The 190,893-nt window shown below is 41.2% G+C and carries 176 protein-coding genes, 3 pseudogenes, 4 riboswitches and 1 other annotated feature (1 of these 184 cut by a window edge); of the genes and pseudogenes, 47 read left to right on the plus strand and 132 right to left on the minus strand.

Annotation, left to right across the window (positions count from 1 at the left end; genetic code table 11):
- The 8 genes from J7I96_RS01545 to J7I96_RS01580 form a co-directional block, all read right to left on the minus strand.
- A protein-coding gene (locus tag J7I96_RS01545; protein ID WP_214923105.1) for a head-tail connector protein crosses the window boundary here: on the minus strand, positions 1-177 show its 5' portion. Its footprint begins 75 nt before the window's first position; only the first 177 of its 252 coding nucleotides appear in the window; the start codon lies at positions 175-177; the stop codon falls past the left edge of the window.
- 15 nt (positions 178-192) lie between these two features.
- Positions 193-1,335 carry a phage major capsid protein gene (locus J7I96_RS01550; RefSeq protein WP_214923103.1) on the minus strand — a complete coding sequence of 381 codons (1,143 nt, stop codon included), beginning with the start codon at positions 1,333-1,335 and terminating at the stop codon, positions 193-195.
- Positions 1,322-2,095 carry a head maturation protease, ClpP-related gene (locus J7I96_RS01555; RefSeq protein ID WP_214923102.1) on the minus strand — a complete coding sequence of 258 codons (774 nt, stop codon included), beginning with the start codon at positions 2,093-2,095 and terminating at the stop codon, positions 1,322-1,324. Before J7I96_RS01555 ends, J7I96_RS01550 begins: the two co-directional genes overlap by 14 nt.
- Positions 2,092-3,330 (minus strand): phage portal protein, encoded by a 1,239-nt coding sequence (locus J7I96_RS01560; RefSeq protein ID WP_214923101.1) that lies wholly within the window; start codon positions 3,328-3,330, stop codon positions 2,092-2,094. Before J7I96_RS01560 ends, J7I96_RS01555 begins: the two co-directional genes overlap by 4 nt.
- A gap of 4 nt (positions 3,331-3,334) precedes the next feature.
- Positions 3,335-5,026, minus strand: a complete 1,692-nt coding sequence (locus J7I96_RS01565; RefSeq protein ID WP_214923341.1) for a terminase large subunit — start codon at positions 5,024-5,026, stop codon at positions 3,335-3,337.
- Positions 5,007-5,390, minus strand: a complete 384-nt coding sequence (locus J7I96_RS01570) for a P27 family phage terminase small subunit (protein WP_214923100.1) — start codon at positions 5,388-5,390, stop codon at positions 5,007-5,009. Before J7I96_RS01570 ends, J7I96_RS01565 begins: the two co-directional genes overlap by 20 nt.
- A gap of 113 nt (positions 5,391-5,503) precedes the next feature.
- Complete coding sequence (locus J7I96_RS01575; protein WP_214923098.1) at positions 5,504-6,337, minus strand: HNH endonuclease; 834 nt, start codon at positions 6,335-6,337, stop codon at positions 5,504-5,506.
- 9 nt (positions 6,338-6,346) lie between these two features.
- Entirely contained in the window at positions 6,347-6,688 is a 342-nt protein-coding gene (locus J7I96_RS01580) for an HNH endonuclease (RefSeq protein WP_214923096.1), read from the minus strand.
- 115 nt (positions 6,689-6,803) lie between these two features.
- On the opposite strand from J7I96_RS01580, the gene J7I96_RS01585 reads away from it, so the two are divergent.
- Both J7I96_RS01585 and J7I96_RS01590 read left to right on the plus strand, forming a co-directional pair.
- Positions 6,804-7,274, plus strand: a complete 471-nt coding sequence (locus J7I96_RS01585; protein WP_214923094.1) for a hypothetical protein — start codon at positions 6,804-6,806, stop codon at positions 7,272-7,274.
- Between the two features lie 58 nt (positions 7,275-7,332).
- Positions 7,333-7,509 (plus strand): DUF8096 family protein, encoded by a 177-nt coding sequence (locus J7I96_RS01590; protein WP_214923092.1) that lies wholly within the window; start codon positions 7,333-7,335, stop codon positions 7,507-7,509.
- 117 nt (positions 7,510-7,626) lie between these two features.
- Here J7I96_RS01590 and J7I96_RS28575 read toward each other — a convergent pair whose 3' ends face one another.
- From J7I96_RS28575 to J7I96_RS01610, 4 genes are all read right to left on the minus strand, one after another.
- Positions 7,627-8,619 carry an NPCBM/NEW2 domain-containing protein gene (locus J7I96_RS28575; protein ID WP_214923090.1) on the minus strand — a complete coding sequence of 331 codons (993 nt, stop codon included), beginning with the start codon at positions 8,617-8,619 and terminating at the stop codon, positions 7,627-7,629.
- Between the two features lie 515 nt (positions 8,620-9,134).
- Entirely contained in the window at positions 9,135-9,386 is a 252-nt protein-coding gene (locus J7I96_RS01600) for a hypothetical protein (protein ID WP_214923089.1), read from the minus strand.
- 105 nt (positions 9,387-9,491) lie between these two features.
- Positions 9,492-10,322 (minus strand): ATP-dependent DNA ligase, encoded by an 831-nt coding sequence (locus tag J7I96_RS01605; RefSeq protein ID WP_214923087.1) that lies wholly within the window; start codon positions 10,320-10,322, stop codon positions 9,492-9,494.
- Between the two features lie 588 nt (positions 10,323-10,910).
- Positions 10,911-11,756 carry a hypothetical protein gene (locus J7I96_RS01610; RefSeq protein WP_214923086.1) on the minus strand — a complete coding sequence of 282 codons (846 nt, stop codon included), beginning with the start codon at positions 11,754-11,756 and terminating at the stop codon, positions 10,911-10,913.
- 413 nt (positions 11,757-12,169) lie between these two features.
- On the opposite strand from J7I96_RS01610, the gene J7I96_RS01615 reads away from it, so the two are divergent.
- Together J7I96_RS01615 and J7I96_RS01620 are read left to right on the plus strand one after the other, a co-directional pair.
- Complete coding sequence (locus tag J7I96_RS01615) at positions 12,170-13,285, plus strand: tyrosine-type recombinase/integrase (RefSeq protein WP_214923084.1); 1,116 nt, start codon at positions 12,170-12,172, stop codon at positions 13,283-13,285.
- Between the two features lie 356 nt (positions 13,286-13,641).
- Positions 13,642-14,370: a TspO/MBR family protein gene (locus tag J7I96_RS01620; protein ID WP_214773674.1), complete on the plus strand. Its 729-nt coding sequence runs from the start codon at positions 13,642-13,644 to the stop codon at positions 14,368-14,370.
- Positions 14,371-14,386: 16 nt separating this feature from the next.
- Here J7I96_RS01620 and megL read toward each other — a convergent pair whose 3' ends face one another.
- From megL to putP, 4 genes are all read right to left on the minus strand, one after another.
- Positions 14,387-15,562 (minus strand): methionine gamma-lyase, encoded by a 1,176-nt coding sequence (gene megL / locus J7I96_RS01625; protein WP_214773675.1) that lies wholly within the window; start codon positions 15,560-15,562, stop codon positions 14,387-14,389.
- Positions 15,563-15,761: 199 nt separating this feature from the next.
- A complete protein-coding gene (locus J7I96_RS01630) occupies positions 15,762-16,898 on the minus strand; it encodes a DEAD/DEAH box helicase (RefSeq protein WP_214923083.1) in 1,137 nt (378 codons plus the stop codon).
- A 47-nt stretch (positions 16,899-16,945) separates the two neighbouring features.
- On the minus strand, positions 16,946-18,013 hold the full coding sequence (locus J7I96_RS01635; protein WP_214773677.1) for an ATP-binding protein: 1,068 nt from the start codon (positions 18,011-18,013) through the stop codon (positions 16,946-16,948).
- 375 nt (positions 18,014-18,388) lie between these two features.
- Positions 18,389-19,858 carry a sodium/proline symporter PutP gene (gene putP / locus J7I96_RS01640; RefSeq protein WP_214773678.1) on the minus strand — a complete coding sequence of 490 codons (1,470 nt, stop codon included), beginning with the start codon at positions 19,856-19,858 and terminating at the stop codon, positions 18,389-18,391.
- A gap of 157 nt (positions 19,859-20,015) precedes the next feature.
- On the opposite strand from putP, the gene J7I96_RS01645 reads away from it, so the two are divergent.
- Positions 20,016-22,061, plus strand: coding sequence for a molybdopterin oxidoreductase family protein (locus J7I96_RS01645; protein WP_214773679.1), 2,046 nt, complete (start codon positions 20,016-20,018; stop codon positions 22,059-22,061).
- 150 nt (positions 22,062-22,211) lie between these two features.
- Here J7I96_RS01645 and J7I96_RS01650 read toward each other — a convergent pair whose 3' ends face one another.
- The 3 genes from J7I96_RS01650 to J7I96_RS01660 form a co-directional block, all read right to left on the minus strand.
- Positions 22,212-23,732, minus strand: coding sequence for an aldehyde dehydrogenase family protein (locus J7I96_RS01650; RefSeq protein ID WP_214773680.1), 1,521 nt, complete (start codon positions 23,730-23,732; stop codon positions 22,212-22,214).
- 216 nt (positions 23,733-23,948) lie between these two features.
- On the minus strand, positions 23,949-25,382 hold the full coding sequence (locus J7I96_RS01655) for an aldehyde dehydrogenase family protein (protein WP_396020042.1): 1,434 nt from the start codon (positions 25,380-25,382) through the stop codon (positions 23,949-23,951).
- Positions 25,383-25,400: 18 nt separating this feature from the next.
- Entirely contained in the window at positions 25,401-26,726 is a 1,326-nt protein-coding gene (locus J7I96_RS01660) for an aminotransferase family protein (RefSeq protein ID WP_214773682.1), read from the minus strand.
- Between the two features lie 381 nt (positions 26,727-27,107).
- On the opposite strand from J7I96_RS01660, the gene rpoN reads away from it, so the two are divergent.
- Positions 27,108-28,466 (plus strand): RNA polymerase factor sigma-54, encoded by a 1,359-nt coding sequence (gene rpoN / locus J7I96_RS01665; RefSeq protein WP_214773683.1) that lies wholly within the window; start codon positions 27,108-27,110, stop codon positions 28,464-28,466.
- Positions 28,467-28,585: 119 nt separating this feature from the next.
- Here the strand turns inward: rpoN and bluB are convergent, their stop codons facing one another.
- The 3 genes from bluB to dacB all read right to left on the minus strand — a co-directional run bounded on the left by bluB (position 28,586) and on the right by dacB (position 31,820).
- A complete protein-coding gene (gene bluB / locus J7I96_RS01670; RefSeq protein ID WP_048685051.1) occupies positions 28,586-29,227 on the minus strand; it encodes a 5,6-dimethylbenzimidazole synthase in 642 nt (213 codons plus the stop codon).
- Positions 29,228-29,313: 86 nt separating this feature from the next.
- On the minus strand, positions 29,314-29,919 hold the full coding sequence (locus J7I96_RS01675) for a uridine kinase family protein (protein WP_214773684.1): 606 nt from the start codon (positions 29,917-29,919) through the stop codon (positions 29,314-29,316).
- A gap of 479 nt (positions 29,920-30,398) precedes the next feature.
- Positions 30,399-31,820 carry a D-alanyl-D-alanine carboxypeptidase/D-alanyl-D-alanine endopeptidase gene (gene dacB / locus J7I96_RS01680; protein ID WP_214773806.1) on the minus strand — a complete coding sequence of 474 codons (1,422 nt, stop codon included), beginning with the start codon at positions 31,818-31,820 and terminating at the stop codon, positions 30,399-30,401.
- A 303-nt stretch (positions 31,821-32,123) separates the two neighbouring features.
- On the opposite strand from dacB, the gene J7I96_RS01685 reads away from it, so the two are divergent.
- From J7I96_RS01685 to J7I96_RS28955, 4 genes and pseudogenes are all read left to right on the plus strand, one after another.
- Positions 32,124-32,618, plus strand: coding sequence for a PH domain-containing protein (locus tag J7I96_RS01685; protein ID WP_214773685.1), 495 nt, complete (start codon positions 32,124-32,126; stop codon positions 32,616-32,618).
- Positions 32,618-34,084, plus strand: coding sequence for a PH domain-containing protein (locus J7I96_RS01690; protein WP_214773686.1), 1,467 nt, complete (start codon positions 32,618-32,620; stop codon positions 34,082-34,084). Before J7I96_RS01685 ends, J7I96_RS01690 begins: the two co-directional genes overlap by 1 nt.
- Positions 34,085-34,381: 297 nt before the next feature.
- Positions 34,382-35,305: pseudogene (locus J7I96_RS28950) on the plus strand (cache domain-containing protein); the annotation flags it as partial.
- Between the two features lie 153 nt (positions 35,306-35,458).
- Entirely contained in the window at positions 35,459-36,277 is an 819-nt protein-coding gene (locus J7I96_RS28955) for a methyl-accepting chemotaxis protein (RefSeq protein WP_483861565.1), read from the plus strand.
- Positions 36,278-36,327: 50 nt separating this feature from the next.
- Here the strand turns inward: J7I96_RS28955 and J7I96_RS01700 are convergent, their stop codons facing one another.
- Positions 36,328-36,834 (minus strand): general stress protein, encoded by a 507-nt coding sequence (locus tag J7I96_RS01700; RefSeq protein ID WP_214773688.1) that lies wholly within the window; start codon positions 36,832-36,834, stop codon positions 36,328-36,330.
- A gap of 163 nt (positions 36,835-36,997) precedes the next feature.
- Here J7I96_RS01700 and J7I96_RS01705 point away from each other — a divergent pair, with 163 nt between their 5' ends.
- The 5 genes from J7I96_RS01705 (at position 36,998) to J7I96_RS01725 (ending at position 43,186) form a co-directional block, all read left to right on the plus strand.
- Positions 36,998-38,062 (plus strand): M20 family metallopeptidase, encoded by a 1,065-nt coding sequence (locus J7I96_RS01705; RefSeq protein ID WP_214773689.1) that lies wholly within the window; start codon positions 36,998-37,000, stop codon positions 38,060-38,062.
- Between the two features lie 398 nt (positions 38,063-38,460).
- Positions 38,461-39,024: a 3D domain-containing protein gene (locus tag J7I96_RS01710; protein ID WP_214773690.1), complete on the plus strand. Its 564-nt coding sequence runs from the start codon at positions 38,461-38,463 to the stop codon at positions 39,022-39,024.
- Positions 39,025-39,180: 156 nt separating this feature from the next.
- Positions 39,181-40,092, plus strand: coding sequence for a ketopantoate reductase family protein (locus J7I96_RS01715; protein ID WP_214773691.1), 912 nt, complete (start codon positions 39,181-39,183; stop codon positions 40,090-40,092).
- A 207-nt stretch (positions 40,093-40,299) separates the two neighbouring features.
- Positions 40,300-41,568 (plus strand): dicarboxylate/amino acid:cation symporter, encoded by a 1,269-nt coding sequence (locus tag J7I96_RS01720; RefSeq protein WP_095390446.1) that lies wholly within the window; start codon positions 40,300-40,302, stop codon positions 41,566-41,568.
- Between the two features lie 199 nt (positions 41,569-41,767).
- The gene (locus tag J7I96_RS01725; protein WP_214773692.1) at positions 41,768-43,186 is read left to right on the plus strand and encodes an NAD-dependent succinate-semialdehyde dehydrogenase; all 1,419 of its coding nucleotides are present in this window, start codon (positions 41,768-41,770) and stop codon (positions 43,184-43,186) included.
- Between the two features lie 55 nt (positions 43,187-43,241).
- On the opposite strand, the gene J7I96_RS01730 is transcribed toward J7I96_RS01725, so the two are convergent.
- From J7I96_RS01730 to J7I96_RS01770, 9 genes are all read right to left on the minus strand, one after another.
- Positions 43,242-44,348, minus strand: a complete 1,107-nt coding sequence (locus J7I96_RS01730) for an AI-2E family transporter (RefSeq protein WP_214773693.1) — start codon at positions 44,346-44,348, stop codon at positions 43,242-43,244.
- 378 nt (positions 44,349-44,726) lie between these two features.
- Positions 44,727-46,253 carry a succinyl-CoA:acetate CoA-transferase ScpC gene (scpC, locus tag J7I96_RS01735; protein ID WP_034305854.1) on the minus strand — a complete coding sequence of 509 codons (1,527 nt, stop codon included), beginning with the start codon at positions 46,251-46,253 and terminating at the stop codon, positions 44,727-44,729.
- Between the two features lie 131 nt (positions 46,254-46,384).
- Positions 46,385-47,035 carry a LytTR family DNA-binding domain-containing protein gene (locus J7I96_RS01740; protein WP_214773694.1) on the minus strand — a complete coding sequence of 217 codons (651 nt, stop codon included), beginning with the start codon at positions 47,033-47,035 and terminating at the stop codon, positions 46,385-46,387.
- A gap of 569 nt (positions 47,036-47,604) precedes the next feature.
- Positions 47,605-47,967, minus strand: coding sequence for a P-II family nitrogen regulator (locus tag J7I96_RS01745; RefSeq protein WP_214773695.1), 363 nt, complete (start codon positions 47,965-47,967; stop codon positions 47,605-47,607).
- Positions 47,968-47,981: 14 nt separating this feature from the next.
- Positions 47,982-49,196 carry an ammonium transporter gene (locus tag J7I96_RS01750; protein WP_214773696.1) on the minus strand — a complete coding sequence of 405 codons (1,215 nt, stop codon included), beginning with the start codon at positions 49,194-49,196 and terminating at the stop codon, positions 47,982-47,984.
- A gap of 305 nt (positions 49,197-49,501) precedes the next feature.
- Complete coding sequence (locus tag J7I96_RS01755) at positions 49,502-49,705, minus strand: YbdD/YjiX family protein (RefSeq protein ID WP_214773697.1); 204 nt, start codon at positions 49,703-49,705, stop codon at positions 49,502-49,504.
- 13 nt (positions 49,706-49,718) lie between these two features.
- Complete coding sequence (locus tag J7I96_RS01760; RefSeq protein ID WP_214773698.1) at positions 49,719-51,773, minus strand: carbon starvation CstA family protein; 2,055 nt, start codon at positions 51,771-51,773, stop codon at positions 49,719-49,721.
- A gap of 376 nt (positions 51,774-52,149) precedes the next feature.
- Positions 52,150-53,940, minus strand: a complete 1,791-nt coding sequence (locus J7I96_RS01765) for an ABC transporter ATP-binding protein (protein ID WP_251025405.1) — start codon at positions 53,938-53,940, stop codon at positions 52,150-52,152.
- On the minus strand, positions 53,915-55,663 hold the full coding sequence (locus J7I96_RS01770; RefSeq protein WP_214923082.1) for an ABC transporter ATP-binding protein: 1,749 nt from the start codon (positions 55,661-55,663) through the stop codon (positions 53,915-53,917). The genes J7I96_RS01765 and J7I96_RS01770 overlap by 26 nt, the downstream gene beginning before the upstream one ends.
- A 448-nt stretch (positions 55,664-56,111) precedes the next feature.
- Between J7I96_RS01770 and J7I96_RS01775 the strand changes: the two genes are divergently transcribed.
- Entirely contained in the window at positions 56,112-56,672 is a 561-nt protein-coding gene (locus J7I96_RS01775) for a nitroreductase family protein (protein WP_214773702.1), read from the plus strand.
- Between the two features lie 705 nt (positions 56,673-57,377).
- Here the strand turns inward: J7I96_RS01775 and J7I96_RS01780 are convergent.
- A complete protein-coding gene (locus J7I96_RS01780; RefSeq protein ID WP_214773703.1) occupies positions 57,378-58,724 on the minus strand; it encodes an aspartate kinase in 1,347 nt (448 codons plus the stop codon).
- A gap of 206 nt (positions 58,725-58,930) precedes the next feature.
- Positions 58,931-59,431 (minus strand): preQ(1) synthase, encoded by a 501-nt coding sequence (queF, locus tag J7I96_RS01785; RefSeq protein WP_034305880.1) that lies wholly within the window; start codon positions 59,429-59,431, stop codon positions 58,931-58,933.
- A 104-nt stretch (positions 59,432-59,535) separates the two neighbouring features.
- Positions 59,536-59,581, minus strand: a riboswitch (PreQ1 riboswitch).
- A gap of 130 nt (positions 59,582-59,711) precedes the next feature.
- Between queF and J7I96_RS01790 the strand changes: the two genes are divergently transcribed.
- Both J7I96_RS01790 and J7I96_RS01795 read left to right on the plus strand, forming a co-directional pair.
- A complete protein-coding gene (locus J7I96_RS01790; protein ID WP_251025406.1) occupies positions 59,712-60,569 on the plus strand; it encodes a DMT family transporter in 858 nt (285 codons plus the stop codon).
- 248 nt (positions 60,570-60,817) lie between these two features.
- Positions 60,818-60,952 carry a BA3454 family stress response protein gene (locus J7I96_RS01795; protein ID WP_095390432.1) on the plus strand — a complete coding sequence of 45 codons (135 nt, stop codon included), beginning with the start codon at positions 60,818-60,820 and terminating at the stop codon, positions 60,950-60,952.
- 351 nt (positions 60,953-61,303) lie between these two features.
- On the opposite strand, the gene J7I96_RS01800 is transcribed toward J7I96_RS01795, so the two are convergent.
- The 8 genes from J7I96_RS01800 to J7I96_RS01835 form a co-directional block, all read right to left on the minus strand.
- Positions 61,304-61,753 carry a YfmQ family protein gene (locus J7I96_RS01800; RefSeq protein ID WP_214773704.1) on the minus strand — a complete coding sequence of 150 codons (450 nt, stop codon included), beginning with the start codon at positions 61,751-61,753 and terminating at the stop codon, positions 61,304-61,306.
- A gap of 300 nt (positions 61,754-62,053) precedes the next feature.
- Complete coding sequence (gene qoxD, locus J7I96_RS01805) at positions 62,054-62,338, minus strand: cytochrome aa3 quinol oxidase subunit IV (protein WP_214773705.1); 285 nt, start codon at positions 62,336-62,338, stop codon at positions 62,054-62,056.
- Position 62,339: 1 nt separating this feature from the next.
- Positions 62,340-62,936: a cytochrome aa3 quinol oxidase subunit III gene (gene qoxC / locus J7I96_RS01810; RefSeq protein ID WP_098184924.1), complete on the minus strand. Its 597-nt coding sequence runs from the start codon at positions 62,934-62,936 to the stop codon at positions 62,340-62,342.
- The gene (gene qoxB / locus J7I96_RS01815; protein ID WP_214773706.1) at positions 62,936-64,882 is read right to left on the minus strand and encodes a cytochrome aa3 quinol oxidase subunit I; all 1,947 of its coding nucleotides are present in this window, start codon (positions 64,880-64,882) and stop codon (positions 62,936-62,938) included. The genes qoxC and qoxB overlap by 1 nt, the downstream gene beginning before the upstream one ends.
- 98 nt (positions 64,883-64,980) lie before the next feature.
- Entirely contained in the window at positions 64,981-65,904 is a 924-nt protein-coding gene (gene qoxA / locus J7I96_RS01820) for a cytochrome aa3 quinol oxidase subunit II (RefSeq protein WP_214773707.1), read from the minus strand.
- Between the two features lie 1,115 nt (positions 65,905-67,019).
- Complete coding sequence (locus J7I96_RS01825; RefSeq protein ID WP_048684972.1) at positions 67,020-67,334, minus strand: hypothetical protein; 315 nt, start codon at positions 67,332-67,334, stop codon at positions 67,020-67,022.
- Positions 67,335-67,589: 255 nt separating this feature from the next.
- Positions 67,590-68,825, minus strand: coding sequence for a S1C family serine protease (locus J7I96_RS01830; protein ID WP_214923081.1), 1,236 nt, complete (start codon positions 68,823-68,825; stop codon positions 67,590-67,592).
- 190 nt (positions 68,826-69,015) lie between these two features.
- Positions 69,016-69,696: a hypothetical protein gene (locus tag J7I96_RS01835; RefSeq protein ID WP_214923080.1), complete on the minus strand. Its 681-nt coding sequence runs from the start codon at positions 69,694-69,696 to the stop codon at positions 69,016-69,018.
- A gap of 187 nt (positions 69,697-69,883) precedes the next feature.
- Here J7I96_RS01835 and J7I96_RS01840 point away from each other — a divergent pair, with 187 nt between their 5' ends.
- Positions 69,884-70,240 (plus strand): hydrolase, encoded by a 357-nt coding sequence (locus J7I96_RS01840; protein WP_214773710.1) that lies wholly within the window; start codon positions 69,884-69,886, stop codon positions 70,238-70,240.
- Positions 70,241-70,351: 111 nt separating this feature from the next.
- Here the strand turns inward: J7I96_RS01840 and J7I96_RS01845 are convergent, their stop codons facing one another.
- From J7I96_RS01845 to J7I96_RS01890, 10 genes are all read right to left on the minus strand, one after another.
- Positions 70,352-70,804: a helix-turn-helix domain-containing protein gene (locus J7I96_RS01845; protein WP_214773711.1), complete on the minus strand. Its 453-nt coding sequence runs from the start codon at positions 70,802-70,804 to the stop codon at positions 70,352-70,354.
- Between the two features lie 996 nt (positions 70,805-71,800).
- A complete protein-coding gene (locus J7I96_RS01850; protein WP_101224938.1) occupies positions 71,801-72,055 on the minus strand; it encodes a YciI family protein in 255 nt (84 codons plus the stop codon).
- Positions 72,056-72,068: 13 nt separating this feature from the next.
- Positions 72,069-73,511: an aldehyde dehydrogenase family protein gene (locus tag J7I96_RS01855; protein WP_214773713.1), complete on the minus strand. Its 1,443-nt coding sequence runs from the start codon at positions 73,509-73,511 to the stop codon at positions 72,069-72,071.
- Positions 73,512-73,548: 37 nt separating this feature from the next.
- Positions 73,549-73,854, minus strand: a complete 306-nt coding sequence (locus J7I96_RS01860) for a hypothetical protein (RefSeq protein ID WP_214773714.1) — start codon at positions 73,852-73,854, stop codon at positions 73,549-73,551.
- Between the two features lie 100 nt (positions 73,855-73,954).
- Positions 73,955-74,515, minus strand: a complete 561-nt coding sequence (locus J7I96_RS01865) for an NADPH-dependent FMN reductase (RefSeq protein WP_214773715.1) — start codon at positions 74,513-74,515, stop codon at positions 73,955-73,957.
- 57 nt (positions 74,516-74,572) lie between these two features.
- A complete protein-coding gene (locus J7I96_RS01870; protein WP_311315195.1) occupies positions 74,573-76,057 on the minus strand; it encodes an aldehyde dehydrogenase in 1,485 nt (494 codons plus the stop codon).
- Positions 76,054-76,866, minus strand: a complete 813-nt coding sequence (locus J7I96_RS01875) for an alpha/beta fold hydrolase (RefSeq protein ID WP_214773716.1) — start codon at positions 76,864-76,866, stop codon at positions 76,054-76,056. The genes J7I96_RS01870 and J7I96_RS01875 overlap by 4 nt, the downstream gene beginning before the upstream one ends.
- Complete coding sequence (locus J7I96_RS01880) at positions 76,866-77,444, minus strand: amino acid synthesis family protein (protein ID WP_214773717.1); 579 nt, start codon at positions 77,442-77,444, stop codon at positions 76,866-76,868. Before J7I96_RS01880 ends, J7I96_RS01875 begins: the two co-directional genes overlap by 1 nt.
- A complete protein-coding gene (locus J7I96_RS01885) occupies positions 77,445-78,590 on the minus strand; it encodes an LLM class flavin-dependent oxidoreductase (RefSeq protein WP_214773718.1) in 1,146 nt (381 codons plus the stop codon).
- A 20-nt stretch (positions 78,591-78,610) separates the two neighbouring features.
- The gene (locus J7I96_RS01890; protein ID WP_251029075.1) at positions 78,611-79,318 is read right to left on the minus strand and encodes a GntR family transcriptional regulator; all 708 of its coding nucleotides are present in this window, start codon (positions 79,316-79,318) and stop codon (positions 78,611-78,613) included.
- Between the two features lie 327 nt (positions 79,319-79,645).
- Here J7I96_RS01890 and J7I96_RS01895 point away from each other — a divergent pair, with 327 nt between their 5' ends.
- Positions 79,646-81,058: a purine-cytosine permease family protein gene (locus J7I96_RS01895; RefSeq protein WP_214773720.1), complete on the plus strand. Its 1,413-nt coding sequence runs from the start codon at positions 79,646-79,648 to the stop codon at positions 81,056-81,058.
- A 250-nt stretch (positions 81,059-81,308) separates the two neighbouring features.
- Here J7I96_RS01895 and J7I96_RS01900 read toward each other — a convergent pair whose 3' ends face one another.
- The gene (locus J7I96_RS01900; RefSeq protein WP_214773721.1) at positions 81,309-82,292 is read right to left on the minus strand and encodes a ketoacyl-ACP synthase III; all 984 of its coding nucleotides are present in this window, start codon (positions 82,290-82,292) and stop codon (positions 81,309-81,311) included.
- Positions 82,293-82,567: 275 nt separating this feature from the next.
- Positions 82,568-82,918, minus strand: a complete 351-nt coding sequence (locus J7I96_RS01905) for a winged helix-turn-helix transcriptional regulator (protein WP_214773722.1) — start codon at positions 82,916-82,918, stop codon at positions 82,568-82,570.
- 125 nt (positions 82,919-83,043) lie between these two features.
- Between J7I96_RS01905 and J7I96_RS01910 the strand changes: the two genes are divergently transcribed.
- Positions 83,044-83,667 (plus strand): nitroreductase family protein, encoded by a 624-nt coding sequence (locus tag J7I96_RS01910; protein ID WP_214773723.1) that lies wholly within the window; start codon positions 83,044-83,046, stop codon positions 83,665-83,667.
- Positions 83,668-83,809: 142 nt separating this feature from the next.
- Here the strand turns inward: J7I96_RS01910 and J7I96_RS27840 are convergent.
- Positions 83,810-84,158: pseudogene (locus J7I96_RS27840) on the minus strand (ABC transporter permease); the annotation flags it as partial.
- 244 nt (positions 84,159-84,402) lie between these two features.
- Between J7I96_RS27840 and J7I96_RS01915 the strand changes: the two are divergent.
- Positions 84,403-84,933 carry an NAD(P)H-dependent oxidoreductase gene (locus J7I96_RS01915; protein ID WP_214773724.1) on the plus strand — a complete coding sequence of 177 codons (531 nt, stop codon included), beginning with the start codon at positions 84,403-84,405 and terminating at the stop codon, positions 84,931-84,933.
- Positions 84,934-85,003: 70 nt separating this feature from the next.
- Here the strand turns inward: J7I96_RS01915 and J7I96_RS01920 are convergent, their stop codons facing one another.
- The 6 genes from J7I96_RS01920 to J7I96_RS01945 all read right to left on the minus strand — a co-directional run bounded on the left by J7I96_RS01920 (position 85,004) and on the right by J7I96_RS01945 (position 93,053).
- Positions 85,004-85,363, minus strand: coding sequence for a winged helix-turn-helix transcriptional regulator (locus tag J7I96_RS01920; protein ID WP_034305910.1), 360 nt, complete (start codon positions 85,361-85,363; stop codon positions 85,004-85,006).
- Positions 85,364-85,650: 287 nt separating this feature from the next.
- Complete coding sequence (locus J7I96_RS01925; RefSeq protein ID WP_214773725.1) at positions 85,651-86,655, minus strand: ABC transporter permease; 1,005 nt, start codon at positions 86,653-86,655, stop codon at positions 85,651-85,653.
- Position 86,656: 1 nt separating this feature from the next.
- Positions 86,657-88,159 carry a sugar ABC transporter ATP-binding protein gene (locus tag J7I96_RS01930; protein WP_214773726.1) on the minus strand — a complete coding sequence of 501 codons (1,503 nt, stop codon included), beginning with the start codon at positions 88,157-88,159 and terminating at the stop codon, positions 86,657-86,659.
- A 56-nt stretch (positions 88,160-88,215) separates the two neighbouring features.
- A complete protein-coding gene (locus tag J7I96_RS01935; protein ID WP_214773727.1) occupies positions 88,216-89,328 on the minus strand; it encodes a sugar ABC transporter substrate-binding protein in 1,113 nt (370 codons plus the stop codon).
- Between the two features lie 115 nt (positions 89,329-89,443).
- Positions 89,444-89,549: riboswitch (SAM riboswitch) on the minus strand.
- A gap of 94 nt (positions 89,550-89,643) precedes the next feature.
- Positions 89,644-92,385, minus strand: a complete 2,742-nt coding sequence (locus J7I96_RS01940; protein WP_251025409.1) for a GTPase domain-containing protein — start codon at positions 92,383-92,385, stop codon at positions 89,644-89,646.
- 494 nt (positions 92,386-92,879) lie between these two features.
- The gene (locus tag J7I96_RS01945) at positions 92,880-93,053 is read right to left on the minus strand and encodes a hypothetical protein (protein ID WP_164468807.1); all 174 of its coding nucleotides are present in this window, start codon (positions 93,051-93,053) and stop codon (positions 92,880-92,882) included.
- Positions 93,054-93,260: 207 nt separating this feature from the next.
- Positions 93,261-93,507: a binding site (T-box leader), on the plus strand.
- Positions 93,508-93,605: 98 nt separating this feature from the next.
- Here J7I96_RS01945 and brnQ point away from each other — a divergent pair.
- From brnQ to rluF, 4 genes are all read left to right on the plus strand, one after another.
- Positions 93,606-94,940 carry a branched-chain amino acid transport system II carrier protein gene (gene brnQ, locus J7I96_RS01950; RefSeq protein WP_214773728.1) on the plus strand — a complete coding sequence of 445 codons (1,335 nt, stop codon included), beginning with the start codon at positions 93,606-93,608 and terminating at the stop codon, positions 94,938-94,940.
- A 119-nt stretch (positions 94,941-95,059) separates the two neighbouring features.
- On the plus strand, positions 95,060-95,992 hold the full coding sequence (locus J7I96_RS01955; protein WP_214773729.1) for an aldo/keto reductase: 933 nt from the start codon (positions 95,060-95,062) through the stop codon (positions 95,990-95,992).
- Positions 95,993-96,155: 163 nt separating this feature from the next.
- Positions 96,156-97,055: a DMT family transporter gene (locus J7I96_RS01960; RefSeq protein ID WP_214923079.1), complete on the plus strand. Its 900-nt coding sequence runs from the start codon at positions 96,156-96,158 to the stop codon at positions 97,053-97,055.
- Between the two features lie 115 nt (positions 97,056-97,170).
- Complete coding sequence (rluF, locus tag J7I96_RS01965; protein WP_034305927.1) at positions 97,171-97,878, plus strand: 23S rRNA pseudouridine(2604) synthase RluF; 708 nt, start codon at positions 97,171-97,173, stop codon at positions 97,876-97,878.
- A gap of 469 nt (positions 97,879-98,347) precedes the next feature.
- Here the strand turns inward: rluF and J7I96_RS01970 are convergent, their stop codons facing one another.
- The 14 genes from J7I96_RS01970 to J7I96_RS02035 form a co-directional block, all read right to left on the minus strand.
- Entirely contained in the window at positions 98,348-99,097 is a 750-nt protein-coding gene (locus tag J7I96_RS01970) for an ABC transporter permease (protein ID WP_214773731.1), read from the minus strand.
- Positions 99,098-99,859 carry an ABC transporter ATP-binding protein gene (locus tag J7I96_RS01975; protein WP_214773732.1) on the minus strand — a complete coding sequence of 254 codons (762 nt, stop codon included), beginning with the start codon at positions 99,857-99,859 and terminating at the stop codon, positions 99,098-99,100.
- Positions 99,860-100,056: 197 nt separating this feature from the next.
- Positions 100,057-100,410 carry a DUF1048 domain-containing protein gene (locus J7I96_RS01980; RefSeq protein ID WP_214773733.1) on the minus strand — a complete coding sequence of 118 codons (354 nt, stop codon included), beginning with the start codon at positions 100,408-100,410 and terminating at the stop codon, positions 100,057-100,059.
- A gap of 61 nt (positions 100,411-100,471) precedes the next feature.
- The gene (locus J7I96_RS01985; RefSeq protein WP_016131412.1) at positions 100,472-100,792 is read right to left on the minus strand and encodes a PadR family transcriptional regulator; all 321 of its coding nucleotides are present in this window, start codon (positions 100,790-100,792) and stop codon (positions 100,472-100,474) included.
- Between the two features lie 689 nt (positions 100,793-101,481).
- Positions 101,482-102,450 carry a sugar phosphate isomerase/epimerase family protein gene (locus J7I96_RS01990; protein ID WP_214773734.1) on the minus strand — a complete coding sequence of 323 codons (969 nt, stop codon included), beginning with the start codon at positions 102,448-102,450 and terminating at the stop codon, positions 101,482-101,484.
- A 21-nt stretch (positions 102,451-102,471) separates the two neighbouring features.
- The gene (locus J7I96_RS01995) at positions 102,472-103,512 is read right to left on the minus strand and encodes a Gfo/Idh/MocA family protein (protein ID WP_034305944.1); all 1,041 of its coding nucleotides are present in this window, start codon (positions 103,510-103,512) and stop codon (positions 102,472-102,474) included.
- 17 nt (positions 103,513-103,529) lie between these two features.
- Positions 103,530-104,552, minus strand: coding sequence for a Gfo/Idh/MocA family protein (locus tag J7I96_RS02000; protein WP_214773735.1), 1,023 nt, complete (start codon positions 104,550-104,552; stop codon positions 103,530-103,532).
- A 13-nt stretch (positions 104,553-104,565) separates the two neighbouring features.
- Positions 104,566-105,294, minus strand: a complete 729-nt coding sequence (locus J7I96_RS02005; protein ID WP_214773736.1) for a ThuA domain-containing protein — start codon at positions 105,292-105,294, stop codon at positions 104,566-104,568.
- A 232-nt stretch (positions 105,295-105,526) separates the two neighbouring features.
- Positions 105,527-106,561, minus strand: coding sequence for a LacI family DNA-binding transcriptional regulator (locus J7I96_RS02010; RefSeq protein ID WP_214773737.1), 1,035 nt, complete (start codon positions 106,559-106,561; stop codon positions 105,527-105,529).
- A 57-nt stretch (positions 106,562-106,618) separates the two neighbouring features.
- Entirely contained in the window at positions 106,619-107,437 is an 819-nt protein-coding gene (locus J7I96_RS02015) for a carbohydrate ABC transporter permease (protein WP_214773738.1), read from the minus strand.
- Entirely contained in the window at positions 107,437-108,297 is an 861-nt protein-coding gene (locus tag J7I96_RS02020) for a carbohydrate ABC transporter permease (protein ID WP_034305954.1), read from the minus strand. Before J7I96_RS02020 ends, J7I96_RS02015 begins: the two co-directional genes overlap by 1 nt.
- A gap of 149 nt (positions 108,298-108,446) precedes the next feature.
- Entirely contained in the window at positions 108,447-109,736 is a 1,290-nt protein-coding gene (locus J7I96_RS02025; RefSeq protein ID WP_214773739.1) for an ABC transporter substrate-binding protein, read from the minus strand.
- 359 nt (positions 109,737-110,095) lie between these two features.
- Complete coding sequence (locus J7I96_RS02030; protein WP_214773740.1) at positions 110,096-110,281, minus strand: hypothetical protein; 186 nt, start codon at positions 110,279-110,281, stop codon at positions 110,096-110,098.
- Between the two features lie 154 nt (positions 110,282-110,435).
- Positions 110,436-111,275 (minus strand): YitT family protein, encoded by an 840-nt coding sequence (locus J7I96_RS02035; RefSeq protein WP_214773741.1) that lies wholly within the window; start codon positions 111,273-111,275, stop codon positions 110,436-110,438.
- 420 nt (positions 111,276-111,695) lie between these two features.
- On the opposite strand from J7I96_RS02035, the gene bioF reads away from it, so the two are divergent.
- Genes bioF through bioC form a run of 3 tightly spaced genes read left to right on the plus strand, consistent with a single transcriptional unit; the run spans position 111,696 to position 114,497 of the window.
- Positions 111,696-112,895: an 8-amino-7-oxononanoate synthase gene (bioF, locus tag J7I96_RS02040; protein WP_214773742.1), complete on the plus strand. Its 1,200-nt coding sequence runs from the start codon at positions 111,696-111,698 to the stop codon at positions 112,893-112,895.
- Positions 112,892-113,641, plus strand: a complete 750-nt coding sequence (locus J7I96_RS02045; protein WP_214773743.1) for an alpha/beta fold hydrolase — start codon at positions 112,892-112,894, stop codon at positions 113,639-113,641. The genes bioF and J7I96_RS02045 overlap by 4 nt, the downstream gene beginning before the upstream one ends.
- Positions 113,631-114,497 carry a malonyl-ACP O-methyltransferase BioC gene (gene bioC, locus J7I96_RS02050; RefSeq protein ID WP_214923078.1) on the plus strand — a complete coding sequence of 289 codons (867 nt, stop codon included), beginning with the start codon at positions 113,631-113,633 and terminating at the stop codon, positions 114,495-114,497. Before J7I96_RS02045 ends, bioC begins: the two co-directional genes overlap by 11 nt.
- A gap of 133 nt (positions 114,498-114,630) precedes the next feature.
- Here the strand turns inward: bioC and J7I96_RS02055 are convergent, their stop codons facing one another.
- The 4 genes from J7I96_RS02055 to J7I96_RS02070 form a co-directional block, all read right to left on the minus strand.
- Positions 114,631-115,308, minus strand: a complete 678-nt coding sequence (locus tag J7I96_RS02055) for an ABC transporter ATP-binding protein (protein WP_214773745.1) — start codon at positions 115,306-115,308, stop codon at positions 114,631-114,633.
- The gene (locus J7I96_RS02060; protein ID WP_214773746.1) at positions 115,305-116,411 is read right to left on the minus strand and encodes an ABC transporter permease; all 1,107 of its coding nucleotides are present in this window, start codon (positions 116,409-116,411) and stop codon (positions 115,305-115,307) included. Before J7I96_RS02060 ends, J7I96_RS02055 begins: the two co-directional genes overlap by 4 nt.
- 99 nt (positions 116,412-116,510) lie before the next feature.
- The gene (locus J7I96_RS02065) at positions 116,511-117,890 is read right to left on the minus strand and encodes a sensor histidine kinase (RefSeq protein WP_214773747.1); all 1,380 of its coding nucleotides are present in this window, start codon (positions 117,888-117,890) and stop codon (positions 116,511-116,513) included.
- Positions 117,887-118,564, minus strand: a complete 678-nt coding sequence (locus J7I96_RS02070) for a response regulator transcription factor (RefSeq protein ID WP_214773748.1) — start codon at positions 118,562-118,564, stop codon at positions 117,887-117,889. The genes J7I96_RS02065 and J7I96_RS02070 overlap by 4 nt, the downstream gene beginning before the upstream one ends.
- A 320-nt stretch (positions 118,565-118,884) precedes the next feature.
- On the opposite strand from J7I96_RS02070, the gene J7I96_RS02075 reads away from it, so the two are divergent.
- Positions 118,885-119,862, plus strand: a complete 978-nt coding sequence (locus J7I96_RS02075; protein ID WP_214773749.1) for a bile acid:sodium symporter family protein — start codon at positions 118,885-118,887, stop codon at positions 119,860-119,862.
- Positions 119,863-120,131: 269 nt separating this feature from the next.
- Positions 120,132-121,388 (plus strand): DUF445 domain-containing protein, encoded by a 1,257-nt coding sequence (locus J7I96_RS02080; protein ID WP_214773750.1) that lies wholly within the window; start codon positions 120,132-120,134, stop codon positions 121,386-121,388.
- A gap of 196 nt (positions 121,389-121,584) precedes the next feature.
- On the opposite strand, the gene J7I96_RS02085 is transcribed toward J7I96_RS02080, so the two are convergent.
- The 10 genes from J7I96_RS02085 to J7I96_RS02130 all read right to left on the minus strand — a co-directional run bounded on the left by J7I96_RS02085 (position 121,585) and on the right by J7I96_RS02130 (position 129,682).
- Complete coding sequence (locus tag J7I96_RS02085) at positions 121,585-121,776, minus strand: hypothetical protein (RefSeq protein WP_214773751.1); 192 nt, start codon at positions 121,774-121,776, stop codon at positions 121,585-121,587.
- Between the two features lie 144 nt (positions 121,777-121,920).
- The gene (locus J7I96_RS02090) at positions 121,921-122,307 is read right to left on the minus strand and encodes a hypothetical protein (RefSeq protein ID WP_214923077.1); all 387 of its coding nucleotides are present in this window, start codon (positions 122,305-122,307) and stop codon (positions 121,921-121,923) included.
- Positions 122,308-122,330: 23 nt separating this feature from the next.
- Positions 122,331-122,606, minus strand: a complete 276-nt coding sequence (locus J7I96_RS02095) for a hypothetical protein (RefSeq protein ID WP_214773753.1) — start codon at positions 122,604-122,606, stop codon at positions 122,331-122,333.
- 107 nt (positions 122,607-122,713) lie between these two features.
- Positions 122,714-123,148: a hypothetical protein gene (locus J7I96_RS02100; RefSeq protein ID WP_214773754.1), complete on the minus strand. Its 435-nt coding sequence runs from the start codon at positions 123,146-123,148 to the stop codon at positions 122,714-122,716.
- A gap of 60 nt (positions 123,149-123,208) precedes the next feature.
- A complete protein-coding gene (locus J7I96_RS02105) occupies positions 123,209-124,231 on the minus strand; it encodes an ADP-ribosylglycohydrolase family protein (RefSeq protein ID WP_214923076.1) in 1,023 nt (340 codons plus the stop codon).
- A 554-nt stretch (positions 124,232-124,785) separates the two neighbouring features.
- Positions 124,786-125,208 (minus strand): hypothetical protein, encoded by a 423-nt coding sequence (locus J7I96_RS02110; RefSeq protein WP_214923075.1) that lies wholly within the window; start codon positions 125,206-125,208, stop codon positions 124,786-124,788.
- Complete coding sequence (locus J7I96_RS02115) at positions 125,208-127,334, minus strand: ribonuclease YeeF family protein (protein ID WP_215048041.1); 2,127 nt, start codon at positions 127,332-127,334, stop codon at positions 125,208-125,210. The genes J7I96_RS02110 and J7I96_RS02115 overlap by 1 nt, the downstream gene beginning before the upstream one ends.
- Positions 127,331-127,618, minus strand: coding sequence for a YwqI/YxiC family protein (locus tag J7I96_RS02120; protein ID WP_034306007.1), 288 nt, complete (start codon positions 127,616-127,618; stop codon positions 127,331-127,333). Before J7I96_RS02120 ends, J7I96_RS02115 begins: the two co-directional genes overlap by 4 nt.
- The gene (locus J7I96_RS02125) at positions 127,615-128,043 is read right to left on the minus strand and encodes a YwqH-like family protein (RefSeq protein WP_311315267.1); all 429 of its coding nucleotides are present in this window, start codon (positions 128,041-128,043) and stop codon (positions 127,615-127,617) included. Before J7I96_RS02125 ends, J7I96_RS02120 begins: the two co-directional genes overlap by 4 nt.
- Positions 128,044-128,278: 235 nt before the next feature.
- Positions 128,279-129,682: a M28 family peptidase gene (locus J7I96_RS02130; protein ID WP_214773758.1), complete on the minus strand. Its 1,404-nt coding sequence runs from the start codon at positions 129,680-129,682 to the stop codon at positions 128,279-128,281.
- Positions 129,683-129,953: 271 nt separating this feature from the next.
- On the opposite strand from J7I96_RS02130, the gene J7I96_RS02135 reads away from it, so the two are divergent.
- From J7I96_RS02135 to J7I96_RS02145, 3 genes are read left to right on the plus strand one after another with little or no spacing between them, the layout of a single operon-like run.
- Entirely contained in the window at positions 129,954-131,102 is a 1,149-nt protein-coding gene (locus J7I96_RS02135) for an iron-containing alcohol dehydrogenase (RefSeq protein ID WP_214773759.1), read from the plus strand.
- Between the two features lie 12 nt (positions 131,103-131,114).
- Complete coding sequence (locus J7I96_RS02140; RefSeq protein ID WP_214773760.1) at positions 131,115-132,728, plus strand: sensor histidine kinase; 1,614 nt, start codon at positions 131,115-131,117, stop codon at positions 132,726-132,728.
- 4 nt (positions 132,729-132,732) lie between these two features.
- Positions 132,733-134,160, plus strand: a complete 1,428-nt coding sequence (locus J7I96_RS02145; protein ID WP_214773811.1) for a sigma-54-dependent transcriptional regulator — start codon at positions 132,733-132,735, stop codon at positions 134,158-134,160.
- A 42-nt stretch (positions 134,161-134,202) separates the two neighbouring features.
- On the opposite strand, the pseudogene adhP reads toward J7I96_RS02145, so the two are convergent.
- Positions 134,203-135,216 (minus strand): annotated as a pseudogene (gene adhP / locus J7I96_RS02150) (alcohol dehydrogenase AdhP).
- 302 nt (positions 135,217-135,518) lie between these two features.
- On the opposite strand from adhP, the gene J7I96_RS02155 reads away from it, so the two are divergent.
- Complete coding sequence (locus J7I96_RS02155; protein ID WP_053533610.1) at positions 135,519-135,818, plus strand: DUF3892 domain-containing protein; 300 nt, start codon at positions 135,519-135,521, stop codon at positions 135,816-135,818.
- 85 nt (positions 135,819-135,903) lie between these two features.
- On the opposite strand, the gene J7I96_RS02160 is transcribed toward J7I96_RS02155, so the two are convergent.
- Positions 135,904-136,716, minus strand: coding sequence for a CBS domain-containing protein (locus J7I96_RS02160; RefSeq protein ID WP_214773761.1), 813 nt, complete (start codon positions 136,714-136,716; stop codon positions 135,904-135,906).
- A gap of 100 nt (positions 136,717-136,816) precedes the next feature.
- On the minus strand, positions 136,817-137,338 hold the full coding sequence (locus J7I96_RS02165; protein ID WP_214773762.1) for a YbaK/EbsC family protein: 522 nt from the start codon (positions 137,336-137,338) through the stop codon (positions 136,817-136,819).
- 172 nt (positions 137,339-137,510) lie between these two features.
- Positions 137,511-137,555: riboswitch (PreQ1 riboswitch) on the plus strand.
- Positions 137,556-137,561: 6 nt separating this feature from the next.
- Between J7I96_RS02165 and J7I96_RS02170 the strand changes: the two genes are divergently transcribed.
- The 3 genes from J7I96_RS02170 to J7I96_RS02180 all read left to right on the plus strand — a co-directional run bounded on the left by J7I96_RS02170 (position 137,562) and on the right by J7I96_RS02180 (position 140,568).
- On the plus strand, positions 137,562-138,047 hold the full coding sequence (locus J7I96_RS02170; RefSeq protein ID WP_034306030.1) for a QueT transporter family protein: 486 nt from the start codon (positions 137,562-137,564) through the stop codon (positions 138,045-138,047).
- A gap of 123 nt (positions 138,048-138,170) precedes the next feature.
- Entirely contained in the window at positions 138,171-138,827 is a 657-nt protein-coding gene (locus tag J7I96_RS02175; RefSeq protein ID WP_214773763.1) for a TVP38/TMEM64 family protein, read from the plus strand.
- Between the two features lie 115 nt (positions 138,828-138,942).
- Positions 138,943-140,568, plus strand: coding sequence for a PAS domain-containing sensor histidine kinase (locus J7I96_RS02180; RefSeq protein WP_214773764.1), 1,626 nt, complete (start codon positions 138,943-138,945; stop codon positions 140,566-140,568).
- Positions 140,569-140,627: 59 nt separating this feature from the next.
- On the opposite strand, the gene J7I96_RS02185 is transcribed toward J7I96_RS02180, so the two are convergent.
- The gene (locus J7I96_RS02185) at positions 140,628-142,112 is read right to left on the minus strand and encodes a cadherin-like beta sandwich domain-containing protein (protein WP_214773765.1); all 1,485 of its coding nucleotides are present in this window, start codon (positions 142,110-142,112) and stop codon (positions 140,628-140,630) included.
- A gap of 308 nt (positions 142,113-142,420) precedes the next feature.
- Here J7I96_RS02185 and J7I96_RS02190 point away from each other — a divergent pair, with 308 nt between their 5' ends.
- Both J7I96_RS02190 and J7I96_RS02195 read left to right on the plus strand, forming a co-directional pair.
- Complete coding sequence (locus J7I96_RS02190) at positions 142,421-144,055, plus strand: copper resistance CopC/CopD family protein (RefSeq protein ID WP_214926198.1); 1,635 nt, start codon at positions 142,421-142,423, stop codon at positions 144,053-144,055.
- A gap of 18 nt (positions 144,056-144,073) precedes the next feature.
- Positions 144,074-144,736, plus strand: coding sequence for a YcnI family copper-binding membrane protein (locus J7I96_RS02195; protein ID WP_214773767.1), 663 nt, complete (start codon positions 144,074-144,076; stop codon positions 144,734-144,736).
- Between the two features lie 46 nt (positions 144,737-144,782).
- Here the strand turns inward: J7I96_RS02195 and J7I96_RS02200 are convergent, their stop codons facing one another.
- The 5 genes from J7I96_RS02200 to J7I96_RS02220 form a co-directional block, all read right to left on the minus strand.
- A complete protein-coding gene (locus J7I96_RS02200; protein WP_214773768.1) occupies positions 144,783-145,781 on the minus strand; it encodes a S8 family peptidase in 999 nt (332 codons plus the stop codon).
- A gap of 324 nt (positions 145,782-146,105) precedes the next feature.
- Positions 146,106-146,612, minus strand: coding sequence for an SEC-C metal-binding domain-containing protein (locus J7I96_RS02205; RefSeq protein ID WP_214773769.1), 507 nt, complete (start codon positions 146,610-146,612; stop codon positions 146,106-146,108).
- A gap of 190 nt (positions 146,613-146,802) precedes the next feature.
- A complete protein-coding gene (locus J7I96_RS02210) occupies positions 146,803-147,372 on the minus strand; it encodes a nitroreductase family protein (protein ID WP_048686185.1) in 570 nt (189 codons plus the stop codon).
- 11 nt (positions 147,373-147,383) lie between these two features.
- The gene (locus J7I96_RS02215; RefSeq protein ID WP_048686182.1) at positions 147,384-148,556 is read right to left on the minus strand and encodes a toxic anion resistance protein; all 1,173 of its coding nucleotides are present in this window, start codon (positions 148,554-148,556) and stop codon (positions 147,384-147,386) included.
- A complete protein-coding gene (locus J7I96_RS02220; RefSeq protein ID WP_214773771.1) occupies positions 148,553-149,209 on the minus strand; it encodes a 5-bromo-4-chloroindolyl phosphate hydrolysis family protein in 657 nt (218 codons plus the stop codon). The genes J7I96_RS02215 and J7I96_RS02220 overlap by 4 nt, the downstream gene beginning before the upstream one ends.
- Before the next feature lie 249 nt (positions 149,210-149,458).
- Here J7I96_RS02220 and J7I96_RS02225 point away from each other — a divergent pair, with 249 nt between their 5' ends.
- The gene (locus tag J7I96_RS02225; RefSeq protein ID WP_251029076.1) at positions 149,459-149,896 is read left to right on the plus strand and encodes a coiled-coil domain-containing protein; all 438 of its coding nucleotides are present in this window, start codon (positions 149,459-149,461) and stop codon (positions 149,894-149,896) included.
- A 521-nt stretch (positions 149,897-150,417) separates the two neighbouring features.
- Here the strand turns inward: J7I96_RS02225 and J7I96_RS02230 are convergent.
- The 3 genes from J7I96_RS02230 to J7I96_RS02240 are packed head-to-tail and all read right to left on the minus strand — an operon-like array spanning position 150,418 to position 152,369.
- A complete protein-coding gene (locus tag J7I96_RS02230; protein ID WP_214773772.1) occupies positions 150,418-150,645 on the minus strand; it encodes a group-specific protein in 228 nt (75 codons plus the stop codon).
- A 45-nt stretch (positions 150,646-150,690) separates the two neighbouring features.
- Positions 150,691-151,968 (minus strand): ammonium transporter, encoded by a 1,278-nt coding sequence (locus tag J7I96_RS02235; protein WP_214926195.1) that lies wholly within the window; start codon positions 151,966-151,968, stop codon positions 150,691-150,693.
- The gene (locus J7I96_RS02240) at positions 151,965-152,369 is read right to left on the minus strand and encodes a hypothetical protein (RefSeq protein WP_251025411.1); all 405 of its coding nucleotides are present in this window, start codon (positions 152,367-152,369) and stop codon (positions 151,965-151,967) included. The genes J7I96_RS02235 and J7I96_RS02240 overlap by 4 nt, the downstream gene beginning before the upstream one ends.
- A gap of 272 nt (positions 152,370-152,641) precedes the next feature.
- Here J7I96_RS02240 and J7I96_RS02245 point away from each other — a divergent pair, with 272 nt between their 5' ends.
- From J7I96_RS02245 to J7I96_RS02260, 4 genes are all read left to right on the plus strand, one after another.
- Positions 152,642-152,845, plus strand: a complete 204-nt coding sequence (locus tag J7I96_RS02245; protein ID WP_057278507.1) for a DUF1657 domain-containing protein — start codon at positions 152,642-152,644, stop codon at positions 152,843-152,845.
- Between the two features lie 540 nt (positions 152,846-153,385).
- The gene (gene spoVAD / locus J7I96_RS02250; protein ID WP_214773774.1) at positions 153,386-154,405 is read left to right on the plus strand and encodes a stage V sporulation protein AD; all 1,020 of its coding nucleotides are present in this window, start codon (positions 153,386-153,388) and stop codon (positions 154,403-154,405) included.
- 195 nt (positions 154,406-154,600) lie between these two features.
- Complete coding sequence (locus J7I96_RS02255) at positions 154,601-154,807, plus strand: DUF1657 domain-containing protein (protein ID WP_057278504.1); 207 nt, start codon at positions 154,601-154,603, stop codon at positions 154,805-154,807.
- A 25-nt stretch (positions 154,808-154,832) separates the two neighbouring features.
- On the plus strand, positions 154,833-155,693 hold the full coding sequence (locus J7I96_RS02260) for a DUF421 domain-containing protein (RefSeq protein ID WP_214773775.1): 861 nt from the start codon (positions 154,833-154,835) through the stop codon (positions 155,691-155,693).
- A gap of 8 nt (positions 155,694-155,701) precedes the next feature.
- On the opposite strand, the gene J7I96_RS02265 is transcribed toward J7I96_RS02260, so the two are convergent.
- Positions 155,702-156,250, minus strand: a complete 549-nt coding sequence (locus J7I96_RS02265) for a YitT family protein (RefSeq protein ID WP_308110651.1) — start codon at positions 156,248-156,250, stop codon at positions 155,702-155,704.
- Between the two features lie 454 nt (positions 156,251-156,704).
- Positions 156,705-158,075 (minus strand): 23S rRNA (uracil(1939)-C(5))-methyltransferase RlmD, encoded by a 1,371-nt coding sequence (gene rlmD / locus J7I96_RS02270; RefSeq protein WP_133351587.1) that lies wholly within the window; start codon positions 158,073-158,075, stop codon positions 156,705-156,707.
- A 189-nt stretch (positions 158,076-158,264) separates the two neighbouring features.
- Here rlmD and J7I96_RS02275 point away from each other — a divergent pair, with 189 nt between their 5' ends.
- Positions 158,265-158,483, plus strand: a complete 219-nt coding sequence (locus J7I96_RS02275; protein ID WP_034306063.1) for a hypothetical protein — start codon at positions 158,265-158,267, stop codon at positions 158,481-158,483.
- 44 nt (positions 158,484-158,527) lie between these two features.
- On the opposite strand, the gene J7I96_RS02280 is transcribed toward J7I96_RS02275, so the two are convergent.
- The 16 genes from J7I96_RS02280 to J7I96_RS02355 all read right to left on the minus strand — a co-directional run bounded on the left by J7I96_RS02280 (position 158,528) and on the right by J7I96_RS02355 (position 176,673).
- Positions 158,528-159,103 (minus strand): GNAT family N-acetyltransferase, encoded by a 576-nt coding sequence (locus J7I96_RS02280; protein ID WP_214773776.1) that lies wholly within the window; start codon positions 159,101-159,103, stop codon positions 158,528-158,530.
- 62 nt (positions 159,104-159,165) lie between these two features.
- On the minus strand, positions 159,166-160,080 hold the full coding sequence (locus J7I96_RS02285; RefSeq protein ID WP_214773777.1) for a diacylglycerol kinase: 915 nt from the start codon (positions 160,078-160,080) through the stop codon (positions 159,166-159,168).
- 180 nt (positions 160,081-160,260) lie between these two features.
- Positions 160,261-161,187 (minus strand): LiaF transmembrane domain-containing protein, encoded by a 927-nt coding sequence (locus tag J7I96_RS02290; protein ID WP_214926192.1) that lies wholly within the window; start codon positions 161,185-161,187, stop codon positions 160,261-160,263.
- Entirely contained in the window at positions 161,184-162,254 is a 1,071-nt protein-coding gene (locus tag J7I96_RS02295) for a hypothetical protein (RefSeq protein ID WP_214773779.1), read from the minus strand. The genes J7I96_RS02290 and J7I96_RS02295 overlap by 4 nt, the downstream gene beginning before the upstream one ends.
- A complete protein-coding gene (locus J7I96_RS02300) occupies positions 162,247-162,714 on the minus strand; it encodes a hypothetical protein (protein ID WP_214773780.1) in 468 nt (155 codons plus the stop codon). Before J7I96_RS02300 ends, J7I96_RS02295 begins: the two co-directional genes overlap by 8 nt.
- Positions 162,711-163,253: a sigma-70 family RNA polymerase sigma factor gene (locus tag J7I96_RS02305; RefSeq protein WP_311315266.1), complete on the minus strand. Its 543-nt coding sequence runs from the start codon at positions 163,251-163,253 to the stop codon at positions 162,711-162,713. Before J7I96_RS02305 ends, J7I96_RS02300 begins: the two co-directional genes overlap by 4 nt.
- A 173-nt stretch (positions 163,254-163,426) precedes the next feature.
- A complete protein-coding gene (gene gatB, locus J7I96_RS02310) occupies positions 163,427-164,854 on the minus strand; it encodes an Asp-tRNA(Asn)/Glu-tRNA(Gln) amidotransferase subunit GatB (RefSeq protein WP_053533587.1) in 1,428 nt (475 codons plus the stop codon).
- 12 nt (positions 164,855-164,866) lie between these two features.
- Positions 164,867-166,327, minus strand: a complete 1,461-nt coding sequence (gene gatA, locus J7I96_RS02315) for an Asp-tRNA(Asn)/Glu-tRNA(Gln) amidotransferase subunit GatA (protein ID WP_034306080.1) — start codon at positions 166,325-166,327, stop codon at positions 164,867-164,869.
- Positions 166,328-166,339: 12 nt separating this feature from the next.
- Positions 166,340-166,630: an Asp-tRNA(Asn)/Glu-tRNA(Gln) amidotransferase subunit GatC gene (gene gatC, locus J7I96_RS02320; RefSeq protein ID WP_034306082.1), complete on the minus strand. Its 291-nt coding sequence runs from the start codon at positions 166,628-166,630 to the stop codon at positions 166,340-166,342.
- A gap of 372 nt (positions 166,631-167,002) precedes the next feature.
- Positions 167,003-168,172 (minus strand): CamS family sex pheromone protein, encoded by a 1,170-nt coding sequence (locus J7I96_RS02325; RefSeq protein ID WP_214773782.1) that lies wholly within the window; start codon positions 168,170-168,172, stop codon positions 167,003-167,005.
- Between the two features lie 11 nt (positions 168,173-168,183).
- Positions 168,184-170,190, minus strand: a complete 2,007-nt coding sequence (gene ligA, locus J7I96_RS02330) for an NAD-dependent DNA ligase LigA (protein WP_214773815.1) — start codon at positions 170,188-170,190, stop codon at positions 168,184-168,186.
- A 103-nt stretch (positions 170,191-170,293) separates the two neighbouring features.
- Positions 170,294-172,540 (minus strand): DNA helicase PcrA, encoded by a 2,247-nt coding sequence (gene pcrA / locus J7I96_RS02335; RefSeq protein WP_214773783.1) that lies wholly within the window; start codon positions 172,538-172,540, stop codon positions 170,294-170,296.
- Positions 172,541-172,601: 61 nt separating this feature from the next.
- Positions 172,602-173,285: a heptaprenylglyceryl phosphate synthase gene (gene pcrB, locus J7I96_RS02340; RefSeq protein ID WP_214773784.1), complete on the minus strand. Its 684-nt coding sequence runs from the start codon at positions 173,283-173,285 to the stop codon at positions 172,602-172,604.
- A 220-nt stretch (positions 173,286-173,505) separates the two neighbouring features.
- Entirely contained in the window at positions 173,506-173,820 is a 315-nt protein-coding gene (locus tag J7I96_RS02345) for a YerC/YecD family TrpR-related protein (RefSeq protein WP_214773785.1), read from the minus strand.
- Between the two features lie 26 nt (positions 173,821-173,846).
- The gene (locus J7I96_RS02350) at positions 173,847-174,884 is read right to left on the minus strand and encodes a DUF3048 domain-containing protein (protein ID WP_214773786.1); all 1,038 of its coding nucleotides are present in this window, start codon (positions 174,882-174,884) and stop codon (positions 173,847-173,849) included.
- 43 nt (positions 174,885-174,927) lie between these two features.
- Entirely contained in the window at positions 174,928-176,673 is a 1,746-nt protein-coding gene (locus tag J7I96_RS02355; RefSeq protein WP_214773787.1) for an adenine deaminase C-terminal domain-containing protein, read from the minus strand.
- Between the two features lie 145 nt (positions 176,674-176,818).
- On the opposite strand from J7I96_RS02355, the gene J7I96_RS02360 reads away from it, so the two are divergent.
- Positions 176,819-177,085, plus strand: coding sequence for a YgaP-like transmembrane domain (locus tag J7I96_RS02360; protein WP_214926187.1), 267 nt, complete (start codon positions 176,819-176,821; stop codon positions 177,083-177,085).
- Between the two features lie 45 nt (positions 177,086-177,130).
- On the opposite strand, the gene purD is transcribed toward J7I96_RS02360, so the two are convergent.
- The 13 genes from purD to J7I96_RS02425 form a co-directional block, all read right to left on the minus strand.
- Positions 177,131-178,405, minus strand: a complete 1,275-nt coding sequence (gene purD, locus J7I96_RS02365; RefSeq protein WP_214773789.1) for a phosphoribosylamine--glycine ligase — start codon at positions 178,403-178,405, stop codon at positions 177,131-177,133.
- A 19-nt stretch (positions 178,406-178,424) separates the two neighbouring features.
- A complete protein-coding gene (purH, locus tag J7I96_RS02370; protein WP_063595367.1) occupies positions 178,425-179,960 on the minus strand; it encodes a bifunctional phosphoribosylaminoimidazolecarboxamide formyltransferase/IMP cyclohydrolase in 1,536 nt (511 codons plus the stop codon).
- 18 nt (positions 179,961-179,978) lie between these two features.
- Positions 179,979-180,554: a phosphoribosylglycinamide formyltransferase gene (purN, locus tag J7I96_RS02375; protein WP_214773790.1), complete on the minus strand. Its 576-nt coding sequence runs from the start codon at positions 180,552-180,554 to the stop codon at positions 179,979-179,981.
- Positions 180,554-181,579, minus strand: coding sequence for a phosphoribosylformylglycinamidine cyclo-ligase (gene purM, locus J7I96_RS02380; protein ID WP_214773791.1), 1,026 nt, complete (start codon positions 181,577-181,579; stop codon positions 180,554-180,556). The genes purN and purM overlap by 1 nt, the downstream gene beginning before the upstream one ends.
- A gap of 42 nt (positions 181,580-181,621) precedes the next feature.
- Positions 181,622-183,037, minus strand: a complete 1,416-nt coding sequence (purF, locus tag J7I96_RS02385; protein WP_214773792.1) for an amidophosphoribosyltransferase — start codon at positions 183,035-183,037, stop codon at positions 181,622-181,624.
- Positions 183,022-185,241 (minus strand): phosphoribosylformylglycinamidine synthase subunit PurL, encoded by a 2,220-nt coding sequence (gene purL / locus J7I96_RS02390; RefSeq protein WP_214773793.1) that lies wholly within the window; start codon positions 185,239-185,241, stop codon positions 183,022-183,024. The genes purF and purL overlap by 16 nt, the downstream gene beginning before the upstream one ends.
- The gene (purQ, locus tag J7I96_RS02395; protein WP_048680628.1) at positions 185,225-185,911 is read right to left on the minus strand and encodes a phosphoribosylformylglycinamidine synthase subunit PurQ; all 687 of its coding nucleotides are present in this window, start codon (positions 185,909-185,911) and stop codon (positions 185,225-185,227) included. Before purQ ends, purL begins: the two co-directional genes overlap by 17 nt.
- Entirely contained in the window at positions 185,908-186,162 is a 255-nt protein-coding gene (gene purS, locus J7I96_RS02400; RefSeq protein ID WP_034306118.1) for a phosphoribosylformylglycinamidine synthase subunit PurS, read from the minus strand. Before purS ends, purQ begins: the two co-directional genes overlap by 4 nt.
- Complete coding sequence (gene purC / locus J7I96_RS02405; protein ID WP_048680630.1) at positions 186,155-186,874, minus strand: phosphoribosylaminoimidazolesuccinocarboxamide synthase; 720 nt, start codon at positions 186,872-186,874, stop codon at positions 186,155-186,157. The genes purS and purC overlap by 8 nt, the downstream gene beginning before the upstream one ends.
- 102 nt (positions 186,875-186,976) lie before the next feature.
- Complete coding sequence (gene purB / locus J7I96_RS02410; RefSeq protein ID WP_034306123.1) at positions 186,977-188,269, minus strand: adenylosuccinate lyase; 1,293 nt, start codon at positions 188,267-188,269, stop codon at positions 186,977-186,979.
- Positions 188,266-189,426: a 5-(carboxyamino)imidazole ribonucleotide synthase gene (purK, locus tag J7I96_RS02415; RefSeq protein ID WP_214773794.1), complete on the minus strand. Its 1,161-nt coding sequence runs from the start codon at positions 189,424-189,426 to the stop codon at positions 188,266-188,268. The genes purB and purK overlap by 4 nt, the downstream gene beginning before the upstream one ends.
- Entirely contained in the window at positions 189,410-189,898 is a 489-nt protein-coding gene (gene purE, locus J7I96_RS02420; protein ID WP_096338794.1) for a 5-(carboxyamino)imidazole ribonucleotide mutase, read from the minus strand. Before purE ends, purK begins: the two co-directional genes overlap by 17 nt.
- 177 nt (positions 189,899-190,075) lie before the next feature.
- A riboswitch (purine riboswitch) is annotated at positions 190,076-190,177 on the minus strand.
- 74 nt (positions 190,178-190,251) lie between these two features.
- The gene (locus J7I96_RS02425) at positions 190,252-190,452 is read right to left on the minus strand and encodes an NETI motif-containing protein (protein WP_034306130.1); all 201 of its coding nucleotides are present in this window, start codon (positions 190,450-190,452) and stop codon (positions 190,252-190,254) included.
- Between the last annotated feature and the right edge of the window lie 441 nt (positions 190,453-190,893).

Genomic DNA, 190,893 nt, shown 5'->3' on the forward strand with positions numbered 1-190,893 from the left:
TTCATACTGAAGAGTGACATAGAGCATGACAGCCACCTTATATAAGGCACTATCCTGCTCTGGCACTCCTGCATTTTCTAGAAACTCTATTGCCGCTTTGATTAACAGACCTATAAGAGCATCATCCTCTTCACCGTCAATCCGTAAATATTCTTTAACTTCACTTAATTCGGGCATGTTCAGCCCTCCTTACTAGACAGTTGGTGCTGTTACTTTAGCAATACGGAATGCAGATTTCAATTTAATCCTATGGTCAATCCAAGCAGTAAGAACAAATAGTTCAATTCCTGTTTTAACGTCTTTATCGCGATCTTTAAGCATTTCAATATCATAGTTAAAGTGTGAATAACGGAAATCACCGACAATTGGATCAGTTGCAGAATCAGAAAAGATAACAGGCTTCCCTAACACACGCTCTGGTGGTGCATCATAAAAAGTTGTATTACCTGCAGCAAGTGACTCGATCATTTCAGAGTAATCTGCATATGTCATCATGACTTTCGCATTATCACGGTAGTCCTCATGAAGGTCCGCGATAGCCTTTCTAATAGCTTGTAATTTATTTGCTCCATTTACAACCTTAATAGCGTTCTGCGTGGAGTAGAATGACATGTGCTCTTCTCCTGTTTTAGGTGTAGCTGCGAAAGCAACTTTCTTTTCCTTAGCTGCAAGACCGCTTTCCAATGCTTGATCCACCGTTTCTACTAAGTTAGTATCGGAACCTTTAAGAATAGTCTCAGAGATTGGCACAAATACTTTGAATTTATAACGTCCAAAGACAACATTGTCCCCTTCAGCTTGCATTTCTTTGGCAGTTTCAGTGTCTGCAATAAAATCATCATCGCTAAGTGTAAATGTGATTTTAGGAACTTCAAGATTCGTTTCATTTGTAAATGTAGAAACATCACGCAATGGATTTTTTACAAACGGCTCGAACAGTAGCTCGTCGGAAACTGTTTTTGGAAGAAGCTTTTCTCCGCCTGTGTTATTACGATCACCCAAAATGGCTTTAGCTTCATCCGATAAAGTTCGATTTTGCATTGTTGCCCGAACCATTTCTGCTTTTGCAGCTACCTTTTTAGCTTTAGGATCCTCTAATCCACCAACAAGTGGTTTTTTATTTTCAAATTGAAGCTGTTGCTTTGCCTCTAACTCATCATGCTGTGTTTTCAAAATATTAAAGCGTTCCTGAGTCTCTTCTTTTTTCTTTTTAAGATTTTGCACTTCTTCAATTGGCGTAGAAGGATCTCCAGCATTTGCAACAATGTCACCTTCAACTTTTGCTAATTGATCTCCGACAGTTTTTAAGCTCATTTTCAATTCATAAAGATTCATTTGTTAATCCCCCTAAGATTAGTTTTGTAGTTTCAATATTGGATTTTGCTTCTTCAATTAACCTTTGCCTCATCTCAGCCTGTTCTTTCTCTTTCTCTTGCTGTTTTTGCTTATTTTCAGGCGTTTTCTCAGCAATTTCGAGCAATTCGTCAGGAGTATGCTTGTATTGCGAGAAAAACTCCTTATTTACACTTGCTGCAATATCATTGGAAGCCTCCACAACATCACAAAAACCATAATCCAAGCAATCTTGTGCTGACAGCCAAGTCTCTTTATCTAACAAGTCAATGAGTGTTTCACGATCCATCTTGTCACCTGTTTTGGCCAAGTAAGCAGCGATAAGACTTTCTCGCATTTTATCGAGATCATCTGCAACCTTTCTCAGTTCTGATGCATTTCCATAGGCAAAAGTCCATGGATTATGAATCATCATCATGGCATTTTCAGGCATAAAAATAGTGTCACCGCTCATTGCGATCACACTGGCAATTGATGCTGCTAAGCCATCAACATGAATATTCACTTTTGCTTTATGCCTTTTTAGAATGCTATAAATCGCGTTACCTTGGAAAACAGAACCTCCTGGTGAATTAATATATATATTTAATGTATCAATATCCCCGAGTGCTTCCAAGTCATCTTTAAAGCTTTGTGCAGTTGTATCTGAATCATCCCATTTATAAGAAACTATATCCCCATAAATAGATAATTCCCCTGCATTTTCTTCTACTAAGGCCTTAAATTCCCAAAACTTCTTCAATTTTCACCACCTCCTTTCGATGTTTGAACGGTTTTTGAATTTCTTTCAGAAACAGGTGTATCAATCGGATACAAATCTCCACTAAGATGAGCTTTATCTCCACCTTCAATAGGTGGGAGCTCCTCCCATTCACGTATTTCATTTGGAGTGTAAATAGCAGAACGCACACCCTTAAACCAGGCTTCCATTTGAGTGGCAGTATCTGCACGAAGAAGGGCTTTTAGATTGAATTTATAGTAATACCCTTGTTTCCGCTGCTCTTTTGTTAGCATCTTCCGGTTAAATTCTTGCTCATACTGCCTGACTATCGGGAGCAATGTCTCTTTTACAAATTGAAGAGACATCTGTTCCATACTTGCGTAACTGTTGCCATCTGTTTCCCCAAGCATATGCACAGGTAGGTTATAAACAGATGCGACTCGAGTACGAGTGATTTTTTCTACTTCAAAAACTTTTGTGTTGATAAATTCCTGTTCTAGTTGTGTAATCTTTACACCTGGTTCTTGGAAAAGAATACCGCCGTTTTCTTTATAAAAATCCCTGAAATTTTCGATAACCTCTTTTTTCTTCTCCTCATTTACATTAGCAGCATATTCTAAAATAAAAGAAGCTTTAGCCCCGTCCATTTGTTCCAGACTGAATTTCCTCACTTCACCATCAAATTCAATAGTATTTTGTAATACATCAATCGGGCTGATCCCTTTAAAACCAAAACCATGAATATGCTTAAAATGGAGAATATCAAGGTTATGCACGTAATAGCTACCCTTATCGCCTTTGATTTCATACCAAAGTTCCATGCTTTTTTCTTCAAAAATTGGTGTAACTCTTGTTGGGTCCACAATATGAATAGATACAACTTGAAAATTAAAACCGTATATTTTAATGGCGTAACTATTCCCTGCGGTATCCCTAAGAACTTCAAGAGTTCGAATGAAGTCAAAAGAAGTCATGTTTAAATTAGGTGAGTTTGATAATAAATCTGATTCATCGGTTACTACCGGCAAAAATTCCTTGTAAAGCTTTATCGGCAGAGTCCCCATTGCATTAGAAAGTTTAGATACAGCTGAAAAAATCGTTTCGTTTGTAGCCAATGTTTTCCCTGATCTACTGGACATTCCGCTTGATGTAACTATTTTTCTTGAACCATAGCCTGAACCTACATATGGATTGGCTACGGCTGCATAGTAAGCCATGGTGTTATATACTTTCTTTACTTGCTGCCACAATCCCAAATTATCACCCCCTTAACAGCTCTTTTATGCTCAATACCTTAACGTTTCCGGAACCTTGAGGTTTAGCCAAGATTTCCATAGTTTTAACGTGAGCATTTAACATAGCCGCAAATCCATCGATTTTACGATAACGATTTTGTTTTTGCGGAAGCCAACTACCGTTTTCATTTTTCTTTAACTTCACATTGTTGATATACCATCTCAGCAACCTGTTTTTATTAAAAATAACCTTCCCATCCATGAACATCGTTTCTAAATCACGTAGACCTGGCGTTAAGGTTAATGGCCCCTGCCTCACAACTTCTGTGATGAATCCATAACTTTCAAGATCCTTTACCAACCTGTATGCTTTAGCAGGATCATATGCAATCTTCTCAATCGTATAGATTTGGGACTTCGCAACAAACCAATCATAAATTTGTTCTAATTTAATATAATCTTCGTCCACAATTGTTAAAAGTCCGTCTTTAGCAAACTCTAGATAGGGGATTTTTTCGTTATCCGCCAGCACCTTTTTTCTCGGTATCCAAGAGTGAGACAAAACAAAAACCTCTCCAGTTTCAAGAGGAAATTCAAGACATGCGCTTGTGAAATCCTCGGATTCGGAAAGGTCAAAAGAACCTATGCAATTACGATTTTTCAATTTGTCAATATCCATAACCTTGTCATTACGTTTGATAACAGAATAATCCAGAAATGACTGCTCATCAGATTTCACAAAGAGATTTAACCGTTTCGTTATAAAGTCACTTCGTTCTGCAGGAATGTGTTTTCGACTTTCCCATTCTTCAATAAGCGTTTCAAGTTTAAGAGTTGTCCCGAGATTAGGATTAGCCTTAATCCAGTTTTCCGGATTCTCAAGATCATCCTTTTCATCTAATTCTGCTAGAAAATAAAAACAACGTTCATCATCAATAACACCATCCAAAACGTCAGCAGCTTTATCATAATAATCCACAAGTGGACCGTCTAATTGGTACCCCGCTGTCGTTATATACAAAAGGAGTGGTTGTTTCCGGGCCCCTGTACTGTTCTTGATTACATTGATTAGCTTGTAGTTTTTATATTCATGGATTTCATCAAAAACACCAAAACTACAGTTTTTACCGTCCATCTTTTTACTGTCAGTTGCCAAAGGGATTATCTTGGACATTGTTCGGCCAAATCGTATCTCCTTATTAGTAGGGTCAAAGTGACGATTTAGGATTGGTGAAGATTTAACCATGGCCACGCACTCATCGAAAACCTCTTTTGCTTGTTCCTTTGAGTTGGCCAGCTGATAAACCCGAGCTCCATTTTCTCCATCCTTTGATGAACTATAGAGCGATAAACCAGATACAAGTGTGGATTTACCATTTTTCCTTCCAACAAAAATAAGACCCTCCTTGAAGCGCCTTATACCTGAATCTTTATGAATCCACCCATACAACGACCCTACAATAAAGTGCTGCCAGGGCTGTAATTCCAATCGGTCGTAATCACCCTGGGATGGTTTGCAGAATCTCTGTATGTACTCAACTGGACGATGGCCTTTTTCTTCATCGAAAATATAAGGAAAAGCTTTCGTTCCCTGTCTTTTTAGATCCTTTAAGTGACGCTCACAGGCTTGAAAAACCTTTTTTGAGGTAATGATGATATGGGTAGTAACCCCTTTGGCATACTCTGTTGTTAATAATTTAGAAACGCTCAAAGTCATCACCCTTGCTGCTTTCCGCTTCTCCTCCGTCTGTTGGTATAACATCAGAAACTTTTCTATCTGAGGCTGGGGTGAGCTTTAACTCTGCCTGAAGTTTTCGTTGCTGTTCAATGATCTTTAAGATTTTATCCACTGATTTGTTATCCCGGTACATTTCCTGACTGCCATTTTTGAAAAGTTCAACAGTTCCCCGATTTTTCACATCGGCAATCGAATCCTGTTTCATTTGTTCAAGCAGGACCATATTATCTACCAGGATTATTGTTCTTTTACTCAAGTTGTTATCAATCCGTAATTCATCAATTAATGTTTTAAATAGGTCTTTTGCTAATTGTCGTGTAATTCCTGACTTAGGTTTGTACATCTACACCCCCCCCCCTCATATATAAAATTTCCAATTTCGGTGCAAACGAAGGACCATCGTCGTTCTTCAAAAAAAATCAGTGTCAAAAAAATGACGAGGGGGGATACCTTTGATTAAGAGCTAGTAAACTCCACCTTACCATTTTCATTTTCAATATATATTTTATTGCTTTTGATGGTGTTACATTTCCTGCAAGCTAATTTAACATTATCCCATGTGTGCAATCCACCTAACGACAAAGGATTTACATGTTCAATTGTTGGATAGTTATTGTCATTATAGTGTAGTTTCTTATCTGTTTTAGAGTTACAGATGTAACAGATTCCTTCGTCTCTTTTATATAAACGAGCTAATGTTATGTCATTATCAACCGATCCATTTGTATCAACTCTTAGCCTTCTCACAGTTTCTTTTCTTTTGTTTTGTTCTTTCTTAGCACAAGTCTTACAACAATATACCTTTCTATTGTTGATAGTCTCATAGATTATTAAACAAGAAGGACATACCTTGGTGTACCTGGTTTTGTTTTCTTCTGCTAATCTTTCTTTTTCCTGTTTTCTTAGTTCTTTATTAAATACTCTCAGTTCCTTTTCTTTTCTGAGAATGTTTTCTTTATTTACTCTTATGCAATTACTACACCTAATCTTTTTCTTACTCCTAAGTACGCTTGCATTACGATGAAACTCATCATGACAAACTAAGCATTTAATTCTAAACGGTTTATCAATTTGCACATACTCACCTGCATATTGATAGTCCTTGAATTTATCATTAAACTTTCTTTCGAATTCTTTTTCTCTTTCTGAAATACTTTCACCCTTAATCATTTCTCTAGTTGCTTTCGAGCCGCAAGATACACAACAGTAACGTTGCTTAGTGTCATTAGTTTCAAAAGCTTTTCCACAATGACCACATATTCTTTTATGTTTACCTTCCTTTGTTTTCATTATCCATCACTACCACATCTCCTCATTCGCTTTACTTGTTACGACTCTGATCTTCTTGCTCACCTTGACTTCCTTCTTGCTCCCTCTGTCCGGATGCTCACCGTTATGACATGGGTTGCAAAGACTTTCAAGGTTGTCGATATCTAAAGCTATGCTCAGGTCTGCTTTATATTCAATGATGTGATGCACCATGTCTGCAGGTGTGATCCGTTTCTTTCTCAAACATTCCTGGCAAAGATAGTTGTCTCTTGCTAATACAACAGCGCGGCACTTCTTCCAAGCAGATGAGTTATAGAACTTCTTAGCTTCTTTATCACGCTTGTATTTATTGTAGTGAGCTTGCTTACCCATGAATTATCACGATCATAATAGACCCTAGACCTCCCCTACTATCTAAATAATGATGGCTTTTGAGTGAAGCCTAACCTATAATTAGTCTGATAATCTACTACTTAAGGAGACAACAATGTATATCTGGAATATTAACAAACTCGTCATGGCATTACAGGAAGGAACGATTTCTGACAAACAAAAGAAAAGTTACCATATTGTTTTTTGGGTATTAGTTGCGATTACGGTGCTTCCACTTCCTGTAGTTTATAACCCTGCAATTATGAATAGATATGATGTTATTGATTTAATTTTATATATTTTTATCAATGCGATTGCAATCTATTTGTTAATCGGTATTTATAAAAAGAGAAATAGAAAAGACTTAGGTTTCTTCTTACCCTTTGTTGGCTTAATGATTCCACTGTTTTTACGGAACATCTTATGGTCCATACTTTTAACTATCATTGGTTATACTTACATTTTCTTATTTGCCCCTTATCAGCCATTTGAGGAAACTAATATAATCGATGTAATTATCACGGCTATAGTCGAAATTGCCATGAACATTATGTTTGTTCATTACTTTAAAAAGATATATAACTAAGCACCTGCACCTTATTATACAATCTGGTATCAAAATCTATTTATGAAGGTGATCAGCATTGACTGAAGAAAAATACAACGGCTATGATACATCCATTGTTTACGACTATAAAGGCCAACCTGATATTAAGAGTGGTCGATGTGATAATTGTGATAAAGCCCAGTTTAAAAGTTCCGTTAAAGACTATATCTATATTCGTGAGTGTCGTAATTGTGGCATGAAGAAAAGTATCTGACCCTTTGATGGGTCGTTTTTTATTTACCCCTCACTCTCCCAAACATCATCATGCCCACCCTTCTTTCACCAAAATAAAAAGCACCCGATTATTCGGATGCCATAAATACATATTTGTTTAAGGAATTAATACTGGTTCAGCTATTATCGAACTTGAATGGTCGCCATCGACAGAATTAAACTCGAAGCGTAAAAATTTCACACCTTTTACATCAATCTGAAGTTGTTTAGGATCTTCCATTTTATCTAATACGCCGCTTTCGAAAAGCACCTGATCATCTCCAAGGACAGTGATTGTACCTTTTCCTTCAAATGTATTCCCTAATCCATATTTGAAATTAAGGGCAGAATACTTTCCATCCAATTTATATCGAGCCCAAACTGTAAGATCACTAGTTGTTTCTGCACCTATCCCCCTTGAAAAAAGTTTATCATTTATAGAGAATGAACCACTAGGCCACTTATTGAGATGTACACTCCAAAAATTATTATCAGACTCATCATAAAGTTTTAAATTTGTAAGACCAATAACACCATTACTAGGCATTATGCCTAAAAATAAATTTTTACTATTTCTATCAAACTTTATTTTAGTATCGTCATACGTAGTTAATAAAGGGACTAAATTTTCAACTTCAACATAATCATTATTTCCCATACTGATAAACTGAGATGAACCTGAAGAAACTCCATCTTTATATATCTTTCCAGTACTTACCACCGGGACTTTTGCTTTTAATGTTGTTATTTCCTTGTCCTTGTTGCTTATTGTTTTCTTCTGAGTATCATTTGTTGCTTTCAAAGATTTTATTTCTTTATCTTTGTTACTTATTGTTTTCTTCTGAGTATCATTTGTTGACTTCAGAGATTTTATTTCCTTGTCCTTGTTGCTTATTGTTTTCTTCTGAGTATCATTTGTTGCTTTCAAAGATTTTATTTCTTTATCTTTGTTACTTATTGTTTTCTTTTGAGTATTAATGGTTGCTTCTAAAGTCTTAACCTTTTTCTGTAATGTTTCGTTAGATGTAGCTGCCTCTACATTTGAACTTGGTACTATAAAACCAAATAACAATGCCAATAAGGTAGTATAAATATAAATCTTCTTTTTCACCTTTTTACCCCCTACTAAAGTCTCAATCACCTCATATATTATAGTAACATTTTCCTGTTATTACAATATTTTTTTGTTATTCATAAAAAAAGTACCCTCAAAGGATACTCTTAAATTAATTCATAGTTTATTATTTTAAATTCATTTATAACAATAGTTATCGATTTCCTTTTAATAAAACAACAGTTCAGAGGGTTTTCTTTATATATTTTCTTTAAAGATTTTCTTTAGGATTTCTGCTCTAATGAAGGGAAAAATTTCAGAGTACTGCGATTCGAGTACTCTAGCGTACTGCAATCCGAGTACTCTGGCGTACTGCAATTCGAGTACGCTAACCACCGTACTGCAATCCGAGTACGAAACACTCGTTTGTATAATTATTGGCACATCAAAACAGCTAACGGTGCATAGACAGAAACACTTATCAGGTGTCCCCTTTGTACGACTCCCATCCAGCTAGGCCGTTATATTAAAAATAAAAAGCACCCAATTGAATGAGTGCTTTAGCATTTTATTTATTTTGGCATTTGCCTTTTACAAATTTGAATCATTTCTTTGTCCAAAACAGTTTCATTTAACAATATCCATGGAGTTTTTATATTCCTAGACCTCTCTATGGCCATACCCTTATATTCCTCTTCATGTTTAGCTATTGATATTTCCCATGACCATGTTTCAGTCTTTGTTCCCATATTACCCATAGGCCGTACATCATCAATCTCAACTAAGTATTGACTAATGATATTAAATTTTCGCACTAACTCCATGCTTACCACCTCCTTCTGCCTACACATTCGACAAAAAGAGATAATTACCTGCAAAAAGGCACCTCGAAAAATGGTATTAAAAAAGCCTATCCAATGGTTAGACGCTTAAGATATATATTCAACAAAAGACGGAATGCGTAACAAACCATTCTTAGTATAATTTCTGAACTTCACCCTACATTTTATCTTTGGATCCAAGTAGATGAATTTATTGTTTTCATCTACAATTAAATCCTGATAATGGTTATAGAACTGCTTTCTTGCTGCAGGAGTGACAAACTCCATTATACCAGCTGGCTTTATCCGATTATTTTCCTCAATCCCTAGAAGCAAACCAAATTCATCTTTTCGTAAACCGGTTATGAATGCCTCAGTGTATTGATAATTAATAACCTTTAGCCAATCATGCGATCGTTTATTAATTTGGTACTGTGAATTTGCTTTCTTCTGGACGATTCCTTCAAGCTCTTGCTCTTTTACTAGCTCAAAATAAGCCGGCCCATTTCCATAAGTCCATTTAACCTTACAAATTAAATTGGAATCTTCCACTATTTCTTCAAGCAGCTCTTTTCTCTTGTGCAGAGGTAAATGAGTTACCTTTTGGCCATTATGATAAATTACGTCAAATACGCAATACTGTATTTCGTGTTCAGATTTCTTGGATTGAAACCTTTCCATCACTGCTTCAAAATCAGGCTTACCTTGTTGATCAGTCACGATTATTTCACCATCAAGAATAGTTCCATTTGGAATATCCAACTGGAGCAGTTCGGGGAATTTCGTTGTGACCTCATTTTTGTGGCGAGTATACAATTTAATCTGATCATCAAACTTAGAAAGAATTAACCGAATTCCATCAAGCTTTAGTTCAGTAATGAAATCATTGTCCTCGAAGGGTTGCTCTGTTTTGTGCAATAGCATTGGAGAAATAAACAAAGTTACCACCTCAAGATAATTGTAGCACTAATATCACAATATTCTTTGAGGTAGATAATGTAAAAAAACACCCTCGAAAGGATGCCAATAAATCATGTATGGTCTACCAGTTAAAATCTTTGATATGTTTTCTAAATTGAATTTCTGATTTTTCTAATGATCTTAAATATATTTAAAATCGACTTTGTAAAAAAGATTATTCCACCATACAAAGAGCCTAATTGTAACAGTAATAAAACTTCGTCAGATCTGACAGCTTTAAGTGTAAAACCCACCGCCGAAAATATTGCTGAGAAAACATGAAACCCTAATCCGAAATAAATGGAATTGTAGTAATTGTCCATATAACCAGCTTTTTCTAAATTGGATACTCCTTGTTTATCTACAAATCCAACCATAATACCCAGGTTAGTAAATAAAAACCCAGCAAAAATGGAGTTTATAGTCAATAGATCAAGGTGATAAGATCTAGTTATTTTATTGAAATCAAAGAAATTATACCTATACAACAAATAAAAGCTTATCATGAAGCAAATTAGTACTACAATATTCCATTTGTTCCTTCTAAAGTAGTTCTTTTTCATTTAATCACTCATTTACTACATATTCTTGAATTTCCTCTTTATTATTTTCATATGTTTTCTTAAGCTTTTTTTCTATTTCGGACTCAATATTTGTTGAATCTTTATCAAACTCAAATTTCTCTCGTTTAGTCATTATTGATCCAACAATATTATATGTTTGCATGTATTCAGAAGTGTCTTTTGCACTTACTTTAATTTTTTCAGTTTTTTTCATTATTTTCTTTAAAAATTGTTCAAGTTTGTTGGGATCTTCTATTGCAGATTTGTTTCTTTCTGCAACTAGCTTAACTTCAAATTGTACGCTCTTTTGATTTTGCAACATTTCAAAATCCTTTTCAGATAACCCTAATGCATCAATATTGATTTTTTCAGTAGATGGCACAGCAACTTTATAAGAAATTGAGCCAATGGTATCTTTCTTTTTCAAAATAGGAATAGCATCTTCAATCATTATACTGGAGACTTCTCCAAACAAGCTCTGGGTACTTCCATAAACATTATCTATAAGAGAGCTTAAAACAGAGATTGATGGAGCTGATTGCTCCTTCAAATACGATATTAAGTAATTAGATCTATCGATTAGTAAATAAGTGAATACTTCTAAATCCTGTGTATTCGTTTTTGAGATCTTAGAAGATTCCAAAGTTTCTCTATCTCTAAGCTGAAAAGAAATCATATCTTTATATCGCCCAATTTTACCGAAAATATACGTGTCGTCTGAGTTAATAATTTCAAAAGTATACTGAGCATCATCACTTTTGATTAAGTAACTGTTATTCTTTAGCTTATTTTTTAATATATCATTAAATAACTGATTTATTATTACATTTGGTTGGTACCGTTTTGTCATTTTTCCTGCACTGATTTTTGTACCTTATGATAATTGTCTTTTGAATACATTTAACTTATGAAAATAAACAGTTTTAAAAGTTGACATTAGGTGAACTCCTCCATTTATACTATTTCATTTTAACTATTCGACAATTGTAAAATTTAACCTCTATTTTTATTATTAAATCTAAATTGTCGCTTATGAGAAAGTGAAATAATTAAAAAAATTCATCCCTATATCACCAATATTGGCTTTTCTTAATTTCTTGATAATATAAATTTACCACGTATTTCTCCTAACAACACACATTGTACCCTCAAATTATCATTAGTTTTTTCTAATGTTTTCCCTAATTCCCTCGTACTTTATTTGCTTATATTTTTACTAGATTTTATAATTCAATTACACATATTGTGAGAGGAAGGTTACCCATGCCAATCTATGAGTATGAGAAGAATGGGAAAACTGCCTACTATTATGCCTTTGAAGTAAAGGATACAACAGGCAAACGTAAAACGATTAAGAAGCGTGGATTTACTGGAAAGAAAGAAGCAAGAGATGCAGAAGCTGCTGCCAGAACGGAATGGTTAAAAGGCAGCTATATAGATCCCTCTAAGATTACCTTCGGTGAATACATTCAAGAGTGGTTGGAAAATAAACAGGATATTTCCCCTGAAACAAGGCACACAAACAACGGACACCTATCCAATCATATTATTCCTGAGCTTGGGCACATTCCTTTACAAAAGGTCAGTGTTATTCATATTGAGCGCCTTATCAAGGCTTTACAGGATAAAGAACTTGCTGATGGTACTGTCCGTAAAATATACAATCTGATTCATACATGTTTTAAAACCGCAGTAAAAAAAGAATTAATCATCAAGAATCCATTTGATCTTTTAGATAAAGGATCCAAACCTCGGACCAGTAAGCCTAAAATTGATTACTGGACAACAGAAGAGGTTAAACAGTTTCTTGGTAAGATAGATGGCCGATACCGAATATTGTTTATCCTGGCGATCTATACAGGCATGCGACGCGGTGAGCTCCTGGGCTTACGTTGGAAGGATATCAACTTTGAAACTTCACAAATAAGGATTAGCCAATCGTTAAAGGCTAGACAAGGTCTAATTAAAGGAGTTAAGACGGATTCTGGGTTTAGGTCCATCACGGTCGCTCCTACCGTCATCAATGAACTTAAAAAACATAGGACAATGATTCTTAAAGAGAAGTTGGTTTGTGAGGATTATGAAGACCACGATTTAGTGGTTTGCCAAATAGATGGCCGGCCAAGAAGTTTAGGAACCTTCGACAGGGATTGGAAAAGGGTATTGGAGAGAACGGAAATGAGGAAGATCCGTTTTCATGATTTACGGCATACATGTGCTTCCTTGTTATTCAGTGCCAATGTTCACCCTAAGATTGTCCAGGAGCAATTAGGACATTCCTCTATCAAAATCACGTTAGATACCTATTCTCACATGATGCCAAACATGCAAGCTGATGCAGCTAAAGTACTTGAAAAAATGCTGAACAATTACTCTTAAATCCTTTCTAGTGTTGCATAGTTATGTATGATTCCCTACCAAATTCCCTACCAAATTAATAATACAGACAAACAAAAACCGCCACAAACCCTATTATATAAAGGTTTAGGCGGTTTATTTATTTTATATAATATCTTACGACCCCGAAGGACTAAATTAATATGAATCTTTGAATATTTTATCACCATAAAGTGAAGATGTAAAATTTCTAACCTTAAATGGTTCAATTGTTACAGGAACTTCCTATCTTTATGTAAAAATGGTCCCCATTAACCCCAATGTGCTTCAAATAGGTTAACCAGGCTAAATATGTGGAATAGGGTTAGAGGTTCACAATACAAATAAGGAGGAAGATCATGCTTATTTCCATCATTAACTTGATATTCTACCTGTTCGTCGTCACGATGAATTTTCTAGCCAATTTCCTGCCATTGAACGACCAAACATCAGGAGAGAGTTCCGATAAACTGGATGTCCTTTTCACTCCTGCAGGTTATGTATTTTCCATATGGGGCTTGATCTATTTCCTGCTTGCCATCTGGGTCTTCAGGCAGTTTTTAAGTAAATATCAAAACAGCCCTGCTTATAAGGCATCCTTCCCTTGGTTCGCTTTAAGCTGTATCCTGAATGGAGCTTGGCTTTTAGCTTGGCACTATGAACACTTTTTGTTATCCGTATTCATCATCATTGCTCTTTTTGCTACTTTAATGGTCATTTATACAAGCATAAAAAAAGTGGAACACACTACTTTCGACCTATTTCCATTCTCCGTTTATACAGGCTGGGTAAGTGTTGCAACGATCGCTGACATTTCTTATTACCTCACCTATATCAAATGGGACGGTTTTGGGGTTTCCGGATTTACCTGGACGATTGTCCTGCTGATTGCAGCAACAATCCTGGCTTTTGTCTTTGCAGGTAAAAACCGGGATTGGTTCTATCCTCTCGTATTCGTTTGGGCGTTCATAGGCATCGGGATACGAAATAGCGACGCCTATCCGGTAATCACAGACATTTCTTATATCCTGGCTGCCATCACTTTTATCGTATCCATCACCATCTTCATTAAAAATAGAAAGAATTAAATAAGGATATGGTACCCTATAATGCTTGCTGAAGATCTTGCCATACATCCTGCCAAGCTTCAAGGCCAACTGAGAGACGGACCAGTTGGTTACTGATGCCCATTTGTTCCCGTGAATCTTCAGGAACGGCAGAGTGCGTCATGGTAGCGGGATGCTGGATCAATGTTTCGGTATCCCCTAGACTTACAGCAATTTTGATAAGTTTCAATTTATTGAGGAATACCTGTGCATCCTGTTTTGTGCCATATAATTCGAAAGAGATAAGGCCGCCACCATGTTTCATCTGTTCTTGCATGATATAATGATCCGGTGAAGCAGCATCACCTGGATAATATACCTTTTTCACCTTTGGATGTTTCTTAAGTTCATGAAAGATTGCCATTGCATTGGCCGAATGACGGTCCATCCTGACGGGCAACGTCTTTAACCCCCGCAATAGTAGCCAGGCGTCGAATGGTGAAATGATTCCACCGATATCTTTCTGTGTAGTCCCGGCTACATGATTCATGAATTCCTTTTTACCGACGACAAGTCCCGCAACGACATCCCCATGCCCGCAAAGATATTTCGTTGCGCTATGAAGGACGATATCACAGCCATATTCAAGCGGTCTCTGCAGGTAGGGCGTCGAAAACGTATTATCGACTACGACCGTCACATTATATTCCTTCGCAACCCTTACCACCATCCGTAAGTCAATCATTTTCATAGTCGGATTGATCGGGGTTTCTACATAGATGCAGGTCGTTTCCGGACGGATCATTTTCCTAACCTGTTCTTCTGTATCCATTTCACAAAAATCATGAGTGATCCGGTATTTATTTTTCATTAGCTGCAGAAGGCCAAATGTACAACCATATAACCCCTGTGAGCAGAGGATGTGATCACCTGTTTTAGTTAAAGCAAAAAGGACTGCTGAAACGGCAGCCATGCCTGAACCGAAAGCAAGGCCAGCTTCCCCGCCTTCCAGAGCGGCAATCTTTTCTTCAAGCACTTGTACCGTTGGATTTCCAAGGCGAGAATAAATATATCCTTCTTCCATACCGGCAAAACGCCTCTCCCCTTGCTCGGCATTTTCGAAAGTGAATGTTGACGTCTGGAATAAAGGTGTTGCCAAGCTTCCCAAATGCTTCTTCGAGTCATATCCTTCATGGATGACCGCCGTTTCAAATTCTTTATACTTTCTTGTCATACCGTCTCCTCCTAACCTATATCTATTGCTATCATATGACAAAAACCCGTATAAAGGAAGCGTTTTCATTCATGACCATTACCCATAAATGAACACTGAATTTAGTAAAAATAATATGGTTTCTGTTCAGCAGGAATCTGCAAATTGAGAAACTCTTTTAAAAAAAGGGACAGCCGCCATGGCCGTCCCTTTTTGCGAATCATTCTTCGACTACGATGTTTCCACCATAGAAGGTTACTTTCGTTAGTGGAATCTCCAGTTCACGAGCCATTTTTTTCAACTCTCGCTCTTCTCTTTCCGTTACGATTGAAATGACCGTGCCATCTGCACCTGCACGCCCAGTTCTACCAGATCTATGGATATATTGTTCGATGTTGTCAGCCATATCAATATGGACTACTGCAGTAAGACCTTTAATATCAAGCCCCCTTGCCGCTACATCCGTTGCTATCAGCATCGGGGATTTTCCGGAACGAAGCTTGCGCAGTGCTTTCTCCCTGTCGACTTTATTGGATTCACCGTGAAGCACGCCCATTTCAATCCCTTTATAACTCAGCTTTTCATGTAAGACGCTAAGCTCCGCAATATCATTCAGGAAGGCAAGTGCCTTCACATCTTTAAGTCTTGTGATTTTCTCGAGAATCTTGGACTTTTCCCGTCTCTCAACAACAAAGTAAAGATGGTCCACCTTGGATTCCATTTTTTCATTTTTATCGACCTTAATCATTTCGGGTTCATTCATGAATCCCCTGGCCACTTTTTCCGTTTCCTCTGGCAGGGTTGCTGAAAACACCATGATTTGCCGATCTTTTAATGTTGTTTTGATAATATTATTGATCGTTCCCATATGCTCTGGAATGATCAATTGGTCACCTTCATCAAGTACTATCGTCTTAACTTCATGCATCTTCAGTTTCTTTTGGGCAATCAATTCGTAAATCCGCCCCGGTGTTCCAGCAATCACTTGTGGACGCTTCTTCAGTTTGTCCAACTGCCTTTTCACATTAGCACCGCCGATGAATGCTGCACCCGTAATGCCGCTTCCCTCTGACCAAATGCGAATTTCTTCATTGATCTGCATGACCAGTTCCCGTGATGATGCCAGAATCAAAGCCTGGGGCGATTTTTTTTCAGGATCAACCTTTTCCAGCAATGGCAGTAAATATGCCAATGTTTTTCCTGTACCTGTCGGTGATTCGGCCATGATATCCTTTCCCTCGACAATCACGGGGATCGCTTTCGTTTGTATCGGGGTAAGTTGTCCGAATCCGGACTTTTTCCAGGCTTCTTGTATATATGGTTTTCTATCGTTTATTAATGCAGGTAATTCGCTCATATCGTTCTCCTTTAATATAAAACTTTTCCTATCCTTCATAGTACCATTTATTCTTGTCCAGTAGCTAACGGAATACGAATTGTAACCGTCGTCCCTTTGTTTATCTCACTTTCAAAGTCCATTTCCCCCTGAAGGCGATGAACGATTTTCCGGCAAATTGCAAGCCCGATCCCTGACCCTTTTTCCTTCGTCGAGTAAAAAGGCTCACCAATACGTTCAAGGCGCTCGGGCCCCATTCCCATGCCATTATCACTCAAGCTGACTACAGCATGTCCATCGATGATTTGCAGCGATATATCAATTTCCCCATTATCTTCAATCGCCTCAATGCTATTCTTGACGATATTGATTACCAACTGTTTAAGTTCAATTGAATCAGCCATGATATAAATCGGTTCGGCGGTTTTAATCCTTAGCCCCATTTCGATATTATTCAAATTCGTTTCTGCTTTCATCAACGTGAATACCTGTTGTAAACTGTCGGCAAGATCGATCCTGCAGAATGCGACATCCTGTTTCTTCCCGAGAACCAAAAGTTCACTTGAGATAATATTGATTCGGTCAATTTCCTTCAACATGATATCAGAATGCAGCGGATTCACTTCCTGGGTCATATCCATTAACTGTACGAATCCTTTTAAAGATGTCAGCGGATTCCTTATCTCATGTGCGACGGCCGCAGCCAGATGTCCGATAACAGATAGCTTTTCAGACATGATCATCAATTCCTCTTCGCGCCGCAATTCGGTAATATCCCTAACGATTGCATATACTCCAAGCATTTCCGAGTGGACGATGATCGGCAAAAAAGTTACACGGATTATCCGTTGTTCATCACTGCTATTCTGAATGGTCGTTTCGAATTTCACAGCTTCCCCTTGAAGGGACTGTAGAAAGAATTCAGCTACTTTATCACTTTCATTCCAGTTGATAAGATGATTCGCATTCTTGCCTTTTAAATTGTCACTATGATGACCTAACAGTTTTTCCGCTTCCGGGTTTATCGAAACGACATTTCCTTCGAGATTCAGCTCAAGGACACAATCCGGGTTATGCTTGAACAGCGACCGATACTGTTCATCCTTCAGAATGAATTCCTGTTGGGACCTCAGCATCTTCCCCGTCCAATACCTGATTATGAAGTACAGGAAAAGTCCGGTTATGAATATGAACATCCACCCTTTGGAATGTTGAAACATTGCATATATCTGAACATCTGACCTTGCCTGCGTCATAGAGATGTAATCCGTAATGATAATCCATAAGACCCCAATGAATATATATATAAAAGCCACTTTACATGCAATTTTATGAGATTGGTTCATATTTTTTCCTTTGTATTGTTTTTTGGTTTATTATTCCCAAATCACTCAAAAAAAGCCCTCATGTTTTCAACATAAGGACTCTATCGATATTGTAACATATATATAGTAATCATTGTTTTATATCGTAAAAAAATCCAGCAGCATTACTACTGGATTTTCAATAAATCAAGAGAGGTCTTTAATGGCTTGATTGAATTCTTCTTCGATATCTTTTGTAGGCTTGGCCGTTAATAAACTGAAAACGACAACCGCTATTGAACCAGCGATGAAACCAGGAATGATTTCGTATATTTCAGCAAACTTATCGATCATATCCCAGACGATCACGGTTGCCGTACCGACAATCATCCCCGCCAAGGCTCCCCATTTCGTCATCCGTTTCCAGTACAGGCTTAACAAAATGACAGGACCGAATGCCGCTCCAAAACCAGCCCATGCATAACCAACCAATTTAAGAATCGTACCGCTTGGATTAAAAGCCAATAATAGGGCAATGGCAGATATCGCCAACACACCAAACCGACCTACCAGCACTAATTCCTTATCAGATGCGTTCGGCCGGATGAACTGCTTATAGAAATCATCTGTCAGAGCACTTGCCGATACTAACAGCTGTGATGCAATCGTACTCATGACCGCTGCTAAAATCGCAGCCAACAAGAAGCCTGTAATTAAAGATGGAAACAGTTCTTTAGCTAATATGATGAAGACGGACTCAGCATTCCTATCCCCTAATGGACTATTTGTCAGGTTAAAGTATGCTATCCCCACCAAACCGGTGAACATCGCTCCGACGATAGCAAAAATCATCCATCCCATACCGATTCGCCGTGCACTTTTCAATTCTTTAACAGATGAAACCGCCATGAATCGAACGATTATATGAGGCTGCCCAAAATAACCAAGCCCCCATGCCAGAAGAGATATGATGCCTATGGTTGATGTTCCATCAAAAACATGCAATAATTTCGGGTTAATCGATTTTATTTCATTGAAGGTAGGATCCCATCCCCCAATATTTACAATCGTGACAAATGGTACTAAAATCAAGGCAATGAACATGATTGTACCTTGTACGAAGTCCGTCCAGCTGACAGCCAGGAATCCGCCAAATAAAGTATAAAGGATAACAACGCTTGCCGTCAGCCAGATACCCCACCGGTAATCTAAATTGAAAGCCGTACGGAAAAGCTCACCGCCTGCCACCATGCCTGAAGAGGTATAAAAGGTGAAGAAAATTAAAATGACCGATGCTGATACCACTTTTAAGACCCGGGAGCCATCTTTAAATCGATTTCCCAAAAAGTCGGGAATCGTTATCGAATTGCCGGCAATTTCCGTATATGTCCGAAGTCTTGGTGCCACGAATAACCAGTTTAAATAAGAGCCTGCACACAGGCCGATGACAATCCAGCCAGCACTCAACCCGCTTATGTACATCGCACCAGGAAGCCCCATCAACAGCCAGCCACTCATATCGGAAGCCCCTGCACTCAATGCCGTTACAGCCGGGCCCAAATTCCGTCCGCCAAGCATGTAATCGGTTAAGTTAGCCGTTTTCCGATAGGCCAAATAACCAATTAAAAGCATACCTGCCATGTATATTGCAATTGATATTATAATTCCATATTCCAAAAATGAGTCCTCCTATTTATAGGTTAATTTTCATCTTGTAAGCTTATCAGAAAAAAAAACATATGTTAAGAAGTTCTTGCACCTTTCAACGATTTCACTTTCAATATAAGTAAGAAAATTCATTTTATTAGAATAAATCATTTAGGAGGAATACGCCATGCAATCCTATATCAATCAGCCGGATGGGGTCTTTCCCTCAGTTTGTTCTCTTGACTGCCCAGATCAATGCGGTTTACTGCTGCACAAAAAAGATGGGAAAATCATTAAAGTTCAAGGAGACCCCGATCATCCAGTCACAAAAGGGAATATTTGCAACAAAGTCCGCAACATGACTGCCCGCCTATATGATCCCAATCGCTTAAAACAGCCATTAAAGCGCATCGGTCCGAAAGGAAAAGGGAATTTCGTTCCAATCAGCTGGGAAGAGGCCATCGACACAATCACTTCCAAATGGAAAGACTTGATCGAAACGCATGGACCGGAAAGTATACTTCCTTACAGCTTTTACGGAAACATGGGCAACCTCAGCGCCGAGGGGATGGATCGCCGCTTTTTCCACAAACTCGGCGCAAGCATGCTCGAGCGTTCCATCTGTAATGCGGCAGGCTCAGTCGGATACAGCTATACAATGGGTGGTTCTTTCGGCATCGATCCAGAAGAAACGATTCATACGAAGCTATTCATCATGTGGGGCATTAACGCTGTGAGCACAAATATGCACCAAGTGACGCTTGCCCAGCAAGCCCGAAAAAACGGGGCCAAAGTAGTTGTCATTGACGTTCATAAAAACCAAACCGGCAAGTGGGCAGATTGGTTCATTCCGATTCTGCCTGGCACCGATAGTGCACTTGCCCTGGGATTAATGCATATTCTTTATGCCGAGAATCTAGTCGACCAGCCCTTTCTCGATGAATACACAGTGGGTGCTGCTGAATTGCGCGAACATGTCCGCCAATATGACCCTGCGACCGTCTCCGCGATAACTGGCGTTCCCATTGATGACTTATATGAACTTGCCAGGATGTATGGCACCACAAGCCCATCATTCGTTCGGATAGGCAATGGCCTGCAGCACCATGACAATGGAGGCATGGCGGTACGTACCATTGCCTGCCTGCCTGCCCTAACCGGCCAATGGATGGAAGAAGGCGGCGGAGCCATCAAAGGTAATTCAGGATATCTGGCCTTTAATATAAATGCCTTAAGACGTCCTGATTTATTGCATAATAAAGCTACCCGGACCATTAATATGAACCAAATCGGCCAAGCTCTTATGGAAAAAGAAAACCCGATTCGCTCCATGTTTGTATACGGCTCCAACCCAGCACTTGTCGCTCCAAATGCAAATAAGGTGCAGGAAGGTCTAATGCGGGAAGATCTATTCACAGTGGTCCATGATCTATTCTTAACCGAAACGGCCATATTTGCCGACCTCGTCCTTCCTGCCACGTCATCTTATGAAACGGAGGATTTTTATAATTCATATTGGCATAATTACGTCCAAATACAAAAACCAGTAGTCGAAAAATATGGCGAATCGAAATCGAATGTTGAATTGTTCAAACTGTTGGCTGCTGGGATGGGATTTGGGGAACAAGCATTTAGAGATTCAGAGGAAGATATGATACGGCAGGCTCTGGATTTTCCCGACAACCCGCATTTGGAAGGCATCACCTATGACTCCCTTTCAAGGAATCAATTTGTCAAAGCCAAAATGCAGCCGATGTTCCCAGGCAAACTCCCGACACCAAGCGGTAAAATCGAACTTTATTCCGAACGGATGAAGCGGGATGGATACGAGCCATTGCCCACATATACGCCAATCATAAAAGACAGCGATCTGCCATTTTTATTCATTCCGGCACCTAATCACAATTTCTTGAATTCAACCTTTTCAAATAATGCCAAACATATCTCCATGGAAAAGGAACCGAAACTGCACATGAATGCCGCTGATGCCAAAACAATGGGGATCGCCGCCGGAGATATGGTTAGAATCTGGAACGGTCGCGGTGAATGCTTGCTTACCGCTGCTCCCGGTGAAAATGTGTTACAAGGCGTTCTTGTCAGCCAAGGCTTGTGGCAGAATACGCCCGAAACAAAGCAACACATCAATTCCCTTACCCCAGATCGCCTCTCGGATATGGGTAATGGCGCCGTTTTCTTTTCAGGACGGGTTGATCTGGAAAAAGTCCAACAATAGTAAAGAAATGTTTAGCAATCTTTGAATATATCTGCGGCTTTCGGCTTTTTATCTCCGTTGCCGGATTATATATCTGCGATTCTCGAATTTTATCTGCGATTCCATATAAAAAGGCTGTTCCCAAGGAACAGCCTTTTTTCGTCAAGCTAATTACTCTTCATCAAACCAGCCTGTTGGCTGGATATCCAAGTTGTTATTGATTTGCTTCACTTCGGTGTAAGCTTCGTAACCGAAAGTTCCCAGTTCGCGTCCATTTCCACTTTGTTTGAACCCTCCCCAAGGAGCTTCGTTATAAGTCGGATGATATGAGTTTATCCATGTGATGCCGGCACGCACTTTTTTAATGACACGGTACGCTTTTGAGATATCATTCGTGAACACCGCTCCCGCTAAACCATATTTCGTATCATTGGCAAGTCGAAGAGCTTCCGCTTCATCCTTGAACTTTTGAACGACAAGCACCGGTCCAAAAATTTCTTCCTGCACAATCCGCATATCCGGTGTCGTATCAACAAAAATAGTAGGTTCGACAAAGTAACCTTTATCCATGCCTTCTTCTTTAATTCGATTTCCACCGACGATTAATTTGGCACCTTCTTCTTTTCCGATTTGGATATACGATAATATTTTGTTCATATGGGCTTCTGAAACGATAGGTCCCATCTGGCTATTTTCATCTGAACCTGAACCTACTTTGATTTTTTTCGCCTTCGCAGTAAGACTTGCAATGAACTGATCGTAAATGGACTCTTCCAATAGTAAACGGGAGCCTGCTGAGCACACTTGTCCTTGATTACAAAAAATCCCGTATAGAGCATAATCAACTGCAGTCTCAAAGTCAGAATCCGCAAATACGATATTAGGCGATTTGCCGCCGAGCTCCAATGTGACTTTCTTTAGGTTACCCAGCGAAGCCTCCATGATCTTACGTCCTGTTGCCGTGCCTCCTGTAAAGGCTACTTTATCGATTTCCTCATGCTCTGCAATGGCTTGCCCTACAACTGGCCCAGCTCCTAACACCAGATTCGCGACACCTTTTGGCAATCCTACCTCATCCATGATTTCAAATAGTTTGACCGCCGTCACCGGAGTGATCTCAGATGGTTTGAACACAACGGAGTTTCCTGCTGCAAGCGCCGGAGCAAGTTTCCAGGCTGACATCATTAGCGGGAAATTCCAAGGAACGATCTGCCCGCATACACCGATCGGTTCCCTTACGACCATCGCTTGCTGGCCGTCAGGAACTTCAAAAGTCTGACCTGTCGGTTTTGTGGCCAATCCTGCATAATATCTAAAACATGCTGCCGAATCAGCTATATCAAAACGAGCCTCACGCAATGGTTTTCCATTATCCAATGTTTCCAACGCAGCTAGTTCTTCAGCTTTTTCTTCTATTTTGTCGGCTATTTTGAATAAAATGCGAGCTCTTTCGACGGCAGGAGTTCCCCACCAACCACCTTCATAGAAAGCAAATTTTGCTGCCTCGACCGCTGCATCCACATCTTCCTGTGTTCCTTCCGCTGCTTTGGCAATAACTTCCCCCGTGGCCGGATTCAATACATCCCTCTTCTCACCCGAAGTCGAATTCACCCATTCCCCATTGATGAACATCTTTAAGTCCAATGCTCCCGTTCCTTCTTTTTTCGTATTATTTTGCAAAGTTTCCTGCATGTAATTTCCTCCTCTTTTTTAAGTTATCTACCTATATATAAATATGAGCAAGATTCATGCCAGTTTGAAATTTTAGGTAACTCACGTTTTTTTGCCCTTTCCTGCCTTATTTAAATTCAGTCGTGAATTACCTATTCATTTTTGCATAACTCATAGGCAAAACTCTTCCAAGTTTCATAGAAAAAAGAGATGAGCTGCTGCTCACCTCTTTTCTGATCAATTCCGATTAATGATGACCAATTTCATTTCCGTCATCTCTTCAATGGCATATTTCAACCCTTCGCGCCCAGTCCCGCTTTTTTTGACTCCGCCATATGGCATGTTGTCAACACGGTAAGTTGGGATATCATTAATGATAACACCGCCGACTTCCAATTTTTCTGCGGCAGAAAGAGCTAGATTGATATTTTCTGTGTAAATCCCGGCCTGCAATCCGAATTCGGAATCATTGACAAAGTCAATTGCTTCCTCAACGGAAGAAACTTTATTGATCAAAACAATTGGAGCGAAGACCTCCTGGCAAGATACCTTAAGCATTGCATCCACTTCCAGCAACACAGTGGGATGCAGGATATTTCCTTCAGATTTACCTCCTGCTGCAACTATCGCACCGTGTTGTTTAGCTTCACCGATCCAATCCAGGCTTCGCTGTACATCCCCGGCGCTGATCAATGCTGATATATCAACAGATGGGTCCAAAGAATCTCCCAGTTTCAAGCCATTCGTTGCTTCCGTGAATTTTTTGACGAACTCATCATACACCTCTTCATGAACATAAGCTCGCTGTAAGGAAATGCAGACCTGCCCTTGAAAAGCGAATGCTGCCGATACACAGCGTTGGATGATTTTATCGATATCGATCCCTTTATCCACGATGACAGCCGCATTCGAACCTAGTTCAAGACTCACTTTCTTTAACCCTGCCTTATTACGGATCCCGATTCCTACAGCCGGACTTCCAGTGAATGAGATGCTCTTCACCCGTGAATCGGTGACTAATTTATCACCGATTACCGAACCGCTTCCGGTAACTAAATTAAAAGCACCTGCCGGCAAATCCGTTTCGGCCAATAATTCAGCAAGAAATAGTGAAGATAGCGGTGTCTGGCTCGCAGGTTTCAAGACGAGTGTATTTCCGGCAGCAATGGCCGGGCCCACTTTATGGGCAACCAGGTTCATCGGAAAATTAAATGGCGTAATCGCACCCACAACGCCTAGAGGTTCACGGACCGTATATCCTATCCTTCCTTCTCCGTCAGCTGTGGCATCCATCGTCAATGTTTCTCCATGAATCCTTTTTGCTTCCTCTGCTGCAAATTTATATGTGGCAATCGTCCGGGATACTTCAACCATTGCCGTTTTAATAGGTTTCGCTGCCTCTTTTGCAATAATTTCAGCTGCCTCATCTTTGCGGCTTTCCAAAAGGCCCGCAAGCTTTTCAAGTATGGCAGCGCGTTTATGACTAGGTAAAGCTGCCATCGTTTTTCTAGCTTGATAGGCTGATTCTATGGCCAACTCGACATCTTCAAGGCTTGCCGAGGGAATCTCCGCTAGAACTTCCCCGCTATAAGGGGACTTTAGTGTCGTGAACTTCTCAGCTTCTTGCCATTTACCATTAATGTATAATTTCTTTTTCAGCGTTTCCGTCATGACCATCACTTTCACCTCTTATAAAATTTCTTTTTCGACTGCAGTAAATGTCTCATCAAGGATTTCAATCATTCTTTCAACTTCTGCTTTAGTAATGATTAAAGGCGGTGCGAATACGAGTGTATCTTGATCAAACGTAACTGAACGGCAAATCAAACCATTCTTCGCAGCTTCAGCAACAAGTCTTGGAGCAAGCTGTGTCTCAAAGCCTTTACCTGTTTGTTTGTCCTTTACGATGGAGATGCCTCCAATTAGTCCAAGTGCCCTCACATCACCAACAATCGGATGTTTGCTTTGAAGCTTCTTAAAGCCGGCAAGCAACTCTTCACCACGCTGTTTCGAGTTTTCTATAAGGTTTTCACGTTCAATTATTTCAATATTTTTCAAAGCAACCGCACATGCCATCGGATGGCCACTGTATGTGTAGCCGTGTAAAAGCGTGCCTTTTGAAAGAGCAATGAAGTCCTGATGCATCTTATCATTCAGGACGACCCCGCCTAACTGTGCATATCCGCTCGTTACACCTTTTGCAAAGCACATCATATCAGGCACAACACCAAAGTGTTCAATCCCAAAATAAGTCCCTGTTCTTCCGAAACCTGTAATGACTTCATCCGTCACCATTAAAATACCGTATTCATCACAAATTTCCCTTACTTCCTTAAAATAGCCTTCAGGAGGAAGGTTCACGCCACCGGCCCCTTGAATCGGTTCAGCGATAAATGCCGCAACCGTTTCCGGTCCTTCCTGTTCTATGACCTTACGCAACTCCTCAATGGAGGAACCGTCCACATGGTAAAAATCAGGTGCGATTGAATTCGTGAAATCCCGGAACGGCTTCAGGCCAGTCGCACTTGTAGCTCCCATTGCCACTCCATGATAGGATTTCGAGCGGGAAATGATTTTTTGACGATTAGGCTGCCCTTTCAAAAGCCAGTAATGACGAGCAAGTTTGATTGCCGTATCATTCGACTCCGATCCACCTGAAGTGAAGAAAACTGCATTCAAATCCCCAGGCGCGATGGATGCGATTTTGGCAGCCAAACGAATTGCCGGCTCATTGCTGAAAGTGGCGAAACTTGAGGTGAAAGCTAATTTGGCCATTTGTTCCTTCGCGACTTCAGCCATCTCTTCTTGTCCATGTCCAATATTCACATTCCAAAGTGAAGCCATGCCATCAATGACAGTCCTGCCCGTGACATCCGTAAGATATATTCCCTTCCCTTCCTTAAAGATGAAACTTGGACCATCTGCCTGCTGCTGTTCGATTGCCGTGGTCGGATGAATAAAATGCTTTTTATCCAAATCGATTAATTCCTGAATACTCGTAGTCTCTTTAATCATGTAAAAAACACCCTTCTCATGTAATGGATTTTTTCAAGCTAGTTTATTTTTATATTTATAGATGTAGCAAGATTCATGCCAAATTATATGAGGCTTAAATTAAAGGTATTCAAGTTAAAATGATTCATATATAAATCAATAGGAGCACATGCTGATTCACATATAAATCATTTGATTCACATGCGAATCGATAAACTCCCATTCATTAGATTAACTACTGAATGACAAGCATTTTTTCGAATCCGCTCTTTATTTCTAATTGATGTTACAAAACCTGACACACAATGTTGAATTTTCGGAAGATTTGTAATATTATCATGTTAATATTTTTTCATTCCTTTTGAGCCGCTATGTTAATCTAAACGAAAGAAGTTGATATATATGCAGGTAGGATTTGAACTGTACCAAAAACAATCCTTGAAGTTGTCAATGACCCCTGAATTACAGCAATCGATCAATATCCTTCAATATTCCACCCATGAACTGATAGATTTCCTGGACCGACAGGCTTACGAAAATCCCGTTCTCGAAATTAGCTTTAAAGAACCCCTCACATCACTTGGTATTCGTACAAATACAATAAATTCTCAGTTACGTGGTTCTTCCTCTAAAAGTAAAAGTTTCAACGGAGACAATGATTACAACCCTATCAACAATTATTCAGTCAATACAGCAACTCTGGAAAGCCATTTACTGGAACAAATGAGTTTACTAAGTTCATTGAATGCATTTGAAAAGAAGATTCTCCAATTTTTGATTGGAAACTTAAATGAATATGGGTTTCTGGAATTGGATGTCCATTGGACTGCTTCGCATTTTTCCATACCCGTGGAAGAAATCGAAAATATGATTCAAGTATTGCAATCCCTTGACCCAATTGGAGTCGGGGCTAAAGATCTGACCGAATGTTTACTCATTCAGCTGCGTGAGCATGAGAATCATAATGAATTGGCGTATAAGATCGTTAAAAATCACTTAGCGGATTTAGCAGAAAAACGCTACAGGAAAATTGCCGCCCTTCACCAAGTGACCGTTCAGGAAGTACAAGAGGCATCGGATTTCATCCGTACGTTAAACCCGCGTCCTGTCAGTCACTTTTCCGATGATATGACTCATTACATCGTTCCGGACGTTTACGTGGAAAAAGATAAAGAAGGTTTTCTGATAACGGTCAACGATAGCTGCACACCTAACCTTTCCATCAATCCTTACTACAAGAACCATGTCGCCATCAATTCTGTTAATCCAGCTAAAGATTATATAAAAGGGCATATAAATGATGCCCAATTACTGTTAAAAGGGCTCGAACAAAGGCAAATGACGCTTTACAAAGTGACTGCTTCAATCGTGGAGGAGCAGCATGAGTTTTTCATGAAGGGAATTACGGGATTAAAACCGATGACACTGAAGGACATTTCGGAAAAACTTCAACTTCATGAATCAACGATCAGCCGGGCGACGAGCAATAAATATATCCAGACGCCGCATGGCCTCTTTAAACTAAGGAACTTCTTTACTAGAGGGTTACACCGCGTGAACAGCCCAGCAACCGAATCAACGACCACCATCAAAGAAAAAATAAAGGTCCTGATTGCCGAGGAAGATAAAATAAAGCCTTTTTCAGATCAGAAACTTTGTCAAATATTCGAAAATGAAGGGACGAAGATCTCTCGCCGCACTATTGCAAAATACCGTGAAGACCTCGGTATACCGGGATCTTCCAAACGGCGCAGATTTTAAAATCAAACCGAATTTTTAAAAAGACTCTTACAAAGGAGTATCTATTGTAAGAGTCTTCTATATTTTCCACCCCTGAAACAGGGGCTTAATAAACAGTTTTGGAATCATAATATATCGATTTATTTATTCCCCCATTTATCCTCGAAAATAAGTTCATCCATCAGCCTTCTTTTTTCCCAATTAGCAAGTTCAAGAATGGGTTTATCCGGATATTGATCCGTATAGCCAATCGACAGGAGTGCAACTGGTTCTATATGCGGCGGAATCTCCAAAATATCACGAATATCATTTTTCTTATAAAAGCTTACCCATCCCATTGCCAATCCTTCCGCATAGGCAGCCAGCCACATATTTTGAATGGCGCAGGCAGTGGATAGGATATCAGTTTCCGGAATGGAGTTCCTCCCTAAAACATGGGAGCCTCCCCGTGTCGGGTCACAAGTAACACAAATGGTATATGGCGCTTCTTTTAACCCCTCCACTTTCAAACTAAGAAACTTATTTTCTTTACCTCCTTCATAATGAATAGCGAGGGCCCTTCTTTCTTTATCCGCTGCCCATGCCAAACTGTCTTTGGTTTCCTGAGACGAAATCACGATGAAACTCCAAGGTTGCATGAATCCTACAGACGGCGCATGATGTGCAGCATCCAAAATTCTGCGGAGTATATCCTTTGAAATGGGCTTTGGCAAAAAACTCCTGATATCCCTACGGTTATAAATGGCTTTATATACGGCAGCTTGTTCTTCATTAGTAAACATAGTTTCCCCCCTGTTTCCGGCTCCCCAGAAATTCATCTAAACATACAATATATTTTATAAGTAAACCCTTACAAATATCCTTTGACTCAGCTCGTTCCGTCCACAACAAGATTCGCTCTTTCTTGAGGCCTTTGCATACCCACATAGAGATCTTCATGAACCATCCAATTATCCTCCCACAATTGACGCGCATCTCCACCATCCCGCTCAAGGCCGCGTTTCAAACGCTGATCACGGGGACATTCCACCCAAATCGTGAAATCATGATACCCTGCCAATTCTTTACGGATAGAATACGTTCCTTCTATAATGACAAGGCCCTCAGCAGGAACTTCATGCCATTCAGCCATAGTGTCCGTTTCCCAATCATACCTTTGATATCTTGATTCTTTCCCCTTTGTAAGCGGTTTTAGGATTTGGTTACAAACCCGTTCCCAATCATAATCCGCCCCGATAGGCTTTTGGGATGGAGGCAGTTGAACCCTATCCGATGAAGGCAAATAAAAATCATCCATATGAACGGCTACGCTACCTGGACATTCTGCTTGGATACGGGCAGCGAGTGTACTTTTTCCAGATCCGCCCCGCCCATCTATGGCCAATATATAGAGTGAGCGTTTTTTGGAAATTTCGTGAATTTCAGCTATAAGACTGCTGATCGTATACTGTCCATTAAGTGTTGGAAAGTTCATAAGCATTCCCCCTATACTACTTATTTCTATTAATCCTCCCTTAAACTCCTTCCTTCAGGGGATAATTTTAAAAAATAAGAAGAAGGTGCTCGCATTGAATAAAATCCAATTTGCCCCCAGCTTCATGTCTGATCAAAGACACAGAGAAGGAAAAAGGCCCCTTTCCCTCTACTTCATGGAGAAATTGTCTACGATCAAGCGGCTAGGACTTTCCATGTAATGGACTTGAAAACTTCTTGTTATAGACATATATATCGGAGAAAGGCCTTCGAAGGTTTGAATGCCGACTTGATGCAATGTTAATAATGACCATCGATTTGAATAAGCCATTCGGATCTGCGTTGGAACTTTATCGAGTCAGCAAATAAAATGGCTTAGCGGCATTATGCTGCCAATTCGGACTTGCTGAATAAAATGATTTGGCTGATACCGACCTCTTTCTCGCAGTTCCTGAACTTCAACTTAGCTTTCCATGGATATTAATGGCCGCTTCCCAAAAGGTTTTCCTGTTCTGCGAGCATTACGGCTATCTTATCCTGGATTGCCGTAATTCCTTTTTCTTCCACAAAATTATTCAAGATAATTGAAAATATGATCTTTTCCCCTCTTTTGGTCGTCACATAACCTGATAAGGAGCTCGTACCTGAAATTGTCCCTGTTTTCGCGCGGACATTCCCGGCTGCAAGTGTCCCTTTCATCCTCTTTCTAAGCGTACCGCCCACCATCCGATTTTCGTTGCCTGCAATCGGTAAAGCATTCAAGTAAGCAGGAAACCACGTTTTTTCCTGAATGGCATACAACAGCTTCGTTATTTCATTCGCTGGAATCATATTGACTTGGGAAATTCCAGACCCATCACGCATCATGATCGTTTGCATATCGAGACCCATACTCTTCAGCTGATTTCGAGCAACCTTCAAACCATCCTTCCAGCTGCCCTCCCCATCTGCCTCTTTGCCCATTTCCTTCACCAAAACCTCGGCATGGCTGTTATTGCTCAATTTCATGAAAGGAATAAGCAGTTGTGAAAGCGGCATGGACTGATGAGTGGCAATCATGTCCGCTCCTACTGGCGTTTTCCCTTTTTTCCTTTTTCCCAACACTTTAATTCCATGTTTCTTCATTGATTTTTCAAATAGGCTCAAGGCATATTCTGTGGGATCTACCACCGAGATCCACTCTTTGGTCACCCCGGCATCTTCCGGAATGGTCCCGGTCACCGTAATGACTTGTGTGCCATGTGACCGTTCGATTTCAATTTTATTATTAGCATCTGCCGATACAGTTTTCGTTTTGTTGATGACCTTCACGTGATCGGTTTCAGGCTCCAGCTTTACCGTTGCCCTCTTTCCAGCCTTTTCCCCAGGAGCTAACTCCACGATGATGGTACCGGTATCGTAATCTTCATTCGGGGAAGCTGTTAAAGCCGAAACGGCTGCACCGTAATATTCCTGTTCATCGCCCCAAACTAAGTCTTGGGAATAACGAACATCATCATACCAAGAATCGTCCCCTATAAGATCCCCGTGAACGAACTTAACGTGCCTTTGCTTCAGTGAAGCTGCCAGCTCATCAAAATCCTTCTCCAATAATGTGGGATCTCCTTTTCCCTTCAGGTATACATTGCCCTGCAGAACCTGGCCAACCTGCACTCCTTTTATGTATAGTTCCGTTTGAAAAGCATGATCTTCCCCTAAAGTTTCCAACGCAGCTGCTGCTGTCAAAAGCTTAAGATTCGAAGCAGGCCGCAATCTTGTTTGCGATCCCCGTTCATAAATCATTTCCCCCGTTTCAGCTGAACGGATGGAAATTCCCGTCAACGCCCCAGCCAATCCTGGCGATTGCTCCAATAATCGTTGAATTTCCTGCCCTAGGTTTCCATCATCATTCGCAGCCTGCATCGACTCTCCATTAAAAAAACAAATCAAAAACAGGAAGAATATAAAACTCAACTTCCTTTTATACGTCAAACCTATCACTCCCACTCTAGAAACTCACCACTTCTATCTTGTCCATTTTTCGGTCATATAAAAAGAAAAGATCCACTGGAAAACTCCTTATTTATACATACTCGAGAAACTGCAGGATTATTCGCCTGCCACTCCATGGCATGGGCTACATGATTTCTATACATATACCTATCATAGGGAACTTTTTTGCAAGATAATCCGTATAAGTATAAAGACATAGTAAGGAGTGAATATATGTATTCCAAGATACAGCCACCAACGAAGAAAATATCCAAAGAATCAGTGAAGGTGTGGCGGATGACTGAAGCCATTACCAACCTCATTATCCTCGCCGTCCTTGGCATCCTATTATTTGTTGATGATTATTTCACTTGGAAAGAATGGATTGGATGGATTTTAAACGGACTTATCGCATTATCTTTTTTCCATGCTATCTGGTCCATCTTCATTGAACCGATACTTTTGCAAAAGTATTGGCGTTACGACGTGAACGAAGAATTCATTCAAACAAAACGTGGAGCCTGGAGTGAAACGCATGAACTAATACCGATGACGAAGGTTCAATCCGTCAAATTGAACCAAGGACCGTTTTTGCGAAAATACAACCTTTATTCCCTAAGCATCGGAACAATGGGCGACTCTCATGAGATACCGGCGATCCCTGAGAAAGAGGCGTATGAATTACGAGATAAAATTGCCCATTTCGCAAAAATTAAGGAAGTGGATTAATGATGGAAGAACACGCAAAACGATTACACCCTATCAAGATCCCTTTCGAATTTTGGAAATTGCTGAAAGGAAATGTATTTTTCATAATCATGCTTTATGTCCTGAATTTCGGTTCTGAAAAGATGTATATGAAAGTACTTCAAATTGGCTTTCTAGTTTATTTGGTTTGGAAAGTCATTTCTGTCATCCTTAAATGGTATACATACAAATACCAAATCAAAGAAGGTACCATATACATCACTTCAGGGCTTGTCTCGAAATCGTATCGAACCGTCCCACTTCATAAGGTTCAGAATGTCCAGCAACGCACGACGTTATTTCATAAGATTTTCAGATTGACCTCTTTAACATTCGAAACGGGGATGACTGGTGATCAGGGTAGCGTACCTTTCGAGATGATTTCCCGAAAAGAGGCTGAACGGCTTGAGGGGGAATATGCTTCAAAACAGGAATTGCCGGTAATTGATATTCTCGAAGAACGAATTGCTGAGGATATGGAACCAGCCATTGAAAAAACGATCCATTTCACTCCAAGCAAACATGATGTGCTGAAAGCTTCCTTTACATCACTCAGTTTCCTGGTCCTTATCCCGATACTGGCTACGTTATATAATACACTCGATGATTTTATCGATTTGGAGAACGCCGAAGGGTTTCTTGCCAAGTTATTGGATACATGGTGGCTCATTACCATCATTATTGCAGGCCTCATATGTGTTGCCGTTGCCTTCGGAATCGTTTCCACATTCGTTAAATATGGAAAATATGAAATTTCATCCGATCACGAGCATATATATATCAAGAAAGGTGTACTGGACGAATCCGCTTTTTCCATTCGGAAAGAAAAAGTACAAGCAGTCGAAATCACCCAATCAATCATTAAAAGAGTGCTGGGGTTGGCAGAAGTGAAACTGATCAGTGCAGGAAGCACCGGTGATGAAGAGCTGGAAACGAACACCCTCTATCCTTTTTTATCAATTGAACGGGCATATGGGATGGTAGAAGAGATTTTACCCGCTTACAAAGTGGAACGATCAATGAGGTCACTATCGAAACAGGCCTTCAAAATCCGAATGATGCGGCCTAGCCTTTTCTGGATTCTCACAACATTGGCGATTTATTATTTCAAACCCTCCCTATGGTATATCTCGCTGATTTTACTCGTCCTCATTTATACATTGAGAATAATGGATTACAAAAATAGCCGTTACTTGTTAAATGATGAGTTCATTCAGTTCAAATCCGGAAGTTTGGAAACATCACTATTCATTACCAAAAGAAGCAAGGTCATTCAAATTGAGGTGGAACGTTCGAAGCTGCAAAAGCTTTTCGGACTTGCCACAATTGAAACGATCAACCGCTCCAAGCCTGTACACCATACAAAGCTCCAAGATGTATCCGTTGAATATGCAGACGAGTTTTACACATGGTATATGGACAGGACAAAAAATATCCAATTCGAATAGTAATCAATGAATGAAAGAGTTGACCATGGCAGTCAGCTCTTTTTTTATCCACTATATTCCACTCCCTTCCCACCTTTGCACTTCACGACAAAATTAATATTGGAATTTTCTAACTTGTCACTTCAAAAAAGCGAAAGCAGACCGAAATATCAAATAGAAGTCAAAATTAACTAGAAGTATATAAGGAGAATTTTACAGATGAAAAGACTGACAGACTGGTATTTTAATTCGCTAAAAAAACAAATATTGATTCCTTTTTTGGCTTTGATCATGATAAGCGGGATGGCCATCTCTTACATGAGCTATAAAAATAGTATCGAGTTGACGACCAAGGAACTTACCGGAACCACGGAAGAGCAAACCAAGTCAATGAACGATTCCTTCGAAATCTTCTTTCATAAAACGGAAAATCAATTGGATAGGATCAGTAAGTATCCTATCATGAGTACTTATGATAAGAACCCCGAATCCATAATGGATGAGTTTTCCCATACACAGTCAAGCAGTTCTGAAATAAATGGTTTATACCTTGGCACCGAGAAAGATGGAAAAACATTAATATTCCCTAAAGCGGATTTGCCGGCTGACTTCGATCCTAGACAAAGGGATTGGTATCAATCCGCATTGAAACAAAAAAACAAGACCATTTGGACGGAACCTTATACCGATCAGGCTACGAATGAACTTGTTATTACGGCAGCAAAAGCCATATATGATGGTCGAGATGAATTAATAGGCGTGCTAGGTGTCGACATCTCGATCGATACATTGATCACGATGGTCAATCAAACGAAATTCGGCGAAACGGGCTATACGGTATTGTTGGATCAGAAAGGGTCATTCGTTACACATCCAGACAAGGAAAAAGTTCAACAGGATATATCAAAGGAAAATATATTCAAAAAAATGAAAGGTGAATCCGGATCAATGATCGAGGAATTTGAAGGGCAAAGCCGGATCGTCGGATACGCCACAAATCCTACCACCGGATGGAGAATAGCAGGGGTAATGGAGGAAAATGAAGTGAAAGTCCGGGCAAGCCCGATGATAATCGATAATGTCATTACACTGTTGATTGTCTTTACCATCACTGCACTATCTGCCATCTTCATCACCCGTTCTTTAACGAACCCCATTAAAAAGCTGCAGGAATCCATACGGAAAATGGCTGACGGCGATTTCACCTCCTGGAAACCCATTTCCAGAAAAGATGAGATAGGCCAACTTGCAGAAGACACCAGCTTAATGACCAGGAATATGAGTCATATGTTAGGGGTTGTCAACAACCTTTCCGATAAAGTATCGGATTCCTCCATGACGCTAGTGGCCAGTGCCGATGAAAATTCAGCGGCAGCTAACGAAGTGGCCATGACGATGGAACAAATAGCAGCCGGTGCCATAGACCAAATCGAAGTCGGGCAGAATAACGAAATGGCCGTAAAGTTATTGGCTGACAAAATCAATGATCTGGAGGCTCAAACGGGAAAAATGGCCACGGAATCCGAAAATATGTTCAAGGCTTCCGAAAACGGAATCACCCAAGTGCAAAGCCTGAAACAACAATTCAATGAAACGTCCCAAATATCCAATAAGATGAGTACGGCAGTCAAATCATTGGATGCTCGGTCCAATGATATTAGTGCAATCGTAAAGACCATAAGCGGGATTGCCGGACAAACGAATTTACTCGCCCTGAATGCTGCCATCGAAGCAGCGAGGGCTGGTGAACACGGAAAAGGGTTTGCAGTTGTTGCCGATGAAGTGAAGAAATTGGCCGAACAAACGGAAAAATCACTGAAAGAAATCTCTGAAATCATTCAAGCCATGCAAAACGATACTACCAATACCGTTCATTTGATTGATCAAGTCAATCAAAAAATCCATCTTCAGGATACTTCTGTAACGGATACGGAAAATGCTTTCAGTCACATTGCATCCATCATCGCGAACACATTCAGCAATTTTGACGAAATAAAAAAGATGATGAACGATATGGTAAACGAAGTCACACGGATGGCGGGCAATGCAGAAAAATTAAATTCAATCAGTCAGGAAACTGCGGCAGGAACTGAAGAAGTATCAGCTTCCGTAGAACAAACGAATGCTTCCATGGAACAATTAAATGCCCTGGCTAGTGAATTGGATACCCTCTCCCAGGAAATGCACAAAGAAATAAAGAAATTCACTTACTAATCAAAAAAAAGGACGGCCCCTAAAGGGACCCGTCCTTTTTAAAATTAGTCTTATAGAGTTCTTCTGCCATTCGTCAGCGTTGCATCGGTTTCAGTTATTCCCGAGTAAGAAGAACTGGATTTTCTCGCATCCGAATCGACTAACACAAGCAATTTGCCGCTCTTTACATCCGCTTCATAACGATTCGCTTCGTCTTCAGGTATGCCCATTCCGATTAATGTACCGGCCAACCCTCCTGTACCAGCGCCTACAGCCGCTCCGGCTAATGTTGCAGCAAGCGGTCCAGCAGCCAGTACCGGCCCGATTCCCGGAATCGCCAACGCACCCACACCTGCCAATAATCCGGCAGCACCGCCCAAAATGCCTCCAGTCGCGGCACCAGCTGCGAGCCCCTCTTCAACTTTTGTACCCGTTTCTTCATTCACTGCATTTAATTCTTCTTTATCTTTAGCTACCACTGAAATTTCTTCACGATCATATCCTTGGGCCTGTAATGACTCAACAGCCTTTATGGCTTCTTCTCCAGTTTCATATACACCAATTATACGTTTATCCATATCTATCATCCTCCTTAAAGAATGTAAATTGTCGCTCCCTCTTTACATACCCCAGAGGATGAAAATGCTAAACGTTATTTAACAGGAAAATATTTTCGAGTTAACCCTTACTCAGAAAGGGTATATATAATCATAGTATGCATATTTTTAGGAGGTTTTATATTTGCTCATCGAGTTACTTAAAGATTTAGTATCTATCGACAGTTCATCGAAAGAAGGAGCTAACCAAGCGGTTGATTACTGTGCGGACTGGCTTAAAGATCAAGGACTTACCGTGAATGTGATCGTAAATAACGGTTATAAGATGCTTGTAAGCGAGATTGGCAGCGGCGATAAAACCCTAATTTGGAATGGACATGTCGATGTTGTCAGCGGAACGCCGGATCAATTTTTCCCTGAGGTTCATGAAGGAAACTTATATGGACGCGGGACAGCCGATATGAAAGCTGGAGTTGCAGGGATGATGTGTGCATTTACCGAACTGAAAGATAAGGACCTAGGTTTGAAAATCCAGCTTCAGATCGTATCGGATGAAGAGATAGGCGGGTTGAACTGTTCCGGATATTTAGCGAAACATGGTTATAGAGGGGACTTTGTGATTTGTGCTGAACCGACGCAATTGGGAATCGGGCTCCAGGCAAAGGGCGCCCTTCGTCTCGATATTGAAGTATCCGGTAAATCCGCACACGGAAGCCGTCCATGGGAAGGCGTGAATGCAATTGAAAAGGCCTATGATCTTTATCAAAAAATAAAGGAACTTCCTTTCACCCGGGATCATACTCCCCTTTACTCCTCCCCTTCACTTAACCTAGCAAAAATAAAAGGCGGCGAGGTCTATAATAAGGTACCGGATGCCTGTTTGCTAAGTCTTGATATTCGCTATCTTCCTACGCAAACAATGGAAGATATCATTGCTCAGATCGAAAGTGTGACAGGAAATAATGTTCACCTTAATATGTACAGTAAACCTGTAAAAACCGAAGAATCAGACCCATTCATCACCTTGCTCCGACCGATTATCGAAAGAAACACCAAGCAAGATGCTGTCATTTTCGGACAACATGGCTCCGCAGATACCGTCTTTTTTGCGGCATATGATATCCCAGCGATTGAATTCGGACCAAAAGGCGAGAACTGGCATGGAGATAGGGAATGCGTCAATCTTGAATCGGTAGCAGTCTACCAAAAAATGCTGGTCGATTTCGCTTCTGAATTTGTTTTACATTAATCCAAAACATGAAAAAAGCCGGCATCACATAGATGTCGGCTTTTTCCATGTTCCGAATATCTTCTCCCACTAAAATAAACAGCATTCAATCCCTCTATTATTACGTTGTTTTTTTACAAAATATACAGGACTTTAAAACTAGCGATTAGAACTCCATATTTTACCTCATTAAACAGGATACGCCATAATATCAGCACCATTTAACAAAAGTACGCTTATACTGACATAATAAATAATATATTTACATTTAACCGATGAGTACTTTTGACCTAGTTTATATTACATTTATTTATCAAGGGAAACCTTTTTGTAACACAATTACTATTCCACCGAAACATTATTGTCATAAAGACCTGTTATTCTAAGTCTACGATTTAAAACAAAGGAGACTATTCATTTTGAAAAAAATACTACTTCCACTATTCACTGCTTTCTTTTTGGTATTTAGTTTTTCCGGAGTTTCATCGGCTGCTACTACTACATACAAAGTTAAAAGCGGCGACACACTATGGGGTATCGCCAATAAACATAATATAACAGTCAATCAACTCAAAAGTTGGAACAACCTGAAAAAAGATAACATCCATCCAAAACAAGTTTTAAAGGTAAAGAAAACTTCAACCTCTGCTAAACCTAAAGCTAAAGCAAAAACATCATCATCATCCAAGAAATATAAAACGATCACGGTGAAGGCAACAGCTTACACTGCGAACTGCAAAGGCTGCAGCGGTATTACAGCATCTGGTCTTAACTTAAAGAAAAACCCTAACGCAAAAGCCATCTCGGTCGACCCTAAGGTCATTCCACTAGGAACAAAAGTTCATGTAGAAGGATACGGGGATGCCATTGCGGCAGATAAAGGCGGCGCAATCAAAGGGAATAAAATTGACGTCTTCTACTCTTCTCACTCAAAAGCTATCAATTGGGGCAGAAAAACCGTTAAAGTAAAAATCTATAAATAATGATAAGCACCAGCCTGAAACCTTTCAGGCTGGTCTTTTGTTTTTCCCATTCTTATAAACATCTAAACAACCAGTTGTCCTTAAAACGGAAATATTTACTGAAATTTCAGTCAATGTTATGATTAGTACATCTTAATCAAAAGAGAGGTGTGCGCTTTGAATATTGTCATTATAGGGGCCGGGGCACTGGGCTCCTACTTTGGGGGCAGGTTGCAGCAGGCCGGACAGGATGTTCAATACCTTGTCCGAAAAAACCGCGCCAAACAATTGAAGGAAAACGGGATCAGCATAACTAGCCCACATGGAAACTACCAATTCACCGACCTCCGTATCACAGAGAATGTAAGTGGCATCGAAAAGGTCGACCTCGTGATTCTCGCCGTAAAAGGCCAGCATCTGCAGGGCACCCTTACAGATTTAAAGATCCTTGTTGAAAAGGGTGCGAAGGTCCTCCCGCTTTTGAATGGATTGGAGCATATATCCATTTTACAGGAGGCGCTGGGCGAAGAAGCTGTCTTAGGAGGAAGCGCCTTCATCATCGCCACCCTTGATGAAAAAGGGCATGTCATTCATTCCAATGAAAATCACGATTTAATCTATGGCCCGCTTCATCCGTCACAAAAAAAGATTTGTGATGAATTCGAACAGGCAGCCGGATCAGCTATCATGAAGGCAGGCAGAACGGAAAACATATTGATCAGGATGTGGATCAAATATATGTTCATCACCGCTTTTTCCGGTGTGACAACGGCATCCAACCTCCCTATCGGCACGATACGGAGATACCCGGAAACCAATGGATTGCTAGAAAAGGTCCTTGTTGAAATGAAGGAGCTTGCAAATGCTTATGACGTCGGGATCACTGTGGAGAATATTGCTCAAGCGTTGGAAAACATGGCAGGCTTACCTGACGAATCCACCTCTTCCATGCACCAGGACCGCCGGAAAGGCCTAACCCTCGAAGTGGAACACTTACAGGGCGGTGCACTGCGCCTTGCCGACAAGGCCGGTTTAAAACTTCCTGTGATCGGGACTCTATATGCACTCATAAAACCATTTGAAAATTAATTTTCGCCAATACCGGTGCTCCACCGGTATTTTTTTTGCAGCTTAGTAATCTATCTATATCCTCTTCTTCCTTCAGTTATTCAAAATCCCCAAGACCAAAAAGAACAAAAAGAAAACAATATCACCAAAAGAATATTCTGATTCTTTCTTCTGTTACACTATTATCAAGTTAAGAAAGCGCTATCATATAACAAAGGAGAATGCCCCTTGAAAATATTAAAAAATTTAACAGTTCAGGTCATCATCGGTATCATTCTAGGTATAACAGTCGGTTTCTTCTTCCCTGCTTTCGGTGAACAACTGAAGATATTAGCTGATTTATTTATTAAAATGATTAAAATGGTCATCGCACCAATCATCTTCTTAACCGTCGTGATCGGAATTGGCGGTATGGGTGATATGAAAAAGGTTGGCCGCATCGGCGGAAAGGCCCTGCTTTATTTTGAAATCGTTACCACTTTCGCACTTGCCATCGGAATCATCGTGGTCAATCTGCTGGGACCCGGTAAAGGCTTTAACATCGATTCAGTCGAGGGTGGAGATGTATCACAATATACGACAGCCGCTTCCGAAACGGAACATGGCGCCGTTGCTTTCATTTCTAATATCATTCCTGATAATGCCGTTGCCGCACTGGCTGGCGGAGACTTACTCCCTATTCTATTCTTTGCCGTATTATTCGGATTATCAATGGCGGCAATGGGACCGAGAGTGCAGCCAGTCGTTTCTTTCTTTCAGCATATTGCCGACATTTTCTTCGGCATCGTCGGTATGATCATGAAAGTTTCTCCATTGGCCGCATTTGGAGCAATGGCCTATACAATCGGTAAGTTTGGCCTTGGTTCTTTAACCTCGTTAGGACAATTAATGGGCAGTGTTTATATCACAATGGCACTTTTCATCGTTCTTATCCTTGGCTCGATTGCAAAAATGTATGGCTTTAATATTTTCAAGTTCATTGCCTATATAAAAGAAGAGATCCTCTTAGTTTTAGGAACTTCTTCATCGGAATCCGCCCTGCCAAGCGTGATGAAAAAGCTCGAAAAATACGGTTGCTCAAAATCGGTAGTCGGTTTGGTTGTCCCAACCGGTTATTCTTTCAACCTTGATGGCACATCCATCTACTTATCCATGGCAGCGATTTTCATCGCCCAAGCCTACGGTGTCGATTTAAGCATCTGGCAGGAGTTGACCCTTCTAGGAATCTTGATGTTAACATCCAAAGGTGCTGCCGGTGTAACGGGATCCGGTTTCATCACACTTGCTGCAACATTAGCTGCCTTCCCAATGATCCCAGTTGAGGGAATGGCATTACTGCTTGGTGTCGACCGCTTCATGTCAGAAGCACGTGCCATCACCAATCTAATCGGTAACAGTGTCGCTACAGTGGTCATTTCTAAATCAGAAGGTGAATTCAATCCTAACCAAGCCATCTCAGGTGATATGAGTGAAGTGGCTGTTTCATCGGAAAAATAATTGAACCTTGAATGAAGAGGTGTGCAACTTGCACCTCTTTTTTGTGTATTCCTCCCTTCGAAAGCCATTTTTCTATAATTAGCCAATCAAATAAATTTCAGAATCACATAAAAGTGTTTATACTTTTATGTAACAGGTAAAAGTATAAAGTTAGAAGTTTAGTAGTTTGATGGATTTAACCAAATTAGGAGGTTTTATCATGAAGGATTACGGATTATTTATTAACGGTGAGTGGTCGGATTTTGGATTGGATAAAATTGAAGTGAGAAACCCGGCAACGGATGAAGTAGTTGCCACCGTTCCTAAAGGCGGTGCAACTGAAGCGGCGAAGGCTGCAGATGCCGCATATGAAGCCTTTACGGGCTGGGCTGCACTCTCAGTCTACGAACGCGCTGAACTAATTTGGAAATGGCATCGATTGATTGATGATCATAAAGAAGAACTGGCAAAAATCATGACTGAAGAGCAAGGAAAGCCCCTTAAAGAAGCTCTTGGTGAAATGACATATGCCAATGGCTTTTTATCTTGGTTTGCTGAAGAAGGTAAAAGGGTGTACGGCGAAACGATTCCTGCTTCCGTGTCCAATAAACGGCTTTTCGTGACTAAACAGCCTGTCGGAGTTGTAGCTGTCATTACGCCTTGGAACTTTCCTGCAGCCATGATTACAAGAAAAGTGGCACCAGCGCTTGCCGTCGGCTGCACAGTCGTCATTAAACCGGCAAACCTGACTCCCATAACAGCTTTAAAAATGGCTGAATTAGCTGAAAAGGCTGGCATTCCAAAAGGAGTCATCAACGTGGTGACAGGAAAATCCTCAGAAATCGGCGAAACTTGGCTTCAAGATACGCGGGTTCGTAAATTGACGTTTACCGGTTCTACAGAAGTCGGCAAAACCCTGATGAGGGGCTCAGCGGACACGGTAAAAAAAATCTCGCTTGAACTCGGAGGTCACGCACCTGCAATCGTTCTTGAGGATGCCGACCTTAATAAAGCGGTTGACGGCATCATCAGTTCAAAATTCCGTAACGCAGGACAAACATGCGTCTGTTCAAATCGCATTTATGTTCACGAAGCCATTCAAGAGGCCTTCATCGAAAAGCTCGTTGCCAAGGTCAAGGAACTAAAGGTTGGAAATGGACTGGAAGATGGCGTCGATATCGGTCCGCTAATCGATCAAAATGCAGTGGATAAGGTTCAAAAACAAATTGATGAAGCAATCAGCAGCGGCGCTAAGCTCGAAGCTGGCGGTAAATCAATAAGCGGCCTTTTTCTTGAACCGACCGTATTGTCCAACATTGATGACAGCATGCTCTGCATGAAGGAAGAAACATTTGGTCCACTAGCTCCAATTGCCTCCTTTAAGACTGATGAAGAGGCAATCAAAAGGGCAAATGACTCCATCTTTGGTTTGGCAGCTTACGTCTTCACTGAAAATATCACCAAAGGCATCAAATTCACCGAGGCACTTGAATTCGGTATTGTAGGCTTGAACGACGGACTTCCTTCCGTTCCGCAAGCTCCATTCGGCGGATTCAAGCAAAGCGGGCTCGGACGTGAAGGCGGACACCAAGGCATCGAAGAATTCCTGGAAGTGAAATATATTTCCTTAGGTTTGTGACCTATTCACCACACTAAGAAAACGTGCCCGACTCAATAGAGTCGGGCACGTTTTTTCATTCCAATATATCCTCTTCAAGCTTTTCCTCTTTTCGGATCCTGATGAATTTTACGATATTCAATACAATCGTTTTAACAACAGAGTATGTCGGAACCGCCAAAATCATGCCGATGATACCGGCAATGTTTCCGGCGACGAGCAATAGGATGATGATGGTAAGCGGATGTGTGTTCAATTTTTTCCCGATGACTAACGGTGAAATGAAATTACCATCAAGTTGCTGGATGACCGTTACCACCAGAATGACCAATAGCGCTTCGGTCGGTGAATGAATCAATGCCACAATGACCGCAGGAGCCGCTCCTATAAACGGGCCTACATATGGAATGATATTGGTCACAGCACCGATCAGCGCGAATAAGAACGCATAAGGCAAACCAATGATCAAATACCCGATGAACGTTCCGATCCCGACAAACATGCAAACAAGCATTTGCCCTTGTATGTATGTAGTAAGCGTCCCGCCAGTTTCCTGAAGTACTGTTAAAGCTGGTTTTCTATAGCGAACCGGTACGAATTTCATAATGGCGGCTGGTAGCTTATCTCCATCCTTCAACATATAAAACAGGATGAAAGGAACCGTTACGACCACTAAAGTGATATTCGTCACTACGCTGAAAACGGAAGTTAAACTGTTCGTTATATTACTAGGTAAATTAGTCAAATATTTCTGAAGCGAGTCGCCTACTTCTTTCAGGGGAACATAGTCTTGTTCCATCGTCCACAAAAACCATTTTGACTCCGCTGAATCTTCAATGAACTTCCTTGTTTGATTGAAATAGTCCGGAAGGTTATTGATTAAATCCGTAACCTGTTTGGACAGTGACGGGCCAACGAGACCGACAAGCAAACTAATCAATCCCAGGAAAAATACATATAGCAATAATATCGACAATCCCCTAGGCACTCTTCTTTTAACCAGGAAATCAACAGTGGGATTGAACAAAAAGTAGAGAAAACCCGCAATCAAGATTGGAAAGAACAATGTAGTTGTAAAAATGACTATTGGTTCAAAAAGAAATGAAATCTTTGTACCAACATAAAAAAGTAAAGACAATAGTAATAACTCTAACGTCCAAAAATGTAATTTTGTCTTGAACAAATTATCTCCTCCACTATAAGCAATTCTATATAACTCCCTATTTCTAAGGAATCTAAAAATTCTATGTATGATAATCTTTCATTGTTAGCAGTTTACCATATTTCTATAACTTGGATGAATAATTATATACAAAAATAAAAGAAAAAATCCTAAAGATACAGTTCCCCATCTTTTTGATGGTTAAGCATCTTTTTACACTTTAAATCTTTTATTTGTCGCAGGAAAAAGAACCAATAGGAAACACCATACAAATTACTTAGGAGAAATAACTATTTACCTTTCAATATTTCATTGATGTGACGAAAGATTCATTGGTTTTCACCTATACCGGACACGGACCAAATAAAAAACCCCGCTGTATTGGCGGGGTTTTGATTCTTATTTTTGATCTTGAAGAACCGCTTCAAGCATCGTACCGTTTTTAGCTAGGTTCGTATGCCATGAAAATGCTTTTTCAAGTATGTGCGGAGTTTGATGCCCGCCCGTTTGCGCAACAGCTTCAGTGAAGTATGCACGTAGCTGTGGACGGTAGTCAGGATGAGCACAGTTTTCTATGATTAACTCTACGCGCTCTTTTGGTGCCAAGCCACGTAAATCAGCGATCCCTTGCTCTGTCACTAATACATCCACATCATGTTCAGTATGATCCACATGAGAAACGAAAGGAACGATACTGGAAATTTTGCCGCCTTTTGCATATGATTTCGTTACGAAAATGCCTAGACGTGAATTACGGGCAAAATCTCCTGATCCGCCAATTCCATTCATCATTCTTGTCCCCGAAACATGTGTCGAGTTTACGTTACCATAGATATCACATTCTAACGCTGTATTGATTGAAATCAAGCCCAAACGACGGATGATTTCAGGATGATTAGATATTTCTTGTGGACGAAGAACTAGTTTATCACGGTATTTTTCAAGCTCACCGTAAACTTGTTTCCCTTTTTCTTCAGCTAATGTAATCGAACACCCTGAAGCGAATTTAACCTTTCCAGCATCGATCAGATCAAATACCGCATCTTGCAGCACTTCTGAATAAACTTCCAAATCTTTGAATTCAGAATCAAGGAAGCCGGCGAATACTGCATTTGCGACTGAACCTACACCCGACTGAAGCGGAGCAAGGCTTTCAGTTAAACGGCCAGCCTTGATTTCTCCACGAAGGAAGTTAATGAGATGGTTGGCGATTGTTGCAGTTTCTTCATCCGGCGGCACGATTGTGGAAGGTGCATCAAGATCTGTAGAAACGACGATTCCCATTACTTTTTCAGGATCAACCGCAATGCCGATCGATCCAAGGCGATCACTTGCTTTAGTCATAGGAATCGGTTCACGTTCGCCTTGTTTAGCCGGAGTATATATATCATGCATCCCTTCCAGTCCTTCTGGATGGGATACGTTCAATTCAATGATCACATGTTTAGCTTCTTGAACGAATATGGCTGAGTTGCCTACAGAAGTTGTCGGGATGATCAATCCATCTTCTGTAATCGCCAATGCTTCGATGATTGCAAAATCGATTGGTCCGACAATGCCTTGACGAACTTGTTCAGCTGTATGAGACAAATGCTGATCTACATAAGTTACTTCATCAGCATTTATTTTATTGCGAATGCCTTTATCCGCTTGGAACGGCAAACGTTTATTTATGATACCTGCTTCCGCCATATGTTGGTCGACTTCCGGTCCTAATGAGGCACCAGTATAAACGTCAACTTTGAATTTTTCAGTTTTAGCTCTTTCAACTAGAGCCATCGGAATAACTTTAGCATCACCAGCACGGGTAAATCCACTCATACCGAGTTTCATCCCATTTTTAATCCATGAAGCTGCTTCTTCCGCTGTAACTACTTTCCCCTTAAATTGTTCATTGCGAATTTTTTTGAAAACGCTTTCGTTCATACAAAAGACCCCCATTTTTCGCTTTTCTTACACTTAATTTTACCAATCCTGTGTAATCGTCACATTCATTTTCGAATGAAAAGCCTTAAATTGGGCATAAACCAGCATTTCTTTCACACAAAGGAGAATCACTAAAACCCCAAAGCCCGCCTGAATTGACTTGCATATGTTTGACTGACCTGGATTTTGGAGTTGTCTTTCATTATCAATAAAAATGTAGAATGGAAATCAGGAAGGATTTCTTGTATATAGTTGATATTGACGATGTACGAACGGTGCACACGAATGAATAAATCACCAGGTAAAATGAATTCCAATTCACTTAAATTCATTTTATGAAATCCACTCACACGTTCGGACTGAATTTTAGTTTTCCTATTTTGAGCTTCCAAATACATAATTTCATCATATGGAAGCGGTATCCAGCGATCATCCGTTTTAATGGTCAGGAATGATGTCGGTAAAATCAAGGGCTTTGACGGCAAGATGGCCGTTACCGCCCCTAAAGGGTTGCCCTCGTCCATGATAGGAACACTCAGCCCATAGTAAGGTACGCCAAATACATTACTTTCAACTTGCACCCCTATTTTTTTACGGACGCTCAGCGCTTTATATGTCGCCGTATTTTCACTGATTAAATCACCTGGTTTTATTCTTAAGTCCACTTGTTTGCTCGGTTGATAATAAATGTATTTTTCAGAATCAGCCACAGAAATTGAAGCATCCTTCGGTACAAACTCCCTGATGATATTTAAAACGGATTCGACCGTAAATTGATCCATTTCCTTTCACCTCTTAAAAGAACATATTAATAATTCCCCTATTATTAAGCAGGGCATTCATGAAGTAATTCATAGTTTTTTGATAAACTTACATTTTTTTGAATTTGCTTTTCAGAAAATTAAAGAAAAATTGAAGTAACTAAGCGAAAAGCGGCGAAAAAAGCAAAAAAATCGTATTTAAATTTATATCCTTATTCATTATAGTTGGAATGCTCCCCGATTTCCATGGGGGATTCAAGAAAAAAATTTCCTTAATATACAAACATTTAAATGTCACGATCCAGCTGGACAACAAACAAAAAAAGCCGCTCTCCCCTAGGATAACGGCTGAAAGGTTATTTTTTTGAACGGGAATTTTGAAACGGGGATTTTAATCGGAGTGATAAAATCTCTTCTAAATTTTTCAGTGGCAATTCCAATAAAAAGGGTCGGTCATCAGGTTGATATATATCCTCTGAAATGAGCGTATTAACGATCTTCTGTTTTTTTGCATTAACAATTCGGACCAGTCTCCCCATTTTCAGCTCCCTTTCTTTCATCTTCTGTACCCAACTGAATCGATCATTGCATCAGATGTCATTCTTTAACGCATCATGACCTTCTTTACCGGTACGGATATTCACAACATTCGCCAATTGATATATGAAGATTTTACCGTCACCAGGTTTACCGGTACTCAAGAATTTCCTTGCTACATCCACAACATCCTGAACTGGCACTTCACACACGACGATTTCGATTTTCATTCGATCATGCAATGAAATTTCACGATTTCTCCCTCTATATGTTTCCACATAACTTTTCTGAAGACCCGTTCCTTTTACTTCCGATACTGTCATTCCGCTTACCCCTATTTTCGCAAGTTCCGCTTTGAATTGTTCAAATTGGATAGGACGGGTAATGATTTCTATTTTCGTTAAAATCTCGGACATATGCGCCCCCCCTTTTAGATTGATTCGTGATAAGCTTTTTCTCCATGAAGTGTAAGATCAAGCCCCATTGACTCATCCTCTTCACTGACACGCAACGGTACGAAAAGGTTAATGGCTTTAGCAACGATATAAGTGACCACGGCAACGAAGATATAGGTCGCAATGATCGCTACAAGCTGCTTCCACAACAAGTTGAAATCTCCATAGAATAAACCATTTGCCCCGCTTTCGTTTACGGAAGTTGTCGCGAACAAGCCTGTAGCGATGCCACCCCATGTCCCGCCGATACCATGTAATCCGAAAGCATCAAGCGCATCGTCGTAACCCAGTTTATTCTTCAGGAAGAATACACCCCAAAAACAAACGGCACCGCCGATGACACCGATGATGATTGATGATGCGGGCGTTACGAATCCGCAAGCGGGTGTAATGGCCACCAAGCCAGAAATGGCACCGGATACTGCACCCAGCAATGTTGCCTTTTTATTAGCCATATACTCGACGATCAACCATCCAATGATGCCAGCAGCTGCTGCAACAGCTGTATTAACGAATACATTCATCGCCACCTCATTGATTGTCAGTGCGCTTCCGACGTTGAAGCCGTACCAACCGAACCAAATTAATGATCCTCCAAGAAATGTTAAAGGAAGATTATGCGGTGCACTGTCCCCCGACTCTTTCCTTTTACCTAACATGATTGCTAATACCAAACCTGCAACCCCTGAAGATATATGAACAACGTTGCCACCAGCAAAGTCAAGTGTACCCAGTTCCGCTAACCAGCCTCCACCCCATACCCAGTGTGCAACGGGAGCATATACGAATAAAGACCATAGGATCGTAAAAATCAGGAATGCTGAAAACCTCATCCGCTCGGCAATGCCACCAGCAATGATCGAAACTGTTAAAACGGCAAAAGTCATTTGGAATAACATGAACAAACTATGGGGAATCGTTTCGCTGTAAGGCCCAGGTGCAAAGCCCACATCCTTTAAACCAACCCAGTCCAGCCCCCCCAGAAGTGAATTACCAGGTGAAAATGATAATGAATACCCAATGAGCACCCAAAGAATGGAAATGACAGCCAGAGGCATATAACTATGCATTGCCGTATTCAGGACATTTTTACTTTTTACCATCCCTCCATAAAATAGGGCAATCCCTGGAGTCATTAGCCAAACCATCATCGTCGCCAAAAACATGAATACCGAATCTGCCATTTGCATACTGTTTTTTCCCCCTTGTTTTTGTATATGTTATGTTTATTAACAATATTATGTTATATTTTTTATCATATACTCAATTTTCTAATTATTCAACTTATTTTTTTGTGTTTTTTCATAAAATTGTTAGGTAATATAACATCAATAAGAATAAAGGACCGGAAAATGTGATGTTTTTGGTTTTGAAATTGCTTTTCTACATTTTCACGACTCCATGTCTATTACATTTAACCCTCCGCTTAGGTCCCACTTCGGAAAAAACAATAAAAAAAGGGCCCTCCTATTGAGGACCCTTCAATAAATATTCATTAACAGCAACGGGACACTTTGCCACCCTTTGCGTTATACCGTTCATCCTGGGCTTCGCAGAAAAATTCTTTCCTGGTTTTCACAGGATCTTCAGGATGATGCATTCTCATATGTGCCACATACGTATCATAACTTGGCACGCCGACGAGCAAACTGACGAATTGCTTTCTGTAGCTTAGAATTGTAATTATTCTTTTTAACATTGCTTTCCCTCCCTTATGACGACCTTGATACATAAGGCGTTTCATGTAAATCTATTTTCTGGTTCTTCAAGACTTTTATCCATAGCCTAATGGCAGAAATCAAGACCGTGATCACCACGATCATGAAGATGGCACATAGGGCGGCATCCACATAATCATTGACGATAACCCGCTTCATCTCGGCTAGGTTGGCTGCCGGAGCAAGGACTTCCCCATTATCATAAGCCGCTTTAAATTTATCCTTATGTGCTAAAAAGCCAATTGCCGGGTTTTCGTGGAACAGCTTTTGCCACCCTGCCGTCATGGTCACTATCAACAAGAATGTAGTGGGCACAAGAGTGACCCATGTGTACGCTTTTTTGCCCATTTTGAAAAGAACCGTCGTTCCAAGCAGCAATGCAATGGCGGAAAGCATCTGATTCGCGATTCCAAATAATGGCCAAAGGGTATTGATTCCGCCAAGAGGATCAATGACCCCTTGATAAAGGAAGTACCCCCAACCGATTACACAAATGGCAGTCGCAATTATATTGGGCAGCCATTTATTCGTTTCGGCAAATGGTTTGTAAAAGGTGCCGATGACATCCTGTATCATAAAACGACCCACCCTGGTTCCTGCATCAATGGTGGTCAATATGAACAATGCCTCGAACAGGATCGCGAAATGATACCAGAATGCCATCAGGGACGCCCCTCCAATCACTTGCGAGAAGATATGGGCCATGCCGATTGCAAAGGTTGGAGCTCCTCCGGTACGGGATATAATGGTCTCTTCCCCAACATCGTCTGCAAGGCCGGTAATCATCTCAGGTGTCACAAGGAAACCCCAATCGGATATCGTAGCAGCCACTTGCGCTGGTTCCGTTCCCACAACGGCCCCCGGACTGTTAATGGCAAAATAGATACCTGGCGTCAATACACAGGCGGCAATCATCGCCATGATGGCTACGAAGGATTCAGTCAACATCGCCCCGTATCCGATTGGACGTGCATGCGATTCGCGTTCAATCATTTTAGGAGTTGTACCTGAGGAAACGAGTGCATGGAATCCCGATACCGCTCCACAAGCGATCGTAATGAATAGGAACGGGAATAAATTTCCGGAAAATACAGGTCCTGTTCCATCGATGAATTGAGTGACAGCTGGCATTTCAAGGCTCGGCATGACAATAAAGATACCAAGTGCAAGTCCGATGATCGTACCGATTTTCAAGAATGTACTTAAATAATCACGCGGTGCCAATAACATCCATACAGGCAAAACGGAGGCAACGAAACCATAGACAATCAACATGATGGCAATCGTTTCCCCGGTGAAAGTGAACATTGGCGCCAATGTTGCGCTCTCGGCTACAAAGCGGCCGAAATATAACGCGAGCATCAAAAGTATGATTCCGATAATCGACCCTTCACCAACCCGTCCCGGCCTTATATAACGCATGTAAATGCCCATCAGGACTGCAATCGGTATGGTCGAGGCAATCGTGAACATTCCCCACGGACTGCCCACCAGCGCTTTTACGACAACCAGGGCAAGTACCGCCAATAAAATGATCATGATACCGAGGATACCGATCATCGCTATCAAGCCTGTAATCGGTCCAATCTCCTCTTTGATCATCTCTCCCAAAGATTTGCCGTTACGGCGCATCGAACCGAAAAGAATGATGAAATCCTGTACGGCACCAGCCAAAACAACTCCGACTACAAGCCATAGCGTCCCTGGCAAATATCCCATCTGCGCTGCAAGGATGGGGCCTACGAGAGGTCCAGCTCCGGCAATTGCTGCAAAGTGGTGACCAAACAAAACCCATTTGTTTGTAGGTACATAATCTTTCCCATCATTATTCGCTTCCGATGGAGTCTGGCGATTGTCATCTAGCTCAAACACTTTCCGTGCAATGAATTTACTATAAAAGCGGTATGCAATTGAATAAACACAGAGTGCCGCAGTAACAATCCACATGGCATTGATGCTTTCCCCCCGGTTTAGCGCGACGAAACCAAAACTCACCGCACCCAATGCAGATATGATCCCCCAAAGAATAACAGACTTAAGCGCTTTCAATTTTTCCATCTCCTCTCTATCGATCTAGTGTATAACTATAAAAAACCTTCATTCATAAGGGGCCAGGGCTGTATTTCTCTCCGTGCCCATTAAATTTAAAGAATTTTATATATATTCTGAATTATATGTTACCATAAGGTTTTTTAGCAATAGCAATTTAGTCAATCTGTAAAGTATTTTCCATTATTTTGTCGATAATTCCCTCCTTTCCCATTTTGGTGGAATCAATGATTTCCATGCTTTATAAAAATCGTATTGTGTGAACGCGTTTTTAGAAGGTTCATCATTAAATGAACGGGATGCAATCCCCAAGTTTATGATGCTCATTATGGGACCAACACAAAAAAATGCGCGCCGGATGGCACACATTCTTTCTTTATCCTATCTGATTTCCCCTTAATGAGCTGCGATTTAGATCGTAATAAAAACCCCTCTGCCGCAACAATTCATCATGGGATCCTTTTTCAATGATCCTTCCTTCATCAAGTACGAGGATTTGATCACTTTGCTGAATTGTATTCAATCTGTGGGCAATGACAAAACTTGTCCTTCCCTCCATCAAGCGGTGTAATGCTTCCTGGATTTTAAGCTCGGTTATCGTATCTATGCTACTTGTCGCTTCATCCAAAATCAATAATACGGGATCCGCTAAAATAGCCCTGGCAATCGATAATAGCTGGCGCTGCCCCTGACTTATTCCACTGCCATCTTGATTCAAGATGGTATCGTATCGATCTGGCAGTTTCATGATAAAGGAATGGGCATTGGCAAGCTTGGCTGCATTCACCACTTCTTCATCTTCTGCCTCCAGCCGGCCGTAGCGGATATTTTCACGAATCGTACCTTGAAACAAGAAGGAATCCTGTAAAACGAAGCCCATATGCTTACGGAGACTGGACCTCGTCACCTGTTGGATATCCTGGCCGTCAATCAATATCCGGCCGCTGTTCGGCTCGTAAAAACGGGCAAGAAGATTAATGATCGTGGTCTTACCTGCCCCCGTGGGACCTACAAGCGCGACAGTCTCCCCCTTCTTTGCTTGGAAACTAACATCATATATCGTTTGCCCCTCATCATTATACGAAAAGGAAACACCCTCAAAGTCCACCTCACCGCGGACTTCACGAAGTTCAGAAGCCTGTTTCTCATCCACTTCTTCTTCTTTTTCATCAAGTATGGCGAAAACCCGTTCAGCACCGGCAACAGCTGAGAGGAGTGTATTGAATTGGTTAGCCAGGTCATTGAGCGGACGGGTGAATTGCCTTGAGTACTCGGTGAAGATGACAATGACCCCGATGGAAACAGTACCTATGCCACTCAGCGCCAAAAACCCGCCGACAGCGGCTATTACCGTGAAACTTAAGTTGTTCAGTAAATTCATCAGTTTTGGAATCAGCCCTGAGTATGATTGTGATAGGAATCCGGCTTTCTTTAAATTTTCACTCCGGATGATAAAATCACGGATCACTTTATCTTCCTGTGAAAAAGCCTTTACGATCCGTTGTCCGGAAATCGTTTCTTCTATAAACCCATTCAGTTCTCCAAGGTTCTTCTGCTGTGCTTTAAACAGCTTTCCCGTCCTGTTCGTTATCCACCTAAGACCGAAGAACATGAGAGGAACGATGAATAAGGTTAAAACAGTTAATAAAGGGCTCAAATACAGCATGACTCCGACCGTCCCGATAAGTGTCAGCACACTTGAAAAGATCTGGATGACGGAGCTATTCAAAGTGGAACTGACATTTTCAATATCATTCGTGACCCTACTCATCAACTCCCCGTGCTGACGCCGATCAAAAAAGGGAATGGACAACTGGTGAAGCTTTTTGAATAGTTGATTACGCATCGCATAAACCGTATCCTGTGCAATTCCGATCATCCAATAATTCTGAAGCCACATGGATAGGGAATAAAATATGTAGACTCCGAGAAGCCCTAAAAGAAGGCTGATCAGCCCCCCACTATCTCTTGTGACAATATAATCATCAATGGCCATCCCAACAAGAAAGGGGCCAAGCAATCCCAAAACCGAGCTTATCAGTACCATGAAAAGGACACATAATAGCAGGCTTTTATTCGTTGCCAAGTAGGGAATGATCCTTTTTACCGTATTCCAGGAGTTGACCGGTTTAGACTTTGCCTTATCGGGAGATATTCTTCGACTCAAGCGAAATCCCCTCCTCCCCAAACTGTGAGCGAACGATTTTTCGATAAAGATCGCTTGTTTGCATCAAATCCTGATGTTTCCCCAGCGCAAGGACTTGACCGCTTTCAAGCAACAAGATTTTGTCTGCCTCCATGGCTGTACTGATTTTTTGTGTAATGATGAGCGTTGTGCATGTATAGTCCTTTAAAGCGGCAAGCAATTTACTTTCCGTCTTCAAATCCAGCGCACTTGTACTATCATCCAGAAGGAGAATCTTCGGTTTGCGCACCAATGCTCTTGCAATCGATAAGCGCTGTTTTTGCCCTCCAGACAGATTCACTCCTTTTTGCCCTAACTGGGTTTCATATTGCTTCGGAAGTTTCATTACGGTCTCATGGACCTGGGCATGCATGGCCGCAGCCATGATTTCCTCCATCGAGGCACCCTCTTTTCCCCAAGCGACATTATTTTTTATGGTCCCCGAAAAAAGCAGGGCCTCTTGCGGTACATAGCCGATCCTGTTCCGCAGCGAATTCAAGGGAATATCTTTCAGGTCTTGGCCATCAATTTGAATGGAGCCGCTTTCAACTTCATATAATCTCGGAATCAGCTGAAACAGAGATGTCTTCCCTGATCCTGTCGCTCCTATGATGGCAAGCGATTCTCCCGGATCGATGGAGAAGGTCAGGTTTTTCAATATCGGGGTTTCGGTTCCAGGATAGCGGAAAGATACATCCAGAAACTTAATGCCTCCCCCATTGACGGCCCCACTCTTGCTTTCCGCCTTACCTTCATCAATATCTATCGGGGTTTCAAATATTTCCGTCACACGTTCCGCTGATGCCTTTGCACGGGAAATGACCATGATCAGCCATGAAAAAACGGAAAGGGATGCCGCAATCCTCGTGGCATAGTTGACAATCGCCACAACTTCCCCTACCTGTATATCTCCCGTCGTTATAAATTCACTTCCAAGCCAGAGAATGATCAGAATCGCCACATTCATGACAAGCATCAGCACAGGCATCGTCGTTTCAATTAAACGAAGGGAAGACACAGTCTTTCTTTTCAACTCTTCATTCGCATCGTCAAATCGGCCGATTTCATGCTCCTTACGAAGAAAAGCTTTGATCAAGCGCATGCCTATCAGGTTTTCCCTCATGACACCATTGACATTATCGAGTTTTTTCTGGACGAGCTTAAACAGCTTAGCCGCCCGTTTCATAACCCACCCCAAGAAGAAAACAAGAACCGGAATTGAAATGACCAATACAAGGGATAATTTCAAATCGACCGAAATAGCCATTATCGCTCCGCCGATTACGATCAACGGCGCCCTTGCCATGATACGCAAGCCCATAAAAACCGTATTTTGAAGTTGGGTCACATCATTCGTCATCCTTGTAATCAACGAGGAAGTCGGGATATTATTCAAGTTCGCAAAAGAAAACGCCTGTATTTTACCAAAAAGGCTTGTCCTGACATCATGTCCAAAGCTTTGACTTACATGTGATGCCGTAAATGAATTAACGATCCCGCCAAGAAATGAAAAAACGGAAAGTCCAACCATGACACTTCCCCATTTAATCACCACCGATATATCTTTCTGCAAAATGCCATCATCAATGATTTTTGCTATAAATAGAGGTTGTAACAGCTCTACCCCGAGTTCCACAATCATTAAGGATAAAGCAAGAATGATCAAAAGCCAGTATGGCTTAAGAAATGAGGACAATTTTTTCATCTATGACACCTTCGATTCTCCGTATGTAAATAGCATCTTCTCATCCTCTCATTATACATTTTTATACAGATTTTTTAAAAGGTTTTAACTGTTTTAAAGCATTGGTAAATATCTTGAATTTTTTTTATAAATATCCTTGACAAATAACAGGAAATAAGCGAAAATTCTAATTGATAATGATTTTCAATTTCATTATCGATCTCTGAAATTTGATAAGCAAATACGATATTCTCTTATCGTACCCTTTTGATATTGTACATAGATACAATGTCGCCCCGGCTTCTCTGTGCCTAGTAAAATTATATGCTCATTAGCGAATGCAAGTCACTAGAATATTGCCCCCTCTTTATTCAAGTAATTTATTCACGTTGGAAGCATATTAGGCAGCCGGGGATTATTTTTTTTCAACTATTAAACTTACATATATGATTAAAGGAGCAGGATGATCATGAAACTAGAAAATATCATTAAAGAACGGCGCAGCATCAAACGATTTAAGGACATTCCTGTTCCTATTGATACCATCCAATCATTATTGGAAACTTCGACATGGGCACCGAACCATAAAATGACCCAGCCATGGCGCTTTGTCGTGGTGCATGGTGATAGCCGTTTAAAACTCGCAGAAGCAACACGTGCATTCATGGAAGGCAAAGAGAAGGACCCTGAAAAGAAAAAAGCAGCCGGACAGCGAGGATATAATAAACTCATAGGTGTACCGATGTTTGTCGCAGTGATCATGGAAGAGAATCCGAATCCCATGACACGCGAAGAAGATTATGCGGCTACAAGTGCCTTGATCCAGAATTTCAGCCTGCTTGCCTGGGAACAAGGAATCGGGATGATATGGGAAACATACGGCATGATACACAGCACGGAGTTTCGTGAAGCTTTGGGCGTGAAACCAGGCGAGAAGATCGTCGGCAGCCTTCACGTTGGCTATCCCGATATGATTCCTGCCCCGCGTCCAAGGACCGCGATCGATCGACTCCTGACCATTATGGACTAACATAAAAGGAAAGCCTCAAATCTTCCATTTGGAGGCAGACTGTAGACAAACTCGATGAAACCGGGTTTTCTACAGTTTTTTTATTGCTTTTTATTTCAACGTTGATTTCAGCTCCAGGCACTCGCTTTTCGCGGGCGGTCCGCCCTCGGCTTACGCCTGCGGTGCCTCCCTAGACGAGCTTTTCCCCCAGGAGTCTCCTGCCTCACACTCCACTCAACTTTGTTTTAACATATAGATAGAACTTATTCCCAACTTATTCCTACATTCTTTTTTTGTATTATATAGAAGTATTTAACTTGAAGTGATTAGGGTGCTTTCTAAACATGATTCTATTCAGCAAGACCAACTCGAAGTAATTACTTAAATCAATTGGTGCCAGTGAATCATTTGGCTCGTAAACTTGATGTGCCATTGACATCTCTTTCATTTATAATTTGGCGAGAGTTATGTATAAGGTTGGGCGCCCTTTTTATCCGTTTCAAGAGCGTCAACTCCGTCTCTGCTTTAGCCACTTGACATATTGGTTATTAAATTAAAACAGACGCTCTGAACCCCACAGCGCGTCTGCTTAGCTTGGAATGATTATCCCCACGGTCATTGCCACTACCTTAAAGAACCAGATGAAAAAAACCAGCGTATGTATAGTGATTAAAAGATTAATCACAAAAACCCCCCTTCTATAAGGAGGGCCCTAAACGCTCATACTCAAAAGAACTCGTGATATAATGCCTGAATTGCCGTCTCTTCGTTGTGCCCTTTCACACCGAACATCATGCTTACCTCCGAAGAGCCCTGGTTGATCATCTCAATATTCACCTTTGCTTCGGCCAAGGCTTTTGACGCTCTTGCCGTTGTACCGACATTATGGCGCATTCCTTCCCCTACAACCATGATCAAGGCAAGATCATGCTCCACATTCACTTCATCGGCATGAAGCTCTTTCTTGATTCGGGAAATGATTTTCTTCTCGGCATCCCCTTTCATCTGGTCCTGCCTTAGAATAAGCGTCACATCATCGATGCCTGATGGAATATGCTCATATGAAACTCCATAATCCTCGAGGATGTGCAGCAGTTTCCGGCCAAAACCAACTTCCCGGTTCATCAAATATTTGCTAATGTAAATACTGCAAAATCCTTTATCACTTGCAATCCCAATAACCGGCCCGTTCGTATTATCCCGTGTATTCACAATGCGGGTCCCTTGTGCCGCCGGATTGTTCGTATTCTGGATATGGACAGGTATTCCCGCGCGGAATGCAGGAATCAGCGCCTCATCATGAAATACCGAGAATCCTGCATAAGAAAGCTCACGCATCTCACGATAGGTTAGTTCCCGGATTCCCTTCGGGTTGGAAACCACATTTGGATTCACCGCATAAACGGCATCCACGTCCGTAAAGTTCTCATATAAATCAGCTTTGACCCCATTCGCAAGAATCGAACCTGTAATATCGGAACCGCTTCTTGAGAAGGTTAACACGTCACCATCTAATGTATATCCGAAGAATCCTGGGAATACAACGATTCCTGGCTCATCACGCAGAGCATATAACCGATCATAAGACTCTGGCAGCACCCTGGTAAATCCGCCTTCATCCGTTACGATCAAGCCTGCCTTCTTCGGATTGATATACTGTGCCTCCACTCCAAGGCTTTGGAAATAACCTGCGACCAACTTCGCATTATTATCCTCGCCACCGGCCTTCAAGGCATCCAGATAGCGCTTCGGGTCAGTTTGGTCTGCATGCAGCAGTGCCATTAAATTTTCATGAATCCCTGTGATGACACTCCCGGATATATCCAACTCTTCAGCAATGCTCGCATAGCGGGATACAACATCTTCTATCAAATGCTCTCCGTTATCCCCGCGCAACTGCTGTTCCGCGGCTTCAATCAATAAATCCGTCACCTTTATATCATCGGAATTGCGTTTTCCCGGAGCGGAAACGACCACAATCTTCCTCTCTGGATCAGAAACAACAATTTCGAATACCTTCCTCAACTGTTCACCTGACGCAAGTGAACTTCCACCAAACTTTGCAACTTTCATCTCGACATCCCCTATTTTCGTAAATATTCTGTCAAAATTAACTCTCCCTATTATTACGCTTTTTCTCGAAACAATCAAGTGGGAATTCCATTATAGGAGGACATTTGTACTTTTAAAAAGGACAGAACGACAGAACCATCGATCGAAATTAGCTAAAAACTAAAAAAAAGACAACGGGCATATGCCCATTGTCTTTTTTTTAGTTTTTAGCGATTATCCACGGTTTCTGGGTATAAGTCATGGTTCATCAAGCGGTAATTCGCCATTTCCTCATACTTCGTACCTGGTTTCCCATAATTCGTGTAAGGGTCGATGGAAATTCCGCCCCTAGGTGTAAACTTGCCCCAGACTTCAATATATTTAGGGTCCATCAATTCGATTAAATCATTCATGATGATGTTCATGCAGTCTTCATGGAAATCACCATGATTGCGGAAGCTGAATAAATAAAGTTTCAAAGACTTGCTTTCCACCATTTTCACACTGGGAATATAGCTGATATAAATGGTAGCAAAATCCGGCTGGCCCGTGATCGGACATAGACTAGTGAATTCCGGGCAATTGAATTTGACGAAATAATCCCGGTTCGGATGCTTGTTATCGAATGACTCAAGGATTTCAGGAGCATAGTCGAATGTATATTTTGTTCCTTGATTTCCAAGCAGTGTGATATCTTTTTTTAATTCTTCTTCTTTTCTTCCAGACATGAAAAGTCCTCCTAATCCCACATATCAGGGAGATTCATAAAATGGGCCTCTATATAACAAAAACCATATCTCCTCAAAGATATGGTTGATTCGCGAAAAATATCAAAGCCATAGTTTTTTTAAGAGGGTGATGCTATGAACCTCTCCCGTTTATCGGAAAATATTTTAAAATTGTCATAGTAAATATAGTAAAAAATATCTAATCTGTCAATCATACATTTTAAATTTGGTTTGATTCTTAAGGGCATTCAGCTTAAAATGTAGAAGAAGTTTATCCTACATGAAGGAAGAGATTAAGTCAATGTGGATTTTTGCAGCCCTCATCACGAGTTTATGTTTCGGAATCAATAACAGCATTTTTAAATGGAGCAGCGGAAAAGGGTATTCCAAGATACATATCCAATTTTTCTTTTATTTTTCAGCTTTTATTTTGTCCATCGTTTATGGTGTATTTATGGATGGTTTGCAGCTGAACTGGCTGTCCATCATGCTTGGTGCAGCAATTGGTGTACTGAACGCCAATGGTAACATCCAGATGGCAAGCGCCTTTGAAAAAGGTCCGGCAAGCTTGACATCTCCATTAATCGCAGCGAATGCCATATTCCCCATTCTCTGTGCAGCTTTAATTTTTCACGAACATATTTCTTCCTTGCAGTGGAGTGGAATCGCCTGCATGTTTATCGCTACATTAGTCATCCAATATACCCCTAATGCAAAAGGTAATCATCAATATTTCCCATGGATGATGCACACATTACTCTCCATCTTATCTTTTGGTGTGCTCGGCATTCTTATGACGACATCAACACGTCTTCATTTAAACTCCCTTGATATCCTTGTATCAATGTATGGAGGCGGAATGCTTTATCTTCTTTCGGCTCTAGCCTTTAAAAAAGAAAAAATCAAGCTAAAGGAAGTCAAAATCGGTTCCTTAGTAGGCTTTTTAAGCATGATAGGCTATGGATGTTATTTCTTTGCCTTGAACACCGGCATCGCAAGCATCATTTTCCCTGTCGTCAGCCTGAACTGTTTGGTTGTCGTATTCGCTGGATGTTATATATTCAAGGAAAAACTAAAAACCTATCAAATTGCCGGTGTTCTTGCAGCATTAATCGGTATTATTTTAACTAAAATATGAATATAGTTCGTTTAATAAAAATAACCTGGCTGTCATGTATGCTAGCCAGGTCGTTTTTTATTAAACCGGAAAATGGAGTAGGTCAAAAAAAAGTGTTGACACCTCCTTAAAAATATCAGATAATTTTGAATATTAACTTTCTCAATTTTACTGCTTTTGAAATGTTTGATTATCCTTCTGCCACGGGTATAAAAGAAATAGGTACAACCACCTCATTTAATTCTGAATCAGGAAAGGAAAGATGCATAATGGTAAAAGTTACAGTAACAGTTGATTTCCAAGGAAAATCTTATCAAACTAATGTCCTTACTAAACCGGGTACTGATCATGAAGTAATTTTACAACAAGCCCTTCATCAAGTTGAAAAACAATGGAAAGCATAAAAAAGCAGGCATCGCAATAGATACCTGCTTTTTTATTACCATAAATACTATCCAAAATACTTTCCATATGCACGATTAACGACCCTCTTGCAGCAATTCCCTCCTACTTTAAAACACTTTTTAATTGTTTTTTCAAAAGACACTACAATCAAGATGTCAATTTGTGTACTAGAATTTTTTTAAATATAAAAGTACATTAAAAACCTGTCTCAGTTTGTAGACAAAAGGTTCTATAATAAAGTTAATTGGAACGGAGGGTACGAGAACCCTGCGGGAAAAGCGAGTGCCTGGAGTGAAAATTAACGGTTGTCAAAAGTCTTAGACGGTCCCTTAAGAGACCGTCTTTTTCTATTAAACTAAACTTCTTATTAATGGCATGGAACGTTCTTGGAGGCTATCGGAAAACAGACTATAAGAAATGAGCTTCTTCTTGTACTGTTTAACTACATCCACGCGGTCGCTGTAAATATATACAAATAACCTAACATCCTTTTTGCCTCTTTTAGTATCAATGACCAATGGAGTACAGCTGTTCTCTGGATGTAAAAACAAATGCTCGTTTCCTGGGAATATATGATTTTTCTTCAAAAACCTAGCGTTATTAAAATAATTAATAACTTGAATTTTTTCTTCACCTTCCAAACGTTTTCCGTCAAAGGTTACGATCGCATTCCCGCCACTAATTTCTGCGTGTATTTTAAATTTGCTGATAATCCAATTAACTGCATCGGTTGGAAGACAGGAAACCAATATTTTTAACAAACTTAAGATAATTGTCAAAATCAAAACCGGCAAAGTCAATTCATCATCTCCGCTACATTTATAAATTAATTCTTACATAACTTATTATACCAAAAGGGGCTGACCGTTTTTCTTAGTAGATGTGTCCGTTCTATTAACGTTTCACTTTAGTAAACATTGCACTTAAACGCACGGGCGCGCTTCAAAAAAGAGTAAATATAATGTTGCGAAATGGTTATACTAAACAATATGGTTTCGGCCACATCCTTGTTAACAAACTTCCATGAATGAAATGGATAGACCGGTTTAAAAATCAAAAAAACTGGGCGTCATCAAGACACCCAGTTTTTCCGGAATCGATTATTGATATCCCCAAATCATTGTTAGCATTGTACCGAAAATTGTAACCAATGCAACGAACAATCCGTAATAAACGTTTGTATAAATCGATGCTTTATCTTCAGACTCTCCTGCATGCATGAACATAACAAATTGAAGTGCTGCTTGCATGAAAGCTGTAACAAGTAAGATGATCACACCCATTTTCAGTGAGAGATCAAACATAATAACTGATAGTGCGACCAAAGTCAGGACTAGCGAAAAAGCAAATCCCATAACTTGGCCCCGTGGGAATAATTCTTTCATATTACATCATTCCTTTCAGGTAGACGAAACTGAAGATGAAAATCCAGACAACGTCCAAGAAATGCCAGTAAAGTGAAAAGATGAAAGCCTTGTTTGTTGTCTGTGGAGTCATACCGCGTTTTTTAATCTGCATGATGATGAAGGTTCCCCAGAATAAACCAAGTGTAACGTGAGCTCCATGCGTACCTAGTAGTGTGAACAAACTAGATAAGAAAGCACTTGTTTGAATCGTTGCTCCTTCATGTACATACTCCACGAATTCATAAATTTCGACTCCTAAAAAGCCTAAACCAAGAATAAGGGTGATAATGAAGAAACCAATCGTCGCTTTCTGCCTGCCAAGTCTCATCGCATTGATTCCAAGACCTATGGTAAAACTACTGGTTAAAAGAAAGATTGTTTGAAACATCAGGGTTGGGACTTTAAAAAGATGTTCCCCTGTTGGACCATTTCCAGTACCACCAACCAATACAAAATAAGTGGCGAACAGTGTAGCGAAAAGAGCTATTTCTGCTCCTAGGAAAATCCAGAACCCAAAAATCTTTAAGCGATTTTCTTCCGTGCTATATTCAAGTGGCAGCGAGTTATCTATTTTCATTACTTAGCACCTCGCAATTTATTTTCAGTTTCTTCGATCTCTTCAACTGAGATATAACGTCCGTGATCTTTTTCGAATGAACGGTGAATCATACAAGCAAAGATACCGATCGTTGCAATGATCGCAATGATCCACATGCTGAATACCAATGCAAAGCCCCAAACGAAGAAGATACAGCTCATGATAAACGGCACGCCACTGTTATTTGGCATATGAATCTTTTCTACTTTACCGCCAAATAATTTAAAGCCTTTTTTCTTTGCATCCCAGAATGCTTCTGTAGAAGCAACTGTTGGCACAACTGCAAAGTTATATTCAGGGATTGGTGTATGTGTAGCCCACTCTAGAGAACGTGCATCCCATGGATCGTTTGAGATATTTCTTGATGCATAACGAGTACTCCAATAGATATTGTACACAATAAGTGCAAAACCTATTGCTAAACCAATCGCTCCAACGAAAGAGAGCATATTCAATGGACCATATCCTGTTGATTCAGAGTACGTATACATACGACGTGCCTGCCCATCTAAACCAGTGATGAACATCGGGAAGAAGGTTACATTAAAGCCGACTATAATGAACCAGAACGACCATTTCCCAATTTTTTCGCTCAACATGAAACCGAACATTTTTGGCCACCAGTACGTGAAACCGGCAAGTACGGCAAATACAGTACCAGGGATTAAAACGTAGTGGAAGTGAGCTACTAAGAACATTGTATTATGGTATTGGTAGTCAGCACTTGCCATGGCAAGCATTACCCCTGTTACCCCACCGAGCGTGAAAATCGGAATGAAAGCTAAAGAGTATAGCATTGGAACGGTAAATACGATTTTACCTTTCCAAAGTGTGAACAACCAGTTGAAAATCTTAACACCAGTCGGGACGGCAATTGCCATCGTGGTAATCGAGAAGATACCATTAACCATTGCGCCGTGACCCATTGTATAGAAATGGTGAGCCCATACAATGAAAGATAGAGTAGAAATAGCTACCATGGAGATAACCATCGAATTATACCCGTACAGGTTACGACGTGCAAATGTCGAAATGATTTCACTGTAAATACCGAAAGCTGGAAGAATTACTATATAAACTTCAGGATGTCCCCAAACCCAGAACAAGTTCGCCCAAAGCATATCGCTACCGCCATTGGCCATCGTAAAGAATTGAGTTCCGAATAGACGATCCATTGTCATCAACGCAAGTGCCACTGTCAATACAGGGAACGCGAAAACGATAATGAAGTTTGTAATCAAGATAGACCATGTGAACATTGGCATTTTCATTAAGTTCAGGCCAGGTGCTCTCATTTTCAAGATGGTTACGATAAAGTTGATACCAGTCATTAATGTACCAATACCTGCGATTTGAAGTGAAATCGCGTAATAGTTCGAACCGACTGATTCACTGAAATCGTTACTTGCCAGCGGGAAGTAAGATGTCCAGCCTGCATCAGGAGAACCACCGACTACGAAAGAGATGTTAAATAGCATTGCCCCCATGAAGAATAACCAGAAGCTTACTGCGTTCAGGCGTGGGAATGCTACGTCACGCGCTCCAATTTGTAATGGTGTAACAATGTTCATTAACCCAATGATAAATGGCATAGCCATGAAGAGGATCATGACGACCCCGTGTGTTGTAAATACCTCATTATAATGCTGTCCATCCAAAAGACCGTTATCTGGAATAGCCGTTTGAGCACGCATCATAAGAGCATCGACGCCACCGCGGAAAAGCATAAGCAGTGCTGCCAAGATGTACATGATACCAATACGTTTATGGTCAACCGTTGTTAACCACTCACGCCATAAGTAACCCCATTTTTTAAAATAGGTAATTCCGACAACAACCGCAATCATGGTTAAACCAATGGCAACCATGGATGCATATATCGCAGGACTTGGATGAGGTACGGCAAATCGATCAAAGTAATCCATACTTTTGTGACTCCTTTCAGGAAAATATTCCTTATCTTGTAAACCTAGTTGTTTTCTTATCTTGTAAACCTAGTTGTTTTATTGAACGAAATTAATTCTTAGTGATTCATGTTGCTGTGTTCTGAATGATCCTCGTGTGAATCCTTGGAATCATGTTCTTCAGTATCAGAAGATCCGTGGTCATGACCAGCATTTTCCCCTTCAGGAGCTGGTGAAAACTCTAAGTGAGTTCCAGTGTATGTGGATTGTCCCACATGACCAGGTTTTAATAATTCATTGAATTTTTCCTCAGTAATCGGTTTAGCAGTAGCTTTAATTTCATCTACCCACTTATCGTAATCTTTTGCTGACATTGCATTAACGTTAAACGTTTGCTGAGCAAAACCTGAACCACTGAAGTTTGAATTTCGACCCATATACTCACCTGGTACATCAGCTGCTAAGTGCAACGTATTAACCATGTCCGACATCGCGTATTTTTGTCCTCCAAGTTGCGGAATCCAGAAACTTGAAATTGGACCGAATGAGTAAAGTTTAAATTCGATTGGTCGGTTAGTCGGTATAAACAGATAGTTGACCGTTTCGATATCTTCTTCCGGATAACTAAAATGCCACTTCCAGTTGGAAGATGAAGCGTAAATAACTAAAGGTTCTTGATCTCCGTATCCTTTAGGTGTTGCCTCAACTTCATTTGTTGTTTTAACAGTAACAACGGATAGGAAAGCGACGATTATAATTGGGATCGCAACCCAAATTATTTCAAGAACCTTACTTCCTTCAATATGAGGCGGTTCATAATCATCACGTTGTTTGGAAGCACGATATTTCATTATCATGAAGATATACAGTACCATAACGACAAGGACGACAAAGGCCATTGTCCATATCGAAATCATAATAACATCTGCTTGTGTTGCAGCTACTGGCCCTTTAGGGTCCAAGACCATTAATGGGTTATCGCAACCGGTTAGCACAGTGGCAATAGTAAAAAGTATAGTTAATAGAGCCCATTTTATTTTCATAGTACTACCCCTTTCTTACATAATAAAATTCCAATTGGTAATTATTCGGACAAAGTGTTACCATGTTCACAAACCCCGACATACCAATATTAATCCCAAGTCTAAAAAAAGACAATACAAAGTGACATCTGTCACATAAAGTTCATTAAAGAGCAGTAAGAAGATGGTAAATGAACTGAAATGTTCGAAAAACTTCAGCAAATGAAATATAATAATTGTTTAACAACATACCTATGGAAATTCACTTATCAGTACAGGATTTCATATATTACTGATCAACTATCCGTTTATTACTACTCTAATATAATGAAATGAAAATTCCTCATTATACTCTCCGTGTATATTGCCTTAACCCCACTCAAGAATATGAATGAAATTACCTATCCTGTCAAGTAGGTATTTATCGTTGGAGAACATGATTTAAAACGGATTTTTTATACCCGGCCATGGAAGTTGGTAAATGATAGCCGCATTGGATACGATGTTGAATCCTTGCCTCAAATCTCTTTGGATCCAACACTGGTCAATATTATATATATATAAGGAAACAACGAGTGTGTAATTGGGCTCTTTCCCCTCGCAATACTTATTGCTTTGTCAGTATTCCTAAACAGCCGTTTAGAGTAGTCAATGGGTGAAATAATTCAGGGGTCGGTCACTTGTTGCAGGGTCATGTTATCATTCAGCAGGACAGGACTTAACCATTACAGGAAGAGGACAGTTAGTGGTTCATTCAACTCCGCCTTTAGAACCCACGACTTCCGTATTGCATCTTAAAGTAAAAGTACAAAAAAAAAACACAAAAAAAGGACTTTGGGAAAAATGTCCTTTTCTCGTGGATATAGTTAAAAATGTAATGTTAGAACTTCCTGCGTTCGGGCAGTTCAGTTTGGATATCCAAGCACATCGTATGTATTCCGTTTATGAAAGGGTTCTTTATTTTTGATACTTAACGAGTGCCGTGTATTGTATTAAAATTTAATCGTTACAAATGGTATGAAAGCGCATTCGATAGTTAAAGTCAAATTGGCTCCCTGATAAATGAATCAGCTAGTTTTGTTCAAGCATGTTAGTGAATCTGATGATAGCCAGTTCATTACGTTATATTCCTGGTTTTAGTTACTGAATTCCGTACTTCTTTTTGTATGAGTTTTAGCCTTTGATTTCATTTTGATGATTTTAGTCGTTTCGGGTTCAATTCTTTCACCTTTATGTGTATTCATTACCATTTCTTCTGTCAGGACAAAAAATATACCAACTAGAAAAATGGCAGCTGCGCTTAATGTGATGGCGATTCCAACAACGGTAAATATATAATCCTTATTGTAATCGCTTACAAAAAAGCTTAAAGCAAAAATAATAAATCCGATTACACACCCTGTGCCCGATACCCATTTCACTGCATCTAACATCTTCTGATTAGCTTCCATAATTTCATCCCCTTTCTTTCTATTTTATGACATTTCACAAATTTGTCAAATCTTTTCTATTTTTTAACATATTAACGATGAATACTTTGACAAATAGAAGCCACTACCATTCACTTTTAGGTATTCAAGACTATATAAAAGAATTGTAAAACAGTGCAAATACACTATCTATTTTTCCGATATTAACCTTTTGTATACTATTAAAAACTTCTAAATAAAAGGCCCCTGATGAATGATCAGGGGCCTTACCTCTTTCTATGGTTTTTGCAAGGTTATCGTTACCGTTTTCTCTTCAGTGCCTCGGTATACTTTAATTTTTACTTTATCGCCGATTTTCTTATCTGTATATAAGTATTTCCTTAATGCTGCGGAAGTACTTATTTTCGTTCCATCAATCTCAACAATGATATCCTGTTGCTTAAGCCCTCCATTCGCCGCAGCCGACCCCGCTTCAATACTCGTCACCATTACACCGGACTTTACGGCTTCAGGAACATTTTGAATGTAATATTGCGGCAGTTCTTCCATACTGGCCAAGCTGACTCCTAAATATGGACGTGTGATTTTTCCATTTTCAATCAGTTCCGTAACAATCGGAATCACATCATTACTTGGTATGGCAAACCCTAAGCCTTCCACACCGTTTTCGGAAATCTTCAGACTGTTTATGCCGATCACTTCCCCAGCGGTGTTGATCAATGCACCGCCACTATTGCCAGGGTTGATCGCTGCATCGGTTTGAAGGACATCAAGTGCCCACTCCCCGTCCGAGGTATCGACTGAAATGGTGCGTCCGTTGGCACTGACGATTCCTTGTGTAACCGATCTTGAAAAATCAAGTCCAAGTGGGTTGCCAATTGCCAATACTTCTTCACCTGGACGCATGCTATCAGAATTCCCGAATTTAATTCCCTCTGGTGCTTTCGAGGCATCAATTGTCAAAACTGCTAAATCCGTCAAAGCGTCTGCCCCGACAACAGCTGCCGTTGCCTTTTGTCCGTCATACAATGAAATTTCGACTTCCTTAGCTCCTTCAATAACATGATTGTTCGTGATGATATAGGCTTTCCCATTAGCTTTTTTATAAATGACCCCAGAGCCAGTTCCGCTTTCAACCGTTTCGCTCTCCGTGCTTTGCCGCTGGTACGGGTTCTGGCTTTGCATCTCCTGTAAATTCACGACCCCTACAATCGATTTGGATGCTGATTCGACCATCTCTGCCCTATCATTTGAATCCGTACTTGTCGATAACTTTTCCGCCGTGACATTTTTATCCTTTTCAACACTGTCCGTTTGCTGTACACCTGCCGTTTCGGTTGACTCATTCACTGAACTTTTCCCTTGATCTATAAAGTCTCCGCCAAATAGAAATACAGATGATGTAACCATAGAAGCAACCGTTCCGGAAACAAGGCTAGTTATCCAGAGAGACTTACCCTTTTTCCGCTCTGCCTTGATTCTGACTTGCTCCTCACCATTATAATTCTCCATCTTTATCCCTCCTATGATTGTCCTTTACTTGCCACAATCATAAACAGGAATTATTAAAAAATCCTTAAGAAAATAAAGAATTCGGCTATCCTATACCAAAAATCATAAAATTTTATCGAATTCTGTATGTTGCCGCACAACAAAATAAAAAGGCCACACAGGGGCCTCCCATTCGACCATTCAGTTATCCTTACATGACTTCATAAACTTCTTTGGTCTCCTTATTCACGCCATACCAGCCCCAAGTGGTTTTGTGTCCGCTTTTCTGACTAGGTTCATCTACCTCGAAAACATGAAAAATATAATCTCCCTTTTCGGCATCATGATCATATTCGATTTGCAATTGCGAAAAGTTTTTCATATCGACGTAATCCCTCACAAGCTTCTCCGCCTGAGATTTACTTAATGCACGATCCGAATCCTTGCTTCCCTCTTTGCCTTTTGTATCCGTTGCCGCCTCATCTTCTGCTTTGGATCCTTCCTCGGTTGTTTCCTCCGTGGATTTCACATCATCATTTCCCACTACTGCTTCTATCGTGGCGGAGTCCGATACCGGGTGCATTTCCGCCGCCTTTGAAACCATTTGTTTACCTTCCCGGTATTTTGCTTTATATGCGGTTGCTTCTTCAAAATCTTTTTTGGCCGATTCAAAATCCTGTTCGTCGTATTTCTTCATTCCACTCGCCAGCAAACCTGAAAGATCCATTAACTCCCTTGATTTAAGTGTTTTTGCTTCTTTATAAGCTAATTCAAATGCCTCGTGGGCTTCTAAATAATTTTCCTCATTCAACTGACTTTTCCCTAAATCCATATTGGAATCATAATTCCTTGTTACGCAGCCTGAAGCAATCAACACAAAAAAAACAACCATGATTGACCTCTTCAATATCACCACTCCATTTACCATATTATTCTGTAAATCCATCTTAAACCATTTGATAAGGAGTCCGATACCTTTATTTCCTATCTTTTTCATTAAGGAAATGTTTACTTTCATGATTAACTTTTTACAAATAGTGGTACAGAATAGATAAATGCCGGAAAGGGTGATGAGCAGAATGATACAGGAAAAACAGACCTACCATGTCGATTTGGTCAGCGGTGACGTACTCGGACAAAAACTTGAAGAAAATCCGAGCTTCACGGTGCACGCAACTGATGAGGAACTTGCAGATTTGAAACAATGCTTGGAGGAACACCGAAAAGATGACCTGGAGGCATATGCCCGATCACATGTGCCCTACCTTCTCTATCATCATGACCGGGCAAATGATAAATACGATGCAGCCATGAAAAGGCTTTATGCCCTCATTTATAAATTAGGGGATGAAACGGCACGAAATCATATTGAAGAAATTGGCATATTGAAAGATAACAAATTCGAAGGAAATGAAGAAGTGCAAAAGTTCAAATAATAAAAAGGATCAGAACCTGAAATTCAAAGGTTCTGTTTCTTTTATGATCAATTTTACCAAAAGGTTTTCATTCCCTTGGGAATCACTATGCATTTTTAGAAGAGAGTATTTTTAATCTATATATTTATCCTTCAAATAATCCGAACCGATGCCGCCAATAACCATCAAAGCAAATGGTAAAAAATTCGATACAACTGGCATGCTTTTTAAAATGGTAATATCGGTGCCAGCAAATTTGTTAAGACCAAAAATAATCAATTTAGACACTAATAAAAATGCTCCTATTACTAACACGATATCAAAAAACATTTTCCTTTTTGGAAATGCTAACTGCTTACTTTCCCGTATTATTTTTTCTTTCAATTCCTCGTCACTCCTTAATAATTCATCTACCGTAATCTGAAATAAATCACTCAGATTAATGAGTACCTCAATACTTGGATAATTTTTTCCCGTTTCCCATTTGGATACAGATTGGCGACTCACATGAATCTTCTCTGCAAGATCATTTTGTGACCAATTTCTTTTTTCCCGTTCTTTTTTTAATCGTTCGCTAAAAATCATAATGAGTTCATCGCCTTTCCTACTCCTAGTATTTTGAGATGAATCGTGCAAAGTAAAGATAGTAATGAGCGCATTACTATGCAACCTATGAGTGACACCGAAGAAAACCTTGATATATCAAGGTTTTCCGTTTAATATTCCGGAACTGCTGTAGAAAGAAAAACCACAAAAAGTGCCAGTTGATTTCAGAAATTCGCTCCCTTTCCGCCGACTGTCTGCCAAGCCTCCTCGGCGCAAGCGCCTCCGGGGTCTCGGCTAGCCAGTTATTCGGCAGGAGTGTCGCAAATTTCTTCAATCTAATGAGGGTTTCATAAAACAATAAAACATCAACAAGTATAACCTCATTTAGTTTTAAAATCATGGTTCGGGATGTAGCCACTCTAGACACCTGTGTTGCTTACAGTTTTTTTAAAAAAACATTCCAGTTGAATTGGAACAGGTGTTCGAGACTCCTGCGGGAAAAGCGTGTCCAAGGAAGACTCCGCAGGCGCAAATGTCGCCGAGGGAACCGCCACGGAAAGCGAGTACCTGGAGTGGAAATAAACTTCAGAAACCTGATCCCTTTCCGCCGATTGTCTTCCAAGCGTCTTCGGGGTTTTAGTTAGCCAGTTAAGCAGCTACTCAATTCTATAATCTTTCTACTAAATAAGCCATCTTGCCATCACATAATTGACCTTAATTCAAAAAAAGCCTTGTATAGACAAGACTTTTAAACCTATTTTTTCCTGCCTGTTTAACCACACGAAGCATTTTTTTATTTCGCTCTTTGATCCTTTTTGCACTAATACTTTCACAATATAACAACTGGAAGTTATCAAAGGGTAGTAAGGTCTGATTAATATCATTACTCACTTTTAATATAACTTTACCTTTTCGTTATGTAGTTGTTTTGCACATAAAAAAGGGTTGCCTCGGCAACCTCCCTATAATGAAGGAACTGTCTCCAGCTCCCGGTATATATTCATTGCATTGACACGCAATCATAACGTTTCATTATTAAATGTTCCACTCTTTTAATTCGAGTCTCCGCACTTTATGTACAACGTGTGGATCATTTTCCGCTAAAGAGAGTGCTTCTTCAAATGTGTCTGCAATATAGACAACCAAGCCGCCTGAGCCATCCGCAAAAGGGCCTCTTGCAAAAACCTTCCCTCTACGATCAAGTTCGTTTAAATACTCGATATGATGTGGACGCACTTCTATATTTTTTTCAGCATCAATCATATGTAAAATTGCTGCATAATAAGCCATGCTCTTCCACTCCCTAATTTCGGTTCCATACAACCAGCTTCATTTCTGTCATTTCTTCAACTGCATATTTTAATCCTTCACGTCCAGTTCCACTTTCCTTCACACCACCGTACGGCATATTATCCACACGGAATGTCGGAATATCGTTGATCATGACTCCACCAACTTGTAAATTTTCCGCTGCATCCAGTGCTGTACCTACATCGTTCGTATAAATCCCTGCCTGCAGGCCATAAATTGAATCATTCACCAAATCAATAGCTTGTTCTACTGATTGAATCATGTTAATCAAAACGATTGGGGCGAATACTTCTTGACAAGATACCTTTGTGTGAGTATCTGCATCCAAGATGACGGTCGGATGAAGGATATTGCCTTCCGCTATTCCACCTGTTGCAATCTTGGCTCCACCTTGTTTCGCCTCATCAATCCAATTGAGGCTTCTTTCAACATCATTTGGGGAGATCAAAGCGGAAATATCCGTTTCTGGATCAAGCGGATCACCTAATTTTAATAGTTTGGTTGCTTCTATAAACTTTTCAACAAAGCTATCGTAGATTTCTTCATGAGCATAAACCCTTTGCAAAGAAATACATACTTGTCCCTGATTGGAAAATGCTCCCGTCACACAACGAGAAATGATCTTATCGATATCCACACCCCTGTCAATGATGACAGCTGCATTGGATCCCAGCTCCAGCGTCACTCGTTTCAATCCGGCTTTGTTGCGGATGCCAATCCCGACTCCTGGGCTGCCGGTAAAAGTAATCATACTTACTCTAGAATCAGTGACCAACTTGTCTCCAACCACTCTTCCTCCACCCGTGACCACATTTAATGCTCCTGCAGGCAATCCGGCTTCCTGTAATAATTCTCCGAGGAACAGAGAGGATAGAGGTGTTTGGCTTGCTGGCTTTAATACAATTGTATTCCCTGCGGCGATAGCAGGACCTACTTTATGAGCGACTAGATTCATGGGGAAATTGAAAGGTGTTATGGCTCCAATCACTCCAATCGGTTCACGTACAGTGTAACCGAGTCGGTTTTCGCCGCCTTGGGCGGCATCCAGCGAAAGCGTTTCTCCATGAATTCGTTTCGCTTCTTCAGCGGCAAACTTGTAGGTTTCAATTGTCCGCGCCACCTCGCCCTTAGCGGTTGTAACTGGCTTTGCTGATTCAATAGATATGATTTGGGCGGCTTCATCCGCGCGCTCCTCAAGAAGATGGGCCAATGTTTCCAGGATTTTCGCACGTTGATGGGCTGGCATTTTTGCCATCACCTTAGCTGCTTTTTGCGCCGCTTCAATAGCTTGGTCGGTTTCTTCGTCTGTGGCCAGGGGGATTTCAGCTATGACTTCTCCTGAATAAGGAGAACGAAGCGAACTATACTCCTTCCCCTCCACCCATTCCCCTTTAATTAGTAAATGTTTTTTTTCTACTTTATCTATGATTGTCATGTTTTCAGCCACCCTTCACTCTTTGTAAGTGCTTCATCTAAAGATTAGAGGCAATTTTTGAAACAGCCGATTCCATTCTTGGAAAATAATACTCTTCTAATTTTGTCGTTAAGCCACCGTGACCAAATTTACAGTGATTATTTTCACTCTCGGAACTTCGCTTAATAAATTCAAGAAAATACAATATACTATTGCGCCTTTCTAGAATGTTACTAATTCCTTGCTTATAAAACCAAGCATCGATGGTATTATAAACTCCTCTATTAATCCCATACTTTTCATTACAAACTTTAATAAAGGATAAATCAGTTAAGTTTATTATCTCTTCTACATCTAATAGCAATTTGTCCCCTCCTTGCTACTTAGCTCTGCTAATTGAAATGTACTCAATTCCAAAACGATTTATCAATTGGAGTTTTTTCATTTCCTAAATCTACTATCTTTTAGCTTAATTGGTGCTTTTGTTTAGTACTTTTCAGTGCCTTTTGCATAAAAATGATTTCTTCACCCAGCATTGAAATACGTTCCAAAACTTCCTCATCAACCAGTTCGTTTTGTGAATTGAAATGGTCATTATGAGCATAAACAGAGCCAGGTGCAACAAATGCACGGAAATAGCTGGCTATAGGTTTCAGCTGATTTTCAATGACTAAATAATGCTGGTAGGTTCCACCGGTAGCGACTAGCCCCATTACTTTATTACGGAAATCCTTCGGGGGTATTAAATCAAATAAGTTTTTAAGAGCTCCTGTAATTGACCCTTGGAATATTGGAGTTCCTATAATGTAAAAGTCTGCTGAGGTAACGATATCAATTACCTTTTTCGTATCTCCAGTGTATGTTGACGGATTACGGCCATCACAAAATTGAACATCATACTTTTTCAAATCAAGCAATTCGACTTCTATATCAGGATGGTTATTCTTAACTTCCTCTAAAACCTTTTCAATAACAACTTTCGTCTTAGTTCCTATTATCGTTCCTGAAATCCCCAGTAATTTCATTTCACTTTTCCTCCTTATTAAAACCCTACGATAAAAGCGTCTACCCAAAAATTTCTATTATCTCATTATGAACGGGTCAGGAATCGGCTCAGATGATGTATTGATCCAAACCACTTTATCTTGCAAATATTCATGAATCGCTTCATAACCGCCTTCTCTTCCATAACCGCTTAGGCCAGATCCGCCGATTGCAGCAATTGGTGAAATACTTCGATAGGTATTCACCCAAACGATTCCAGCACGTATAGCTTTCGCGACTCGATGAGCTTTTGCAATATCACTCACCCAAATTCCTGCTGCCAATCCGTAATCAGTACTGTTTGCTAATTGAATAACCTCTTCTTCATTTTTAAAAGGGATAACACTTAACACAGGGCCAAATATTTCTTCCTTTGTAATACGGGAATTATTATCGTGATGCTCGAAGATCGTGGGCTCAAAATACCAACCTTTCTCTAAATATTCAGGCTTTTTACCTCCACAAACAAGTTTTCCACCTTCATCTAACCCGATAGCCACGTATTTTTCGACTCGCTCCAATTGGGCCTGCGTAGCCAGCGGTCCCATTTCTGTTTCATCTTGAAAAGGATCACCAATCTTGATTTTCGATACTCGGTCTACAAGTTTTTGCATCACTTCATCGTAAATATCGACATGTAAAAATGCACGCGAACCTGCCACACAACTTTGTCCTGAAGCACCAAATATACCAGCTATGATACCCATCGCCGCATTATCCGGATTAGCATCCTCAAACACGATATTGGGTGATTTCCCTCCAAGTTCAAGTGATACCTGTGCAAAATTTTGAGCAGAATTACGAACAATATGCCGTGCTGATTCTGAACCTCCCGTAAATGCCACACGCCTTACAAGAGAATGGGAGGTGAGTGTATCGCCTACAGGAGTTCCAAAGCCGGTAACTACATTTACTACACCAGGCGGAAAACCAGCTTCTTCAACCAGTTTCACCAGTTCCAATAGAGAGGCCGAAGTCATTTCCGAAGGTTTAATGACTATGGTATTTCCTGCTATAAGTGCAGGTGCAAGCTTCAAGGTTGTTAAATAAAGAGGGGAATTCCAAGGAGTAATGGCGGCTACTACCCCCAGGGGCTCTTTGGATGTAAAAGCGAACATTTCTTTTTTATCAATTGGTAAGGTTTGACCATGGATTTTATCTGCTAGACCTGCATAGTAATAGAAAAATTCAGGTAAATATTTTACCTGACCACGCATTTCGCGTATTAATTTCCCATTATCCAGTGATTCGACTTTCGCAAGTTCTTCAGAGTGATCAGCAATCAGCTCTCCAAGCTTTCTAACCAGACGCCCCCGCTCCGTGAATGTCATATTGGTCCATCCTGAATGCAAGAATGCATTATGCGCAGATTGAACGGCACGATTTACATCTTCAGCATTCCCTTTAGCGACTTGACACCAAGCTTCTTCGGTTGCAGGGTTATAACTATCGAAATATTCACCACTTGATGATTCTACCCATTCCCCATTTATATACATCTGATATTTCTTCAGCTCTTTCACATCGAGTCACCCCTTTGCTTTTGTCTTTCAATAAACGACCTAATAGCTTCGTTCACTATTTTAGATCCTTCTATCGGCAGCATATGCCTCATATTTGGTACTATCATTAATTCTGAATCCACAATCTTTTCATGCATTTGTCTTGCCATTTCGGGATTTGAACCTACATCATGCTCCCCTGTTATAATTTGGGTCGGTATATTAATCTGGTGGATTTGCGGCCACAATTCTTCATCCGCAGTTGCAAAAAGTGTATAGGCCGCTAAATATGAAGCAGCATCGTTTGTCTGAAGTCTTTCTCGGATTTTACTGACGGTTTCTTCCTTTGAATTCAAGAATTCAATATTAAACCAGCGTTTAATGGCCGGTTCAATTGTTGCCAAAGGGCCCGTTATTTTCACTTCTTCCACTCTTTTTAAAACGGCTTTCCTCTGTTCCTTCGTCCGATTGGCCACTCCGTTCATAATTGTTAGCGTTTTCACTTTATCCGGATATTTTAATGCAAATGCCTGAGCGACCATACCACCCATGGAGAAACCAATAATATGGCTTCCTTTAATCCGTAAGTGATTCATTAGTTCTTCTATCTGCTCAACAAACTGTGAAAGGGAATAAGGACCCGGAGGATGCTCGGATCCTCCGTGCCCAACCATGTCATATGTGATAACACGGAAATGTTTCGACAATTCTTCAACTTGTTTTTCCCACATCGTAAGATCAAGACCAACACCATGAATAAAGATAAGCGATTGACCAATCCCTTTCTCTTCATAATGAAGCGAATCTTTTCCATGCAATGTAGTTGGCATTAAACCAGCCCCATTTCAACCATATCTTGATGCCTGTTTCCTGTTCTCGGATGAGGACGTCCTCCTGTAGAAGCCCCAATGGCAACAACGATCTCATCGGCCCTTGGTGCATCAGGTATAGAAGCTTCAAATGTAATGAAATGAGAGCGTTCAGACTCATCTGTCTTATGTACCATCGGTATGAGCACAGCAGATCCAGCGCCACCACGCTTATTTGTAAAGCTTAAGATGCTCGTTCCTTTCACGGCGTCCCTGAATTTGTTACCGAATTTCAAAGTATGGATAAAAGCTGATGCATGCTCAACCTCCCCATCAACTCCTACGACAGCTGCCTTGCCGAATGCTTCGACGTCATCGGCGGAATTAATGTGCTTAAATAGTTCAGCAACTAATAGTTCGCCAATTTGCGGTGCAAATTCATCAATTTCCGGTTTTAAATTTTCAACATACCCTCTGCCAGCCCATGGATTTTTGATAACCGCCATAGTTGTTATCATCTTGATGGGATTCTCTACTTTTTTACCGCCCTCAATACGTGTTTCTTCAATAGCTGTATACACTTTACGAATATCTAACATTTACATTACCCCCAATTTAGTTTTTGTGAATCTTGGCATTACTTCTTCCGTGAACAATTTTAAACTTTTCATCATTTTTTCATGTGGCAAACCATTATGGTTCACCCAAAGCAGTAAAGTTTCTAAATTCAGTTCTTCCTTCAATTCTTGAATTTTCTCAGTTACATAGTCAGGTGTACCAAACAATAAATTTCTTGGATGTAAGAATTCATAGTTCAATTCCTGTCCTTCTTTTACTGTTTCACCCGGATCCATAAGGTTGCTAAGCCCCCTCCAGTGACAAATCCAGCGATAGTTGTTCAATACTGCTTCTGCCGCATCTTGACGAGCCTGTTCCATCGTTTCCGCTACATATACATCACGTACTAAAGCTATACCCTGACCAAGTGGCACTTCATAGCCTTTGGATTTGGAAGCCCTTTCACGATACAGTTCAAAACGGCCTTTTAATTCTTTGACGGTCGGCATCCAAAACATTCCTTGTATATCGTTCTCCGCGGCCAATTCAATAGAACGCGGGGAATCAATTACTTGCCACAGCGGAAGTGATCGCTGGTAAGGTCTAGGCATAAGGGAAATTTTATCAATTTCGCCTTTTTCCATATCCATAAATTCCGGTGTTGATGGGCTCATAGGGTGACTCCACTTTAAACCTTTAGGAGGAAATTGATAGATGTCACCTTGATGTGAAAAGAAACGGTTTGACCAAGCCTTTTTTAAAATTTCCAATGTTTCCTCAAACAGTGCACGGTTTTGTTCTTGATTTGCCGGATCCGCCAAAGTGTTTAAATTAGCCGCTTCCCGTCCGTATAATCCACGTGCCAGACCAACTTCCACACGTCCTTTGCTTAACTGATCAAGCATTGCTATGTCTTCCGCCAAACGCAGCGGATGCCAGAAAGTGGCGACATTCGCAGCTTGTCCAATTCGAATGTTCTTTGTACGTGCAGCAATATCAGCCCCCATTAAGATCGGGTTAGAAATCAATTCATTTCCTTCATGACCAAAGTGGTGCTCAGTATACCAAATCGAATCATAACCATTTTCATCACAGTAAATAGCTTGCTCACGCGCTTCATCCAGCACTTTATAATACTCATCATGTCTTCCCTGTCCTGCAAGATTTGCAAAGATTCCAAATTTCATAGTACTCATTCCCCCTCATATCACTTTTTTTGACCAAGTTTCTTTGCTATGTCCATTTTAAGTTGCATTCCACTTGCTTTTACATGCTCTCGCATGGCCTTCTCCGCTTCCTCCCGATTGCCTTTCTCTATAGCTATCAAGATAGCCTGATGTTCCTTTAGTGATCTCTCACGGCGATTCGGATCTTCGATGGTTAAAAAGACATACTGTCTATAAGGTATTTGATTGAGCAGCAAGTTTAGCATGTAACTTAATTTAGAGTTATTGGCGCCTTCTTGGATGACTGAATGAAAGACATCATTAGCCTCGACATATAGCTTTTTATCCGAGGTTTGTATAGCAACCTCCATGTCAGACACCGCTTGCTTAAGGTTGTTTATGTCTTCTGCACTTCCGCTTTCTGCAAGCAACCCCGCTGCAAGTCCTTCCATTACTTCCTTTAAAGTAAATAACTCATCCAATTCCTTTTCAGTTGGTTTGGTCACACATGTTCCAACCCTTGGAATGATCTCGACTAACCCTTCTCTTTCTAGCTGTTTAAATGCTTCCCTGATAGGGGTTCTACTAACTTTGTAATATTCTGATAAAACAGTTTCCGATAATTTTTGTCCTGGTTCATAATCTCCAGTTACTATGGATTCGCGTATAGCGTTCGTAACCTGAGCCGTAATCCCCAACGTTAAGATAGCTGTAATGAAAAGCCCCTCCTTTTTAAAAGTTTGTACCATGTACCATGCAAGCTCTTGATAAGTGCAATTATAGGTCATGGAAAATAGACTGTCAATTCAAAAAATATAAAATTTTACTTTTTATTCGGAGATATGTTGTTCCACAACTTTCAAACTAAAGTTTAATATTTTCAATCATTCAGTCTAATAATCAATCTGATATATTGAAATTCACTAGATGAATGAACGAATCTTTTATGATAGTTCCCTTGAAAATTATTTTTTCTGAAAATATTGACATCTGTATACGCTTACAATTATAGTGATTCTATAAAATATGCTTGCATGGTACATGGTAGTATACCGAATTTGATAGGGGGTAAATTGATGAAAGTTGAAACTCGCAGTATAGAATATATTCCGGCAGACGAACGCCATGGCAAGGCCCGTGATTTATTTCCAATTTGGTTTGGGGCAAATATGCATATTACCACCCTTGTGACAGGGGCATTGCCCATTACATTAGGTCTTAATTTATTTTGGAGTCTGGCTGCAATAATTGTCGGTACCTTATTAGGTGCCATTTTCATGGCCTCCCATTCAGCTCAAGGACCTCAACTCGGAATTCCGCAAATGATCCAAAGCCGGGCTCAATTTGGTGTAATCGGAGCCATCTTCCCCTTGTTTCTCGTTATGTTTGTCTATTTAGGCTTCTTTGCCAGCAGCGGTTTGCTTGCAGCACAAACCTTAAGCAGCTTAACAAAGATCGACCAAACATGGAGCATAATACTTTTAAATGTACTTTGTTTCGTGGCCACCATTTATGGCTATAACTTAATTCATAAAATGCAAAAATTATTATCCTGGGCGTCTCTTTGTATTTATATTGTAGCTACATATATAGTCTTCCAATTGCAAGTTCCGGCAGGCAGTTGGGCCATTGAAAATTTGGATATACCAGTGTTTTTGCTGGCGGTGAGTATGGTTGCTACATGGCAATTGGCATATGCCCCTTACGTTGCAGACTATTCTCGGTATCTACCGATAACCACACCCACGGCCCATACATTTTGGTATAGTTACGCCGGCACAGTCATCGGGACTATATGGATGATGACATTAGGCGCAACCTTAACCATAGCGATTCCTAACTTCCTTGATCACTCTGGAGGCAACTTGGCCAGCCTGTTTGGAAATTTTGCTATAATCATGTTCTTTATAATCATCTTTGGACAGCTTGCAATAAATGTCTTTAACCTATATGGAGCATTCATGGCAACCATAACAACAATTGAACCGTTTATTAAATTAAAGGTCACACCGAAAGTACGAATAGGAATGATATTCTGTGTAACAGTAGCAGGTACCGTTTTGTGCTTACTAGGTCAGAGTAATTTCCTATCCTTTTTCTTAAATTTCATCTTTTTCATTAGTTATTTTTTAATTCCCTGGACATCCATCAACCTTGTTGATTATTATTTGCTGCGACATGGCCAGTACAATGTAAAAGATATTTTTGATGTGAACGGTCAATATGGCAAAATAAATTGGATTACTTGTATGGCATTTCTAGTATCAATCTTGGCGGAAATCCCTTTTATAAACACATCATTCTATGTAGGACCGATAGCCAGGGCCTTTGAAGGAGCAGATATCGCTTGGATTATTGGGTTAGTTGTCCCAGCTGTTTTGTATTACTTCCCAATGAGAAAAAAGTTGAATACCGCTGAAAATGCAATAAACAAACAAAAGATTGGTTCGTTAGAGAAAACAAACGCTTCCGAGAAGAATGTTAAGTAAGATAATAGAGAACCGTAAAATGAACTGCACCCAAATTGGAGGTGCAGTTTTTTTGACCAAATATACGATAAAAAGGCATGAGCCCGGTAGATTACCGGGTTCATGCCTTCAAGGCTGTTTAAATAAAGAGCCTAACTATTTAGGTTCACTTCAGTTCAAAGGTTCTGTTTAAGTGGATGTTGTTGTATACCTCTAGTTGTCTAAAAATCAAATAAAGGTCTTGTTGAATTACCCTGACTAGAAAGTAGTGTTATAGGGTCCAATCGATAAGCAATCCGGCTTGAGCTAATCCACCGCCGAAACCATATAATAAAACCTTCTCACCACCACGGAGCTTCCCTTCTTTTATCCCTATTTCCAAAGATAATGGAATTGTTGCTGAAGAAGTATTTCCATACTCCACTAAGCTATATAAAGTTCGTTCGATTGGAAAGCCGCTTCTTTCACATATTGACTCGATCATTCTTAAATTTGCACTATGCGGTACGAACCAATCAACATCATTCAATTGATATTCAGCATTTTTCATCACAGTTTGCATTCCTTTTGGAACGGTCGTGACAGCCCATTTATAAACCTCACGTCCATTTTGTACAAGGTCGCCGCTATCATTTAAGTCTTCACCATTTATGCGTGTCGATAGGTTTGTACTATATAAATGTTTTCCGCCTTCACCCTCCGAATATAAATGTGAAGAAAGAAAACTTGGCTGTTTTTCATCATATTCTACAAGGACTGCTCCTCCGCCATCTCCAAATAAAATACAAGTGGCTCGATCTTCATAGTCCATAAGTTTTGATAAAGTATCCGCTCCAATAACTAGGATTTTCTTATTTAAACCCGATGTTACTAATCCATTAGCTACATGCAGCCCATAAGTAAATCCTGCGCAGGCAGCGTTTAAATCAATAGCCCCAGTATTCTTAATACCTAGCTTTGCTTGGATTAAAGATGCTACACTTGGAGTGTTGAAATCAGGAGTAAAGGTACAGACAATGATCATATCAACATCTTCGACAGATTTATCATACCGTTCCATTAAATCCTTTACAGCTTTATAACCTATATCACTAGTAAACTCCTCTTCATGTGCAATTCTTCGTTCTTTAATACCGGTACGTTTAACAATCCATTCATCATTGGTTTCAACCATTTTTTCTAAGTCTTTATTTGTTAACCTTTTTTCAGGAACATACGAACCTATCGCAGTAATGCGTGCTTTGGATTTGAACATAGAATAGCCACCTCGTGTGTATGAATTGCATCATTTTATAACTTGATATTAACACCTGGTACTAATTATAAAGCAAAAAAAATCTTATGCAACTAACCGTTACATTTAAAAAAGAGAGGGGCGGGGCAAGCAACTTTAAAGTATAGCACCTGTTAGTTTAATACAATCTTTAGAGAGAATGCCAAAAGTCATCTTCAAGACATTTCCTCTAATAAAGTATTAAATTACTGAACTTGTCAAAAAAAATCCATACTCCTAGTTGATGCAAATCTTACTTATTTATGATGACGACAGATTTGATCTTGTCTTTCTAGGTTTTGTTCGAATGCATATGTAGTGCCCCATTCACACATTGTATTTAATACAGGTACAAATGATTGACCTAACTCAGTTAAACTGTATTCTACTTTTGGTGGTACTTCTTTATATACTTCTCTTCGGACAAGCCCATCTCTTTCCAGCTGCTTTAATTGGTCGGTTAAGACTTTCTGGGTAATGGCCGGTATTAGAATATAAAACTCTTTTGTCCTCATAGGTTTTTGACTCAGAAAAAAGAGGATTAAGCATTTCCACTTTCCTCCTACAGTATTCATGAAAATATTTATTCCCGTATTTAAACTCTTCATTCCCCATTCCTCCTGAATAGGCACATAAAGGTGGCTATGCCACTTTATTGTGCGTTATTTTCTTCTACATCATGGGTCCATTATACTCTGATTATAAAGCAAATATAACATTGGGAGTGAACACGATGAGTGTAAGAGAGACTTTAGAAAAAAGACGTTCCGTAAGGCAGTATGATCCCCAGTATAAAATTAGTCCAGAAACGTTGGCGACACTTATTGAAGGAGCCAGTAAATCCCCTAACGGAAACAATATTCAAGCAACACGATACCTGGTTATAGATGAACCATATTTAAAGAATTTGTTACTGCCCATCGCTTTTAATCAACAACAGGTAATTGAAGCCTCTGTTCTGATTGTTATACTAGGTGACTATCAAGCATTTGAAAAAGAAAATATCATGATGATACATGAGGATGAATTTCAAAAAGGTTATTTTGACGCATCAGTAAGAGATTATCTAACAAACGCGGCAATCAATTATTATCTAAATAAATCAAAAGAAGATTTAAAGGTTGAATTAATAAGAGACGCAAGCCTGGCGTCAATGTCGTTAGTTTTATTGGCGAACGAGGCGGGTCTTGAAACCATTACAATGTCCGGGTATGATTCCGAACAATTAAAGTCCGCCTTAAACATTTCCGATAGGTATTTAGATGTTATGCTTATTGCCATGGGGAAAGGAATGAAAGAAGGTCACAAAACAGTAAGACACGATGTTAACAAAGTCATTTATAAAAACAAAATATAGTGAGTATATTGGAAAGAGGGCTAAAAAGAACCCTCTTCCTCTTTCTTCTTAATCTTTCGTAAAACTTACCGCTGGTTACCAGCCTCTTAAATCCTCTACATACAGATGTATCACTTAGTCATATTAACGTAATGGATTCATTTTAGTGTTTTAGCTTGTAATAGGTTACCGCGGGCGTAAGGGCAAGAACTGTTCCTTTGACTATTCCATCGCATAATACGGAACGGACATCCATGATCATCCCATTTTGAAGGAATCCAACTAGGATTGCACCGCTGAAGGTTCTAAAGGCATTAGGTTTTCCCGCTCCTAAAACGGAGGAATCAATGAAGGCTGCCGCGACGGCATCAATAGACGGATCCCGAATTGATTTCCGATGTCATGACCCTTAATGCAAGGACAATTCCCCCGATTGTAGCAAATAGAGCTGGTAGCAGATACGTATTAACTGATATCCCCGAAAGTCTAGCCGCTTCCTTATTTCCCCGAATCTAAAAAGGAATCAATCACACCTCTTACAAATTCCCATTCCAGGCGTTTTTGTTTAAAGCCTTCTTCACACACTGATGTAAGATTTTACATCTTCCTCATATTGGAATTTACAGATCGTTTTTTTTAGTTATACCTGATTTAACACTCTCCTTTAGGTAAGTACCTATACTAAAAGTGCATACTTACGTACTTGCAGAGTGCACTTTATACTTAAAATAAATAATGGTTAAGGAGGAGAAATCTTTGAAAACTCTTGTTATCGTAGCACACCCCAGTCTAGAAACATCCGTCATAAATAAGCGATGGGTTGAATCGCTAAGGAAATATCCGGAAAAGTATACAGTACACGAATTGTATAAGGTTTACCCTGACGGAAACATTAATGCGGAAGAAGAACAGCAATTAATCGAATCGCATAGTAATCTTGTTTTACAGTTCCCTTTTTATTGGTTTAATTGTCCGCCTCTCCTAAAAAGATGGCTTGACGATGTTTTTACTTATGGTTGGGCTTATGGTTCAAATGGAGGGGATAAATTAAAGAATCGCAAAGCTGCTTTAGCTGTATCTGCCGGAATTAGCAAAGAGGATTATAGTGAAGAAGGAAGATATCGCTATACACTTGAACATTTATTATCTCCCTTTGAAACTACCTTCCTATACTGCAATGCAGATTATCGTTCATTCTTTGCGTTTTATGGTGCTGAAAATGAGCCATCCTTGAGCGAATTGAAAAAAAGCGCACAAGATTATTTGAATTTTGTCGATAACCTTTAATAGGCAGTTCATTAAAGAAGTATTTCCTTGTCAGGGAAATACTTCTTTTGATTTAACCAAATAGCTACACCTACTGCTGTTTAGTCTCCTGAACTGGCAAACTGTTTTTCTCTCCCCACTCGCACATCATATTTAACAATGGGATGAGAGATAGACCACGTTCAGATAATGAATATTCTACTTTTGGAGGTATTTGGGGAAATTCCTTGCGTATGATAAGGCCGTCTGCCTCCAACTCTTTTAACATGATGCTTAGCGTTTTAAAGGAAATGGTACCGATACTTCGCTTCAGCTGATTATGACGCATGACCTTATTTTCTGACAGCCAATACATTATGATCATTTTATATTTGCCGCCTATCAAGGACAGCGTATATCCAAAGCCAGTTTCATTTGGTTTCACACCTGCCGGAACACAGGTTTCGCGCATAAGTCTACACTCTCCTTTAGATAAGTATATGATATGAATGTTCATACTTTACAATAGATCATTATCAATCTTATTAAAAGGTAAATAAGGTTCCAATAAAAATTACATTGCGGTCAATCTTTATACTCCAAAATGAGGGTTCAAAAAGTGCTCCTGCCAACCTTTTTGCGTAATTAAAATGATGACGATCTTAACCCATCCCTTTTTAAAAAGGAAAAATCCTGTTGCATTACAACAGGATTTTTTCATATTTTTGGATTTCCGTAGAGTAACGTAACGAATTCTTTTTAATGTTTTTGCTTGTAATAGGTTACCGCGAGCGCAAGGGCCAGCACTGTTCCTTTGACGATATCCATCGCGTAATACGGAACGGACATCATGATCAGCCCATTTTGAAGGATTCCGATCAGGACTGCACCGATGAAGGTTCCAAAGGCATTCGGTTTTCCCGCTCCTAAAACGGAGGAACCAATGAAGGCTGCTGCAACGGCATCCATTAAATAGGGGGACCCTGAATTGATTTCCGATGTCATGACCCTTGAAGCAAGGACAATTCCGCCGATTGCAGCAAATAAAGCTGATATCAGATAGGCAAGGCTTTTGTATTTATTAACCGATATCCCGGAAAGTCTCGCCGCTTCCTTATTTCCCCCAATAATGTACATATAACGACCGTGCTTCGTATAAGTCAAAAAGATATGGGTCGCTATCACAATGACGGCCATGATCAGGATTATCCATGGTACTTGGCCAATTTTGGCGAAAAGCGGGCTGATCAGTCCTGTTGCGAATGTCCCGTCGGGCATGACCATATTTTGCGAAACCGTGGCCCCTTTTGTATAAGTAAGGGCAATTCCCTGAATAATGAACATGGTAGCCAATGTCATCAGCATGTCGGGAATTCTCAATTTAACGATCATGAATGAATTCAAAGCCCCTACGAAAAGTGAGGCACCGACCGCAGCTAATATGGCGATGAATGTATCCTGAGAAAACCAGACAAACATCGAGATGACGATGGCATTGGCCAATGATGCGACGGAGCCGACGGAAAGGTCGAAGCCATCCACGGTCAGTGATATCGTAATGCCGATCGCAATGATGGTCACGATTGAAATGGAACGCAGGATGTTTATCAGGTTAGACGTTTGGATGAAAGATGGATTGGATACGGCGAAAATTCCAATCAGAATGATAATCGTCAATATTGTGCCGTATTTATAGAAAAAGTCGAATAGCTCCACCTTTTTCTTAGCTTTCGCTGTCTGTGTAACAGGAATGGGTATGCTCATCCTATTTACCTCCTGTTGAGTAGAATAGTAGTTCTTCTTCATTCGTTTTGCTTGTTTCTAATTCGATGACAGTGCTCCCGTCATATAACACATAGGTCCGGTTGGTAATGCCAATGATTTCGGAAAGCTCGGAGGATGCATAAATGATCGCTTTTCCATTCCTTGCAAGCTTTGCAATCAATTCGAATATATCCTTCTTGGATCCGACATCGACCCCTTTCGTTGGTTCATCGAATATGTATACATCCGCATCTGCCATAAGCCATTTTCCAATGGCAACTTTTTGCTGGTTACCACCGGATAGGTTTTCGGCCTTTACTTCCCCTGAAGGAGTTTTAATGCCAATACTTGCGATCATTTCCTTCGCCTTTTCCTTTTCCGCCTTACGATCGACGAAACTGAATGTTTTGCAGAATTTGCCAAGACTGGCTGCAGTCAAGTTTGCCGAGACTGACTCCTGTACAAGGACCCCTTCTTTCCTGCGTTCCTCAGGTACAAGTGCCAGCCCGCTTTTTACTGCTTCATGCGGTGATTTCAGAGAAAGCTTTCGACCATTCAGGATGACTTCACCCGCTGTGATGGACGTATGACCGAAAAGGGTTTTACACAGCTCCGTTTTCCCAGCCCCGACCAACCCAGCCAAGCCGATTATCTCGCCTGCTTTAATATTCAGATTGACATTCTTAACCTTCTCGGCATCTGACAATCCGTTCACTTCCAGAATTACGTCTCCAATCGAAGCATTCACTTCAGGAAACTGTTCATCCATGGTTTTCCCAAGCATGTTCTCTACCACTTCGGCACGGGTTATGTCCTCGATTTTTCGACAAGTGACACGCTCCCCATTCCTCATGATCGTAATTTCCTCACAGATTTCAAAAATCTCAGGCAGACGATGTGAAATGAAAATGATTGCCACGCCTTTTTGCTTTAATTCATTTACAATTCGAAAAAGTTCCGTCGTCTCCGTATGACTTAACGGAGCAGTTGGCTCGTCGAGAATCAGGAATTTGCATTCTGTCGAAACGGCTCTTGCTATCAGGACCATCTGTTTTTCAGCCAAGGTCAGGTCTCTAACCAACTTTTTCGAAGGGACATGAATTTTCATATCTTCAAGAATAGAAGTGGCTTTGTTGTGCAGTTCTTTCCAATGTACCCTTTGTTTTTTTCCCATGTTTTGGACCATATCATTCAACATTACATTTTCCCCAACTGTTAAATAAGGGATGAGGGCGGTATCCACTTCCTGATGAACTATTTGAATGCCCTGTTCCTGAGCAGCTTTTGGCGAGCGGATATCCCGCTTCATCCCATCAATAAAAATGTCACCTGAATAATGAACATGGGCTCCCGATAAAACTTTCATTAACGTCGATTTCCCTGCTCCGTTTGCACCGACCAATGCGTGGGCTGTCCCTGATTGTACGGAAAAATCAACATCACTCAGCGCCTTCACCCCCGGAAATTCAATCGAAATCATCTTCATTTCTAGTTGCTTGCCCATGTCCATTCCCCCTTATGGAACAGACACTCCCTTCGCAGGGAAGAGAGTGTCTCTTTTTACTTTTTATAATGATCTTTCAATACCTTCATCCAATCTTCTTCAAATTCCGCCGATACACCCCATCCATCGACAATATCTGACAGGTTTGCCATGTTTACAGCTTCTTTTGAAGCTTGGATTTGCTTTTGCGAAATAAGTGATGCCTCCAAATCATATGTTTGCGGCGTTTCTTCACCCGCTAATTTTTTAGCCAATATCCTCATATTCACTGCACCGATCAACTTTGGATCGACTGCTGCCGTATAGGACCATGAGCTATCAGCCGATTGGATCTCCTGAAGATCTGCATTCGAAACATCAATTCCATATATCTTCACTTCATCGCGGCCCGCTTCTTTAATCGCCCGGGCTGCACCGATAGCAAAGGCATCCCATGTTGCGAAAATGGCATCCAATTTACCTTTAGGGTATTTATTCAGCATTGCGGCTACAGCATTTTGTGTCTGCACCGAAGTATCAGCGGATGCCACTCCGAACCTTTCGACTTCTTTAATCCCAGGATTTTCTTTTAATTTTTCCTGATAGACTGCATTTCTTCTTACCATTGGAGGAAAACCATCCACCCAAAGATAGGCAATTGCCGCTTCACCTTTCTGTTCTTTTATCAGCTTATCGAAAGCCAGTGTTGCCAGCGCTTCATCATCTTGTGAAGTTAATGTCACGCCCTCTATTTTAGATAGGTCGCTTATTGAATCGAATGTGACAACGCTTTTACCTGCATCAACCAACTTCTGAACGTCATTTACAGTTGCAGCATCATCACCATGTGAAATGATATAGCCGTCGTAATCTTCCTCCAAAGCCTGTGCTATCGCATCATGGAATTTGGCCGTATCACCATTGGCTGTGTACGTATCGACTTGAAACCCCAGTGCTTCTCCTTCTTCTTTCGCCCCCGCCAGGTATTGGGCAGTATGATCATCACCGCCAATTTTACGGATTACTTTGATTTTGGCTCCATCGCCATCAGCAAATCTCTCCGGGACATTTTCAAATGATACTTTTTCTTCTTTCTTCGATTCTGTGGAACTCTGCCCTGCAGAGCAACCCGTTAAAAGCAAAGCCGAAGCGATGGCAGAAATGAATATCCCTTTAATAGACCTTCTCATCTTGTTTCCCTCCATGTTTTCTGATTAGTCTTATCAGTTAAGTCGGTGTAAATCCCAAAATAAAAACCTCTCTAATATAGAGAGGTTTAATCGGCTGTTTTGCAGACTTGTCCCTCTCTTATCTGTCAAAACATTTCTGTTTTGCAGGATTTAGCACCAATTCCTAATGGAACGGTTGCTGGGCATCTTAGGGCCAGTCCCTCCGCCACTCTTGATAAGAGATATATTGTGTTACGTTTTCGTAATTATCACTTTATAGGGATATAGTCGTAAAGTCAATAGATTTTTGAATATTTGAAATGTTTCCTGTTATTTTTATTTTCTTTGAAGCTGGGCTAGACGCTTTTTCTCGATTTTTTCAAGCCTCTCCAACTGCCTTAATTTCACCTCGAACAACGTGATCGGATCACGGTAAACTTCCGGATTTTCTTTCATATGCTCCAATGCAGCCTGGTAGTCTTTTATTTCAGTCTGCGTCTGCTCTATCGTTTTTTGAAGTAAAGCAAATGAACTGCGATAGAAAAGTGAGATGTCCCGATCCAATGACTTTTCAAACAATCCAAATTGGGTGAGGAAACGTTCCGTGATCATTTCGGCAACATCCAGGTAATCTTCACTTTCCAGGTATTTCTTGTAACGATTGTACATATTGGCCTTATTTTGCGGTATCGCCCCAAATAGTTTCCCTGCTCCTTTAAGCAGCAATTGTGATGGAGTCCTGCGCAAAAGGATATTAACGTTTTCGATGCGGATACTGCTTGTCATCCGGTCGGCATCACGACGCCAGTCATCCAATACCCTGAAGTCACCTGCCAGTGTAATCCGTTCTTCTTTGTATAATTCATTGAATCCGGCACTCATCTCATCCATGAACTGCTGGCTTTGTGAGAACTCCATTTGGGAACTGGCAATCCAATCTTGAAGAGAACGGTAATATTGAGGCATGATCTTGTCAGAAATGAAGTTTTGAATCCGCTCATTCATTTCCTGGTTTAACTGTACATGGACCTGACTGAAATCACTGCTTTCCGTTAACGTTTTAGAGCAATCCCTCAGTAATTCAGGAATTTTTGAATAAAGCTGACTTTTCACTTCGTCCTTAAGCGAACGATACGACCTTATGATATTTTCACTTTTTTCTTTTTCCAGATCAGCCAGTTGATTGACCGCTCCATTCAGTTTGACTTCCATCTGCTCATTCCAAGAGATGGAATGCTCGCATTTCCGCTCATTGGCAACCCGTTTTTCTAATAGATAAGATAAGGTTTTACGAATGAATGCCAGGATTTTTTCAGATCTTCTTTCCTTCCAATTATCATCTTGATAATTCGATTGAAGGAAGGCTGAAAGGTCCTTCAATTGCTGCCTGCTGTCATAATGTTTGGAGAAAGCGAACACTTTCGCATTCGGGAAATATGCATTCACTTTATCCCATGTTTCATCTTCCATCCGGACTGCGACCTGATCACTGTATATCGTATCCATTTTATTTAATAGGAAATGGATCGGCAGTTTAGGTGCCATCATTTGAATTTCCAATAACAGATCCCTTTCGCTGCCGGTGAAAGGAGCCCGGGCGTCAAGAACGAACATCAGGCCATCACTGCCATGTAAATAGCCTTGGAAATCGGATTCCACGCTTTGTTCCCCATTGAACCCCGGTGTATCCAATAATCGCAAATGATTATTTCTTAGGTAGTCACTGATGATTTTCACATCGACTATAGTCCCGCGCTGACGGCGTGTTTCATCCAAATCAGTTAGCTCCTCGACAACTTTGCTATCTGTATCGGTAATTTCAAGGATTTCCAAATCATCCCCGTCTTTGACACTGACTAAGGAAGAATGGTCCTCAGCAGCAATGCTCTCTCCAACGATTGACTGAATAAAGGATGTCTTGCCATTTCCTGTACTTCCTGCAAGAAGGAGATTGAAATTGCTGGTATCTTTAAGCCCTTCCACCATCCATTTAAGCTTATTTCCAACCCTTAAATCATTATCTTCAGCCCACTGGATAATGGAATTGAACAGTTTCTCTCCCGCTTCCAGTCCTCCTCCCAATTTAGGCGATTTCGAAAGCAGGCTCTCTGCATCCTGAATGACCAGCGCATTGATCGTATCCGGGAAGATTTCATTCCAGGACAACGTGGATGCCGCCGCAAACAGCGAAAGCTCCCCGTCTGCGATTTTGAGCCAGTTTTCCAGCAACCTTGGCACGACAGGACTTAATTCTTTGATTAGATGCTTTCCTTCTAACAAACCTGCATATGCATCCCTGTAATAGACGGAAAGCTCATCCCATACATCTGCATGGTTCAATTCGATGGTATCTATCAAATTATTAATCACTCTTAACCATTCGAAATAAGCATCCGTATATTTATAATTTTTCCAAAGGGCAACCGTCATTTTCTCGAAACGTTCCTGGTCGAGTGTGTATAGCGAACCAAGGACAGTTGAGAAATAATCCGGCTCCATCGATTGGGCAACACCCTGCTGGATATACGTTTTCAGCACATCGAACCAGCCCATTGACTCTGTACGGATACTTTCATTCGCCGCTAATACCACCGCACTGTTCCAATCCTTTTGTTCTTCAAAAAAGGCGCGTGCGATTTCAGTGACATTCGGGTAGTCTGGTTGAAACTCGACTGCTTCTTTCACGACTTTGGAAGCCAAATCATTTCTCGATTCCACTATGTACAGGGAAAACAGCTGCAAAAGAACTTCTGTTTTCAAGACAGCTTCATCCGTATCGACGGATTTATAGATATCCTCTGCGGTTGAATACATTTCCAATTCAAAATACGCATCAGCGATGTTTTTCTTCGCCCATGAACCAAGTTCCCCTTCTATGTTTTCCCATTTAAAAATGGCTGCTTCATAGTCATGGTGCTGAAAATATACCTCTCCTTGAGCAAATCTAATTGCGGTTAAATCGGATCTTTCCTTTTTTTGTTCCACGAGGAACATTTCACCCAAAGCTTGAATGGGGTGCTTCCTTGTATCCTCTAGCATCGTTTCATAATATTTTTTTCCGATCAGACGTTCGTCCATCTTTATTCCCCCGATATATTTCATATTTTCAATTAAAGGATAATCACTGATTCTATAAGACTCATAGCAGACCTAATATTAATTTATAGGTTCCTTTAGTTAAAAAATCATTTACAAAACCTTAAAATGTTATTTTAGCAAAACAATATGGTAACAACATGTCACCACTCTTACAATTTTAAAACAGAAACAACTGGAACTGTAATGTTTTTAATAAACCGATACAGAGATGTCATTTCCATTTTCGAGAAAATATGTTTTTCTAGTTTTACCACATATCAGCTAGAAGTGAGCGAACCATTCTCCATCCCGCTAAATGACCAGTAGCCCAGCCCTTCAACTTACCTATAAACGGTAAAAAACAAAATCACTCTGGCTCGTCCATTACTTAATCCCCATTTGTGCATTCATATAAAAAAGCAGTACCCTCATTCATGAAAGGTAACTGCTCAATGATAAGCTCCGAACAGTACTTGTCCTTTGACGAATTAGGATTATACCCCTGTACGCTTACGTTGGTTATTCGGCTTTTTGGTCAACTGGCTTTTAAGCTGTTTCGTTTTCTTCACAACGCCTGTTTCCAGTTTATCTTTACTTGATCCTGCTTGCTTTTGAGCCAGTTTTTGTTTGACTGCATCCGCCAGGCTTAATTTTTTATTTTCAGACATGTTGTTGTCTCCTTTAGTGTTCTGCCTTCTATTATAATATAGTTGCGATTAGAAAGATAATAGGGAGTAATATCCTATTCTTCTTCAAAAAACACTCTTGATAAAGTTGGTTTCGCCAAATGGGGACTAATTTCCTGCTCCTATGAAAGGATTAATGATAAATTATGTTGACTTCGTAATCAGAATTTGCTAAATTATCTTTATATTATAAAATCTATGAAGAGAAAGAGTAAGATGAGAACCCTGTTCCACAGAGAGTCGACATGTGGTGGAAGTCGATGTCCAAGGCCTATCCGAAAATCATCTCTGAGATGCAAAGCTGAAAATGCAGTAGGCTTTGACGGGTTTCCGCCGTTACAATGGATCACGTATGAATTCGTACGTTGACTGAGTGCCGCAGCTTCTTTGAAGTGCGGAATATGGGTGGTAACGCGAGCACAAACTCGTCCCTGATTTTTCAGGGGCGAGTTTTTTATTTGCACGAAACACTTTAATTAGCCTTTTTCAGGCCAGTCGGCGGGAGTTATCATTTTAAAAAAAGGAGAAATCACCATGAAAAAAACAGACACATTATTTATCGGCCTTATGCTTTTCTCAATGTTTTTCGGAGCCGGGAATCTCATATTCCCTCCATTTTTAGGAGCATCTTCTGGAAATTCTTTCTGGCCAGCCATCGCCGGTTTTGTCGCCACCGGAGTCGGCCTGCCAATTTTGGTGCTTCTTGCAGTCTCACTTGTTAAAGGCGGGGCACAAACCATCGGTGCCCGAGTACATCCCCTATTCAGCACGTTGTTCATGGTCGTAATCTATTTAAGCATCGGGCCGTTTCTGGCCATTCCGCGGAATGCGAATGTTGCCTATGAAATGGGCTTCAAGCCGTATCTTGGCGACTCAATGGATCAACCACTATTTCTATTCATGTTCACAACCGTATTTTTCATCATCGTTTATGCCATTTCATTGAATCCGGAAAAAATGGAAACCTTCATGGGTCGCTGGATCACGCCCGTTCTACTTTTGTCCATGGTCATTCTCTGTGTTGTTGGGTTCGTAAAGCTTGATGCACCTTTCCAAGCTCCAACCGAAGCATATGCTGCTGGAGCCTTTTCAAAAGGGTTCATCGAAGGCTACAACACGATGGATGCTCTAGCTGCATTGGCCTTTGGGATCGTCATCCTTACTTCAATCCAGCAAAGGGGGATTTCCGAACGAAAACAATTGACGAGATATACAGTCAAAGCGGGTCTCATCGCTGGTGTTTTGCTTTCTTTAGTTTATATCTCCTTAGGTATAATGGGAGCACGCATGGCGGCCGGTGGGTCATTCGAAAACGGAACGGATATCCTCACTGTCGCTTCCACCCTTTTACTAGGAACTGGCGGGAAGGTCCTTCTTGGCATCATTTTCACTTTGGCATGCTTCACCACCGTCGTCGGGTTGACGACTGCTTGCGGACAGTATTTCTCGAAACTTTTCCCCAAGCTGAAATATAAAACCGTCATTCTGATTGTAACAATCGTCGGTTTCATCCTTTCAAATATGGGTCTGAATCAAATTCTGAAAGTATCGGTACCATTCCTTGTGATGGCTTATCCGCTAACGATCGTCCTGATTGTCCTGACATTCTTCAGCCGTCATTTCAAAAACCCGAAGAAGGTTTATCGCAGTGCAATGATTTTCACTGGAGTTTTCGCCTTGTTGGATGGGCTGAATGCTTTTGGCTTACAATTAGGACCCGTGCAAACCTTGACTGATGTCCTTCCCCTTTCCGCTTACGGCATGGAGTGGATCATCCCTGCTCTCGTCGGTACGGCCCTTGGCGTTCTGCTCAGTCAAATCGGACAAACAGCTCCAGCTGAGGAGTTGGAAATCGAAACACTATTATAATGAAATAAGCAGGTGATTTTACAGATCATCTGCTTATTTTGTGTACGCATGCACTGCTTTATTTTGGAAATCGGCAACCACTTTTTGTTATGATGGGTTCAAAGGAGATGATAAGTAATATGTCTAAACAAACCCGTATCGGTAAAACAGATCTGTATGTAAATCCGATTGGCCTTGGCACGAATGCAATTGGCGGACATAACCTTTTCCCTAATCTAAGTGAGGATACAGGAAGGGATGTTTTGAGAACGGCATTGGAAGAAGGAATCAACTTTTGGGATACAGCTTACATTTACGGTCCTGAACGTTCAGAAGAACTTATCGGTGAAATCCTTAAAGAGAGTCGCAAACGCGAGGACATAGTCCTTGCCACTAAAGGAGCACATAAATTTGTCGATGGCAGCATCGTCTTCGATAACTCTCCGGCTTTTCTGAAAGATGCCGTGGATTCGAGTCTAAAAAGGCTCCAAACAGACTACATCGACCTATTCTATATCCATTTCCCTGATGGTGATACCCCTAAAGATGAAGCAGTAGGTGCCTTAAAGGAATTGAAGGATGCAGGCAAAATCAAGTCAATCGGCGTCTCGAACTTTTCGTTCGAACAATTGAAGGAAGCGAATAAAGACGGCTATGTCGATGTCTTGCAATCCGAGTACAATCTATTCAAACGGGAGGCAGAACAAGACCTGCTGCCATATACAGCCGAAAATGATATTTCCTTCATTCCTTATTTCCCCCTTGCTTCCGGTTTGCTCGGCGGCAAATATAATCAGGAATCAACATTCGATGACGGCCGGGCAAAAAGTCCGCTTTTCCAAGGACAAGCCTTTGTAAGCAACCTGCAAAAAGTGGAAGAAGTACGGGCGATCGCCACCAGGAAGCATACCGATGTCGCCGATGTCGTATTAGCTTGGTATTTAACGAGGCACTCGATAGATGTACTGATTCCCGGAGCGAAAAAACCAGAACAGGTCACACGCAACCTACAAGCATTGGACGTCGAACTAACCATGGATGAAATCGCCGAAATCAGTGCCATTTTCGCTTAATATAGATGTGTGAAAAGGCTGTTCAGCTAAAGTTGAACGGCCTTTTTATCCTGTTCAGTGGTTCATCCAAATTTGACTGATAGGCCCCCTATTTTGCTTAGGTACCCCTATTTTGCTATATTTAGTGAATATTCCATAAATTCAGGGAGAGGCAGTCTGATGAATGAAAAAATCTATTGTTATTTTATTTCTTATCTTGGCAAATTTGTTCTGGGCCGGTAATTATATATTCGGAAAGTACGTTGTGACCGAACTTTCCCCGATCCAACTAACATTTGCGCGATGGCTAATCGCCGTTTTCTTATTGTTTCCTTTAGCGCAATGGATTGAAAAACCAGACTGGAAGAGTGTATGGAAAGCCTGGAAATTGTTATTAATCATGGGTGTGCTCGGAATCATCAGTTATAATTTTTTCCTTTATTGGGCTCTGACCTATACAACTTCCATGAATGCAGCTCTTGTCAATTCCATAAACCCTGCATTAATTGTTCTTTTTTCCGCTTTGCTGTTAAAGGAGAAAATTTCCTCCATCCATGCACTTGGACTTATCATATCTTTATTCGGCGTTTTATTGGTCTTAACAAAAGGACACCTTCTGGATATATTCCAGCTCAATTATAATAAAGGCGACCTATTGATGATCCTGGCGATTCTCGTTTGGACCTTCTATTCTATAATCGGTAAAAAACTGAAAAACATTCCGATCATCTCAGCCACTGCCGTTTCCGTGCTTCTCGGTTTGTTTCTCATTGCTCCATATGCCATTGGCTCGGGAATGAACCTTGATTTAAGCAGTAAAGCCCTCACCGGTCTCTTATATATCGGGATTTTCCCTTCTGTCGGCTCATTTATTTTCTGGAATATTTCCCTTCGCCATATCAATGCCGGCCAGGCTGGGATTTATCTAAATCTGATTGCAGTATTTACCGCCATTCTTAGCCTTATTTTGGGTCATGCGATTACGACCATCCAAACCCTCGGTGGCCTCCTTGTTTTCCTCGGCGTCTACCTGACAAGCAAAAAGAAAAAAGCAGATCCTTCAGCTGTCACTAAGAACATGTAAAGGGCATTCAGTGATACACATCAACGAACACTTTCTTCTCTTTTCCCCTTGTCTATGCACCTTGATTTACGTTATCCTTTAAAGAAGAAAATCTGAATGTAAAGGTGTGCTTTAGTTGAGGATCAATAAATTTATCAGTGAATCCGGAATTACCTCGCGACGAGGCGCAGACAAGTGGATAGCCGAGGGCCGTGTGACGATTAATGGCACTGTAGCTGAGCTCGGCAGTCAAGCTGAACCCGGCGATGATGTCCGGGTGGACGGCAAGCCGATAAAAGTCGAACAGCAAAATGTCTATATTGCACTGAATAAACCGATAGGGATTACAAGTACGACCGAAAAACACATAAAAGGGAACATCGTTGATTTTGTAAATCACCCGCTTCGCATTTTTCATATCGGACGTCTGGACAAAGACTCAAGCGGTCTGATCCTTCTTACAAATGATGGAGATATCGTTAATGAAATCCTTCGTGCAGAAAACAAACATGAAAAGGAATATATCGTAACCGTGGATAAGCCACTTACCGCTTCCTTCATCAAAGATATGTCATCCGGAGTAGAGATTTTGGATACGAAAACACTTCCTTGTAAAGTTGAGCAGTTGACCAAATACACATTTAACATCACGTTGATGCAAGGACTGAACAGACAAATTCGCCGTATGTGCTCCGCACTAGGTTATGAAGTCCGTGATTTACATCGAATCCGCATCATGAACATCCACCTGGACGGACTGGCGATCGGACAATGGCGCGACCTGACCGAGGATGAATTAACGGAACTATTTAAGGAATTGGATTATTCCCCTAGGAAACGATGATAATGAAGATGCCCCCAGAATTCCGGGGGCATCGCTTTTTTAATTTCAGGATTATTTTCAGCAATCATTTTGCTTTTATTCGTAGTTTTGCAGATTTACTCGCAACGCTATTACTCGTGAATTCCGCACTTTCATTCGTAAATTCCACAGATTTACTCGTGAGCTCCACTCATTTTATGATACTGAAAGGAATTGTTTTTGTTTCTGAAACTACTCTTTTCCTGTCAATTGCATCTATGGGCTTTATTCTTTTCATTCTCTTCTGCGAATGACCACTACCCTTTTCCTGTAAACTCTATAAAGCTAGTATGGCTAATCTCATGATGGGATAAGTCGCCGCCACCAATCACACCAATTTTAAGGTTTCCATGATTTCATAGATGGTTGCCCCGGCATTTAAGCAGTCTTCCATGTGATGCATTCATCGCATCCGCTGACTATGAAATGACCAATCCGATAAATGATGAACTTACCCAAACTGGCGTTTAAATACTCTACTGGCGAAGAAGTAAGCGATGACCATGATGCCGACACACCAGGCAAGCGCAATCCAGATATCGTTCCCAACAGACCCTTCATACAAAAGGGCACGAATCGCATTCACGATTGAAGTCACTGGCTGGTTCTCGGCGAACGCACGGACAATTTTAGGCATGGTCTCGGTGGGGACAAAGGCCGAACTGATAAACGGCAGGAAAATCAGCGGGTACGAGTAGGCTGTCGCCCCTTCCAAAGAGCCCGCTGTCAATCCAGGAATGACCGCCAGCCATGTCAGAGCCAGCGTAAACAATACGATTATCCCAACTACCGCTAGCCAATCCAGGATATCAGCGCTGGAACGGAAGCCCATCAAGAGTGCGACGAGGATAACCACGACGACAGTAAGCAAATTGGATACTAGCGAGGTCAACACGTGAGCCCACAATACTGACGAGCGCTTGATGGGCATGGTAATGAAACGCGCCATCAACCCGCTCTTTACATCCGTAAACAGTCGCACGGAAGTGTAAGCGACGCCGGATGCGATAGCCATCAGTAAGATTCCCGGCAATAAATAATTGACGTAGTTGTCGGTGCCTGCCTCTATGGCGCCGCCAAATACGTAGACAAACAGCAACATCATCATAATCGGCGTAATCGCCACCGTGATAATCGTATCCGGGCTGCGCATGATATTGCGCATTAAACGCCCTAGTAATACCCCTGTTTTGCTATTCATTTACATTTCCTCCTTTTTGCCGATGATTGCGAGGAAAATTTCCTCCAATGTCGGCTGCTTCTCGATGTACTCTACTTTCGCTGGCGGGAACATCTCCTTGAGTTCAGTAAGGGTCCCGGTCGAGATGATTTTTCCGCCATGCAGGATGGCGATACGGTCCGCCAGTTGTTCGGCTTCCTCCAGGTACTGTGTTGTCAGCAGAATTGTCGTGCCGCCGCCAGCTAGCTCCTTGACCGTATCCCAGACTTCAATCCGGGCTTCGGGGTCAAGCCCTGTCGTCGGTTCGTCGAGAAAAATGACTGCTGGCGTCCCGATCAGGCTCATGGCGATGTCAAGCCGGCGCTTCATCCCGCCCGAATATTTATCCGCCCGGCGGTTGGCCGCATCGGTCAGGCTGAATCTCGCAAGCAGATTGTCGGCGACTTGAGCGGGATTGGAAACTCCCCGCAACTTGGCGATCATCAGCAGGTTTTCCCGCCCGGTGAGCATGCCATCTAAAGCTGCAAACTGCCCTGTCAGGCTGATGCTCTGGCGAACATGATCCGGTTCATGCTGAACGTCAAAGCCGCAAATACCTACTTCGCCGCCATCGGACTTCATCAGCGTCGAGAGGATGTTGACCGTCGTCGTCTTGCCCGCTCCATTTGAGCCCAGCAGTGCGAAAATTTCGCCACGCCCCACCTCAAAATCCACCTCCTTTAAGACTTCATTGTCTTTAAATGACTTTTTTAACCCTTTTACAGAAATCACTGCATTGCTCATGCTTTTTCCTCCTTTTAATAGCGCAGTAATGCCGCATGTAAGATTCGTATTTATCCTTCCGAGCGCCTAGCGGAACTAAATTGCCTATAGTTCTCTATTTAGTCTGACTGATAATCTGTATAACTTACTACCGAGTTAAAATATAACTGAATAGCAAAGGTGGCATTTCACATTTGTAACCAGCTATTCAGTCGGAATTATTTATTGAATTTATTTTTTCCCAATCGCTTCATGATACTGTCATTCAAATCTTCACGATACTTGGCGAAATAGGTTCTAGCATTTGCCACTAGTTCGTCGGCAAAGGACGCTACGTCGTCTCCGGTGATTTCCAGCACTTGCCTGCCTTCCGCAGCACCGGCTTCGAACAACTCGATTAATTCATACTGCATGTGCAGCATATCCATCCCGTTGCCCGCTGAGAAATTCCACATATAGTTTTGAATTTTCTTAAATACAAATTGGTAGTCCTCTGGAAGAGCTTCAACCCGTGTCATCATCATTTTATACTCTTTTTTATCACCTATCATTTTTTTGAATAATTCCATCATGTTATTTTTCCTCCTTTTTAACAAGACACTGCAAAATTAGCGTACGGAATATCTTATGAAGCTAGATTGACTTTAAGACATTGATTTTCGATGATACAAAATCCCATTTTTTCCAAAATAATTCAAGTTCCTGGCGGCCAGCCTCATTAAGTGAGTAAAACTTGCGGGGCGGCCCCATATCTGACGGTTTCTTCTCTATGTTCACCAGTTTTTTCTTTTCTAATCGCACGAGGATGGTGTAGACCGTACCTTCCACGACTTCAGTAAATCCAAGCTCGTTCAGGCGGCGGGTAATCTCGTAGCCATAGGTTTCATGGCGGCTGATGATTTCCAGCACGCAGCCTTCCAGCGAACCCTTCAGCATTTCAGTTAAATTTTCCATGTTCAGAGCCTCCTCTATTTTGTGACTTATTTTTATAACGTGTTCCGAGAGGAATTTTTATACTGAATAGCTTTTGGGAATTCACGCTATTTAGTATTACTCATTACAACTAAACTGTAACACCGAGTAGCAGGGGTGTCAACTTTTTTTCTTAATAATATTTTGCAACTTCACTACTCGGTGATATTGGTATCTCGTGTTACTTACTACAAGGTATGCTGTAACACGCAGATGGTGACTGTCAAATTGATTTTTTTTAACCTGCTCTCTCCATTGGAAACATCCGATGTAAATTTTGCTGTGAGTTTCATGGTTTTACTCGTGAGATTTATGCATTTACTCGTGAGTTTCGCACTTTTACTCGTGAGTTTTGCACTTTTACTCGTGAATTATACTATTTTACTTGTGAATTTCACTTTTACTCGTGAATTATGCTGTTTTACTCGTGAGTTTTGCACTTTTACTCGTGAATTATACTATTTTACTCGTGAGTTTCGCACTTTTACTCGTGAATTATGCTGTTTTACTCGTAAGTTTCGCACTTTTACTCGTGAATTATGCTGTTTTACTCGTGAGTTTTGCACTTTTACTCGTGAATTCCACGCTTTTACTCATGAATTCCACTTTTTCACGAGTAAGAGCGAAAATAAAAAGCAACCTGCTTTAGGCTGCTCGTTATCGGCTCTAAATTATACCCACCATAAATCAGTTGGACTTTCGTTGATGAGTACAGTTTTCAGATTGGTTACGGCCCGTTGGAATCCTTCTTCAACTGACATCAGCGGATCTTCGTGTTCGATGCTGACGACGTAATCGTAACCGTATGTGCGAAGGGCGCTCATGATGTCGGACCACTCTTGCAGGCTGTGGCCGCATCCTACAGAGCGGAAGTTCCAGGCACGGCTCTGGATATTCCCATAAGGCTGCATATCGGTCAATCCGTACATATTGATGTTATCCTGATCCAGGTATGTGTCTTTTGCGTGGAAGTGGTAGATTGCTCCCGCTTTCCCTAGGATTTTGATGGCACCGACTGGTTCAATGCCCTGCCACCAAAGATGGCTTGGATCAAGGTTGGCGCCTATTGCATCAGATGTAGCTTCCCGCAGTTTTAACAAGGTGTAGGGGGTGTGGACGAGAAAGCCCCCATGCAGTTCAAGGCCGATTTTTATATTGTGTTCATCAGCAATGGCGGCCACTTTCTTCCAATAAGGGATCAATTTTTCTTCCCATTGCCATTTCAGCACATCTGTATACTCATTCGGCCATGGGGCTACGGGCCAGTTTGGATATTTAGCTCCTTCGTGATCACCCGCTGTACCAGAAAAGGTATTGACTACCGGTACGTTCAGTAAGGATGCAAGCTTGATTGTTTTGATCAGTGTTTCATCACTTTCTTTAGCGAAGGCTTCATCAGGAGAGATTGGATTGCCATGGCAGCTGAATGCACTGATCGTTAACCCTCTTGTTTGAACGGCTTCGAGGTATTTTTGGCGCTTTTCTTCACTCTGGAGCAGTTCATCGAGTGGACAATGGATATTCCCTGGATACCCGCCTGTACCGATTTCAACTGTTTTCAATCCGGAATCCGCGACATAATCAAGCATATCCTCGAATGATTTTTGAGCAAATAGCACTGTAAAGATCCCTAATTTCACATGCCCCACCTCACCTTTTCATTAATTTATGCTCATGACCTTCCCACTTGCCGAGCTTTGATAGATGGCTTCGATTATTTTCGAAACTTTCATGGCTTCCGATGGTTTTACCAATGGTTCTGCTAACCCCAGGCAGCTGTTAATAAAGTTCTCTGCCTGTTGCAGGTCTGGTGTATCCTCTCCTGGCATCCATACTGCCTCACTGTTTAAAAGCATGCCGTGCTTAGCCTGATTCAAGACCAGCGGAAATACATCAAGTCCGCCCTGCGTTCCGGATAAACTCAAAACAGTTGCTTCTTCACGGATATTCGCGGCCCAAGATGTTTCGAATAATAGAGATGCTCCGTTTGCAAATTTGATATATGCCGTGGCATGGTCATCCACTTCAAATACCGAGGCATCGAAATTGCCCCATAAATTGACCTGATCGACACCCTTACTGACATAATTATATGTCGAACCTACGATTTCAATCGGTTCTGGGTCATCCATCAGCCATAATGCCAAATCGAGCAAATGGCAGCCGTAATCGATCACGCTTCCCCCGCCTTGCAATTCCTTGCTTGTAAAAACTCCCCAGCCAGGGACTTTGCGCCGCCTGATTGCCTGTACACGCGCTACATACGGTTCACCGATTTCACCGGCCTGAATCATTTTTTTTGCAGCCTGGGCTTCCTTCATGAAGCGGTAATGATAGGCAGTCGATAACACTTTACCGGATATGTTTGCAGCCTCGGTTATCGCTAAACATTCCTCGGTTGTAATGGCCATCGGCTTTTCGCATAACACATGTACACCCGCTTGCAGGGCAGCAATGGAAATCTCCGCGTGAAACTTGTTTGGCGTTGCGATTGTAACAGCATCCACTTCAGCAAACATTTCTTCATAATTCGTGAAAACCTTTTCGATATGAAATTCCCGCGCCACTTCCCGCGCCTTCATTTCATCTATATCCTGAATGGCGTATAAAACCACTTTATCTTGAAATTTTTGAAAAGCTGGGATATGCCTTTTTTGGGCAATTCCGCCAGCACCGATAATACCCATTTTTAATTTGTACATGATGACTTTTAACCCCTTTATAAGCGGATGATTTTTCGGGATGCATTTGATTCCATCGCGCCAAGAATGACTTTTAATGACTTTAATCCTTCAACTCCTGAGACAAGGGGCTCCTCATTGTCCACCACACATTTTACAAAGTGGCTGATCACTTCGGAATCATGCTGTCCGTCTGAGTCATTAGTCTGGATGCTTCCTAATTGGATGGTTTCTGTCTTTCCATTATCATGATGGATGATCAGTGAGTATTTCGGATCGTCTTCAAGGCGCAATACCGCTTTTTCCGCATAAATGACCGTAGCATTGTCTTCTTTTGCATAAGACCAGCTGGCGGTAAGAGTTCCGATGATACCGTTCTCCGTCCGGAGGATACAGGCCGCACTGTCATCAACGTCCGTGTTTTTCTTGGCAGTCGTTTCCACAAAGGCTCCCACTTCAACAAATTCTTCTCCAAGGATATACCGTAATAAATCAGCTTTATGAACCCCTAAATCGCCCATTGCCCCAATGACCGCCTGATCCTTTTTAAAAAACCAGCTTTCCAGTCCGTCCACGCTCCAGGTTTCCGGCCCGGAATGTCCAAAAGCCGTCCGGAAGCTATAGACCTTCCCTACTTCCCCGCTCTCAATAAGCTGTTTCGCTTTTTGATGAGAGGGAACAAAACGCTGATTATGACCAATCATTAGTATTTTGCCGCTTTTCGCTGCTGCTTCATTCATTTTTTCAGCGTCTGCTAAAGAAGTAGCCATTGGTTTCTCACATAGGACGTGCTTACCCGCTTCCAAGGCCGCAACCGTGATGCGTGCATGCAGGTAATTCGGTGTACATACACTGATCGCTTCAATCTCCTCATTCTTCAAAAGTTCTATATAATCAGTATATGCTTGAGCTCCATACCTTTGTGCTGCTGCATTCGCCCGGTCCGGCACAATATCACAAACGGCAATGATCTCCGTTTCCTGATGTGATTCATACTCCGGAAAATGCCTGTTTTTTGCGATACTCCCGCATCCAATGACTCCTACCTTCACTATGCCCATTTTGTTCTCTCCTTCACTTCATCTCTTTGGATGAGATGGATTCCAACGGTTCGGCTTTACCATAGTTCGTTGCGATTCCGAATTCCGGCTTGACCCAATCAACGGCATTTTTAATCACACGTTGGATCTCCGGATTATGATAGGTAGGATATGTTTCATGTCCTGGACGGAAATAGAAAATCCTCCCTTTACCCCGCTGATACGTGCAACCGCTTCTGAATATCTCCCCGCCTTCAAACCAACTAACGAATATTAATTGATCTGGTGCAGGGATATCAAAATGTTCCCCGTACATCTCTTCCTTTTCAAGTTCGATATATTCTCCGATTCCATCAACGATAGGGTGACTCGGATCGACTACCCAAAGCCGTTCCCTTTCATCCGCCACCCGCCATTTCAAATCACAAGTCGTTCCCATCAATCGTTTGAAGATCTTTGAAAAATGACCAGAATGGAGGACGATGAGACCCATTCCCTCGAGTACTCGCTTATGAACCCTTGCAATGATTTCATCCTGAACTTCATCATGTGCAACATGGCCCCACCAAATCAGTACATCGGTTCGTTCCAGTACTTCCTCGGTTAATCCGTGCCCTTCTTCATCGAGAGTAGCGGTCCTCACCTCGACCTGTTCACTTTGTAAAAAGCCGGCAATTGCACCATGGATGCCATCCGGATATACTTTTGCTACTTCAGGCTTTGTTTTCTCGTGGCGAAACTCATTCCATACAAGGACTCTCATGAACAACCTCCTCCATTCAAGAATCATTTCACGGCAACTTGTTTTGATGTTTAACTATCTATTACCTCTTTATTCAAAACGCAAACGTTTGCGTTAGGGATGATCAAAATATAAGAACATTTACTTATCGACCATAGAAAGTATGAATTTTCGAAAATAATCGTGATAATCTATATTGTAAATTTATGTTAGTAAAAATCAAGCTTTAATTGGTAAAACTTTTCTACAATTTTCATTTAATTTCCTTTTCAGCAACAAAATGCGACTCCCGCTTTATGATTTTGGTAGGAATGCTGATGCTCTTTTCCATCATTTCCGGATTCGCAATAAGATCGAACACGCATTTTGCGGCTTCATACCCTAACTGATACGTATGGATATCAACCGTTGTCAGCGGGGTACTTAAAAATTCTATGAATTCTGAGTGGTTAAAACAGACGACGCTTATTTGCTGCGGCACTTTCAAGTTCTTTTCGGCTAACACTCCAAGTAAGAGCACACCCAATAAAAGATCCATAACCAAAAAAGCGGTTGGTGCCTCCTTCAATTCCAGCAATTCGTCAATCGCCATTATTCCATCCGTTCGATTTAAAGGAATCAATTTGATATATTCCTGTCGCACATCCACCCCGGCCTGTTCCATCGCTTGTTGAAAGCCTGTCAAGCGGTCCTGGATCACTTCAAACTCGGGGCTGCCTCCTAAAAAGGCGATTCGCTCATGTCCAAGATTGATTACAAACTCCGATACTTCCCTGGCCGCTTGAACATTATCGTTATCAATGAATGTGATACCGCTCATGTTCGTACTTGGCTTCCCGATCAAAACGAACGGGAAGCCCTGCTTCAATAAATACGGCACCACTTTATCGTCCTTTTTAGAGTACAAAACAATCATGCCATCCACTCTTCTGCCCTGGACCATTTTCACGACATCCTCAAAGATGGCATCCTCCGTCTCGCCGGTAGTCAGAGAAAGACTGTACCCTTCTTTATTACAGAAATCTCCGATGCCCCGGATCACTTCGGGGAAAAAGGGATTATAAAGTGATTCCCTTGCCGAACTTTTCATGACGATCCCAATGGCCTTAGTAGACTTCGTGACTAAGTTCCGGGCATTTTCATTCATATGATAGCCCATTTCCTTTAATACCTTGCGTACCTTACGCTTGGTCTTTTCACTGATTGTCGGGCTGTTATGGATTACACGCGATACCGTTGATGGAGCGACATTTGCTTTTTTGGCAACGTCTTTTATAGTAACAGACAAATTCATCAACACTCCCCGTTCACCGCACATGGTTTAATATTCCCTATATTTAAATAGTTATTTAACGGCTCCATCTGCAATTCCTTTAATAATTTGCCTCTGAGCAAAAAAGTACGCAATGATGACTGGAATGATGGATAAAGTAAGTCCAGCCAATGCGAGATGCCATTGCTTCGTATATTGTCCGAAGAAGAAGAATAATTTAAGTGGAATGGTCTCCGATCCCGCGCCGCCAATAACAAGGGATGGCAGCAAATAGTCGTTCCATATCCAAATGACATTCAAGATCCCAACTGTAATGGACATCGGCTTTAATAGTGGAAATATGATATACCAAAATACTTGAAATCGGTTTGCACCATCAATCTTTGCTGCCTCATCAAGTGAGAGGGGTATCCCTTTTAAGGTACCATGATATAGAAAGATGGATAGACTGCAGCCAAAACCTAAATACATGAAAATCAATCCTGCCTTGTTCAGCATTCCAAGCTGTCCGAATTGGGCAACGAGCGGTATCATCACGGACTGAAACGGGATGAGCATGGATGCTACAAACACAAAGAAAAGCAGGGAACTTATTTTACTTTTGTTTCGGGAAAGAGCGTATGCTGCCATCGCAGAAAAGATGATGATGATGACTACACTGACGCCCGATATCAATAAAGAATTGAATAAAGTCCGGAGGAAATCCAATTGCTCGAAAGCTTGAGTGAAGTTTTCCAATGTCCAGGTTTCAGGCAGCCCCAATGTATCGGCAAATATATCCCGTTTCATTTTAAAAGCATTGACAAGCATTAAATAAAACGGAGTGAGCCATAATATGGCCAAAATGAATCCGATGAATCCAATCAGCCACAATTTCCATTTTCCCCTCATTACAGCTCAACCTCCCGTTTTTTATTGAAATAGACTTGTGTCAGCGAAACGACCGCCACGATTACGAAAAAGATAACGGCTTTTGCCTGTGCATATGCCATATCATTTTCGGTGAAGGCGGATTTTACAATGTTCATCGCAACCATTTCAGTTGAATTATAGGGAGCTCCATTCGTCAAGGAAAGGTTTTGATCATAGATCTTGAACGAGTGGGAAAGCGTCAAAAACAAACTGACGGTAAAAGCAGGTGCCACTAGCGGAAAAGTTATATGGCGAAAACGCTGGAAGCTGTTAGCTCCGTCAATTTTTGCCGCTTCGATCAAGTCCTCAGGAACTGCCTGCAAATAGGCGATATAAATGATCATGATATATCCGGCCATCTGCCAGGATGTTAAAATGATCAATCCCCAAAAACCTGTATCAGTCGTCGATAACCAACCATTAAATGCTTCGATCCCCGTCAAATCACCAATCGCACCGAAGACCTTAATAAAAATGAACTGCCAAATAAAGCCGAGAATCAAGCCGCCAATTAAATTGGGCATAAAGAAAACCGTACGCAGTATGTTGCTTGATTTAATTTTCGAAGTCACGATGAGAGCCAAACTTAATCCGATAATATTGATTACCACAATTGCCGCTACGGAAAATTTAATCGTGAACCAAAATGTATCAAGAAACCCTTTATCCGTAAACAAGTCTATATAATTCTTAAAACCGATGAAATCCGGTGTCCCTAAACCGTTCCAATTCGTAAAGGAATAATAAAATCCGTAAATGAGTGGCACGATCACAACCAAAATGAGTGCAGCAAGAACAGGTGTTAAAAACAGCCAATATGCGGCATCCCGATTTCTCAACGAAACCGACCTCCTTGAAATGATTTAATAGTTAACGGGTTTAGATCATGACTGGGTTATTTGATGAATCCCTTAGCGGCTTTTCTATAAGAAGGAACAACCAATCGACACGTTTTTCTTGCCGATTGGTCACTAGCATTCCCCAACTCTTATTTACTTTGAATCTTCTCCCAATTTTCAATGTTCTGTTGGACAAGCTCCTCCCAAGTCAATTTACCAGTTACGTATTTTTGGACACTTGCACCAAGATCATCATTCCAACCGACCGGATATCCATTAAACACCCACCCAATCGTATTTCCTTCTTGGGAGTATTTATAAATTTCTTTTGAAATTGGATCGGCAATTTTTTCTACATCATATCCTTCATAAGCAGGAATGAATTTAAAATCTTCCAAAACGGCTTTTTTCCCTGCTTCGGATGTATACATCCAGTCGAGGAACTTCTTCGCTGCTTCCTGTACCTTTTCATCAGATTTCTTGTTCACTGCCCAATAGTTCGGTACGCCGACCGGCATGCCTGCATTGTCTCCATTTGGAATTGGGATGATGCCAATTCCCTTTTCAGCCAACTCGGGATCCATATCATAGACTGTGTTATACACCCAGTTTCCTTGCTGAATGATCGCAACCTTTTCAAGCGAGAAAAGCTCCTCCACTTGTTGGGAGTAATCAAGACTTGCTGTCGGCTGGACGGAATACTCATTTTGGATATCGACCAATTGTTTAAACTTGTCACCATCCGTGAATTTAACCGTTGGTGCCTTACTAGCTTCTAAAACATTCCCATCAAACTCCGGTGATAAGAATACATTGGATAAATGGTTTCCTGTCACCCACTTCTCTTTGACCGGATAAGCGAAAACTGCATCGATTTTCAATTTGTTTTTTTGTGAATCGATTTTCTTAACTGCCGCCTCTAATGTTTCATAACTTGTAATCTCATCAGGATTAACTCCGGCTTCTTTAAAAATCCGTTTGTTATAAATCAAGCCGTATCCTTCCTGGTTAAATGGAAGTCCAAGGACCTGCCCGTCCTCTTCGACGCCATCCAAAGTACCGTCAAGTGCAGCAGCAGCAGCCTTCGTGTCCTTTAAATCTGTTAATCTATCTTTATATTGTGCGACATCTACCGGCCCGCCAATGTTAAACACCGCTGGCTCCTCACCTGAAGCGAACTTTGCCGTAATGGCTGATTTATAATCATTTCCGCCGCCGACCGTCGATACCTTGATCTTCACATTTGGATTTTCTTTTTCATATTGTTTTGCCAATGTCTCGAATTGCGACTTGAATTCTACCTTGAATTGAAATATATCCAGCGTCACGACATCCTTTGAATCGCTGTTTCCGCCAGTTGAAGAAGAGCATCCAGCCAAAATCACACTAAAAATCAATAAAACAGTAAGAATTCCCCCGTACCATTTTTTACGCTTCATGCCTACCCACTCTCCCTTTTTCTCATAATATTCATGCAATTTTAAGAAAACGTTTGCATAAAATTAGTAAAATAAAAGCCATTCATTCTATAAAATTCATAGTCTATCGTACTTCTTTTACATCACCTCCTCACAAAAACATTGCAAACGTTTACATTTATGCGCTTTATATTACCACCAAATTCCATACTTTACAATAAAATTGTAGTATATTGTAAAAAAAGGATGTTAAGAACTCTCTTAATCTAATTATATGATTCAGAAACCTTTGATTATTCCTTTATCCGATTATTTATTGTACGGGCATTTTCATTCCCGGCATTATACGAAAAAAAGGAAACCATTCGGTCCCCTTCTTTTCACTTCAATATCATCTTCACATTGGAAGGACCGTATTCATCCTTCAATTCATAATATTTATCGCTTGCTTGTCCAAATTCCTTAAACACACCGCTAATGATCAATTCATTCTTTTCCTTATCAACGACACTGTACTTGATATTGCTTTTCCCAAACTTTCTGTCATCCACTTTTAAAAGGATCATCTTGGACACCTCCACATTTAATGGCTGCACTCCTCAGGGTGTGTGGTTTCTTACTTACATAATATAACAAATTATTCAGAATTTATAGATTTTTTGCCATTCAAAATAAAAAAGCCTAATTAGGCCTTTTCATTTCGCTTATACATTATTATCATCAGGACTTCGAGATATCCAGGAAACCTTCACCGAATACGTCCCGAACATCATGTATGGCTATAAAAGCATTGCTATCCGTTGACTGAACTATTCTCTTTAACTTTAGTACCTCTTGCTTACTTATAACGATATATAAAATATCCTTGGATGCTTTTGTATAGTATCCATGACCACTAAAAACAGTGACCCCCCGGTCCATCAATTCGGTTACTTGTTTTGCAATCTGGTCCGCTTCATTCGAAATGATGGTGATCGCTTTTTTCGGATTCAATCCCTCAATGATGAATTCCATCGTTTTTGTTCCAATATAAAGCATAAGGATAGTGAGCATCAGACCTTCTGCGCCAATGATGAAATAAGATGAGAACGCAACGATTAAATCGAAAAACAGAAGTCCGTAGCTTAAGCTCCATCCCAAATACTTATTCGTAATTCGGGCAAGGATCGTCGTACCGGCAGTAGTGCCTCCAACACGAATGATCATGCCAATTCCTGCACCGGCAAAAACCCCGCCAAATATGGCATTGATGACCAATTCATCTGAAGATATCGTCCAGCTTTCGGTTAAATGAAGGAAAAGTGAATTAAAGGCAACGGCTACGATTGTATATACCGTTGTCATTTTAGACAAAAATTTATAACCGACAATGAGCAGGACAGCATTAATGATTAAACTTAACAGCCCTGGTGACCATTCAAAAAGATAAAACAGAATGATCGTTATCCCTGTGACTCCTCCCTCACCAAGCTCATTGGGAATGACGAAAAGATTTATTGCCAAAGCGAAAATAAAAGCTCCTATTAATATAAAGAAAACATCCAAAGAAATCTTTTTCATATTTATACCCTTCCTTTATGTAATGGTTAATGTGAATTCTGTTAAATTTCACTGCTCTATAGTAACATGGAATTCCATTTAATCCTTCAAAGATTTCAAGGTTTAACAAAAAGACTACCTTGGAAGTTAGATTATCTTCAATGAATGAGCTTAATACATATTTTTATATACATTAGCTTAACAAAACCACCGCTGCCCGATCCTCCATAAACTTATTTTTAATGGTTAGATTCATGTTCCTGGCTGGGATCTAAATAATATACCGGCTTTTTCCAGTCCTTGAATTCTCCCAGATTAATGGATCATTACTTTATTCCCATGCTCGTTTTCAACGCTTGACAGTTTCATTGAGTCATGATTAGAATGTTTTATATGTTAACCTATATTAATTTTAGTTGACATATAAAAAGGAGAATGGCCATGCACAGTGAAAAACGTTTACCTTGTTGGGAAGAAAAAATAAAAAAAGAACTGGCTCATTTAGAAGAAATTTCGCAAAAGCGTGAACTCGTATCAACAGAATGTGCCGAACAGCCTTGGCTTACGATCAACGGGTGCAGGATGCTTAATCTAGCTTCTAATAACTATCTAGGATATGCAGGAGATGAGCGGCTGAAAAAGGCTATGGTTGATGCCGTACATACATTTGGTGCAGGAGCAACGGCTTCACGTTTAATTGTTGGCAATCATCCTCTTTATGAGCAGGCTGAACAAGCTCTTATCAATTGGAAGAAGGTCGAAGCAGGACTCATCATCAACAGTGGATATAACGCGAACCTTGGAATAATCTCCACCCTGCTGTCCCGTAACGATATGATTTATAGCGATAAATTGAATCATGCAAGCATTGTCGATGGAGCTCTTTTAAGCAGAGCAAAGCATATACGCTATCGTCATAATGATTTAGATCATTTAGAAGCATTTTTGAAAAAATCTCCGATTGAAGCACGTAAATTAATCGTGACGGATACGGTTTTCAGCATGGATGGTGACTTCGCTTATCTTGAAGACCTAGTTCGGTTAAAGGAGCGTTATAACGCAATGTTAATGACTGATGAAGCACATGGAAGCGGCATTTACGGTAAAAACGGTGAAGGCTATGCCGGTCATCTCCATTTACAAAATAAAATAGATATCCAAATGGGAACATTCAGTAAAGCGCTTGGTTCATTCGGGGCCTATGTTGTCGGGAAAGAATGGCTCATCGACTATTTAAAAAATCGCATGCGCGGATTCATCTATTCAACTGCACTTCCCCCAGCCATACTTGGTGCTATAAAAACAGCGATTGAACTCGTACAGCAAGAACCGGAACGCCGCTCACTGCTCCAAACACATTCAGAATACTTTAGAGAAGAACTCACAAATTACGGGTTTAACATTTGCGGAAGCCAATCACAAATTGTTCCTATCGTCATCGGGGAAAACGAAAAAGCGATGGAATTTGCTGCACGTTTGCAAAAAGAAGGAATTGCCGCTATTGCTGTCAGGCCGCCGACCGTTCCTGAAAATGAAGCGAGAATCCGGTTTACCGTAACAGCCCTCCACGATAAAAACGATCTTGATTGGGCAGTTCAAAAAGTTTCGATCATTGGAAAAGAAATGGGTGTTGTTGAATGAAGCAGCCGAATTTAGTCGTGCTTCCTGGCTGGGGAATGGAAAAAGAGGCGTTTCAACCGTTAATCAAACCGCTGTCAGAACTATTTCACCTTTCATTTATAGATTGGAGAGATATGAAGGCACTAAATGACTTTGAAGAACGAGTCATAAACACAATCGCTCCCCTAGATGGTCCTGTTTATTTATTGGGCTGGTCATTAGGATCACTAGTATCACTTGAACTTTCAAGTTCTTTCCGGGAAAGAATAAAAGGTTTTATCCTTTTTGGCGCAACAAGTCGGTTCACTACAGGAGAAAATTATTCATTTGGCTGGGATTCTCGAATGGTCGAGCGCATGAAGAAACAACTGCCGCGCAATAAAGAGAAGACTTTGACTTCCTTCTATGAAGCGATGTTTTCCGATGCTGAAAAAGAAGCAGGTTTTAATCATCAATTCACCAAGATCATTCAAAGCGAGTTTCATGGAGATGATGTGTTTTCGCTTCTGATTGGTTTGGATTATTTACTTCAGAAAGATGCTCGTGCAAGACTCGGCCGGATTGAAGCCCCCTTTTTAATGCTTCATGGGAGGGAAGACAAAATTTGTCCACTTGAAGCATCATCTTTCATTAAAGAGAATTTGGGTGGGAGAGCCAAGGTTCGTATTATCGAAGGTGCTGGTCATATTCCATTTTTCACAAAACCAGAGGAATGTATGGAGCAGATAAAAACATTCATTCAAAAGGAGTACGTTCATGATAGATAAACGATTGTTAAGCAAGCGATTCAGTGAACACGCGAAAACATATGATGCGTATGCCAATGTTCAAAAAAACATGGCAAAGCAATTAGTGGATTTGCTTCCTCAAAAAAACACCAATCATAAAATCAATATTCTTGAAATCGGCTGCGGCACCGGTTACTTAACTAGGTTACTCGTCAAAACATTCCCTAATGCCGCCATTACGGCTGTTGATTTGGCACCCGGTATGGTTGAAGTGGCAAAGGGATTGACAAAGGAAGACCGTGTTACATTTTTATGTATGGACATCGAAGAAATGACGCTAAATGAAAATTACGACTTGATTATTTCCAATGCAACATTTCAATGGTTGAATGATATTCCTGCAACCCTTGAAAAACTTTTTACACGATTAACGGCGGAAGGAAGCCTGATATTTTCAACGTTCGGAATAGATACCTTTCAAGAGCTTCATAGGTCATATGAACAAGCGAAAGAAAAGCTTCAACTTTCCATGGATAGTTCACCAGGCCAACCGTTTTACACTCTGGAAGAATTATCCCAAGTTTGCCAAGCAGCAATCCCCTATCCAGCAGCAGCTCCAATCGAGATTACAAAAATAGAAAAGCTTGAACTGGAGTACTTTCAGACAGTACGTGAGTTTTTCACTTCAATTAAAAAGATTGGGGCTGCTAATAGCAACAAAGAAAACTACTGCCAGCGCCCTTCCTTTTTTCGAGAGTTAATTAACATATACGACACAGAATACCGAAATGAATCAGGTGTGAAAGCAACCTATCACTGTTTGTTCTTTAAAATAAAAAAACAAGATCAATCCGAATATAACCCATCTGGGATACAAGCAAAATATTATACATAATCGCAAATCTTTTATATAAAGTAACGACTAGCATTCCATCCCCGTACTATCGGTTGACCATCCCCTTCAAGCAATTCGGGCCGCCGCCACTCCTAATTCCTTTGGGGAGGCGGCGGCTTCTTTACATATCACTTCATCCAAATACCTTGCCATCCGTAATATTGACCACTCGATCACATAAATCCAACATTCTTTCATCATGCGTTACCATGATGGCCGCTTTATTTCTTGATTTCACTTCATGTGCAAGCATTTCAACAACATCCCTGCCTCTTTTGGAATCAAGACTTGCGGTTGGTTCATCCGCTAAAATGATTTCTGGATCATTCATCAGCGAACGGGCGATTGCTACACGCTGCCGCTCACCGCCCGACAGTGCTTCTGGCAGGTGATCTGCCCGATGTCCAAGTCCAAGGTGGCTAAGCAAATCGTCCGCTTTTTTCACAGTTGTTTTATCTCGCTTGCCGATCAATTCAGAAAGCAGCAGAAGCTGATCTCGTACGGAGAGATATGGCACAAGATTCGACGATTGGAATACAAACCCGATCTTTTCAAGGCGTACCCGAGTCAATTCTTTTGGGGATAGTGTTGTAATATCCTCACCATTCAGCAGTAAGCGGCCTTTGCTCGGGGATAGTAACGCACCTGCTATTGAAAGGAAAGTACTTTTTCCTGAGCCCGAAGGACCCACAATCGCGACGAATTCCCCCGCCCTTACATTCAGGGAAATATCATCAAGTGCCATTACCCTATTATCGCCTTCCCCATAAATCTTACTGACGTTTTCAAATAATAGTTTATCCCCCATCATGATACCCTCCCTATTGCTTCGATCGCATCTATCTTCGCTACTCGGTATAGTGATAGCAGTGAACCCAATACGGATACAGCCAAAAGTAACACGGAATATTTAATGACCAAATCGGCACTTAATTCAAATGGCATTCCTTCCGGCATGATTAAAGTGACGCCGTATGTCAGGGCAACGCTGATGGCTATGCATGTCACGGCAAGCAGCATTACTTGACCAACGATGCTTTTTGCCAAGTAGCCCGTATTTGCCCCGAGGGCTTTAAGGACTCCAAATTGATTCGTCTTCTGCAAAGTAATCACATAAAAGAATACGGCCAAAACGAAAGCTGCAATGACAAACAAAAAGGCAATCATCATCGTCAATGTACCCTGTTCCTCTTTGAACCCTGGTATACTCTGAAGTGATTCTTCTTTCGAAATGAGCGTTACACCTTCAGGCAATGATTCACGTACATTCTCTTCCGACTTCGAGTCCATTTGCACGGCTATTGCGCTGATTGAGTCTTTACCTTGATTTTTCAATCCAGGGTTAATCTCCTGCCACCCCTTAACATTCATGTAAACTGCCGGTGTATGGCTATAAGACTGCTTTTCAGTAAAACCAACAATGGTGAAAACATTACCAGATAGGTCATCTTTGAGTGAATCACCCAATTTATAACCGACATCTTTTAAAGAACGATCTGCAACGACTTCACCTTGTTTCTTATTGTCATAGCTCGTTCCTTCTATGACCTTCGGTGCTAGTATTCCACTGGCATCGGTCGCAAAAATCGTGACATCCGTTTTCTCCGAAGAGCCGACTTTATTCAATGTGATCATCATTTGCCCAAGTCCTTCGGCTGCTTTAACATCCGATATAGCCCGGATTTCATCCAGCTTTTCCATCGATATGATCGATCGGTTCAATTTATTTTTAGAGTCATGCTCCATGACGAAATAATCAGCCTTCATGTTTTGTATGGATGAAGCATTATCTGAAGAAAGTCCATTAGCTAATCCTGAAATGATAAAAACAAGCAAAGCGACCAATATCATGATCAGTCCAATCAGCAGATAACGTAACTTTGAATGCTTTAGTTCACGTATTGCCAAAAACATCATTTCATCTCCCTTTTCTTTTGTTTACCAATCAAGTCCTGCTTCAATCGGTATGACTCGATTGTAAACACTCAATATGAATGGAAGATGAACAACTGATTACATAAAGGGCAGCCGTATATAAAAAGTGGTCCCTTTCCCAAGTTCACTTTGGACTTCAATCGTTCCCCCATGAAGTTCAACCGTCTTCTTCGTGATCGAAAGTCCTAATCCGCTTCCGGTTTCACTCCGGTTCCTCACTTTGTCGACTTTATAAAAGCGATCAAGGATATAAGGAAGGTCTTCTTCTGGAATTCCGATGCCCGTATCCGCGATCATCACTTCAACAGTACTGCCTATGCTTTTAATCCGAATATCGATCGAACTGCCGCTTTCCGAGTATTTAATGCTATTGGTTATCAAATTCGTCCAAACTTGATTTAAAAGTTTCTCATCTGCAGAAATGACGGTGGACGGCAAATCCATTTCGATCACCATATCCTTTTCCCGCCAATTCCATTCCAGCATGAACAACACCTGCCGGATTTGCTGCGCTAAATCAAACTTCGACCGCTGCAGCGGATCATCTACTTTATCCAACGAAGCAAGCATGAGCAGCTGTTTGCTTAACGACGACATGCGCCTGCTTTCTTTTTCAATGATGGATAAGTACTGATTTCTTTGTTCTTTTGTTAATTCCTCCGATTGGAGGGTTTGGGAAAAACCTTGGATGGATGCAAGCGGAGATTGAATTTCATGAGATACATTCGATACGAACTCCTGCCTCATATCATCCAACCGCTGTATGCTTTGAGTCATTTTCGAGAAGTGCTGGGCCAAGTCCCCTATTTCATCGCTTCGGGAGACATTCAATTCACTACTATAATCCCCATCGGCGATTCTTTTTGTAGCCTCCGTTAATTTCGTAATCGGCTTAACGATGAAACGCGTATTAATGATCACAAATAAAAAACTGAGAAGGAGCGTCAGTACGAGCAAAACTGCTAGGAAAAAGCGAAATTCGCCAAACTGCAGCTCTATATTGGGCCTTACAAACAATGCATGCTTTTCGCCATTCACGTTCATCGGGACCCCAATGCTATTAATTAATACATCTTCAAAAAACCCCGTAATAAATAACCCATTATTATAATTGGCGATCCCTTGATAGGTATTCCCATTCAAAACTCCGGAAATCGTGTCGCGGTCCAAATTCGTTTCCCGAAACGGCTCACCATATAATGTTCCTTCACCCTGCTCATTAAATAGATACATTTGATAGTGCAATCCTGCTATATGGGTTAAATACTCATCAATATCCTGATCAGGATTCTCCTCATATAAAGAGACGATCTCACTTGCGACTTTGCTTATCTTCTCACCATTGTTGGGTTTTTGAACCTTATGATAATAGACATTGGAAATTAAAAAAGCGATGACACTGGCGAGCACCATGATCAAAATGGTTTGAATAACTATCCTGAAATAAAGTGTTTTCACTTCTTGTTGACCTCCAGTTTATAACCTAAGCCACGGACAGTCGTTATGACAAAGTCATCGGTACGGCCGGAAAAACGTTCCCTCAACCGTTTAATATGGACATCAACCGTTCGATCATCCCCTGCAAAATCAGCACCCCACACCAGTTCAATAAGCTGCTCACGCGTAAAGACCTGATCAGGAAAACTTCCCAACTGAGCCAGCAGCTCAAATTCCTTAAGCGGCAGGAGCAGCGTATTCCCCTTTATTCGCACTTCGTAACTTTTACGGTCAATCACCGTTTGATTCAATGAGATTGATTCAGAATTCACCATACGGTATCTTCGCAATAGCGCCTTTATCCGAAATAGAAGCTCCCTTGGCTCAAATGGCTTTACCAGGTAATCATCCGTACCAGCAAAGTACCCCTTTTCCTTATCGATAAGTTGATCTTTAGCTGTCAATAAAATGACCGGCAGATCATATTGATCCCGGATTTCCTTACAAAGATCCAGTCCGTTTTTATACGGCATCATGATATCGACAACAGCCAGATGGATCCGTTCCTTCTCCAGTAACAAGGAAGCTTCATTACCATCCTTCGCTTCCGATACCATGTACCCTTCCTTTTCCAAATGAAATTTAAGCAATTCCCGAATATGCCGATCATCATCCGCAATTAATATATGTATCAAAGAAACCACATCTCCACTTCTTTTATAGCCCTGGCTAAACATACAATAGCAATAATTAAACCTGTAAAACAACAAATACTAATTCAATTTCCGGTTCTATATAAATTAGTTTGCCACTAATATACAGCACCCTCTTATTTTTTTAAAAAAATAAAGTCAAAAGCGAACAGAATCTAAAAACCCTGTCCGCTTTTTTCCTATAGTAAACCGTCATATTCACACTAGTTCAGCCCTATTGATATTTTTATTGCCCAAAAGGGTTTTAAATATTCTGAATATAAACTATAATTGTTTTATTTTAAAACATCTAGGAGGTCACTATGGGAGTAGTAGAGAAAATCAGCGGATTTGCTGGTAAAACGTTTACCTTATGGGTCATTTTATTTGCAGTTATTGCGTATATCTTACCTAATCAGTTTATATGGATTGGAGACTATATTGTTCCATTACTAGGAATTGTCATGTTTGGCATGGGACTTACATTATCAGCAGCGGATTTTAAAGAAGTATTCCGACGGCCGAAAGAAGTCGCACTAGGGGTAGCAGGTCATTTTATCATTATGCCCTTATTGGCATTCGGATTGGCAATAGGGTTCGATTTGCCCAAAGAAATCGCTGTTGGCGTTATTTTGGTAGGATGTTGCCCTAGTGGAACGGCTTCAAATGTCATGGTGTTTCTTGCGAGAGGAAATGTTGCGCTTGCAGTTGCCATTGCTTCTGTTTCCACTATTCTTGCGCCTATCGTAACGCCCCTGCTTATTCTGCTCTTGGCAAGTAAATGGGTCAACATCAGTATTGGGTCATTATTCATTTCGATCATTCAAGTGGTGATTATCCCACTGATACTAGGATTTCTTGTTAAAAAGTTTTTCGGCAAACAGGCAGAGGCTGGTGCAAAGGCTTTACCTCTAGTATCTGTCATTTCCATCGTTCTGATCGTATCTGCCGTAGTAGCTGGCAGCCAAGATCAGCTGGCTAAAACAGGCTTGCTGATTTTTGCAGTAGTCGTTCTTCATAATGTTCTTGGGTTTTTACTCGGCTTCTTCTTTGCTCGTTTATGCGGGATGGATTTAGCTAAGCAGAAAGCTGTTGCAATGGAGGTCGGTATGCAGAACTCTGGTTTAGGTGTAGCCATAGCAACAGCCCACTTCTCGCCTTTGGCCGCTGTTCCAAGTGCCATTTTCAGTGTTTGGCATAACATATCAGGTTCCGTTCTGGCCTATATCTTCAGTCTCATGAAAGATAAAAAAAATGTAGGCACCGATAAAAATAATTCGATAAAAACAGACGCATCATAATATGTTGGAATGAACAAAAAAACGCTTTTCAGTAAATGAATTAAAAAAGCCGATTGAGTGAATCGGCTTTTTTTGTGCATTTATCATCAGAATATTGAACATTCAAGGGAAAATGACAATATTCAAAGCCCAAAAATAATGAACTTACTGCCTTGTTGTGGTTATTTTTTAGAACTACCTGCTATACTACTAGATGAAAGTAAGTTATAAAATTTGCTAATGATTCGGGTTATAGTAATTGACTATCATTTTAAGGATGAGGGAATATAATGTCACCAAAAATAAAATCTTCAAGAAAAATAGCTAGATATTCACTAATTATCATGGGGGCGGGTTATATTGGAACCACTCCATTTCAAGGTACATTGCCGCTGGATTTATTACATGGAGGGTTTGAGGCTGGCTTAGTCGGCGGATTGGCAGATTGGTTTGCAGTCACTGCATTATTCCGCCATCCGCTTGGATTACCAATCCCCCATACAGCCCTTTTGCCCAACAATCGTAAAAGAATGACAAATGCACTTGTTTCGATGCTAAAAAACGACTGGCTTTCTAAGGAAAGTATTCAGGACAAAGTAAAACATATTCCTTTTACTGAAAAATTGATCCCTATTTTAGGAAAAGAGATTCAAAGTGATACATTTAGAAAAGTCCTGATTAAACTGATCAAGCAAATGATTGGTTATATAGATATAGAAAAGATTACACCTTTCGTTGCAAAAAAAATTAAAGCATCACTTTCTAGCATAGACATGAGCAAGATTCTGCATTTAGTAAGTTCAGAGTTACTTAACGAAGAGTTTGATAAGAAGGCTTTGGATCATGTTTTAAAAAAAGCTGAAGATTGGTTAGGAAAAAAAGAAACCAGTCACCGACTTGGCACTGTTTCCATGGATGTACTCAGCAAGATTGAACTGGAAGGTATGCTTCAGTTCGCCGTTAAATCCATTCAAAGTCTACTTAATGAAGAGAAACTTGGTAATATCATCCAAAACCTGCTATTAAGTGTCGTAAATAATTTACAAAACGAGAAAGAACCAAATAGAGAGGCTTTAATCTTATATATCAGGAAAGAGATACAAGGCATTAACCATAACCCAGAACTGTTGGAAGGAGTTGAAAAATGGAAAAAACAACTTCTGACAAAATGGGAGCCTGAGGCGACACTAGAGGGAATCCTAAAACAAATTCAACAAGAAGCATTGGATTTCGTCGAAGGTGAACATTTCATGGATGCTTACCTGACTCCAATGATTCATCATATACTGGACAATATTAAGGAAAATAGCACCCGCATCGATCAATGGATACAGAAACAAATTACTGTTCTCATTGAAAAAAATCATACACAAATCGGCAATCTTGTACAAGAAAATTTAGATAAGCTAGACAACGAAACGCTGATCGACATGATGGAAAATGGTGTAGGAAAAGACTTGCAATGGATTCGTGTGAACGGAGCGGTCTGCGGTTTTATCATAGGGCTTATCCTAACAGGTGCACAGGCTCTGCTTAGGCTATTATAATCCAGGCATAACGGCAGTATACAGTCGTTACCAAATCAACTGGGACTGATTCGTTTTTCTGAAAATGAAGAGATAAACTAAAAGCCAGCCAAGGTTTTCATGAAACACCTCGGCTAGCTTTTCCTTTTTATCAATAAACTTAGATTACAGGTACACATATAAATCAAAGCTCCACTTAAAGCAAGGCTTCAATTAACTAAGGGTTGGATTGCTGAACACTAAGCCAGCCATCAATATGATCCAAATTAAAAATCAGCAAATTATCGATGGGTCTGAGATGGGGGATCTTTTTATTTAATATTAGATCATTGATTTCCTCTTCGGTAATTGGATAATTTACCGACTCAAGGTAAATCATCAAACTTTTTATACCATAGGCTTTCCTCATTTAATCACCTCCCACCAAATTCTCCTTATTCAACATAAAGAAAACTTAGTGCTAGATATTAAATGAAAGACCGCTTAATTCTTATTACCCACTTTTTGAAGAAATAATCGCTTTTACTTTATGTAGGCGCTTTAAATCAGGAAATTAATCTAATGTATAGGGGTTCCTTTCTTCGATTATCTCCACTTCATCCCATTCCACTGATTTGGAGTACATATATTTATCTGTTCGTTCAAACCCCAACTTTTTAGCAAGTTCAGTGTTTGTTGTATCCAACAATACTTTTCCGGTTCTTCTTTCTTCAGAAGCTGGAAACACCTCTCCCTTATATTTTGCCTTTGAATTTATCTTAAATAAATTTTCTACCTCTTCTACAGAAACATTTTTAATATAAATATTTTCATCTAAATGTTTGAAACCTTGAGATAGATCAGATTGTTTATTACTAATTAATCTTATTGATTTATCTTCCAGTAGACTAAAACTATACTCGCTACCATTATATATTGCATACTTTCCTTTTCTTATCATAGTTTTCTCCATTTCAAACTTTATCAAGCATGGAATAATTCTCTAATTAATTTTTCGGCTTTATGTAATTCTCCTAATAACGGATTTTGATAGTCATTATAACTATCCATATAAGCCCTTACGCCGCCAATAATATTTAATTCCCTTATAACTTCATTACACTCCATTACATCCAATGCATTCTTATATCTTATATATATAAGTTGTAAAACGCCGCTAGTAATTTCATTACTATAATTTTTTTCAAGATTATTTATCACAACTTTTAATTGATCGATTAACTGCTTTTTCTTATCCATTTCATCTTCCTATCTACTCGCCTATAAAGGAGACCCCTAACAAAACAGTTCCAAAGCTCATTTGAGGGGATAGTACAATAAATATAATCACGTTTGAAATGAAGAAATTAATCTAATGAATAGGGTTTCCTCTCCTCGATTATTTTCACTTCATCCCATTCCACAGATTTGGAGTACATATATTTATCTGTCCGTTCAAACCCCATCCTTTTAGCAAGTTCAGTGTTTGTTGTATCCAACAAGACTTTTCCGGTTTTTCTTTCTTGTGATGCTGGAAACACCTCTCCCTTATATACAGCATAGGGATTAATAGAATATAATTCTTTAACTTCATTTACACCTACTATTTTCGTGTAAATATTTTTTTTATAATAAGTAAAGCCATTCTCCATATCTTTTTTATCATTGCTAATTAATTCAATAGCTTCCACTAAATCAGATTCTATGAATCTATACTCTCTCCCATTATAGATCGTATACTCACCTTTTCTTATCATTTTTCCACTCACTCCATTATTTAATTCTCCATCACCCAAATTCAAACGGCTTCGCTCCCCGTTTAACATAGCAAAACTGGACTCTGTACATATGAAGGAATTACATCAAGCACCATACTTTTCTTTAATGGCTTTATCTGCACAAAAACTATGGAATTGGTTGATTAATTCATCAATATCTTCTTTTCTGATGATTTTCTCAACCCATTCTTTAGGAATGTCGTCCATTTTATAGTACATACCTGCCATTGTTCCTGTAATGGCACCTACTGTATCCGTATCATCCCCTAGATTCACTGCTTTTAAAACGGCATCGCTAAATGAATCTGAATTTCCTAAGCACCAAATGGCTGCTTCCAATGTATGAACGACATAACCATCTGACAGAATTTCTTTTTGTGGTAATGAAAAGAAATCTTCCTCAAAAATCCTTGAATAGGATAGCAGCTCTTTTTGGTATATATGATCTTTATCAAAATTCTCATCAAAAAGTTTTTTTGTTTGTCTTATTGCATCTTCAGGAGAATTATTATAATAAAGTCTAAGTAAAAACTCGACATAAATAATGGAACCTACCACAGAACGCGGATGTGCATGGGTTACTTCCGTACACTTTTTAATGGTTTGGATTTTTTCAATGAAATTAAAGTTATTAACAAGGATAAATGCTACTGGAGCGATCCTCATCAACGCCCCATTCCCATTATCAAACATGGCATTTCCGCCACATTCTGGTGCCGGGGTTCCATTTCTAAACTTGATTATGGCTTCACTGGTCGATCTGCCAATATCGAACATTTCATGATGTGGTGTCCAATAGCCAGATTCCATATACTGAACGAATTTTTGCATGAGCTCCGCTGAATCGCCTTTTTCAATTAAGTTTTCAATTAAATATAAAGTTAACGAAGTATCATCCGACCAAGTGCCTGGCGGCTGATTATAGGTTCCATATCCCGTTATATCATTAATAGTGAAAGTCCCTCTTTTTTTAAATTCAACAGGAACACCAAGCAAGTCTCCGATAATACCGCCATACATACTCGGTAATAATCTTTTCTTAATGGCTAAACTCATAAAAATCTTGTTATCGTCTTCCCATCTGTCTACCATTCTTCTGCTTGTCATTCTTACACCTACTTTTTGTTTAAATACTATTTCGTCAGCATTCAGTAATCCTTGCTTAATTCAATGTACTACAGATTGATTAAGGTAACACTTTAGTTTTATAAAAACTAATACCTATACTACAAAATTACTATAGGTTTTTCCCTTTTATAAAAAAACCTTGAATGGCTTTAGCCACTCAAGGTTTCATTTTATTCTAGCAAAATACGGTTTTCATTTTCGATAATCTTAACTATGTACCTCGGCTTGCAACGGTTTTGGTAAAATGGATAAGTAGTCTGGTTTTAAAATCAATTGGATTATCTCCAATTATTCTACTTCCCTATTTCCCCCAACGTTATCATATATAAAAATTTGAAAATTCGATCCTCGTTACCCTTTTCGATAATTGAAAAATTTTGTCTTTCATCCACATTATACAATATCCAATTTCCATCTTCAAAGTAACAACCTGTTGAAATTGGTACATTAGTTTTTCTACAATAACAATATTGAATTCTTGTAAATCTACATCTAACTCTTTTATCTTATTTTCATATTCATTTCGTTTCATTTTACCTTTGGAAATAAAGTATGCTTATTCCTGCATCACTGGACCTTGGATCATACCATTGGGTTATCTTACCCCATTCAAATACATTTTCAGACAATATTCCCTCAGGATACCCAATTTGTTCTGTAAGCCATTCGCCATGCTGAGATAGTTTTTCTTCATAGTCCCATTGGTTAATGGATGGATCATTAACCTTTAAACGTATTCCCTTTATTATATTATTCTCAAAAGAAATTCTAACAGAAAATCTTTTGCTTCCCAACTGTATGGGCCTTAAGGAACCAACTGTTGCTTGTTCAGACTGCCTCTTCCTAACCTCAAAATTGGGATTTGTTGCTAATGACTTCTCAAAAAAATCTAATTTTGTATCTTGGTTAACTTCAATTCCTTCTATTGTCAATGTTCCATTATTCAAATTATTCATTAACGAATCCCCATTTCAAATAAATCAGCATTTTCTATCGCTTCATTAATTTCATCCATTTCCGCTTTAGTTAATTTAAAATTTTTCAATTTGATAACATTTGGATCCTCTGCTATCTCTACAAAAGTCTTACTGATAGTTTCGTACATGTACTTACCACTTTCATCTTTTTGTTGTAACAATATTGGATTAAATTCTATTCCATTTCCTCTTAATTTTTGTTTAGTTACATCGTCCAGTACAGGATTTACTTTTCCTTCCCTAAGTAAATCTTCAAAATCCGGTGTGAATATTTGCTCTAAACCGCCTGATCCTAATTGAGGATTCGCATCTGTCATACCTCTAGCTGATGGTAAATCATCCATTAATTCGAATTTAATGACCTGAAATTTATAATCTCCCGTTCCATCATCAAATTCTCTAGGATTAACTTGAACACCTTGAAATAATTTTTTTGAATCTCCGTCTACACTGTCTAAAACCTCTTTTGTAAAACAATAACCAGTTGGTCTTGGATATCCAGCAAATAAGATTGTGCCTTTTTTCAAAATAATATCCTCATATGTATCTATACCAAAGTAAGGATGAGAACCTTGCCATAACCTTGCTCTCTGTGAAGGCTGAAGAATGGTCTTATTTTTTAAAGTAGCTTCCTCTATTACACTCCATTTTAAATTTTCCAGTTCTCTTATCGTGATATTCGGCTTAACTTCCTTTAAAACTTTTTCAACAACTTCTCCATCGAGCATTACCTTAGTTCCTATAGAATTTTGTTTCTTAATTACATACTTTAATACGTCTTCAACAGGTTTAGGATTTGGATGTTTCGCTATTTCCTTAGCATATTTTCTTACTACTTTATTTTCCTTTAATAAGTCAGTAGTTTGATAGATTGCATTCTTAGCCTGTAAATGATCCACATACTTCGCCGCACCTGCCACACCGCCGATTCCGAGTGCCATCAACAGCCCGTTCTGGCGCTGTTCCTCGGTTAGCTGGTTGCCGAACATGTCTTTGCCGGTGACCGCTTCGCCGAGGCCGTTGGCTGCGAGGAGCCCGTATATTCCGTATTCGGTTTTCTGGAGGAGGCTAAAGCCTTTTGTCGTTTTATAGGCATCGAGCGCGTGGTTCGCTGCGTTGAGCCCTTTCGCCGTTTTGTAGATGGCGCTGCCGCCCTTGATGGCCCGGCCGGCCCAGCCGACGACGGGGATGAATCCAGCGGCTGCCATGGCGCCTGCGGCGATTCGTTCGGCATCGGACAGCTTGCGGCCCGTTACTGGATCGACTCCGGTCGAGGCCCTGATTGAATCATAATATCCCGTGAATTCCCCTGTAAAGGTTTTTGTCGTATCCCAGGCCTTTTCGTACCATGGGCGGTTTTCGAGTTCTTCCATTTCCTGTTCGATTTTCCGGGCTTCTGCTTGTTCCTTTTTGAAGGTTTGATAGTCTTTCATCTGACCGGCGACTTCATCCTTCACTTGATAGACGTCACTATTCTTGAATGCCGATTGGTTGAATGTCATCGGCGAAATGTTGCCGTCCTGCTTCGTGGCATCAAGCAAGGCACGGAAGAGGCCAACGGCCACGTTTTCCTGCCCGATGGACACATCATATTCCTCGACCAATTGCCGGTCGACATTCTCGACCTTTGTCACGGTGTCATCCAGCCTGTGCCCGGCCAACGTGATTTTTTCATTAAAGTCCTTTTGGTCGAACACATCAAGAGGCAGGATATCGTCAATGCTGTTCAGGATCCTTTGAAGATCGTTCGCTTGTTGATCGACAAGCGACTTCGATTGGTTGATGCCGTTCGACACCTCGCCATCTAAAAAGGGAACCTCGACCACTGTATTTCCGGAGAGGTCAGCCTCTTCCAGACTGGCCGGAATGCCTTCCAAAAAACTGATCTGGGTCGTGAATAGTTCCATCCAGGCGTCCGCCACCTCGATTTGCGCTTCATAGAAGCTTTTGATGGCGGTAGCACCGGCTCCCTGAAACTCGTTATCCAGGCCGACGATGCCCTGAAATTCCTTTTTCAGGGCTGCGACTTCCTTCTTTAGTTCTTCATACTGCTTGGCGCGCGACTTGGTTGCGGCCGTCAATGTCTCGGCTTCATATATTTTCATCGCTGATACCCATGTGAAGACGTATGGGCGATGGCTTCATCCTGTTCTTTTAATAAGTCGATGTTGGCACGGGTATCTTCCACATTTTTCTGGACGATTTTGATATATTGCTCGAAGACCTTCTCCAGGTTCGTTTCGCGGTCGATCCATTTCGAGGTGAATTCCAATTTATTGTTGCCAAGCTCGCCTGCCGGCAAATTTCCAAGCGTGACTGTACCAAGTGCCGTCTTTACCTGATCGACTTGTTTCGTTACGGCAGGATGATTCAGTTTGATTGTCGTCATGAAAACAACCACCCTTTTAAATATGATATTTTGCTTTCCAATTGATCTATGACGGCTTCTCCTTTGCCTAAAAGAACATCCGCTTCATGGGCTATCGTACCTGCTGCACTCAGTGCCTTTTTCTCTATATTAAGCATCATGATTTTACCGTCGATTTTCTCTTGATAGTCATCATAATCATCATGAATGATCGTTGACATTGCCTTGTATGCATCACTGCGGGCATCTTGAAAGTCTTCTGCACGGTTTCCCGTCCAGCTTTTTGCCAAGTCCGGGTTTTTAATTTTAGCTATTTCCCCAAGACAAGCATTCTGTTCTTCTTTGATTTGTCTTTTTGCCTGCTCCAAACGATTGATTTTTTCATTAACATCGGACATTTTGCTGGAGAGGGCAGAGTGAATTTCACTCAATGAATTTGCATACACCTAAAAAATCACCTCAAACATACTATTCTCATTATGTAGACTGTCATATTTTTCATAATTTTTATTATAAGGATTATAGTCTTAGAGTTAAATAGGGATAAATAAGCTATTTATGCTAGGTATTTAGGGAATCCTTCCCATAGGCATCAATTCCGAATTAGACTTATTACCCCTTATTTTCCATTTTTAAACACAAGAAGAGGGTGCAGGCTGCACCCTCTGAATATTTACTGCCTTATCTGAATTCCTTTTCATTGAATAAATGCGGAACTTTCACCTTTTTCCCTTTTTTATGATGGAAATCAGGTTTTTTAGCTTCGATTTTCGCTTGGTCATAGACAGCTGTGCCGACAATCTCAGCAACATCTTGAAGCTTTTCTTTTGAGATTTTATCAATGGTATCATCAGGAGTATGATACCAAGGTTCTGATGGACTGTGGATGAATAAAGCAGCGGGTATTCCAGCCTCCGCAAAAGATACATGGTCACTTCTCCCGCCTTGTCCATATGGAGTCGGGTCTCCATTCAGTCTTGTACTTGATGCCTGGGCAAGCTCGGTTACAAGGTTCATTTCTCCATCATTAGTCAAAATGACCAAATCCCCGGCATCCCTGCTTCCTACCATATCCAGATTGAAGTTGGCAATGGTCCGCTTGATATCATCATCAGGGAGGCTCTCCACATAATGCTGTGAACCAAGCAATCCATTTTCCTCTGCCCCAAAGGTGACGAAGCGAATTTCCGTATCTGTAGGAAGATTCTTCAGAACACGGGCAAGTTCAAGGGTGACGGATGTTCCAGATGCATCATCATTCGCTCCGGGTGCCCCCGCGACGGAATCATGATGTCCAGTAATATAAATGATATCGCTCTTTTTTGCTTTATTGTTCTTTGTTGCTTTTTTCGTTGCCACTACATTGTACGAGGTTTTTTCTCCGGAATAAGCTCCTTCAATTTTTAATGATGCTGTCAATTTGACTCCATCATTCAATTTTTCCAAAAGGGCTTCTCCATCCTTTTTGGTGATCGTGACGGATGGAATAAACTTGTCATTATCCCCTCCGAGTGTCCCGTTTAATTCCCCATCTGCATTATTGAATAGGATGACTCCCGCTGCCCCTTTTTCCGCTGCATTCAATACCTTCTCTGCAAAAGTGAGGGTCCCTCTTTGTATAAGGGCAATTTTCCCTGCAACATCGGTTTCCTCAAGCTCTTCTTTCGTTCCTAAACCGGCATATACCACTTCACCGGATAGGTCCCCATTAACTGAATAGGTTAAATGATTCGCTTGGATTTCGCCATCAAATCCGGCAACGGACAGCTCGACCAGATTTGGGTCTGTATAAGATAAAAAATTGAACTCTTCAATATCGGCTTTATAACCATAAGATTGAAATTGCTTTTTGATGAATTGGACGGCTTTATATTCAGAATCCGTACCGGCCACCCGAGGTGTTTGTGAGAGGTATTCAATATTCTTGTAGATTTTATCGGCATCGATTCTTTTAATGACTTGTTTATCCGTGGATGGCTCAGATATCACCGGCGATGAATGCGGCGCTGCTAATGCGGTGGTTGTCCCGGCTGTTCCGAGTGTCAATGCTGTGATTAATGTTAACGACAGAAATTGTTTTTTCATAGATTGCCTCCCAGTTTAATAGTTTCTATCATGATTTTACAATATATAGAAATTACTAACTAGGTAGGTTTATCCCTATTCATGCATGTCTAAAGTACCTAATTTACAAATTCAAGAAATTATCAGGTGATTTGACCTACACTAAAAGTCCTTATCCATTCGATATTTTGTCATATTATATAAAAATACCTGTAATTCAAACAGGATTTTCGTACTTTTTCGGGAAAATAATACAGAAGATATTGAATTTTTACAGGGAGAAGGCGCAAAGATGTCGATAACTAAATTCGTGATGCCGGAAGTGATTTTCGGTAAAGGTTCGATTGAACAAGCTGGCGAGGCCTGCTTGCGGCTGGGTGCCAAAAAGGCGCTGATCGTAAGCGACTCCGGGGTGGCCAATGCTGGCTGGTTGGATAAAGTCATTGAATCCTGCCAAGATGCAGGCCTTGCTTTTGCTACCTTCATTGAAATGACGACCAATCCGAAGGACAGGGAGATCGAAGCCGGCTGTTTGACATTTAAAGAACAAGAATGTGATGCCATCATCGGTTTGGGCGGAGGCAGTGCTTTGGATGTTGCCAAAGGGGTAGCCCTTTTAGTAACGAATGGCGGCATCATCAGTGATTATGAAGGTGTTGATAAAGTCCACTCTCCCCTCCCGCCCATGGTGATGATCATGACCACTGCAGGTTCAGGTTCGGAAGTATCCCAGTTTTCGGTGATCGTCGATTCATTCCGCGAGAAAAAAATGACGATCATTTCAAAATCACTCGTCCCCGATATTGCAATAGTCGATCCTGGTACCTTAACCACCTTGGGACCGGATTTGACAGCAGCTACCGGAATGGATGTTTTAACTCACGCCATTGAATCCTATGTTTCAATCGCTGCGACACCTTTGACCGATGTACAAGCTAAAAACGCGCTTTCCATCGTTTCCCGCCACTTACGCCCCTCTGTTGCATCCAGGCATAATGAGGAAGCAAAAAAAGCGATGGCGATGGCGAGCCTGCAGGCTGGACTGGCTTTTTCCAATGCCATTTTGGGAGCTGCCCATGCCATTTCACATGCCATAGGCGGCAAGTACCTCCTTCCGCATGGTGAAATCAATGCGATACTCCTTCCCCATGTCATGGATTTCAATCGAATTGCCTCACCAAGGCGATTCAGCAAGATTGCAGACATCATGGGCATCGATACACGGGCATTGACGGAGCAGCAAGCAGGAATGGCTGCCATTCACTTCGTAAGGGAATTATCCCGGGATATAGGGGCTCCCAAGAGTTTAAGTGATGTCGGCATTACGAAAGAAATGATTGATCCCATAGGGATGACCGCCCTTGAGGATGCCTGCATGATCACAAACCCCCGTGATATGTCATTGGAACAGATTAATCAGCTGCTTCTTACAGCCCTATAAGAGGTGAAAAGCATGAACAAACATGAATTGATAGATTTAATGACAGGCGTTAAATCTTCAAAAAAAACGTATTACACGGAACTTAAGAAAACCGTGGATCAGCTGAAGAAGAAGAATATGCAGCTTGAAATCATGAATGACATCACAAAAAATACGAATATGGAAATCGACATCCAAGAGATTCTCAGAAATGTTATTGAAAAACTTAAGCAGCTCATTACCTTCGATGACAGTCATTTTGTCATATTGTATGAGGAAGAACCTGCCTTGCTTCACATCTGCCCTAATGGTCACTGCGATCTTGAAATGGATCCCAAAAACCTGTTACACCCTTTTCAGGAATTCTCATCGGCCTTGAAAGAAAAGCAGCCGATTCAGGTGGAAGTTAACCAGTTACCGGACTTCCCAGAAAAGGATCGTCTATTATCCCTTGAGATTGAATCACTTCTATTAGTCCCTTTATACGGAAAAAGTAAAAAAATCGGAATTTGGACTTTCGGCAGGAAGAAAAAGAAAACATGGCATGAAGATGAAATCGAATTTCTTGAGCAACTATCCAATCAGCTTGCGTTAACTTTGGAGAATGCCCAGCTTTATAAGGAAGTTCTTCATTCCAAACAGGAGTGGGAGGATACATTCAAGGCAGTTGAAGATATGATCATCGTCTTCGATCACAAAGGAACGGTCTATCAATCGAATGATTCAGCCAGGGGCTTTTCCAACTTGGTTCCTTTAATTGAAAAATCGCAAAATCTGATTCAAGATACCTTTTCATTTAATAAGCCAGGGTTTCAGGAAATACTCCTTCAGCATGATACCATCTTGGAAATGCATGCTTACCCGATTCAGAATAAGGAGCATCAAGTATATGGGGTCATTGCTTATTATAAAAATGTCACCGAAAGAAGACAGATGGAAGTCCAGCTATTACATGCCGGTAAACTTGGGGCGATTGGTGAAATGGCAGCTGGGATTGCCCATGAGTTGAACAGCCCATTAACGGCCATTCTTGGTAACTCGCAACTTTTATTACGGAAAACCCCACAGGACAATCCGGATTATATGCTATTGGACGACATTAAGATTTGCGGGGACCGATGCAGGCAAATCGTGAAAAGTCTGCTTACCTTTTCTAGGCAGGATGAGTATAGGTTCCACTATTACTCTATTAACGAGGCCATTCACCAGGTTCTGAACCTATTGAAGTTCCAACTTGGGAAGAAGCAAATCTCCCTCCATCTTAGCCTTCAGGAAGACCTTCCTTTCATAAAGGGCAGCCAGCCGCAGATCGAACAGATCATCATCAACTTGCTATTGAATGCCAAGGATGCATTGGATGAGTCCGCGCAAACGGAAAAATCGATCGCGATCGCTACCTATTCAGAAAACAAGTTCATGGTGGTTCAGGTGACTGATAACGGATCAGGGATTGAAAAAGAACGCCTGCCCTTCATATTCCATCCCTTTCATACGACTAAAGAGCGTGAAAAAGGTACAGGTTTGGGGCTGTCTGTAAGCCTTGGCATCGCCAAGGACCATGGCGGAAAGATCGACGTTTTGAGCACACCAGGACATGGAAGCACTTTTTTCCTGAGGCTTCCCATACATGGAGAGGAAAGGGGATGATAAGGTGATTCATTTACTTGTGGTAGACGATGAGAAAGAGGTTGGGACTTTTCTATCCCGCCTTTTTACGATGAAAGGTTACCTCGTTCAAGTTGTGAATAGCGGGAAGGAGTTTCATGGGATCGACTGGAATCAGCAGCGTTTTGATGTCGCAATGATAGATTTGAAGCTTCCGGATTGCGATGGACTTTCCCTCCTGCAGCATCTAAAACAACTACAGCCGCGTTGCAAGGTACTGATCATGACCGGATACAGCACCGTCAAGACCGCTGTTGATGCCATGAAACTCGGCGCGAGTGATTACATGGAAAAACCCTTCGTGGATATTGAAGTACTGGAAAGGCAGATTGACAACCTATTGAATGAAAATGAAGCTTTGAACCAGCATTTCATCCATAAGCTTGCCGAGGATTCAGGACTCATTATCGGTGAAAGTCCTTTAATGAAGAATTTGATTGAAACGGCCTTCAAGGTTGCCCAAAAATCCGTCAATGTATTAATCGAAGGAGAAACCGGAAGCGGGAAAGAAGTGCTTTCACGCTTCATCCACATAGCCAGCCCCCGAAACCATGAACCTTTTATCGGCATCAATTGCGGAGCGATCTCTGAGTCCCTGCTTGAAAGCGAATTATTCGGTCATGAAAAGGGTGCTTTCACCGGAGCGACCCAGCTGAGAAGGGGTTTTTTCGAAATTGCTGGGAACGGGACGCTTTTCCTTGATGAAATTGCGGATGCAAGTCCGGCCATTCAAGTCAAACTGCTTCGGGTTTTGGAAACGCGGGAATTCATGCGGGTTGGCAGCAGCGTGACATTACGGACGAACGCCCGGTTAGTGGCGGCCTCCAATGAAAACCTGCAAAAGGCAGTGGACAAGAATAAATTTCGGGAAGACCTATTTTACCGACTGAACGTCGTGACTCTGGATATCCCGCCATTAAGGAGCCGAAAAGAGGATATTCCGTTGCTTGTCCGTCACTTGGTTGAGAGAAATGGTCATGGAGGTATCTCATTTTCCAATGAAGCCATTGAAAAATTACAGCAATACAACTGGCCAGGCAACATACGCGAACTATCTAATGTAGTCTTGCGCACACTAACTCTTGCAGACAATAAGTCAGTAATAACCGCCAATGATATCTCACTATCCAACAGCCAGATCAAACCTGACAAAAATGCGTCACCAGAGATACAGTCAACAGGAAACCTTCTTGAAGAGTGGCGAAAAAGGCTGGTGGCAGATTTTAATGAGAAGGATGAACTGATGCTTGAAGAAATCCTTACGGAAATCAAACAGCTTCAGTCGACAGTTGGAAAAGAGCTCGTCATGCAGGCACTGCAAAAAACCTACGGCAACCGGAATGAAGCTGCCAAACGCCTGCAAATATCCATAAGGAAATTGCGCTATATATTAAATGAGAAGAGCCAGACATAATAAAAAGGAGGATGCCCGGTTCCAGGGCTTCCTCCTCTGTTCCTATTCTAGCGTCAATACGATGCGGCCGTTGATTTCCCCGTTTTCCATCATTGAAAAAACGTCATTGATTTCATCAAGCTTTCTTGTTTCAATATTCGTTCTGACTTTACCCTCAGCCGCAAATTGGATAGCTTCCTGTAAATCTTTTCTCGTCCCGACGATGGACCCTTTTACAGTCACCCCATTTAACACTGTATCAAAAATCGGGATTGGAAGTTCATCATTCGGCAATCCGACTACGACAAGTGTGCCGCCTCTCTTGACTGAACTGTAAGCCTGTTCGAATGCTTTTTTCGTAACCGCCACAGAAATGGATGCCTGCACGCCGCCAACCTTATCCTTAATGGCCTGTACGGGATCGGTCTTAAGCCCATTAACCGTGTAATCCGCCCCCAGTTCCGTAGCCAGATCAAGCTTATCATCTTGAATATCGACAGCAATGACATTAAAGCCCATCGCTTTTGCGTATTGCAAGGCAACATGTCCCAATCCGCCAATTCCATAAACCGCTACCCAATCGCCAGGTTTTGCTTCTGATACCTTAAGCGCCTAATAAGTCGTTACACCTGCACAGAAAATCGGTGATACCTCCGCAAAGTCAAGCCCTTCAGGAACCTTCACCACATATTTGGCTGGTGCTTTACAATATTCCGCATACCCGCCGTCCACGGAATAGCCTGCATTCAATTGATCCAAGCAAAGCGTTTCCCTACCGGTCAGACAATATTCACAATCGCCGCAGGCCGAATAAAGCCAAGGGATCCCAACACGGTCACCCACTTTCAAGGAAGTTACGCCTTCCGCCACCTTTTCTATAATGCCCACACCCTCATGTCCCGGGATAAGCGGAAGCTTGGGTTTTACCGGCCAATCACCATGTGCCGCATGTAGATCGGTATGACACACGCCACAGGCTTTAATTTTCACTAATATCTCACCATATTCCAATTCCGGAATGGGTACTTCTTTAATCTCAAGTTTTTGGTTAAATTCATTGACGACCGCCGCTTTCATTGTCTTGACCTGTTGCTTTGCATTTACAGTGCTTGCCCCTTGTTTTACATTCATGATTCATATTCCTCCCTTATCTAGTCGATATTATTTCTTGCTACTGCTTACACCTACTGCTTAAACTTCCACTACTTAAAATAGTTGCAAGTGCCATGCCACTGCAAAAAGGCCAAGATGACAGCATTCACAAAAAAAAGTGCCGAAAGATCGGCCCATTTGGACGAAGTAACGGCTCAAGTTGGACGAAATCCGGTTTGTATATTGCAGGAAAAATGGTTCACCCTATAAACAGGAGGTGTCAAAACATGGACAAATTTGAAGAAGCCTATGAGTCATATAAACAGCAGGGAACACCGCAAGCAAACCAAAGTGATTCAGCAGCAGGAAAAGAAGAAATCATCGCTGTAAGGAAAAATGAAGAGGACAATATTATCGCCATCAAGACGGACTCCGGCCGCGAACTCGACTACCCCACAGCCCTTGCGGAAGCCAAAGCTGGCAACCTGGCCAACGTTGACGTCTTTCATAAATATGGACGTGACATATTACGGAGTGAGCCCGATGGGATAAAGGAAAATAACCTGGATCAACTGCCGGAGTTTTGAGTTTTTCGGGGAGACTGCCTGATACGGGCAGTTTTTTTTTCTATCTGGATGCGCAAAAAAAAGAACCAGCATGATTAGCCGGATCTTATTTTTCATAGTGATAGGATTCAGAGATTTCGAGCAGTCGGCCGCAGGACTCGACAACCTCGATGATTTCCATCCATGACATGTCCAGACCCAGTTCATTAGCATGGGAAATCTTATCCCGTAACTTCCGGATGGCATTCGCATCCTTCTTCCCTTTACTTTTCGAAGGGATTTGGAAGAAGTGCCTCAATTCTTTATCTTTATGAACAATATCGAATTTATCACTGATTTGCAGGCACTCTATTATATTGATATCCTCATTTTTATCGATTCTCCTATTATATAATTCGGTTGCCTTTTCTAAACGATCTTCGCTTATCATTGGATACCAGCTCCCATCGCCGAATCTATCGAGGATGATATCGCTCATCCTCATTTCCAATAAGGTAATATATCCGAATATCAGCATCCTGATCGGAGGCTTTTGGAGGTCGGCATGGGTGATCAGCATTTTAATTGAATTATTCTCTAATACGAACACCCTTGTCTTATTCTTAAAAATATGGAGAAGCTGGATCAAAGGGGTTGAATTCGAAACCATTTCCCTTGGTGAGAAGTTTCTCATATGTTCAGAAATACTCCCCTCACCTAGTTCTTTCCTTTCAATATATCCGATGATTTCCCCTTGATCTTGAACTGCCAATATATCAAAATTCTTTTTTTTCATTGCTTTCTGGATATCCAGTGCCAGATCATTTTTATGGCAAAACTCAAGCTCCTGGGCAATGCTCTTAACCGTTATATTCTCTTCATAAAGAGTTTTAAGACTCAGATAGCTGCTATTGCTTTTTCTTTCGCTTCCATTTAACATCTTTCAACCTCCGATCAGGAACACTTTCTGCCCGTTTTCCGTTTTAATAATAGAAATGAATGCGGCCCCCATCTCACTGTGGTGGACCCCATCCCATTCATCAAATGCCATCAACTGCATTTCCTGCCGCCGTTTCCACATTCCCCTTTTCTTCCCACCCCTTACAAACATCCACCCAATCCTTGGCACCTGAATATTCAAATAATTCAGCGAGTGTAAGTTCTATTGCAGAGTTTGAACTGCCGCAAGCCGGAAACAATGACTCGAAACGCTTCATCGATACATCAAGAAAAACAGCTAAATCGTTTGCCAGGCCAAACGGGCAAACGCCCCCGATTGCATGGCCGGTCTGTGCAAGCACTTCATCAGGTGAAAGCATTCGTGCCTTGAAACCGAACGTCTGACGAAATTTCTTATTATCCACTTTGGCGTCCCCTGCGGCAACGACCAAAATCGCGCGTTCCCCTTCCCCTTTAAAGGAAAGGGTCTTGGCAATCCGCGCTGGGATAACACCGATCGTTTCCGCTGCCTCTATCACCGTGGCACTAGATGTTTCGAACTCCTTTACATCGCCTTCCCGATTCCATTGTTTAAAATGGCTTTTGACACTTTCGATCGCCATATTAATATTCACTCCTTTTTATTTACATATTGAAATAATAGCATCCTTCAATGCAATAATTCAAAACCCAATTGTGCTGCTTCTTCTGATTGGAAACCTATAAATTAAAACCATTCTTTACAAATTGACGAAACAAGCTTACATGGGATACTATTAATCATCGGGTAAACGCCTGCACGTGGTTCGTAACCATCCCACGATAAAAAACTAGGGAGAGAGTAAAATGAATGTTCGTACACTCGTGATAAACGGGTTATTGGCTGCCTTGTATGTGGCGGTCTCATTGGTGTTTAAACCAATAGCTTTTGAGATGTTCCAATTCCGTGTACCGGAAATGTTGAATCATCTGATTGTATTCAATAAAAAGTATATCTACGGTATCGTTGGAGGAGTCTTCATATCGAATCTGCTCTTTTCGCCGATGGTGCCATATGATTTGATTTTTGGGGTGGGCCAATCCCTGCTCGCCTTATTGCTTGTCATTTATGTTTCTCGTTTCATAAAAGGCATTAAAGGACGTATGGTCGCTACGATTATCTTTTTCACGTTCACAATGTTTTTAATTGCAATTGAACTGAACCTTGCCTTTGGCTTGCCATTCTGGCTAAGCTGGATGACCACGGCTGTCGGTGAGTTCGTTGTCCTTTTGATTGGAGCGCCAATCATTTATGGAATGAACAAAAGAATTCAGTTTGAAAAGTGGCTTTAAAAGGAATCTTCGCGCCGTTAAGCCACTATAATGGAAAAGAGCTGTCTGCATGATGCGGCAGCTCTTTTTTTTCACCAATGAACTCGAAGATGATAAACTATTAGTAAGAATGGTGGTGGCCCTTTGAAAAAAGTCCTGACCATAATCGGTCTACTTGTAATCGCAATTTTTATATACTCTAATGCAGAGCTGTTCACTTTGGTTTGGAAAAGTGATTTGGATTCTGTTATTGGCATATTGAAGGAAAATCTTTTGCTTACATTTATTGTGACATTCGTATTGATGTTTGTACAAAATTCTTTTACAATCATCCCCTTAATTTTGCTCCTGACCATCAATGTCACGATATTCGGATTCATATATGGCTACCTATGGAGTTGGTTTACAAGTGTTGTTGCTTCAGGATTCATTTTTTATGCAGCAAGAAACTGGTTTCAGGAGCTTCTTTTAAAGAGGATTGGTGAAAAATGGCAAGAATCTGTAGTGGAGCATGGCTTCATGTACGTGTTTACAGGCAGGATTTTCCCGCTTATCCCAACAAGCTTAATTAACTTGGCAGCTGGAGTCAGCACCATCACTTTCAAAGACTTTTTATTGGCGACGGCACTTGGCAACCTTATATACTTTTTCTTCCTATCACTGATTCCCTATGGACTGCTATCTGTTGAAATGAACCAATATACGCTAGCTGCTCTTGCACTCCTCTTCTTCCTATTCTTCATGATCTATAAGCGTGCAAAAAAGAAGAAGAAACTAACCTTCTTCAGAAAAAACAGGTGACCACATTGGCCCCTGTTTTTTATTTAGAGATTCTGCATATATTTTTTTCCGATAGTTTGTTAAAATGTGTATGTAATTTTACCTTTGAAATGTCTTAAAATCAGGGAGAATCTCCATGTCCAAACGCTCCATCTTAGCAATATATATCCTATCCGGGATTCTTACATTAGTCGTATTCGACTATTTTTTAACTACAAATATCCATAATAAAGAGGTCTTCATTCAACTCCAAAGGGCGGAAGGCATTGTTTTCCTTTTATCAATAGGCTTAATTCTATATCTTTATCTAGCTAAAAAAGAAGAGTTCAAACGATTAAAAGAAGCGGAACAACGTCGGCGCACACTCATCAATTCAATGGTTGATTTCGTTAATTTCAAGGATGGGGATGGCCGATGGCTTGAATCCAATACCTTCGGGCTGCAATTATTTCAATTGGAGCATGTAGATTATAAGGGAAAAAGAGACAGTGAGCTCGCAGAATACTCCGAATTTTATAAAGAATCATTGATCTATTGTGAAGTTTCCGATGAAGAAACGTGGGTGAAGGGGGAAATTACTAGGTGCGAGGAAATCATCCCTCTTCCCGATGGCAATCACAAGACCTTTGATACGATTAAAGTTCCCCTGTTCAATGAAGATGGTTCACGTAAAGCCTTAGTCGTCATTGGCAGGGATATATCTGAAAGAGTTGTCGCGGAGAATCAATTATTCGATAGCGAACAACGCTATAAATCATTGTTTGAACACAACCCTTATCCGATGCTGATGCTTGATTTAAACGGAATGATCACGACCGTGAATCCAAGGTTTGAAACGGTAACAGGCTTTCAACAGGACGAAATACATGGCGCCTCGTTCATTAATTTGAATTTTTCAGCAGAAGACGCGGAATTGATCCGTTCATCATGCCAATATGTCATGGAAAACCAAAAGGGGATCAAAAAAGGGAAAGATATAGAATTCCTGACGAAGTACGGGAAGTCCATCTTACTTTCTTGTACGTTTGTCCCGATGATGGTTGGCGAGGATTTAGTCGGAATCATTACTTATGCTAAAGAAGTCACTCAAATTCGAGAAACCGAAGCACGCTTAAGAAGAACCGAAAAATTATCGATAGTCGGCGAACTTGCCGCAAGTGTAGCCCACGAGGTACGAAATCCGCTGACTTCTTTAAAAGGTTTCGTCCAGCTGCTTAAAAAAAGCGACAATCCCTATGAACAATACTACACGATCATGTTAAGTGAATTGGACCGGATCAATCTCATTGTAAGCGAGTTACTCGTTCTGGCAAAACCACAGGAACTTCCATTCAGCAAACATCAAATCATCGACCTGATGAATGATGTCAAAACCTTGTTGAAACCAGAGGCGGACTCGTACCCCACCCAAATATCAATATCTGTGAAAAATGAAATACCGCTTCTATTATGTGAGGGAAACCAATTAAAACAAGTTTTCATAAACATGCTCAAGAATTCCATGGAGGCATCCGCCGACCATATTTGGATTGATTTCGAACGAATGAACAATAACCTTTCCATCACCATCAAAGATAATGGAAGCGGAATAGAAAAAAACCGCATAAAACATCTTGGAGAGCCTTTCTATTCTTCAAAAGAAAAAGGAACCGGATTAGGACTTACAGTCAGTTGCCGAATCATAGAGGCGCATCGGGGAAAGGTCCGCTTTAACAGTGAACTGAACCAAGGAACTGAGGTCCAAATCATTTTGCCCATATAAATATGAATTTCGAGGACAAGCCTGAACCTTGTCCTTTTTTTGCACGATTCAAAACCACCCTATTTTATCAGAGAGGTAAAGAAATTCTTTATATCCCCAAATAATGACACCGTCTCAACAGGTTGTTTCCCATTAATCTGGCCTCCTGAATCATTGGATGTTTCGCTCTCCGTCATACCAGCTGTACTCGTTTGCGCTGCTTCAACTTCCACCTCTTTTGTTTTGATATCATCCACGGTTTCTTCCTCATCCATTTCAACATCCATGTCCTTTTCGAAAACAAGGACGTAAGTACGACGCTCCCCATCCTTTGAAACGGTAACGGAAATGGCCGTTTTCGCTTTATCCTTGATCTTCACTTTTGCACTGCTCGCACCGTCATATTCAATCGTAGCTCCGCTGGCATTTGTCGTTGCATTCACTTCGACTGAAGAAATACCATTATCGACCTCGATATGATAGGTATGCTCATTAGATTTAAAAGATTTGTTCCATGCGCCGGTTGATACGGTCAGACTGTTCAACACTGGTCCATTATTGCCTTCCTCGCCTAAAGAATCTGCAGACGTTACTTTCTCAACAGAATCCGTTTTCACTTTTTGTGTTGAAATACTTTCAATTTGCCGTGCATTCGTTACTTGACTGACACCACTGCTTGGCTTTTGATTATTGGAGGATTCCGCTGATGTTAAAGATGATTTACTCGCCTTATCCGAGGGTCCTGCTGTTGGTATAGATGATTTATCCGAGGAAGGTTGGGCTATACTCGTTCCTGTTGAGGGCTCCTTTTGAACTTCATCTTCTTTTGGAGCAGCTTTCGATTCCGTTTCCTTTGGTGCGGCTGCAGCCCGTGTAATTGTAACTGTATATGTTTTTTCATCACCATTTTCTGCTGTAACGGTTATCTTCACCGTTGTCTTACCGACTGGAAGGGTAACCGTTACACCTGCACTGGTTGCATCTTTTCCATTTACCTTTACAATTGCCTTACTGTTACTCAATGTCGGAGTTACCGTAACCGACTGGACTTCATTTTCAACTGAAGCATGATATGCTGTCACCTTAGAATCGAATGTTAATGAGCCTTTTGATAATCCAATCGATGTTAAAAGGTTATCATCACTTTCATGTTTTTCGACCTTGAGAGTATAGGTTACGGTTTCATTTTCCCCATCGCTGACGGTGATTACAAACGTATTCATGCCAGTTTGAAGAGTTAAATCCTTCAATTTACCATCCGTCATTTTGACACCATTCACATATATGGCTGCATTCTTGTTAGGGCTTGCTGCAAGCAAGGTGATCTTTTCCACATCATTCCCCACTGTTGAACTATAGTCGTGTACATCTTCTGTAAACTTTTGATCCAGTGCTATACCCTCTATCTCTAGCTTTGAAAGACTATTTACCGTTTGTGCCTCTTCCAAAATGACAGAAGTGCCTTCCGCAGCTTCTGTCGCTGGCATATAAGTGGATGTTCCCATCCCCACAAGGGAACCAACCAAGATCACCTTCACACTTGTTTCTTTTAATCCCTTCTTCATCAAAACCTATCCCTCCAAATTCCTTAAACATGATAGGCTCAGATTACTAAAGGAACCTTAATTATTTCTTAATGGAGTTTATATCAAAAGGAGGATGCCTATTTGGTATAAACATTATGCAAAGTGGAATTCCCACCACTTATTTATGGCTATACTGGAGTGGAAGGCAAAACTAAAACTTATTGTTCTCATTTTCTAGGGAACCTCTTAAACTGCCTTTAGATAACTAAATTATTTTCACTGTTTTTTCACATTTTCCTTTTATAATGGGCTTACATAATCGGATGAAAGGATGATGGCACACCAAGATGAAAAAATATTTATGGCTGGTAGTCAGCCTATTCAGTTTGCTTTTATACCCGGCAATGGCTTTCGGTCATGCTACAGTAATCAGCTCTAATCCTAGCCCGAATGAAGCGTTGGATACTCTTCCTGAAAAGATCACCATTCAATTCAACGAGAATATACAACCAGCTTTTCATTCGCTTGAGGTATTCAGCCAAGATGGAGACAAAATTCAAACTCAAGACAGTACAATCTCTGAACAGAGTGAAAAAATACTGGAAGCTAAGTGGAAGGGCACGATTGATGAAGGGATTTACTATATTAAATGGAGAGTGGTTTCGAGTGATGGCCATCCCATTGAAGGAACAATTCCCTTTCAATTCGGAAATTCGGCAGGCCTATCAGATCAAAATAATTCCGAAGTGAATGAGAGTTTTCCGAATTCCATCAACGTTATGCTGCAAAGTCTACAGTACATATGCTTCGCTGCCCTTACCGGAATCCTATTTTTCAGATTATCGCTAATGAAGGATTCCCGACTTTTTGAAGCCAGCAGAAGAACCCGTCTATACCTTTGGCTTTCATATGCCGGTTTAGCATTTTCCATCTTCTGCAGCCTGCCTTTAAGAGTTACGATCGATGCTGGCGTAGGTTGGACCGATGCATTTAATGTTAGTTATATAAAGGAAGTATTGAATGCTACAAACTTTGGGACGATCTGGATCATGGAAATTCTAATATTGCTCCTTCTATTTTTAGTAATTTATTTCATGCTCGAGAACTCATTGAATAAATCACTACCTTTCATTTCATTCATCATAATTGCCAGCTTGATGATTTGTAAGGCATTCACCGGACATACAGCAGCCGTTCCTAATCAGGCTCTGGCCGTTTTGATGGATTTCCTTCATTTATTGTCCATGGCTTTATGGCTCGGCGGCCTTTTGGCCTTATTGGTGATTTTGCCTGGTCTTGCAGATCGTCAGTCAGTCCAAGGAGATAAGAAAACCTTTTACTGGTCGATCATTCAAAGGTTTTCCAAATGGGCATTTCTGTTTGTAATCATCCTGATTATTAGCGGAATTTATAGCAGTTTACAGCATGTACCAACTATCCATTCATTGTTTAACACAACATATGGCCAATTGTTACTAGCGAAAATCGGTCTCATGTTAATCATGATCGTTTTAGGCGGCTTTCATTTTCTCAGAGGGAAAAAGCAAACGAAAAAACTTGGTTATAGTGTGGGAATGGAGTTTGGTTTAGGAATCGTCATCCTGCTCATTGCAGCTTTATTAACAAATGTCCAAACTGCCATGTCTTCTCCCGGCCCCATTGAAAAAACGTTACGGACTGAAGAAAATAACGAGGTTACATTAATGGTGACGCCCAATGAAGTCGGGGATAACCTGATTCAAGTAAAGCTTTCCAATGAAGGCAAGCCAATTGCTGAAATAGAGCAGCTTACGATCACGATGCAGCCATTGGATACGCCAAATGGTGAAATAAAGCTGCAGATGAAGGAGAAAAATACAGGGACATTTACATCAAAGTCCATCTTGACCATGCCAGGAAAGTGGAATATCCATGTTCATGGATTGACTGAAAGCCTGGATTCAATCAATGCTGATTTTATAATTTTCATAGGGAATTCATAATAGGAGGAATTTATACAAATGAAAAACATTTCAAAGCTACTTATTTTTACATTTGCTGCATTATTCATTTTTTCCGGTTCAGCATATGCTCACGTTACGGTCAAGCCTAGTTCATCTGCACCTGAGGCGTGGGAAACTTATACAATTAAAGTACCCGTAGAAAAAGAAACTGCCACTACCAAGGTGACTTTAAAAGTACCTGAAGGTGTTACCTTTGAAAGCTACCAGCCTGTACCGGGATGGAAAGTAACGACAGAAGGTGACAAAGATGGGCATGTAAAAACGGTAACTTGGGCAGCAACTGACAAAGGAATAGCTGCTGGACAATTCCAGCAATTCTCTTTCGTAGCACAAAATCCTAAAGAAGAAACGAAAGTTGCCTGGGATGCATTTCAATATTACGAAGATGGGGAAATTGTTGAATGGAGCGGTGAAGAAGGCTCAGACCTACCGCATTCTATAACGGAAATCACGGTTGCACCCAAGGCTGATGCTGAACCTGCGGACCATGGTCACGAAGATGAAGCTGACACTAATGATTCCACGACACCTGACAATTCAAAGGATGCAGCAACAACAGAAGGTGAAGGCAACCAAACGCTGATCATTACCCTGGCTGTCATATCATTAATTCTTTCCATTGTAGCCCTTTTTGCAGCTCTAAGGAAAAATAAAAAATAATCAATATGGAGAAGGTGCCCCAAATTTTTTGAGGCACCTTTTTTCTCTAATATTCCATGACCACCGATTTACTCGGTAACTTAAGATTTTCCGATTCTATCGTAATCTTAATCGATTTTTCAGCTCTTTGTTCCGTAATCGTTAAGTTAAGCAGTCCATTTCCCTGCGCTTTTTTGCTTATTCCCAGATCTACCGTACTTTTTACCAGCTGTGCATATAATTCCGCTTCAGTTAAATTACGGTCAAATTCTTTTTCAGCAATCACTTTCAAGAGAGCTGCCGCACCGCTTACATGAGGTGTAGCCATTGACGTTCCGCTCAACCTGGCATATTTATTTCCTGGATACGTAGAGAGAATATCAACCCCTGGCGCCACCAAGTCAATTTCATCATTCGTATTTGAAAAATCCGCTAAATTTCTGCTTAAATCCACAGCCCCCACTTCCACTACCTCGGGATATGCTCCTGGATAATCCAATTCATCCGTTTCATGACGCCCATCACCGCTATTTCCAGCTGCACAAACAACAAGGATATCGTTCTGAAGGGCCTTTTGAATGAGTTTGTGTTCAGTCTCATCGGGAGGTCCGCCAAGCGAAAGTGAAATAACCGAAACCTTTTCTTCATTTGGTCCCCGCCAATTGATGGCATACTCTAGAGCCCCATTAATCCAATCAATGTCTCCTTGCCCTTGACCATTTAGGGCCTTTAACGCTAATATGCTTGCTTTCGGGGCCACTCCCACTACACCAGCATTATTAATGGCAGCAACAACCGTACCGCTGACATGTGTCCCATGTCCGTTATCATCTTGATAATCCCCGGTATTGGTAAAATCCTTCCCGCCAATGATTCTTTCCTTGAGGTCTGGATGTCCCTTGTCAATGCCTGTATCGATGACGGCAACTACCACGCCCTCACCATAATTGCTTTTTTCCCAAATTGCCGGTGCTTTCACAAGCTCGACACCCTCGGGAATCTTCTCTTTCACCGTTTCCATTACTTCTAGAACTTTGTAAGGTATTAATCTTTTTTCTCTTGTCATTTGATTACCCCTTCCTTCGTTCAATAAGTTAAACTGCCATCAGTGTGGGGATTATCATCCCGTCTGGTTGCCGTCTACCGTTGAAAGAGATGAGATCAAAAAACTCTTCTCTCTTATATATACCAGATTTATGAAAATAAAAAAGAAGTTTTCGGAAAATTCCGTCTAAATAACTAGTTTTTATTTCTTTTTGTTCTATTATCTGGTACTCTTATTATAGAACAAACGTTCGTTTAACGCTACACTTTTTTCTCATTTTTTTCCCAAGCACGCACTTTTCCAATAAAAAAGAAGCGACTCCGAATCGAGTCAGCTTCCAAGATGTTAAGCTGCACCGCAGCATTTTTTGTGTTTTTTCCCGCTTCCGCATGGACAAGGTTCATTCCTGCCAATGACCGGTTCTGCATGAACATGCGGCATTTTAGCTGCCTTTGCACTTTCCGTGATAATTTGTGTGCCTTTTTCCTTCATTTGCTGATACCGCTGTTTAAATAACTCCATTACATCTTTACTGTACTTCAGCGTATCTTCCGCGATATCCATCGCCTTTTGCTTCGAAATATTATAATCCTCCAGGACGAATTGATTATCCCCGAAAGAAACCCTCACTCCAAAATGCTGTCCCGCCTGTTTATTGCCTTTAAGCTCCTCAACGAATTCAAGGTACACTTCCTGGCAATCACAAGTCTGATGCATGCAATAATAATCATATATCCAATACGATTTACCTTCGTACTTACTCTTTAAAGCAATTCCATCCTCAACGCCAAACACATCCAAATATTTTATCGCTTTTCCATCGAGTATCTCAAATGGATCAATCGTTCTCATCTATAGACACATCCTAATTCATCAAAATTTATTCTTCCTTTGTATTGTACAACCTAATTCATCAGTCGTCACTTGAAACGAAGCCTGCCAAAGCCAAATCCTTTTCAGTAAAAGCTTAATTAAGGATGCCTTATTGAAGGCAATAAAAAAACTGCACCAGTGTCTATAAACTGATGCAGCTCCCTAATCCTCATCCAATCCATGTGGTCAATTCGTCGATCGGTGTTTTCTTAGCAGGTTTCGGCTCCATGTCAGGATAACCCAAGTATATGAAAGCCAACACCTCTCCCTTAGAGGATAAATTGAAAAATTCACGGACCTTGTCATGATAAGTTATTTTCCCCGTTCTCCATACTGCTCCCAAACCTAGAGAATGTGCTGCAAGAAGCATATTTTGGATGGCACTGTTCACAGCCGCATATTCTTCTGCCACAAGGACATTATTCTTATCACTAGGCTCTATGCCCACTGCGATGATGACTGGAGCCCTTAATGGATTCTTTTTTTGCCTTTCGAGCTTGCTGATTAAACTTTCAGGGGTATCATCAGCATTTTCGATTCTTGTTATTTCTTCGAATACCTGCCCAAGTTTATTTCTTCCTTCCCCTGTCAAAACAAAAAAACGCCAAGGCTCCGTCCGATGATGATTAGGTGCATATGTTCCGGCTTCAATGATTTGCTCGATCATTTCTTTAGGAACCGGATCTTGCTTAACGATTCCAATGCTTCTTCTCGTTTTTATAGCCTCGATAGTCTCCATGTTATCTCCCCTTATCCCTTTATCTCCAATAGTTTCTGTTTCAGTTCATTTTCCATTGACGCCAATTCCTGTTCAGCTTGACGGCGTTTATGCCTGCCTTCTTCTTGAATCCGCATGGTCTCCTCAAGCGTGGATATCAAGTTAGCTTGAGTTTTCTTTAATGTTTCAATATCGACAAGTCCGCGCTCATTTTCTTTTGCAGTTTCAATGGTATTCGTTTTCAGCATCTCGGAGTTCTTCAATAATAAGTCATTTGTAGTCTTGGAAACCTGTTTTTGGGCTTCTACAGCATGCCTTTGCCTGATAAGGGTCAGTGCAATCGCAACCTGGTTTTTCCAAAGTGGAATAGCTGTCATGATCGAAGATTGGATTTTTTCGACTAGTGCCTGATTCGTGTTTTGGATCAGCCTGATTTGCGGTGCGCTTTGAATCGTGATTTCACGGCTCAACTTCAAATCATGAAGCCTTTTATCCAACCGTTCAGCAAATTGCAGCATATCATTCACTTCTTGAAACTTCATTTGATCATTACTTGATTCAGCGGACTTCCTTAGCTCCGGAATCGTTTTCTCATGGATTTCTTCGAGTTTGATTTCCCCAGCTGCAATATAAACATTCAATGCCTGGAAATATTCCTTATTCGTTTCATATAGCTTTTCGAGAATTACGATATCCGATAACAGGATATTCTTGCTCCGATCGAGTTTTACACTGATTCGGTCAATTTGGGCACCGGTCTTTTGATACTTGGATAGCACCTCCTGTACGGATCCCGAGAGCTTCCCGAACATACGCGCAAAAAATGAGGGCTTATCCGGTTTTAACTCATCCGGGCTGAGTTCGTTTAACTTTTTCATTAAATCATTGATAATGCTGCCCACTTCACCTACATCTTTTTTCTGGACATGCTCAAGCATGGAATTAGAAAAGGTCAGGAGCTTTGATTGGGCGGGTGTACCATAGGATATCATTGCCTGATGATTCGTTGGATCGATTTGTTCGGCAAGCTGATAAGCCTTTGCCCTGTTCTCTTCAGGAATGACATCAATCAGTTTAACCGGTTTAGCTTCCTGGGAAGATACTTTCTCAAGTTCCTGCACCCCATCAAATGGATTGGCTAAAAGGTCATCGATCAAACTGGCATTATTCGTTTTATTCAACAGGTTTGGATCATTGTTATTCATTTTAACCTCCTGCTTTCATCAATTACTTGTGACTCTTTTCTAGTTCTAATCGATTGCTTAGCAACATCCAATTCGAAGTTAAGATTATCGATATCATCGGCAATCACTTTATATAAATCCTTTTCTATCGTATCAGTGAGTTCCTTTAAAGTTTTACGAGTCTCCGTTAAGGAAAGTTCGAGTTCCCTATTCTTTTTTGGCTGCTGTGCTAGAAAAACATATTTCTCCGCAAGCTCCATGGCAGAATCCAGATGCGAGTAATAAAACTGTTCTGCCTGATAAAACCGCTTCGGCTCTTTTTTTGTCAGACTATATATTTTCCTGATCATTTTAATCATCTCTTTCCTCTGTTTGAAAGAAGAGATATGCCTGACCGAGATTAGAGCTTTTTGCACCCTCCATATCTTCGGTTTTGCTTCGATTAAATTTTTCTTTATATATTGATATTCTTTTCTCGTCAATTCATGTTTTTTGAGGTATCTTGATGAAAAATATACGGAACTCAGCCAGTATGCAAGTACCCCTCCTGCTAAAGATATGACAACGGACAGGGCAAACGGTTGATTCAATACGAAATAGCTAATCATCCAAACCGGCAAGACCATTGGAAATGCAATCATTATCGGAACAAAATCAACAAGAAATCGATTCATTATCATTACACTCCTGACTTACACTCTTTTCTTTATATACGGATTATCCTTGGAATTGGTTTCAAGATAAAAAAAAGAATTTCTCCTATACTAAACGATATAGGAACCGGATGGTTTCTGCAAATTTATTGAGATTTTTTCTGTGAATTGCCTCTTCTTCTCACTCATATGGGCTAACGCCTAGTCACTTCACCGGAACTGACATAAGTTATAGGGTATCCATCCTGATTTTAAAAAGGAGAGTTGACCATGAATTCTTACGGATTTTATCCTTATCCACAACAAAACGGAAATCATCAGTACTTTGAACCAAATTTCAACCCATACTTCCAACAGCCTGAACGATTTGATTATATACCACAGCAAGATTGGAACTTTCAGCAGGTACAAGAAAATCCATATGGCCAGGTGCAAGACCAATTCGAAATTGAAAGGCAGCCTCAACAACTTGAAAGAAGAATCCGGGAACTTGAGCGTCAAAACGAGCGTCAAACGAGGGAACTCACTCGGCAGAACCAAGAAATCACGCGAATAAATCGTGAAGTGAACCGCATTAACCAGGAAATCACCAGGCTAAGTCAAGCGGACCAGCGACATACGAATAGGTTAAACAGACTGAATCAAAGACTCCGGGCCGTGGAAAGAAACCTTAACATCCCCTTCACCGCAACAGATGATGGTTTTTAATGAAGGATAGCAGGAGCTCATTGTGAGCTCCCGCTTTTCGCTTTGAGATTTAATCAAACGATTGATTAATCTTTAAAGATTCACCAAACCCTTGTCCATGGTTACAAAGCTTTACGATTACACTATTGTTTTCGCCGCCTTAAATGTGAATCCTTCTACTTGCTTTAAAAAAGTAGTTTCAATACTGATCTGCAGAATAAAAAATATGAATCAACCATATTACCGCGGAATTCATCAAGTTATTTATAAGAAAATGGCTGTTTTCACATACTTAGTTGCTATTTACCAGGTAGTGAGGTGTGGTTGATTTCCCCTCCAGATGCTCGCTTTCCGCGGGGCGGGCGGTGAGCCTCCTCGGCGTATTCGCCTGTGGGGTCTCACCTGTCCCGCTGCTCCCGCAGGAGTCTCGCACTTCCGCTCCAATCACTTAGATAGATTCGTTTTAAAAACAACAATCTTTACGAAAAGAGCCAAGAAAATAAAAGAGCAGGAGTCATATTTACACTCCTGCTCTTTCTAATTTACAACATGATCCGTTTCAACCTTTCATTTCTAGATTCCTTTTCCTCCTGGGTAGACAAGTCATACTTCTTCAATAGATGAAAAAGTTCATTCATTGTTTCCTGCGAATTCCCTTTTTCAAGATATCGATCTAATGTTTGACTCAATTGTGTTGGTAAAAATGCCTTTTGGCTCTCAAATTTTAGCCTGACATCTTGCTGCGAATGATTAAGATTGCATACACCCATTTAAAAATTCACCTCTTACTTGATTTTACCATTGTATTTTAGACATTACCTTGTCAATTCTTCATCCTGCTTAATGTAATCCTCCACCTTGATGAACTCCGGCGAGGTATGTGTGGCCATGATGCCATGATAACTGATATCCAACCCAAGTTCTTCTTCTTCTTCAGTCGATCTTATCGGCAGCCAAACATTTATAATCTTAAAAACAAGCCAAGTCACTGAAAAGCCCCAGATGCATAACACCACTAATCCTAATATTTGAACTCCGAGCAAATGCCATCCCCCGCCGGCAAACAATCCGTTTTCAGTGGAGAAAAGCCCTACCGCTATCGTCCCCCACATTCCTGATGCCGCATGAACAGGAAAGGCACCGACCGGATCATCGATTTTCCGGGCTTCCAACCAATTTGTTGCAGCTAACATCAACATTCCAGAAACTGCTCCAATCAGCAACGCCGCCAGGTCACTAACGAATGCACATCCAGCTGTAATCCCGACAAGACCAGCAAGTGAGCCATTGATGACTGAAGGTGCATCCGAGCGTCCATATCTAAACAGTGTATAAAGCAGGGTAACCGCTCCCCCTGATGCAGCTGAGAGCATCGTGACAATGGCAATATGTCCAATTCGGACATCTGTAGCTTGCAAGGTGCTTCCTGCATTAAATCCAAACCAGCCAAACCATAAAAGGAATGCCCCGACAGATGCCAAAGGGAGATTACTCGGCAGCGAAATGGAGCTGGTCCCCCTTGAAGTGAATTTACCTGCTCTCGGCCCGATAACAATGGCAGCCGCAAGTGCTGAAAAACCGCCTAGTGCATGAATGACAGCAGACCCTGCGAAGTCCTGCATGCCCATCCTACTTAACCATCCGCCACCCCATAACCAGTGACCGGCAATCGGATAGATGAATGCTGTCATCATTACGACAAAAATAAGATACGCCCGAAAATTGATCCTTTCCGCAACTGCTCCCGAAACGATGGAAATGACGGCGATGACGAATGCCCCTTGAAATAACCAATATGCATCCATGGAAATCGAAAGGTCGACGTGCGACAAATCACCTTTCAGCAGAAAGCCACTTGCCCCGATAATTCCAAATACATCCTTTCCATACATCAAGCCAAAACCAACGACGAAATAACAAAGCGTTCCGATCGTAATATCGGCAAAAACCTTCATGATGATGTTCACATTATTTTTCGTACGGACGAACCCTGCCTCCAATAAGGCAAACCCGCCCTCCATCAATAGTATCATGGCTGCTGTAAGAACCACCCAAATCGTATCCAAGCCAGCGTTTAACGTTTCTAGATTCATCTCGGCGTTCCCTCCGCTTTCTGCCAGGCCATTATTTCTTTAATGATGTCTGATGGTAAATTCATTTCCTTTTTTTCTGGTTCAGCCTCAAGTAAACCGATCACCTCATTTAATAAAGCGACCCGCTGTTTTATTTTCTCGATTTGTTTATATCTATCGTTCACATTCACCAAATGTTCAACCGCCTGGTGATGACTTGGGGCACGCCCTGTAAAAAAACGTTTAAATGGTGACAGGGATTGATACCAAGCTTCCTCAGCTCGTCGTTTTTGCTCATATTTATGAATTTTACCTTTGATCGATTCAATTTCCGACTCCTGTTTGCTTTTGTGGAATAGCAGTCCTTTCATCACTTCTTCAGATGAAATTTCAATAACAACCCTACTATATAAATCGTCCATAATATAAATGTCACATCACCTCACGTAACAACGTTATGTTTTCTACAATTATATTTAAAATTCTGAATTCGGTCAATGATTAAACAATAAAAACGAATTGTACAACGAAAAAAGAGGATTAAATCAATGAATTCTGCCTGTTGTTTTAATCAAACGTTTGATTAATGGAAGGAGCTAATCACTTGATTCCCACTCATAGATATATTTGGAAGGTATAGATAATCGTTTTTTCCCCACTCTAATAAGGCAGTTAAAAACTAGGGGGTTCATACATGACAGTTATAAACGATGTCAAAACAACTATAGCAGGGTTAAAAAGCGCTCAAGCGAGCTTTGAAACCTTCGCCCTTTCAACAGATAATGAGCAAGCCAAACAATTGTACCAACAAGCTGCCCAACAAACACAAACGATCGTCGACAGCATCACTCCTCGCATAGAAGAGATTCAAAACGAGGAACCTCAATATAAACAATGATCATCCATATAAAAAAGGTTGGTTAAAGCAACCAGCCTTTTTTATATCTTTCCATAACCAAGAATAAAATCTTCATTCCTTTTTCTATATCAAAAAATAATGAAGAGCAAAATCTTTAAGCCAATCCCAAACTACCAAAGGGTTACATACCTGACTTGAACTGCTGACAATCAAGCTAATGAATCAGTACGGGTCCCAGATGAAAAAGCTGTAATTATGATCGACTGCCACTTAAAAATCATCGTAGAAGATCGTTTTGAGAATTACGATTGTCCTGGACTTCAGAAAGACTTTTTACGCCGAATGATTTGATACACAAGGATGTTAAATGATAAAAAGTAAAAGCTGACTGCTTTATCTCCGGATTTTGTTTGACCGAATTGGCCGCTTTGTTACTTTCAGGTTGCGGTGATACTGCAGCCATTGAATAATGGGCCAAAGGTTTCGTGGCTGTACTATATTCAAATTGGCTGAAGGATTTTTATGTTATTCCTTTGTTTAATCTTACTGACAATACTCATACAATGGGGTGGTTTAATAATGCTTACGGGGCATCGCACATGGGTGTTTGATCAAAAGCCTGTCATCGTCTCCACAGGAACCGTTGGCGGTCCATTTGAAGCAGACGGTTTGCTTGCGGATGATTTCGATCTTCTTCATTCTGATTTATGGATCAACCAAGATACCTATGAAAAAGCACATAAAGTCTTATTGGAGGAAGCGAGTACAAAAGCAATCGAGAAGGCGGGTCTACAAAAGGAACAGATACAATTTTTCCTAGGAGGCGACCTAATCAATCAAATAACCCCTACCAGTTTTGCCTGTCGAACACTAGGAACACCTTATCTCGGCTTATTTGGCGCCTGCTCCACTTCCATGGAGGGACTGGCTCTTGGTGCCTACCTTGTCAACACCAAAGGGGCAGAGTACTTATTGACAGGAGCATCAAGCCATAACGCTGCAGTGGAAAAGCAATTTCGCTATCCAACTGAATACGGAGGGCAAAAACCTCCGACAGCCCAATGGACCGTTACGGGGGCAGGAGTGGCTTTATTAAGCAGTGCCGGGGAAGGCCCAAGGGTCACTTCAGCTACGATAGGCCGTGTCATCGACATGGGATTGACCGATCCTTTCAATATGGGAGGTGCCATGGCTCCGGCCGCTGTAGATACGATTGAAGCACATCTAAGAGAAAGAAACCTCGACCCATCCTATTATGATTTGATAGTGACTGGGGATTTAGGAAAGATTGGACATGAAGTTTCATTGGAAATATTTAAAAAACATGGCACGCCGATTAAAGAAGAGCAATATAAAGATTGCGGTTTAATGATATACAGGGATGGTCAACCGGTCCTGGCCGGGGCAAGCGGCCCCGGATGTTCCGCAACCGTCGTTTATGGTCATTTATTAAATCGCATGAAAAAAGGAGAAATTAAACGATTGCTCGTCGTGGCTACCGGTGCCTTACTATCTCCCCTATCCTTTCAACAAAGTGAGACGATTCCATGCATCGCCCATGCCGTATCGATTGAATATGACGGAGAAGCACAAAACTAAGGGTTGATGTTTGAATTGAACATACAACTGCTCATATTGGATGGATATTCTTGGCTGCGGAGATTGTTTCTGTAGCGTTAGCGGATGTGAAAAGCATCGATTGATCGGTTGTTGCCGTTGAACCAGTGACTGGATAACAGCTGCTCATGGTTCCGAGTCATTATTATAGATCAAAAAAGATAAGGAGGTTGCTGCATGACGATAGCTTCCAATGTCAAACAATGTGTCTCCAGCCTAAAAGGAATTGAAGCAGGCTTATCCAGCTTAGCACTCAGGACTCAAGATGATGAATCTAAACGGATTTTGCATGAAACGATGCTGGTGGTTAATGAAGTTAGGAAGGATGTACAGAAGCGCGTGGGCGAGTTAGAACGGGAAGAACCACAATATAAAGGTTTTTAATGATCAAGCAGGAGGTGTTTCGGTAATGCCGGGTTGGTTAGAAATTGTTTTGCGTTCATTTTTCTTTTTAATTGTTCTTTTTTTAATCACTAAAGTATTAGGAAAAAAACAATTGTCCCAGCTTTCCTTTTTTGAATATGTAACGGGCATAACCATCGGTAATGTTGGGGCAGAATTAGCTACAAAAGTGGAGGGCAATATTTTACATGGCGTTCTGTCCATTCTTGTTTTTGCCATAGCACCTTTCATTGCAGGATTAATATCCTTAAAAAGTAAAACATTCCGTGATCTTGTGGAAGGAAAAGCATCGGTTTTCATCAAAGATGGGAAAGTCATGGAAGATAATTTAAAAAAAGAGAAATATACCATCGATGAATTGCTGGGATTGCTCCGAAAAAAGGATGTCTTTGATATTTCTGAAGTTGAGTTTGCCTTATTGGAAGCCAATGGGGATTTTTCCGTAATGTTAAAGAAGCAAAATCAACCTGTAACACCTAAGGACCTTAACCTGCCAGTGGCTGCAGTAAAGGAGCCACAAACCATAATAATGGATGGCCGTATACTTGATGAACCACTTTCCACGATTGGTCTGAACCGAAATTGGCTTCTTACTGAACTGGATAAGTTGGGGGTAATCCTCGATAATGTTTTTCTTGGTCAGGCCAATTCTAATGGAGAATTAACTGTGGACCTTTTTGATGATAAACTTAAAGTTCCTTCTCCTCAAGAAAAACCTCTTTTGCTCGCGACCTTGAAGAAGTGCCAAGCGGACTTGGAGTTATTTGCACTTGGAACTGAATCAAAAGAAGCTAAAGAGATGTTTAGCAAAAATAGCGAGAAGCTGCAAAAGGCAATAGATAACGTAATCCATATCTTAAGGAACTGATTATATATTCATTCCCTCACTTTCATAAGCGATGTGACCAGTCCAATGATCACGATCGTCACACATGAAAAAAGAAAAATTTCGATACCTAAGGTGAATGCTGCAGCTGAAATGATTAATGTATCTATGACGATAATCGCCAAAGCAATATCCATGGAGGTAGATTTTGAGATGATTTTGGCTAGCATATCCGTCCCCCCGCTGCTTGTCTCATATCGAAGCATGAGTCCTATGCCCATCCCTATGATGACACCGCCAATCAAAGAGCTTGTCAGTATTGAAATGGAAAAAACCTTTTTCAATGGATTAAGCCAATCCATAAAAAGGGATGTCAAAAGCAATCCGTGAACGCTGCTATAGAAAAAAGGGCGTTCATAATACCAGGCATATAAAAATATAGGAATGCTAAGGACCAACATGGATAGTCCCGTTTGAAAACTAAAGAAATAATGAAGGATGAGTGCAATCCCAATTACGCCGCCATCTATTAAATGATGAGGAACCAAAAATCCATTTATTCCAATGCCCACCAAAAAGCTACCAACAATGACAGCCACCGCTTTTTGAAAATTAATAAAATCACCTTGCCTCCCAATCCATATATTTCTTAATATATGTCCAAGTCAGAGCGTCAAGAATAATCATGCAAAAAAAAATCCCCCTCCCTTTTCTTCAAATTTAACTACGTGAAAAAGGTCCCGGTCATTTAGACCGAGACCAACAGTTTGTTGACAAAGGGGTTCGGGAACTTATCTTTCTTCAAATATTCTCCCGAAAAAACTGACCAAAAGCAGCCCTGCAACTCCTTTAGGCATGGCTCCTTTCTAACTGTTGTAACTAAGTTGATTGGAGCGGATGTGCGAGAACTCCTAACGGGAAAAGCGCGCCGAAACCCTCAGGCACATGCCGAGGGACGACCTCCCGCAGAGTGTGTGGAGATCGGAAATCAATGTCCATATTGTACAAACATAAAAATGCAGGCCCAGTCAATTAGACCGGGCCCACATTCAATCATTTCAACTCTAATAACACTACATTTTCTACATGCGTCGTCATCGGGAACATATCGACAGGCTGGATATCAACTGCTTTATATCCGCCTTCTTCCAAGATATGAAGATCACGCGCTAGAGTGCCTGGGTTGCATGATACGTATACGACTTTATTAGGCTTCATCTCGATGATCGTATTCAGAAGGGATTCTTCACAACCTTTGCGTGGCGGATCCACCACGATGACATCAGCAGTGTTGCCCTTTTGATACCATTCAGCAATAACGTTACCTGCATCGCCGACCATGAATTCTGCATTTGAGATTTCATTCAATTCAGCGTTGCGCCGTGCGTCTTCGATCGCTTCTTCGACAACTTCGACACCGATTACTTTTTTCGCTTTTTTAGCTAAAAATAAAGAGATGGTCCCAATGCCGCAATAGGCATCTATCACCGTTTCTTCACCAGTCAGCCCTGCATAGTCAAGAGCTTTATCATAAAGGACTTTAGTTTGGTCTGGATTGATTTGGTAGAAGGATTTTGCGGATATCGCAAATTTCACATCACCGATCATATCATGTATCACTTCGTCGCCCCATAGCACAGTCATTTTATCGCCTAAGATAACATTCGTTTTCTTGGAATTCACGTTTTGAACGATGGATTTAACTTGTGGAAGACGTTCAACGATTTCCTTCACGATGGTTTCGATGAAAGGGATACTTTTCGTTCTAGTAACAAGAACAATCATTAATTCCCCTGTTTGCTTGCCATAACGGGCCATGATGTGGCGCAATACACCTTTATGTGCCTCTTCATTGTAAGCAGGGATACCAAGTTTACTGAAAATCTCTTTAACGACTTGAACGGCTTCATTAATCACTTCATTTTGGATAATGCTTTCTTTCGTTTCAACGATTTCATGTGTCCGCGGCTTGAAGAATCCTGCTATTAGCTTGCCATCCTTTTCACCAACAGGCACTTGCGCTTTATTGCGATAATGGGTTGGATTCTCCATCCCGATGATCGGGTGAACCTTCACATCCTCAAGTTTCCCAATGCGTGTCATCACTTCACGTACTTGCTTTTCCTTGTATTCCAACTGCCCTTCATAGCTCATATGCTGCAGCTGACAACCACCGTACTTATGGTAGTCTTCAGTCGTGACCTCAACCCGGTATGGACTGTTTTCGATAATCTCCATCAAGCGTCCGAAGCCATAACCCTTATTAGCCTTCATCACTTTGATTTTTGCTTTTTCTCCTGGAAGGGCGCCCTGAACAAAGATCGGGTAGCCATCGACTTTAGCGACGCCAGCTCCTTCATGTGTTAAATCTTCAAATAAAACCTCTACTATATCATTTTTAGCAACTGGTGCTGTTTTTTTCATATCATCTTCTCTTTTCTTTTTTATGCTAGCCTGTATTTTACCACAATAGAGGCCATGCCACAAAACCACTCACCAATTTACCCTGGTTTTCATAAAAATATAGTGGAAGGAATTACGGATTTTTCATAGTTCCATGAATAAAAGTTCAATAAAAAAAGAAAAATAAGGAAAAACAAAAGAGGTGAGGAAATGGGTTTATTTAACTCTATATCGGCCTGGAATGCTACAAGGATTGAAAAACATCGAGCGAGTATGGAGGAAAAAGGCCTCTGTCCGGATTGTTACGGACGTGGATACAGCTCCTTCGTACCGACGGAATATCATTTTTCCGATATACACGACTGTCCCGGCTGTAATGGCACCGGAGCTTACGCTGATTGGGCAGCCATGAATGGGCAGCAAATGTAACCGCATACAATACCAAACTTCATACGGCTAAAAAGGACCCCCTGTTAAACAGGAGGTTCTTCTATTTCCTTTACCATATAGCGAAATTCATGACCGCTAATCGTAATGGTTTTAATTTCCACATAACCCAATCTGCCATAGAGACGATTCGCCGCTTCATTTTCCTTTTCAACAACCAAAGAAACCCTTGGATATCCCTTATGTTTAGCATACCCCTCAACATATTGAATCAGTGCACTGCCAATACCTTTTCCTTGAAAATCCGGGTCAACGGATACTGTATCCAAATAAAAGTCTCTCATTTCCGCTTCCTTATCGAGCGTAACACTTGGGTCTTTCATCTTCATCCTTAATTGTTTCACTATCGGTTCATCCAAGCTTTCGGCATCCTTGCCATGGTAAGCAATGATCAATCCAGATACCTGTCCATCATGTTCACTGACAAGCGTATTTTCATAGCTGACCCGGTTCCCACTTTTCCTGAACAAATCGGCAAGAACGGAAAGTATTCTTTCTTCTTCCGTTTCACCAGTCAAAACCTCTGCAATTTCCTTAATCGCTAACCGGGTCAATATGGCTGCCTTTTCTGCATCCTCCGGTGTCGCTTTCCTGATATACATATTTGTAATTCTCCTTGCTTCATTAAATTGAAAAGGCCACCAGATTCAGTGGCCACTTCAATCTATTTATTTGCCGGATCATCCGGCAGTATTCCTTGCGGGATGAATACATCAAAATGGCGGTACTGATTTACGAATTCAGCTGGGGCCATCCCGCCAAATTCTCCATCCAAGTTAAGCATCATATCCTTTTTGGCCTGTACTTTAATTCGATTGGCTTTTTCATAAATGACGTTTTTATCATGGATATGCTCACCGCGCATTGCCAATGTTGCTACACGAACAATATCAGCCAGGTTTGCCTTTTTTAAAATAAGCAACGTGAACATACCATCATTCAAAGAGGCGTCAGGGGCCAGTTTCTCGAAGCCGCCGACCGAATTCGTGTTAGCCACCAAGAAAAGCATGATCTCCCCTTCAAAAAGCTTTCCATCATATTCAATAGAAACTTCCGTCGGCTTAATTGAAGGAAGCATTTCAATTCCTTTAATATAGTAGGCTAGCTGACCAAGCATGGTTTTCAGCTTGATTGGCACGTCGTAGGTCAATTCGGTCAACCTGCCCCCGCCAGCAATATTGATGAAATACTTATCGTTCATTTTCCCGATATCGACCGGCATCGTATGCCCGCCGGCTATAATTTCGGCCGCTCCTTCGATCGACTTCGGTAAATGCAGCGCCCGGGCGAAATCATTGGTCGTTCCCGTCGGGATGATTCCTAGTTTCGGACGTTTCTCTGCAGTGGCCAGTCCATTAACAACCTCATAAATCGTGCCGTCGCCCCCTGCTGCAATAACTACATCATAGCCGCGTTCAATCGCTATCTTTGCCGCTTTCGTCGCATCCCCGGCACCGGTCGTCGCATGTGCAGAAGCTTCATAACCAGCTTCTTCAAGTTTTGCAAGCACACCTGGCAGGCTCTTCTTAATGGCTTCCCGGCCCGAAGTCGGGTTGTAAATCAACCTTGCTCTTTTCATTTCCCATCATCCTTATACATATTGATTCCATAATTTACATCTTAATCCTTCGTTACATGAAAAGCAATATTCGAAAAAAAGAGGACCGTATTTCGGTCCATATCTTTTACAATTTACTAGAAATCGCATCAGGGAAAATTATAATGCTTTTTACAATTTTATTCTAGTAAATGATTTCATTCATGGATATTGAACGTTCACGTTAAATGTATCGGTAACCGTTAAAGTATGTTTCCCATCACCAGTATTGAATATCCCATTCTTTTTTACAATGCCTTCATCACTTGTTCCTTTTTTCACTTCTGTCATCTCCCAGCCGCTCTCGGGCCCTTCAAGTTCCTCGACCCCTCTAGCATCTATCTTGATATCACTATTATCCTGAAGGACTACACTTAGATTTCCGCTGTCCTTCACACTCCAGTCATTCAAGAGCTTTCTAGGCTTCAAGACAAGATCGGTACTTTGACCGTCCATCTCCACTGCCAACTCAGCAGGGATTATAAGGGTTGCCTTAAGATTCCTTATTCCACTATCTAAAAGTCCATTTTGACTCGGTAAATCCTTGAAGCTAATATAAAGAGTATCACCATTTCTTTCAACAAGTAAATAATCTTCCGCACTTTTCAACAATGAATCATCATCTTCCATTACCCGCTCACCATATGTTCCAAAAACAGAAACTTCTCCGTCCTTACCACTTTCAATGGTCAATGGGTATGAACCAGTGTCCAGGACAACTCTCTGTATGCCCTTTCCTGCCTTTTGATTGAAACCAGGCAAATTGACCGTTTTCTCTTCACTATTAATGGCAGCCCTAACTTGATCCAACAATCCGCTGGATGTAAGCAGAATTAAAACTATTCCCGTCGTTCCGAGCAATCCGACGAAAAGAATGCTAAGAATATCATACTTTACAAAAGAACTTTCTTTTCTGGAAAAATAAATATAAAAGAGAATCTCTGCACCCAAGATAATGAACAGCAACGGCCACCATGATAGCAGAATCGTCGTCAAATTCATATCCGCATTTTGAGAAACGAGTAAAACCAAACCCAAACCAACCAGGGAGATTCCCATTGAAATCGTTCCGACTCTCCATGTTCTCATTTTGTATCCTCCTTGACGCTCCCTTTTTTACTTCCCGACAGCAATTTGATTCCCCCGCCTATGAGAAGGATGCATACAAGGCCTTTTTGAAAATAATCTCTAAACCAATACTCCAAGTTGCTTCCAATCCATTCATCCAAATGAGGGGCAATGGCCGGGACGATTATATTACTGGCCAAGAAATAGATTCCAATTCCCATCAACCCCAATCCTAGCCATTTTTGGTGATTGACCATACCCGAAATGATGGGCGTATCTTCTACTGGTCCCTCTTCCATTTTCGATGCTTTTTGCAATCCATCAAAAAAACCATAAAACCAGATAATCGGAATAAGGAAAAAGAAGAAACCCAACCGGAGTAAATCCAGTATGTAAATGGCGAATAAAAAGCCGGCCATCAATTGTATCCCGCGTTTTTGAAGCCCCAAATATAAGTGACCTGCACCAGGGAAAATAGCGAATAAAGTCGCGACCGCTTTACTCTTCTTCCCGGATTCCCGTCTCTCCTCGAAATCTTCCAAAATGGTCCGATCGATAAGCTCCTCACCTCTTTGCTTTTTATTCAGCTGTTGAACAGAATCAAAAAAGCTGTAAATCCAGATAACAGGCAATAGTGCCATGAATATTAACAGGCCTTCCATTTGTGTCATCACACTGATGAATATCACCATGATGCCAAAGCCTAAAAAGCTGATGAGAAAAATGAGCCCACGGTTCATGAGGCCTAGCTGAAAATGCCCTAACCCAGGAACGAATGAAAGGATGATTACATAAAACCTTTCCGCTTCCGGCGGATTTGCCATTCCCTCCACATCCTCTTCACTTTTAGGATTCCTCAGTGAGGTGACCACCAAATCAAATATACTGATGAAATAAAACACCATTCCAATAACGGAAAATGCCAGAAACGCATCCGATTGACTGATCAAAGAAAGGAAAAGACCTCCAAGCCCCAATCCAGCTGTGGCAAGAAAATAAAATAGCCCTTTATATTGCCTTCCTAGGTAAAAATGTCCGAAACCTGGCAGAAAGGATAATAAAAAAGCTAATACCGGACTTTTATTCATTTCTAAACCCCTCCTTATTTTTCTTTTCGATTGTATCCATCCATGTAAATGTTTTATCAATAAGGTCCTCGGTCAAGGACTGCGTTTTCTTATCACTGCTTGATTCCACAGAATCAACGTATTCTGTCAATGATTGAAATACTCCGCCTGCCATTAATAAAATCGTAAATCCAGCCGCAATCAGGTAATGCCTTGTGATTGTCCGAAGTGACTTCTCTTTTCGGTGTTGCAAAGACTCTTCAACAGAGCCGCCTTTCAATCGGCTTATCGAGTCCATGACTGGACCTGCAATATCAAATCCTTCAATGTCCAGACTTGTTTCTTCTTTTTCCATCGCTTCCATATAGACGGACAAACACTTGTCACAGGAGTATAGATGATTTTCATATTCAATTTTTAGAGCCTGTGGTATTTCATCTGCCAAATATGCAACCCATTCTGCCTCTGAAACATGATTCATGAAAAATCCTCCTCTTTCCAATGTTTTCTCATCCAATTTCTTGCCCGGTATAGCTTTACTTCTACAGATTTCACTTGAATCTGCTGTTCATCTGCCATTTGCTTGAATGTCTTTTGCTTTATGTAATAGCCATATACAACGTCCCGATATCCCTCTGGAAGGTCATTCAGCTTCCGTAATACTTGCTTTCGCCTTTCATTCCGAAAAAATACTGCTTCGACATCATCCGTTAAGCCCAAATTAGCTTCCGATGAATGTTCGTCCTGTAATTCTTCCTTTTGGCGTTCCCTCTTTCTCTTTAGATCGATTGCATGATTGACCGCAATTCGGGTAATCCAAGTTTTGAAGCCTTGGTTCTTATATTGGGGAAGTGAAGTGTAGATTTTGATAAAGACTTCCTGGGTAACATCTTCTGCATCCTTTTGATTCCGCAAGACGGAATGGACGGTTCTATAAATCGTCTGTTTATAAGTTTCAATCAACATCCGGAATGCATGATCATTCCCAGCCCTTACCTTCTCAACTAAATCATCGGACACTTCTCTTCCCCCTTTCCTGATAAACATTCATGTAATAGACGACACAAAAAGGAGTTACCCCTACAGATAACTCAAAAAAAATAAAAATTATTTTCCCGCTTACTATTTTTCTAAGTAAACTCTTTCCTTAATCAAGAGAAAACCGTACCACTTTAACAGTGATACGGTCAATATTAACGTTTATTGATTTCTTCCACCAAAATTTTATTAACAAGTTGTGGATTGGCTTGTCCTTTTGTCGCTTTCATAATCTGCCCGACAAGGAAGCCGATTGCCTTTTGTTTACCGGCTTTAAAATCTTCAATGGATTGTGGGTTATTATTCAATGCTTCTTCAACGGCTGCACGCAATGCGCCTTCGTCGGAAATTTGGACTAGTCCCTTCTCCTTGACGATCGTTTCAGCATCCCCGCCGTTTTCAATCAATTCTTTGAAGACCTTTTTAGCGATTTTAGACGAAATCGTGCCATCTTCAATCAGCTTGATCATTCCAGCCAATGATTCAGCAGTCAATTTGACATCATGCAGCTCTTTGCCTTCTGCATTCAAGAAAGCGGAAACCTCACCCATGATCCAGTTAGATGCTAGTTTTGCATCGGCACCTGAAGCAACTGTCGCTTCAAAGAAATCAGCACTTTCTTTCGTTACCGTTAAAACGGCTGCATCATATTCAGGTAAGCCAAATTCTTCGACATAGCGTTTTTTCCGGGCATCCGGAAGTTCCGGAATTTCGGCAGCGATACGAGCTTTCCATTCTTCATCGATATGGATCGTCAATAAGTCCGGTTCCGGGAAATAACGATAATCATCGGAGCCTTCCTTAATTCGCATTAGTACGGTTCTGCCTGTAGCTTCGTCGAACCGGCGAGTTTCCTGTTCGATTATGCCGCCTTCATTCAAGATTTCCGCTTGTCGGATTTCTTCATGCTCCAACCCTTTGCGAACGAAGTTGAATGAATTCAAGTTTTTCAATTCGGTTTTCGTACCGAATTCTTTTTGGCCGACAGGTTTCAAGGAAATGTTAGCATCACAACGAAGTGAGCCTTCTTCCATTTTACAATCGGAAACGCCCGTGTATTGAATGATGGATTTCAGCTTTTCCAAATAAGCATACGCTTCTTCCGGGGAAGTGATATCCGGTTCGGATACGATTTCAACAAGAGGCGTACCTTGTCGGTTATAATCGCAAAGCGAATAGTTCCCTTTATGTGTCAGCTTTCCAGCGTCCTCTTCCATATGAATGCGGGTAATGCCAATTTTCTTTTTCTTGCCGCCCACTTCGATTTCAATCCAACCATGTTCACCGATCGGTTGATCGAACTGTGAAATTTGGTATGCTTTAGGATTGTCCGGATAAAAATAGTTTTTCCGGTCGAATTTCGTAACTTCCGCCACTTCGCAATTCAGGGCAATTGCAGCCTTCATTGCAAAATCAACAGCCTTTTTATTGACGACAGGCAATACACCTGGGTAGCCTAGGTCAATTACAGTCGTGTTACTATTTGGAGCGGCACCAAAATGATTTGGGCTCGCTGAGAAAATTTTAGAATCCGTTTTTAATTCTACGTGTACTTCTAGACCAATCACCGTTTCAAAGTCCATTATTTTCACCCCTTACAGCTTAGGAAATTGTTTATGAAAATCTGTTGCTTGCTCAAATGCGTGAGCCGCGCGGTAAATCGTGCTTTCATCAAAATGCTTCCCAATCATTTGCAGTCCAAGCGGAAGACCATTCGCTGCGAATCCACATGGCACGGATATACCCGGTACGCCAGCAAGATTGACTGGAATCGTCAGGATATCATTCGCATACATCGTTAATGGATCGTCGACTTTTTCACCAATTTTAAATGCAGGCGTAGGTGTAGTCGGCCCAACGATTACATCGTATTTTTCAAAGACATCTTCAAAGTCTTTTTTGATTAATGTACGTACTTTTTGAGCCTTTTTATAATAAGCATCATAATAACCGGAACTTAAGGAGAACGTTCCAAGCATGATACGGCGTTTCACTTCGTCACCGAATCCTTCTGCACGGGTTTGCTTATACATTTCTATAAGAGTTTCTGCATTATCTGTCCGATGCCCGTAACGCACACCGTCAAAACGTGAAAGGTTAGCCGAAGCTTCCGATGAAGATAGCAGGTAATAGGCAGCTAAAGCATATTTGGAATGCGGCAAGGAAACCTCTTCCCATTGAGCTCCAAGACCCTCTAATACTTTTAACGCTTCAAGTACGGAATTACGTGCTTCTTCACCAACGCCTTCACCAAGGTATTCTTTAGGCACAGCTATTTTCAATCCTCTAACATCGCCTGTTAATGAATTCACAAAATTCGGCACGTCAACATTAGCAGAGGTCGAATCCATTGGATCTACTCCTGAGATCGCTTCAAGCAAATAAGCGTTATCTTCAACAGTTCTTGTAACAGGGCCGATTTGGTCCAATGAAGACGCAAACGCTACAAGTCCGAATCGGGAAACCCGTCCATATGTAGGTTTTAAGCCGACGACACCGCAATATGCCGCTGGTTGGCGGATCGATCCACCCGTATCGGAACCTAAAGAAAATAGGACTTCACCGGAAGCGACAGATGCAGCTGAACCACCCGAAGAACCTCCTGGCACATATTCCGTGTTCCAAGGGTTGCGTGTTGCTTGAAATGCGGAGTTCTCATTTGATGAACCCATGGCAAACTCATCCATATTCAATTTCCCGATCGTAACCGTTTCTGCCTTCTGTAGCTTTTGAACAACAGTTGCATCATAGATTGGATCAAAGTTCTCCAAAATTTTGCTCGCGCAAGTCGTACGCAAATTTTTAGTGACAATATTGTCCTTCACTCCGATTGGCATACCAAATAAAGCGCCTTCGTTCTCGCCTTTTACCAATTGATCATCCAATCGTTTTGCTTGATTGCGGGCGTTTTCTTCATCCAGTGTCAAAAATGCCTTCACCTTGTCCTCTACCTGTCCGATTCGCTTATACGATTCGTCCACAAGATCAGTGACACTTATCTCTTTCTTATGTAATCGTTCATGAAGCTCAGAAACCTTTTGTTCGAACAACGACATCATTGTCCCTCCTTATTCAATTATTGATGGTACACGGATATATCCTTCTTTGCTATCCGGTGCATTTTTAACTACTTCTTCTACTGGCAAGCCCGGTTTTGCGACATCTTCGCGCATAACATTCTTCATATCCAAAACGTGAGAAGTCGGGTTTACTTGATCCGTATCAAGCTCATTCAACTGCTCCGCGAATGAAATCATTTGGTCAAGCTGATGCTGAAACTGTTTTGCTTCTTCCTCCGTAATGGCCAAACGGGCCAAATGGGCAACGTGTTTAACTTGTTCCATAGAAATACGTGACATTCTCTTCACCTCCGAAAAAATATCCAAATCGACTGAATTTCGTCGCTTTTCTCCATATAATCATCGTTTAAATCATATCAAACTATTGCACAGTAAAGCAACAAGAGATACAATGTCGAAATTCAATTATTTCTTAAGGAAAAAGAGATATTTTCCGGGAAATATGGGAAAGTTGCCGGAATTTCCGAGGAAATGACAATAAGACTATTAAAATTCGACAAATGCTGCCTTTTTTAAAGAACTTGTTCCCTAAGATGTAAGGGTTTACTATCTTTTATATATCTTTATTCATTGTTAAAGGTTATTTTGACACCCACAAGAAATAGATTCCAGTCAAAAAAAAGGATGAAGCCGCTAAGCTTCATCCTTTTATCATTCGTATATATGAACGGTTGGTTCGTCCTGATTCGCTTCACGGACTATGAGCGCTTCAGGTCCATTTACAGACGTAATAGATACCTGTACGGCAATATAGTTCGGGAAACGTTCCATTATGAGCCCAGCAACATATTGGGTAAAACCTATCGCTTCCGAGTTCCCATAAAATTGAATGGGAATATCGATGTTCAGGCTTTGCAATTGATCATCCATATAGAATGCCCTGCCGATGACTCCGTTAAAGTTAGGGAAGTATTCTTCGACATCTTCCTTAAAGTTCGTGAAAGTATTGACGTCATCACGGTTTTTCTTTTCAGCAGCAGCAGAAGGAAATAGGAAGTACTCTTCGTCCAAGTTCGTCCACTTTCCAATATTGTTAGAGTTTTTATCGATATTTGTATAGGAAATGAAATTCCCAGGGACTACCGAAGACTTTTCATTTTGCTCGAATAAGGCAATCGTAATCGGAACGTTTTTCAGCTTGTCCATTTTACGCAGCCTTTTTAAGACTTCTGCAGCAATTTTTTCCCCTTCTTGCTTTAACTTTTTACTATCTATTTTATTTTCATAGGTGGCACCGAATGCCTCTTTTTGATAGTAATGCACTGAATTCAACGCAAGACCGATTACAACTCCGCCAAGGTTCACTGAATTATCTTTTGTTTTTACCAAGTAATTATGTTCTAAAATATGGGCAAGATAGATCGGATTTTCTTCATTCCGCTTATCAATGTCACCTTTGCCTGGATCAACCGGATTCAAGCCAAGGTTCTCTGAGGCTTTCATTTTCTTTTCTTTCAACTGACTATCGGTATATTTTCTGTTCAGCCAGGAAGATATGGTGGAGCTATCCAGCATTTGCCCCTCTTGAAACAGGTAATCCTCTGGGTCGAATTGGGTTTGCGCCAACCGCATCAATCCATTTTCGAATTCTTCAATGTCGTATCTGGTATTTAAATTGGATACGACCAAACCGCGTGCTTTTGATGGTTCAAACGGTAGGATCGTTTGATAATATTCTTCCGAAATTTTATACTTCGGAATAATTGCCGTTTCTTTTTTGTCTTTGGAGTCTTGAACTACCTCTTGCTTATCCTCGAAACTAGGCGCACATCCAGCAAGAAGCAGTATAAGAATCATCCCCAAAATGGCGTGTTTCCTCATAGCTACACCTCTTATTTATTTAGTTCCTCAATCAGTCTCTCTTCATCCCATACCATGACGCCTAGGCTTTCAGCTTTTTCCAGTTTGGAACCGGCATCTTCACCAGCTACGACCAAATCGGTTTTCTTGCTGACACTTCCAGCAACGTTAGCTCCTAGCGCCTCTAATTTCTCTTTTGCTTCGTTACGTGTTAACTGATGCAGTTTACCCGTTAAAACAACTGTTTTACCGGCAAAAATGGAGTCGATATCTTCTATAGCAACAGCTCTTTGCCCTTTGAAAGTAAGATTCACACCGGCTGCATCCAACTCATTCAATAATGCATGGACTTCTTCCAATTCAAAATAAGCTACGATGGAATCAGCCATCTTATCGCCTATTTCATTGATGGCCGTTAGTTCTTCACGGCTCGCCTTGCTTAAGGCTTCCATCGTTCCGAATTCCCTCGCAAGCGTCTTGGCAGCTTTTGAACCAACATGGCGAATGCCCAGCCCGAATAATAATTTTTCCAACGAGTTGGCTTTCGAAGCTTCGATTGCTTGAAGAAGTTTATTGACGGATTTATCCCCCATCCTTTCCAAAGCAATCAGTTGATCGTATGTAAGCTTATAAATATCAGCCACATCTTGTATGAGTTCTTCTTTAAATAACAAGCTAATCACTTTTTCACCAAGACTGTCTATATTCATTGCTGTACGGGAAACAAAGTGGATCAAGCCTTCCCGTATTTGTGCAGGACACTTCGGGTTGATGCAGCGTAAAGCAACCTCCCCGTCCAGCCGGACAAGTTCACTGCTGCATTCAGGACACTCAGTCGGCATCTGAAACTCGACTTCTTCCCCTGTACGGCGCTCTGCCAGTACATTGACTACCTCCGGAATGATATCACCCGCTTTTTTCACAACCACTTGATCTCCGATTCTGATGTCCTTTTCACGGATTAAGTCTTCGTTATGAAGTGAAGCTCGCTGCACAGTCGTACCTGCTACCCGGACGGGATCCAAAACGGCAGTTGGGGTCAATACACCCGTACGGCCCACATTCAGTTCGATATCCCTTAGGGTTGTAATGACTTCTTCAGCTGGGAATTTATAAGCAATGGCCCATCGAGGGCTTTTTGCAGTAAAACCTAATTCATCCTGCTGTTCAAGGGAATCCACCTTTACGACAATTCCATCAATATCATAGGCTAAGTTTGGACGTTGTTCCGTCCATTCTACTATATAGGCCAGAACTTCCTCTATATTCGAGCATGTTTTTCTTTCCCGATTCGTCTTAAACCCGAGTCGATCCAATAAATCCAGACCCTCGCTATGGGAACGGACCCCCGTTTCCCCTAAATCGGCAATCGCATAAAGGAAAATATCCAAGTTCCGTTTCGCAGCAAGTTTTGGATCAAGCTGCCTTAACGAGCCGGCAGCGGCATTTCGTGGATTTGCAAAGGGTTCCTCACCGCGTTCTTCCTTAGCTTTGTTTAATGCTTCGAAAGATTTTTTTGGCATGAAGGCCTCACCGCGCACTTCTATGGCGACCGGCTCCCGCAACTTCAATGGAATCGACTTGATCGTTTTCAGATTAGCGGTAATATCTTCACCTATCGTTCCATCTCCACGGGTTGCCCCTCTTACGAAATATCCATTCTCATATTGAAGTGTGACGGCAAGTCCGTCAATTTTCAATTCACATACATAGGAAAAATTGTCACCTACAGATTGTCTGACCTTTCTGTCGAAATCCCGTAAGTCACTTTCGTTGAAGGCATTGCCTAAACTAAGCATCGGTGTGGTATGCTCCACCTTTTCAAACATATCCAAAATGGCGCCTCCAACCCGTTGTGTCGGTGAGTCCGCCGTTTGCAGTTCCGGAAATTTCTCCTCATACCCAATAAGTTCACGGAGCAGCCGATCATATTCAGCATCAGGTACTGATGGCTGGTCCATCACATAATATTCATAGCTATATTGGTTCAATAACGTTTGCAGTTCCAGAACTTTCTTCTCTGCAGCTTGTAAGTCCATACGTTCAATCCTTTCTAAAGAAGACTCCACCGCACTTCTTATAGAAGAGCGGTGTCTAAAGTCAGATATCTCTATTCTTTACCAGCAGGAGCATATTAATAGCTTATGCTTTTTCAACTGGTGCAAATTTCGCCAATAGGCGCTTGATGCCGATTGGACTTGGAAAAGCAATATCCAATTCCTTTCCTTCGCCTTCCCCTTTTACGCTCACAACGGTTCCTATACCCCATTTTTTATGGGAGGCACGGTCACCGACAGCCCAGCCAATTTCTTCACCGCCCGTAGCGGATGGTGCAGAAACAGCTTTTCCAAAGGCAGGCACTTTCCTTGTTGAAGCCGTTGAAGGAGACCCGGTTCTCGAAGAACTGAAAGGCGTTTGCCTGGCTCGAGGAGCAGGTTTCGGTTTTAGGTCTTCTAGAAGTTCCTCCGGTATTTCACTGATGAAACGTGAAACGGGATTCATGCTCGTCCGTCCAAACAATGTCCGCATTTGGGCATTGCTTATGAAAAGTTCATTTTCGGCCCTTGTAATTCCCACATAAGCCAGACGGCGTTCTTCTTCCATCTCCTCTTCATCCATAAGCGAACGGCTGTGAGGGAAAACCCCTTCTTCAAGTCCCAATAGAAAGACCACCGGATATTCAAGTCCCTTCGCGGAATGCAATGTCATCAACGTTACCGTATTTGTAGCTTCTTCTTTATTCTCGTCAAGTTGATCTATATCGGCAACCAACGCCAGGTCAGTCAAAAAGCCCACCAATGATTTGTCCTCGCTGTTATCTTCGAATGCTTTCGTAACAGATAAAAACTCATCTATATTTTCAAGCCGGCTTTGTGATTCAATCGTTTTTTCTGCCTGCAGCATCTCACGGTAACCGGTTTTCTTTATGACTTCCTCCACAAGTTCCGTCACGGATAAGTACTCCTGCTGATTTGTATAATTAGTGATCAGCGTATGGAATTCCCTTGCCGCTTTGGTAGCCTTCCCGCTTATCCCTACCATTTCCACAGACTCCAATGCTTTATATATCGAAACATCATATTGATCTGCATAATCTGCCACTTTGTCCATCGAAGTTGCACCAATTCCGCGTTTTGGCACATTGATTACACGGCGAAGGCTAATGTCATCATCAGGGTTCGCAATAAGTCGAAGATAGGCAAGTAAATCCTTAATTTCTTTACGGTCATAGAACTTAGTGCCCCCGACTATTGCATAATTTATATTGGATTTAAGCAGTACTTCCTCCATGACACGTGATTGTGCATTCGTTCTGTAAAGTATGGCTATATCTGAATATTTCCTGCTGCCGTCCTGAACTAATTCATTTATCTTTCCGGCTACGAATTGCGCTTCCCCTTGTTCATTGTCCGCCCGGTAATAGAATATCTTATTGCCATCGGCATTCTCGGTCCAAAGATTTTTCGGCTTACGGTTTTGATTGTTATCGATGACCTTATTCGCCGCTGCAAGGATTTTTTTCGTCGAGCGGTAATTCTGTTCTAGGAAAATCATGTTGGCATTCGGATAATCTTTTTCAAATGAAAGGATATTCGCAATATCCGCACCGCGCCAACGATAGATCGATTGATCGGAATCCCCGACAACACAGAGATTACGGAAACGTGAAGCCAATAGTTTAACAAGCATGTATTGTGCCCTGTTCGTATCTTGGTACTCATCAACATGAATGTATTGAAATTTACGCTGATAATATTCAAGCACCTCAGGTACGAGCTGGAACAATTGAATCGTCATCATGATCAAATCATCGAAATCGAGCGCTGAATTTTTGCGCAGTCGTTTTTGATATTCCGTATAAACATCGGCAGTTACCTTAGTGAAATAATCAGACGCCGTCTTCAGGTACTCTTCCGGCCCGACCAATTCATTTTTCGCTGAACTGATGCTGCCCAAAATGGCACGATAATCGTATTTCTTCGTATCCATATTACGGTCTTTCATGATTTGTTTTATGACCGATTGCTGATCCGTCGTATCCAATATCGAGAAGTTTCTATTAAATCCGATACGGTCGATATCTCTTCGTAGAATACGGACACACATCGAGTGGAAAGTCGATATCCAGATATCTTCGGACGCACCGCCAAGTATGGCACGGATCCTCTCCTTCATCTCACGTGCAGCTTTATTAGTGAACGTGATTGCAAGGATGTTCCAAGGCGCTATTTCCTTCTCGACCATCAAGTAAGCGATTCGGTGAGTCAGCACACGCGTCTTTCCGCTTCCTGCCCCAGCCATGATCAAAAGTGGACCATCTGTTGCTTTCACTGCTTTTTGTTGCTGTTCATTCAACCCTATTAATAATTTTTCCGCTAAATATTGCATTATCACACCACCTATACGAACATTCGTTTCTGTTTTAGTATACTATATTTCTTACATGTTTTCATTTAACTGCCGTAACCGTTGCAAGGGCCACTTTCAAATCTTCATAAACCACATTCCCCACAACGATGACATCCGCAATCTTGGACATCTCTTTGGCCTGTTCAACCGATTTTATCCCACCGCCATAAAATAGTACGGTATCTTCCAAACTCTCTTTGGCCGCTTCCACCATCTGGACATCGCCATAATCACCGCTGTATTCCAAATAAAAGATCGGCAGGTTGAACATCTTTTCTGCCATCATCGCGTATGCACCCACATCATCCATATCCAAATCAGTATTGGCTTTCGTCAATTGGGCCGCCTTGCACTCAGGGTTCAGGATACAGTACCCTTCGACGAAAATTTCATCCCAATTCAAAAGGTATCCGTATTCCTTGACCGCTTGCTGATGCAATTTCATCATCCAATCCGGGTTGGTGCTATTCAGGACACTCGGAATGAAATATAAATCAAACCCCGGGGTCACCGTTTCAACTGAAGAAATTTCCATCACACATGGGACCGTATATCGCCTGACACGTGCCATTAAATGAAGCACATTCTCAAGCGTGATACCATCTGTTCCCCCGACCATGATTGCATCAGTACCGGATTCACAGACTTTCTCAAGGGCCTCATCACTTATTTCTTTATTTGGATCGAGTTTGAAAACATGTTTCCACTCGCGAAAATCGTACATTATAATCCTCCAATCACACTTCCCATTACACCATTATAGCATTAAGATTTTTCATTAAAAAAGAGAAGTATCGATAAAATGTTATTACCAAATGGAACCTTTTAATCTAAAATCCAATATAACATGGATACGGCTGAAAGACAGCCGGCAATGAGCGTGCTCAACACAAAATAAAAAGCCGGGAAATGAATTCCCCAGCTTCTTATTATAATCGAAAGAATTAAGATTCAGTTGTTTCCTCTACGGTATCCTTAATACGGTTCAGAGCCATGGAATAAGCATCATTTCCGTAGTTCAAGCAGCGTTTGACCCTGGAAATCGTAGCCGTGCTTGCACCCGTTTCCGTTTCGATTTTATGATAGGTTTTTCCTTCTTCAAGCATGCGGGCTACTTCAAGACGCTGTGCCAATGATGAAATTTCATTAACTGTGCATAAATCATCAAAAAATCGATAACATTCGTCCAAATCACGCAAGGAAAGGATCGACTTGAACAGCTGATCCGTTTCTTTTCCTCTTAACTTATCAATTTGCATGTTACTCCCCCTCAATTTCATGGGTATCAAAATGAGACGTCTCCTACTAAACCAGGTTCATCCGGAATAATATTGATCCAAGTTTTCCCTGGAATCAACCCTACCTCTTTATCGTTTTTCACTGGTGTAATACGCCCATCCTTACTCACCCATTCTACTTCATTCGCTTTTCCTTTTTGAAGTAAATAACCATTTCCGCCACTTTTCAAGTCGATTTTCCGACGCCCTTTATCGTCGACCACTTGATGAGCAGCCTCAATGATCAATATATTATCCAGTAAAATAGGTTTATTCGATTTATGCTCGACTGTTTGCTCTCCATTCGAATAACGTTTATATTTCTCTTCCGTGGCTTCGTATTCATACTGTACATCATACTCGTCTGATCCGTAGGAAACCTCGGTTTTCAAAGCCGGTTCCCCTTGAAGTCCAGCTGCCTCTTCCTTTGTAAGGAAAGCATAAGGCTCCGGTGCACCATTCAACTCATAACCCTTTTCTTTTGCACCTTTTTCGATATCCTCAAAGGAGGTGTAGGAATTATGCGGTGCTTTTCGATCTGCCGAACGTTGAAACAAAGTACCATCATAATATAATCCGTTCAAGTTATCAATATACCCTTTGTCCAGCATGGTCTTTGCCTCGGGGCTATTCCCATGGCAGACATAGAGGCAATCAAGGCCTTTAGCCAATTCGATATAATAGTCCCTTGCACTCCGAATCGAACCGATTTGGCTTGGCATTTCACTTTGGAAGATAGCTAAAAATCTGGTTATGTCACCTTCTGCGAGCATTTCGTAAACCATATCGGCTTCTGAGAGGCCCGACTGCGGGCGTGCTTCCGGATGATTATTAATCATCACTGCTACAGCCCTTCGCTCGCTGACTGTATCGGTGGCTATACCTGTAAGCGGAAACTCATTGGAAGGTTCATTTTTCTCATCTGTATTTTTGATGACAGCTTGGTCTTTCGGCTTACTGTCATCCAGTGCAGGATCTTCTTTCCTCGAACAGCCTGCCAGCAGTAAAATAGCAATAACGATGAAAAGAACTCTCTTAAAATCCATCTTTCCACTCCTTTGATTTATTAGCCATTTCTTCTCTTATATTTTAACGCATTATAGTGGGAAAGAGTATAGTTTTATTCATTACATCATATACTCCCCGCTGGGTCAGCCTTATATATGGCAGATGGGTTGTCGAAAAGAATGAAAGGGTATACACAGGATCGGCGAAGCGATAACCTCTGTCACGCAGCAAATGTTTCAATTCATTTTCTTCTTCAATCAATTCAGGAACCTCCTTGGCGGACATGACTCCCTGTAATTTCAGAGGAAGTTCATGGATCACCTTGCCTTGTTCCGTCAAAATGATTCCACCGCCGATTTCCTTCAGCCGGTTAAACGCCAAATGCATATCCTTTTTCCTTTTACCGATCAGTATGATATCACCTGTATTTGTATAAGAGCCGGCAAAGCCACACAATTTGTCGGCAAACCCTTTTAATATCGTATTGATGCGCCATTTCCCTTCCCGGTCGATTAGCATGAAAAAGCATTCATCATCCTCAAAGTCCAGTTCTTCATGCCCAACATCATTGGCAAGGGAGTACGGTTTCGTAATTACATTATTAACCAATTCAATCCCGAACGGCATGGAAAATTCAAAATCTTCCTTTAAACTGAGATCCCAATCAAGATCGAGCGGTTTAAAATCGAAATCACTCCATTCGATTTCCTGTTTATCCGGAATGATCTCACCATCCCTTTTCACCCATTTCCCTTTCGCCATTACCGAAACCGGAGCGGGTTCCTTTACATCGGTCAGGAAGTTGATGTTCGCCACCCTCCCTGTGGCAATATTGCCATGAAGGTATTCAATGTTATAATATCGTGCGATGTTGATGGTCGCCATATTGTAGGCATCGATGACCGGAACGCCATGCTCTATCGCTATTTTGATCAAGCAGTCTATGAACCCACCTTCATAAAAGGACGGCGGTGATCCATCTGTCGTATAAAAGAATTTGTCATAATGATCAATGTCCAGTTCATGGATTTCCTGTATCAGCTTTGGTAAATCCGGACGGATCGAAGAATGTCTTAACGATACATAATAGCCCTGCAGCAAGCGTGACATGACTTCATCACCTGTCATAGCCTCATGATCACAATCGGCGCCGAACAAGGTCATTTTTGCTAAAGTCTTCTCTGAAGCACCTGGAAAGTGTCCTTCTATTTTCTTCCTCATTCGCTTGGCTTCCTGAATCCAGTGCAACATCATGTCATCCCCATCGAGAAGCTTCGGCCATCCAGTTAGTTCCCCGCCCTGTAATACGGCATCATGCTCCAGCCATGATTTGACGGCCCCATGGGAAAAGACCATATCTTCATCAATCAATTCCGTTTGTCCGTCAAAACGGCTCCACCAATACATTGTTACAGGAATGTTACGTAATTCTTTCAAAAGAGAAAACGCTTTCTTTTTATCTAACTGCAATAGAAACGGCAAGTTATCATTGATTAATGTCGTTGTGCCAAAATGAGATGCATAACGTGAAAAAGAAAGGGGATTATATAATTGAGAAGGGTGTGAATGCGGCTCAATATAACCCGGGACCAAGTACTGGTTTGTACAGTCGACCATTTCACAGCGGTCTATATTATCAGGAAGCTTATCGCCAACATATATGATGCGATCTTCATATATCCATATATTCGCTTTTACCCATTTTCGTAAAGCCTGATTTAAATAAGTCGTATTTTTTAGCAGAATGTGTGGTGCCCTATTGCCATCCAGCACATCTATATGTTCTCTTAGATGTTTATTTTTCCATCTATAGCGCTGTTCAAGCATAAACATTCCCCCATAAGTTATTAGAAACAGTGTATGAAAAAAACCATTTTCAATCCAATTTTATTTCATAGTAACATACTTGCCCCATTAGAACAGTAATGTTATCCAGATTATTGTTAAATTTTTGTGAAGGGATGGATTTTATATGAAGTTTAAACAAAATATCAGTATAATAAATGCTTTAATGCGAATTACTTGTGGTTTTACATTTCTAACATGGGCTACGGCTAAAATGGTGAAAAAACCATGGAAAAACCAATCTTATATAATCGTGGCCATGCTTTCCGCCATGAAAATAGGTGAAGGAATCCTCCGTTATTGTCCTGTCGTCGATGCGATGGAAAACGGACAAAACTTGATGACAAAAGGACCAAAACAGGAAAATGAATCGAATCAATCTGATTTATATTAAATCTTATAGAAGAAGCTGACTCCGCTTAGAGTCAGCTTCTTTATATTATGATGAAAAATTGTATTTTATTGCTCGGTAGCCAATATCCGTTCGCCAAAATAAACCGTCTTTCTCAATATGCCCTAACTCTTTATATACTTCAGCTTGTGCAGAGGCCAAATCTTTCCCTTTTGCAGCAACCAGAAGTACACGTCCGCCATTCGAGATGAAGTTCCCTTCATTATTGAGAGCCGTTCCAGCATGATAAACATGGGCTTTCGGATCAATCTTTTCCAAGCCTTTAATGATAGATCCCTTTTTATATTCCCCTGGATATCCATCGGCTGCGACGACCACCCCAAGCACGGCTTCTTCATGCCACTCAAGTTCTAGATCCTCTCCAGAAAGAACCGCTTCAAGCGTATCTACGAAGTCTGTCTTTAGGCGAGGTAAAACGACTTGCGTTTCCGGATCGCCAAAACGGGCATTGAACTCAATGACTTTTGTGCCTTTTTCAGTGGCGATCAACCCGGCATATAATATTCCTGTAAAACTCCGATTCTCAGAAATCATCGCATTTACCGTGGGTTTAAGAATCGTTTCGACTGCAGTCTGGATCATTTCATCGGATATTTGCGGCACCGGTGAATATGCACCCATTCCACCTGTGTTCGGACCCTGATCTCCATCAAAAACCCGCTTATGATCTTGAGCAATGACCATCGGATACACTTTTTCCCCATTAACGAATGCCATCAAGGAAAATTCCTCGCCATCAAGGAATTCCTCAATAACGACTTTGGCAGATGCTTCCCCGAACTTTGCTCCGACTAGCATATCATGGATGGCGTCTAACGCCTCTTCCATCGTCATAGCAACCACGACACCTTTTCCTGCTGCCAAACCATCCGCTTTTATGACAATGGGGGCACCCATTTTTTCGATATATGCTTTTGCTGAATCATAATCAGAGAATGTTTCATATTCCGCTGTCGGAATGCTATAGTTCTTCATTAAATCTTTAGCAAAGGATTTACTTCCCTCGATGACTGCAGCACGGCCATTAGGGCCAAATACCTGTAATCCTGCCTCCGTAAAATCATCTGCAAGTCCATTCAACAATGGTGTTTCGGGCCCGATCACCGTTAATGAAACAGCATTCTTCTTGGCAAAGGCAACCAAATCCCCATGATTGTTTTCATCAATTGGTACAAGAGTCGCTACATCGGTCATCCCTGGATTTCCCGGTGCTGCAAAAACGGTCCCAACTCGTTTACTTTCAAATAGTTTGCGGGCTATGGCATGCTCCCTGCCGCCCCGGCCAATTACTAGTACATTCATTATCGCACCTCATTTTTGATTAATGTTTAAAGTGACGAATTCCTGTAAACACCATCGTAATCCCATATTCATCAGCTTTCTTGATTGAATCTTCGTCTTTAACAGATCCACCAGGCTGAATGATTGCCGTGACGCCCGCTTTCGCTGCCGCTTCTACAGTATCATCCATCGGGAAGAAAGCATCTGAAGCCAATGCACTTCCTGTTGCTCTTTCCCCAGCTTGTTCCAAAGCAATTTTTGCAGCTCCCACGCGGTTCATTTGTCCTGCGCCAACACCTAATGTCATTTGATCGTTACAAACAACAATTGCATTCGACTTGACATGTTTCACGATTTTCCAGCCAAGTTCCATGGCTTTCCACTCTTCAGGGGTAGGCTCACGTTTCGTTGCCACTTTTACCTCTGCATCCTTTAAGCTATGTGCATCCTGATCTTGAATAAGCAATCCGCCTTCGATTGATGTCAATTTACGTTCAGGCTTTTTAACCGCGTCGAAATCGATCGTTAATAAACGAAGGTTTTTCTTGCTTGTCAATACTTCCACTGCCTCTTGTGTAAACCCAGGCGCAATGATGATTTCAAGGAAAATTTCATGAAGCTTCTCAGCAGTTGCCTTATCAACTTCACGGTTCAAAGCGATGATCCCGCCGAAAATGGAAGTGGCATCTGCCTCATATGCTTTTTCATATGCTTCCAAAATTGTCGCACCGACACCGACGCCGCAAGGATTCATATGTTTGACTGCAACTGCAGCCGGCTCATTGAATTCTTTAACGATTTGAAGTGCTGCATCAGCATCATTAATGTTGTTGTATGAAAGTTCTTTTCCATGTAATTGATTCGCTTCTGCAATAGAGAAAACGGAACCAAGCGGTTTTTTATAAAATGCGGCTTTTTGATGTGGGTTTTCCCCATAACGAAGCGACTGTTTCAATTCATAGGTAACAGTCAATGATTCAGGATTTTCTTCATCGGCAAGCTCTGTCATATACTCTGAAATAACGGCATCATATGCTGCTGTATGACGGAAAACTTTTGCTGCCAGGCGGCGATTCGTGGTTTTTGATACCCCGCCATTTTGTTTCAGCTCAGCCAATACGGTAGGATAATCATTGGAATCAACGATAACAGTCACATATTCGTGGTTTTTAGCAGAAGAACGAAGCATTGTCGGTCCACCGATATCGATGTTTTCAATAGCATCTTCCACAGTGACTTCCGGTTTGGAAATAGTCGCCTGGAATGGATATAGGTTCACACAGACAAGTTGAATCGGTTCAATATTATGTTCCGCAAGCTGTGCTGCGTGATTTTTGTCATCATGTTTTGCCAACACTGCTCCATGGACATTCGGGTGAAGCGTTTTAACACGTCCATCCAATATTTCCGGGAAACCGGTGACGTCACTGATTCCAATTACCTCAATACCATTATCCTGCAGCGTTTTTTTGGTACCGCCTGTAGAAATGATTTCAAAACCTGCTTCAATTAATCCTTGAGCAAATTCTACGATACCTGTTTTATCCGATACACTAATTAATGCACGTTTCTTCATGTTATGTTGGTCCCTCCATTAAGTAAGTTTCTTGTGGCATAGCTCCTGCAAAACTGACGGATACAGGTCATGCTCCATTTCCTGAATCCTTTTTTGAAGGATGTCTTTCGTATCCCCCTCAAGAATTGGCACTGCTTTTTGGGCAATGACCGGTCCTGTGTCCATTCCAACATCCACATAATGAACCGTTACCCCCGTTTCCTTCACTCCGGCGTCAAAAGCCTGGCCAATTGCATCCTTGCCTGGAAAACTAGGCAGAAGTGAAGGGTGGATATTCACGATCCCCTGTGAATATTGTTGTAATAATGTCGGTCCGATCAAACGCATATAACCAGCCAGAATGATAAATTCTATCTCATATTGGCGAAGTTTTTCCAGGATTTCCGTTTCATACTCAGTCTTGTTGGAGTAATTTTTTGCTGAAAAGGAGAAAGAATCAATGTTCTCAAGCTTGGCTCTCTCAAGCACATATGCGTCTTCACGATCGCAAACGACAAGGCAGATTTCCGCCTCCAACTTTCCACTTTTTATTGCTTCAGCGATTGATTGAAAATTACTACCGTTACCTGATGCAAAGACAGCAAGGCGTTTCATTATTTGAACGACACTCCATTTCCATTCACAACCGTCCCAATAACTGAGGCTTCTTCACCGCAAGACCGTAGGTGGGCTAGCACATCGGATGCCACTTCTTTTTTCACGATAGCCGTCATTCCAACTCCCATATTGAAGATATTGAACATTTCCTCATTTACAAGGTTCCCTTTTTCTTCAAGGAATGAGAATATAGTTGGAATTTCCCAGCTACCAAGCTCTATTTCAACACCGCATCCTTCAGGAAGGATACGCGGAATATTCTCGATGAATCCTCCACCGGTGATATGGGCAAGGCCATTAACCTCAAATTTTTCCAACGTCGATAAAACCGACTTCACATAGATTTTTGTCGGCTTTAATAATTCCTCTCCCAACTTGCAATCCAGTTCCGGTACGAAGTCATGAAGCCCCATGCCTGAGTCCTCAAGAAGGATTTTACGAACAAGGGAATACCCATTACTGTGGATGCCGCTTGAAGCGAGTCCAATAACGACGTCACCAGCCGAGATCGCTTCACCAGTAATAAGACGTGATTTTTCAACGGCACCTACAGTAAAGCCTGCCACATCGTATTCTTCCATCTCGTACATGCCTGGCATTTCAGCCGTTTCTCCGCCGATTAAAGCACAGCCCGCCTGCTCACAGCCATCTGCAATTCCTTTGACGATCATTTCAATTCGTTCAGGATCTGCTTTACCGCAGGCAATATAATCTAAAAAGTATAAAGGTGCAGCACCTTGAACGACAACATCATTGACGCACATAGCTACACAATCCACTCCAATTGTATCGTGTTTATCCATCATGAACGCTAACAAAAGTTTTGTACCCACTCCATCCGTACCAGAAATGAGCACAGGTTCTTTAAGGTTCAAGGAAGATAAATCAAACATGCCGCCGAAACCGCCCAGACCATTCATTACTTCTGGACGAAATGTGCGCTTTACATGTTTTTTCATTCGATTTACCGCTTCATAACCAGCCTCAATATCCACACCAGCCTGTTTATATGCATTAGCCATTTGAAATCCTCCTCCGAAAATCAATCATCATTGCCGACTTGATTAACATTTTGTTTTTTCTCGTTCGTATTCAAAAATTTCAGTCGGATAATTTCCGGTGAAACAAGCTAGGCATGAACCGCGCGTTTCTCCAGGAAACGGTCGTCCAATTGCTTCGACCATACCTTCGACACTTAAAAAAGTTAAGGAATCAGCTTCAATGATTTCCCTTATTTCCTCCACCGATTTTGAGCTTGCAATCAGTTCTTCCTTTTTAGACGTGTCTATGCCATAAAAACATGGATTCTTGATCGGTGGTGAGCTGATTACTACATGCACTTCTTTTGCACCTGCATCTTTTAACATGCGGACAATCCTTCTGCTCGTTGTCCCACGGACGATTGAATCATCGACCATTATGACCCGCTTGCCTTCCACTACCCCTCTTACAGGTGATAGTTTCATCTTTACGCCTTGTTCTCGCAGACTTTGTGATGGCTGAATGAAAGTCCGTCCAACATAACGATTCTTTATTAAGCCCATTTCATAAGGAATGCCCGCAGCTTCAGCATAGCCAATCGCTGCCGAGATGCTGGAATCAGGTACACCTGTAACTACGTCTGCTTCAATTTTGGTTTCGAGTGCCATTTGCTTACCAAGGTTTTTCCGTGCCGTATGAACATTGATACCATCAATGTTGCTATCCGGACGGGAAAAATAAACGTACTCCATCGTGCACATTGCCTGTTGGCTGGAAAGCGAAAAGTATTCGGATGTGATTCCCTCATCATTAATGACAACGAGTTCACCCGGCTCAATATCGCGAATGAATTCTGCACCTACAATATCAAGTGCACATGTTTCGGATGCAGCGAAATATGCATCGCCTATTTTCCCCAAGGAAAGTGGACGGAAGCCATGCGGATCTCTTGCCAAGATCATTTGGGTTTCGGTCATGATGACAAAGGCATAGGCTCCCTTCAGCATACTTAAACTGTTCTTCACGGAATCTCTTACATCCGTGTAGCCGGAGCGTTTAATCAGATGTGCCAGAACTTCCGTATCAGAGGTCGTTTGAAAAATGCTTCCTTGTCCTTCAAGCTGTGCTTTTAATTGATGGGCATTGACGATATTCCCATTATGAGCAAGGGCCAGCCCTCCTGTATGAGAATTGAACAGGAAAGGCTGAACATTTTGATACCCGCCGCCGCCTGCCGTTGTATAACGGACATGGCCTATTGCCGCTTTACCGCTACCGGAAAGTGCCTGCATTTTTTCCGCAGTGAATATCTCTGTGACAAGTCCTTCGCCCTTAGAGATGGACATCTGCTCACCATCCGTCACGACGATGCCCGCTCCCTCTTGACCACGATGTTGCAAGCTATGCAAACCGTAGTAAGCAAGCTGCGCTGCATCGGGATGTCCCCAGACTCCAACAACACCACACTCTTCGTTTAAGCTTCTTATTTCAGCAAGCATGGTATGGCTCCCTTCCAAGCTGTTTGTAAATCTTCAACGTCCGCTTCCAATACTTTGCTATCACTTGTTGCCACGACTAATTTATTATCAGCCGTTACTGAGCCTATGCATCTCGCATCTTCAACCAGTGCTTCAAATGCCGTTTGGTTTTCAGGACTGATGGAAAGAAGGAATCGTGATTGCGTTTCACTGAATAATTCAGATACAGGTTCACCGGATATATTCACTTTTGCCCCTAGTTTGCTTGCCCCGAATAAAGATTCAGCTAAAGCCACTGCCAAACCGCCTTCCGAAAGGTCATGGGCTGATGCAACAAGTCCTTTTTGAATTGCTGTCAGAATTTGCTTCTGACGCTTTTGTTCAAGGTCCAAATCAAGTTCTGGAGCGCGTCCAAAGATTTTGCCCTCGAGCATTTTCTGTAATTCACTGCCTCCGAATTCCACTTTCGCTTCACCGACCACATAAATCAAATCGGATTCATTTTTAAATGTTTGTGTTGTGATGTGCTTAAGGTCATTGACTAGACCAACCATTCCAACTACAGGTGTCGGATAAATCGCTTCACCATTCGTTTCATTATAAAGGGAAACATTTCCGCCGATTACAGGAGTACTTAAGCTTCTGCAAGCTTCACTCATACCGTCTGCCGCTTTTTCCAGTTGCCAGAATATTTCTGGTTTTTCTGGATTCCCAAAATTCAAGCAATCCGTAATCGCTAAAGGTTCCGCACCTGAGCAAATGATGTTACGGGCTGCTTCAGCCACAGCGATTTTGCCGCCTGTTTCAGGATCTAAATAAATAAAGCGTGAGTTGCAATCCGTCGTCATGGCAAGGGCTTTATTCGTACCACGTACACGCACTACCGCTGCATCCGACCCAGGTGAGACGACTGTATTCGTGCGGACCATGTAATCATACTGGTCGTAGACCCATTCCTTACTCGAAATTGTCGGTTGCTTCAATAGTGATACCAATGTATCTTTATAATCTTCAATGACTGGCACTTCTGCCGTCATGCTTTGGAAGTCACGGAAATATTGCGGCTCTGCAGATGGCTTGTGATAAATAGGGGCCTCTTCAGCCAATGCATCAACCGGAACCTCAGCAACGATTTCACCTTGATGGGAAAGTGTTAGATTTTTATCATCCGTTACTTCACCAACAGCAACCGCTTCTAGGTCATATTTCGTAAACAAGTCGACGATTTCCTGTTCGCGTCCTTTAGTGACAACGATCAGCATCCGCTCTTGTGATTCAGAAAGCATCATTTCATATGCTGTCATTCCCGTTTCACGCTGCGGTACCAAATCCAGGTTCATTTTTATTCCTGAGCCAGCTTTACTCGCCATCTCGGCAGATGAGCTTGTAAGACCTGCTGCTCCCATATCCTGAATGCCAACAAGGGCATCATTTTGAATCAATTCAAGGCATGCTTCCAAAAGCAGTTTCTCCATGAATGGATCGCCTACTTGTACGGCAGGCCGTTTCTCTTCCGAAGACTCTGATAGCTCTTCAGATGCAAATGTTGCTCCATGAATGCCATCACGTCCAGTTTTTGCACCCACATACATCACTGTGTTGCCCACTCCATGTGCTTGGCCTTTTTTAATGTCCTTATGATCGATCAAACCGACACACATTGCATTGACAAGAGGATTTCCTTCATACGATGGATCAAATTGAATTTCTCCGCCGACAGTTGGAATTCCGATACAATTCCCGTATCCTGCAATCCCTGCAACCACTTCTTTAAATAAATATTTCACGCGATCATTGTCTAGCTCACCGAAGCGAAGTGAGTTCAACATCGCGATCGGACGGGCTCCCATGGAGAAAACATCACGGATAATTCCGCCGACACCGGTAGCAGCACCTTGATAAGGCTCTATTGCCGAAGGGTGGTTATGACTTTCAATTTTAAAAACGACAGCCTGATCGTCACCGATATCAACGATACCCGCTCCTTCACCAGGACCTTGCAGCACTTTCTCCCCTGTAATCGGGAATTTCCTTAAGATGGGTTTTGAATTTTTGTAGGAACAATGCTCTGACCACATAACCGAAAACAAACCAGTTTCCGTATAATTCGGCAGTCTGCCTAAGATTTTCTCCACCATTGCAAATTCATCATCGGATAGTCCCATTGTTGCGTACAATCGATCCGATTTAATTTTTTCCGGACTTGGTTCAAGCTGTAATAACATGTGATTCCCTCCAGTTTTTTACGATGGATTGAAAAATCTTTAAGCCGTCTTTACTGCCAAGCAGCGAATCAACAGCACGTTCGGGATGAGGCATCATTCCGAGGACATTTCCTTGTTCATTTGTAATTCCCGCTATTTGCTCCAAGCTTCCGTTTGGATTTTCACCATCATACGTGAACAAGATGCGGTTATTTTGTTTTAATTCAGCCAATGTTTCATCATCGCAGTAGTAATTCCCCTCACCATGTGCCACAGGGATCGTAATCGTTTCATTTAATTCATATCCTGTCGTGAACATCGATTGGTTATTTTCAACCTTCAGTCCTACATTGCGGCAAATGAATTTCAAGCCTTCATTACGGCGCATCGCTCCAGGTAAAAGTCCTGCTTCAAGTAAAATCTGAAAACCATTGCAGACACCCAAGACAGGCTTTCCTGCTTGTGCCGCTTTTACGACTTCAGCCATTACATTAGAAAAGCGTGCAATTGCTCCAGAGCGTAAATAGTCTCCATAAGAGAAACCTCCAGGAAGGAGAATCCCATCATACTGATCTAGATTGTCTGTAGAGTGCCAAACATACTCCACTTCTTCCCCCAGTGCATCCTTTATCGCATGGTACATATCGACATCACAATTGGAGCCAGGGAAAACTATGACAGCAAATTTCATTGGGTGATAACCTCCTCAACATCATAACGGTAAGCTTCAATTACCGTATTGGCCAATAGTTTTTCACACATTTCCTTCACAAGTTGATCTAAATCACGATCCGTATCCTTAATTGTAAGTTCAATGTATTTCCCCACTCGAACATCACTAACTTCGTTATATGTCAAGCTATGAAGTGATTGTTGCACTGCTGCTCCCTGTGGATCTAGTACACTTTCGCGTAGTGTGATATATACCTTAACCTTATACATGTTGAGTGCCCTCCAACTTTGCTAGTATTTTTTCGTAAGCATCTGTTAAACTTCCTAAATCACGGCGGAATACATCTTTGTCTAATTTTTCGTTCGTGTTAATATCCCATAATCGGCAGGTATCAGGTGAAATTTCATCTGCCAGCAGGATGTCTCCATTCGGGGTTTTGCCGAACTCTAATTTAAAATCAATCAATTTAATGTCCAACTCTTTAAAGAATGACGTTAAGACGATACTGATTTCTTGTGCCTTTTCTTTTAAAATCGCTACATCTTCCTTGCTTGCAAGTTCCAATTCTTCAATATGGTCTTCCGTTAACAGAGGATCGCCGAGCTCGTCGTCTTTATAGTAAAACTCAATCAGCGTTTTCTTGAGCGGCTGGCCTTCTTCAATGCCAGTCCTTTTAGAAAAACTGCCGGCAGCCGTATTTCTGACAACGACTTCTAGCGGAATGATGGATACCCTTTTGACTAGCTGCTCCCGTTCGGAAAGCATTTCAATAAAATGGGATGGGATATTCTCTTGGGCAAGCTTTGAAAATAGTAAGCTAGTAATTTGATTATTCAACTTACCTTTTCCGGCAATCTCTGACTTCTTCTCACCATTGAATGCCGTTGCCGAATCCTTGTATTCCACCCATACTATTTCACTGTTGTCCGTTGCAAAAATCTGTTTCGCTTTTCCTTCATACAACAATTCTCGTTTTTCCATCTGTCCAGACCCCCACATTGTGAATATTATGAATCTTCCTGCCATTGATCAGGCTTGGCAAACATATCACCGTTAAAGGTACCATGTTTGCCGCCTTCACTTTTATAAACCTAAACGATCAAAGATTACATCTACATTTTTCAGGTGATGTGTAGGATCGAAACAATCATCAAGTTCTTCTTTCGTAAGCAAGCTTGTGATTTTATCATCCTTTTCGATCAGGCTTCTGAATGGAACCTGAAGCTCCCATGCTTCCATCGCTTTCGGCTGAACCGTATCATAAGCTTCTTCACGGACAAGTCCTTTATCGATAAGGGATAGCAGCACACGTTGTGAGAAAATCAATCCCAGTGTACGGTCCATATTGCGTTTCATATTCTCTGGATAAACGGTCAAGTTCTTCACTATGTTGCTGAAACGGTTCAGCATATAGTTTAATGCGATCGTTGCATCCGGCAAGATGATGCGCTCAGCAGAAGAATGCGAAATGTCACGCTCATGCCATAATGGCACATTCTCATATGCTGTCATCATGTAACCGCGGATTACACGAGCCATACCCGTCATATTTTCAGAACCGATTGGATTCCGTTTATGAGGCATTGCAGAAGATCCTTTTTGTCCTTTTGCAAAGAATTCTTCCACTTCGCGTGTTTCACTTTTTTGCAAGCCGCGAATTTCCACTGCAAACTTTTCAATAGATGTCGCAATTAAAGCCAATGTACTCATATAATGTGCATGGCGATCACGCTGCAATGTTTGTGTTGAGATTGGCGCTGCTTCAAGGCCAAGCTTTTCACAAACGAATTTTTCAACGAACGGGTCGATGTTTGCGTAAGTTCCGACAGCCCCAGAGATTTTCCCAACCTCTATGTTCTTTCTTGCTTCTTCAAAACGTTCGACATTGCGTTTCATTTCTTGATACCAAAGTGCCAGTTTCAACCCAAATGTGGTCGGTTCCGCATGAACTCCATGTGTACGTCCCATTTGAACCGTGTATTTATGTTCTTTCGCTTTGTTTTTCAGGATCTCCACGAAGTTATTTAAATCCTTGGCAAGGATCTCATTCGCCTGCTTTATCACATAGGAAAGAGCTGTATCCACCACATCAGTGGAAGTCAGTCCGTAATGGACCCATTTCCGTTCTTCACCCAACGTTTCGGAAACTGCACGTGTAAAAGCAACAACATCATGGCGTGTATCTTTTTCGATTTCATTGATACGGTCAACATCGAATGTAGCATTTTCGCGAAGAAGCTTCACATCTTCTTTTGGAATGACACCTAGCTCGGACCATGCTTCACAAGCTAAGATTTCAACTTCCAACCACGCATTAAAGCGGTTCTTTTCTGTCCAAATGTTTCCCATCTCTGGGCGGGTATAACGTTCAATCATTTTACTTCCTCCGTTTCAACCTGTTGATTCCATATTTTGCTTCGATCACTTTCCAAAAGAGCTTCTTCAATCGTTGGACGTAAAATATTCACATGACCCATTTTCCGCTTAAGCTTGGCTTCTTTCTTACCGTAAAGGTGAACCTTCCAATCTGAAAGCGTCGGAATTTCATCCATCAAGGGTTCGATATGCTCACCAAGGATGTTTATCATTACCACAGGCTTCAATAACGCCGTATTTCCAAGAGGCCAATTGCAGACAGCCCTTATATGCTGTTCAAACTGTGAAGTCTCACATGCCTCCATTGTATAATGCCCTGAGTTATGTGGTCTTGGCGCTAATTCATTAATGATGATATCATCCTGAGGGGTTAAAAACATCTCGACTGCCAATGTCCCCACCAAATCAAGTTTCTCTGCAAGCTGCAAAGCTTCATTAATAGCTTTCCGTTCAGCTTGGATACTGATGCGGGCCGGAACAATGCTTTTATGAAGAATGTTTTCAATATGAATGTTTTCCGCAATCGGAAAATGACTTGTCTCGCCATCAGCCTTACGCGTCACGATGATGGATATTTCTTTTACGAAAGGAATCCAGGCTTCCAGCACACATATACCTGTTTTGAGCAGGGATTCAGCCTTTTTGATATCGGCTTCTTCCTTAATGACCAACTGCCCTTTTCCATCATAACCGCCCCGCGTCGTTTTTAACACACTAGGGTACCCTAATTTCTCTATATGAAGGTAAATTTCTGAAATATCCTGTATTTCCTGATATGGAGCAACGGAAGCTCCTGCATCGGATATGGCTTTTTTTTCCGTCAATCTATCCTGTGTCAATTTTAATAATTCTGAGCCTTGTGGAAGATATGCATGTTGCTTTAACCAATCCAAGGCTTCTGAACTGATATTTTCAAACTCGTATGTTATGACATCACTGACGTCAGCTAACCTTTTCAATGCTTCAATATCATCATAGGCACCAATGATTTCAATATCCGCCACTTGAGCACATGGGCCTTCTGCAGTCGGCTCAAGGACCGCTATCTTAAAGCCCGATGCCTTAGCTGACAAGGCCATCATCCTGCCCAATTGCCCACCGCCGATAATTCCAATGGTTTGTCCCGGTAATATGATTGTATTATTTAAGTTGTTCACTGCTCTGTAACACCTTTTCTCTGGTTTCGTCTCGTAAAGCCTCTAGCCTATCAGCAATGTTAGAATCAAAAGCCGCTAACATTTGAGCCGCTAACAAACCGGCATTGACTGCGCCGGCTTTTCCGATTGCAACCGTTGCAACCGGTACGCCACCAGGCATTTGAACAATCGATAATAACGAATCCATCCCATTTAATGCCTTCGACTGTATTGGCACGCCAATCACAGGGACAATCGTTTTAGCGGCGGTCATACCTGGAAGATGTGCAGCCCCGCCTGCTCCGGCAATAATCACTTTAATATCTCTATCTTTTGCACTCTCTGCATATTCAAATAGTAAATCCGGCGTCCGGTGGGCGGAAACGACTCTTTTTTCATAGGGAATCTCAAGCTGTTCCAATGATTCACAAGCGTACTTCATCGTTTCCCAATCCGAGACACTACCCATAATAACCCCAACTTGCGGTTTCATATCATCTTTCCCTCCAACACTCATATTATGGCGTCCCGAGTATGCAGACAGACGCTTATCATTTATCTATAACATGTAAATTAAAAAACCGGACAGGTTGCTTCCTCATCGAGAAAGCAACCTGTCCGGAATAGAAAGCCCTTTTGGAACTACAAAAAGACTTGGCTAGTTTCCGAAATAGTCAGATGCTTTTCTCATAGTCCGATGATTTACGGTCATCAGGTAGAAACTTTTGGGCCATATCCCCATGATTATATGAGATGTATTAATGTAACTTCATCTTACCTTCCGGCCATTTTAATGTCAAGTTAAAATCGAATATTTTTACATGATATTAATTAATCGTTCGTGTTTTACTCAATTAACTTTGCTTCAAATACAATTTTTCGATTAACTGGCACATAATGGACTTTACCATTCTCAATTCTCTCGGCAAAAATAGGCTCTTCCGTTCGCCTTACAGGGAAGTAACCTGCCGCTTTAATTCGATCTAAACATGCATCGATCGTCTCGCCCTCGATAACTTCAAACTTTTCCTTACTCTTTTTACTCACAATACCGATCCCTTCATGGTTCTATTTTTGTCTGCCTTCTTCCTTACCCATCCATATTGCATATTATCAATTAAATTCTTCCTAGTATAATGAAAAGAATAATTAAAGACAAGAATGCATGTAAGTAAAGTCGATTACTTTATAATGGTACTCAGAATATGTTGCCCTTGCCTTCCGTAAAAGCATCAACACTCATATACTGTACATCCCCTTCTATATCCTGCCCTTCTCCCCATCTGAATTACAATCGCTTGATTCATGAAATTACCTCTGCTCCATGGTCGGTAGTATCTTGCTCCCATGAATTATTTCAATTCATGTTTAGAACGAATAAATAAATCAGCTGTTGGAATTAATTAGCTTGCAGGTTGATTTATCTGTTAATTCACGTCACTCCTCCCTGAAACTGAAAAGTTCCGCAATACAAAAAAGACCAGCCGG

It is taken from the genome of Bacillus sp. ISL-78, from assembly GCF_018613455.1.
Taxonomy (GTDB): Bacteria; Bacillota; Bacilli; order Bacillales; family DSM-1321; genus Peribacillus; species Peribacillus frigoritolerans.

Excerpts from the sequence above, each read along its gene's own strand:
- J7I96_RS02325 (WP_214773782.1), bottom strand. The coding sequence starts at position 168,172 with ATGAGGAAACACGCCATTTTGGGGATGATTCTTATACTGCTTCTTGCT.
- J7I96_RS01740 (WP_214773694.1), bottom strand. The coding sequence starts at position 47,035 with ATGGATCAATTTACGGTCGAATCCGTTTTAAATATCATCAGGGAGTTT.
- dacB (WP_214773806.1), bottom strand. The coding sequence starts at position 31,820 with ATGCAGGCTGCGAATGATGATGGAAACCTAGGGCAGGAAATTCAACGA.
- J7I96_RS01840 (WP_214773710.1), top strand. The coding sequence starts at position 69,884 with ATGATACAGGAAAAACAGACCTACCATGTCGATTTGGTCAGCGGTGAC.
- queF (WP_034305880.1), bottom strand. The coding sequence starts at position 59,431 with ATGTCTGGAAGAAAAGAAGAAGAATTAAAAAAAGATATCACACTGCTT.
- J7I96_RS02180 (WP_214773764.1), top strand. The coding sequence starts at position 138,943 with ATGTCCAAACGCTCCATCTTAGCAATATATATCCTATCCGGGATTCTT.
- J7I96_RS01795 (WP_095390432.1), top strand. The coding sequence starts at position 60,818 with ATGGTAAAAGTTACAGTAACAGTTGATTTCCAAGGAAAATCTTATCAA.
- J7I96_RS01615 (WP_214923084.1), top strand. The coding sequence starts at position 12,170 with ATGCCAATCTATGAGTATGAGAAGAATGGGAAAACTGCCTACTATTAT.
- J7I96_RS02095 (WP_214773753.1), bottom strand. The coding sequence starts at position 122,606 with ATGGATAAGAAAAAGCAGTTAATCGATCAATTAAAAGTTGTGATAAAT.
- J7I96_RS02195 (WP_214773767.1), top strand. The coding sequence starts at position 144,074 with ATGAAAAACATTTCAAAGCTACTTATTTTTACATTTGCTGCATTATTC.
- J7I96_RS02285 (WP_214773777.1), bottom strand. The coding sequence starts at position 160,080 with ATGAAAAGAGCAAGGTTGATTTACAACCCGACTTCGGGCCGGGAAGCC.
- J7I96_RS01575 (WP_214923098.1), bottom strand. The coding sequence starts at position 6,337 with ATGAAAACAAAGGAAGGTAAACATAAAAGAATATGTGGTCATTGTGGA.
- qoxD (WP_214773705.1), bottom strand. The coding sequence starts at position 62,338 with ATGAAAGAATTATTCCCACGGGGCCAAGTTATGGGATTTGCTTTTTCG.
- J7I96_RS02120 (WP_034306007.1), bottom strand. The coding sequence starts at position 127,618 with ATGACGACAATCAAACTGAATCATCCTGCCGTAACGAAACAAGTCGAT.
- J7I96_RS02160 (WP_214773761.1), bottom strand. The coding sequence starts at position 136,716 with ATGTTAAATGGAAGCGAAAGAAAAAGCAATAGCAGCTATCTGAGTCTT.
- J7I96_RS02030 (WP_214773740.1), bottom strand. The coding sequence starts at position 110,281 with ATGATCCTTTTAAAAGTGGATGACAGAAAGTTTGGGAAAAGCAATATC.
- J7I96_RS01845 (WP_214773711.1), bottom strand. The coding sequence starts at position 70,804 with ATGATTTTTAGCGAACGATTAAAAAAAGAACGGGAAAAAAGAAATTGG.
- J7I96_RS01745 (WP_214773695.1), bottom strand. The coding sequence starts at position 47,967 with ATGTCCGAGATTTTAACGAAAATAGAAATCATTACCCGTCCTATCCAA.
- J7I96_RS01885 (WP_214773718.1), bottom strand. The coding sequence starts at position 78,590 with ATGAAATTTGGAATCTTTGCAAATCTTGCAGGACAGGGAAGACATGAT.
- rpoN (WP_214773683.1), top strand. The coding sequence starts at position 27,108 with ATGCAGGTAGGATTTGAACTGTACCAAAAACAATCCTTGAAGTTGTCA.
- J7I96_RS02300 (WP_214773780.1), bottom strand. The coding sequence starts at position 162,714 with ATGAATCATGTTTCAGAGGCAGAATGGGTTGCATATTTGGCAGATGAA.
- J7I96_RS01620 (WP_214773674.1), top strand. The coding sequence starts at position 13,642 with ATGCTTATTTCCATCATTAACTTGATATTCTACCTGTTCGTCGTCACG.
- J7I96_RS28955 (WP_483861565.1), top strand. The coding sequence starts at position 35,459 with ATGGAACAAATAGCAGCCGGTGCCATAGACCAAATCGAAGTCGGGCAG.
- J7I96_RS02220 (WP_214773771.1), bottom strand. The coding sequence starts at position 149,209 with ATGAATCGATTTCTTGTTGATTTTGTTCCGATAATGATTGCATTTCCA.
- purM (WP_214773791.1), bottom strand. The coding sequence starts at position 181,579 with ATGGCTAATGCATATAAACAGGCTGGTGTGGATATTGAGGCTGGTTAT.
- J7I96_RS01930 (WP_214773726.1), bottom strand. The coding sequence starts at position 88,159 with ATGGGCAAGCAACTAGAAATGAAGATGATTTCGATTGAATTTCCGGGG.
- J7I96_RS01645 (WP_214773679.1), top strand. The coding sequence starts at position 20,016 with ATGCAATCCTATATCAATCAGCCGGATGGGGTCTTTCCCTCAGTTTGT.
- J7I96_RS02075 (WP_214773749.1), top strand. The coding sequence starts at position 118,885 with ATGGGAGTAGTAGAGAAAATCAGCGGATTTGCTGGTAAAACGTTTACC.
- J7I96_RS02295 (WP_214773779.1), bottom strand. The coding sequence starts at position 162,254 with ATGAATAAAAGTCCGGTATTAGCTTTTTTATTATCCTTTCTGCCAGGT.
- purE (WP_096338794.1), bottom strand. The coding sequence starts at position 189,898 with ATGAAACCGCAAGTTGGGGTTATTATGGGTAGTGTCTCGGATTGGGAA.
- J7I96_RS01960 (WP_214923079.1), top strand. The coding sequence starts at position 96,156 with ATGAAAAAATCTATTGTTATTTTATTTCTTATCTTGGCAAATTTGTTC.
- J7I96_RS01980 (WP_214773733.1), bottom strand. The coding sequence starts at position 100,410 with ATGATGGAATTATTCAAAAAAATGATAGGTGATAAAAAAGAGTATAAA.
- J7I96_RS01610 (WP_214923086.1), bottom strand. The coding sequence starts at position 11,756 with ATGACAAAACGGTACCAACCAAATGTAATAATAAATCAGTTATTTAAT.
- J7I96_RS01955 (WP_214773729.1), top strand. The coding sequence starts at position 95,060 with ATGTCTAAACAAACCCGTATCGGTAAAACAGATCTGTATGTAAATCCG.
- J7I96_RS02130 (WP_214773758.1), bottom strand. The coding sequence starts at position 129,682 with ATGAAAAAACAATTTCTGTCGTTAACATTAATCACAGCATTGACACTC.
- J7I96_RS02235 (WP_214926195.1), bottom strand. The coding sequence starts at position 151,968 with ATGAATCTAGAAACGTTAAACGCTGGCTTGGATACGATTTGGGTGGTT.
- J7I96_RS01600 (WP_214923089.1), bottom strand. The coding sequence starts at position 9,386 with ATGGAGTTAGTGCGAAAATTTAATATCATTAGTCAATACTTAGTTGAG.
- J7I96_RS02155 (WP_053533610.1), top strand. The coding sequence starts at position 135,519 with ATGGACAAATTTGAAGAAGCCTATGAGTCATATAAACAGCAGGGAACA.
- J7I96_RS02060 (WP_214773746.1), bottom strand. The coding sequence starts at position 116,411 with ATGTTTTTGGCAATACGTGAACTAAAGCATTCAAAGTTACGTTATCTG.
- J7I96_RS02055 (WP_214773745.1), bottom strand. The coding sequence starts at position 115,308 with ATGATGGGGGATAAACTATTATTTGAAAACGTCAGTAAGATTTATGGG.
- J7I96_RS02360 (WP_214926187.1), top strand. The coding sequence starts at position 176,819 with ATGAAGTTTAAACAAAATATCAGTATAATAAATGCTTTAATGCGAATT.
- J7I96_RS02245 (WP_057278507.1), top strand. The coding sequence starts at position 152,642 with ATGACAGTTATAAACGATGTCAAAACAACTATAGCAGGGTTAAAAAGC.
- J7I96_RS02260 (WP_214773775.1), top strand. The coding sequence starts at position 154,833 with ATGCCGGGTTGGTTAGAAATTGTTTTGCGTTCATTTTTCTTTTTAATT.
- ligA (WP_214773815.1), bottom strand. The coding sequence starts at position 170,190 with ATGGACTTACAAGCTGCAGAGAAGAAAGTTCTGGAACTGCAAACGTTA.
- J7I96_RS02255 (WP_057278504.1), top strand. The coding sequence starts at position 154,601 with ATGACGATAGCTTCCAATGTCAAACAATGTGTCTCCAGCCTAAAAGGA.
- J7I96_RS02350 (WP_214773786.1), bottom strand. The coding sequence starts at position 174,884 with ATGGATTTTAAGAGAGTTCTTTTCATCGTTATTGCTATTTTACTGCTG.
- J7I96_RS02345 (WP_214773785.1), bottom strand. The coding sequence starts at position 173,820 with ATGCAAATTGATAAGTTAAGAGGAAAAGAAACGGATCAGCTGTTCAAG.
- J7I96_RS01855 (WP_214773713.1), bottom strand. The coding sequence starts at position 73,511 with ATGACAATCATAGATAAAGTAGAAAAAAAACATTTACTAATTAAAGGG.
- J7I96_RS01790 (WP_251025406.1), top strand. The coding sequence starts at position 59,712 with ATGAAGGAAGAGATTAAGTCAATGTGGATTTTTGCAGCCCTCATCACG.
- J7I96_RS01920 (WP_034305910.1), bottom strand. The coding sequence starts at position 85,363 with ATGCGCGAAACCTGTGTTCCGGCAGGTGTGAAACCAAATGAAACTGGC.
- J7I96_RS02005 (WP_214773736.1), bottom strand. The coding sequence starts at position 105,294 with ATGAGAGTCCTTGTATGGAATGAGTTTCGCCACGAGAAAACAAAGCCT.
- J7I96_RS01865 (WP_214773715.1), bottom strand. The coding sequence starts at position 74,515 with ATGAAATTACTGGGGATTTCAGGAACGATAATAGGAACTAAGACGAAA.
- J7I96_RS01565 (WP_214923341.1), bottom strand. The coding sequence starts at position 5,026 with ATGACTTTGAGCGTTTCTAAATTATTAACAACAGAGTATGCCAAAGGG.
- J7I96_RS01905 (WP_214773722.1), bottom strand. The coding sequence starts at position 82,918 with ATGAAGAGTTTAAATACGGGAATAAATATTTTCATGAATACTGTAGGA.
- spoVAD (WP_214773774.1), top strand. The coding sequence starts at position 153,386 with ATGCTTACGGGGCATCGCACATGGGTGTTTGATCAAAAGCCTGTCATC.
- gatB (WP_053533587.1), bottom strand. The coding sequence starts at position 164,854 with ATGGACTTTGAAACGGTGATTGGTCTAGAAGTACACGTAGAATTAAAA.
- J7I96_RS02275 (WP_034306063.1), top strand. The coding sequence starts at position 158,265 with ATGGGTTTATTTAACTCTATATCGGCCTGGAATGCTACAAGGATTGAA.
- purH (WP_063595367.1), bottom strand. The coding sequence starts at position 179,960 with ATGAAGAAACGTGCATTAATTAGTGTATCGGATAAAACAGGTATCGTA.
- J7I96_RS01580 (WP_214923096.1), bottom strand. The coding sequence starts at position 6,688 with ATGGGTAAGCAAGCTCACTACAATAAATACAAGCGTGATAAAGAAGCT.
- J7I96_RS01830 (WP_214923081.1), bottom strand. The coding sequence starts at position 68,825 with ATGGAGAATTATAATGGTGAGGAGCAAGTCAGAATCAAGGCAGAGCGG.
- J7I96_RS01770 (WP_214923082.1), bottom strand. The coding sequence starts at position 55,663 with ATGAAAAAATTGTCCTCATTTCTTAAGCCATACTGGCTTTTGATCATT.
- J7I96_RS01750 (WP_214773696.1), bottom strand. The coding sequence starts at position 49,196 with ATGCAAATGGCAGATTCGGTATTCATGTTTTTGGCGACGATGATGGTT.
- J7I96_RS02290 (WP_214926192.1), bottom strand. The coding sequence starts at position 161,187 with ATGAGAACATGGAGAGTCGGAACGATTTCAATGGGAATCTCCCTGGTT.
- J7I96_RS02045 (WP_214773743.1), top strand. The coding sequence starts at position 112,892 with ATGAAGCAGCCGAATTTAGTCGTGCTTCCTGGCTGGGGAATGGAAAAA.
- J7I96_RS01910 (WP_214773723.1), top strand. The coding sequence starts at position 83,044 with ATGAGTGTAAGAGAGACTTTAGAAAAAAGACGTTCCGTAAGGCAGTAT.
- J7I96_RS01755 (WP_214773697.1), bottom strand. The coding sequence starts at position 49,705 with ATGTTAAAAAGAATAATTACAATTCTAAGCTACAGAAAGCAATTCGTC.
- J7I96_RS02140 (WP_214773760.1), top strand. The coding sequence starts at position 131,115 with ATGAACAAACATGAATTGATAGATTTAATGACAGGCGTTAAATCTTCA.
- J7I96_RS01975 (WP_214773732.1), bottom strand. The coding sequence starts at position 99,859 with ATGAGCAATGCAGTGATTTCTGTAAAAGGGTTAAAAAAGTCATTTAAA.
- J7I96_RS02135 (WP_214773759.1), top strand. The coding sequence starts at position 129,954 with ATGTCGATAACTAAATTCGTGATGCCGGAAGTGATTTTCGGTAAAGGT.
- purN (WP_214773790.1), bottom strand. The coding sequence starts at position 180,554 with ATGAAACGCCTTGCTGTCTTTGCATCAGGTAACGGTAGTAATTTTCAA.
- J7I96_RS02240 (WP_251025411.1), bottom strand. The coding sequence starts at position 152,369 with ATGGACGATTTATATAGTAGGGTTGTTATTGAAATTTCATCTGAAGAA.
- megL (WP_214773675.1), bottom strand. The coding sequence starts at position 15,562 with ATGACAAGAAAGTATAAAGAATTTGAAACGGCGGTCATCCATGAAGGA.
- J7I96_RS02210 (WP_048686185.1), bottom strand. The coding sequence starts at position 147,372 with ATGGAGACTATCGAGGCTATAAAAACGAGAAGAAGCATTGGAATCGTT.
- J7I96_RS01660 (WP_214773682.1), bottom strand. The coding sequence starts at position 26,726 with ATGATTAAAGAGACTACGAGTATTCAGGAATTAATCGATTTGGATAAA.
- J7I96_RS02165 (WP_214773762.1), bottom strand. The coding sequence starts at position 137,338 with ATGGCGATCGAAAGTGTCAAAAGCCATTTTAAACAATGGAATCGGGAA.
- J7I96_RS01775 (WP_214773702.1), top strand. The coding sequence starts at position 56,112 with ATGAAACTAGAAAATATCATTAAAGAACGGCGCAGCATCAAACGATTT.
- bioF (WP_214773742.1), top strand. The coding sequence starts at position 111,696 with ATGCACAGTGAAAAACGTTTACCTTGTTGGGAAGAAAAAATAAAAAAA.
- J7I96_RS01650 (WP_214773680.1), bottom strand. The coding sequence starts at position 23,732 with ATGCAGGAAACTTTGCAAAATAATACGAAAAAAGAAGGAACGGGAGCA.
- J7I96_RS01890 (WP_251029075.1), bottom strand. The coding sequence starts at position 79,318 with ATGGTACAAACTTTTAAAAAGGAGGGGCTTTTCATTACAGCTATCTTA.
- qoxA (WP_214773707.1), bottom strand. The coding sequence starts at position 65,904 with ATGAAAATAAAATGGGCTCTATTAACTATACTTTTTACTATTGCCACT.
- J7I96_RS02080 (WP_214773750.1), top strand. The coding sequence starts at position 120,132 with ATGTCACCAAAAATAAAATCTTCAAGAAAAATAGCTAGATATTCACTA.
- J7I96_RS02170 (WP_034306030.1), top strand. The coding sequence starts at position 137,562 with ATGAATGTTCGTACACTCGTGATAAACGGGTTATTGGCTGCCTTGTAT.
- J7I96_RS01940 (WP_251025409.1), bottom strand. The coding sequence starts at position 92,385 with ATGGACGAACGTCTGATCGGAAAAAAATATTATGAAACGATGCTAGAG.
- gatC (WP_034306082.1), bottom strand. The coding sequence starts at position 166,630 with ATGTCACGTATTTCTATGGAACAAGTTAAACACGTTGCCCATTTGGCC.
- J7I96_RS01850 (WP_101224938.1), bottom strand. The coding sequence starts at position 72,055 with ATGGCTTATTATGCAGCAATTTTACATATGATTGATGCTGAAAAAAAT.
- scpC (WP_034305854.1), bottom strand. The coding sequence starts at position 46,253 with ATGAACGAAAGCGTTTTCAAAAAAATTCGCAATGAACAATTTAAGGGG.
- pcrA (WP_214773783.1), bottom strand. The coding sequence starts at position 172,540 with ATGCAATATTTAGCGGAAAAATTATTAATAGGGTTGAATGAACAGCAA.
- J7I96_RS02225 (WP_251029076.1), top strand. The coding sequence starts at position 149,459 with ATGAATTCTTACGGATTTTATCCTTATCCACAACAAAACGGAAATCAT.
- J7I96_RS01725 (WP_214773692.1), top strand. The coding sequence starts at position 41,768 with ATGAAGGATTACGGATTATTTATTAACGGTGAGTGGTCGGATTTTGGA.
- J7I96_RS01825 (WP_048684972.1), bottom strand. The coding sequence starts at position 67,334 with ATGGAAGCTAATCAGAAGATGTTAGATGCAGTGAAATGGGTATCGGGC.
- J7I96_RS02200 (WP_214773768.1), bottom strand. The coding sequence starts at position 145,781 with ATGACAAGAGAAAAAAGATTAATACCTTACAAAGTTCTAGAAGTAATG.
- J7I96_RS01935 (WP_214773727.1), bottom strand. The coding sequence starts at position 89,328 with ATGAGAAGGTCTATTAAAGGGATATTCATTTCTGCCATCGCTTCGGCT.
- J7I96_RS02205 (WP_214773769.1), bottom strand. The coding sequence starts at position 146,612 with ATGAGAACGATTGATCCATTTGAGATACTCGATGGAAAAGCGATAAAA.
- J7I96_RS02190 (WP_214926198.1), top strand. The coding sequence starts at position 142,421 with ATGAAAAAATATTTATGGCTGGTAGTCAGCCTATTCAGTTTGCTTTTA.
- purS (WP_034306118.1), bottom strand. The coding sequence starts at position 186,162 with ATGTATAAGGTTAAGGTATATATCACACTACGCGAAAGTGTACTAGAT.
- J7I96_RS01675 (WP_214773684.1), bottom strand. The coding sequence starts at position 29,919 with ATGAACTTTCCAACACTTAATGGACAGTATACGATCAGCAGTCTTATA.
- pcrB (WP_214773784.1), bottom strand. The coding sequence starts at position 173,285 with ATGTACGATTTTCGCGAGTGGAAACATGTTTTCAAACTCGATCCAAAT.
- J7I96_RS02185 (WP_214773765.1), bottom strand. The coding sequence starts at position 142,112 with ATGAAGAAGGGATTAAAAGAAACAAGTGTGAAGGTGATCTTGGTTGGT.
- J7I96_RS02215 (WP_048686182.1), bottom strand. The coding sequence starts at position 148,556 with ATGAATAACAATGATCCAAACCTGTTGAATAAAACGAATAATGCCAGT.
- J7I96_RS01585 (WP_214923094.1), top strand. The coding sequence starts at position 6,804 with ATGTATATCTGGAATATTAACAAACTCGTCATGGCATTACAGGAAGGA.
- bioC (WP_214923078.1), top strand. The coding sequence starts at position 113,631 with ATGATAGATAAACGATTGTTAAGCAAGCGATTCAGTGAACACGCGAAA.
- J7I96_RS01995 (WP_034305944.1), bottom strand. The coding sequence starts at position 103,512 with ATGTACAAATTAAAAATGGGTATTATCGGTGCTGGCGGAATTGCCCAA.
- J7I96_RS01900 (WP_214773721.1), bottom strand. The coding sequence starts at position 82,292 with ATGTTCAAATCCAAAGCACGCATTACTGCGATAGGTTCGTATGTTCCT.
- J7I96_RS01780 (WP_214773703.1), bottom strand. The coding sequence starts at position 58,724 with ATGAAAGTTGCAAAGTTTGGTGGAAGTTCACTTGCGTCAGGTGAACAG.
- qoxC (WP_098184924.1), bottom strand. The coding sequence starts at position 62,936 with ATGAAAATAGATAACTCGCTGCCACTTGAATATAGCACGGAAGAAAAT.
- J7I96_RS01875 (WP_214773716.1), bottom strand. The coding sequence starts at position 76,866 with ATGCCAACTACATTGCATGGAAAAGATTCGCTTCATTATGAAGAGAAA.
- J7I96_RS02015 (WP_214773738.1), bottom strand. The coding sequence starts at position 107,437 with ATGAGGGGAAAATGGAAATTGTGGCTGATTGGATTCATCGGATTCATT.
- J7I96_RS01635 (WP_214773677.1), bottom strand. The coding sequence starts at position 18,013 with ATGCTGAGGTCCCAACAGGAATTCATTCTGAAGGATGAACAGTATCGG.
- J7I96_RS02230 (WP_214773772.1), bottom strand. The coding sequence starts at position 150,645 with ATGGGTGTATGCAATCTTAATCATTCGCAGCAAGATGTCAGGCTAAAA.
- brnQ (WP_214773728.1), top strand. The coding sequence starts at position 93,606 with ATGAAAAAAACAGACACATTATTTATCGGCCTTATGCTTTTCTCAATG.
- J7I96_RS01880 (WP_214773717.1), bottom strand. The coding sequence starts at position 77,444 with ATGTTAGATATTCGTAAAGTGTATACAGCTATTGAAGAAACACGTATT.
- J7I96_RS01945 (WP_164468807.1), bottom strand. The coding sequence starts at position 93,053 with ATGTCTGAAAATAAAAAATTAAGCCTGGCGGATGCAGTCAAACAAAAA.
- J7I96_RS02035 (WP_214773741.1), bottom strand. The coding sequence starts at position 111,275 with ATGAAAAAGATTTCTTTGGATGTTTTCTTTATATTAATAGGAGCTTTT.
- J7I96_RS01970 (WP_214773731.1), bottom strand. The coding sequence starts at position 99,097 with ATGAATAGCAAAACAGGGGTATTACTAGGGCGTTTAATGCGCAATATC.
- J7I96_RS02280 (WP_214773776.1), bottom strand. The coding sequence starts at position 159,103 with ATGTATATCAGGAAAGCGACACCGGAGGATGCAGAAAAGGCAGCCATA.
- purQ (WP_048680628.1), bottom strand. The coding sequence starts at position 185,911 with ATGAAATTTGCTGTCATAGTTTTCCCTGGCTCCAATTGTGATGTCGAT.
- J7I96_RS01655 (WP_396020042.1), bottom strand. The coding sequence starts at position 25,382 with ATGACGGAAACGCTGAAAAAGAAATTATACATTAATGGTAAATGGCAA.
- J7I96_RS01985 (WP_016131412.1), bottom strand. The coding sequence starts at position 100,792 with ATGGAAAATTTAACTGAAATGCTGAAGGGTTCGCTGGAAGGCTGCGTG.
- J7I96_RS02105 (WP_214923076.1), bottom strand. The coding sequence starts at position 124,231 with ATGACAAGCAGAAGAATGGTAGACAGATGGGAAGACGATAACAAGATT.
- purB (WP_034306123.1), bottom strand. The coding sequence starts at position 188,269 with ATGATTGAACGTTATACCCGCCCAGAGATGGGAAACATTTGGACAGAA.
- J7I96_RS02115 (WP_215048041.1), bottom strand. The coding sequence starts at position 127,334 with ATGAAAATATATGAAGCCGAGACATTGACGGCCGCAACCAAGTCGCGC.
- rlmD (WP_133351587.1), bottom strand. The coding sequence starts at position 158,075 with ATGAAAAAAACAGCACCAGTTGCTAAAAATGATATAGTAGAGGTTTTA.
- bluB (WP_048685051.1), bottom strand. The coding sequence starts at position 29,227 with ATGTTTACTAATGAAGAACAAGCTGCCGTATATAAAGCCATTTATAAC.
- J7I96_RS02110 (WP_214923075.1), bottom strand. The coding sequence starts at position 125,208 with ATGAATAATTTGAATAATGGAACATTGACAATAGAAGGAATTGAAGTT.
- J7I96_RS01550 (WP_214923103.1), bottom strand. The coding sequence starts at position 1,335 with ATGAATCTTTATGAATTGAAAATGAGCTTAAAAACTGTCGGAGATCAA.
- J7I96_RS01570 (WP_214923100.1), bottom strand. The coding sequence starts at position 5,390 with ATGTACAAACCTAAGTCAGGAATTACACGACAATTAGCAAAAGACCTA.
- J7I96_RS01925 (WP_214773725.1), bottom strand. The coding sequence starts at position 86,655 with ATGAGCATACCCATTCCTGTTACACAGACAGCGAAAGCTAAGAAAAAG.
- J7I96_RS01685 (WP_214773685.1), top strand. The coding sequence starts at position 32,124 with ATGTATTCCAAGATACAGCCACCAACGAAGAAAATATCCAAAGAATCA.
- qoxB (WP_214773706.1), bottom strand. The coding sequence starts at position 64,882 with ATGGATTACTTTGATCGATTTGCCGTACCTCATCCAAGTCCTGCGATA.
- purC (WP_048680630.1), bottom strand. The coding sequence starts at position 186,874 with ATGGAAAAACGAGAATTGTTGTATGAAGGAAAAGCGAAACAGATTTTT.
- J7I96_RS01690 (WP_214773686.1), top strand. The coding sequence starts at position 32,618 with ATGATGGAAGAACACGCAAAACGATTACACCCTATCAAGATCCCTTTC.
- J7I96_RS02000 (WP_214773735.1), bottom strand. The coding sequence starts at position 104,552 with ATGGGCATAGTGAAGGTAGGAGTCATTGGATGCGGGAGTATCGCAAAA.
- J7I96_RS01630 (WP_214923083.1), bottom strand. The coding sequence starts at position 16,898 with ATGAGCGAATTACCTGCATTAATAAACGATAGAAAACCATATATACAA.
- J7I96_RS01895 (WP_214773720.1), top strand. The coding sequence starts at position 79,646 with ATGAAAGTTGAAACTCGCAGTATAGAATATATTCCGGCAGACGAACGC.
- J7I96_RS02025 (WP_214773739.1), bottom strand. The coding sequence starts at position 109,736 with ATGAAGCGTAAAAAATGGTACGGGGGAATTCTTACTGTTTTATTGATT.
- purL (WP_214773793.1), bottom strand. The coding sequence starts at position 185,241 with ATGTTATTACAGCTTGAACCAAGTCCGGAAAAAATTAAATCGGATCGA.
- gatA (WP_034306080.1), bottom strand. The coding sequence starts at position 166,327 with ATGTCGTTGTTCGAACAAAAGGTTTCTGAGCTTCATGAACGATTACAT.
- purD (WP_214773789.1), bottom strand. The coding sequence starts at position 178,405 with ATGAATGTACTAGTAATTGGCCGGGGCGGCAGGGAGCATGCCATAGCC.
- purF (WP_214773792.1), bottom strand. The coding sequence starts at position 183,037 with ATGCTTGCTGAAATAAGAAGCTTAAACGAAGAGTGTGGTGTTGTTGGA.
- J7I96_RS02355 (WP_214773787.1), bottom strand. The coding sequence starts at position 176,673 with ATGCTTGAACAGCGCTATAGATGGAAAAATAAACATCTAAGAGAACAT.
- J7I96_RS01835 (WP_214923080.1), bottom strand. The coding sequence starts at position 69,696 with ATGGTTGTTTTTTTTGTGTTGATTGCTTCAGGCTGCGTAACAAGGAAT.
- J7I96_RS02085 (WP_214773751.1), bottom strand. The coding sequence starts at position 121,776 with ATGAGGAAAGCCTATGGTATAAAAAGTTTGATGATTTACCTTGAGTCG.
- J7I96_RS01700 (WP_214773688.1), bottom strand. The coding sequence starts at position 36,834 with ATGGATAAACGTATAATTGGTGTATATGAAACTGGAGAAGAAGCCATA.
- J7I96_RS02090 (WP_214923077.1), bottom strand. The coding sequence starts at position 122,307 with ATGATAAGAAAAGGAAAGTATGCAATATATAATGGTAGCGAGTATAGT.